Source organism: Moritella sp. 28, from assembly GCF_018219435.1.
Taxonomy (GTDB): domain Bacteria; phylum Pseudomonadota; class Gammaproteobacteria; order Enterobacterales; family Moritellaceae; genus Moritella.
Genome location: NZ_CP056121.1, coordinates 2,997,917 through 3,228,602, shown reverse-complemented (window position 1 = coordinate 3,228,602; position 230,686 = coordinate 2,997,917). Strand labels below are relative to the sequence as shown.

General features: G+C 39.5%; 206 protein-coding genes, 1 tRNA gene and 1 riboswitch (1 of these 208 only partly in view). Of the genes, 135 read left to right on the top strand and 72 right to left on the bottom strand.

All coding sequences use genetic code 11. The features are described from left to right. Positions 1 to 102: 102 nt before the first annotated feature. The 11 genes from HWV02_RS14250 (at position 103) to HWV02_RS14200 (ending at position 8,477) form a co-directional block, all read left to right on the top strand. Entirely contained in the window at positions 103 to 648 is a 546-nt protein-coding gene (locus HWV02_RS14250) for an undecaprenyl-diphosphatase (protein ID WP_211676442.1), read from the top strand. Positions 649 to 700: 52 nt separating this feature from the next. Next, positions 701 to 1,501, top strand: a complete 801-nt coding sequence (locus HWV02_RS14245) for a class I SAM-dependent methyltransferase (protein WP_211688355.1) — start codon at positions 701 to 703, stop codon at positions 1,499 to 1,501. Positions 1,502 to 1,727: 226 nt separating this feature from the next. Next, the gene (locus HWV02_RS14240; protein WP_211688353.1) at positions 1,728 to 2,891 is read left to right on the top strand and encodes an ABC transporter substrate-binding protein; all 1,164 of its coding nucleotides are present in this window, start codon (positions 1,728 to 1,730) and stop codon (positions 2,889 to 2,891) included. An 82-nt stretch (positions 2,892 to 2,973) separates the two neighbouring features. Continuing rightward, positions 2,974 to 3,900, top strand: a complete 927-nt coding sequence (locus tag HWV02_RS14235; protein WP_211688351.1) for a branched-chain amino acid ABC transporter permease — start codon at positions 2,974 to 2,976, stop codon at positions 3,898 to 3,900. After that, entirely contained in the window at positions 3,900 to 4,892 is a 993-nt protein-coding gene (locus HWV02_RS14230) for a branched-chain amino acid ABC transporter permease (RefSeq protein WP_211688349.1), read from the top strand. The genes HWV02_RS14235 and HWV02_RS14230 overlap by 1 nt, the downstream gene beginning before the upstream one ends. Continuing rightward, complete coding sequence (locus HWV02_RS14225) at positions 4,882 to 5,652, top strand: ABC transporter ATP-binding protein (protein ID WP_211688347.1); 771 nt, start codon at positions 4,882 to 4,884, stop codon at positions 5,650 to 5,652. Before HWV02_RS14230 ends, HWV02_RS14225 begins: the two co-directional genes overlap by 11 nt. After that, positions 5,639 to 6,340 carry an ABC transporter ATP-binding protein gene (locus tag HWV02_RS14220; RefSeq protein WP_211688346.1) on the top strand — a complete coding sequence of 234 codons (702 nt, stop codon included), beginning with the start codon at positions 5,639 to 5,641 and terminating at the stop codon, positions 6,338 to 6,340. The genes HWV02_RS14225 and HWV02_RS14220 overlap by 14 nt, the downstream gene beginning before the upstream one ends. 118 nt (positions 6,341 to 6,458) lie before the next feature. Further along, positions 6,459 to 6,845 (top strand): nuclear transport factor 2 family protein, encoded by a 387-nt coding sequence (locus HWV02_RS14215; protein WP_211676434.1) that lies wholly within the window; start codon positions 6,459 to 6,461, stop codon positions 6,843 to 6,845. 269 nt (positions 6,846 to 7,114) lie between these two features. Beyond that, entirely contained in the window at positions 7,115 to 7,441 is a 327-nt protein-coding gene (gene trxA / locus HWV02_RS14210; RefSeq protein WP_255546822.1) for a thioredoxin, read from the top strand. 114 nt (positions 7,442 to 7,555) lie between these two features. After that, on the top strand, positions 7,556 to 7,924 hold the full coding sequence (locus tag HWV02_RS14205; protein WP_211688344.1) for a hypothetical protein: 369 nt from the start codon (positions 7,556 to 7,558) through the stop codon (positions 7,922 to 7,924). A 73-nt stretch (positions 7,925 to 7,997) separates the two neighbouring features. Next, positions 7,998 to 8,477, top strand: a complete 480-nt coding sequence (locus tag HWV02_RS14200) for a GNAT family N-acetyltransferase (protein WP_211688342.1) — start codon at positions 7,998 to 8,000, stop codon at positions 8,475 to 8,477. 49 nt (positions 8,478 to 8,526) lie between these two features. Here HWV02_RS14200 and HWV02_RS14195 read toward each other — a convergent pair whose 3' ends face one another. From HWV02_RS14195 to HWV02_RS14185, 3 genes are all read right to left on the bottom strand, one after another. Continuing rightward, complete coding sequence (locus HWV02_RS14195) at positions 8,527 to 9,618, bottom strand: DSD1 family PLP-dependent enzyme (protein WP_211676430.1); 1,092 nt, start codon at positions 9,616 to 9,618, stop codon at positions 8,527 to 8,529. A gap of 190 nt (positions 9,619 to 9,808) precedes the next feature. Beyond that, positions 9,809 to 10,222, bottom strand: coding sequence for a DUF1805 domain-containing protein (locus tag HWV02_RS14190; RefSeq protein ID WP_211676429.1), 414 nt, complete (start codon positions 10,220 to 10,222; stop codon positions 9,809 to 9,811). 728 nt (positions 10,223 to 10,950) lie between these two features. Next, positions 10,951 to 11,523 carry a TetR/AcrR family transcriptional regulator gene (locus tag HWV02_RS14185; protein WP_211688341.1) on the bottom strand — a complete coding sequence of 191 codons (573 nt, stop codon included), beginning with the start codon at positions 11,521 to 11,523 and terminating at the stop codon, positions 10,951 to 10,953. A gap of 93 nt (positions 11,524 to 11,616) precedes the next feature. Here HWV02_RS14185 and HWV02_RS14180 point away from each other — a divergent pair, with 93 nt between their 5' ends. Both HWV02_RS14180 and HWV02_RS14175 read left to right on the top strand, forming a co-directional pair. After that, positions 11,617 to 12,075 (top strand): HPP family protein, encoded by a 459-nt coding sequence (locus tag HWV02_RS14180; RefSeq protein ID WP_211676427.1) that lies wholly within the window; start codon positions 11,617 to 11,619, stop codon positions 12,073 to 12,075. Positions 12,076 to 12,084: 9 nt separating this feature from the next. Then, entirely contained in the window at positions 12,085 to 12,720 is a 636-nt protein-coding gene (locus HWV02_RS14175; RefSeq protein WP_211688339.1) for an HAD-IA family hydrolase, read from the top strand. Here HWV02_RS14175 and HWV02_RS14170 read toward each other — a convergent pair. Next, complete coding sequence (locus HWV02_RS14170) at positions 12,713 to 13,432, bottom strand: sulfite exporter TauE/SafE family protein (RefSeq protein ID WP_211676425.1); 720 nt, start codon at positions 13,430 to 13,432, stop codon at positions 12,713 to 12,715. The two genes, HWV02_RS14175 and HWV02_RS14170, sit on opposite strands and share 8 nt — an antisense overlap. A gap of 215 nt (positions 13,433 to 13,647) precedes the next feature. On the opposite strand from HWV02_RS14170, the gene HWV02_RS14165 reads away from it, so the two are divergent. The 3 genes from HWV02_RS14165 to yeiP all read left to right on the top strand — a co-directional run bounded on the left by HWV02_RS14165 (position 13,648) and on the right by yeiP (position 15,654). After that, a complete protein-coding gene (locus tag HWV02_RS14165) occupies positions 13,648 to 14,271 on the top strand; it encodes a glutathione S-transferase family protein (RefSeq protein ID WP_211688337.1) in 624 nt (207 codons plus the stop codon). 100 nt (positions 14,272 to 14,371) lie between these two features. Beyond that, the gene (locus HWV02_RS14160) at positions 14,372 to 14,950 is read left to right on the top strand and encodes an HD domain-containing protein (RefSeq protein ID WP_211676423.1); all 579 of its coding nucleotides are present in this window, start codon (positions 14,372 to 14,374) and stop codon (positions 14,948 to 14,950) included. 131 nt (positions 14,951 to 15,081) lie between these two features. After that, the gene (yeiP, locus tag HWV02_RS14155; protein ID WP_211672077.1) at positions 15,082 to 15,654 is read left to right on the top strand and encodes an elongation factor P-like protein YeiP; all 573 of its coding nucleotides are present in this window, start codon (positions 15,082 to 15,084) and stop codon (positions 15,652 to 15,654) included. 189 nt (positions 15,655 to 15,843) lie between these two features. Here the strand turns inward: yeiP and HWV02_RS14150 are convergent, their stop codons facing one another. Then, a complete protein-coding gene (locus HWV02_RS14150; protein WP_211680214.1) occupies positions 15,844 to 16,593 on the bottom strand; it encodes a hypothetical protein in 750 nt (249 codons plus the stop codon). A 476-nt stretch (positions 16,594 to 17,069) separates the two neighbouring features. Between HWV02_RS14150 and HWV02_RS14145 the strand changes: the two genes are divergently transcribed. The 5 genes from HWV02_RS14145 (at position 17,070) to glpD (ending at position 25,116) form a co-directional block, all read left to right on the top strand. Beyond that, entirely contained in the window at positions 17,070 to 18,458 is a 1,389-nt protein-coding gene (locus tag HWV02_RS14145) for a DASS family sodium-coupled anion symporter (protein ID WP_211676422.1), read from the top strand. 281 nt (positions 18,459 to 18,739) lie between these two features. After that, on the top strand, positions 18,740 to 20,215 hold the full coding sequence (locus tag HWV02_RS14140; protein WP_211676421.1) for a diguanylate cyclase domain-containing protein: 1,476 nt from the start codon (positions 18,740 to 18,742) through the stop codon (positions 20,213 to 20,215). Between the two features lie 513 nt (positions 20,216 to 20,728). After that, positions 20,729 to 21,586, top strand: coding sequence for an MIP/aquaporin family protein (locus HWV02_RS14135; protein WP_211676420.1), 858 nt, complete (start codon positions 20,729 to 20,731; stop codon positions 21,584 to 21,586). Positions 21,587 to 21,709: 123 nt separating this feature from the next. Continuing rightward, a complete protein-coding gene (gene glpK, locus HWV02_RS14130) occupies positions 21,710 to 23,242 on the top strand; it encodes a glycerol kinase GlpK (protein WP_211676419.1) in 1,533 nt (510 codons plus the stop codon). A 326-nt stretch (positions 23,243 to 23,568) separates the two neighbouring features. After that, positions 23,569 to 25,116: a glycerol-3-phosphate dehydrogenase gene (gene glpD, locus HWV02_RS14125; protein ID WP_211688335.1), complete on the top strand. Its 1,548-nt coding sequence runs from the start codon at positions 23,569 to 23,571 to the stop codon at positions 25,114 to 25,116. Between the two features lie 114 nt (positions 25,117 to 25,230). Here the strand turns inward: glpD and HWV02_RS14120 are convergent, their stop codons facing one another. After that, on the bottom strand, positions 25,231 to 26,868 hold the full coding sequence (locus tag HWV02_RS14120) for an electron transfer flavoprotein-ubiquinone oxidoreductase (RefSeq protein WP_211676416.1): 1,638 nt from the start codon (positions 26,866 to 26,868) through the stop codon (positions 25,231 to 25,233). 205 nt (positions 26,869 to 27,073) lie between these two features. Here HWV02_RS14120 and HWV02_RS14115 point away from each other — a divergent pair, with 205 nt between their 5' ends. Further along, positions 27,074 to 28,072, top strand: a complete 999-nt coding sequence (locus HWV02_RS14115) for an ABC transporter substrate-binding protein (RefSeq protein ID WP_211688334.1) — start codon at positions 27,074 to 27,076, stop codon at positions 28,070 to 28,072. 200 nt (positions 28,073 to 28,272) lie between these two features. On the opposite strand, the gene pulA is transcribed toward HWV02_RS14115, so the two are convergent. From pulA to HWV02_RS14090, 5 genes are all read right to left on the bottom strand, one after another. Further along, a complete protein-coding gene (pulA, locus tag HWV02_RS14110) occupies positions 28,273 to 32,121 on the bottom strand; it encodes a pullulanase-type alpha-1,6-glucosidase (protein WP_211688332.1) in 3,849 nt (1,282 codons plus the stop codon). A gap of 512 nt (positions 32,122 to 32,633) precedes the next feature. Beyond that, positions 32,634 to 35,015 (bottom strand): alpha-glucosidase, encoded by a 2,382-nt coding sequence (gene ygjK, locus HWV02_RS14105; protein WP_211688330.1) that lies wholly within the window; start codon positions 35,013 to 35,015, stop codon positions 32,634 to 32,636. A 711-nt stretch (positions 35,016 to 35,726) separates the two neighbouring features. Then, positions 35,727 to 36,458, bottom strand: coding sequence for a hypothetical protein (locus tag HWV02_RS14100; RefSeq protein WP_211676412.1), 732 nt, complete (start codon positions 36,456 to 36,458; stop codon positions 35,727 to 35,729). A 508-nt stretch (positions 36,459 to 36,966) separates the two neighbouring features. Next, positions 36,967 to 37,281, bottom strand: a complete 315-nt coding sequence (locus HWV02_RS14095) for an N-acetyltransferase (protein ID WP_211688328.1) — start codon at positions 37,279 to 37,281, stop codon at positions 36,967 to 36,969. Positions 37,282 to 37,310: 29 nt separating this feature from the next. Beyond that, positions 37,311 to 37,685 (bottom strand): hypothetical protein, encoded by a 375-nt coding sequence (locus HWV02_RS14090; protein ID WP_211688327.1) that lies wholly within the window; start codon positions 37,683 to 37,685, stop codon positions 37,311 to 37,313. A 487-nt stretch (positions 37,686 to 38,172) separates the two neighbouring features. Here HWV02_RS14090 and HWV02_RS14085 point away from each other — a divergent pair, with 487 nt between their 5' ends. Next, positions 38,173 to 38,625 carry a hypothetical protein gene (locus HWV02_RS14085; protein ID WP_211688325.1) on the top strand — a complete coding sequence of 151 codons (453 nt, stop codon included), beginning with the start codon at positions 38,173 to 38,175 and terminating at the stop codon, positions 38,623 to 38,625. Between the two features lie 321 nt (positions 38,626 to 38,946). On the opposite strand, the gene HWV02_RS14080 is transcribed toward HWV02_RS14085, so the two are convergent. Then, the gene (locus tag HWV02_RS14080; protein ID WP_211676408.1) at positions 38,947 to 39,141 is read right to left on the bottom strand and encodes a hypothetical protein; all 195 of its coding nucleotides are present in this window, start codon (positions 39,139 to 39,141) and stop codon (positions 38,947 to 38,949) included. 534 nt (positions 39,142 to 39,675) lie between these two features. Here HWV02_RS14080 and HWV02_RS14075 point away from each other — a divergent pair. After that, positions 39,676 to 41,100: an alpha-amylase family protein gene (locus tag HWV02_RS14075; protein WP_211676407.1), complete on the top strand. Its 1,425-nt coding sequence runs from the start codon at positions 39,676 to 39,678 to the stop codon at positions 41,098 to 41,100. A gap of 195 nt (positions 41,101 to 41,295) precedes the next feature. Here HWV02_RS14075 and HWV02_RS14070 read toward each other — a convergent pair whose 3' ends face one another. After that, the gene (locus tag HWV02_RS14070; RefSeq protein ID WP_211676406.1) at positions 41,296 to 41,664 is read right to left on the bottom strand and encodes a hypothetical protein; all 369 of its coding nucleotides are present in this window, start codon (positions 41,662 to 41,664) and stop codon (positions 41,296 to 41,298) included. 746 nt (positions 41,665 to 42,410) lie between these two features. Between HWV02_RS14070 and HWV02_RS14065 the strand changes: the two genes are divergently transcribed. The 6 genes from HWV02_RS14065 to HWV02_RS14040 all read left to right on the top strand — a co-directional run bounded on the left by HWV02_RS14065 (position 42,411) and on the right by HWV02_RS14040 (position 48,865). Further along, the gene (locus HWV02_RS14065) at positions 42,411 to 42,617 is read left to right on the top strand and encodes a cold-shock protein (RefSeq protein WP_045110007.1); all 207 of its coding nucleotides are present in this window, start codon (positions 42,411 to 42,413) and stop codon (positions 42,615 to 42,617) included. A gap of 345 nt (positions 42,618 to 42,962) precedes the next feature. Further along, positions 42,963 to 43,913, top strand: coding sequence for an RDD family protein (locus HWV02_RS14060; protein WP_255550346.1), 951 nt, complete (start codon positions 42,963 to 42,965; stop codon positions 43,911 to 43,913). A 156-nt stretch (positions 43,914 to 44,069) separates the two neighbouring features. Beyond that, positions 44,070 to 45,440: a glutamine synthetase family protein gene (locus HWV02_RS14055; RefSeq protein WP_211688323.1), complete on the top strand. Its 1,371-nt coding sequence runs from the start codon at positions 44,070 to 44,072 to the stop codon at positions 45,438 to 45,440. Between the two features lie 14 nt (positions 45,441 to 45,454). Then, on the top strand, positions 45,455 to 46,855 hold the full coding sequence (locus tag HWV02_RS14050; protein WP_211688321.1) for an aldehyde dehydrogenase family protein: 1,401 nt from the start codon (positions 45,455 to 45,457) through the stop codon (positions 46,853 to 46,855). Positions 46,856 to 46,911: 56 nt separating this feature from the next. Further along, a complete protein-coding gene (locus HWV02_RS14045; RefSeq protein WP_211688320.1) occupies positions 46,912 to 48,087 on the top strand; it encodes an iron-containing alcohol dehydrogenase in 1,176 nt (391 codons plus the stop codon). A gap of 19 nt (positions 48,088 to 48,106) precedes the next feature. Next, complete coding sequence (locus HWV02_RS14040) at positions 48,107 to 48,865, top strand: GMP synthase (protein ID WP_211688318.1); 759 nt, start codon at positions 48,107 to 48,109, stop codon at positions 48,863 to 48,865. Here the strand turns inward: HWV02_RS14040 and HWV02_RS14035 are convergent. Continuing rightward, positions 48,812 to 49,144, bottom strand: a complete 333-nt coding sequence (locus HWV02_RS14035; RefSeq protein WP_211672055.1) for a YnfA family protein — start codon at positions 49,142 to 49,144, stop codon at positions 48,812 to 48,814. The two genes, HWV02_RS14040 and HWV02_RS14035, sit on opposite strands and share 54 nt — an antisense overlap. Before the next feature lie 146 nt (positions 49,145 to 49,290). Here HWV02_RS14035 and HWV02_RS14030 point away from each other — a divergent pair, with 146 nt between their 5' ends. Then, complete coding sequence (locus HWV02_RS14030; RefSeq protein ID WP_211688316.1) at positions 49,291 to 49,893, top strand: uracil-DNA glycosylase family protein; 603 nt, start codon at positions 49,291 to 49,293, stop codon at positions 49,891 to 49,893. A gap of 8 nt (positions 49,894 to 49,901) precedes the next feature. Here HWV02_RS14030 and HWV02_RS14025 read toward each other — a convergent pair whose 3' ends face one another. After that, positions 49,902 to 50,414, bottom strand: coding sequence for a methylated-DNA--[protein]-cysteine S-methyltransferase (locus HWV02_RS14025; protein ID WP_211688315.1), 513 nt, complete (start codon positions 50,412 to 50,414; stop codon positions 49,902 to 49,904). A 247-nt stretch (positions 50,415 to 50,661) separates the two neighbouring features. Here HWV02_RS14025 and HWV02_RS14020 point away from each other — a divergent pair, with 247 nt between their 5' ends. The 3 genes from HWV02_RS14020 (at position 50,662) to HWV02_RS14010 (ending at position 52,824) form a co-directional block, all read left to right on the top strand. Continuing rightward, positions 50,662 to 51,102, top strand: coding sequence for a pseudoazurin (locus HWV02_RS14020; protein WP_211688313.1), 441 nt, complete (start codon positions 50,662 to 50,664; stop codon positions 51,100 to 51,102). An 84-nt stretch (positions 51,103 to 51,186) separates the two neighbouring features. Next, positions 51,187 to 51,687, top strand: a complete 501-nt coding sequence (locus HWV02_RS14015; RefSeq protein ID WP_211688311.1) for a DUF2867 domain-containing protein — start codon at positions 51,187 to 51,189, stop codon at positions 51,685 to 51,687. Positions 51,688 to 51,795: 108 nt separating this feature from the next. Next, positions 51,796 to 52,824, top strand: coding sequence for a S66 peptidase family protein (locus HWV02_RS14010; RefSeq protein WP_211688310.1), 1,029 nt, complete (start codon positions 51,796 to 51,798; stop codon positions 52,822 to 52,824). Between the two features lie 10 nt (positions 52,825 to 52,834). Here HWV02_RS14010 and HWV02_RS14005 read toward each other — a convergent pair whose 3' ends face one another. Further along, complete coding sequence (locus tag HWV02_RS14005) at positions 52,835 to 53,746, bottom strand: LysR substrate-binding domain-containing protein (RefSeq protein ID WP_211688308.1); 912 nt, start codon at positions 53,744 to 53,746, stop codon at positions 52,835 to 52,837. 133 nt (positions 53,747 to 53,879) lie between these two features. Here HWV02_RS14005 and HWV02_RS14000 point away from each other — a divergent pair, with 133 nt between their 5' ends. After that, the gene (locus HWV02_RS14000) at positions 53,880 to 54,917 is read left to right on the top strand and encodes a zinc-binding dehydrogenase (protein ID WP_211688307.1); all 1,038 of its coding nucleotides are present in this window, start codon (positions 53,880 to 53,882) and stop codon (positions 54,915 to 54,917) included. Further along, the gene (locus HWV02_RS13995; protein ID WP_255550674.1) at positions 54,917 to 55,357 is read left to right on the top strand and encodes a RidA family protein; all 441 of its coding nucleotides are present in this window, start codon (positions 54,917 to 54,919) and stop codon (positions 55,355 to 55,357) included. The genes HWV02_RS14000 and HWV02_RS13995 overlap by 1 nt, the downstream gene beginning before the upstream one ends. Before the next feature lie 364 nt (positions 55,358 to 55,721). On the opposite strand, the gene HWV02_RS13990 is transcribed toward HWV02_RS13995, so the two are convergent. Then, the gene (locus HWV02_RS13990; RefSeq protein ID WP_211672042.1) at positions 55,722 to 55,970 is read right to left on the bottom strand and encodes a hypothetical protein; all 249 of its coding nucleotides are present in this window, start codon (positions 55,968 to 55,970) and stop codon (positions 55,722 to 55,724) included. Positions 55,971 to 56,210: 240 nt separating this feature from the next. On the opposite strand from HWV02_RS13990, the gene HWV02_RS13985 reads away from it, so the two are divergent. Both HWV02_RS13985 and HWV02_RS13980 read left to right on the top strand, forming a co-directional pair. After that, entirely contained in the window at positions 56,211 to 56,975 is a 765-nt protein-coding gene (locus tag HWV02_RS13985; protein ID WP_211688303.1) for an electron transfer flavoprotein subunit beta/FixA family protein, read from the top strand. Further along, positions 56,963 to 57,982 carry an electron transfer flavoprotein subunit alpha/FixB family protein gene (locus HWV02_RS13980; RefSeq protein WP_211688302.1) on the top strand — a complete coding sequence of 340 codons (1,020 nt, stop codon included), beginning with the start codon at positions 56,963 to 56,965 and terminating at the stop codon, positions 57,980 to 57,982. Before HWV02_RS13985 ends, HWV02_RS13980 begins: the two co-directional genes overlap by 13 nt. A 20-nt stretch (positions 57,983 to 58,002) precedes the next feature. On the opposite strand, the gene HWV02_RS13975 is transcribed toward HWV02_RS13980, so the two are convergent. The 10 genes from HWV02_RS13975 to glgC all read right to left on the bottom strand — a co-directional run bounded on the left by HWV02_RS13975 (position 58,003) and on the right by glgC (position 67,183). After that, positions 58,003 to 58,908 (bottom strand): LysR substrate-binding domain-containing protein, encoded by a 906-nt coding sequence (locus HWV02_RS13975; RefSeq protein ID WP_211688300.1) that lies wholly within the window; start codon positions 58,906 to 58,908, stop codon positions 58,003 to 58,005. 75 nt (positions 58,909 to 58,983) lie between these two features. After that, the gene (gene cydX / locus HWV02_RS13970) at positions 58,984 to 59,109 is read right to left on the bottom strand and encodes a cytochrome bd-I oxidase subunit CydX (RefSeq protein WP_211676391.1); all 126 of its coding nucleotides are present in this window, start codon (positions 59,107 to 59,109) and stop codon (positions 58,984 to 58,986) included. A 157-nt stretch (positions 59,110 to 59,266) separates the two neighbouring features. Then, positions 59,267 to 60,406, bottom strand: coding sequence for a cytochrome d ubiquinol oxidase subunit II (cydB, locus tag HWV02_RS13965; protein WP_211688299.1), 1,140 nt, complete (start codon positions 60,404 to 60,406; stop codon positions 59,267 to 59,269). 1 nt (position 60,407) lies between these two features. Then, on the bottom strand, positions 60,408 to 62,000 hold the full coding sequence (locus HWV02_RS13960) for a cytochrome ubiquinol oxidase subunit I (RefSeq protein ID WP_211688297.1): 1,593 nt from the start codon (positions 61,998 to 62,000) through the stop codon (positions 60,408 to 60,410). Between the two features lie 20 nt (positions 62,001 to 62,020). Then, positions 62,021 to 62,620 (bottom strand): DoxX family protein, encoded by a 600-nt coding sequence (locus tag HWV02_RS13955; protein WP_211688295.1) that lies wholly within the window; start codon positions 62,618 to 62,620, stop codon positions 62,021 to 62,023. Continuing rightward, positions 62,613 to 63,350: a putative DNA-binding domain-containing protein gene (locus tag HWV02_RS13950; protein ID WP_211688293.1), complete on the bottom strand. Its 738-nt coding sequence runs from the start codon at positions 63,348 to 63,350 to the stop codon at positions 62,613 to 62,615. Before HWV02_RS13950 ends, HWV02_RS13955 begins: the two co-directional genes overlap by 8 nt. Continuing rightward, positions 63,343 to 64,194: a DUF692 domain-containing protein gene (locus tag HWV02_RS13945; RefSeq protein WP_211688291.1), complete on the bottom strand. Its 852-nt coding sequence runs from the start codon at positions 64,192 to 64,194 to the stop codon at positions 63,343 to 63,345. Before HWV02_RS13945 ends, HWV02_RS13950 begins: the two co-directional genes overlap by 8 nt. Beyond that, positions 64,182 to 64,511, bottom strand: a complete 330-nt coding sequence (locus HWV02_RS13940; RefSeq protein ID WP_211688289.1) for a hypothetical protein — start codon at positions 64,509 to 64,511, stop codon at positions 64,182 to 64,184. Before HWV02_RS13940 ends, HWV02_RS13945 begins: the two co-directional genes overlap by 13 nt. 14 nt (positions 64,512 to 64,525) lie before the next feature. Next, positions 64,526 to 65,452 (bottom strand): MBL fold metallo-hydrolase, encoded by a 927-nt coding sequence (locus HWV02_RS13935; RefSeq protein WP_211688287.1) that lies wholly within the window; start codon positions 65,450 to 65,452, stop codon positions 64,526 to 64,528. A 513-nt stretch (positions 65,453 to 65,965) separates the two neighbouring features. After that, positions 65,966 to 67,183 carry a glucose-1-phosphate adenylyltransferase gene (glgC, locus tag HWV02_RS13930; RefSeq protein WP_211688285.1) on the bottom strand — a complete coding sequence of 406 codons (1,218 nt, stop codon included), beginning with the start codon at positions 67,181 to 67,183 and terminating at the stop codon, positions 65,966 to 65,968. A 289-nt stretch (positions 67,184 to 67,472) separates the two neighbouring features. On the opposite strand from glgC, the gene HWV02_RS13925 reads away from it, so the two are divergent. Both HWV02_RS13925 and HWV02_RS13920 read left to right on the top strand, forming a co-directional pair. Further along, positions 67,473 to 67,919 (top strand): DUF6363 domain-containing protein, encoded by a 447-nt coding sequence (locus tag HWV02_RS13925; protein ID WP_255550343.1) that lies wholly within the window; start codon positions 67,473 to 67,475, stop codon positions 67,917 to 67,919. A gap of 74 nt (positions 67,920 to 67,993) precedes the next feature. Continuing rightward, the gene (locus HWV02_RS13920) at positions 67,994 to 69,445 is read left to right on the top strand and encodes a catalase (RefSeq protein WP_211688283.1); all 1,452 of its coding nucleotides are present in this window, start codon (positions 67,994 to 67,996) and stop codon (positions 69,443 to 69,445) included. 104 nt (positions 69,446 to 69,549) lie between these two features. On the opposite strand, the gene HWV02_RS13915 is transcribed toward HWV02_RS13920, so the two are convergent. The 8 genes from HWV02_RS13915 to HWV02_RS13880 form a co-directional block, all read right to left on the bottom strand. After that, the gene (locus tag HWV02_RS13915; protein WP_211688282.1) at positions 69,550 to 70,425 is read right to left on the bottom strand and encodes an MBL fold metallo-hydrolase; all 876 of its coding nucleotides are present in this window, start codon (positions 70,423 to 70,425) and stop codon (positions 69,550 to 69,552) included. Positions 70,426 to 70,523: 98 nt separating this feature from the next. Further along, a complete protein-coding gene (locus tag HWV02_RS13910; RefSeq protein WP_211688280.1) occupies positions 70,524 to 72,620 on the bottom strand; it encodes an acetoacetate--CoA ligase in 2,097 nt (698 codons plus the stop codon). Between the two features lie 7 nt (positions 72,621 to 72,627). Next, positions 72,628 to 73,596, bottom strand: coding sequence for a hydroxymethylglutaryl-CoA lyase (locus tag HWV02_RS13905; RefSeq protein ID WP_211676379.1), 969 nt, complete (start codon positions 73,594 to 73,596; stop codon positions 72,628 to 72,630). Beyond that, positions 73,596 to 75,755: an acetyl/propionyl/methylcrotonyl-CoA carboxylase subunit alpha gene (locus HWV02_RS13900; protein WP_211688278.1), complete on the bottom strand. Its 2,160-nt coding sequence runs from the start codon at positions 75,753 to 75,755 to the stop codon at positions 73,596 to 73,598. The genes HWV02_RS13905 and HWV02_RS13900 overlap by 1 nt, the downstream gene beginning before the upstream one ends. Before the next feature lie 5 nt (positions 75,756 to 75,760). Next, entirely contained in the window at positions 75,761 to 76,576 is an 816-nt protein-coding gene (locus tag HWV02_RS13895; RefSeq protein ID WP_211676377.1) for an enoyl-CoA hydratase-related protein, read from the bottom strand. Between the two features lie 92 nt (positions 76,577 to 76,668). Further along, positions 76,669 to 78,276, bottom strand: a complete 1,608-nt coding sequence (locus tag HWV02_RS13890) for a carboxyl transferase domain-containing protein (RefSeq protein ID WP_211688276.1) — start codon at positions 78,274 to 78,276, stop codon at positions 76,669 to 76,671. Between the two features lie 5 nt (positions 78,277 to 78,281). After that, positions 78,282 to 79,454: an isovaleryl-CoA dehydrogenase gene (locus HWV02_RS13885; protein ID WP_211688274.1), complete on the bottom strand. Its 1,173-nt coding sequence runs from the start codon at positions 79,452 to 79,454 to the stop codon at positions 78,282 to 78,284. A gap of 248 nt (positions 79,455 to 79,702) precedes the next feature. Beyond that, entirely contained in the window at positions 79,703 to 81,115 is a 1,413-nt protein-coding gene (locus HWV02_RS13880; protein WP_211688272.1) for an amidohydrolase, read from the bottom strand. Between the two features lie 636 nt (positions 81,116 to 81,751). On the opposite strand from HWV02_RS13880, the gene HWV02_RS13875 reads away from it, so the two are divergent. Next, positions 81,752 to 82,960: a NupC/NupG family nucleoside CNT transporter gene (locus HWV02_RS13875; protein ID WP_211676374.1), complete on the top strand. Its 1,209-nt coding sequence runs from the start codon at positions 81,752 to 81,754 to the stop codon at positions 82,958 to 82,960. A gap of 110 nt (positions 82,961 to 83,070) precedes the next feature. Here the strand turns inward: HWV02_RS13875 and ugpC are convergent, their stop codons facing one another. The 4 genes from ugpC to HWV02_RS13855 form a co-directional block, all read right to left on the bottom strand. Then, on the bottom strand, positions 83,071 to 84,162 hold the full coding sequence (gene ugpC / locus HWV02_RS13870) for a sn-glycerol-3-phosphate ABC transporter ATP-binding protein UgpC (RefSeq protein ID WP_211688271.1): 1,092 nt from the start codon (positions 84,160 to 84,162) through the stop codon (positions 83,071 to 83,073). A 47-nt stretch (positions 84,163 to 84,209) separates the two neighbouring features. Then, positions 84,210 to 85,052 (bottom strand): sn-glycerol-3-phosphate ABC transporter permease UgpE, encoded by an 843-nt coding sequence (gene ugpE, locus HWV02_RS13865; RefSeq protein ID WP_255550342.1) that lies wholly within the window; start codon positions 85,050 to 85,052, stop codon positions 84,210 to 84,212. A 34-nt stretch (positions 85,053 to 85,086) separates the two neighbouring features. Further along, the gene (locus HWV02_RS13860) at positions 85,087 to 85,968 is read right to left on the bottom strand and encodes a sugar ABC transporter permease (RefSeq protein WP_211688269.1); all 882 of its coding nucleotides are present in this window, start codon (positions 85,966 to 85,968) and stop codon (positions 85,087 to 85,089) included. 73 nt (positions 85,969 to 86,041) lie between these two features. Continuing rightward, the gene (locus HWV02_RS13855) at positions 86,042 to 87,334 is read right to left on the bottom strand and encodes an extracellular solute-binding protein (protein ID WP_211688267.1); all 1,293 of its coding nucleotides are present in this window, start codon (positions 87,332 to 87,334) and stop codon (positions 86,042 to 86,044) included. 434 nt (positions 87,335 to 87,768) lie between these two features. Between HWV02_RS13855 and HWV02_RS13850 the strand changes: the two genes are divergently transcribed. From HWV02_RS13850 to HWV02_RS13830, 5 genes are all read left to right on the top strand, one after another. After that, positions 87,769 to 88,698, top strand: coding sequence for a porin (locus tag HWV02_RS13850; protein WP_211688265.1), 930 nt, complete (start codon positions 87,769 to 87,771; stop codon positions 88,696 to 88,698). 142 nt (positions 88,699 to 88,840) lie between these two features. Further along, complete coding sequence (locus tag HWV02_RS13845) at positions 88,841 to 89,245, top strand: DUF3568 domain-containing protein (RefSeq protein WP_211688264.1); 405 nt, start codon at positions 88,841 to 88,843, stop codon at positions 89,243 to 89,245. A gap of 94 nt (positions 89,246 to 89,339) precedes the next feature. Next, positions 89,340 to 89,996: a LysE family translocator gene (locus HWV02_RS13840; protein WP_211688262.1), complete on the top strand. Its 657-nt coding sequence runs from the start codon at positions 89,340 to 89,342 to the stop codon at positions 89,994 to 89,996. 89 nt (positions 89,997 to 90,085) lie between these two features. Next, positions 90,086 to 91,069, top strand: coding sequence for an acyltransferase (locus tag HWV02_RS13835; RefSeq protein ID WP_211676369.1), 984 nt, complete (start codon positions 90,086 to 90,088; stop codon positions 91,067 to 91,069). A gap of 69 nt (positions 91,070 to 91,138) precedes the next feature. Then, positions 91,139 to 92,812 (top strand): AMP-binding protein, encoded by a 1,674-nt coding sequence (locus HWV02_RS13830; RefSeq protein ID WP_211688260.1) that lies wholly within the window; start codon positions 91,139 to 91,141, stop codon positions 92,810 to 92,812. An 87-nt stretch (positions 92,813 to 92,899) separates the two neighbouring features. On the opposite strand, the gene HWV02_RS13825 is transcribed toward HWV02_RS13830, so the two are convergent. After that, positions 92,900 to 94,234, bottom strand: a complete 1,335-nt coding sequence (locus HWV02_RS13825) for a sodium-dependent transporter (RefSeq protein ID WP_211676367.1) — start codon at positions 94,232 to 94,234, stop codon at positions 92,900 to 92,902. A 394-nt stretch (positions 94,235 to 94,628) separates the two neighbouring features. On the opposite strand from HWV02_RS13825, the gene rarD reads away from it, so the two are divergent. Next, on the top strand, positions 94,629 to 95,492 hold the full coding sequence (gene rarD, locus HWV02_RS13820; RefSeq protein WP_255550341.1) for an EamA family transporter RarD: 864 nt from the start codon (positions 94,629 to 94,631) through the stop codon (positions 95,490 to 95,492). Positions 95,493 to 95,801: 309 nt separating this feature from the next. On the opposite strand, the gene HWV02_RS13815 is transcribed toward rarD, so the two are convergent. Beyond that, positions 95,802 to 96,167, bottom strand: a complete 366-nt coding sequence (locus HWV02_RS13815) for a hypothetical protein (RefSeq protein WP_211688259.1) — start codon at positions 96,165 to 96,167, stop codon at positions 95,802 to 95,804. Between the two features lie 794 nt (positions 96,168 to 96,961). Here HWV02_RS13815 and HWV02_RS13810 point away from each other — a divergent pair. From HWV02_RS13810 to HWV02_RS13770, 9 genes are all read left to right on the top strand, one after another. After that, complete coding sequence (locus HWV02_RS13810) at positions 96,962 to 98,053, top strand: Glu/Leu/Phe/Val dehydrogenase dimerization domain-containing protein (protein WP_211676364.1); 1,092 nt, start codon at positions 96,962 to 96,964, stop codon at positions 98,051 to 98,053. After that, the gene (gene pdhA / locus HWV02_RS13805; RefSeq protein ID WP_211688257.1) at positions 98,046 to 99,152 is read left to right on the top strand and encodes a pyruvate dehydrogenase (acetyl-transferring) E1 component subunit alpha; all 1,107 of its coding nucleotides are present in this window, start codon (positions 98,046 to 98,048) and stop codon (positions 99,150 to 99,152) included. The genes HWV02_RS13810 and pdhA overlap by 8 nt, the downstream gene beginning before the upstream one ends. Further along, on the top strand, positions 99,149 to 100,126 hold the full coding sequence (locus HWV02_RS13800) for an alpha-ketoacid dehydrogenase subunit beta (protein ID WP_211676362.1): 978 nt from the start codon (positions 99,149 to 99,151) through the stop codon (positions 100,124 to 100,126). The genes pdhA and HWV02_RS13800 overlap by 4 nt, the downstream gene beginning before the upstream one ends. Beyond that, complete coding sequence (locus HWV02_RS13795) at positions 100,126 to 101,280, top strand: dihydrolipoamide acetyltransferase family protein (RefSeq protein WP_211688255.1); 1,155 nt, start codon at positions 100,126 to 100,128, stop codon at positions 101,278 to 101,280. The genes HWV02_RS13800 and HWV02_RS13795 overlap by 1 nt, the downstream gene beginning before the upstream one ends. 56 nt (positions 101,281 to 101,336) lie before the next feature. Continuing rightward, entirely contained in the window at positions 101,337 to 104,855 is a 3,519-nt protein-coding gene (locus HWV02_RS13790; RefSeq protein ID WP_211688253.1) for a methylmalonyl-CoA mutase family protein, read from the top strand. Positions 104,856 to 105,415: 560 nt separating this feature from the next. Next, the gene (gene hisA / locus HWV02_RS13785; protein WP_211676359.1) at positions 105,416 to 106,174 is read left to right on the top strand and encodes a phosphoribosylformimino-5-aminoimidazole carboxamide ribotide isomerase; all 759 of its coding nucleotides are present in this window, start codon (positions 105,416 to 105,418) and stop codon (positions 106,172 to 106,174) included. A 198-nt stretch (positions 106,175 to 106,372) separates the two neighbouring features. After that, the gene (locus HWV02_RS13780; RefSeq protein ID WP_211688251.1) at positions 106,373 to 107,647 is read left to right on the top strand and encodes an HD-GYP domain-containing protein; all 1,275 of its coding nucleotides are present in this window, start codon (positions 106,373 to 106,375) and stop codon (positions 107,645 to 107,647) included. Between the two features lie 68 nt (positions 107,648 to 107,715). Beyond that, a complete protein-coding gene (locus HWV02_RS13775) occupies positions 107,716 to 108,240 on the top strand; it encodes a prepilin-type N-terminal cleavage/methylation domain-containing protein (RefSeq protein WP_211676357.1) in 525 nt (174 codons plus the stop codon). Positions 108,241 to 108,727: 487 nt separating this feature from the next. Then, the gene (locus HWV02_RS13770) at positions 108,728 to 110,023 is read left to right on the top strand and encodes a thrombospondin type 3 repeat-containing protein (RefSeq protein ID WP_211688250.1); all 1,296 of its coding nucleotides are present in this window, start codon (positions 108,728 to 108,730) and stop codon (positions 110,021 to 110,023) included. A gap of 31 nt (positions 110,024 to 110,054) precedes the next feature. Here the strand turns inward: HWV02_RS13770 and HWV02_RS13765 are convergent, their stop codons facing one another. Continuing rightward, positions 110,055 to 110,906: a DUF547 domain-containing protein gene (locus tag HWV02_RS13765; protein WP_255550339.1), complete on the bottom strand. Its 852-nt coding sequence runs from the start codon at positions 110,904 to 110,906 to the stop codon at positions 110,055 to 110,057. 163 nt (positions 110,907 to 111,069) lie between these two features. Between HWV02_RS13765 and HWV02_RS13760 the strand changes: the two genes are divergently transcribed. Further along, the gene (locus HWV02_RS13760; protein ID WP_211688249.1) at positions 111,070 to 112,311 is read left to right on the top strand and encodes a hypothetical protein; all 1,242 of its coding nucleotides are present in this window, start codon (positions 111,070 to 111,072) and stop codon (positions 112,309 to 112,311) included. Between the two features lie 77 nt (positions 112,312 to 112,388). Here HWV02_RS13760 and HWV02_RS13755 read toward each other — a convergent pair whose 3' ends face one another. Beyond that, positions 112,389 to 112,733 carry a YajD family HNH nuclease gene (locus tag HWV02_RS13755; protein WP_045110065.1) on the bottom strand — a complete coding sequence of 115 codons (345 nt, stop codon included), beginning with the start codon at positions 112,731 to 112,733 and terminating at the stop codon, positions 112,389 to 112,391. A 329-nt stretch (positions 112,734 to 113,062) separates the two neighbouring features. On the opposite strand from HWV02_RS13755, the gene HWV02_RS13750 reads away from it, so the two are divergent. Both HWV02_RS13750 and HWV02_RS13745 read left to right on the top strand, forming a co-directional pair. After that, positions 113,063 to 114,850: a hypothetical protein gene (locus HWV02_RS13750; RefSeq protein ID WP_211688247.1), complete on the top strand. Its 1,788-nt coding sequence runs from the start codon at positions 113,063 to 113,065 to the stop codon at positions 114,848 to 114,850. 253 nt (positions 114,851 to 115,103) lie between these two features. Then, entirely contained in the window at positions 115,104 to 115,547 is a 444-nt protein-coding gene (locus tag HWV02_RS13745; protein ID WP_370629432.1) for a YgjP-like metallopeptidase domain-containing protein, read from the top strand. A gap of 15 nt (positions 115,548 to 115,562) precedes the next feature. Here the strand turns inward: HWV02_RS13745 and HWV02_RS13740 are convergent, their stop codons facing one another. Next, positions 115,563 to 115,814: a hypothetical protein gene (locus HWV02_RS13740; RefSeq protein ID WP_211688244.1), complete on the bottom strand. Its 252-nt coding sequence runs from the start codon at positions 115,812 to 115,814 to the stop codon at positions 115,563 to 115,565. A gap of 301 nt (positions 115,815 to 116,115) precedes the next feature. Here HWV02_RS13740 and HWV02_RS13735 point away from each other — a divergent pair, with 301 nt between their 5' ends. From HWV02_RS13735 to HWV02_RS13720, 4 genes are all read left to right on the top strand, one after another. Beyond that, complete coding sequence (locus HWV02_RS13735) at positions 116,116 to 118,587, top strand: YdbH domain-containing protein (protein ID WP_255550338.1); 2,472 nt, start codon at positions 116,116 to 116,118, stop codon at positions 118,585 to 118,587. 12 nt (positions 118,588 to 118,599) lie between these two features. Further along, on the top strand, positions 118,600 to 118,782 hold the full coding sequence (locus HWV02_RS13730; protein WP_017219822.1) for a YnbE family lipoprotein: 183 nt from the start codon (positions 118,600 to 118,602) through the stop codon (positions 118,780 to 118,782). 16 nt (positions 118,783 to 118,798) lie between these two features. Then, positions 118,799 to 119,119, top strand: a complete 321-nt coding sequence (locus tag HWV02_RS13725) for a YdbL family protein (protein ID WP_211676352.1) — start codon at positions 118,799 to 118,801, stop codon at positions 119,117 to 119,119. Between the two features lie 342 nt (positions 119,120 to 119,461). After that, positions 119,462 to 121,348, top strand: a complete 1,887-nt coding sequence (locus HWV02_RS13720) for a putative glycoside hydrolase (RefSeq protein ID WP_211688240.1) — start codon at positions 119,462 to 119,464, stop codon at positions 121,346 to 121,348. Positions 121,349 to 121,431: 83 nt separating this feature from the next. On the opposite strand, the gene HWV02_RS23035 is transcribed toward HWV02_RS13720, so the two are convergent. Continuing rightward, a complete protein-coding gene (locus HWV02_RS23035) occupies positions 121,432 to 121,875 on the bottom strand; it encodes a hypothetical protein (RefSeq protein WP_211688238.1) in 444 nt (147 codons plus the stop codon). Positions 121,876 to 122,264: 389 nt separating this feature from the next. Here HWV02_RS23035 and HWV02_RS23030 point away from each other — a divergent pair, with 389 nt between their 5' ends. Further along, positions 122,265 to 122,516, top strand: a complete 252-nt coding sequence (locus HWV02_RS23030) for a pentapeptide repeat-containing protein (RefSeq protein WP_370629406.1) — start codon at positions 122,265 to 122,267, stop codon at positions 122,514 to 122,516. Between the two features lie 365 nt (positions 122,517 to 122,881). Here HWV02_RS23030 and HWV02_RS13705 read toward each other — a convergent pair whose 3' ends face one another. Together HWV02_RS13705 and HWV02_RS13700 are read right to left on the bottom strand one after the other, a co-directional pair. After that, positions 122,882 to 124,657 carry a bifunctional UDP-sugar hydrolase/5'-nucleotidase gene (locus HWV02_RS13705; RefSeq protein WP_211676350.1) on the bottom strand — a complete coding sequence of 592 codons (1,776 nt, stop codon included), beginning with the start codon at positions 124,655 to 124,657 and terminating at the stop codon, positions 122,882 to 122,884. A 364-nt stretch (positions 124,658 to 125,021) separates the two neighbouring features. Continuing rightward, positions 125,022 to 126,266, bottom strand: a complete 1,245-nt coding sequence (locus tag HWV02_RS13700) for an aromatic amino acid transport family protein (RefSeq protein ID WP_211690587.1) — start codon at positions 126,264 to 126,266, stop codon at positions 125,022 to 125,024. A 320-nt stretch (positions 126,267 to 126,586) separates the two neighbouring features. On the opposite strand from HWV02_RS13700, the gene HWV02_RS13695 reads away from it, so the two are divergent. The 7 genes from HWV02_RS13695 (at position 126,587) to HWV02_RS13665 (ending at position 134,230) form a co-directional block, all read left to right on the top strand. Continuing rightward, entirely contained in the window at positions 126,587 to 128,419 is a 1,833-nt protein-coding gene (locus HWV02_RS13695; protein WP_211688235.1) for an ABC transporter ATP-binding protein, read from the top strand. A gap of 242 nt (positions 128,420 to 128,661) precedes the next feature. Next, positions 128,662 to 128,889, top strand: coding sequence for a FeoA family protein (locus HWV02_RS13690; RefSeq protein ID WP_211671999.1), 228 nt, complete (start codon positions 128,662 to 128,664; stop codon positions 128,887 to 128,889). Continuing rightward, positions 128,889 to 131,201 carry a Fe(2+) transporter permease subunit FeoB gene (gene feoB / locus HWV02_RS13685; RefSeq protein ID WP_211676348.1) on the top strand — a complete coding sequence of 771 codons (2,313 nt, stop codon included), beginning with the start codon at positions 128,889 to 128,891 and terminating at the stop codon, positions 131,199 to 131,201. Before HWV02_RS13690 ends, feoB begins: the two co-directional genes overlap by 1 nt. Beyond that, positions 131,164 to 131,400, top strand: coding sequence for a FeoC-like transcriptional regulator (locus tag HWV02_RS13680; protein WP_211676347.1), 237 nt, complete (start codon positions 131,164 to 131,166; stop codon positions 131,398 to 131,400). Before feoB ends, HWV02_RS13680 begins: the two co-directional genes overlap by 38 nt. A 163-nt stretch (positions 131,401 to 131,563) precedes the next feature. Next, positions 131,564 to 132,766, top strand: a complete 1,203-nt coding sequence (locus HWV02_RS13675) for an NnrS family protein (RefSeq protein ID WP_211676346.1) — start codon at positions 131,564 to 131,566, stop codon at positions 132,764 to 132,766. A 67-nt stretch (positions 132,767 to 132,833) separates the two neighbouring features. Further along, the gene (locus HWV02_RS13670) at positions 132,834 to 133,178 is read left to right on the top strand and encodes a metalloregulator ArsR/SmtB family transcription factor (protein WP_211676345.1); all 345 of its coding nucleotides are present in this window, start codon (positions 132,834 to 132,836) and stop codon (positions 133,176 to 133,178) included. Between the two features lie 170 nt (positions 133,179 to 133,348). Beyond that, the gene (locus HWV02_RS13665) at positions 133,349 to 134,230 is read left to right on the top strand and encodes an RNA polymerase sigma factor RpoD/SigA (protein ID WP_211676344.1); all 882 of its coding nucleotides are present in this window, start codon (positions 133,349 to 133,351) and stop codon (positions 134,228 to 134,230) included. Positions 134,231 to 134,296: 66 nt separating this feature from the next. Here the strand turns inward: HWV02_RS13665 and HWV02_RS13660 are convergent, their stop codons facing one another. Both HWV02_RS13660 and HWV02_RS13655 read right to left on the bottom strand, forming a co-directional pair. Continuing rightward, positions 134,297 to 135,196 (bottom strand): hypothetical protein, encoded by a 900-nt coding sequence (locus tag HWV02_RS13660; protein ID WP_211688233.1) that lies wholly within the window; start codon positions 135,194 to 135,196, stop codon positions 134,297 to 134,299. A 186-nt stretch (positions 135,197 to 135,382) separates the two neighbouring features. Then, positions 135,383 to 137,773, bottom strand: coding sequence for a VolA/Pla-1 family phospholipase (locus HWV02_RS13655; RefSeq protein ID WP_211688231.1), 2,391 nt, complete (start codon positions 137,771 to 137,773; stop codon positions 135,383 to 135,385). 626 nt (positions 137,774 to 138,399) lie between these two features. Between HWV02_RS13655 and HWV02_RS13650 the strand changes: the two genes are divergently transcribed. The 5 genes from HWV02_RS13650 (at position 138,400) to HWV02_RS13630 (ending at position 142,301) form a co-directional block, all read left to right on the top strand. After that, positions 138,400 to 138,906 carry an AAA family ATPase gene (locus tag HWV02_RS13650; RefSeq protein ID WP_255550336.1) on the top strand — a complete coding sequence of 169 codons (507 nt, stop codon included), beginning with the start codon at positions 138,400 to 138,402 and terminating at the stop codon, positions 138,904 to 138,906. A 139-nt stretch (positions 138,907 to 139,045) separates the two neighbouring features. Continuing rightward, positions 139,046 to 140,197 carry a chromate efflux transporter gene (chrA, locus tag HWV02_RS13645; protein WP_211688229.1) on the top strand — a complete coding sequence of 384 codons (1,152 nt, stop codon included), beginning with the start codon at positions 139,046 to 139,048 and terminating at the stop codon, positions 140,195 to 140,197. A 124-nt stretch (positions 140,198 to 140,321) separates the two neighbouring features. Continuing rightward, positions 140,322 to 141,143 (top strand): cobalamin-binding protein, encoded by an 822-nt coding sequence (locus HWV02_RS13640; protein ID WP_211688227.1) that lies wholly within the window; start codon positions 140,322 to 140,324, stop codon positions 141,141 to 141,143. Positions 141,144 to 141,159: 16 nt separating this feature from the next. Beyond that, positions 141,160 to 141,588, top strand: coding sequence for a DUF5522 domain-containing protein (locus HWV02_RS13635; protein ID WP_255546804.1), 429 nt, complete (start codon positions 141,160 to 141,162; stop codon positions 141,586 to 141,588). Positions 141,589 to 141,632: 44 nt separating this feature from the next. Beyond that, the gene (locus HWV02_RS13630; protein ID WP_211671987.1) at positions 141,633 to 142,301 is read left to right on the top strand and encodes an ATP-binding protein; all 669 of its coding nucleotides are present in this window, start codon (positions 141,633 to 141,635) and stop codon (positions 142,299 to 142,301) included. Positions 142,302 to 142,444: 143 nt separating this feature from the next. On the opposite strand, the gene HWV02_RS13625 is transcribed toward HWV02_RS13630, so the two are convergent. After that, positions 142,445 to 143,473: a tyrosine-type recombinase/integrase gene (locus HWV02_RS13625; protein ID WP_211671986.1), complete on the bottom strand. Its 1,029-nt coding sequence runs from the start codon at positions 143,471 to 143,473 to the stop codon at positions 142,445 to 142,447. A 622-nt stretch (positions 143,474 to 144,095) separates the two neighbouring features. On the opposite strand from HWV02_RS13625, the gene HWV02_RS13620 reads away from it, so the two are divergent. The 14 genes from HWV02_RS13620 to HWV02_RS13555 all read left to right on the top strand — a co-directional run bounded on the left by HWV02_RS13620 (position 144,096) and on the right by HWV02_RS13555 (position 156,685). After that, positions 144,096 to 145,013 (top strand): DUF2971 domain-containing protein, encoded by a 918-nt coding sequence (locus HWV02_RS13620; RefSeq protein WP_211688225.1) that lies wholly within the window; start codon positions 144,096 to 144,098, stop codon positions 145,011 to 145,013. Between the two features lie 161 nt (positions 145,014 to 145,174). Beyond that, positions 145,175 to 145,447: a hypothetical protein gene (locus tag HWV02_RS13615; RefSeq protein WP_211688223.1), complete on the top strand. Its 273-nt coding sequence runs from the start codon at positions 145,175 to 145,177 to the stop codon at positions 145,445 to 145,447. Between the two features lie 2 nt (positions 145,448 to 145,449). After that, positions 145,450 to 146,040 (top strand): ABC-three component system protein, encoded by a 591-nt coding sequence (locus tag HWV02_RS13610; protein ID WP_211688222.1) that lies wholly within the window; start codon positions 145,450 to 145,452, stop codon positions 146,038 to 146,040. A gap of 226 nt (positions 146,041 to 146,266) precedes the next feature. Continuing rightward, positions 146,267 to 148,024: a DUF2326 domain-containing protein gene (locus HWV02_RS13605; protein ID WP_211688220.1), complete on the top strand. Its 1,758-nt coding sequence runs from the start codon at positions 146,267 to 146,269 to the stop codon at positions 148,022 to 148,024. Between the two features lie 132 nt (positions 148,025 to 148,156). Continuing rightward, positions 148,157 to 148,702 carry a hypothetical protein gene (locus HWV02_RS13600; protein WP_211688218.1) on the top strand — a complete coding sequence of 182 codons (546 nt, stop codon included), beginning with the start codon at positions 148,157 to 148,159 and terminating at the stop codon, positions 148,700 to 148,702. Positions 148,703 to 148,708: 6 nt separating this feature from the next. Continuing rightward, complete coding sequence (locus HWV02_RS13595; RefSeq protein ID WP_211688217.1) at positions 148,709 to 149,233, top strand: macro domain-containing protein; 525 nt, start codon at positions 148,709 to 148,711, stop codon at positions 149,231 to 149,233. A gap of 59 nt (positions 149,234 to 149,292) precedes the next feature. Continuing rightward, a complete protein-coding gene (locus HWV02_RS13590; protein ID WP_255550333.1) occupies positions 149,293 to 150,045 on the top strand; it encodes a hypothetical protein in 753 nt (250 codons plus the stop codon). A gap of 103 nt (positions 150,046 to 150,148) precedes the next feature. After that, positions 150,149 to 150,730 (top strand): hypothetical protein, encoded by a 582-nt coding sequence (locus HWV02_RS13585; protein ID WP_211688215.1) that lies wholly within the window; start codon positions 150,149 to 150,151, stop codon positions 150,728 to 150,730. Between the two features lie 509 nt (positions 150,731 to 151,239). Next, positions 151,240 to 152,325, top strand: a complete 1,086-nt coding sequence (locus tag HWV02_RS13580; protein WP_211688213.1) for a protein NO VEIN domain-containing protein — start codon at positions 151,240 to 151,242, stop codon at positions 152,323 to 152,325. A gap of 142 nt (positions 152,326 to 152,467) precedes the next feature. Next, the gene (locus HWV02_RS13575) at positions 152,468 to 153,037 is read left to right on the top strand and encodes a hypothetical protein (protein ID WP_211688211.1); all 570 of its coding nucleotides are present in this window, start codon (positions 152,468 to 152,470) and stop codon (positions 153,035 to 153,037) included. A gap of 110 nt (positions 153,038 to 153,147) precedes the next feature. Beyond that, a complete protein-coding gene (locus tag HWV02_RS13570; RefSeq protein ID WP_211688210.1) occupies positions 153,148 to 153,915 on the top strand; it encodes an FRG domain-containing protein in 768 nt (255 codons plus the stop codon). A gap of 633 nt (positions 153,916 to 154,548) precedes the next feature. After that, positions 154,549 to 155,256 carry a DUF2971 domain-containing protein gene (locus tag HWV02_RS13565; protein WP_211688208.1) on the top strand — a complete coding sequence of 236 codons (708 nt, stop codon included), beginning with the start codon at positions 154,549 to 154,551 and terminating at the stop codon, positions 155,254 to 155,256. A gap of 132 nt (positions 155,257 to 155,388) precedes the next feature. Further along, complete coding sequence (locus tag HWV02_RS13560) at positions 155,389 to 155,853, top strand: hypothetical protein (RefSeq protein ID WP_211688206.1); 465 nt, start codon at positions 155,389 to 155,391, stop codon at positions 155,851 to 155,853. Between the two features lie 196 nt (positions 155,854 to 156,049). Then, positions 156,050 to 156,685: a Cthe_2314 family HEPN domain-containing protein gene (locus HWV02_RS13555; protein WP_211688204.1), complete on the top strand. Its 636-nt coding sequence runs from the start codon at positions 156,050 to 156,052 to the stop codon at positions 156,683 to 156,685. 242 nt (positions 156,686 to 156,927) lie between these two features. Here the strand turns inward: HWV02_RS13555 and HWV02_RS13550 are convergent, their stop codons facing one another. Then, positions 156,928 to 157,494 carry a helix-turn-helix domain-containing protein gene (locus HWV02_RS13550; RefSeq protein WP_211688203.1) on the bottom strand — a complete coding sequence of 189 codons (567 nt, stop codon included), beginning with the start codon at positions 157,492 to 157,494 and terminating at the stop codon, positions 156,928 to 156,930. Positions 157,495 to 157,635: 141 nt separating this feature from the next. Here HWV02_RS13550 and HWV02_RS13545 point away from each other — a divergent pair, with 141 nt between their 5' ends. The 10 genes from HWV02_RS13545 to HWV02_RS13500 all read left to right on the top strand — a co-directional run bounded on the left by HWV02_RS13545 (position 157,636) and on the right by HWV02_RS13500 (position 163,395). After that, complete coding sequence (locus HWV02_RS13545; protein ID WP_075473515.1) at positions 157,636 to 157,839, top strand: Rha family transcriptional regulator; 204 nt, start codon at positions 157,636 to 157,638, stop codon at positions 157,837 to 157,839. Positions 157,840 to 158,036: 197 nt separating this feature from the next. Beyond that, positions 158,037 to 158,555 (top strand): phage regulatory CII family protein, encoded by a 519-nt coding sequence (locus tag HWV02_RS13540; protein WP_211688201.1) that lies wholly within the window; start codon positions 158,037 to 158,039, stop codon positions 158,553 to 158,555. Positions 158,556 to 158,567: 12 nt separating this feature from the next. Next, positions 158,568 to 158,858 (top strand): hypothetical protein, encoded by a 291-nt coding sequence (locus HWV02_RS13535; protein WP_211676321.1) that lies wholly within the window; start codon positions 158,568 to 158,570, stop codon positions 158,856 to 158,858. Positions 158,859 to 158,867: 9 nt separating this feature from the next. After that, complete coding sequence (locus HWV02_RS13530) at positions 158,868 to 159,158, top strand: hypothetical protein (RefSeq protein ID WP_211688199.1); 291 nt, start codon at positions 158,868 to 158,870, stop codon at positions 159,156 to 159,158. Next, positions 159,155 to 159,541, top strand: coding sequence for a hypothetical protein (locus HWV02_RS13525; RefSeq protein ID WP_211676318.1), 387 nt, complete (start codon positions 159,155 to 159,157; stop codon positions 159,539 to 159,541). Before HWV02_RS13530 ends, HWV02_RS13525 begins: the two co-directional genes overlap by 4 nt. Continuing rightward, positions 159,538 to 159,765 carry a hypothetical protein gene (locus HWV02_RS13520; protein ID WP_211688197.1) on the top strand — a complete coding sequence of 76 codons (228 nt, stop codon included), beginning with the start codon at positions 159,538 to 159,540 and terminating at the stop codon, positions 159,763 to 159,765. The genes HWV02_RS13525 and HWV02_RS13520 overlap by 4 nt, the downstream gene beginning before the upstream one ends. A 17-nt stretch (positions 159,766 to 159,782) precedes the next feature. After that, the gene (locus HWV02_RS13515; protein ID WP_211688195.1) at positions 159,783 to 160,079 is read left to right on the top strand and encodes a hypothetical protein; all 297 of its coding nucleotides are present in this window, start codon (positions 159,783 to 159,785) and stop codon (positions 160,077 to 160,079) included. Positions 160,080 to 160,131: 52 nt separating this feature from the next. After that, positions 160,132 to 162,564 (top strand): replication endonuclease, encoded by a 2,433-nt coding sequence (locus tag HWV02_RS13510; RefSeq protein WP_211688193.1) that lies wholly within the window; start codon positions 160,132 to 160,134, stop codon positions 162,562 to 162,564. 124 nt (positions 162,565 to 162,688) lie between these two features. After that, a complete protein-coding gene (locus HWV02_RS13505; RefSeq protein ID WP_175545872.1) occupies positions 162,689 to 162,826 on the top strand; it encodes a hypothetical protein in 138 nt (45 codons plus the stop codon). A 236-nt stretch (positions 162,827 to 163,062) separates the two neighbouring features. Next, entirely contained in the window at positions 163,063 to 163,395 is a 333-nt protein-coding gene (locus tag HWV02_RS13500; RefSeq protein WP_211688192.1) for a hypothetical protein, read from the top strand. Between the two features lie 56 nt (positions 163,396 to 163,451). Here the strand turns inward: HWV02_RS13500 and HWV02_RS13495 are convergent, their stop codons facing one another. After that, a complete protein-coding gene (locus HWV02_RS13495) occupies positions 163,452 to 163,703 on the bottom strand; it encodes an ogr/Delta-like zinc finger family protein (RefSeq protein WP_211671963.1) in 252 nt (83 codons plus the stop codon). Positions 163,704 to 164,368: 665 nt separating this feature from the next. Between HWV02_RS13495 and HWV02_RS13490 the strand changes: the two genes are divergently transcribed. After that, positions 164,369 to 166,690 (top strand): AHH domain-containing protein, encoded by a 2,322-nt coding sequence (locus tag HWV02_RS13490; RefSeq protein WP_211688190.1) that lies wholly within the window; start codon positions 164,369 to 164,371, stop codon positions 166,688 to 166,690. A 1-nt stretch (position 166,691) separates the two neighbouring features. Next, positions 166,692 to 167,306: an imm11 family protein gene (locus tag HWV02_RS13485; protein WP_211688189.1), complete on the top strand. Its 615-nt coding sequence runs from the start codon at positions 166,692 to 166,694 to the stop codon at positions 167,304 to 167,306. A gap of 295 nt (positions 167,307 to 167,601) precedes the next feature. Here the strand turns inward: HWV02_RS13485 and HWV02_RS13480 are convergent, their stop codons facing one another. Beyond that, positions 167,602 to 167,997, bottom strand: coding sequence for a DUF4113 domain-containing protein (locus tag HWV02_RS13480; RefSeq protein WP_255550330.1), 396 nt, complete (start codon positions 167,995 to 167,997; stop codon positions 167,602 to 167,604). A 140-nt stretch (positions 167,998 to 168,137) separates the two neighbouring features. Further along, entirely contained in the window at positions 168,138 to 168,545 is a 408-nt protein-coding gene (locus tag HWV02_RS13475) for a LexA family transcriptional regulator (RefSeq protein ID WP_211688187.1), read from the bottom strand. Between the two features lie 1,022 nt (positions 168,546 to 169,567). On the opposite strand from HWV02_RS13475, the gene HWV02_RS13470 reads away from it, so the two are divergent. Beyond that, on the top strand, positions 169,568 to 170,077 hold the full coding sequence (locus tag HWV02_RS13470) for a hypothetical protein (protein ID WP_211688185.1): 510 nt from the start codon (positions 169,568 to 169,570) through the stop codon (positions 170,075 to 170,077). A gap of 256 nt (positions 170,078 to 170,333) precedes the next feature. On the opposite strand, the gene HWV02_RS13465 is transcribed toward HWV02_RS13470, so the two are convergent. Both HWV02_RS13465 and HWV02_RS13460 read right to left on the bottom strand, forming a co-directional pair. Then, positions 170,334 to 171,395: an IS91 family transposase gene (locus tag HWV02_RS13465; protein ID WP_211688183.1), complete on the bottom strand. Its 1,062-nt coding sequence runs from the start codon at positions 171,393 to 171,395 to the stop codon at positions 170,334 to 170,336. Beyond that, the gene (locus tag HWV02_RS13460) at positions 171,392 to 172,279 is read right to left on the bottom strand and encodes a site-specific integrase (RefSeq protein WP_211688182.1); all 888 of its coding nucleotides are present in this window, start codon (positions 172,277 to 172,279) and stop codon (positions 171,392 to 171,394) included. Before HWV02_RS13460 ends, HWV02_RS13465 begins: the two co-directional genes overlap by 4 nt. A gap of 505 nt (positions 172,280 to 172,784) precedes the next feature. On the opposite strand from HWV02_RS13460, the gene HWV02_RS13455 reads away from it, so the two are divergent. From HWV02_RS13455 to HWV02_RS13435, 5 genes are all read left to right on the top strand, one after another. After that, a complete protein-coding gene (locus tag HWV02_RS13455) occupies positions 172,785 to 173,246 on the top strand; it encodes an Imm26 family immunity protein (RefSeq protein WP_211688180.1) in 462 nt (153 codons plus the stop codon). A 788-nt stretch (positions 173,247 to 174,034) separates the two neighbouring features. After that, a complete protein-coding gene (locus HWV02_RS13450) occupies positions 174,035 to 175,789 on the top strand; it encodes an ATP-binding protein (protein WP_211688178.1) in 1,755 nt (584 codons plus the stop codon). Between the two features lies 1 nt (position 175,790). Continuing rightward, positions 175,791 to 177,737, top strand: a complete 1,947-nt coding sequence (locus tag HWV02_RS13445; RefSeq protein WP_211688177.1) for a UvrD-helicase domain-containing protein — start codon at positions 175,791 to 175,793, stop codon at positions 177,735 to 177,737. Between the two features lie 442 nt (positions 177,738 to 178,179). Beyond that, positions 178,180 to 178,806 (top strand): hypothetical protein, encoded by a 627-nt coding sequence (locus HWV02_RS13440; RefSeq protein WP_211688175.1) that lies wholly within the window; start codon positions 178,180 to 178,182, stop codon positions 178,804 to 178,806. A gap of 790 nt (positions 178,807 to 179,596) precedes the next feature. Further along, positions 179,597 to 179,833 carry a hypothetical protein gene (locus HWV02_RS13435; RefSeq protein WP_211688173.1) on the top strand — a complete coding sequence of 79 codons (237 nt, stop codon included), beginning with the start codon at positions 179,597 to 179,599 and terminating at the stop codon, positions 179,831 to 179,833. A gap of 56 nt (positions 179,834 to 179,889) precedes the next feature. On the opposite strand, the gene HWV02_RS13430 is transcribed toward HWV02_RS13435, so the two are convergent. Further along, a complete protein-coding gene (locus HWV02_RS13430) occupies positions 179,890 to 180,141 on the bottom strand; it encodes an ogr/Delta-like zinc finger family protein (protein WP_211671963.1) in 252 nt (83 codons plus the stop codon). A gap of 209 nt (positions 180,142 to 180,350) precedes the next feature. After that, complete coding sequence (locus tag HWV02_RS13425) at positions 180,351 to 182,033, bottom strand: methyl-accepting chemotaxis protein (RefSeq protein WP_211688171.1); 1,683 nt, start codon at positions 182,031 to 182,033, stop codon at positions 180,351 to 180,353. A 255-nt stretch (positions 182,034 to 182,288) separates the two neighbouring features. Here HWV02_RS13425 and HWV02_RS13420 point away from each other — a divergent pair, with 255 nt between their 5' ends. Together HWV02_RS13420 and HWV02_RS13415 are read left to right on the top strand one after the other, a co-directional pair. Then, complete coding sequence (locus HWV02_RS13420) at positions 182,289 to 183,005, top strand: hypothetical protein (protein ID WP_211688169.1); 717 nt, start codon at positions 182,289 to 182,291, stop codon at positions 183,003 to 183,005. 510 nt (positions 183,006 to 183,515) lie between these two features. Further along, a complete protein-coding gene (locus tag HWV02_RS13415; RefSeq protein WP_211688168.1) occupies positions 183,516 to 184,523 on the top strand; it encodes a hypothetical protein in 1,008 nt (335 codons plus the stop codon). Between the two features lie 306 nt (positions 184,524 to 184,829). Here the strand turns inward: HWV02_RS13415 and HWV02_RS13410 are convergent, their stop codons facing one another. Further along, the gene (locus tag HWV02_RS13410) at positions 184,830 to 185,051 is read right to left on the bottom strand and encodes a hypothetical protein (RefSeq protein WP_211688166.1); all 222 of its coding nucleotides are present in this window, start codon (positions 185,049 to 185,051) and stop codon (positions 184,830 to 184,832) included. Next, on the bottom strand, positions 185,038 to 185,334 hold the full coding sequence (locus tag HWV02_RS23025; protein ID WP_211688164.1) for a helix-turn-helix domain-containing protein: 297 nt from the start codon (positions 185,332 to 185,334) through the stop codon (positions 185,038 to 185,040). The genes HWV02_RS13410 and HWV02_RS23025 overlap by 14 nt, the downstream gene beginning before the upstream one ends. Positions 185,335 to 185,667: 333 nt before the next feature. Here HWV02_RS23025 and HWV02_RS13400 point away from each other — a divergent pair, with 333 nt between their 5' ends. The 3 genes from HWV02_RS13400 (at position 185,668) to HWV02_RS13390 (ending at position 188,479) form a co-directional block, all read left to right on the top strand. Then, the gene (locus HWV02_RS13400; protein ID WP_211688162.1) at positions 185,668 to 186,606 is read left to right on the top strand and encodes a hypothetical protein; all 939 of its coding nucleotides are present in this window, start codon (positions 185,668 to 185,670) and stop codon (positions 186,604 to 186,606) included. An 849-nt stretch (positions 186,607 to 187,455) separates the two neighbouring features. Then, positions 187,456 to 187,887: a hypothetical protein gene (locus HWV02_RS13395; protein ID WP_211688160.1), complete on the top strand. Its 432-nt coding sequence runs from the start codon at positions 187,456 to 187,458 to the stop codon at positions 187,885 to 187,887. 124 nt (positions 187,888 to 188,011) lie between these two features. Then, a complete protein-coding gene (locus HWV02_RS13390) occupies positions 188,012 to 188,479 on the top strand; it encodes an NUDIX pyrophosphatase (protein WP_255550327.1) in 468 nt (155 codons plus the stop codon). A 47-nt stretch (positions 188,480 to 188,526) separates the two neighbouring features. On the opposite strand, the gene HWV02_RS13385 is transcribed toward HWV02_RS13390, so the two are convergent. Further along, a complete protein-coding gene (locus HWV02_RS13385) occupies positions 188,527 to 189,108 on the bottom strand; it encodes a type II secretion system protein (protein ID WP_211688159.1) in 582 nt (193 codons plus the stop codon). A 461-nt stretch (positions 189,109 to 189,569) separates the two neighbouring features. After that, positions 189,570 to 189,670, top strand: a riboswitch (TPP riboswitch). Positions 189,671 to 189,744: 74 nt separating this feature from the next. Between HWV02_RS13385 and thiD the strand changes: the two genes are divergently transcribed. The 7 genes from thiD to thiE are packed head-to-tail and all read left to right on the top strand — an operon-like array spanning position 189,745 to position 195,328. After that, positions 189,745 to 190,596 (top strand): bifunctional hydroxymethylpyrimidine kinase/phosphomethylpyrimidine kinase, encoded by an 852-nt coding sequence (thiD, locus tag HWV02_RS13380; protein WP_211688157.1) that lies wholly within the window; start codon positions 189,745 to 189,747, stop codon positions 190,594 to 190,596. Beyond that, positions 190,586 to 191,380 (top strand): ABC transporter ATP-binding protein, encoded by a 795-nt coding sequence (locus tag HWV02_RS13375; RefSeq protein WP_211688155.1) that lies wholly within the window; start codon positions 190,586 to 190,588, stop codon positions 191,378 to 191,380. Before thiD ends, HWV02_RS13375 begins: the two co-directional genes overlap by 11 nt. After that, the gene (locus HWV02_RS13370; RefSeq protein ID WP_211671947.1) at positions 191,373 to 192,200 is read left to right on the top strand and encodes an ABC transporter permease; all 828 of its coding nucleotides are present in this window, start codon (positions 191,373 to 191,375) and stop codon (positions 192,198 to 192,200) included. Before HWV02_RS13375 ends, HWV02_RS13370 begins: the two co-directional genes overlap by 8 nt. A gap of 20 nt (positions 192,201 to 192,220) precedes the next feature. After that, a complete protein-coding gene (locus tag HWV02_RS13365) occupies positions 192,221 to 193,168 on the top strand; it encodes an ABC transporter substrate-binding protein (RefSeq protein WP_211688153.1) in 948 nt (315 codons plus the stop codon). A gap of 52 nt (positions 193,169 to 193,220) precedes the next feature. Then, positions 193,221 to 193,898 carry a thiaminase II gene (gene tenA / locus HWV02_RS13360; RefSeq protein ID WP_211676297.1) on the top strand — a complete coding sequence of 226 codons (678 nt, stop codon included), beginning with the start codon at positions 193,221 to 193,223 and terminating at the stop codon, positions 193,896 to 193,898. Beyond that, positions 193,895 to 194,698 (top strand): hydroxyethylthiazole kinase, encoded by an 804-nt coding sequence (gene thiM / locus HWV02_RS13355; protein WP_211688151.1) that lies wholly within the window; start codon positions 193,895 to 193,897, stop codon positions 194,696 to 194,698. The genes tenA and thiM overlap by 4 nt, the downstream gene beginning before the upstream one ends. Positions 194,699 to 194,704: 6 nt before the next feature. Beyond that, a complete protein-coding gene (gene thiE, locus HWV02_RS13350; protein ID WP_211676294.1) occupies positions 194,705 to 195,328 on the top strand; it encodes a thiamine phosphate synthase in 624 nt (207 codons plus the stop codon). 115 nt (positions 195,329 to 195,443) lie between these two features. Here thiE and HWV02_RS13345 read toward each other — a convergent pair whose 3' ends face one another. Continuing rightward, positions 195,444 to 196,163, bottom strand: a complete 720-nt coding sequence (locus HWV02_RS13345; protein ID WP_211676293.1) for a hypothetical protein — start codon at positions 196,161 to 196,163, stop codon at positions 195,444 to 195,446. Between the two features lie 994 nt (positions 196,164 to 197,157). Between HWV02_RS13345 and HWV02_RS13340 the strand changes: the two genes are divergently transcribed. The 3 genes from HWV02_RS13340 (at position 197,158) to HWV02_RS13330 (ending at position 200,770) form a co-directional block, all read left to right on the top strand. Further along, positions 197,158 to 198,261, top strand: coding sequence for a DUF1214 domain-containing protein (locus HWV02_RS13340; RefSeq protein WP_211688149.1), 1,104 nt, complete (start codon positions 197,158 to 197,160; stop codon positions 198,259 to 198,261). Between the two features lie 67 nt (positions 198,262 to 198,328). Further along, positions 198,329 to 199,270 carry a transporter gene (locus HWV02_RS13335; RefSeq protein WP_211688147.1) on the top strand — a complete coding sequence of 314 codons (942 nt, stop codon included), beginning with the start codon at positions 198,329 to 198,331 and terminating at the stop codon, positions 199,268 to 199,270. 357 nt (positions 199,271 to 199,627) lie between these two features. Next, complete coding sequence (locus HWV02_RS13330; RefSeq protein WP_211676286.1) at positions 199,628 to 200,770, top strand: tetratricopeptide repeat protein; 1,143 nt, start codon at positions 199,628 to 199,630, stop codon at positions 200,768 to 200,770. A 96-nt stretch (positions 200,771 to 200,866) separates the two neighbouring features. Here the strand turns inward: HWV02_RS13330 and HWV02_RS13325 are convergent, their stop codons facing one another. Further along, positions 200,867 to 203,962: an ABC transporter transmembrane domain-containing protein gene (locus HWV02_RS13325; RefSeq protein WP_211688145.1), complete on the bottom strand. Its 3,096-nt coding sequence runs from the start codon at positions 203,960 to 203,962 to the stop codon at positions 200,867 to 200,869. 399 nt (positions 203,963 to 204,361) lie between these two features. Between HWV02_RS13325 and HWV02_RS13320 the strand changes: the two genes are divergently transcribed. The 4 genes from HWV02_RS13320 (at position 204,362) to yidA (ending at position 207,052) form a co-directional block, all read left to right on the top strand. Next, on the top strand, positions 204,362 to 204,565 hold the full coding sequence (locus HWV02_RS13320) for a cold-shock protein (RefSeq protein ID WP_006033612.1): 204 nt from the start codon (positions 204,362 to 204,364) through the stop codon (positions 204,563 to 204,565). A 238-nt stretch (positions 204,566 to 204,803) separates the two neighbouring features. Further along, positions 204,804 to 205,307, top strand: coding sequence for a peptide deformylase (gene def / locus HWV02_RS13315; RefSeq protein WP_211676284.1), 504 nt, complete (start codon positions 204,804 to 204,806; stop codon positions 205,305 to 205,307). 35 nt (positions 205,308 to 205,342) lie between these two features. Further along, complete coding sequence (locus tag HWV02_RS13310) at positions 205,343 to 206,005, top strand: cold-shock protein (RefSeq protein WP_211688143.1); 663 nt, start codon at positions 205,343 to 205,345, stop codon at positions 206,003 to 206,005. Positions 206,006 to 206,239: 234 nt separating this feature from the next. Then, positions 206,240 to 207,052 carry a sugar-phosphatase gene (yidA, locus tag HWV02_RS13305; protein WP_211688142.1) on the top strand — a complete coding sequence of 271 codons (813 nt, stop codon included), beginning with the start codon at positions 206,240 to 206,242 and terminating at the stop codon, positions 207,050 to 207,052. A 127-nt stretch (positions 207,053 to 207,179) separates the two neighbouring features. Here yidA and HWV02_RS13300 read toward each other — a convergent pair whose 3' ends face one another. Then, the gene (locus HWV02_RS13300; RefSeq protein WP_255550326.1) at positions 207,180 to 207,755 is read right to left on the bottom strand and encodes a bile acid:sodium symporter family protein; all 576 of its coding nucleotides are present in this window, start codon (positions 207,753 to 207,755) and stop codon (positions 207,180 to 207,182) included. Positions 207,756 to 207,762: 7 nt separating this feature from the next. Then, on the bottom strand, positions 207,763 to 208,044 hold the full coding sequence (locus HWV02_RS22875; protein ID WP_255550325.1) for a hypothetical protein: 282 nt from the start codon (positions 208,042 to 208,044) through the stop codon (positions 207,763 to 207,765). Positions 208,045 to 208,337: 293 nt separating this feature from the next. On the opposite strand from HWV02_RS22875, the gene HWV02_RS13295 reads away from it, so the two are divergent. After that, positions 208,338 to 209,036, top strand: coding sequence for a metal-dependent hydrolase (locus HWV02_RS13295; RefSeq protein ID WP_211688140.1), 699 nt, complete (start codon positions 208,338 to 208,340; stop codon positions 209,034 to 209,036). Positions 209,037 to 209,122: 86 nt separating this feature from the next. Here HWV02_RS13295 and HWV02_RS13290 read toward each other — a convergent pair whose 3' ends face one another. After that, positions 209,123 to 209,482, bottom strand: a complete 360-nt coding sequence (locus HWV02_RS13290) for a DUF2750 domain-containing protein (protein WP_211676279.1) — start codon at positions 209,480 to 209,482, stop codon at positions 209,123 to 209,125. 237 nt (positions 209,483 to 209,719) lie between these two features. On the opposite strand from HWV02_RS13290, the gene HWV02_RS13285 reads away from it, so the two are divergent. After that, positions 209,720 to 209,810, top strand: a tRNA-Ser gene (locus HWV02_RS13285). 85 nt (positions 209,811 to 209,895) lie between these two features. Here the strand turns inward: HWV02_RS13285 and HWV02_RS13280 are convergent. Together HWV02_RS13280 and HWV02_RS13275 are read right to left on the bottom strand one after the other, a co-directional pair. After that, complete coding sequence (locus tag HWV02_RS13280; protein WP_211688138.1) at positions 209,896 to 212,265, bottom strand: hypothetical protein; 2,370 nt, start codon at positions 212,263 to 212,265, stop codon at positions 209,896 to 209,898. Positions 212,266 to 212,393: 128 nt separating this feature from the next. Continuing rightward, a complete protein-coding gene (locus HWV02_RS13275) occupies positions 212,394 to 213,614 on the bottom strand; it encodes an alpha-xenorhabdolysin family binary toxin subunit A (RefSeq protein ID WP_211676275.1) in 1,221 nt (406 codons plus the stop codon). 523 nt (positions 213,615 to 214,137) lie between these two features. Between HWV02_RS13275 and HWV02_RS13270 the strand changes: the two genes are divergently transcribed. The 4 genes from HWV02_RS13270 to thpR all read left to right on the top strand — a co-directional run bounded on the left by HWV02_RS13270 (position 214,138) and on the right by thpR (position 219,006). After that, the gene (locus tag HWV02_RS13270) at positions 214,138 to 215,346 is read left to right on the top strand and encodes a winged helix-turn-helix domain-containing protein (RefSeq protein ID WP_211688136.1); all 1,209 of its coding nucleotides are present in this window, start codon (positions 214,138 to 214,140) and stop codon (positions 215,344 to 215,346) included. An 82-nt stretch (positions 215,347 to 215,428) separates the two neighbouring features. Continuing rightward, positions 215,429 to 216,931, top strand: a complete 1,503-nt coding sequence (locus HWV02_RS13265; protein WP_211688134.1) for an MATE family efflux transporter — start codon at positions 215,429 to 215,431, stop codon at positions 216,929 to 216,931. A 213-nt stretch (positions 216,932 to 217,144) separates the two neighbouring features. Next, positions 217,145 to 218,338 carry an iron-containing alcohol dehydrogenase gene (locus tag HWV02_RS13260; protein WP_211688132.1) on the top strand — a complete coding sequence of 398 codons (1,194 nt, stop codon included), beginning with the start codon at positions 217,145 to 217,147 and terminating at the stop codon, positions 218,336 to 218,338. 131 nt (positions 218,339 to 218,469) lie between these two features. Next, positions 218,470 to 219,006 carry an RNA 2',3'-cyclic phosphodiesterase gene (thpR, locus tag HWV02_RS13255; RefSeq protein WP_211688130.1) on the top strand — a complete coding sequence of 179 codons (537 nt, stop codon included), beginning with the start codon at positions 218,470 to 218,472 and terminating at the stop codon, positions 219,004 to 219,006. A 13-nt stretch (positions 219,007 to 219,019) separates the two neighbouring features. On the opposite strand, the gene murQ is transcribed toward thpR, so the two are convergent. After that, positions 219,020 to 219,913, bottom strand: a complete 894-nt coding sequence (murQ, locus tag HWV02_RS13250; RefSeq protein ID WP_211688128.1) for an N-acetylmuramic acid 6-phosphate etherase — start codon at positions 219,911 to 219,913, stop codon at positions 219,020 to 219,022. Between the two features lie 104 nt (positions 219,914 to 220,017). Between murQ and HWV02_RS13245 the strand changes: the two genes are divergently transcribed. Together HWV02_RS13245 and HWV02_RS13240 are read left to right on the top strand one after the other, a co-directional pair. Next, positions 220,018 to 221,985 (top strand): ExeM/NucH family extracellular endonuclease, encoded by a 1,968-nt coding sequence (locus HWV02_RS13245; protein WP_255550323.1) that lies wholly within the window; start codon positions 220,018 to 220,020, stop codon positions 221,983 to 221,985. Between the two features lie 173 nt (positions 221,986 to 222,158). After that, on the top strand, positions 222,159 to 223,196 hold the full coding sequence (locus HWV02_RS13240; RefSeq protein WP_211688126.1) for a GGDEF domain-containing protein: 1,038 nt from the start codon (positions 222,159 to 222,161) through the stop codon (positions 223,194 to 223,196). Between the two features lie 69 nt (positions 223,197 to 223,265). Here the strand turns inward: HWV02_RS13240 and HWV02_RS13235 are convergent, their stop codons facing one another. The 3 genes from HWV02_RS13235 to HWV02_RS13225 all read right to left on the bottom strand — a co-directional run. Then, the gene (locus HWV02_RS13235; RefSeq protein WP_211690583.1) at positions 223,266 to 224,897 is read right to left on the bottom strand and encodes an alkaline phosphatase; all 1,632 of its coding nucleotides are present in this window, start codon (positions 224,895 to 224,897) and stop codon (positions 223,266 to 223,268) included. 232 nt (positions 224,898 to 225,129) lie between these two features. After that, positions 225,130 to 226,800 carry an AMP-binding protein gene (locus tag HWV02_RS13230; RefSeq protein WP_211688124.1) on the bottom strand — a complete coding sequence of 557 codons (1,671 nt, stop codon included), beginning with the start codon at positions 226,798 to 226,800 and terminating at the stop codon, positions 225,130 to 225,132. A gap of 246 nt (positions 226,801 to 227,046) precedes the next feature. Continuing rightward, positions 227,047 to 230,686: the 3' portion of a M4 family metallopeptidase gene (locus HWV02_RS13225; protein ID WP_211688122.1), read on the bottom strand. Its footprint extends 1,760 nt past the window's final position; only the last 3,640 of its 5,400 coding nucleotides appear in the window; its start codon lies off the right edge, out of view — the gene reads right to left on this strand; it ends in the stop codon at positions 227,047 to 227,049.

Genomic DNA, 230,686 nt, shown 5'->3' with positions numbered 1-230,686 from the left:
TACACTTTAAAATCCCAAATCCATATTATTTTTCATGTCCTTATTTCCGCAATTTATTGACTCTCAAGGGCGTTAAACATTCATTAGAATCAAGGTCAATTGATGGAACAATTCAACGTATCAGCTTTTCTAGTTATTAACCAATATGCGGGTAAGAATAAAATGCTGGACAGTATTTTAATTACAGCTGTTGATGTAATGCCTTACCTTTTTGTCATGGCGTTAATATATTTATGGTTTAGTTCAAGCGTAGAAAGGAAACAAGTTAGTTTGAACGCTGTCGTGTCAGTTGTTCTGGGGATGTTAACGAGTAACATCATTTCTCGTTTTTATTATAACCCTCGTCCATTTGTAGATAACTTAGGTGTTCAACTAATAGAGCATGCGCCAGATTCTTCATTTCCCTCCGACCATGCAACGTTTACGTTCTCTATCGCTATCACGTTATTATTTAACAAAGCAACTCGGGTGCTAGGCATGGCTCTATTTGTGTTGAGTTTTATTAGTAGCATGTCTAGAGTGTATGGTGGCATTCATTATCCTCTTGATATATTAGGTGCTATTTGTGTGGCGATATTTGCATCGACACTTGTATCCATACTCAACAAGAAACTACATTTAGGTGTGTTATCGAAGAAGATAGCCTAACAGAGTTGTTAGTAATGGGGTTTTACCAAGGGATCTTGTAAAAGGAATTATCATGCAAGAATTAATAGAGCAATATACAGGTGCTAATGAAGATAGTCGTCTTACTCGGCAATTCATTACTCAAATGGAATTTGATACCACGATGGATACACTGAAAGCGTATCTTGTTCCAAACGTAAAAGTCATCGAATTAGGTGCTGCAACTGGCCGATATTCTCTCAACTTTTCGAAAATGGGTTGTAATACAACGGCTGTAGAACTGGTACCTGATCAAGTTAACATTTTGAAACGCAAAGCCAAAGAACAAGGTTTAACACTTTCAATTTATGAAGGGAATGCTTGTTCAGTTCCGTTTATTGAAAGCAATTCACATGACCTTTGCGTTATTCTTGGGCCTCTCTATCATTTACAGACTCAAGAACTGCGTGACCAAGCAATCTCAGAGGCTTATCGAATCCTAAAGCCTGGTGGTGTGTTAGCGATTGCTTACATCTCGCGTTATTTCGTTGCTGGTATGTTCGCTCAGCAATATCCAGAGCTGGTTACACCAGAGATTCTCTCTACGCTTTTTGAATCGGGTTTGGTTCCAAGTCAGTTCGCTGATAGTTTTTTTAATGTGGGTTACTTTGCTACTCCAACTGAAGTGGAAGCGTTGGTAAGTTCACATGGTTTTACGACCTTACGCCATGTAGCGACTGACGGATTTGGGCGATATATCTCGTCAGGGGTTAATAATTTTACTCCTGCGCAATATCAAACATGGTTGAGCTATCATCTAAAAACGTGTGATGAACCGTCTCTGCTAGGGTCAAGTAACCATGGTTTAGTTATCGCTAGAAAAATAAGTGAGTAAGGTTATCGAACAAAGAATCGGAAATGTAGCCTTAGTTGTTGAAAACTACGATGACGCTATTGAGTTTTATACCAAGAGACTGCGATTTGATCTGTGTTATCTTCGCATTTTAACCTTGTAATGTGCCTAAATTTAGGTATTGTTTGTCATCGATATTAAACGAGTTCAGTTATCAGCTAAGTTTATGTTTGAGCGTTATGCAAACATAATAAAAGGATTTATAGCCATGTTTAAAAAATTAGCACTTGCTTCTGTTATTGCATTAGCAACAAGCTCTGTGTTTGCTGGTGAGCCGATTAAGATCGGTTTTGTTACTACGTTGAGCACGGGGGCTGGCGTAATAGGGCAGGATATGCGTGACGGTGCTGAGTTAGCACTTGATCAATTGGATCGTAAAATGGGCGGTTCAGACGTAACAATTATCTACGAAGATGATGGTTTTAAGCCTGAAATTGGTAAACAGAAAACGGATAAGCTGGTAAAGAAAGACAAAGTTGATTTTGTTTCCGGTTATATCTGGAGCCATGTATTAATGGCGTCTTATAAGAAAGTGGTTGATAACGATGTATTTCTAATCGGTTCAAACGCGGGCCCAAGTACGATTGCTGGCAAGCGTTGTCACGAGAACTTCTTCTCTACGTCTTGGCAGAATGATCAAAATGCAATGGCAATGGGCGAAGTGCTTAACCAACGCGGCATTAAACGCCTTTATATTATGGCTCCTAACTATGCAGCGGGTAAGAACATGGTTGCCGGTGTGAAGCGTACGTTTAAGGGTGAGGTCGTTGGTCAAGACATGACTAAATTCCCTGCGCAATTAGATTTCTCTGCCGAACTCGCGAAAGTAAGAGCGGCTAAGCCAGACGCACTTTGGGTGTTTTACCCAGGTAAACACGGTGTGCAATTTCTTAAGCAGTATTCACAGTCGAAGTTAGCTAAAAACGTGCCTTTGTATAATATCTTCACTATCGATAATTTAAGTCTTCCTCGTGTGGGTGAGTGGGCTGAAGGTAGTTTGATGACCCAATTTTGGGCACCAAATCTTGATACGCCTGCGAATAAGCGTTTCGTTGATGGCTTTAAGGAAAAATACGACCGCTACCCAAGTTTTTATGCAGCCCAATCGTATGATTCTATGATGCTAATTGATAGCGCAGTGCGTAAAGTCGATGGTGATATCTCTGATAAGGATGCTGTTCGTGCTGCTTTGACTGAGGCTGATTTTGAATCTGTCCGTGGCAAAATAAATTACGGTAATAATCATTTTCCTATTCAGGATTTCTACCTGACAAAAGTGATTAAAGATAGTGACGGTGTGTATACCACTGAAATCGTGAATAAAGTACTGTCAAATCATCAAGACCCTTACGCAAGTAAATGTAAGATTTAATAGTTCGTAATACTTAATAAATGAAAGCACGTTCTCACGGGGTCGTGTTTTTTTTTATCCTTATTTTTAAATGGAATTTACCATGAACTGGTTGTTATTGTTGGAGCAAGTCTTAAATGGCTTCCAACTAGGAATGCTTCTCTTTCTTCTCGCCGCAGGTTTAACGCTTGTTTTCGGCATTATGGATTTTGTTAATCTCGCGCACGGCTCATTGTATATGATGGGGGCGTTCTTCTGTGCCACGTTCAGTGAATGGACGAATTCATTTTTGTTTGGTGCATTACTTACCATTCCTGCGACATTTATTCTGGGTGTCGTTGTAGAAATGGTTGCTTTAAGGCGATTGTATTCACGGAATCATCTCGACCAAGTGCTTGCCACGTTTGGCCTGATTTTATTCTTTAATGAGTTAGTTCGACTTATTTGGGGACCTGTAGGCTTAGACATCGCGCTTCCTGATTTCTTAAATAGCAGTGTTGAAATTATTCCTGGAGTGCCTTATCCCACTTATCGTCTTGCTATTATTGTATTAGGACTCGCAGTGGCTTTGTTATTGTATTGGATTATCTCAAAAACACGTTTAGGCATGTTAATTCGAGCGGGCGCAAGTAACCGAGAAATGATGGGGGCGTTAGGCATTAATGTTCAACTGCTGTTTACGCTTGTTTTTGGTTTAGGTGCAACCCTGGCTGGTATCGCGGGATTGATGGCTGGTCCTATTTTATCTGTCGAAATTGGTATGGGTCGAAGTATTATCATTTTAACATTCGTGGTGATTGTTATTGGTGGTATCGGCTCGATTAAAGGCGCGTTTATTGCTGCTATTCTGGTCGGAATTATTGATACTGTTGGCCGTTCATTTCTTCCCGATATATTAAAATTGATGGTGTCGAGTGATGCGGCTTCCACGGCTGCACCTGCTATTTCTTCTATGCTGATCTATTTTATGATGGCGTTGGTTCTTGCGATACGACCACAAGGCTTGTTTCCGCCTAAGGGGGTGGCTTAATGGTCATATCTATACGGAATAAAATTAATATATGTTTGTTGGTATTACTCGCGTTAGTGCCGACAATAACCACGCTTGTTGATGATAGTTTTTATACTGGCGTATTTTCTCGGGTATTAATTTTAGCCATTGCTGCGATTAGTCTTAATTTATTAATTGGTTTTGGTGGGCTTGTTAGTTTTGGACAGGCTGCATTTATGGGTGTTGGTGCATACGTGGTCGGTATCGGTTCATTTCATATGCTGGAAGACGGCATTGATTGGATGGGCAATGGCTACATCCAGTTAGCAGGAAGCGTGATTATTTCGGTCGTACTCTGCTTGATCATAGGTACTATTAGCCTACGTACACGTGGTATGTATTTCATTATGATCACCATTGCGTTTTCACAAATGCTCTATTTTACAGCCGTCGGTGTGGATATTTATGGTGGTGATGACGGCTTATCAATTTATGAACGCAGTGACATGTTGGGGTTAATTGATTTAAATGATGAAGACAGTTTTTATTACCTGTGTTTTATCTCCTTGCTATTTGTGCTCTGGTTTTTTCATAAAATTAATCATTCTCGTTTTGGTCAGGTGATCTCAGGCAGTAAATCTAACGAAGAGCGCATGTTAGCGATAGGTTTTTCACCGTTTAAATACCGACTTGCTGCGTTTGTTATATCGGGCGTATTTGCAGGGTATTCAGGCTTTTTAATGGCTAATCTAAACGATTTTGTTAGTCCTGATATGATGCACTGGACGCGGTCGTGTGAACTGATTGTAATGATTGTACTGGGTGGTGTCGCAGGTTTGTTTGGTCCTTTATATGGAGCGCTAGCCTTCTTGTTATTAGAGGAGTTACTTTCTTCTATTCCACTTAATATTGCTGGACTAAGGGTTGGAGAATACTGGCAATTAATATTTGGACCGTTACTCATCGTGCTGGTGTTGTGTGCCCGTAATGGTATTGATGGATTGTTACCTGGAGCAAAGCATGACAAATGATCTACTAACCGTGACAGGCTTGAGAAAGAGCTTCGGTGGGGTTTTGGCAACTGACGAACTAAATTTGTGTGTTAGAAAAGGAGAGATCCACGCGATTATCGGCCCTAATGGCGCAGGTAAAACCACCTTGATCCGCCAGTTAACGGGTGAGATTAAGCAAGACCATGGTCATATTAGATTTGCTGGTGGCAATATTGATAAATGTTCGATACCAGCGCGATGTCATAAAGGCTTAGCGCGTACATTTCAAATTACTTCGCTGTTTCAAGATTTTACTGTATTACAAAATGTGGTACTCGCGGTACAAGCACAGGCTGGTCATTCATTTCGCTTTTGGAAAAATGTGAATAATGATAAAAGCCTGACTGATCCTGCCAGGCAATATTTAACACGAGTTGGATTGGAGACAAAAGAACATGTGTTAGTCAGCGCGTTATCGCACGGCGAACAGCGACAGTTAGAAATAGCGGTGGCATTAGCGAGCAAACCGAAAATGCTGTTAATGGATGAGCCTATGGCAGGCATGTCGGTAGAAGACAGTTGGAAATTGGTGGATACCTTGAAGGCGTTAAAAGACCAACAGAATACGATCTTGTTGATTGAGCATGATATGGATGTGGTTTTTGCATTAGCAGACCGAATTTCGGTGTTAGTTTATGGGCGCATTATCGCAACGGGATCGGCAGCAGAGATTAAAAGTGACCCAGAGGTACGTATGGCTTATTTGGGTGATGAAGGAGGTTTAGATGCTTGTGGTTAACGATATTGAGACGCTCTATGGGCAAAGTCAGGTCTTGTTTGGTATTTCGATTACAATTAACGCGGGTGAAGTTGTATCACTAATGGGACGGAATGGCGCAGGTAAAACCACCACAGTGCGCTCTATTATGGGACTAACGCCTGTGGCAGCTGGCACTATTCATTTTAAGGACCAACGCAGCGAAACACTTCAACCTTATAAGATCGCGCGATTAGGGCTTGGTTTAGTGCCTGAAGGGCGAATGATCACGCCGAACTTATCAGTGAAGGAAAACTTGATTGCGACTGCGTTTATTCCCAAAGGGCGGGATAACCCATGGACATTGTCGCGGGTATATTCACTTTTTCCTCGGCTTGAGGAGCGGGAGCGTAGCATGGGAAATCAACTATCTGGTGGTGAGCAACAAATGTTAGCGATAGGACGTGCCTTGTTGACCAATCCAGATTTACTCATTCTAGATGAAGCAACAGAAGGACTTGCGCCACTTATTCGGCAGGAAATCATGGACTGTTTAGTGCTGCTGAAAACAGAAGGTCTTGCTATTTTGATTGTCGATAAACATCTTCACGCGCTTAACCAATTAGTCGATAGGCACTACATTATCGATAAAGGCAAGGTTGCTTGGAGCGGAACACCACAAGCTTTGATGCAAGCGCCTGATGTTCAGCATCGCCTTTTGGGTGTTTAATTGAGGTTTAATGTTGGTATCAGGGGATGAAATTGGCTTAAATAGCAGATACTTTAACCATTACTGCCGAAGAACACTACGTATCCGTAAAGTAAAATTATATTACAAGGAGATAATAATGATTGATCAAGCATGGATAATTGAAATATTTTCGCATTTAGAAAACGGTAATCCTCAAGGCTTTTTTGAGCATGTGAGTGATGATGTTGTTTGGGAAGTAACGGGTACTCATCCGCTTGCAGGTGTTTATACATCAAAACAAGACTTCATTACTGGCACCATCTCAAAATTAAATGAAGTATTAGAGTCACCTCTATCGTTAAAGTTACTTTCTTGTATAACCGATGGGCGTTCCGCATCCGTTGAATTGGTCGCAAATTCAATAACCAAAAAAGGCGCAGAGTTTCATAATCGCTATTGCTGGGTTTGTGAATTTGAGAGTGAGAAAATAGTACGGGTTCGAGCATATTTAGACTCAGCATTAGTCTCTAACACATTAGCTTGAATAGTTCGCTATGCTGGCACATATCGGTTAATGCTTTTGCCCTAATCTTGATTTATGTTCAGATTTTTTTAGTTTTTAGTTTGCTGATTAAAGAGAAGTCGTGTGATGATGAAAAACGTTATTTTTCGACGTTGAAGTATGTGAAACCAAACTAAAATGATATAACTTTTGTTATCATAAACTGAAGTTTTCCTTTTTAATTTATATTTATGAACAACAACTTAGATTAATGCCCGTTGAATAAATTAAATATGAATTATGGAGAATTTATGATGAACAAAATAGTGGAATTGAGGGATGAGAACTTTGAAACGGAGTTAATGACTGGCAGCCAACCGGTATTAGTTGAATATTGGGCGTCTTGGTGCGCCCCTTGTTTAAGTGTAGGTCCAGTGTTGGAAGAAATCGCTTTTGCATATAGCGGTAAAGTGAAAATTGGAAAACTTAATATTGATACTAGTCCCCAAATCGCGGCCAAATATGGTATTCGCGCTCTTCCTGCAATGATGCTATTTAAAGATGGCGAAATTTTATCGTCAACAGTGGGTGTATTGAGTAAAACCCAACTAACGACCCTGTTAAGTCAGCATATTTAAAGTTACTACAAATTATTCATCTTAATCGAGTTGTTGTTAAGCTGTACGATAAATTGAACAAGTCAGTTGGTGTTGTAGCATCACAGGCCGAAAAAAATAAATCATGGAGATTATATGTTAGTTACAGGAAGTTTTTTGGCAATATTTATCGGACTCGTGCATTCCTATCTAGGTGAGCGCTTTATTTTGACTCGGTTGTTTAAAAGAGAGCTTCCAACGCTTCTTGGTAGTGATTGGTTTACAAAACGGATTTTAAGATTTGCTTGGCATTTAACAACCGTGGCTTGGTGGGGGTTTGCAGCGATTCTTTTCATTATTTCAACTCCCGGAGCAGACATTCAAAAGCAAATTCTAATGGTGATCAGCGTTGTATTTTTAGTGAGTGGCTTATTATCTGCTGGGTTCACAAAAGGTAAGCACATCTCTTGGATATTCTTTTGGTTAATTGCTGGCCTGAGTTTTTATGTTGCACAGAGCAGCTAATAATGTAATGTGTTTAATTACTTCTTTGGTATAGCGATTCAAGTATGAGTATATTCAAATATGGGCGTAATTTATGCAAATTATAAAAGTAGATAGCAGTAATAAGCATGTATACATGAATTTAGCGCAAGCCTATGAGGCTGAATTTTCAAAGATCATGCAGAAGAAACCGGATGCAGATGGTTTGTTTCCATTAGATACACAAATCGAAGGCAATGTGTCGGGTTATTTATTATATGTGGATGGCGTCCCTGCTGGACATACCGCGATTGCTAATGAGGCTCAGGGTTGTTATGAAGTCTGTGATTTTTATGTCGTGCCTTATTTCCGTAAAAACAAAGTCGGTAAACGTTTTATTTCTCAGGTTTTTAAAAACCTAGGTGGCAGTTGGGAAATCAAGCAGGTTACAGGAGCTGAACATGCTGTCAAATTTTGGCGTGACGTACTTTCTGATTACACGTCGGATAATAACATTGCAGGTGGTTATGTCGAAGACAGCTACGACGATGAGCAATGGGGTGTAGTAACAAGACAGCGCTTCAGCCATGATTAGCGTATAAAAATAGGTGTCGTTTAACCGACACCTTATTAGGACAAAAATACTAAGCTAATTTACCACGTAACGCAATATCCCAGATGTCGACAACAATGTCATTCTCGACCACATAGAATTTGTCATGCAGGTTAATGGTTGGATCACAATGCGGTACGATCATTTCAATCATCTCACCAACATCTGGTAAATGTTCTCCAGATACTTTACCGTGCTCGTCACCAAAGTAATGCCATTCATATTTAAGGTCATCATGGCTAATGATTTGTGGGTGGGTCGCTTCTTTGTAAAGGGCCTTGGTGCCCGCATCAACGGTTACATGCGTTGTATGGTTGGCACTAATAACACTGGTTAGCAATGTCATTGCAGGTTGGAAATGACCTGAGCTATATTCAATATCGAAATATTCTTTATCCATCACAGTGTATGAACCCGGTTGTATTTCGGTGACAGACGCAATGTCACTGTCTATTTCATAAGTACCCGTGCCTGAGCCTGATTGGATCAGATTCACTAAGCCTGTCGCGCTTTCAATGTCTTGCTTTAGCTTACCCGCTTTATTTAATAATGCGGCAGACGCTTGTTTTCTTTCTTTGTTATCAAGAATATGTTGGAAATGCCCGGCATAACACTGAATACCTTTAAGAGTCGTATTGGCATGCGAGTGTACTGATAATGCTAAATCAAACGCAGTTTCAAATGATGCGCCAGTTCTACCTATTCCTGCATCAATATCAACAAGCAGGTTAATTTGTAGGTTAAGCTCGCTGCCTAATTTATTTAACTGAGCAAGGTTCGACTCAGAATCCACGACGATCATAGTCTCTGGTGCAAGTTTGATAATTTTAGCTAAAGTTGCCAGTTTATGCTTAGTGACAATTGGGGAGGTAATTAGCAGGTGACGAATATTGGCCTTGGCAAGTTCATACGCTTCCGATGGCTTAGTAATTGATATACCTATGCTACCTGCATCAAGTTGTAGCTGACAGATCTCGACGCATTTATGGGTTTTTGCATGAGGTCGAACATGTTTCGATTTTGCTGATGCGAATTTTTGCATCGTGTTGATGTTATCAATCAGTTTGTTCTTGTCGATAACCAAGCATGGCGTATCTAATTCTAATTTGTGTTTTCCAATCACTGTTTATCCCTTTAAGTCACTGTTTTAGCGTTGTAAACATTCTACTATGAAAGTGATTGAGATTAATCATTATTTCATCTTATTTTTCCCCAACTCATAATCATCTCAGACGTGATGATGTTGTGTTCAATGAGATATTACAGATAAATAAAATACAGATACAATAATTGTTATATTAATTAACTCATGGTTACTTAAATCGATTTATAGCGCTTATGCCTGTATCACCAACATTAACACCTAGATTTAATGCTTCATTTGATACCGCAATTATTTTTGCAGACATCATATCTTTATAGCTGCTAACTCCAGATACAATGGCACATGCTTCATTAGTTTTGTTGCATGTCTCTACATTAATATAAGCACAGGCTAGCATACCTTTTTTTTCTTTGATAATTAAAAGAGGTTTGTCTAATTCATATCGTATCATTTTAGCTTCCATGTATTCATTTCCTTTTTTAGGGTTAAAATCTAATGACGCAAGTGGATCAACAATTAATTCAGTTTCTTGTTTATTATGATTTATTAATTTGTAGCTAACAAATGTAATAATTAGAATACTTAATATTGTATAGATAACTTTATATTGTATAGATTTCATAATTAGCTTCTTTTCTATGTCTCATTTATAATAATTTATGTTTATTCTTCTAACTTAGTTAAGGCTTTGTTTTAACATAGTTTGTTGGCTATATTTGTTAACAAAATGCTATCAGTTGGTTAGCTGTTAGTCAATATTAACCACAGGTCTATGGATTTTAGGAATAGAGTTGTGCGAATATTTAATGACTGGTTTAACATTGCTTTATATCGACACATTTTAATACTAAGATTTAATGCTGCTAGTAAGGATGATTTAACTTTGTTTATATTAATTGGCAGGTTTTAAAATTACATCTAAGTTCTTTTTAATAAATTTTTTAGAAAGTAAAATCTAAAAATGGCTAAAGTTAAACATTTAATATTTAATATTTATTTTAATAATAGAGATTATATTTTGATTATTGATGACTATTAACATCTAAAAATCACTATAAGAGCAGATTTAGTTACTCTCTTAATGCTAGATTTTTCTAGTGTTTTTTCAATTTAAGTCGTAAATTCAGAAGGAGTTATAGAGCTTATTCACTTTAATAGTAAATGATGAGCAGATATCAATAGCCTTTTAGGTCATTGATATTGAGAGAAGTAAAAATGATTGAGTTTTTGTTTGGTATAATTATCGGGATTGGTATCTGCATCGGTATTCTTTTTAGTTGGAGGGGGCTGAACGACTGTTAGTCAGAACATAATCTTTAGACTTGTAATAATGGCAATACAATCATTGTTCTATTTTAGATTCAGGAATCGAGTCACAGCGGGAATACATGCCTTTCCTGCATTTTTGTTTCCTTCGACTAAAGCTGAAACAATCGCTCCTTCTTTAAGCATAAAAACCATGTCAGTAAGTGTGTTAACCTCTTTGGGATCGTCTATAAATAAACTAATTTTGTTTTTTATTAATGCTCTGATTTCTTGTTTATGCGAACGACAGTACTGACGTATCGGTGAGTCGGTTACGCTGTATTCGGCTGCTGTATTGATAAAAAAACAACCTCTAAATGGGCTCAGTTCTGGCACCCTATTATTAAACCAATCATCTAAACCGTAAAACAGCGCCTGTATGGATTTTTCGCCTGATTTTTCACTTTCAAGCACTTCATTAAACCATTGATTAAAAATACCATCTCGATATTGAAGGGTCGCTAATACAAGATCATCCTTACCAGAAAAATGACTATATAGCGTTTTCTTCGCGATACCAGACTGCTTCAATACTTCATTAATACCAACAGAATTAACGCCTTTGCTATAAAAAAGTTGTAAGGCTGTTTGAATTAAGACTAATTTTTTTTCATTCATGAATAGCTCCTGTTATGAAATATGTTGACACATGTAGACCACTCTGTCTACTATCAGGGGTAGACAGAGTGGTCTACATTGAGTAGAGGTTATATGAAAAAATTTGTTTTTCCGATTATCGCGGGTACTTTTGCAACGCTAACTATCGGTGTTTTGGCTTACTTAGGCAGTATTATAAATCCTGAACTGTGGTTAATGGCCCCCTTTGGCGCTACTGTTGTGTTGGTATTTGGCGTACCTAAGAGTCCACTTGCTCAGCCTAAGAACGTTATTGTTGGGCACTTATTAACAGCGTTTATCGGTGTGTTATTTGTTGAATATGTTGGCGTTGCACCTTGGTCGTTGGCTATTGCAACGGGATTAGCTGTTACTATTATGCTACTGACAAATACAACGCACCCGCCAGCAGGGGCGAACCCAATGGTTATTATGCTATCAGGTCAAAGCTGGGCATTTTTATTTAATCCAGTGTTGATTGGAGCATGCGTGATTGTGGGTTTAGGGTTAGTATTAAATAAATTGAGAACATCGTATTTTGAGAGTATTGAATAAAGGAACATCATGAAAAAATGTTTACTCTTTGATTGTGACGGTACTTTGGTTGATAGTGAAAGACTATGCAATCAGGGCTTTGTGATTAAGTTTGCTGAGCTAGGTATAAAGCTTGATGTCGACCTGCTTATGTTCAAATATAGAGGTTGGGAATTAGATAAAATATTAGCCGATCTGTCTTGTGAGTTTGATGTGAGATTACCGAATGATTTTGCTGCGAAATATCGTGTTGTCGTTGCCGAATTATTTGAATCAGAGTTACGACCGATAGAAGGGATTAAAGCGGCATTAGACCTGCTTCCGTACCCCAAAGCTGTGGTGTCTAATGGCCCTATATTTAAAATAAAACAAGCGTTAGAACTGTGCGGTTTAAGTGACTATTTTGGTTCTCATATTTACAGCGCTTACGACATCGGTATTTGGAAACCAGACCCTCGTATTTACGAGTTTGCAGCAAAAGATATGGGCTTCTTTGACAGTAAAGACTGTATCGTTATCGAGGATGGCCTTGTTGGTGTTGAAGCGGGCTACAAAGCAGGTATGCAGACATTATTTTATAATCGTTTTAACCAAACGTGCGTCTTCTCATCTGTGGTAAGTTTTAATGCGATGGTTGAGCTACCAGGGCTGATCAATGCTAGTTAGTGAGCACAGTTGCAATCATTTTTATTGCTAACAGGCTTAGTAATAATTTGATGGTAAACAGCAACCGATTATTGTCAGCCAGGCTACGTAATTTAGTGCCCACGAATGAACCTATGATTGAGCCCAATATCATATATATAAGCAAGCTAACGTGTTCAACAAATGCAAAACCAATGAAGCCAAAAACGAAAATTTTAGCCACATGACTGATGCTCATGAACATAGAGCTAGTGGCTATTATCTGATTTTTACAGGTTAACTCTTTGGTCAATACACTGATGGCAATTGGTCCTGTCGCACCAACAATAAGCCCTAAACCTGTCTGTAATAAGCCAATAATATAATAGTTTTCATATTTTTTGATGAAAACTGAAAATCGAGAACTCCACAAATTGAGCAGAATATAGGATCCGATGGCGATGGGGATATACGCACTTGAAATATTCGCTAGCAACACCCCAAACAAAACCATGCCGACCAATGATCCGATTAAGAATTTAGGCAGGAGTGACCATTGCACATCCTTAATGGAAAACAGCATGCGAGACGAGTTACTCGCTAACTGGGTTATGCCATGAATAGGAATGATAGTGCTGGGGTGCAAATATAAGGGCAGGAGGACAATGAGCAGCATTCCACCACCAAAGCCAAGTACACCTGCAACTACAGATGTAAGGAATGATGCTAATCCTAAAATATATTCAATGGGCATGTTCGCTGTCCTTAAACGTTACTGCTGTAAACGCGGCGATAGCACCTGTGGCAAGCATCCAATCCTTGGTGGGGCTAACAGTAAAAAGATTAACATCAAATTTGAAATACATGAAGGTGTAAAGGTAATAACTACAAATAAGTATGATCTAGCGAGGATGATTATCTCAGCAGCGGCTATTATTTATAGACATAAACAATAATTGGGGATATCTCATGTCAGCAATCAAACTATACCGTCATCCACTGTCTGGGCATGCCCACAGAGTGGAATTGCTGTTATCCTTACTTGGATTAGAAACGGAACTTATTGATGTCGACTTGTTGAAAGGTGAACATAAACAGCCTGAGTTTTTGAAAAAAAATAGCGCAGGGCAAGTGCCCGTTATTGAAGACGGTGATGTGACCTTGTCAGACTCGAATGCTATTTTGATTTACCTCGCCAGTAAATACGATAATGCGCATACTTGGTTGCCAATAGATCCTGTACTCGCAGCCCAAGTACAAGGTTTTCTGACCATTGCCGCGAGTAGCGTTGCTTATGGACCTGCAACTGCGCGTTTAATTAACATCTTTCACGCGAAACTTGATCATCAAAAAGCGCTAGACATAGCACATGCGATTTTAAAACAATTAGACCCGCATTTAGAACATAATCCTTGGTTAGTTGGACACAAACCTACTATTGCAGATATTGCGAACTATACCCATATCGCGCATGCGCCAGAAGGGGGCGTATCGTTACAAGGCTATCCACATGTTAGACGCTGGTTATCTCGTGTTGAGGAGCTTAGAGGCTTTGTTCCCATGCAAGCGACTGCGGTTGGACTCGCTGTCTAACGTAAAGTTAGTGGCAGTGTACTGGTGGGTAAGCTTCACTGATGTTAAATTATAAAGTGTACTCATTAATAGCTAAACGTATTATGACCAAGGAGTTGGTGTGGAAAACATTGAAAGGGTATTAAATTTCATAGTCGAAATTGAAAAACTGAAAGGTGTATTACGTAAGACAAAACCTGTCGGATTAGATCGTTATGAGAACTCCGCAGAACACAGTTGGCACGTGTGTATATCTGCATTGATGCTAAAAGACTATGCGGATGATGAGATTAATATTGACCGTGTAATTAAAATGCTGTTGCTGCATGATCTTGGTGAAATAGATGCAGGAGACACGATTGTTTATGCTGCTGAAACGGCGGAGAACAAGGCGAAGGAAGCATCGGGTATTAACCGACTATTGAATATATTACCGCCCGAACAAGCAAAAGAATATATCGAGCTTTGGCATGAATTTGAACTCGGGGTTACAGCAGATTCTGTTTACGCTAAAGCTATTGATCGTGTTCCTCCATTATTGCATAACATACATGGTGAAGGGCATAGTTGGAAAGCACATAATATCTCGAAAGAACAAGTGTTTTCGGTTAACAGTAGAATTGGCAAAGGTAGTAAACAGCTGTGGACGTCGTTAGAGCAGAAACTTGAAAAGGCGGTGAGCCAGGGCCTACTTAAATAGATATTTGTTTAGTAATACAATAAAGTCGTTAAAAATGGTGAATAAGTCGGCGCTTCCTTGTTGCAGTACTTGGTCTGTTTTAGCCTTTATGTTATTTTCTATTACACAATTTATTATTGGGAATACCTAAAATGCCAAAGGCAAGTGACGTTAAAAAGAATACCGCTGTTGAATATAATAATGGCGTATACATTATCCGTGATATCGAACGTTCAGTACCACAAGGCCGTGCTGGTGGTAGTATCTACCGTATGCGTATGTACGATGTAGTTACGGGTTCAAAAATTGACGAAGTATTCAAAGACAGCGACAATCTTAATCTTGCAGATCTTACACGTAACCAAGTTATGTTCTCATACTCTGATGGTGAAGAATATGTATTCATGGATACAGAAGACTACACACCTTACAGCCTAGATAAAGCAATAATTGCTGATGAGTTATTATTCATCACAGAAGACACACAAGGTCTTCAAGTTCTTATTGTTGATGGTAAGCCAGTATCTATTGAGCTACCTTCTGCTGTTGAAATGGTTATTGTAGAAACTGACCCATCAATTAAAGGTGCGTCGGCAAGTGCTCGTACTAAACCTGCTATCCTTTCTACTGGCCTTACGGTTCAAGTACCTGAATACATCGCAAGCGGCGAAAAAATCAAGATCAATACGACTGATCACAAGTTCATGAGTCGTGCAGATAAATAATAGCGTTGTCTATTAGATAAAGGCTCGTTATCTTAAGCAGATAACGAGCCTTTTTTGTTTTTAGCACTCTGGTATGATAATTGCCGAATTATCATTTGCTGCTACGCTCATAGGACTTAAGATAAACTTAAGCATCTCATGTAATCACGATTAGGAGTGAATGTTATGATGCGTAATCTTGCAATTATTTTATCGGGGCTGTTGTTGGTCAAATAAAATATCAAGTGCTGAAGTCTTTTCTGGTTGTTCATCTAATTTACTTTGAGCTTCGATTTCAGCTAATTGATCGGTCGATTTATTTAATAGTTTAATCATGTTGTCTCGTTTATCTATTAAAAAATCATCTTTGAGATCGACAGCTTCAATTAATGTAATATTTTCATTTAACATTTTTACCGCAGTGCTATATTTTTCATGATCAAAAAATGTAGTCGCTTTGATTAAGCAATTACTCAAACGCAGTTTTAAGCGAATCTTTTCCAACTTAGATTCTTCAGTGACACAATCTTCTAATGAGATGTTTCTCTTGTGTAGTTCGTGACGCAAAATTACTTTGATACGTGAAATGCTTCGTGCTAAGTCAATTGCGGTTCGCTCATCAACAGGTTCAATAAATAGACCTGATGGTGATGCTATTTTGGCTGTTGCAATATGCATTTTCTGTTGAGTTATATGGTGTTTGATTTTATCGCTCAGCGGTTCTACGGTTAAAATGTTTTTGAGCGCGGCGATAATACGTTGGTGTAATAAGATCGTAAGTTTTGTGCTAAATGCAAGTGACGTTGCGTACTTTAAAACAATTTCGGTTTCTTCTATGCTCCGACGTTGTGCCGCTAAAACTTGGCGCTTTTTGGTTAATATCATTTTTCTTACTTGTACAAAAATTGCAACGGCAATCATTGAAAATACAAAGAGTAGGATACCCATTTCCATGAACATTAGATTCAAACTTTCTATTCCTTATTAAATGCAGCGACTTGCCTATTACGTATGGCATTCCTATGATACCTAAGTGCTGCATAATACACGGGTTTATTCGTGTCTTCACTCTTATTTGACGTTTTCAATCAATGTTTTCACTCAACGTTTTAACGTGCATGAATGCAACACTGTTTTTAATATACTGGTTCACGATTAACCATAACGTATTACTCAGGGGGCGTACTATGTGCTTTCCCCAAGTGTTGACGAAATCAGACAAAAATAAATGTTAAACCCTTGTTTTATCACTGATGGTTTTTGGTTAAAAAATAGCAGAAACGATGTAAAACGTGAGTGAACTCGCTTTATTTCATATTACTTTGGTTTAATTCGCCATGATTATCTCTATATTGACGTGTCGATTTCTATTATATGTGAGAATAACCCTATTGGAGTATTTTAGAATATATATTCATTAGGAGAATTGAGCTCACATGAACAAAAATGAAAGCCTACCGCTGCCCACCAATACGATGGAGTGGCTAACCAATAAAAACAGCATTATTATTATTTTAGATGTTGTTTTATTTGCCTTATTATATAATTTTTTACCTTTTGAAAAAGATGTGGTATTGGGGCTTAGTATTCTTAGTTTTATTGCCATTTTATGGTTAACAGAAGCACTGCATGTAAGTATTACCGCTTTATTAGTGCCTATTCTTGCTGTGGTATTTGAAGTCTTTAATACTCAAACTGCGCTTAATAATTTTTCTAACCCTATTATCTTTTTGTTCCTTGGTGGTTTTGCACTTGCTGCCGCGCTACATCGACAAGAGCTCGATAAGGTAATTGCGGATAAGGTACTTTTGCTGGCAAAAGGCAGAATGAATGTTGCGGTGTTTATGCTGTTTGGTGTCACTGCGGGTTTATCTATGTGGATCAGTAACACCGCGACAACCGCGATGATGTTACCTTTGGTATTAGGTGTACTTAACAAAGTAAACACTAAAACAGGCCATAATACTTATGTCTTTGTATTGCTTGGTATTGCTTATTGCGCCAGTATTGGTGGAATTGCAACTATCGTTGGCAGCCCCCCTAATGCGATTGCAGCGGCGCAATTAAATTTGAGTTTTACGGAATGGATGTCATATGGTGTGCCAATTACCTTGATATTACTGCCTGTGACAGTCGGTGTGCTATATATACTGCTTAAACCAAATCTGAATGAAATCTTTGAGCTAGACCATCAACCTATTGAGTGGGATAAAGGTAAAATTGTTACACTTGCTATCTTCTCGTTAACGGTATTTTTATGGATATTTAGTAAACCGATTAATGCAATGCTTGGTGGTTTCTCTAAGTTTGATACATTAGTGGCCTTGATGGCGATTGTGCTTGTAGGTGTAGCTCGAGTCGTCAATTGGAAAGATATTGAGAAGACGACTGACTGGGGTGTACTCCTGTTATTTGGCGGTGGAATTTGTTTAAGTAATATATTAAAAGCAACTGGTACCAGTGTATTCTTGGCGGAAAGCTTAAGCGGGATTCTGGCCCAGGCAGGAATGGTTATTATCATTTTAACCATTGTTGCGTTTGTCGTTATGCTGACAGAGTTTGCCAGTAATACCGCCAGTGCTGCACTGTTAATCCCAGTTTTTGCAGGTGTAGCAGAAGCGCTTGGTATGTCACCTGTTATTCTATCTGCACTTATCGCAATTTCAGCATCGTGCGCATTTATGTTACCTGTCGCAACACCTCCTAATGCGATTGTATTTAGTACCGGGCACATTAAACAATCTGAAATGATGCGTGTTGGTATCTACCTGAACTTGATTTGTATCTTTATTTTATCGATCGTAGCGTGGCTATTCTGGTTATAACGATAGGGTATTAAATTTAATGACAGTACGGATGTAAGGCCTCTATTTATAGAGGCCTTACTATTTATAAGGTTTATTCCGCCAGTATATAAAGCGTTTTATCCCCAAATTATATATTTCACGCTTATTATTAATATATTACGCTTCCAATATGCATATTTCAGTAACATAATGTTTCTATTGCATGTCCTTACATTGTCAACCATAGTAATCAGTAATGATTCAGTATATTATTTCCAGCTAATTATCAGGCATAAAAAGATGCGATAAACAGGTGTATTGTGAAAGCTAGAATTGCTATTTATTTAGTTATTATTATTGGTACTATCATCACTTATCAGGTTAATCGTTCTGAGGTTAAACAGCTAGATAAATTCCAACATTCTTTTCAGGCCGTTGAAGGGCGCTTAGGTGAGCTATTTTATCAGTTGCAAGCAATTCAATATGGCATGTCGCAATTAAGCTCCTTAAATACCGCGTTAGTTGATGATAAAAAATTAAGTTTCACATTGAATGACGATGACACTTGTCTTGTATCTAAACTTCCAACCAGTGAGCATATGTATGAATTTGAGACAAACTTCTTAGTTGCCAGTGATAAAGCGGGCTGTGAGGACAACACGGTACTGCAAAATAAGATTAAAGAGACGATAAAAATAGCACCAATGATGACGTTTCTTGCGGGCCGTGCGGATGATGTGATTAGTTTGTATTTCATTTCGTTGGATAAATTTGTGATTACCTCGCCAAAATATAATGCATTGGTTCTGAAGCCTAGTGAATTTGAAACTAAGTTGTTTACTCGACCGTATATGCAGAAAACATTGAGTGTAGATGTTGAAGATCTTGGGAATCAGATCTTCATTACTGGCCCTTATGCAGATTTAAGCCTCAACAAAGATGTCATTACCTTTTCGATTGCAATTTTCATGGATAAGACATTTTATGGTGTGCTGAACATGGATATTTTGTGGAGTGATTTAGTCTCGGATATTGATTCAGATTTTTATATAAGCAATACAGCAGTACTTCCACCGTTAGGTAATTTATCCAGTAAAAATTTAAGTTTTGATGGTCAGACGACGGATTTGCGCTTAGTGATGCCCAACGCTATGGCTGACAAGTTAAAATATCTAATCAAAAATAGTTTTGTTGATATTACGTTTTATTTTGTCGCTATTGTCCTTGCTGGTTGGGTGTTGTATACGCTTAAATTACGTCTTGTATCGCAAACGCTAGCGAAAGAGTCTCATCATGATCCATTGACTGGTTTACTTAACCGCCGTGGTTTTATAGCTGAGTTAGAAGGTATTGGAAGGCATCAGTTTTATTCGTTTATGATCATAGATCTTGATAACTTCAAACACGTTAACGATACTTATGGTCACCCTGTCGGCGATGAAGTTCTTATTCGGGTTACCACTGCAATTCGGCATATGGTCCGTGAAAAAGATATTTTTTTCCGTCTCGGTGGTGAAGAGTTTGGTTTGTTGATTGCTTATAACAAAGGCAATAAACAAATTGATATTTTTGAACGCATCTGTGAAACTGTCGCTAACTTACCGCATTATAGCGGAGATATTACATTTCACGTCACCATGTCTGGTGGTGCAATCACTACTTCTTCGATTGATCAAATTAAATTAATCAAAAGCATTATAAAGCAGGCGGATGAACTCTTGTATACAGCTAAGGTTGCAGGTAAAAACCGTGTGTTATATGGTGATTTTAATAGCCGTAATCCAATTGAACGCTAGTTCAGTGCTATATACATGCTTATTAAAAGTGTGACATCAAAACCAAGCCGATCATTCTGCTATCTCGCAGTAGGGTCACACACGCCTAGTTAATACAGTGTTGATACGGTTAAGCCTGTTGATGGTTTAACCGTATTTTGTTCGTTTTAATCATATTGTCGTTACAGTGCTCGTTTAGTTACATCTTATCTTTTTTAGCCCTTTCTAATTAGACTATATGAAGTATTTATGCGATTTAAACACATTCAGTTACCAATAAAGTGTTAATTTTGTTGCGGGTATGCAATGTAATTCTATCCGTATATGATTTTATTCTGGTCAAACCAGCTCGATACTGCGTATTTTGTAAGTTAATATAACTCAATGTGTCTTATTTGAGCGTATTAATGTGTTCGAACGCTCACTTTTATTCTTTGTTTGTTTTAATTATGTATTAAAAGTGTAAATTTACTGGCACACGAAGATCGTGTATACCCTACATAAAAATATAAAAACATAACAAAGGAATGAATCATGGCTAACAATAAACAGCATACTCTGATGGGCGAATGCCTCGCTGAGTTTATTGGCACTGGACTGCTAATTTTTTTTGGTGTCGGCTGTGTAGCAGCATTGGTATTAACAGGCGCTAGTTTTGGTCAATGGGAAATCAGTATTATTTGGGGTATGGGGGTAGCGATTGCTATTTACTGTACAGCCGGTGTATCTGGTGCTCACATTAACCCTGCTGTGACGATTGCCTTAGCAGCTTTTCACGGATTTGATAAAAGCAAAGTATTACCTTATATTTTCGCACAGCTATCAGGAGCTTTCTGTTCAGCTGCTTTAGTATACGGCTTATATAGCAACTTATTTACTGACTACGAAATCGCGAACGGTTTCCTACGTAACAGTGAAGCGGCATTATCAACAGCGGGTATCTTCTCAACTTACCCACACCCATCATTAACGTTCATTGGCGCATTTGCGGTTGAGTTCGTAATCACTGCGGTACTAATGTTCGCTATCTTAGCGTTAGGTGATGAAAGCAACGGCGAACCACGCGGTGCAATGAATCCTGTGCTTATCGGTGTATTAATTGCGGTCATTGGTGGTTCTTTAGGTCCACTAACTGGTTTTGCAATGAACCCTGCACGTGACTTCGGTCCAAAACTATTCGCTTATTTCGCGGGTTGGGATTACGCACTAACAGGCGCTAAAGAGATTCCTTACTTTATCGTGCCAATTTTAGCGCCAATTGCTGGTGCATGTTTTGGTGGCTGGTTGTATCCAAAAGTGATTGGTCAATACCTACCATCAGCAGGCCACGGTTGTACTATCCCAAACCAGTGTGATGACGAATCAGTTGAAGGTGTAGCTGCTAAAGTATAAGTATGCATTTTGAATTACACCCAAGCGGTTTTGAATACGATATTATTTATAATAAATAAGACCTATTTACTTTAAACACTAAGTATAAAGTACTCTACCAAATGAAATATAAAGGACTTCATAATGACTGAGAAAAAATACATTATTGCTTTAGACCAAGGAACAACTAGTTCTCGTGCCGTTATTCTTGACCACGATGCAAATATTGTTAGCGTCTCTCAACGTGAATTTACTCAAATCTACCCGCAAGCTGGTTGGGTTGAGCATGATCCACTTGAAATTTATGCAACTCAGAGTTCAGTATTAGTTGAAACGTTAGCGAAAACAGGTATCACCAGTGATGAGATCGCGGGTATCGGCATTACGAACCAACGTGAAACGACTATTGTTTGGAATAAAGAAACAGGCAAGCCAGTTTATAACGCAATTGTATGGCAGTGTCGTCGTACTGCAGACATTTGTGACAAATTAAAAGCACAAAACGAAGGCTTTGAAGAGTACGTTCGTGAAAACACTGGTCTTGTTGTTGACCCGTACTTCTCAGGTACAAAAATTAAATGGATCCTTGATAATGTAGAGGGTGCGCGTGAAGACGCTGAAGCAGGTAAACTACTGTTCGGTACGGTTGATACTTGGTTAGTTTGGAAAATGTCACAAGGGCGCGTTCATGTAACAGACCACACGAATGCATCACGTACCATGCTATTTAACATCAATACATTACAGTGGGATGAGAAACTACTTAAGATTCTTGATATTCCACTATCAATGATGGCAGAAGTGAAATCTTCTTCAGAAGTGTATGGTCAAGTGAACATCGGTGGTAAGGGTGGTACGCGTATCCCTCTTGCTGGTATTGCGGGCGATCAGCAAGCTGCACTTTATGGTCAAATGTGTGTAGAGCAAGGTCAAGCGAAAAATACTTATGGTACTGGTTGTTTCTTATTAATGAACACTGGTAAAGAAAAAGTAACATCTAAGAATGGCCTATTAACTACGTTAGCATGTGGACCACGCGGTGAAGTTGCATACGCACTCGAAGGCGCAGTATTCATGGGTGGTGCATCTATCCAATGGTTACGTGACGAAATGAAGTTACTTTCAGATGCGAAAGATTCTGAATACTTTGCGACTAAAGTTGAGACTTCTAATGGTGTTTATGTTGTTCCTGCATTCACAGGTTTAGGCGCACCGTACTGGGATGCATATGCTCGTGGTACGATCGTTGGTCTAACACGTGGCGTGGGTGCAAACCACATTATCCGTGCAACACTAGAAAGTATCGCGTATCAAACACGCGACGTACTTGATGCAATGCAAGCGGATTCAGGCATTAAACTGACTGAACTACGTGTAGATGGTGGTGCAGTAGCAAATAACTTCCTAATGCAATTCCAAGCTGATGTTCTAGATACAACTGTATTACGTCCAGCGGTAACGGAAGTAACAGCATTAGGTGCTGCATACCTTGCAGGTCTTGCTGTTGGTTTCTGGGATAGTCTTGATGAGCTTTCAGACAAAGCTATTATCGAAAAATCATTTGAAGCACATGATGATGAAGTAAAACGTCAGCGTCGTTACCGCGGTTGGAAACGTGCTGTTAAAGCGGCACAATCATGGTCTGAAGGTCATGACGAAGAAGACGATTTACTGTAATCGTGTTTAAGTTTGATTGCCAATAGGTCGTCGTTTTAGCTTAAATTGAAAGAGTGCCATTAAGTTTTATACTGTGGCGCTCTTTTTTTATGTGTTTTATTGCTATTTGGTCTATTTTTGTCATCAAAGTGCCATGTCTTTAATGTTTAATAGCCATTCGAACATTCAATTGGGCATGAATTTAAACTCAAATGTTCGAAATGTAAAAATAAATGCGCGAACTCGAAAGTAAATGGTGATTTTAATATGAAAGTGTTCTATATTAACTGCAGATGTTCGATAGCGGTCGTTCGCTCAAACAAGAATGTATTTAAAGTGAGTTAAGTATGAATAATGGAAATCAGAAAGTAATGACCAATGAAGTATTAGATCTGATCGTTGTTGGCGGTGGCATTAATGGTGCCGGTATTGCTGCAGACGCTGCTGGCCGAGGCTTAACTGTTGGCTTATATGAAGCAGCTGATTTTGCTTCTGCAACATCATCAGCAAGCTCTAAATTAGTTCATGGCGGTTTGCGTTACCTTGAGCATTACGAATTCCGTTTAGTATCTGAAGCATTAGCAGAACGTGAAGTATTACTTAAAAAAGCGCCACACATTGTTAAACCAATGCGTTTCCGTTTACCACATCGTCCTTTCTTACGTCCTGCAATACTGATTCGTGCAGGCTTGTTCTTGTATGATAACTTGGGTAAACGTACAACGTTACCAGGCAGCAAACAAGTAAATTTAGCGACATCAGGTTTGCTTAAAAAAGAAATTACTAAAGGTTTTGAATATTCAGATTGCTGGGTTGATGATGCGCGTTTAGTGATTCTAAACGCAATGGCAGCACAACGTAATGGCGCTGAAGTTGAAAACTATTGCCGTGTAGAAAAAGCCGTTCGTAAGGATGGTTTATGGCAAGTCACTATTCTAAACGAGCAAACAAATGTTCGTTTCGAGCGTACAGCGCGAGCATTAGTGAATGCAGCTGGCCCTTGGGTTAAGCAATTTTTCGATGACAGCATGGAAGAAAAATCGCCACGTAACATTCGTTTGGTGAAAGGTTCACACATTGTTGTTCCACGCATTCATGATGAAGAACAAGCTTACATTCTACAAAATAAAGATAACCGTATTGTATTTGTTATTCCTTATATGGAAGACTTCTCAATTATCGGTACGACAGACGTTGAATACGTTGGCGACCCACGTAAAGTAGCGATCTCTGATGAAGAAGTTGATTACCTGATTGATGTTGTAAACGAACATTTTGTTAAACAACTTGCACCGAGTGACGTTGTTTGGACTTACAGTGGTGTACGTCCACTCTGTGATGACGAATCGTCATCACCACAAGCAATTACACGTGATTACACACTGGAAATTGAGCAAGAAGGCACACAAGCGCCATTGCTATCTATCTTCGGTGGCAAGTTAACAACTTACCGTAAACTGGCTGAATCTGCGATGAATCTAATTTCACCGTACTTTGACAAGCTAGGTGATTCATGGACTGCTGATACAGCGCTACCAGGTGGTGATTTTAACTATCCTCGTACACAGCTAGTTGCCAATATCTGTTCACAGCATTTATGGCTAAACCCTGAAACCGCTAAGCGTTATGTTAATCAGTTTGGTACAGATTCTTGGAACTTATTTAAAGATTGTCAATCTGAAGCTGATTTTGGCATTCACTTTGGCCAAGGCGTTTATAGCCGCGAAATTGATTACTTGATTGAAACTGAATTTGCTAAGAAAGCGGAAGACGTATTATGGCGTCGTACTAAGCTTGGTTTGTACTTAAATAAAGCACAACAAGCTGCTGTTACTGACTACATTAATGCACAAGTAGTAAAGCTTAATCCGGTAAAGCTAGATAAAGTTGGTTAATTGCGTAACTCACTACGCTGATTGAACAACTTGTATTAAAGCGCTGCTAATCATTGATTAGCAGCGCTTTTTTATAGCTGTCATTTAAGATAATGATGATGGGTATTATTGGTATTACATACTGGCATAATTGGGTCCGCTACCGCCTTCCGGTGGTGTCCATACTATGTTTTGTGAGGGATCCTTAATATCACAAGCCTTACAGTGAATGCAATTTTCAGCATTAATCTGGAATTTAACTTCGTCGTTGATGGTTATTATTTCATAAACGGCCGCAGGGCAATACCGTTGTGCAGGTTCTGCAAAGCGGGGTAGGTTAGAGCACATCGGGATACTGGGGTCGGTGAGTTTAAGGTGGCAAGGTTGGTCTGCATCATGTTGTATATTGGCTAAAAATACCGAGCTTAACCGATCAAACGTTAATTCGTTGTCTGGTTTAGGATAAACGATTTCAGTGGCAGATTTTACTTTTTGTAATTGGCTGTGATCTGGTTTTGAATCGTGCAGTGTAAAAGGCAAGCTTTTATGCAGTATGTTCTGTTCAAACCAGGTGACACCTAGCATGGCATTACATCTGTGGGTGATAGGTGCAAAATTACGAGATTGATATAGCTCTTGGTATACCCAGGATGCTTCGTATAATAGGGTGAAATTATCAAGAGTCTCTTTATTTAATGCGATTGCTGAAAATACGGTTTCGGCACCAACCATCCCCGTTTTCATTGCGGTGTGCGTACCTTTCAATTTTGCCACATTCAGTGTACCTGCATCGCAACCAAGTAATAACCCGCCGGGAAACACCATTTTAGGTAGTGAGTTATACCCACCTTTAGTGATAGTTCTGGCTCCGTAAGCAAGGCGCTTTCCTCCTTTAAGGTAACGACAAAATGCGGGGTGTAATTTGAGTCGTTGAAATTCGTCGAAAGGACTGAGGTTAGGATTTTGGTAATTTAAGTCGGTGATCAAACCAACATAAGCCTGATCTTTACCTAGATGATATAAGAATGCCCCGCCAGTGGCGCCGTGCTCTGCTAATGGCCAGCCGATACTGTGCATCACGAAGCCCGGGTGATGAAGGGCTGGATCGATTTGCCACAGTTCTTTAATACCGAGTCCGTAATGTTGTGGGTCTACGTCTTTATCTAGCTTGTATTTTTCGATCAGTTGTTTACCTAGATGACCACGTGAACCTTCTGTGATTAAGGTGTATTTACTAATCAATTCCATACCGGGCATGAAGTTATCTTTTTCTTTTCCGTGTTTATTGCGACCCATATCACCAGTGATTACACCTTTGACACTGCCGTCCTGATTAAATGCTAAATCGTTGGCGGTAAAACCAGTGAAGATCTCAACACCGAGCTCTTGCGCTTGCTGTGCTAACCAAATACATAAATCGCCAAGGCTGATGATATAGTTATGTTTGTTGTCTAAGCTTGATGGGACTAACATACTGGGGACGCGACGGGCTGTGGTCGCATTTTTAAGTAGCCAAGTTTCATCTCGTTTTACGGCGTTGGTCACTGGGGTGTTTAAGTTTTGCCAGTCGGGAAACAGTTCGTCTAATGCGCGGGGTTCAAAGACTGTACCTGCAAGGGTATGTCCACCAATATCAGCGGCTTTTTCGAGGACACAAACGCTCAGTTCGGTGCCAGATTCTAGCGCTAGTTGACGCAAGCGACAGGCCGCAGATAATCCAGCTGGACCAGCCCCGACAATGATAACATCAAACTCCATTGATTCATGTTCCACGCTTGGCATCCTTATTCAATGACTTACATTAAGTATTGTGTATGTTTGAATAAGCGCCAATCATATTGTAATTAGCGACTAACTAGTTGAATTAGACTGGTTAGTTCAATTATTTTAGTGAAAATGAATGTGCAATTAAAAATATTGGTTACAATAACGTTAATGACTTTCAACCAATATACTCAGTTTAATTTGAGGTTTTATTATGTTAAAAAAATCCCCTTTAGCAATATTGCTAACGATGGCGTCTTTCAATACCTTTGCCGCTGAATGTGGCTCTGTGACAATCGCAGATATGAACTTAGGCAGCGCCACGTTGGTGGCTAATATTGATGCGTTCATTTTAACCAACGGCTATGGCTGCGATGTTGAAATTGTACCTGGTAACGCGACGATAACTGCGACGTCGATGATTGAAAAAAACACCCCTGATATCGCGCCCGAATTTTGGACTAACCAGATAAGGACAACATTGGAAAAAGGCGGGGAGGAAGGTCGTATTGTTGTTGCGGGGGATTTACTTTCTGATGGTGCCGTTTCTGGTTTTTGGGTGCCTGCGTATATGGTAGAGAAAGATCCGTCTTTAGCTACGTTAGCTGGTATTAAGGCCAATGCTAAATTATTTAAACACCCAGAAGATCCAAGTCGCTCTGCTTTTATGGCGTGTCCTGCAGGCTGGACTTGCCAGATATCAACCACCAACTTATTCAACGCGATGGGCCTTTCTGACTACGGTTTTGACTTAGTGGATCCTGGTTCCGGTGCTGGATTAGCTGGTTCAATGGTAAAGGCGTACGAAAATAAAGAAGCATGGTTTGGCTATTATTGGTCGCCAACCGCGCTTATGGATAAATATGAGATGGTTCGTGTTGATTTTGGTACTGGTTTTAACCGTGATGAATTTGAAAACTGTACCATTATCGAAGACTGTGAAAACCCGAAAGTGACCGATTATCCTGCTGCACCTGTACAGAGCATTGTCACAACTAGTTTTTCTAAAAGAGAACCAGCGGTTATGCAGTATCTTTCCAAACGTACATTTACTAATAGCGAAATGAATCAACAGCTTGCTTGGGTAGAAGAAGAGCAAGCCGATGGTGATTATGCCGCAGAACACTTCTTATTGAATAATAAGGCAATGTGGAGTCAATGGGTAACAAGCGATGCAGTTAAAAAAATTAATGCAGCGTTAGCTGATTTATAGCCACTAAATAGCGTTTAGAACGTGTGATAGATACATAATTTAAGGAAGCTGAAATGCTTCCTTTTTAATATTTTCGATATTGAAATCAGTACCATATTCTAGTTGCTAACTATAGCTGAATAATTAGAGTTGGGTTAAAGTGAAGCAAAATCACGGACTAGTATTAACTCGCAATTTTGCTTGATTATCACAAATTAAACTTATTCGGTCTCGGCCTTCAGTGTGACTGGAAGACCTGCTCCGCGTTCACCATCACGAGCTTGGAGGAATACTGCACTAGACCATGGCGGAACTTCAAATTGACCATTAGTAAAGCTAGCGTTACTGGCAATAGAGTTAGTTTGGTTGTGCGTGGTACTCAGTTCAAATCCTATAAGGTCGATAGTGTTATTACTGTTATCAAGGAAATGACCAATTGCTTGTTTCTGAGGCGTCGCATTAATTATAATAACAATAGAATCAAGTTTACTGTCTAAATCCGCTGTTTGTGTTAAGCCATTATCGATGCTCATTACAATGATTCCCGGTGTTTGATCTTTTCCTACGTTACGGAAATCAACACGGCTAATAATTTCATCTGCATTTGGCAGAGCCATCAGTGGTGACGCTTTACGAAGTCGAAGCAGCTCTTTGTAGAACTCAAACATCTGGTCTAGGTTTGCGGCACTTGGTTGTGCGTTTACTGTTTGTATCTTTTCGATTAAGTCATAGTTGGCGGCGTCTTTATCTTTCGCTGGAAGACCTTTATTCCAGTTGTTGTCATTAAGGGTAAAATCAACACGATTATACCAGTCCCCATAATCGTAGGAATCACGTTGCATAGATTTAGAACGCAGCAGTTCACCACCCATATGGTTAAATGGCATAGCTTGACCAAGTAACACGGTAGAAATGCCAATCGCCTGCATGCGAACGCGATCGTCTAGTGAGACATCGTGTGATATTTTGTACATATTAATATCCCAAAGCGTCTGGTTATCATGCTTAGAGACATAGTTTTGAGTCTCCCAAGGTTGTTCTGCATAGCCAGCTGCCTGACCATTATAGTCTAACGTTGAACCTTTCTGAGTGTTGCCTTTATAGTCAACAAATTCGAAATTTTTGAGGTTACCGGCCATACCTAAACGAGTGAGATCTATTTGGTGCAGTGCACGTGCTAATTCATCTGATACTCCGTCATCATTAACATTGGCTGCAATGTTGACTCGCTCATTCGGCATCACATAGGCGCCTGTAGCAAAGCCTTGTGTTTTACGTATACTTTCTCCGGTATCAAAGGGACTTCCTCCACGTACGGCATCACGCAGTCGATCAGAGAAAGAACCAATACCCGTACCACCTAAGTGTTTTTGGGTTGCCTGAACAAAACGTTTGTCGTCTTGGACTTCACCAAAGTTCCAGCCTTCACCATAGAAGTATACGTCTGGATTAACTTGACGGGCAGCCTTAAGTGTTTCCTGCATTTGCGACAGTGGGTGATGGCCCATTAAATCCCAACGGAATGCATCAATCTTGTATGCTTTGACCCAGGTTTGAATTGAATCATCGATAAGTTTGGCAAACATTGCATTTTCTGGTGCAGTGTTATCGCAACATGTTGACGTTTCTATCGCGCCGGTATCAGGGACTAAGCGTTGGTAATAAATCGGAACAACTTTGTCTAGTACCGACTTGTCATCTAGGCCTGACGCATTAGTGTGGTTGTAAACAACATCCACAATCACATTCATACCTATATCTTCTTTGATTGACTTAACCATTTCGCGGAATTCTAGGATCCGCTTGGAACCCTCGGATTCTGTTGCATATGAACCTTCTGGTACTGTGTAGTGAAGCGGATCATAGCCCCAGTTGTAGCTATCGACGCTACGTACGTATTCATTGAGATCTTGAACTTTTGTATTGTCTTTGCTGTCGACTTCAGCAAGTTCTGTAAAGGCATCTGAAATTGAGCCTCCACTTGTGCAATAGTTTGAAAACTCAGACTGTTTTATCGTAGGGTTTAGCTCACAAAGTTTACTAAATGCTTGGTCGATATTTGCTACTTTTTCCGGGTCTTCGTTAATAGTCGCAATATCGAATACTGGCATTAAGTGTAAGTGGGTCATGCCTGCTTTACTTAGCTGTTTAAGGTGTTCGACTGGTACGGATTCTTGCTCGGTAAAGGCAAGGTACTTACCTTTATTCAGCGTACTTTCATCGCGCGCTGAGAAATCACGGACGTGTGATTCATAGATCACCATGTCAGAAAGATCGCTTTCTTTTTGAGAATGAGGCGCTTCTAAGTTATCCCAGCCGTTTGGTTTTAATTGGTCCGAATCTAAGTTAATTACCTGACTGTAGATGGAGTTAGTTGAAAGACTGACTGAATACGGGTCCGTGACTTCATAGCCGTAGCCTTTTTGTTTACGAGGTTGGAATATCTTCATAGCATAACGATAGAACTTCCCATCTACCGCATTACTTTCAAGATCGACGCTCCAGCTACCCGATGTTTTGTCTTCAACCATTGCAATACGTTGAGCTTCTGATTTATTACTATTGTAGATAACCAGCTCGATGCTGCTGGCAGTTGGGGCCCAAAGCCGGAAAGTTACGTCGTTATTATTATAGATTGGACCATATTGCAGTTCTGTGGCTTCTTGTGCAAATAATGCATCCAATGCGCCAGCGTACTGGATACCTGTGGTGGACCGAAATTTACCATTGTTGGTTGAAGCAATCACGACCATACTGCCTTTCAGTAATGAAGAAAGTGCTATATCTGCTGGAAGAGTAGGTAAAGAAAATACAGGGTATTCAGCAAGATGAGGGTATTTCGTTTTCTGCTCCACTGTTAGCTCGGTAGAATTCAATATAATGGAAGCACCAGAAACGACCTTCTTAGATTTTCCATTTTCAATGATCTCTTTAACTTTATATTTACCATCATGGTTGAACATAATTTGGACCATGTCGGCATTCGCTCCACCTTTCCATACAAGAGTTTTGTCGTCTAGCATGATCGCGCCTAAGGTATCGATTGAGAATTCAGATGATGGTCCGGATAATTCAAAAGCTTGTTCGCGAGAATCGTATTGAGTCGTACTACCTGGAATAAAAGTGACAGAACGATTATTTCCCATAGTTGCAATATTTATTTTAATATTTGAGTCAATAAGCTTATCTTTATTTCCATTACGGAAGATAACATTGAAGCAACCAGATTCCGTACTTGTGACAGGAAGATACCAGATAGGGCCAAATTCATCATTATCATCTGGAGTAACGGAGATATCATTCCAATCTGTATTTTTGGCTGAATCAGTTAATCCTTCACAACCCCCATCTGGAATTTTATCTGTTCCCCAGAGGTGAAGGTTCATGTTCTCGTAGGGTGTGTAATCACCCATGGCATCGTAAATCTGCAATGCCACCATGCCTTCTTGAGGAGCATTAAACGCCTTTGGCTTGATGGTCTCAGGCATGATGACATCTGTACCAGCCTGCGGAAGCCCCTTAGCCGTGAGTAGTCCATCTCGACGGGATCCTTCAACTTTTTTAGTGCTATTGTCTGCAACAAAAAATTCTTTTCCTAAATCAGCTTCACTAATAGCTACTGTAACTTGTGTTACTTGGTTTCCATCTTTGACTGCTAGCGTGCTACATGAATTGAGTACATTTTTATTAAGCAGCCAAACAGGGCCAAACTCATCAGCGCTAATTGTAGATACAGGGTTAATATTCTTGCAGTTTAGCGTCCAGTGAGTGTATTTAGGCGCATTTGACAGTAAGGATTCGACGGGATTAACGCTTATTATATAGCTGATAATAAATTGTTCTTTAGATGCTGAAGGTGCGTCATCCGGTAGGGCGATTGTCGGTTGAAGTTCAACTGGAACAGGTTGTGAAATACTCGGTTCTATTAATTCATCTGGGATAGTGGGAGTGACAGGTTTTGAAGGTGCAGATGAATTGTTATTACACCCTACGGTAATAGCTGCAGAGCATAGCGGTATAATTATTTTCGCAAGTGCTGAATATTTAAATTGTGTCGTATTATTTTTCACTGTCTCAATCCCTTGGTTATTTATAAATTTGGCTAAGAGTTCAGAAATAATTAATTGTTTCTGTGATGATAAATAAATGGGTGACAATAACATCAACCTTTTCAATAAGCTTTGGGGTGGAGGCAAAGGGGGGGAGATAATATTTAATTTGAAATAAATCACACTAATTAGGCTTAGTCTTGTGATTAAGGAACAAAAAGCATGTACGGAGGTTTAAGCAAGTCACTTTTTGTAGGCAAGTACGGTAAAAAATGTAATTCATTAATTATTAACTTTTTTGCTGGGAGCTAAGACAAAAGCTAAAATTTGAGATCGTCAGTCGGTTTCTCGTGATAAACCTTAAATTTCAATTCTTATCGTTTAGTTGTGGCCAAATTACGGGACTGATCATTTGAGGTGTGTTTATGTTGAATTTACGGAGAGGGCTAGTTGCATACTGGCTAAATAAAAAGGCCATCACTTTGTTGTAATGGCCTTTTTTAATGTTAGCAGTTACTACTTATACGCTTTAGTTATTTTTCTTCAGTAAAGAAATCGTTATATAACATATATAGGTGGGCAGCACTCCAAGAAAAATTTGGCGCGCCTTGTTGTTCACCTGTTAGCGGGTTGTAGTTCTCACGAATTGGACCGTCTTGCACTAGGCCATCGGCGTTATCAAAGAAAGCCGTTGCCATTTTAACTGCATCTTCACGGTAACCATATTGTTCCATGCCTTTTAGGCCAAAGTAGAACTGGTCAACCCATACACGCCCACGCCAGTAAATATCAGGACCAAAAGCAGGACTTGAAATAGCAGCTGTTCCAAGTGGTACATAGGTATTGAATTCGCTCGTATCCTTCATTACTTTTACTACAGCGTCAGCGTTATCTTGTGTTGCTGCGCCATTAAATAGTGGTGACCAACCTTCAGGGCCTTTACCACGTTCAACAATAGGTTTACCCGCACAGCCATTGGCTAGTTCTTTATCTTCGATACGGATATCGTAGAAGAAGCCAGTACTTTCATCAAACATACACGTATTGATGTAAGTCGCTAGGTAATCCGCTTTATCACGGAATTCTTTCGCTTCATCATCTTTACCTAACATATCGGCCATTTGCGCTAAGTATTTATTATCGCTATACATGTAGCTGGCTTGATCAACTGACTCTTGTAGCAATGAGTAACCAAGTAGGGTGCCATCTTCAGCGCGGTTTTGGGCAAATGCCACATCCCAATCACTGCGTTTACCACCATTTGCAACGTAAGCATCTAGCTGTTCTTCACTGATAAAACCGAATACTGCGGCGTCATCACGACCTGACTCCCAAGATGCAGCTGTTTGTGCTGGTACTTCAATATGTTCAAAGTTACCTTCGGCAAGGATCCTGTTGTATTTTTCGATGCCTGCATACTTGTAATCTTTACCACCACGTTTAACCGTGAACAGCATATTTCCTTCTGTATCATTGTGAGCTTTATGGCGTGTTGCACCATATTCTGGTACACCATTACCATTGTTATCACGGTTACGTAACCACCAGTTATGATAAGCGACTAGCTGCGGATACATTTCTTCTATCCAAGCCTTATCACCAGTGGTGTTGTATACTTCCATTACAGCCCAAGCTGCTAAACTTGGTTTAGTATTACGTTCACTCCAGTTACTACCGTCACCGCCACGTTCAGGGCTGGTATTATAGGCCAGTAAGTCAGGTATATAGCCTTCATCCCATGGACGAACAGGATCGTTAGCTTGAATTTGGTAAGCGAACATCGCACGAATGTTATCTTTTGCTACGTCAGGATTGAAGTGTGCCATTGCAAATGCTTGTTTCCAAGTATCCCACGGCCAAGTTTGGTTACCTGAGAACCAACGCGCTGTTACTGAAGGTGTAACAGAATCAAACTTCATTGCACCAGCTACGCCACGCCAGTTACCATTTAATGTTTCTATCGCTTTTACGGCAACACGCTCTTGCTCTTGAGTCGCGTAAGTATTGGTTAAACCTTTGTCTAAATAACCTTCCCAGCGCTGTTCAGAAGCACTTAAATACGCAGTCGGGTTCGCGAGTATTGCTTTAATGTTTGCTTGTTCAGCCTGATTTTCTTCTGCTGTTAGTACGTGCGAATAAGTTGTATAAAAGGTTGTTGAACCTGCTATCGTCGCTTTTGAGGTGAACTTGTGCTCATCAATTTCGGTATTCATTGGAATTGATTTATGGATTTGGTATTCAGAATCACCTGAAGTTAGTAGTGACGAAGTTGCACGTACTTTACCGAAGGTGACCGTTAAGCCATCGTCTGTTGCCACAAGCATACGATCATAATTAGGGTAGGCTTGGTCGATGGTTTTATCTGATTGTGATTTACCTTCTTTTGCGTGGTTCTTCTCAAGTAACTCACCATCCCAAACCAATTCTACTGGTGAGTCTGACGTTACTTTGGTTTCAAGCAATGAAGTACGGTTTGATGCAAAGCGCAGTGTTAATTCAACCGTGACATCATCTGATGTTAACTTCTGAACTAATGCCCCTGGTAAGCTGTATGCGTCCATTGTAAAAGCAACTTTTTTACCGTTTTTGAGCACACTTAAGCGATCAAAATTGTTAGACATAAAATTAATGTATTCTTCAGTTAACAGTGCCGTACCAGGGAAACCGCCCATGCCTTCGTCATTGTCTGGTAGTAGATGACCGTGCCATGCGCCAAGGTCAAAAAATGGGTTAAAGCGCTGATGGTCATAAAAATCATAATCACGCATGTATTCAGGTGAACCTGAGCGGTCAATAACATTCTTATATTCAGTTGTTTGTGATTCACTATTTGCTGAAAATGGTGAAAGGCTGCAACCTGTAATCAGCAGTGCTGTGCCAATCGATATCGTAATAAGTGACTTATTTAAGTTCATTATTCATATTCCTTGTTATCAGTAGAAGTGCTGCATCACAAACACTGTGTTATCAGAGTCAGATGTATCGTTACGTATTTAGTTTTCATCTGAATCGTTTCTGTTTGTGTGACAAAGGGATAATACGCAAGTTGATATACCTCTAAAGGCTAGCTACGCTGTGATTTCAAATGGAGTCTACAACCTATTTTGGTGTTTATTAACCAAACTTTTACTAAAGTGTGATCTATTTTAGTAAAGTTACACTAGGTTACACTTGGCTACAAAATCGCCTTGAAACGTAAATCACAAAATGTTGTTATTTTGTTGATTTGAGAGCTTGGATTTGAACTGTTTTCGACAGTGAATACAATGGATTTGATCTTTAAGGTGCTGATATTGTGTGGTATACGTCTTCCGTTACGGCCTTGTGGGTAGCACTCGCAAGGCTAAGGTTTTTTGTGGCCGTTTTTGAGGTTACGAACAGACATGATTATTTGCCATACATTTCATTATGCATAATGAAAACGGTTCGATAGAGTAGATTAATACAGTGTTATTCGTATTTAGCAGAAAACAGTCTTGAATTGTCAAAAGACAATCAGGTTATCCCAAAATCTAAAAAGCCTCCAATTAGGAGGCTAATTTAATAAACGACTACACCTTAATTGCTTTTAGTTGTATAGCAATAAGACAAGTAGTCACAGCTTGTAGCTAGTTACCGAATGACATTTATAAAGGTCGAAGTATAGTAAAGTTAATGTGTGTAGAATCAGCCTTTTCAACAATAAATTGCGCACCTTTATATGTATAAGTCCCACCAGGCTTATAATCAAGAATGACCTCTTGAGTAAAAGCAGGGGTCGCCATCCCTTTTTTAGAAAATTCTTTATAGGCGAAACGGATTTGATCTGCAGCGACTCCAACATACGTCAATGTCGCGCGCGGAGCAGAAACTTCTTGGCCATTTATTATCGGTGATGTCAATTTAGCCTGGTATACCTTACTTCTATTAGGAGTCCAATGCCAATAAAGCTCTGTGGCCTCTGAAGTTTCGTTTGGTACAAACAAGCCACCGTACCCTGCTGGAGTCCCCTCTAAGCCAGTGAAAGGCGCTGGTGCTGAATAATAACTGCCTTCAAGGGTTTTACTACGCAGAAGATAATCACCTGCTGGAATAGAGAATTTAAACGTACTCATTTTATGCTCTACGCTTGTTGTCGTACTTTTTTTAACACGGAACATTTCAAACTGGAGATCTGAAGCATCTTTTAAGTATTCTCCTTCAGTAAGTATTACATCACCAACATTAGCAGTAGATTGACTGATAAAGAAAAACTTTCCGGAAATTGCTTTAGGGGCTACTGGTTCACCCAATCGCACAGTACGTAGTTGTGTACTGCATGCGGAGAGTAACAGTGCCGAAGCTATTAAAGCAAGACGAGGAATAACAGTCTTAATCATTTTTTGTACCTACCTGTAAATTTTTTGAATATCTAAGTGAAAAAAAAACGGTAATATAGCACTTTCCTCATTAAAAAGTACACCATTTGATATCTTTGAAACTAATCATATCGAAATATAATCGAGAGCAACCTTACTGTCTTCATAATCGCCCAACAACTTAGCTTTTCCATACCTGAAGGTATTGGTAAATGAGATTAACGCCTTGTTAAATTCTGGACAACGCATAAAGCCCAGATTTTTCTATTATTTTAAGCAATGGTTCTATCTTATCTCTGGACTCAAAATACAATAAGTGCGTATTGTCATTATATTGTTCATAAGCAGCTCTCTGATCAGGTAAAGTGAGCCCCCTAGAGAACGATATTTCACTAAATAAGGTGATAAATTCGATGCTAGTAATTGATTAAACTTATTCCATTTACAGTCAAAGTGTTTTTGTTCATCTAAAACAGGAAACAGCCCACCAGTGGCCGGAGGTCAGATTGTAGGCGCTGGTTATGTTTTTTTAGATATGTCTAGCAACCATATAAACTTCATTAGCCGAAAATAGATTGCTTATTGTGGCCTCAACTTCTGCACCTAGAACTTTACGATAAAGCTTCTGTTCATCGTTATCTTCCCGCGTACTCACTAAAATATGCTTAAGCTTTGAACCTTGATTGGTAAGATGAGATTTAACTAGTTTTAGCGATCTCTCTATTAGATCTTGGCTAAATCCATTACCTTGAAAACTTGGATGAATCGCGATTTGTTCGAGCTCCAAAACTTGCTTAATAACGCCACCAACACGCGTAGCTTTGTAATGAAGGCGAAGCCGCAATGAAAAAGCTATCGCCGTGCTTGGTTTTGTTAGGCTGGTTTTCTGGCATGGAAATCAACATAGAGTTCTTTTAGTACATTAGGAAATGCATCCCAATATGGCTTCGCATTCTCAGGTTTCACTTGCCAGAACAGATTTTCTGTAAATGCTACATCGATACAATTGCGGACTTCCTTGTCACCATTCATAAAGTGACTTCTTATAAATTCAAAAACATCACTGTATTCACGAGCAGGTACATCCTTTTTCATCTCATTATTCAAAGAATTCGCTAAGCTTTCAAACCATGAGTAAGCCAAATCAGGATCAATCTCTGACCACAGCCTGATATGTTCTTTATCAGCTTTCTCTGTGATTTCAGGAAAAGTATCTCTGAATTGATTGTACATATCTAAAATTGACATACTTAAAGCCTAACAGTGTATTTTACGGAATTCCGTATAATACCTAGAAAATCACTAGCGTTAAAGGGTTGGGCATTAAATTATTGTTCAATAACAATAATTTACACAATATTTATCATCGCTTGGTATTATCTCTTATTTGGATATACAGAATGCTGTTATTCATACAGGCCCGTATAAATAATGGAAAAATAGATTAATGACTTATAATCAACAACTTAATGTTGAGGTCGATTGCAAATGAAGCCAATCTAGGTCTGTTGAAGTTACTAAACATTTATTTAATAGAACGCATAAGCAAATGTATGGAAAGTCGATATGAGTATATTGTGAGAGAGTTAAAGCTCTAACACATTTAGGGGCTAATTTGGCTTAGCGTTCACACGGCTTAGAGCGATCACCCTAAGCCATTGATGGTTTACTATTTGATAGTACAATTTGGTATATTTGTGGTTGTATCAATCTTTTAAACTTTTAGGAAAAAATAATGAATAAGTTGTTCGTATTATTACTACTATTGGCAGCAAATTTCGCCCACGCATTTAATATCGGAGACTCGGTACCTCGTTTTGAAATTACCGATCAATTTGACCAAGTGCATACTATCAAAGCTGATACCAAAAATATCATTGTCGCAGGTGATAAAGATGCCAGCAGCATCATTCGTGATTTCTTATTAGCTCAGAACAAAGGTTTTTTAGCGGCTCACCAAGCTTATTATGTCGCTGACATATCAGGGATGCCAAGTTTAATTAGCAAATTCTTTGCTTTGCCTAAAATGAGAAAATATCCATTTTTAATTTTGTTATTAGATGATACTAACAAAGACAAGTTCTCAAAAAAGGAAGATCATATTACGGTTTATACGGTAAGTGAAGGCAAAATATCTGAGGTTAAATATATCAAGACAGCTACTGAGTTAGCCGCTGTCTTTGAATAAATCGTCATTTTACCCTTGTTTGGTCGCTGCTGTGATGCCACAGATATCAATCAACGAATTACTTCTGTCATGCGAGCTATACCATTTAAAGCTTCAACTCTAAGTTAATTCTGTCCAAGAATGAGTTAGCTAGCCTTGCTAACTCAAAAATTGTCCCAAAGTAGCTTAGAACATTTGCTCATACTCGATATCCACACATTAATTTGCCATATATTTTATCGATACGACAATAGGTAAAAATCTACTCTCTGTGGGTGAATATTTATTAATATTAGAAACAAAAACGCCAGCAAATGCTGGCGTTTTAAAGATGAATGTCAATTATCGCATCATGCCGATATCACGTAGGATATGCGGTGATAACTCTCTTAATTGAATATCTGATGATATTTCTTTTTTATTACTAAATAAAATGTCTTTCGTGTGTCTAATCAGTCCTTTGATAGAAACAGCATAAGCTTTTTTATCTAAAGCCAAATCTTGTGGGATCATATTGAAGTGCGCTGCGTGTGCCATATTAGCCTCTACCTGAATTTAATAATTTATGTTTTAACTGGGTGATGTTTATATGCTTATCTAGTGGATATAGTAGCGCATGAAATAACTATGTAACAATGACAAAAAATACCATTAAGCATTAGTTTTACTAATGCATACAGCACCGCCAGCAGCTTAATAAATAATCATTCACTTTAATTGCATTTAAATTGGGTTATTGATTCTAAAGATAGTTAAAATAAGCACTTGTTACATATGTGTAACAATTAAAAGTTATTAAAATAAGCTTAATATAGCAATAACAAATAATGCTGAGTCTTTAATATTCAACATAGATGAATTTAATTTATTAGATCCTGTAATGCGAATCTAGCTTGTTGATTTTAATTTCTAACGCATGTTAAGAATAAAAGTTAAGCTTGGCTATTATTCAATAGATAATTAGACATATACAAAGTGAGGTAGAGATCTAATATGCAGAGGAAAAGATTTTTTTATAAAAAGGGTTAGATTTATAATTGTTTAAACCCATAACAACACTAGTAAATAATTATGAAACGAAACTTAAAGTTTTTATCAAACCCAATAATAAAAATTTTGTTAGGCGCTACTTTTCTACTTGGAACACAAGGCAATGTTTACGCCGACACCATTCTTCATGCTTTTAATTGGAAATATAGTGATATCACTAGTCAGGCCCAAAATATTGCAAAAGCAGGTTATAAGAAAGTTTTAGTATCTCCACCATTAAAATCTTCAGGGAAAGAGTGGTGGGCACGTTACCAGCCTCAAGATATTCGCTTAATTGACTCACCTTTAGGTAATAAAGAAGATTTACAGACGTTAATTTCAGCGCTTAAAAAGGAAGGTGTCGACGTATACGCAGATATAGTTTTAAATCATATGGCTAATGAGAGCTGGAAAAGAAGTGATCTAAACTATCCCGGTAGTGAGTTGTTAAATCAGTATAGTAAAAACAGTGAGTATATAAACAAGCAAAAGCTTTTTGGAGATCTAAGTAAGGGGCTATTTTCTAGTTTTGACTTTCATCCAGCAGGGTGTATATCTGATTATGGGGATCCTGGAAATGTACAATACTGGAGATTGTGTGGTAACGATAAAGATACAGGGCTCCCCGATCTAGATCCAAGTGATTATGTCATTAAGCAACAGCGTCAATATCTTCAATCTTTAAAAAGTATGGGAATAAAAGGCTTTAGGATTGATGCCGTTAAGCATATGAGTGATTATCAAGTTAACCAAATATTTACGTCTGATATAACGTCGGGTATGCATGTTTTTGGTGAAGTTATTACAACAGGTGGTAAGGGGGATTCTCAGTATCATACATTTCTTGAACCATATTTGAATAACACTAATCATGGTGCATATGACTTTCCTTTATTTGCTTCTATAAGGTCTGCATTCTCTTATGATGGAAGTATGTCTTTACTTCATGATCCACAAGAATATGGTCAAGCATTGCCTGGTGATAGGGCTATCACATTTACTATTACTCATGATATTCCGACGAATGATGGCTTTCGTTATCAAATAATGACTCCAATTAATGAAAAATTAGCTTATGCCTATATTTTAGGTAAGGATGGTGGATCTCCTTTAATTTATAGTGACGCTCTTTCTGATGATGAAGATAAAGATAATCGTCGATGGGAGGATGTTTGGAATCGTGACTATATGGTTAAAATGATTAGCTTTCATAATGATATGAAAGGAAAACAGATGGAAACTTTATATAGTGATAAGTGCATGCTCATTTTTAAGCGAGAGAAAAGTGGATTAGTCGCTATAAATAAATGTTCTGAAGAGCGTTCTTATACTATTGATACATATAAGACGGAGCTTAATTGGTATGTGCCATATAAGGATAGGCTAAGTAGTCATAGCGAAACGATTAAATCTCGTTATCATAAATTATCTGTGCCAGGCCAGACGGCTAGAATGCTTGCGCTTTAATTTGAGAATTTCAGTGTTTGTAAAAAGTCTCCAAAAGGGTGGCGTGAATTTTCCTGTGTGCTTTTTTGGAGAATCAAGGTTCAACACAGGACGTATTGGAATCGAATGTGCCTGTCGTTGTTGAGTTTACGGCTGAGGGGTTAGATTATACTAACCCCTCTTACTTATTTGAATTCAGTATATTGAGCTAACATCTTAACTGGTTGTGTTATCGGCGAGGCTTTGTAGCTTATCTCCCTCAACAAGATGCGTATTTGTTGTGTAGTAATCTAGGCTATATTCAATGTTTAATGAAAAATATAAACTTTGCTTAAGGTGAGCTTTTATTGCCTGTTCTATTTCGCCACTTAACTTTTCCGTAAACGCTTTATCTCGATGAGGTTTAGTTAATAACGATACAGTAACGAGTATATGAGAGTATTTATACTGGGAACAAGGATAAGCTCTTGATTTGCATACACCAGCACTCATGTCATTATCATTAATGATTTTTTCGACAGAATCAAAGATTTTATTCGTATCTATATCTAAATTATCAGAATATTTAATTTCTACGTGAGGCATATTAATATAATCCTTAATTGCATTACGCCCTAATAATGGGCAAAAAATTGTTGGCTAAAATGTGAAGAACGAAAGCTACCAGTCGTCCCGATGAACCTTTGCACATAGATGTTTATTATACGGCGTTTCGTATCAATCAAACCCCCATTTCAATACCATAAACAGTATCAAATTTATCATTAAATACAAACGAATAATAAAAATGCTTTCCTAAAGTCGGTAATCGTTCTAAAAAAGCTAAACCTTATTATATTTGTATATATACCCAAGCTACCTCGAGATGCACAATCAGCAAACCGAAAGGAGAGGATATTCAAGACTTCATAACGCCGAAGATTCCTTCATTCGGTTTGCCCTACGGGAGACGAGCAGGAATAACAGCACAGCGTTACAATATTTGAAAATGGAATAACCATTACCTACATATTGTGCTTTGTTCTGATATAGCATCTTGGAGTAACTTGGGTATAAGGCTAGATTAGCGCTTTCGGCTAGCTGAAAATGTCGTAGAATATACGGAGATGCAAGTGAATTTTTACAGGTCGCGCATTATTTATTTTATAAATACCTTTGACTTTTTTTAAATATTCTATAAAGTGCTGTCTCAGCAAGAAAGCCTTTTGTTTACATTCTCCATTTCGTTGTTTTATTCATAATACCTCGCTCTGCAGTTTTTAAGTTCCAGATTTTTGTACGCTATTCAAGCCTATTAAGGCAATTCAACATTAAGATTACAGGATATTATTATGTCTAAAGTTCAAGGTACGGTTAAGTGGTTTAACGAAGCTAAAGGTTTTGGTTTCATCGAGCAAGAAAATGGCCCAGATTTATTCGCTCACTTTAGCGCTATCGCTAGCGAAGGTTTCAAAACTTTAGCTGAAGGCCAAAAAGTTGAATTCACTATCGGCGAAGGTCAAAAAGGCCCGAACGCTGAAAACATCGTAGCACTTTAATTTGCTATGTAGTCAGTTCTAATACTGAGCTGAACAAATATTAAAGAATGGCGAACCTTAATGGGTTCGCCATTTTTTTTGTCCTATTACATACCTTCGAGCCCTATGCTGATATCGTCGGCCTCGCCGTTCTAATTATACTTTGTGTTTTTACGCACGATCATCCTATTGTTTATCGTATTGGTCACAGTTTGTCTGTAAACAGTCTTCTTGTTATTTTCATTTAGTAAAAATACTAATAAAATCAAACCTATATTTAGCTTGTTAGTAAATGACAGCAATGAACACTTTCTCACAGTCGTTGTAATATCAAATAGCGATAAATAGGTTAATAAGGATTAAATTTTGGACGAAGTACAAGACAAATGGATTTGCGGATTTTGGACTCGAATAGGAGCTTTGCTCGTCGATTCCCTCATACTAGGGAGTATTGGTGTTGCTTTAGGTTTCTTTTTCGAAAGCACTTTTGTTCAAATAGGAAGTTGGGGTAAATTAATCGGTTTTAGTATCGCCATGATTTATTTCGGAATGATGAATAGCGCCATGTTTAATGGGCAAACTTTTGGTAAGAAAGCATTTAAAATAAAAGTTGTTGATGCTTCTAATCAAGTCATTAGTGTGCCTAAATCAATGCTTAGATATAGCATTCTTGCAGTGCCATTCTTTGTAAATGGAGCACAAATTCATAACGATGATTTACTTACCTACTTAATATATCTTTTCTCCATTTTGTTATTTGGTGGTTTTTTCGCAATTATCTATCTTTATGTTTTTAACCGCGCAACTCGACAGTCTTTGCATGACTTAGTGGTTGGCACATATGTTGTTAACGCTTCTGCATCGCCAAAAGACACGGATAAGGTTTGGAAACTCCACTTAATACTTGTATCTGGCGTTTTCATTATGGCAGGACTTGCACCTGCATTTGTTTCTAACGTAGATCAATCAGAGCAATTTAAAAGCCTATTATCTACTCAAGAAGCACTAAACAGTATCCTACCGGTTAAATATGTAGGTATTACTGACAGTACGAAAAAAACGATGTCTACGAATGCTAAAACGCGTATTACAACGTATGTAAAGGCCAGTGTTTACCTCAATGAAAATGTTGTCGATGACAGAGCATTTGCTGAAAAATTAGCGCAGGTGGTTGCTAACACTTACCCTGATTCGACGGATAGAAACTTAATTCAAGTGACGCTGATATATGGTTACGACATTGGTATTTGGTCTCTCTGGTATAGCCATGGTCATCTATTTAACCCGATAGAGGTTTTGTTTTTAGAGGACGACTAAGCGCTAAAACGGTTTTTTAAATTGTTAAATAGCTAGTTTTTGTTAAATATGATGAGATCTATTCATCACAACCCACTTACACTTCCTATACTAAGAATAATGCAGTCACAGATTATTAAACATAGCCGGAACAGGCTTGTAATATAAGGATGTATTATGCTTAATCCAAGGAAAGTAAAGACCGTTGCCGATGCAAAACATATTATTGATCAGCGAGGTCTAAGCCATGTGAAAGTGGGTCTGTTTGATGCAGATGGCGTCATGCGCGGTAAATATATGAGCAAAGAGAAATTCTTCTCTTCTCTCGATAATGGTTTTTCTTTTTGTGATGTGGTTTTAGGCTGGGATTCAAAAGATCAGCTTTACGATAATGTTGAATTTACGGGCTGGCATACTGGCTATCCTGATGCACCCGTGCGTATTTTACCCGAGACTTGTCGTAACCTACCTGCCGAAGGCGATATGTTGCTATTCATTGCCGAGTTCAGCGAGCATGCCGAAGCGGTTTGTCCCCGAGGCACGCTACGACGAGTATTAGATCGTGCCGACCGTATGGGCTTTGATGTCATTGCTGCATTCGAATATGAATTCTTCATGTTTAAAGAAACGCCTGAATCAGTGCGAGAGAAAGGCTATAAAAATCTAACGCCGCTTACCCCCGATTGCTTTGGCTATTCCATGATCCGTAATTCGGTACATGCCGATTTACATCATCAAATCATGGCGCTAGGTGAAGAGATGGATTTCCCATTAGAGAGTCTGCATACCGAAACAGGTCCGGGGGTATTAGAGGCGGCTATTGCTTATGATGGCGCGCAGGATGCTGCAGATAAAGCGGCCTTATTCAAAACCTTTATTAAAGTCTGGGCGCAGCGTAATAATCTGATGGCTACCTTCATGGCTAAATGGTCAAGCGATTGGCCGGGACAAAGTGGTCATATTCATATTTCATTAAAAGACAAAACTGGCAAGGCTGTATTCCACGCCCCCAATAATGCGTACAACATGAGTGATACTCAACGTCAGTTCTTGGCTGGGCAGCAAAAATACATGCCTGAGTTCTTATCGATGATCGCACCTACGGTTAACAGCTATAGCCGAATGGTCCCAGGGTTATGGGCACCGCTCGATGCCACTTGGGGCGTAGAAAATCGCACCACAGCACTGCGGGTTATTCCGGGATCGGCAAAATCTCAACGTATTGAGTATCGCCTAGGCTCTGCGGATGCGAATCCTTACCTTGCACTCGCTGCCGCATTAGCGTCTGGTCTCATGGGCATAGAGCAGAAACTAGAACCTCATGCACAAGTAAAAGGGAATGCGTACGAGCAAGACCATCCTGAAGCGCTATCGCTACCGCGAACACTGTTTGATGCTGCGCGTAAATTAAAACGTTCCGAAGCGGCCAAAGAACTATTTGGCCAAGCATTTGTACAGCATTATGCCGCTACCCGTGAATGGGAAGAACGTGAATTTAGAAAACAGGTGACTGATTGGGAACTCGAACGTTATTTTGAAATTATCTAGGGAGAACTCAGATAATGACGAGCAAAAGGCAACTACAGCAAACTTATTCACCCATCGATAACTCTGTTTACGTTGAGCGTGCTCTCGCCAGTAGCGAAGACGTTAATGACACTTTGCAAAAGGCGGTTGTGGCTCAAGCTAATTGGGACCATATTACCCTGCAAGAACGTGCTGCGATCTGCCATCAAATGGTCGATGCTTTCGTTGCCAATGAAGACGAGATTGCTAATGAACTATGCTGGATGATGGGACGTCCAATTCAATATGCACGGGGTGAAGTCGCGGGTTTAGCCGAGCGTGCTCGTTATATGATTGATGCCGCAGATGAAGCCTTAGCGACTATTCAGCTGCCAGAAAAAACAGGGCTCCGGCGTTATATCAAACGCGAAGCATTAGGGGCTGTCTTTGTTGTCGCACCGTGGAATTATCCTTATCTCACGTCGATTAATGCCATTATGCCAGCCATCATGGCGGGGAATAGTGTGGTATTAAAGCATTCCGCGCAGACGCCATTATGCGCAGAGCAATTATTCAATGCTTTTCAAAAAGCCGGTTTACCGGATGGCGTATTCCAATATTTACATCTTAGTCATGCAGATACCGAAGCGGTGATCAAGGATAGTCGAATTGATTATGTGGCTTTCACTGGCTCGGTAGCTGGTGGAACTATGGTTGAAAGCGCCAGTTGCGGGCGTTTTATTGGTGTTGGTTTAGAGCTCGGAGGGAAAGATCCGGCTTATATACGTGCAGACGCGGATATCGAACATGCGGTCGCAACTTGTATCGATGGTGCATTCTTCAATTCCGGGCAGTCTTGCTGTGCTATCGAGCGTATCTACGTAGATCGACGCGTGTTTGACGAATTTGTCCGTAAGTCTGTCGATCTAGTTAAAGGTTATCAGCTTGGGCGATCCGACGATGCTAACACCACATTAGGGCCAGTGGTAAAAGCGTCAGCGGCTGATTTTGTGCGCTCACAAGTACAAGATGCCATTTCTAAAGGGGCTGTTGCGCATATAAATACAGGTGACTTTCCGCTGGATGAAGTCGGTTCTACTTACTTAGCTCCGCAACTATTAACCAATGTGAATCACCAAATGCGAGTGATGACAGAGGAAAGCTTTGGTCCTGTTGTTGGCATTATGAAAGTAGAGAGTGATGAAGAAGCGATATGGTTAATGAATGATTCTGAGTTCGGTCTCACTGCATCGGTATTTACTCAAGATATTGAGACCGCTATCGCGATTGGCGAGCAACTCGAAGCGGGCACTTTCTTTGTTAATCGTTGTGACTACCTCGATCCTGCATTAGCGTGGACGGGGGTGAAGAATTCGGGACGGGGCTGTACTTTATCAACATTAGGTTATGAGTCGTTAACGCGTCCGAAATCATTTCACATTAAAATTTTACAATAGTTTTTACACCCGTTTTCAATACAGGGTTTGGCAAGGTTTCGCTGTAAGGAGAAGTCATGGAACTTAATCAATTTACTGCTAATTGGCATTATCCCACTGCTATTCGCACTGGTATTGGCCGTATTAAAGAACTTCCGGCCACTTGCCAAGAGTTGGGCATGAAATCACCGTTATTAATTACCGATCCAGGTCTAGTTGACTTACCTATAGTGCAAGCTGCGTTAGCCAACTGCCAGCAAGCAGGCTTAAGGTGTGGTATTTTTTCACAGATTAAGGGAAATCCAACAGGTGAAAACGTCACCGATGGGGTGAGTGCATACTGGCGTGGCGAGCATGATGGCGTTATCGCATTTGGTGGCGGTTCTGCACTTGATGCTGCTAAAGCTGTGGCCTTGATGGTAGGCCAAGATCGTCCTCTCTGGGACTTTGAAGATGTGGGTGATAACTGGTTAAACGTGCATACTGAAAGTATGGCACCTGTTGTCGCAGTACCAACTACATCAGGCACTGGTTCAGAAGTCGGGCGCGCCTCGGTTATCACAGATAGTGAACATCACATTAAGCGCATTATTTTTCATCCGAATATGTTGCCCGCTATTGTGATTTTAGATCCTGAATTGAGCACTGGCTTACCTGCTAGGTTAACCGCAGCAACGGGTATGGACGCATTGTCCCATGCCTTAGAAGCGTATTGTACGAATGGTTATCATCCTATGGCGGAAGGTATTGCGCTAGAGGCTATTCGTCTAATTAAAGAATACTTACCGCGCGCCGTAGAAGAGGGGAACGATCTTGAAGCAAGAGTGCAAATGATGACCGCGTCGACAATGGGGGCCACCGCTTTCCAGCGAGGTCTTGGCGGTATGCATGCGCTCGCTCATCCTATCGGAGCGCTTTACGATAGTCATCATGGTTTAGTAAACGCTATCTTAATGCCTTACGTTTTAAAGGCGAATCGCACTGCCATTGAAGTTAAGCTAACGCGTTTAAGTCGTTACCTAGAGTTGGAAGAGTCTGACTTTGATAGTTTTATAGACTGGGTATTAACGCTGCGTAAGCAACTTGATATACCTCATTCTCTGGGTGAGATTGGTATTGATGCTGAGCGTGTAATTGAAATCGGTATTATGGCTGCGAAAGACCCATCGGCAGGTAGCAATCCTATTAAACTTGATGCGCAGCAATACGCCGATATTTACTTGTCAGCGATACATGGCGACTTGTACGTGTGATCAGTATGGAGGTAAGGGAATGAAAGTCGGTATTCTTCAATGTGATGATGTACGGCAGAGCTTACAATCTGATTTCGGTGATTATGCCGCTATGTTTGAGGCGTTATTTCAGCAAGTCGATGAAGCATTAGAACTTCGTTTTTATCTGGTGATAGATGGCCAGCTTCCACAACATATTGATGAATGTGATGTGTATGTTTGTAGTGGTAGTAAATGGGGGGTTAATGATGACGACCTTTGGATCCGCCAACTGGAGGACTTTATTCGTTCGCTTTATGTCGCTCGTAAAGGCTTGGTCGGCATCTGTTTTGGTCATCAGCTCATGGCAAAAGCACTCGGCGGGGAAGTTGAAAAAAGCCCACTGGGTTGGGGAGTCGGGATTGCGCATGCTAAAGTGCTAGCTGGGCAAGGCTGGATGCAGCCGAAGCAAGATAATATCGCGCTCGTCGTTTGTCATCAAGACCAAGTCTGTAAGTTACCCCGTAATGCAACCGTATTGATGAGCAATGATTTTTGTCCGTATAGCATGTTCCAAGTGGACTCTCACTTTCTTGGTTTGCAAGGGCATCCAGAGTTTACTGCGCGATATTCTGCAGCGCTGATGGATCAGCGCCGTGATATTATCCCTGCCGATACTATCGAGTCAGCGATGGCATCACTCAGCTATCAAGCCGATGATAAGCTCATTACCAAGTGGATATTAGCATTTTTAAAGCAGACTAGGTTACGAGGCTCTAGGTGCGAACATAATAATAGCCATGCCAACAAGCGCGACTGAAGCGCCAATCATATCCCACATAGTTGGCTTAATACCATCAACTCCCCATAGCCATAGTATGGCGACGAAAATGTAGACACCACCATATGCGGCATAAACACGACCTGCCGCTTCAGGATGCAGAGATAGCAACCAAGCAAACAGTGCAAGACTTGCTGCAGCAGGAATTAGCAGTAATATACTCTTATCTTGTTTAAGCCAAAGATATGGTAAATAACAGCCAATGATTTCAGCAATAGCTGTAACGAAAAAAAGTGCGATTGTTTTTAATTCAAACATGATACTTATAGCTTATGATATGGAATTCCCTATAAACGAATCCCAGTTAAATTTTATTATCATGCACAGTACCAAATTTATTTTTAATTACAAACGGATAATGGAAAATAGCTATACTAAATGAAATGTATAAGGGAAATGGCAGAATGAAAAATAGTATTCTCGATACAATCGTTTCCGATGTTAAAAAGTGCACCTTGTGCGAACCAGACCTTCCACTGGGTGCAAGACCTGTTTTGCAAGTCGATGATAAAGCGAAAATACTGATAGCAGGGCAGGCGCCTGGTATTCGCGTGCATGAGTCTGGTATCCCATTTACAGATCCAAGTGGTGATCGTTTACGCCAATGGATGGGCATTGATAGCGACACGTTTTATGATGCCAGTAAAATAGCCATTTTACCGATGGGCTTTTGTTATCCAGGAAAAGGGAAGTCAGGCGACCTACCACCCAGACCCGAATGTGCTCGAACATGGAGAGCTGAAATATTAGCTGCAATGCCAAACATTGAGTTGATATTGGTTATTGGTATATATGCGCAAAAATGGCATATGGGTGATGTGAAGCAGAAAAACCTCACCGAAACAGTAAAACACTGGCGAGACTATGGGCAAAAAAATTGGCCAGAACGATTACCGCTACCGCATCCTAGTCCACGTAACAACATTTGGTTGAAGAAAAACCCTTGGTTCGAACTAGATGTACTCCCGCACCTACAAGCACGGGTGGCACAGTTGGTTAGCGAATAGTAAACGTATCAGATAAATAGGTTTTGCTCTAACTCTAAAAGGCGTTTCTTTAATGACAAGCCACCGCCGTAACCGACTAGCTCACCTTGGCTACCAATAATACGATGGCAAGGAATGATTATAGCCAATCCATTCGCACCATTCGCATTGCCAACAGCTCTGACTGCATTTTCATTGCCAATGGATAATGCCAAATTTAAATATGTCGCCGTTTCACCGTACTTTATCCCTTCTAGTGCATGCCATATCGATTTCTGAAAATCAGTGCCGACCAATAACAGCGGAATATCAAATACGCTGCGTTCGCCAAGGAAAAACTCCTCAAGCTGGGCTTTTGTTTGTTCTAAAACGTCGTCATTTTGTTCAACAAAGGTAGCATTAAGGCCCCGCCGAATACGGTTATCAACCGACTCTCTCATTTTTCGATAACGAAAATCACACAAACACAGTTTGCCTTCATACGAGCCAAGTACAAATTCGGCATAAGGGTGTTTAAAGTATTGAATGTTGATATTCGTCATCACATGTCCTTGTTTAGAGACGTTATAAAATAGTTCCGGAAGTCTAAATTTGCACACATATATTAGCATTCTTATGTCTAAATTATTAATGGATTAAGGTAAAAGTACAACGTTATTTTACTTCATTGTGGTTGATAATGATTATCATTCGTAATATATTGGTCGTATTCGCATTTACTATGCTTAAGCGTTTTTATATCTATATTTTCAATCTTTCATCACATTTAATTACTGGAGTTTCTTTAATATGATCAACCGAAAAATCCTTGCTGTCGTAGCACTAATGGCATGTAGTACCGCATTGCAAGCTGCTGAGCATACGGTGAAATTGCTAACGTCATCAGCTAATGGCATGATGGTCATGGAACCTGGCTATCTTAAAATAGCTTCAGGCGACAGCGTTAAATTTGTGCCTTCGGATGTGAGCCATAATGCGAGTTCTTATTCAATTCCAACTGGTGCTGCAAAATTTAATACGGCAATGGGTAAAACAGAAACCGTTAATTTTAAAAATGAAGGTGTCTATATTTACAATTGTACTCCTCATTTGGCTCTTGGAATGGTTGGGGTTATTCAGGTCGGTTCAGCTGTTAATATCGAACAAACTAATACTGCAGCAGCTCAGATATCGACAAAAATTATGATGAATAAAGAACGCTTAGCTGGCTATATTGCACAGATTAAATAACCAAGGTATTTAATGAGGCGCTAACGGGGGAGAGGTAAAGCTACTTCGACCCCGCTGACATTATATCTTACAGAGGACATTAACATGAATGGAATCCCTACTAAATCAAGTATGTATCAGTATGTGCATGATGCTTCTTTTGCTGATGGATTTTCATCACTTACAAGTTATGAAAATCAGTCTGCACTAGATATGTATCTATCGCTTGTACAGGAAACACCTGTTTGGATTAATATGTTAATGTCACTGCGTAACAAGGTTGTATCTAAGTTTGGTCTTAAAGATCTAGGGCACTTAGCCGAAATTGAGCCAAGTAAATTAAGCTCAGATTATAAAATTGGTGATAGGGTCGGAATATTTATTCTATCTGCTAGTGAGCATAACGAGATTATTCTCGAAGATAGGGACAAGCACCTAAATGTCAAAATATCGTTTTACATTGAGCCGAACGGTAAAACTGCAACTGTATATCTAAATACTGTGGTTCACGTGAAAAATACGTTGGGTAAGGTGTACATGTTCTTTGTAGGACCTGTGCACAAAGTTATTGTACCATCGATTCTAAAGAAACTACCACGACCATAACCATCAGTTCCATTCTTCGGATATTTTTGTGATAAGGCATTGTATTTTATTGTATTCTAGACTGTTAATGCTTATTGTTGTTACAGGCTATATTTACGGAGAGTGCTAATGAAATATCCCAAACCACTGCAACAAGGTAGCACTATCGCTATTACTGCGTTTTCGTCAGGAATTGAAAAAAAACATGACGCTAGGTTTAGAGTCGTGCGAGATAACCTTGAATCTAGAGGCTTCAATGTCGTTGTTGGAAAGTGCCTATACGGGCAAAATAAACACGTAAGCGCACCAGCACAGAAACGTGCGGATGAGCTTATGTCATTTCTTATGGATGACGAGATTGACGCTATCTATCCTCCTTGGGGCGGACAGTTGGCGATTGAACTCCTGCCGCTTATAGATTTTGCCAAACTTCAAACCGTAAAGCCAAAGTGGATCTTAGGATTTTCCGACGTGAGTACGGTAGCTGCCGTGTTCGCGAGTAAACTGGAGTGGGCAACTGCACACTGCTCAAATTTGATGGATTTATCCAGCGAAGCTGATGATCCATTAACAGCTAATACACTGACGCATTTAAGTACTTCTGTTGGAGGGTCTTTTTCGCAAACCGAATCGAAATTATATGCGAGTAGCTGGCCAGATATTGTCACTGAGCCAACCTCTGGAATAATGCCCGATACACCAACTAACTGGAAGTGGTTGGTAAAACCTGAATCTGGTTCATCAATAGAGGGAAGGTTAATAGGCGGGTGTTGGGATACGCTATCTCATCTATTTGAAACTGAGTATTTAGATCTAAAAGGACTATCTCAGCGTTACTCTGAGGGCGTCGTCTTATATCTAGAAAATGCTGAAATGCCACCTACTGAGCTAGCCAGAACCATTTTAAGCATGAAGTTCCGGGGCGTATTCTCATGTATCAGCGGGTTACTACTCGGTCGAAGTGCAGCTGCTGAACCAAAAAGTGATCAGAGCCTTAGCTATTATGAGGTCTTGGAAAAATACCTGATGGATATAGGGGTTCCAGTTATGATAGATCTGGATATCGGTCATGTTCCACCAAACTTAACGTTAATCAATGGCGCAAACGTAAAGGTTGAACTAAATGAGATTGGGATCTTGCATCAATACTTAAAGTAATACTTCCTTGTTACCCATCACATTCAAGTTCATAAATAGATTTCAACCATTTGATAAAAGCGACTAGTTTTGGGGTGGGGTTGTTTGCATGAACAACAAAATATGACCTGCCTGTGTTCAAGTACAGTTCGGGATAGAGATTAATTAACGTTCCAGCTGCAATCTGTTTTTTTACCATTTCTTCACGACCAAGCGCCACGCCATGATTTAATAACACAGCATCTATGGCTGATGTTGAAGTATTAAATGATATAGATGAGATATCTTTATAATCGATATTAAATGTTTCAATCCATTGTTGCCAATGAGGAAAGTCCGAGCCTGCAATAGTGAGATCATGAATTAAGGTTGTATTTATTAACCCCGTAGGATGAGATAAATAGGGATGATTCTTAAAATATTCAGGAGTACAGACCGGAAATACCTTTTCGTTACTAAATAAAATGTCACTTTCATTTTTCCATCCTGATTTAGCATATCGCACAGCGATTTCAGACTGGTTATTAAATATATCAATAATATCATCTGAAATATCCAGTTTTAGGTTTATATCTGGGTACATTTCTCTAAATAAATACATGTTAGGTATCAACACATGGCTTGCAAACGAAGGTGGAACAGATACTGTTAACGTTCCTTTTTCTGTAATATTTTTAAGTGATTGTGCACTTTGGGAAAGCATTTCGAAAGCATCACGAACATCTAAGATAATGTCAGAAAAATCTTGGTTAATCGTCAGCCTTTTTACTCCTGATACTTTTCTCCGAAATAATTTATAACCTAAATAGGCTTCATAGCTACGAACTAATTGCCCAATCGCTTCCGGGGTGACGCCAATTTCTTTTGCTGCACTTGCATAGCTGCCAAGCCTTGCTGTGGCTTCGATTGCTCTAAGTGAATTTAAATGAGTTACTCTTTTCATCCAAAGATTTCCTTCGTGTATTGGTGATAAAGTCTAGTTTGTTTATTACCGACTAGCAACGGATAATTAGTTTATGACTTTGGTAATGGCTGCGATGTCATTATTAACTAATGTTCTTTTTTGGAGAAAAATTATGTCTAAAACAATGAAAGCGATCGTGATGTCAGCATTTGGTACACCTGAAGTTTTATCTGTTGCTACTATTGCTATGCCTAGCCCTAAAAACAATGAAGTATTAATCAAAGTTGAAGCGGCTGGTATTAATCGCCTAGATCACTATATTCGCGAAGGCGGTGTAAACCCAAATATAAACTTTCCTTTTATTTTGGGCTCAGATGCCGTCGGTCATGTTGCTGAACTTGGCAGTCAAGTGACTAAATTTACCCTTGGAGAGCGCGTTATACCTATGCCTGGTTACCCTGTAGATCCGAACGATCATGGTGCTGAAGTATTAGGGACATCAAAGTCGTACGCCATTCGTGGATTAATTGAACACGGTGCTTATGCGCAATACATGGTTGTTCCTGAAAATTGGCTATTAAAAGAAACCACGGGACTACCAGCAGAATTATTAGCAGGGTTACCTATGCCATTAGTGACTGGGGTTAGGGCAGTAAAAGAAGTAGGGGAAGTTAAAGCTGGTCAATATGTACTTGTACATGCTGGCGCATCAAGTACTGGTTCAATGATGCTCCAAGTTGCTAAAGCACTGGGTGCAAAAGTTGCGACGACTACACGCACCGATGATAAAGTTGAATTCCTAAAATCCATTGGTGCCGATTTAGTGATTAGCGGTAATCCTGATAACACTGTTGAGTTAATTAATGAATGGACTAACAGCGCTGGTTTAGATGTTGTCATTGATCAATTAGGTGGAGATAGCCTTAGACAATCAGTTGAATGGGTTAAACCTTTAGGTATTGTTGTTTTAATGGGTAATGTTCTTGGATTAGAATCAACGATCCCTGTCAGAAGTCTGTTTTTCCCACAAAAACAAATAAGAGGCACGCTGATGGGCAATGTAAGCGATCTCGAATGGGGGCTTGAACAAGTCAAAAACGGTAATATAAAACCCCAAATAGACACCGTATTTACGCCAGAACAGGCAACCGAAGCACACCAATACTTAGCCGATGGTAAAGCGCTAGGTTTAACGGTATTTAAATTTTGATGGTGAATTTTCCGCTTCCTGATGCGCCTAAACCAATCGGCTCTTACGAACCCTACATTATACGTAATGGGATAGGGGCTATTTCAGGCCAGTTTCCAATTAGGGATAATAAGTTAATTTATACAGGGAAAGTAGGGGCTGAGTTATCGCTAACCGACGCAAAAATAGCAATTGAAATTGCGACATTAAATGTATTGTCGCAACTAAAAAATGCCACGGATGATTTTGCTACGCTTGATGGTATTTTAAGGATGGATGCTTATATCGCGAGTGTGGATGGTTTTTACCAGCAAGCTGAAATTATAAATACAGCCTCTAATTTACTTATACACGTATTAGGTGAGAAAGGAAAACATGCTAGAAGTGCGATAGCTGTATCGCAGTTGCCACTTAATTCAAGTGTTGAACTTGTTGTTACTTTCGCAGCAAGTTCAAAGTAACTTTTTTACCTTCATTTTATTTAGAACCGCTATTACCGCAATGCTTAATATTGGTCGTCACATCTTCTGATGTGCTCGTTTTTGTGCTTGCTTTCGTATTCTCTTTTGAGTCAAAAATTAAAAGTAGGTACTAAGCAATATGTATTAGGTAGTACTCTAGGAAAAGTTTTTGGTACTATTTTTTTGGCGCTGGTGGCGTTTTAGCAATATCCACCCAGAGGTAAACAAGCGCTAACAAAGACGAGACACTGTTGGCTTCGCTGTTTGATACATATATGAGAGGAAGAATAACGGGGTTTAAACTATCAGTTCAAACCCTGCTACGATCTGCGCGGTAAATAGCTATGCTTTGAATCGCAAGATCTTAGTGTTTCGTTTGCACACCATTACGTACCATTTCTTTGCCGTTTTCATAAACGTCATCGGTCACATAGCGTGCTAAAAGTAGACTTTGGTTATCATCAAATACAGCGACAAAGTGACGACCGTCTTTGGTGTTTGTTGCCATGCCTATACCTGCAACGCCTTGTAGACCGAAACCACCGTTTTCAATGCTTAGTAGGAAGCTTTCAAGTTCTGCTAAATTGTCAATGACATCATGTTCGTTATTCATTCTAAATACTCTTATTTCTGCCGCTCACAGGGAGCTAAGTCACTCGTTATAATATGCTCTGTACTTTACAGATTATAAGCGATGATTTAAACCCTTGCTACGCTTTAAATCTTAAGTGTTTAATTATAATCACTCCTAATTTGCCATACCCCATAACACCACTATTCTTAATGCATAATTGTTTGATTTATTAAACACAAATAGGTGATTCAATAAACATAAGTACGTTGTGGGGAAGCTATGAAGATATTGGTCGCGGTGAAGCGAGTTGTCGATCATAAGGTCAACGTCAGGGTGAAAGCGGATGAAACGGGTATTGAAACCGCGAATGTAAAAATGGCGATAAATCCATTCTGTGAAATAGCTATTGAACAAGCTGTACGTTTTAAAGAGCAGGGCTCGGTTGACGAAGTTGTCTTGGTTTGTATTGGCCCCAAAGAGGCGGATGTACAGTTACGGGCTGGATTAGCCTTCGGTGCCGATCGCGCAATTCTGATTAGGACCGATGAAGAAGTACAATCCCTTGATGTGGCAAAAATACTACACAAAATTGTGCAAGAAGAACTGCCAGATGTAGTACTACTGGGTAAGCAAGCGATTGATACCGACAATAATCAAACAGGGCAAATGTTAGCTGCACTCACCAATATGCCACAAGGCACCTTTGCTTCTAATATCGTTTTTACCGTCCCGAATACCGTCAAAGTAACCCGCGAAGTCGATGGTGGTTTAGTCACATTAGCCTTGAGTTTACCTGCCGTAATTACTGTTGATTTACGTTTAAACATCCCCCGGTATGCCTCGTTACCGAATATCATGAAAGCGAAACGGAAAGTCATCACGATGACGTCGCCTGACTCTTTAGGGGTTAGTTTATCCCCGCGGCTAACCACGCTTAAAGTCGAATCGCCTCCAGTACGTCAAGCTGGGATTAAAGTGGCTGATGTCGCTGAACTCGTGGATAAATTGCAACTGCAAGCAAAGGGATTTAAATGGCAATATTGATAGTAGCAGATCATGACAACCATACACTGCAAGCCGCGACGTTCAGTGTATTGACTGCTGCATCTGAGATAGTAAAGCATATCAGTGATACGGAATTGCACTTGCTTATTATCGGCGATGAATGTCAGTCGGTGGTTGCTATGGCGCAGGGGATAACGGGTTTGAGTAAAATATTGGTAGCCGATTATCAGATTCATCAATATCCCTTAGCTGAGAATATCGCACCGTTAATTTTTTCGTTAGTACAAGAGCAAGGTCACTGCAACGACGAAAACCGAGAGTTTGATAAGGTAGAATATAGTCACATCATTACGTCTGCCGGAACCACAGGTAAAGATTATCAGCCCAGAGTGGCTGCCTTGTTAGATGTTGCGCAGATCTCCGATATTATCAGTGTTGAATCAGCAGATACATTTAAACGACCTATTTATGCGGGTAAAGCCATTGCTACGGTACAATCGAGCGATGCCATCAAGGTTTTAACTGTGCGTAGTAGTGCGTTTACAGCTGCGTCATTAACGACTGAGCTGTCAGCAATAGAGAGTCAAGTTCCTGTTGTTGCATTAGTAGCGCAAGCGGATAGTGGAAAATCAGCGTTTATTAAAGCGGAATTAACGCAATCATCCCGACCAGAATTAACCACGGCCAAGATTGTTATTTCGGGTGGGCGGGGCATGCAAAATACTGATAATTTTGAGCTGCTTTACACACTCGCAGATCAACTTCATGCGGCGGTAGGCGCTAGTCGTGCGGCGGTAGATGCCGGGTTTGTGGCGAATGATTTACAGATCGGGCAAACAGGTAAAATCGTTGCCCCCGATCTGTATATTGCCGTGGGTATATCTGGTGCGATCCAACATATAGCGGGTATCACAGGTAGCAAGGCCATTGTCGCTATCAATAACGATCCAGACGCACCGATTTTTGATGTGGCAGACTATTGCTTAGTAGCAGACTTGTTCGAAGTATTGCCTGAGTTAATCGCGGTGTTGAAAGTGAAAGATTAGTTATGATTAGGTGTGTTTCACTATGGTATTACCTCTATTTTCTGTTCTCCATATTGTTGGCAATACTTAAGAAAAGCCTCGAATACGGGGGTTTTATATTTGTGCTGCTGATAGGTAATAAAAAGCGGGTGTGTAATGACTACATCCAGTGGCAGCTCTTTAACTCTGTTGTCGTCTAATGCCCATTTAGCCGTTAACTCTGAAACACATGCCAAACCCAGACCGGTACTGACGGCATTAATAATGGCTTCGCTGTCATTGAGTTCTAGTGCCATGTTCCACTGGTTTAGATTGGGAGCGAGGCATTGGGTAAATATGTCCCGGCTTCCGGAACCTATCTCCCTTAATATCCAGTTCTGTCCACTCAGGTCTCCATAAGATAGGCGGGTTCGTTGGCATAAAGGATGGTCGGTGGCGGCAATAAGACACATACGATCTTGCCACCAGGGTAAATGCACCTGACCTTTTCGGGGAATATCGGCTTCGATCAAGCCGATATCTAACTCGAAGTTAGCTAATTTTCGGCAAACATCCTCACTATTGAGGATCTTGACCTGTTGCTCTTTATGGCCCGAGTGCTGACGAAAGCCAGCCAGTAACTCGGGTAGTACATGGTTACCTATGGACTTACTACAACCTATTTTGAGTTCTCCCGATAGCGCTTCACCATCAAATAAACTTTCTAGCAATTGCGCGCGCGCTAACAATTCATCTGCGAGGATAAGTAACTTTTCACCGTTGGTATTAAGCCTTAAGGAGTTCGGCAATCTATCGAATAATGTTCTATTTAGCTGCTTTTCCAACTCTTTAAGGGATATGCTGACGGCGGGTTTTGACAGGAATAACTTTTCTGCAGCCAGTGTAAGATTCGTATTTCTGGCCACAGTGGCGAAAACGTTAAGTTGTTTAAAGGTAATATTAATCATTTACTCACCGAGAAATTTAGCCGAGATCAGTATAGAGGCTGCCATTCCTCGCAGCTCTATACACTCATGTTGAGATTAAACTTGGTCTTGCTGATCTTTTGCAACGTTATCTTGATGTTGCTCCATTTCATACCAAATTACATTGACGATGCCGAAAGCACATGCCAATAAAACACCTAATATCCAGCTGAAGTACCACATATATCTCCTAATCAGGTATATCATATACCCTAGTTTGTGACTAATTATTTAAATATGATTTAAAATCAACAGCCTTAAACATAACCTTAAGCAGATGTAATCTATTGATATACACTGTTTAAGGTTATATAGCGACTGACACATATATCCAGATGTTCTAATATGCCGAGTGATTGTTTTGAATAATTTCCTCTACTGTCACAGTTCGCCACATCTGGTAATAACACCAAGTAGTGTAGAGCAGAATGACTGGGATCATGATAAGCGCAACGATTGATATCACGGATAAAGTGTATTGACTGGCAACGGTATCCCATAACGTTAAGCTGTGATCTGGCACGCTACTCGATGGCATTACAAATGGGAACATTGCTGTACCAGCAGTGAGAATGACCCCTGTTACAGATAAACCACTAGCGATAAATGCCAATGCGCCTTTACCTGCGCGGGCCATCAAACCTGCGATAAGCGCCATGATGATACCAAGAGCCGGGAATGACCAAAGTAATGGTTGGAGCTTATAGTTATGCATCCAAGCACCTAATTCTGTAACGACGTGTTTGGTGGTCGGAATCGCTAACGCTGCAGTGTTAATCTCGCTGGTGATCACAAAGCCTTCAATTGTTCTGGCAACCATAGCGCCCGCTAAAGCAAAGCTGGCAACCAGAACCAAAGATGCGATTTGTGCAGCCTTCGCTGATCTTGCTGCCACTTGTTCATTGGTTCGCATTACTAACCAAGTACCGCCATGCATAATAATCATGGCAACACTGACCACTCCAGACAGCAGGGCAAATGGGTTAAATAAACCGAGGTAAGTGCCGGTATAAGTAACGCGCAAAAACTTATCGAAAGAAAAGGGTACACCTTCTAATAAGTTGCCAAAAGCGACACCAAATACCAGTGGAGCAACCATACTGCCGACGAATAAGGCCTTATCCCAGTTGTTGCGCCAGCGAGGAGAATTAATCTTATTACGATAATCAAACGCCAAAGGTCTTAGAAATAGCGAAAATAGGGTTAGCATCATCACAAAATAGAAACCACTAAATGCGGTGGCATACACCATCGGCCAAGCCGCGAACAAGCAACCGCCAAAGGCAATAAACCACACTTGGTTACCGTCCCAATGCGCCCCTACTGTATTAATCACAACGCGGCGTTCATTATCACTTTTACCAACGAAAAGTAATAAACCACCGACCCCCATATCCATACCAGCAGTGACGGCAAAACCTATCATCAGGATACCCATCAATGCCCACCAGAGTAATTTTAAGCTTTCATAGTCAAACATGTTAAGACTCCAGTGTTTGTTGACGCAATCCTGATGGTGCGTTAGCTGCTTGTTCGAAGTGATAACGGCCTGTATGTAATGAACTTGGACCTATTCGAGCAAATTTAATCATCAGGAACATTTCGATAATGAACATAATGGTATAGACAGAAATAAAGGCGATCATACTGGTCAGAACATCACTTACCGTTAAATTTGATACGGACAGAAACGTCGGGAAAACTTCACTGATTGACCAAGGTTGACGACCTAATTCAGCGACAAGCCAGCCTGTTTCTATCGCAACCCAAGGTAATGGAAGGGAAAATAAAATGGCTTTGAGTAACCATCGTTTTTGTTCAATAACCCGTTTTGCATTAAAGTAAAAAGCCAGCACAAACAGGCATAGCATAGCCATACCACTGCCAACCATAATACGAAATGCAAAGAACAGAGGGGCAACTGGTGGGATTGAGTCATCCACTGCCTTGGTGATTTGTTCTTCACTTGCGTCTACCACATTTTCTGTATAGCGCTTAAGCAGCAGGCCATAACCGAGATCTTGTTTGGTCTCGTTGAAACCCGTTAGGTTCTCCTGTGTTTTCTCGCCTGCTTGTAGTTTTAGTAGATAGCTATAGGCAATCATGCCATTGCGGACCCGTGCTTCGTTACCTTTTTTAAGGTCGTTTATCCCAGTGACTTGTTTATCTAATGATCGGGTAGCAATAATGCCCAGCGCATAAGGGATCTTGACTGAATAATCAGTGTGCATCTCCTTGTCGTTTGGTAACCCTATCAAGGTAAAGTCCGCGGGGGCTGGTTCGGTATGATATTCAGCTTCAATGGCAGCTAGTTTGGCCTTTTGCACCGCACCTGCTTCATAACCCGATTCATCGCCGAGTAATAAAACAGATAAGATCGCTGCGATACCAAATCCTGACGCTACTGAAAATGAACGCTTGGCAAAAGGTAAATCCCGACCCTTCAATATGTAATAACTGCTGATACTCATCACAAACATCGCGCCAGTCACATAGCCTGCTGCAGCCGTATGAATGAACTTCACTTGCGCTACTGGATTGAATAGCAATTCTGAGAAACTGATCATTTCCATGCGCATGGTTTCATAGTTGAATTCACTACCGACTGGATTTTGCATCCAAGCATTACCAACTAAGATCCACAATGCAGACAAGTTCGTACCTAGCGCCATGACAAAGGTGCCGGTTAAGTGTTGTCGTTTAGATAATCTGTCCCAACCGAGGAAAAACATACCCACGAATGTTGATTCAAGGAAAAAAGCCATCATACTTTCGATAGCCAAAGGGGCACCAAATACGTCACCCACATATTGCGAGAAGTAGGCCCAGTTGGTACCAAATTCAAATTCCATGGTTAGGCCAGTCGCGACACCGAGCGCAAAATTAATGCCGAATAGCTTTCCCCAGAACTGGGTCATATCTCGGTATATTTGGCGTCCTGTGATGACATAAACAGATTCCATGATCACCAGTATCCAAGACATGCCGATGGTGAGTGGGACGAACAGGAAATGGAATAGCGCTGTGATGGCAAACTGCCAACGAGACAGCTCCACCAACGTGTCATTAATCATATAAAGATTTCCTAATAGATTTATTTATGCGTGTTGGTTAGATTTAAACGTTTTTTCAGCCAGTAGTCGGCACTGACATAACGGCCACCGCCGTAGAAGAATAGAACCATTAACATAACAAAATAAGTGATGCCGAATTCCATGCCATTATTGAGCATCACAGGATCGGCCAGCTCAGTAATGTAGTTATAACGACCAGGGAAATTTTCAGCTAACCAAGTAATAAAATTACTCAACCGGATACTTGATTCTGCATGACCATCAGCGATTGCAAGCCAGCCATGGGACCAATGGACCATAGCGCTCGCAGCGCTCATCATAATGATCATTGGAATGGACATGAGTCGTGTGAATAAACCCAGTGCAATACAAATTAAACCAATAACTTCGGTAGCGGTTGCTATAAATGCCAATAATACAGGGAAAGGTAAGTTAAGACCGCCGTCTGCAGCAGATGCGCCAAACCAGGCCACTGTACCCTCAAAACCGACAACCTTAGAGTGAGCCCCGACATAGATGACCGGGATTAAATATAAACGAATGGCAAGTAATGCTAGGAAATCGAATTTTTTACATTTATCGAGTAGTAAATAAATGCGAGATAATAATACTTTAATCATGACATTTCTCTTTGTGCGATATGTTAATTAAGTTTGAATTGTGGGAATGCATCAACCAGGTATTTAAATCGAAGTTTTTCAGGTGTTTTTCTATCTGTTTTTTTAAGGTGGCGTAGCTAGTCGGCATGTCCTGAGAAAGATAGCCCATTAAAAATCGATCGATAAGCGTGAGTGCTTGCCATAAAACCTGATGTTTTGTATTTCTAAAAATGCCATAGGCAAATCGTCCTGGTATAAGAGGGCAAAAGCTCACCGTTAGCTGATCGACTGAAAACGGCACATCAACACATTGCAGTGTTGGATTAAGAGTGATGTCAACATCCCGATCTTTTAAATTGTCTAATTCAGGCATTACGTTTGAATTATTGGCGATGAGAGGGGTTATTTCGGTGCTGAATATAACCCACTCAAACTCCAGCAGAGACAATAATATATGGCTGGTTTCATTATGATTTTGTATGAAACGGACAAATTCGGTCGCGATGTTATGAAACTCAGGCTCCATTGATGGGTGACTATTTAAAAACGCCAACACTAAAATTTCTTTGTTTTTATCGCCTAGCGCAAAGCTAAATAATGGAAATGTATGACTGATAACATCACTTATGTTGTCAATAATAAATCCCCGATAACGAGCAATATTTAGCTTGTTGGTTGCTGCCCCTTGGTGGCGAATAGCGTGAGTAAATTGCTGTATATCTTGACGTAGTTGATCTGGTGGATTATGCATATCTGGCCACCCCAACTTGCTTTTCTTCTACTACAGACTGATGTACTTGGCTCAACTCATTGCAAAGTGTTGCTAGCGCTGGCACATGATGATCGCGTTCTAACAGTAGCGGGCGCATACCATGATATTGAATGACCTGTTGCGCTAATGCTGTCACTGCATGGTTAACGTCCTTGCCGTGCGTATCGAGAAGAAAACCATCTTCTTGTTCTAAATGTCCGGCAATATGGTAATAACGAATCGACTTACTCGGCAATGACGTAATAAAGTTCATGGCGTTATAATTGTGGTTCTTGCTATTCACATAGGCATTGTTGATATCCAGTAGCAATTCGCAGCCACTCTTATCAATGAGTGCTGATATAAATTCTGCCTCTGGCATTTCATCTGAGTATTGGTGATAGAAAGAGATGTTTTCCAATACTAATGGTCGTTTAATAATGTCTTGAACCTGCTTAATGCGATCTGCCAAATAGCCTATGTTGGCTTGATGGCGGGGAACGGGCAGTAGCTCATAGAGATAACCTGTTTTATCTCGAGAAAAGCTTAAGTGTTCACTGTAAATTTCAATATTGTAATAATCTAAGAAATTACCGACTTTTTTGATGAAATCAACATTCAGTGGCTGAATATCGCCAATAGATAAGCTAAGACCATGCGCAATAAGCGGATAACGTTCTGCAATACAGTCGAGACTTTCGCGTTTTAGTCCACCCATGTTCATCCAGTTTTCCGGTGCTAGTTCTAAGAAGTCTAGCTGTGGCACAATGGGCTGATGACATAATGCATGGATATGCTCGTTACGCAGGCCAATACCTTTACTTGTCGCCGCTATTGCCCGCATAAGCCGCCTGCGCATTTACCTGGTTGAGCATATTGAGTCGGTGTCTTATCGCTGGTAATACCTTGACCGGAAAGGCCACATTTACCATCCCGAGCACGAACTAATTGTCCTTGGGGATCATTGATTAATTCTTTTTTTTCAAAACGTTTTTCTGTTCCGCATTTACCACTGGCACATTTACCTCCGTTGCCGCCATCCGCTTTCGCCGGAGCCGTCTGAGCCTGAGTTTGAGCTTGAGTTACTTCAGCTTGGACTTGGCCTATATTAAGACCTATTAAGGAAGTCATAGCGATTGATAGCATTAATTTGTTTTTCATTTTCGAGTCCTTAATTAAAATTTAACGGGATAGCTAGCAAGGTCGCGACCCGCATAAACAGGCCCTTTATAGTATTTTTTGATTATTTCGATAGATTTATCTTTTTGGCGTAAGCTCTTACCCATAAAGTGGTTAAGCACAAGCATTTTTGCATGGGCTTTAGCCGCAATTTTTCCAACCATTGAGGGTTTTGCGTGTAGATAAGCAGAACTGCTGTCGGCATCTTCATCAATAGCCATCGGCATAACCAGAATATCGGCATCTTGAGCAAATTCGATAAATGATTCGTCACTGCCGTTCTGATCAGCTGAAATAACAATCGTCCCTTTAGCTGATTCAATTCGATAGGCTAAGCAAGGCACATCTCCGTGGGGGATATTCTTAGCGTAGATGGTTAAACCATCTGCGTCGTATACTTTAGTCGCTTGTTTTTTGTGGATATCAACATCTTCAATAGAGACAGGAAATAGACCGTGACTACCATCATAAATCCCATTAAGGTATGCATATGCCCCTTTATCTGAATTAAATAGAGCATCCATATACTCAGTTAAACTAGGGAACTCTCCACCTCCTGTTGGTCCTGATATGGCTAAAGTACTCGTTCGGTTAAAAAAGTAACCGCCTTTTAGTAATGCGGGTAGGTCTGTAACATGATCGGTATGAAAGTGAGTAATACCGAGAAAATTAAGATCTTCCATTCTAGAACTAGACTGACCAAATCTTAGATATACACCGCCCCCCGCATCGATAAGGACGCGTGATTTTCCTTTCCACCAAATAACCTCACCGGAGGAGGCTCTGGCATCATCAGAAATCGGGCCACCAGAACCTAATAGCTGTAAGGTAAAATCTTTATCTAGGGGCTGGGTTGAGATTGCATGCGCTAATGAGCTGACGAGTAATAAGCTTGTCGCCAACATCGTTTTCTTTAACATCATTTTATGTGTCCAATATGTTGTTAGATATGAAAATCAATATTTGAATAAAGTGTTTACCTTTATGTTCATATCAAGTTGTTTTGAAAGTACTTAATGTTCTGAGCGGGGCGATATTGACCTAAATCAATGAATAAAAATATTTAAATAGATTTAACAAGCGTTAGTTTTTATAAAACGCTTGTGGTGAAAACGGATTGACGTGGGTGGTTGTAACATCGGATATGAAGGCGTTTACTTAATGGGGACTTTGTGACAATGGATTTTAAAATGGGGTGAACAGGTATGATTGTGACTGTTTATGGCGATCTAAATACGTCATTTTTGATGTGGCAGACTATTGCTTAGTAGCCGACTTGTTCGAAGTATTGCCTGAGTTAATTGCGGTGTTGAAAGCGAAGAATTAGCTATCATTTTTATAAACGATAGCTAAGATTTTGATGGACAATAATGGTGGTTAAATATGAACAAGTGTTGTGGTCAATAGGAATAACACTTGTTACTTATGTAATACGATCACTCGAATTTATAAGATTCAGGTACGACAACAACACCGCGTTCTGAAATGGTGAATCGCGCGGCGTCTTCTGCTTTATTCACCCCTATTTTGGTTCTTGGTGGGATTTTTACATGTTTGTCGATAATGCAATTCTGCAGCTGGCTGTATTCGCCGACTTCAACATCATCAAACAAGATACTTGCTGAAACAGTCGCCCCGTCGTTGATTTGTACATTTGATGATAAAACCGAATTTTGTACTGAACCACCAGTGATAAGCACACCGTTAGAAATAAGCGAATTGATAAATATCCCTTCATTGCCGGTTTCCGATGCCGTCGTTCTTGCTGGTGGTAATTGTGGTTCGTAGGTTCTAATACCCCAGTCGCGTTGGTACAAATTGATGGGTGAAACGGGTTTTAGCAAATCCATATTGGCTTGATATAACGAATCGATGGTGCCCACATCACGCCAATAAGCATCCTCGCTCACACGTCCAGCCGAACCGCCAAATTGGTGTGCGTAGACTTTTTCTTTATCAATTAACCTTGGAATAATATCTTTACCAAAATCGTGGTTAGAATTGGGATTGTCTGCGTCTTTTTCTAACGCATCAATTAACGCATCAGTGGTGAAAATATAGATGCCCATTGACGCCAAACTCTTTTCAGGGTCATCGGGTCGTGACGCTGGATGCTCAGGTTTTTCTGAAAATTCGATGATTTTTCGGTTTTCGTCGATCGCCATTACACCAAATTTTTTCGCTTCAGCAACGGGTACGTCCATACAAGCGATGCTTAAATCTGCGCCTATTTCCTGATGGCGTTGCAGCATGGGTGCATAATCCATTCTGTAGATATGATCACCAGAGAGAACCACAACATACTTAGCTTCGCTACGTGATAACAACCATAAGTTTTGATAAATGGCGTCGGCTGTGCCGCTATACCACTTATCGCCTTTACGCATTTGCGGCGGGACGACGGTAATGTATTCACCTAACTCTGGGTTGAAGATAGACCAGCCATCACGTAAATGTTTCTGTAATGAATGGGACTTATATTGGGTCAAGACCAGAATTCGTCTTAGGCCAGAGTGAAGGCAATTGGTTAAGGTAAAGTCGATGATTCGATATTTACCACCGAAAGGCACAGCGGGCTTTGCTCTGTTATCGGAGAGCGGAGCAAGGCGTGCCCCCATTCCACCAGCGAGGACAACCGTTAATGTATCTTGCATTTAAATCATTCCCTAATTTTTTATTCAAGTAGTTACGGGTCTGTATGTCTTATTTATATCAAAAATCGAGCTAAAAGTTAAACGTTCGATTTACAAAAGTATTTATAAATAGGTATATTATGTTTCACCATCATACAGCAATGCTTCATATCTGCTGTACCAAATTAATGCGAATTTAATAAAATTAAGCTTAATAGTTTTAATCTATCAAAATGTTAGATTTAATCGTTTTTTGTTTGTGTTCAAATAATTCTATTCTTAATGCATTGATTTAAGCAGGAGTGAAGCAATGCAAAAAAGAGCATTAATTGTAGAAGGTGGCGGTATGCGCGGTATTTTTGCCAATGCTCCACAGCGTAGTTTCAATATCATCACCATTACCATAATGGCCACTGATAAGGTCTTTTTTAATCCTATTGCTTATCGTGAAACGCCTTGCTTTTCAGGCGGCTGCTATACTGATGGAGGCGTTGCCGATTCTATCCCTGTACGCAAAGCATATCGGTTGGGTGCGCGTGATATTACCGTGTTACTTACACATCCGCTTAGTGATAAAAAACAAACAACTAAGTATTCATGGTTGGTTAAAACACTATTCTCTCAGCACCCTAATATCGCAAAATCAATGATGGTAAGAGCGAACAATTATAACGAATCTCTCGAGTTTATAAACAATCCACCGAGTGACTTGAACATTCGAGTCATTGCGCCACCTAGTTTGCCGTTAAACGGTTAACAATGAATAAAAACAATAAATAACTATATCAGTTCGTTTCTAAAATAATAAATAACATATAGAAGGAATTAGTGATGAGTAAGAAATTAACGACTGCAGCAGGTTGCCCTGTTGCGCATAATCAGAATGTCCAAACCGCGGGTAAAAGAGGGCCTCAACTGCTACAGGATGTGTGGTTTCTGGAAAAACTCGCACACTTTGATCGAGAGGTGATCCCTGAACGTCGTATGCATGCCAAAGGCTCTGGTGCTTATGGTACGTTTACCGTTACGCATGATATTACTCGATTTACCAAAGCGAAAATTTTCTCGGCAATTGGTAAAAAAACAGAGATGTTTACACGGTTTACTACAGTTGCAGGTGAGCGTGGAGCCGCAGATGCCGAGCGTGATATTCGTGGTTTTGCAATGAAGTTCTATACAGAAGAAGGCAACTGGGATCTCGTCGGTAACAATACACCGGTGTTTTTCTTGCGTGATCCGCTTAAATTTCCCGATCTAAATCATGCAGTAAAGCGCGATCCTAGAACGAATATGCGCAGTGCAAAAAACAACTGGGATTTCTGGACATCATTACCTGAAGCGTTGCATCAAATCACAATAGTAATGAGTGATCGTGGTATTCCGGCAACGTATCGACATATGCACGGATTTGGTAGTCACACGTTTAGCTTTATCAACAGTGATAATGAACGTTTCTGGGTCAAATTCCATTTCAAATCACAGCAGGGTATTAAAAACTTATCGGATGCAGAATCAGAAGTATTGATCGGTAAAGACCGAGAAAGTCATCACCGAGATTTGTTAGAAAGCATTGATAATCGCGACTTCCCTAAGTGGACGCTGCAAGTGCAAATCATGCCAGAAGACGACGCATCTAAAGTGCCTTATAACCCGTTTGATCTTACTAAAATCTGGCCACATAGCGACTATCCACTGATTGAAGTGGGTGAGTTCGAGCTAAACCGTAATCCTGAAAACTTCTTTGCCGAAGTTGAGCAATCCGCTTTTAATCCAGCAAGCGTAGTACCGGGTATCAGTTTTTCACCAGATAAAATGTTACAAGGTCGTCTGTTCTCGTATGGCGATGCACAACGTTACCGTTTAGGGGTTAATCACCACAGTATTCCGGTTAATGCGCCGCGCTGCCCTGTACACAGTTATCACCGAGATGGCGCTATGCGTGTTGATGGTAACTATGGCGGTACGCTAGGTTATGAGCCAAACGATCAAGGTGAATGGGCTGAACAACCTGACTTCTCTGAGCCTCCGTTAAGCTTAGATGGTGCCGCTGCGCACTGGGACCATCGCGAAGATGATGATTACTTTAGTCAACCAGGTGATTTGTTCCGACTTATGACGCCAGAAAAACAAGCTATTTTGTTTGATAATACGGCGCGTAACTTAGGTGGTGTACCAGAGGAAATTCAAATCAGACATTTAAGACATTGTTTTAAAGCCGACCCTGATTATGGCCATGGCATTGCTAAATTATTAGGCATTGATGTGAGTAAATATCAAAACTAGGCTTTAGATTAGTAATAAGCGCATAGTTAGAAGTAATGATGAGAACTTATGCTTAGAAGTAGCAGGGTGCATAATTTGCACCCTGCTTATTTTTTCATTCATAGTTAATCAATTTTTAATGCGTGGGCAGGCTCTTTTAAAAGCACTTGGTTGCGATTATTTGTTTGCGGCAGTTCTCCTGCTTTAATATTGACTTGCAATGCAGAGTACAAGAGCCTTGGCACTGCTAAGGTTTTATCACGCGTTTGTCTTGTTGCAACAAAGCAGTCATGGCTGACATCATTACGAATATGTATATTCGACTTTTTGCTTTCAGCAACGGTCGTTTGGTATTGTAGTTTTCTACCGTTTGGTTGGTAATCATGGCACATCCATAGCTTGGTATTGTCTGGGAGTGCGTAGAGTTGCATTATGCTCTGATATAATTCGGTCGCAGCACCGCCAGGGAAGTCACAACGTGCTGAACCGCTATCTGGCATGAATAACGTATCTCCAATGAATGCATTGTCTTCGACGAGATAAGTTACGCTGTCTTTTGTGTGTCCAGGTGTTTCAATAACCTTGATAACAGTGTCACCAATATAAAGCTTGTCATTGTGGCTAAGCAGTAGATCAAACTCGGCACCCGATACAGATATTTCACTGTCACTCAAGGCAAAGATATCCTTAAAAATACGCTGTGCTTGCGTAATGTACTTACCAATAGCGATTTTACCACCAAGCTTGGATCTTAAATAATGTGCGGCTGATAAGTGATCTGCATGGGCGTGCGTTTCTAATATCCATTCAACTTCTAGTTTGTGGTGTTGTACAAACTCAATTTGAGCATCTGCAAAATAAAAAGCAACCTTACCAGCGTTGTTTTCATAATCGATAGCACTATCAATGATTGCAGCCTTAGCGCTATTCAAATCATAAATAATGTAACTTATCGTACAAGTATCTTTATGGAAAAATGGTTTAATAATAATTGAAGACAACTTAGCTTCCTTAACGCTGTTCCTTATAATTAGTCACATCGTACATTGCTAATATACGATGCACAAGTTGTAGCATTAAAGGGGATACACAATGACCATTACTCACATTGTAGTTCAGGTAAATCAGCAAATAAGGCTAAGGCCTCAGGGTTAGCGAGGGCATCTTTATTCGTTACTGCAATACCGTGTATTACATTACGCACGGCCAGTTCGACAATCTTACCACTGATGGTTTTGGGTATATCAGCCACCGCGATGATTTTAGCCGGGACATGTCTTGGACTGGTATTGGTTCGAATTATATTTTTGATTTGCATAGTTAATAGTGTATCTAATATGACATTTTTTGATAAACGTACAAACAAGATCACGCGTACGTCATCATGCCACTGCTGTGCAATTGCAATTGACTCTTGTATCGCTGCAAGCTTTTCTACCTGTCGGTATATTTCTGCGGTGCCAATACGTACCCCTCCGGGGTTTAATACCGCATCAGCTCTACCATGGATGATCACACCGACTTGGTTAATATGTATATCTTGCGGTATGTCATTTTCGGTATTCCAAGCACCGATGTGATGTTTCACCAATTCGCCATAATCACCCTGTGCCCAGATGTTATCAAAGTGGGTAAAGTAAGCGTTATGGTATTTACGACCATAAGGGTCTTGCCAAAAACCTGTTGGCATCGAAGGGAAGGGCTGGCGACAAACCAGTTCCCCTTTGCCTTCAATACTGTGTTTTGACCCTTCATTATGCATAAAGGTCACGTCCATGCCTAACCCTAAGCACTGCAGTTCACCGCGATACACAGGCAAGGTTGGCATGCCCAGTGTGAAGCAAGAAATAATATCGGTGCCACCACTGATACTTGAAACACAAATATCCTGTTTAATATATTGATAAATATAATCAAAGCTTTCGTGTGACAAGGGGGATCCAGTTGATAGCAAGGTTTTTAAATGACTGAGGTTATAGTCTTGCGCTGGATGTAATAAGGCTTTATCACAAGCTGAATAATACTTGGCGCTGGCACCAAAAATGGATACTTTTTCTGTATCGGCCAGTTCAAAAAGTACCTGCTGATGTGGATAAAATGGTGAGCCGTCAAATAACACTAAGGTTGCGCCCTGAGATAAACTGCTCACCAACCAATTCCACATCATCCAGCCACATGTTGTGTAATAAAAAATGCGGTCATCTACCTTAACATCGGTATGTAAGGCGAGTTCTTTTACATGCTGCAGCAATGTGCCGCCAACACTGTGGACAATACATTTTGGCATGCCTGTCGTGCCTGAAGAGTATAAAATATATAGCGGGTCTGAAAAATTAACCGACTCGAATGTTAAAGAGCGTGGAATTACGGCACTAAAATACCGCCAGTCACATTGTGAAGACTTATCACGGATAGGTGCATCAAGTTTTTTTGAATACGCGTTCTGTGTTGGTGTTGGTGTTGTTTTTAAATAAGATACAATGACGAGTTCATTTAATTCGGGTAAGGCGTTGGCAATGGCTGACACTTTATCCATGATATTAATTTGCTTTCCGGCATAACAATAGCCGTTACATGCGAATAATAATTTTGGCTGGATTTGATTAAATCGGTCCATTACGCCTTGGAAACCAAAATCAGGCGAGCAAGATGACCAGATTGCGCCAATACTGGTTGTGGCTAACATTGCAATAATCGCTTCGCTGCTGTTGGGTAATAAACCAGCAACACGATCGCCTTTTACAATCCCTAGCTCTCGCATCGCGGCGGCAATACGAGTGACTTCATTTCGTAGCTGTTTATAGCTAAGTTGGGTGCGTCGACCATCTTCACCGTGGCTGATTATGGCTAACTTGTCTTCGTTATATTTCTCGTTTTTATAGGCTGAAATATTATTGGGGAATAGCAGGTTCTCTGCAAAGTTTAATGTTGAATCTGGAAACCATTGGCAGCGGTAAAAGCAGTCATCATAAACAAAGATACGATTAAGGTTAAAGTCACCTTTGAATTTAAAAAAAGTAACTAATGAGCGCCAAAATATAGCCGTATTATTAATGCTCCACTGATGTAATTGCTGATAGTGTGCAAAAGTAAGGCTGTATTCATCACGCAAAAATCGCAAATAATGGTTAATGTTACTACCATCAATGCGCGCTTGGCTCGGTGTCCAGATTGGTACTGCGGACTCTACTGTCATTACAACCTCATATTAATGATTGAAATCGCGCTTGAGCGGTGGGGTAGGCTAGGGCGACTTTAGAGCCATTGGGACGATTTAAACGTTGGCAAATAAAGTTACCTGCAGTAATTAATTCATTGAGATCTACACCAGATTCAATCCCTAAGCCATTGAGCATATACACCACATCTTCGGTGGCGACATTACCTGACGCGCCACGGGCATAAGGACAACCACCTAAACCTGCTACAGCACTGTCGATAACACGAATACCTAATTGTAATGCGGCATAAATATTGGCTAACGCTTGGCCGTAAGTATCATGGAAATGTACAGCTAATTTAGTGATGGGAACGTGCTGAGCGACGGCGTTGATCATGGTTTTTACTGCTTCGGGTGTACCTACACCAACAGTATCTCCAAGGCTAATTTGATAACATCCCATGTCGTGTAACTGTTGAGCGACTTTTGCTACTTTGTTAACGCTGATGTAGCCTTCATAGGGGCAGCCAAGTGTGCAAGAGATGTAACCACGTACGGGTAATCCTGTCGCTAGTGCTTGTTTTACGACTGGCTCAAATTGACGCAGTGATTCGTTAATAGAGCAGTTAATATTTTTGCGGCTAAAGCTTTCAGACGCAGAACCAAATATTGCCACTTCATCGACATTTGCAGCGATAGCAGCATTTAAACCAATCAAATTGGGCGTTAACGCAGAATAAGTAACACCATTAGTGCGCTTTATACGTTTAAATAGATCGCCACTATTTGCCATCTGGGGCACCCATTTGGGTGAGACGAAGCTACCTGATTCGATCATGGTCAAACCGGTATGGCTAAGAATATTCACCAGCGAGATCTTATCATTTAGGCTTATTTCTATTTCATTTTGTAGCCCGTCCCGGGGGCCTACTTCGACAATTTTAACTGTTTCGGGCAGTTGATGCTCTTGGTTAGAGCGGTGGTTCTGGTTATCAGAGAGTCGCGACGTCATTACGCTTGTTCCTTGTTATCAAGTGTCAGGGATGGAGTTAATTGTATTAATTGAGCACCATCTTTGACCATGTCGCCATCTTGATAAAACACGGTTGTTACTGTGCCAGCTACGGGTGCATTGATATTGCACTCCATCTTCATCGCTTCCATCACGACTAAAGGTTCACCCGCCTCGACGATTTGGCCGGGTTGGCAAAGTACGCTGACAATAACGCCATTCATTGGTGCGGTTATCTTTGTTTCGAGTTCATCTTCAATACTAGATCGTAAGGCCTTGTTTTGCACTGTGGATTGCATTAGAGATTGGCGTAATAGCACGGTGCTACTACCCGCATAAAAAACAGTTATGTGTAATGGCGATATAACAATCGTTGCTTTAATTTGATGACCATCGATACACGCGGTGAGTTCATTGCGATTAAGTTGACCACTCACAAGGCTATCTGAACACACTTTATCTTTTTTCTGGCTTTTGTTTTGAGTGTGTTGTTCATAGCTATTAACTGTTACTTGAAAACCCTGCGCTAACTTTGTCAGTGTGAGTGTGTAATGATGGTTGTCGTTATTGGTCGTTGTCAGTGTAAATTTTTTGATTGCGGGTTGATTTAAACGCCAACTCGTTGTTTGAGACCAAGGGGAGTGTATATCATTGTTTATATGATGCATTACGGTATTACTGGTTATAGCATCAGTCGTAACGTACTGTGATTCTAGATTTAACTGTAATGCGAATCCCGCCAAGATTAAGACATAATTAAGACTTACTGCTTTAGGTTTTAAGGCCTCCGCATGGGTGATAATAAAGTCAGTATTGAGACTCGCTGCTTGCAGCGCAGGTATTTGTATTAACTGAGTTAAAAAACCGATGTTGGTTTTAATGCCGGCAATCTTATAATCAGCCAATGCGGCTTGTAATCGCAGCAGGGCAAGGTCTCGGTTATGATCCCAGACAATTAACTTGGCGATCATGGGGTCGTAATACGGACTGATTTCATCGCCTTGAACTACACCAGTATCAATACGCACGTGTTTGGATTCTACGGGTTGATTCAAAAATTCTATATTCCCACTGGCGGGCATAAAATCTTTATCAGGATCTTCAGCGTAAATCCGTACTTCAATCGCATGACCATTAATTTGTACTTGGTTTTGATTTAAGGGTAATGGTTCACCGTTGGCAATATGCAACTGCCATTCGACTAAATCAAGCCCTGTAATCATTTCGGTGATGGGATGTTCAACTTGCAAACGGGTATTCATCTCCATGAAATAGAACTGGCCTTGCTCATCATATAAGAACTCCACCGTGCCAGCCCCATGGTAATTAATGGCTTTTGCGGCGGCAACTGCGGCTTCCCCCATGGCTATTTGAGTTGCAAGTGGTAATGCGGGGGCGGGGGCTTCTTCTAATATTTTTTGATGACGGCGTTGAATGGAGCAATCACGTTGAGAGAGGTAAATGCAGTCACCATGATGGTCACTAAAAATCTGGATTTCGACGTGGCGAGTCTTAGTTAAATAGCGCTCTATTAGCATGTCGTCATTACCAAAACTAGCCATTGATTCTCGTTTCGTTGCGGCGAGAGCATAGGTAAACTCACTGGCGTGATTGATGATACGCATTCCTTTACCACCACCGCCATATACGGCTTTAAGTAACTGTGGATAGCCGATCTGTTGTGAGTTCTTTTTTAACGTTAGCTCGTCTTGGCAGTGACCATGGTAACCCGGGACCAGAGGAACATGCGCTGTTGCCATGATGGCCTTCGCAGCGCTTTTACTGCCCATTGCTGTTATCGCATCTACACTTGGCCCAATGAAGATTAAGCCTTGTAGCGTACATGCTTGGGCAAAGTCTGCGTTTTCGGATAAGAAACCATAACCAGGGTGAATAGCTTGAACATTGGACTCTGCTGCTATTTCTAAAATTCGCGCGCGATTAAGGTAAGACTCTGTTGCTGGTGCAGGCCCTAAATAAAATGCTTCATCAGCCATGCTAACGTGACGTGAATTTGTGTCAGCAGCGGAATAAATGGCGACACACTGAATACCAAGTCGCTGCGCTGTTTTTATGATTCGACAGGCTATTTCACCGCGATTAACGATGAGGACCTTGGTAAATGGCTTGGGCTTATTCGCGAACGAATGATGCGACATAGACGTTATTCCTTGCTCCAGTCGGGCTTACGCTTATTCAAAAATGCATCGAGTCCTTCCTGAGCTTCGTTTGATACCCGAATTGCGGCAATACGCTGGCTTGTGTCGGCAATTAATGTGTCATTGATAACATGGTTGGTAATGTCATTAATGAGTGCTTTAGCTGCTTGCATTGCTGCTGGACCATTATTGAGTAAAGCATTGATAAAGGGCGTGGACAGTGTGTCTAAATCATCATGTATTTGATGGATTAGACCATACTCTAGCCCTTGCTCTGCGCTAAACACTTCACCTGTTAAACAATATCGTCGTGCTTGCCGAGGCCCAATCGCGGCCACAACGTAAGGGCTGATTACCGCAGGGATAAGACCAATTTTGACTTCACTTAGGCAAAATTTGGCGGTGGTTGTCGCGAGGGCTATGTCACAACAGGCGACAAGTCCGATTGCGCCTCCAAAGCAAGCGCCTTGTACTAGCGCTATGGTTGGTTTAGGGAATTGATTCAGCTTATCCATTAACTTTGCTAATTGTACCGCATCGGATAGATTGTCTTGATAGCCGAGTTTGGCAATATCTTTCATCCACTTTATATCCGCCCCAGCAGAAAAGTGTTCACCTTGGGCGCGTAATATCAATATTTTCACAGCAGAATCATGTTTTAACACCGCTAAGGTGGTAAGCAGGTGATTGATTGTGTCGGCACTAAATGCGTTGCGTACCTTGGCACGAGTGAGGGTGATAGTTGCAACACCCTGATGATCAATCGCCGTATGTAAGTGCTCTGCATTGATGATATTGAGTTGGTCTGAATTCTTTGTCATTCAATGATCCTAGCTGTGATAATGATAATGATATTTGATTTGTGATTGTGCACCTTGAAGTAGTTTGGGCATATAAATTGAGATAGACAAAACTACATTCTAAAAATGCCAAACTGGGTATCTTTAATCGGTGCATTAAGTGCGGCTGATATCGCTAATCCGAGTACTTGCCTCGTTTGCAAAGGGTCGATAATACCGTCATCCCACAGTCGTGCGCTGGCATAATAAGGGTCTCCCTGGGTTTCATATTGTTCAATAATAGGGGCTTTAAATTTAGTTTCTTCGTCATCTGTCATGATTTTATTATTACGTGCGAACCCGTCTTTTTTGATTTGACTGAGTACGCTTGCAGCTTGCTCTCCACCCATCACTGAAATTCTGGCATTCGGCCATATCCATAACAAGGTGGGGTCGTAAGCACGGCCACACATACCATAATTACCAGCACCATAACTACCGCCAATAATGACGGTAAACTTAGGCACTTGTGCGCAAGCTACTGCGGCAACCATTTTTGCTCCGTGCTTTGCTATGCCTTCTGCTTCGTACTTTTTTCCGACCATAAACCCGGTGATATTTTGCAGGAACACTAATGGGACCTTGCGTTTGCAGCAAAGTTGAATAAAATGCGCGCCTTTTTGGGCAGATTCAGAAAATAAGATGCCGTTGTTGGCGATGATACCGACAGGGTAACCCTGAATACGGGAAAAACCACACACCAGTGTTGTGCCATAGCATGCTTTAAATTCATCGAGTTCGGAGTTATCAACAATACGGGCTATGACTTCTTTAACGTCGAATTGTTTTTTTAAATCGGTGCCAACAATACCGTACAGTTCGTGGCTATCGTATAGCGGTGGGGCACTGGGATAAATGGTTAAATCAGGGCGTTTTACATGGTTGATATTGGCGATAGCTTGGCGTACCAGCTGTAATGCGTGGGCATCGTCTTGGGCATAATGGTCGGCAACCCCCGATGTTTTACAATGCACATCGGCACCACCTAATTCTTCAGCGGTGACTTCTTCGCCCGTTGCTGCTTTGACTAATGGAGGGCCTGCGAGGAAAATGCTGCCTTGCTGTTTTACAATGATTGATTCATCTGCCATTGCGGGAACGTAAGCGCCACCTGCGGTACATAACCCCATGACAGAGGCGATTTGTGGAATGCCTTTGGCGGACATATTCGCTTGGTTAAAGAAGATACGGCCAAAGTGGTCGCGGTCGGGGAAAACTTCATCTTGCTGGGGTAAAAATGCACCACCAGAGTCGACTAAATAGATACAAGGTAGGCAGCAACGCTCAGCTATTTCTTGGGCGCGCAGGTGTTTTTTAACGGTTAATGGGTAATAGGTGCCGCCTTTGACGGTGGCATCGTTGGCAATGATCATACATTCGATACCATTTACGCGCCCAATGCCGGCCACGACACCCGCTGCTGGAACCGCTTCGTGATAATACCGCCAAGCCGCAAATTGACCTAGTTCTAATAAGGGAGAACCTGGATCTAATAAAGCATCAATACGCTCTCGGGCTAGCATTTTACCTCGGGCTAAATGGCGCTGTTGTGCTATTTCACCACCGCCTTGTTTGATTTGTTCTAGGTTAATTTCTAGCTGTTTTACAAGATCTAGCATGGCTTGTTGTTTCGCGACAAAAATAGGGTGTTTGATATTGAGTGTTGTGCCTATTTTAGCCATGTTTTCTAGACTCCTGGCTCATTAAACAGTTCTCGGCCAATCAATATACGACGCATTTCTGATGTACCGGCGCCAATTTCATAGAGCTTGGCATCACGGAGTAAACGGCCTGCGGGGTATTCGTTGCTGTAACCATTTCCGCCTAACAATTGAATTGTATCGAGTGCCATTTTTGTGGCCAGTTCGGCGCAATATAAGATCACTCCTGCGCAGTCTTTACGGCTGGCTTCGCCGTTGTCACAAGCGCGTGCAACTGTATAGGTATAGCATTTGGCTGCGTTCATTTGGCTATACATGTCTGCAATTTTGGCTTGCACAAGTTGGAATTCACCAATGGCTTTACCGAACTGTTTACGCTGGTGGATATAAGGGACGACGAGATCCATGCAAGCATCCATGATCCCGAGTGGTCCGCCAGTTAGCACAAGGCGTTCGTAATCAAGGCCACTCATTAATACGTGTACGCCTTGATTGAGTTCGCCCAGGATATTGTCTTTGGGTACACGGCAATGTTGAAACACAAGCTCACAGGTATTGGAACCACGCATGCCTAATTTGTCCAGCTTTTGCGCTTGGCTAAACCCATCAAAACTGCGTTCAACAATAAAAGCAGTAATACCATGGCTGTTTAATTCGGGTGCTGTTTTTGCGTAAACGATATAAGTACTGGCTTCGGGCCCGTTGGTGATCCACATTTTGTTGCCGTTTAGTATGTAGTTGTCACCTTCCAATACCGCACTTAATTTCATTGAAACCACATCAGAACCCGCATTGGGTTCGGTCATGGCTAATGCACCTACGTGTTCTCCGCTAATGAGTTTGGGCAGGTACTTCTGTTTTTGCTTGGCATTGCCATGCCGAAATATCTGATTAACACAAAGATTAGAATGTGCGCCATAGCTTAATCCTACCGATGCAGATGCGCGGCTTATTTCCTGCATCGCGATGACATGAGCAAGGTAGTTCATATCAACACCACCATATTCTTCACTGATGGTGATACCCAATAATCCCATGTCACCAAACTTTTGCCACATATCCGCTGGAAACAGATTATCTTGATCTATTTGTGCTGCGCGTGGGGCTATTTCGTCATTTGCGAACGCTGTCACGCTTTCACGCAGCAGTTCGATGGTTTCGCCAAGGGCAAAGTTGAGTGATGTGTAGGAATTGGCCATCTGTGTCCCTATTTCGATGGTTAAGTGAAGGATTATGTCCACTTACGGTCATTAAGGTTCTCGTAATTAATCTTGTCTTTCATTAATTTGAGTATGGTAGTTAACGAGTGGGGTTGCCAATTTGAATATCTTGATGTTTAGGCGCTTCAACGTTGTTTGATTTAATTATTAAGCATAAAAGCCAAGATGTAATATCTTGGCTTTATGTTTTAGGTGGAAACTATCTATGCTAAGTTAAAGTAATCTACTTATATTACTTTTTCACCGTTCTCTATTACTGTTTTACGTACTTTTTTAGTGAATTCTATTGCTTCAGTAACGATTTCTTTTTCGTTAACCGTTAGCATGTCACGATCTTGCATGATCACCTTACCTGCAATGATAGAGTGGCGTACATTCGCAGAGTTTGCTGAGTACACAAGTACAGAGTATGGATTGTACATAGGTACCATGTTTGGCGCTTTTGTATCAATTACGATAACATCAGCTAGTTTTCCAACCTCTAAAGAACCAATTTTATCTTCCATATGCAATGCTCTTGCTGCGCCCATCGTCGCCATGTCGATAACTTTAATAGGGGGCATTGCACCGCGATCGTGATTCACGAGTTTGTGAACTTTAGCCACTTGGTTAAATTCATCGATTGTACTTAATGTATTACCCGACATTGGACCATCAGTACCTAAACCAATACGTACGTTTTCGTCATACATTTTAAGCGCGGGTGATACACCTTTCGCTGATTTGATGTTTGCACTCATGTTATGTGCAACACCCGTATCGGCTTTTTTCACTAGTTCGATATCAGATTCGCTTACATTGATCATGTGAGCAGCCACTAAACGTTCGTCTAATGAACCAATACTATCCATGTATTCAACAGGCGATTTACCGTCAGAACGTTTAGCAATACTTTCGTTTTCACGTTCTGATTCAGCTAAATGAATTAATACAGGTACGTTATGCTCTTTTGCTAACTGAGTGATTTGTTGCAAAACTTCTGTCGTATTTGTATAAGGTGCATGGGGGGCAAATGCAGGGGTAATACGTGGATGATCTTTATATTCTTCAATAAAGTTAAGTGCGTATTGAATGCCTTCTTGTGCATTTTGTGCATCGGCAACAGGGAATTTAATCACTGTTTCACCTAGGATTGCACGCATACCAATTTTATCAACAGTCTTTGCTACCTCGTCTTCAAAGTAATACATATCGCTATACGTTGTTACGCCACCTTTAACCATTTCTAGGTTACCAAGGTTAGCGCCAATACGCACCATGTCACGGCTTACTAGTTTCTTCTCTAGTGGGAATATGTAGCGGTGTAATCGTCCTGGAACATCATCTGCTAATGAACGGAATACGGTCATTGATACGTGAGTATGAGTATTAATTAAACCCGGCATAACGATGTCGCCATCAACATTCATTACCTTGTTTGCTTTGTATTGTTGTGCAAGCTCCGCATTACCAACGGCAATAATTTTATTCCCTTTAATAACCACGGTTCCATTTTCATAAATGGTTTTATCACTGTTCATCGTTAATACTGTGGCGTCAGTGATCATGAGATCTACTTTTTCTGCAGCGGTCACTGACGTTGCAAAAATAATAGAAGCGGCTATTAATGTCTTGTTAAAAAAATTCTTACTAGCAAACATGTTTAAATCTCAATTTTATTGAATAGGACAGAAAACACTCTGGGAAGTCGAATGATACTATTTACCAGAGCTTTATAAGCTTATTGATTGCTAATGGCAAGTAAACATCTTTTACTATGTGATTCTTCAAGCGTTGATTGTTTTAGCTAGTATCTGTTTCATTGTTCGTTAATTACTATGCAAAGTTTAATATTTGCGTATTTAGTTCGAATTTTAAACATTAATTCATGTTTTGTAATTAATGTTAAATAAGGTTGTTAATGTGACTTAGATCTCTATATAATTCCGTTCCGGCCAGAACCATCGAGTTTAGCCACCTTAGTTACAAGCCGTCATCAAGGAAATATGAGCGACCCAAGGAATTTGGACCAGCGTGACTGTAGCTTGCGATCAAGGTGACTCGTATGTTGTTATTGGGCGGACTGACTAGATTCTTTTTTAGAAAATACTGTTTTTCCTCACCTCATATATCAATGCACGTAATACCCATTGCAATAAAATACTGATCATTAATCAGGTCTAAGTTAATCCCACTGGGTGTTAATTTTTCCTGCGTTTACTGCCATCTAAATTTTATTACAATCGGTATAACACCTTCATTTTTTATACATCTATTTTTATGAGCAGAATGAAATTATGCAGTTGTTAATTAGCTTAGTCGGTATCGTAGTACTTATTTTATGTGCTTGTGCACTTTCTGAAAATCGCAAAGCGATCAAATGGCGTACCGTTGGTGGAGCATTATTCCTACAAGCTGGTTTTGCTGCACTTGTACTTTACTCTTCTATTGGCCAGTCAATGCTTGGTGCAATGAGCAGTGGTGTGGCGAGTGTTCTTGGTTTTGCTGATGTCGGTATCCAATTCCTATTCGGTGATTTAGCGACGGAAGGTTTTATCTTTGCGATCCGCGTATTGCCTTTAGTTATTTTTATTAGTGCGCTTATTTCATTGCTTTATTACATTGGTGTAATGCAGTGGGTAATTAAAGTGATTGGCGGTGGTATCCAGAGGTTTCTTGGTACAAGTCGTGTTGAATCATTAGCTGCCACGGGTAACATTTTCCTTTCTCAAGGTGAGTCTCCATTACTGGTAAAACCGTTTTTACCAAAAATGACACGTTCAGAATTATTCGCTGTAATGACGGGTGGTATGGCATCGGTTGCGGGCAGTGTACTTGGTGGTTATGCAGGTTTAGGTGTTGAACTTAAATACCTGATCGCAGCAAGTTTCATGGCGGCACCGGGCAGTTTGTTGATGGCTAAGTTATTAGTACCAGAGCAAGAAACTGTAACGGAAGACGCTGATGTTGTAATGGCAAAAAGCGAACACAGTAATGCGATTGATGCATTAGCAGCGGGTGCGATGAATGGTATGAAGGTTGCTGTGGCAATCGGTACTATGTTAATTGCATTTGTGAGTGTGATTGCAATGGTCAATGCTGGTTTAGAAACGGTAGGTAACTGGGTCAATATTGAAAACCTAACGTTACAAAGTGTGCTGGGTTATATCTTCGCTCCACTCGCATTTATGATTGGTGTGCCTGAGCATGAAATGCTTGTAGCAGGTTCATTCATTGGTCAAAAAGTGATTCTAAATGAATTTGTTGCTTTCATGGACTTCGCTGCCGTTAAAGAGACCATTTCTGAGCACAGCCAAGTTATTATTACGTTTGCATTGTGTGGTTTTGCTAACATTGGTTCTATCGCAATTCAAATCGGTTCTATCGGTGTGATGGCGCCAGAGCGTCGTTCAGATGTTGCAAACTTAGGTTTTAAAGCGGTACTAGCAGCAACACTCGCTAACTTAATGAGTGCTGCATTAGCGGGCATCTTCATTAGCTTGTAAGATTGTATGACTGGATGCTGTAATCATTCAGTAAGTTAAATAGAAAGGCACACTTTAACGTTTGGTTGAAGTGTGCCTTTTTTGTTATTACGGGTTTAATTAACGAGCATTCAGCTTGCTTTAGCTAATGTGCCCGTATTTTCATTCGCCGATAATAATCGTTTCCCGTCTTTGCTAAAGAGGTGTAAGTGCTGTTTTGCAACATTCAGGGTTAATATTTCTTTGCTTGAGAAGTGTTGCTCGGGCGTTAAAGCCGTAAATATTTTATCATTGACTAAACCATGCACGAGTTGATTCGGTCCTAATGGTTCAACAGCTTGTACGGTAAGTGAAAAATTTAATCCAGTGTTCGAAGGCTCTAATAAAGCATGTTCAGGTCTAATGCCTAACTGGATTGTCTGTGCTGGTAAATGTGCGTATTCGGATAAAAATATGCTTTGGTCTTCAAATGTTACGACGCCATCGATAATTTCAGCTTGATGAAAGTTCATCGCGGGACTCCCAATAAAGCTGGCGACAAAGGTACTTGCTGGTTGGTGGTAAACTTCGGCGGGCGTACCAACTTGCTCTATTACACCTTGATTTAATACTATGATGCGGTCTGCTAGCGTCATTGCTTCAACCTGATCATGTGTGACATAAACACTGGTTACGGCTAATTCTCGTTGTAGCTTCTTAATTTCTAAACGCATGTGCGCACGTAATGATGCATCTAAGTTAGATAAAGGCTCATCAAATAAGAACAATTGGGGATCGCGTACAATTGCGCGACCCATAGCAACACGTTGGCGTTGACCACCTGATAACTTAGCTGGCTTACGATCTAGATAGTCCGCTATTTTTAATGTAGCAGCTACTTTCTCGATTTTTAATGCAATTGTTTTTTTATCTATACCTCTGTTTTTTAATCCATAGGCTAAGTTTTCATACACTGTCATGTGTGGATACAAGGCATAATTTTGGAATACCATCGCAATATCGCGACTTGCTGGCTTCTCATTATCGATACGACGATTATTGAGGTGTATTTCACCGCTGGTGATTGATTCTAAACCAGCAATAGATCGTAAAATGGATGATTTACCACACCCAGACGGGCCCACTAATACAATGAACTCCCCTTGTTTAATATCAACAGAAACATTTTTTACTGCTTGGTGGCCGTTGTCATAAGTTTTAACTAAGTTTTTAAGTGCTAACATATTCGTTCTCTTTACAAATTAGGTGTTGGCGGTGGTTAAAACCACGGCTATTTTTCGGTTTCAACGAGGCCCTTAACAAACCAGCGTTGGAAGATGATGACGACTAAGATTGGTGGCAGCATTGCGAATATAACTAATGCGAATGCCTGGTCATAACGTGGTTGACTGCTTTGACTAATGTCGCTGAGTAACTGCTTAATCCCCATCACTATGGTGTTGTAGCTTTCATCCGTCGTCATCATGATTGGCCACAAATATTGATTCCAACCAACAACAAACATAATGATGAAAATTGCGGCAATCATGGTTTTTGATAAAGGAAGTAAGATATCAAGAAAGAAGCGGATTGGTCCGGCATTATCGAGTTGTGCTGCTTCTAATAATTCATTCGGAATTGTGCGGAAAAACTGGCGGAAAAAAAACGTTGCGGTAGCCGATGCAATTAACGGCAGGATTAGCCCCGAAAAACTGTTTAGCATGCCTAAGTTAGCAACGACTTCGTATGAGGGGATGATCCTCACTTCTAATGGAAGTAATAGGGTGACAAAAATAAGCCAAAACCAAAGTGATGCAAACGGCATTCGGAAGTAAACTAACGCATAAGCAGCCATCATAGAAATGATGATTTTTCCGATAGCAAAGCCAAGTCCCATGATCATCGAGTTAATGATCATGGATTTTGCGTTTACATCACTGCTAAATCCGATACTTTTACTCCAGACCTCGCTGTAAACTGCGCTGAAGTTACCACCTGGTAACCACTGTAACCCATCACTGATAATGGTATTTGGGCTGTGTGTCGAACTGGCAAATATTAACCAAATAGGGATGATCATAAAGAGTGCACCGATAATCAGGATCACATGATCTAGCCATTGATTTTGTTTCATAATTAAATTCTCATTTTTGTTAATCAGTCTGCGATTAATAATGCACGCGTTTTTCGATAAACTTGAATTGAACCCAAGTTAATAGCAATACTAAAACCAGTAACACTACAGATTGTGCTGCGCTGCCACCGAGATCGGTACCAATAAAGCCATCGCGATAAATTTTATATACCAATGATGTTGTACCGCCGCCAGGTCCACCAGACGTCAAGGTATCGATAACCCCGAAGGTTTCAAAAAAGGCATAGGTTAAGTTGATGACAAGTAAAAAGAACCCAGTTGGTGCAAGCAGCGGGAAGGTGATGGTCCAGAATCGACGACGATCACTTTCGCAATCCAGCATTGCAGCTTCATTTACCGCATATGAAATGGACTGTAAACCAGCCAAAAAGTAGATGAAGTTAACGGATACTTGTTTCCACACCGAGACTAAAACTAAGACAAATGTCGCGTCAAAAGGGTTGGTATATAAGCTAAAGTCCCAACCTAAACTGGCAAAAATATCGGTGAATACACCAATGTGTGGATTAAAGATAAAGCCACCCATAATACCCGCTACAGCAGGCGCAACAGCATACACCCAGGTTAACGTTATTTTATATGCACTTTTACCATGCAGGATATTGTTGGCTTTAACGGCGAGCAGTAGAGCAATCGCCAAAGACAGAAAAGAGACAACGACGGCAAATCCAAGGGTGAAAAAGACTGAGTTTAAATATTCAGCAGAGTTAAAAATAATGCTGTAGTTTTCTAATCCGACAAATATAGATGATAGGCCCCAAGGGTCTTCTAACATAAACGAGAGATAAACGGCTTCAGCGGCTGGATAGAAAAAAAACACCGCAATAATTGCAATTTGTGGCACTAATAGAAAATAAGGTAGTGCCGAGTGGGTAAACTGTTGGCGTTGTTGCACAGTAAAAACCTAATAAATTTAAAGGAATAGGTTAACTGTAGCGCACATTATGTGAGCTACAGTCAGTAATAGGTTATCGTACAGTTCGAGCGAAACGGCTTAAGATAACTTGGCTTTTTTTATCAATATTGCTGAGCGCGTCTTCTACAGAAATACGGTTAGCAAATACGTTATCAAATTCACGATGCATGACTTCTTGGATTTGTGAGTAGAAACCTAAACGGTACCCTCGTGTCCATTCACCACCGGCTAGGCTAAGTTGTTTAACGCCCACTTCTGCATCTGGTTGTTCTTGGTAGTAACCTGATTTTTTGGTTAGCGCATAAGCCGCTTTTGTTACGGTTACGTAACCCGTTGACTTATGCCAAAACATTTGTGTTTCAGGACTGGTTAAGAAACTAAAGAATGCGGCTGCAGCTTGCTGTTCTTTCTTCGGTTTACCATCAATAGCGAATAAAGCCGCACCACCAATAAACGTACGACCCGCATCTTTATTAATTGATTTCCAATACGGTAGGTAGGTTGTGCCTAACTTAAAGTCAACCCGATTTCGTAAACCACCAAATGAGCCAGATGACCCCATCCACATGGCTACTTGCTGCTTTTCAAACGGTATTTGGTTTGCATCCCAATCTGAGCCGTAATATTTGTAATAGCCGTTGTCAGACCATTCTTTTAATTTGTTAAAGTGCATCTGCATATCAGGCGTATTGATCATAAGTTTGCTTGCAGGTGCATCAAAGCCATTATTTTTATTCGCGACGGGCAAGTTATGACGAGACTTGAAATTTTCGAACATGATCCAAGGTGTCAGCGATTGTGAAAACGTGGCGTAACCTTGTGCTTTTAACTTCTTAGCGACTTGTTCCATGTCTTCATAAGTTTTAGGGGCGTCAACTCCCACTTTATCTAGAATGTCTTTATTGTAATAAAGGACGGGTGTTGAACTGTTAAAAGGCATTCCAATCATTTTACCGTTACTGTCGGCGTAAAAGTTACGGACGCCAGGAATATAGTCTTGATTGTTAAATGCATAACCAGATTCAACCAGAATATCTTCTACTGGTTTTGCCACTCCTGGCGCATTAATGATTGTTGCGGCGCCGACATCTGCAACTTGTAGAATATTAGGCGCTTTATTGGCTCTGTACGCCGCAATACCTGCTGTGAGGGTTTCAACATACGACCCTTTGTATACGGGCTTGATTTTGTATTCGTCCTGAGACGCGTTAAAGTCACGAGCAATTGTATTTACTGTTTCACCAAGTTGACCACTCATTGCATGCCACCAGGTAATGTTGGTCTCTGCCATGCTTGTGTTTGATAGTAAAGAAGCCAAAATTCCGATTATCAATCGCTTTTTCATCTCAATCCTTAATGATTATCTAGTTAATACCTGTAAATGAGATGCCTATATTAGGGACAAATGATGACGGTTATGTTGCACTTTTGTTTCGGTAATGTGACGTCGGTAATTCGATGCTGATAAATGACGATGTGATGATATGTATTGAACTATTGTGTGCCACTGATTAAGTTGTATCCAATGGGTTAATGTATGAATAGTAAACAAGGTAAATTATGGTCATGAAGAGTAAGCAAGGTAAATTATGGTCATGAAGAGTAAATACTCTTGAGTCGATTTGTAATATTGACTATCTTCACATTTTTCAAAGGCATACAGTGCTTTGTTGATGCGAATTCTTTAAGGGATTTAGCCGTCAGCTTCACTACCGTCTTAGCCATTTATCACTTTTACTATCAATTTAAGCATCGACTTAAGTAATAATAGGATTGTTCATGAACAACACAAATAAAGCACTATCTTTCACATTGGCAACACTTGTATCTACGTCAGCTCTTGCTGATACGATAGACACCGATGATTTTTCTTTTGGTGGGCGAGTTGAAGGATGGGGAGGGCTTGTTGATAGTACTTATGAAGATAATTTACGTGTTCGTTTGAATGGTCAAGGTAAGCACCAAATTAATGGTTCTATCAAGGCGGTTGGTAAATTGGAATTTGAGTCTACAGGAACACAGTCTTCATCTGATCATATTAGCGATTATACACGTTATGCATATGTTGGTGCAGAAACTGCTTACGGAACGTTAACATATGGTACGCAAGATAATGCTGTTACATATCTAACTGATTTTACCGACATGGCTGAAATTTTTAGTGGTTATACAAACACTGGCATTGTAGCAAGTGACGATAGGGCTGAAGATACAGTTCTTTATAGCCTGACCAAAGGTGATTTTAAATTCAATGCATCAGCTAACCTAAGAGGAAATGTAAGTGGCGGCGGCGTGATGCTTGCTTATCAACTACGCGAAGATATTGAAGTTAGCGCTGGTTATGCGGGTACAGAATCAAATATGTATAACCCATCATCAGATGTATACATGCTTGGTGCTCGTTATACTAAAGATAGTTTTTTACTTTCAGGCTTAGTACAGCAAGGAACTATAAATGGTGCAGACTTCGATGCCGTTGATGCATTTGCATCTTATGACTTCGGTGAAAATAAGGTGAGTGTTTCGTATAATTATTTAAGTGCTGACAATGCGCCCAATCAATATATTAATTTCGTAGCATTTGAATATGGCCGTTATATTGGTGACTTAGCGCTATATACTGGCTACAAAGTCGCACTAAGCACGGATACTTCAGCTGGGGGCAGCAATGCAGATGAATTCATGTTGGGTGCGCGTTATTCTTTCTAATGCAGACTTATTAATTCAAGTTTAAACTTAAGTAAAATGGCTCTGTTCCTCCTGATGATTGATGACACTTATTAAGTACAGTTGACATCTCGGGGAACAGAGCCTTTTATAAATTAATACACTAAATCACAAGGCCTTTACCATGAAAAAAAGTCTCATCATTTTATTCTTTACGACATTAATTTCTGGTTGTGCAGGGCTGGGTGTCGCGACTGTTGGTGCCGTTATGTATTACAAGAGTCAAAACCATGAAGTCGCAACTGTCGATATTAAGGCATCTGCGAATAACGTTTATAATGCCGCTCTTAATATTTTGAATAGTAATCCTGACGTAGAGATTGAGAATCAGGACGATTCTGCAATGCTGCTAGATATTCGCCAGGCGGATACCGCAGCCACTCTTAAAGTCGCGAAAATTAATAGCAATATTTCTCAGCTGACAATCAGTGCTGATGCGAGTGTTAATAATGGCGTCAGTCGTGTTCTAGAGGGAGTATTTAGAATCTGTAAGGAACTTAATGTGGAATGCGAATTGAATAACCAGTAAACCTCGTCACATGCTACAATCGGACGCTGTCTTTTTGTATTTACAGATAAATACAAAACCAATTGATAGTCGATAACAAAGAGGGAGTTGTAGTATGTTCGGAGTAACAGAACTGTGGTTATTTGTGGTATCAGGTATCATGTTAAACTTGATCCCTGGTCCTGATTCTTTATATGTTATTGGCCGTAGCGTAGGCCAAGGTTTCCGTGCAGGTTCTGTCGGTGCATTTGGTATTGGTGCTGGCACCTTGGTACATATTCTTGCAGCTGCGTTTGGCCTGTCGGCTATTTTAGCCACATCGGCGATGGCATTTACTGTTGTTAAAGTAATTGGCTGTATTTATTTGCTATATATTGGTTTCAGTATGCTGTTATCAAAGAATAAAGTCGCTAATGCTGATATTGAAGCTAGTGCCGAAAATAAAAATACACCGTTATCAAATATCTTCTTTCAAGGTTTTTTAACCAATGTGTTAAATCCCAAAGTAGCCTTGTTCTTTTTAGCTTTTGTCCCGCAATTTATTGCCATGGATTACCCAGATAAAGCGATGTCATTTATTTTTCTTGGGGTTATTTTTAATATTAACGCTATGATCTGGTGTCATATTTTAGCTTGGTCATCATCGTCGATTAGCGGTAAGGTTAAACATAATCAGCGATTAACGACTTATTTAACGACTTATTTAACGAAACTCACAGGTGGTTTGTTTCTGTTTTTCGGTGTTAAATTAGCGATGAGTAAACAAGGCTAATTTCGTACAATTTCCGATTTTGCTGTTTATACCATATTGGCTATAATTAAAAACCAGTAAGTTACTTACTGGTGAGATAAGGGCCAATAATGCAATTTATCAATAACTACAGAGGGATTGCTATTCTACTCATTATGTTGATTCATGCCATTGGCACGATCGACAATGATGATTCTGTGATATTGTTCGGCATTGGTTTGTTACTCGAAAACTCGACAGTATTATTTGTCGTTGTTGCGGGCTATTTATTTTCGGCTTTATCAGCTAACTTTGATTACCTTGAATTTCTAAAACATAAATTTAAGGTGATCATTGTCCCTTACTTTTTCGTCTCACTTCCCGCTATCTTAATTTATATGACAGGCCTTAAAAGTACCCATTTTTGGATTGATATGGATTGGTTTCGTAGCTTAAATCTAGCCTACCAATATTTGTACTTAATGGCTTCGGGTTCGCACCTTGTCACGTTATGGTTTATTCCGATGATTATTCCATTTTATCTTCTGAGTCCGGTTATTATTTATATCAAAAATAAGTGTTTGTTAGAGGCGTTTTTTATCGTGTCATTAGTGCCTGCTTTATGGTTTGGTCGACCGTATTTTAGTGAGAATAATTTGATATGGAGCGTGTATTTTTTGCCTGCTTATTTACTGGGCATGGTACTTTGGCTGCGGCCGCGTATTTATGAAGTGCTAGTAGAATATAGTAGTTATATTTTAGTTGGTTATATCGTTATTTATCTTTCTAGCTCTTGGTTTTCTGCGTTTAGTTCGTCGGTTGATTTACTGTGGAAAATGAGCTTGTCTGTGATTTTGATCGCCTGCTCTAAACGCCATCTATCGAAGAAGAATAGGTGGTTAAATATGTTTGCTCATTTGAGCTTTTATCTGTTTTTTGTGCATGGCTATTTTATTGGTGTGATTAGAATTTTGTATAAACACTTTAATACTGAAGTGAGCGGAATTATTGCGGCATCGGCCAGTTTCTCAATCACAATATTATTGTCGTTATTGTCTTTTGTTATCATTAAACTGATTTTAAAGGAAAAATCGAAAATGTTTGTTGGTTTATAGCCCTGTGGTTATGACTAATACGGATGGAGTCTATTAATTGTTATTTACGTCAATCGAAAGGGGGGCGCTATGTTTTTTAATGATTTACGACGATTCAAAAATAACATTGCGTTGATTGATGCTAAAAGTAGTGAACAAGTCACTTATTGTGAGCTTGATGATCAAGTTGATATTTTAGCGAAGAAACTTGGTTGCCATAAAGAATTAGTGTTTATAGAATCAAAAAATACGATTAAGTCGGTGATTTGTTATTTAGCATGTTTAAGGAGTAATAAAGTTATCTATCTCGCAGATGATTTTAAAAGTGAAAAGTCTGCGCAACTCATCAATTATTACCAACCGAACCTACTTATAGATGCGTCTGGGCATACTCACCATCATTCACACCTTGTTTATCTTTTACATACTGATTTAACCTTGTTGTTATCTACTTCGGGTACCACTGGTACGCCTAAGTTTGTTAAGTTAAGTTCGAAAAATTTGCAGTCAAATGCCGAATCTATTGTCGAATATCTTCATTTAAATGAAGAGGATATTGCGTTAGCGCACTTAAAGCTACATTACTCTTATGGTTTATCAATTCTACATACGCATCTACAAGTTGGCGCATGCACTGTGTTTAGTCAGCAAGGTGTATTGGATACGGAGTTTTGGGATGATTTAGTCACTTATTCTGCGACCAGTTTTGCGGGTGTGCCCTATACATTTGAAGTTTTATTAAAAACCAATTTTGATTTTAGTTGTTATCCAAGTTTACGTTATGTTACTCAGGCTGGTGGTAAGTTAGAGGATTTTTTAGTTAAGGAATATGCTTTGCAAGCGCAGGTAAATGGTATTGAATTTTTTGTCATGTATGGGCAAACAGAAGCATCACCAAGAATATCGTATCTTCCACCTGACTTAACGGTGGACTTCCCTGGTTCCATTGGCCGTTCTATTCCTCAGGGGGAATTATTTATTGTTGATGATGAGGGACAAAAGATCAATGCGCTAGATACACCAGGGGAGTTGGTTTATCGAGGTGAAAATGTGATGATGGGTTATGCTAGGTCGATTGATGATTTAGCTATCGATGCGACCCCCTCTATGTTGTTTACGGGAGATATTGCTTGCCGAACACAGCATAGTCTTTTTTATCTTATTGGTCGGACTAAGCGCTTTGTTAAGTTGTTTGGGCTACGAATTAATCTTGATGATGTCCAAAGCTTTGTCAAAAAGCTGTATCCGCACAGTGCGGTGACCGGGAATGATGAAACAATTATTATTGCGTTAGAAAACGCTCAAAGTGGGCAGGGTAAAGTGTTAAATACTGCTGAGAGTAAAGCACTGCTCACTCGCTTAAGTGACGCTTATGCGTTGCCACGTGATAAATTTATGATCTCTACGTTTCAATCGCTTCCACTACTCGAAAATGGTAAATATGATTTACGTACTATTGAGCAGCAAGTTTATAAGAAACACAGCATCGGTTTTTTACAACGCTTGCTTAATACCATCGTGACCATTCTAGAATTGGATACAAAAGAATGGGACAGTATCTCTTGTCTATTTATGGCGGCTTTAGGATTAAAAGAATTAGCGTTAAGTGATAGTTTTAATGATTTAAATGCAGACTCTCTGTCATTTGTTTATTTATCTGTAGAGCTAGAGCATTGTTTGGGTAACGAACTACCTGATAACTGGCAAACGTGTAGTATCGAAGAGCTTGAATTAATTTATACTGCGGTGCGGTTTAATTATTGAAAATGGCGGCCATGTCACTATTATTACAATAGGAAGTAGCCGCCTTTTTATCATCTTTTTACGTATTAAGTCAGAAGTTGATAATGATTAAGATGCTAGCACTAGAATGATGAGTACAGGGCAAACAATACGTACATACCAAGGCCATATTTTCCAAAATAAACTATCTTCGAGCTCTGTACTGCCTTGTTTAATTTCGGCAAGTAGTTGGTCACGACGCCATATCCAACCCACTAACAATGCGAAGATTAGCGAAAGAATTGGTTGTGCATAAACGGTTGTTGCTGTGATCACTAAGCCAAACAAATCACCAAAATTAAAGATAATCACTGTTGAAATCAACGTAATAATACCGCCGATCCACCAAACGACTGTAGAGCGGTCCTTTTTCAATTCTTCAGTTGCGCACGATACAGGTACTTCTAACATTGCGATTGATGACGTTAGGGCGGCAATAAGCATTAATACAAAGAACAAAATGCTGATAACAATGCCCATCGTACCCATGGTATCAAACATTGCAGGTAATACATTAAACACTAACGTATCAGAGCTAAGCAGGGCTCCGGCAGCATCATAAATTTCAACGCCATTTTTCTGTGCCACGAACATCGCAGGTAAAATCAGTAGGCCCGCACCAAATGCAACACCAGTATCGAGCAATGCGACTTGCACGGCTGTTTTTGGAATGTTGGTATCTTTACTTAAATATGAACCATATACCATCATCGCACATACGCCCAATGATAATGAGAAGAAGGCTTGACCCATCGCACTGATCATTAAGTCTGAACTTAGGTGTGAGAAGTCGGGAATAAGATACATTTCAAGACCTTCACTCGCGCCATCGAGTGTTAAGATATAAGCTGTCAGCAAACCAAATAAGATGAACAGTAATGGCATTAAACGTGAAGACCAGCGTTCGATACCGTCGGTAACGCCGCTTTTAACAACGTTGATAGTCATTAACATAAAGATAACCATCATTACCAAGTTACGCGCTGTGCCAAACGAATCAACCCATTCAGCTGCAGTATCAAGACCGATAAGTGTAAACAGTGGAGAAAGTAATGAACCTAATAACCAGCCCGCAACAATTGCGTAAAAGCTTAAGATCATTGATACCGCAACCATACCTGCTATACCTAAACCTGCAGCCGCCATTTTTTGTTTTGGCCAAATAGATTGGAGTGATTTGATAGGGTTGGCTTGACCGTGACGACCGATGGTTAGCTCTGCCACGAGTAATGGGTAAGCTAGAATAAACACCATTAATAAGTAAACAAGTAAAAATACAGCCCCGCCGTTACTCGCTGCTTGTGTAGGGAAACCCCAAATATTACCGACACCGACTGCTGAACCTGCTGCTGCCATGATGAAGCCAAATCGAGACGAAAATTGTGCTCTTGAACCTGTTGCCATTTTTATTCCAACGTATTTCTTGCCGAGTAAGTGGTTAATTTTGAGAATTGTGTACATGGCCCATCGTGGTGTAAACCTTTGTGTACACATGGTCAAAATTAGATTTCAATTGTATTGGTGACAAGTAGAACAGTTTTATCGTATTATTAAAAGCCCGAAGGGCATATGTTTCATTTATTCGTGTGTCATCAGTTTATAATTTAATCAATTTATTAATATTAAGCTTATCTGACTCATCTGAATCTTTATATTCAATATATAAAACTTCAGTGGCCTGCCGTGGTGTTGTCTCGGCTCTTACTCTCATTCTCTAACCAGTTGAATTTGATAACCTATGATTTTCTCCAAACTTAATAGTAAAACATGCCATTTTTCCGCTCAAAAAAAAGGATTAATGGCTTCAATAATGGCTTCTTGTTTATTTGCATTGCTGCCCTTGTATGTACAGTTCCAACCAAACTGGCCAGAAACAGGTGTTGCCGGAGGCGCTGGTCATTGGCTAGCCGGGCAAAGAGTGTTGTGGAGTGCCGTCATTATGTTATTGGGTTTAATCGTAGTAGGGCGAATATCATTGTTGTGGGAACAATTAAAACAGTGGCGGTTATGGCCGCGATTTTTACTTTCTGCTTGTTTAATTGCGCCACAGTTTTGGATTTTTATCTGGGCGCCGCTACAGGGTGAAATACTGTCTGTGGCATTAGGCTATTTTGCGCTACCTCTGATCTTAGTTGCGGTTGGTTATTTTGTTTATGGTGAGCAATTAACCCGTGCACAGTTACTCGCATGCACGATTGCTGCTTGTGGTGTTGTTTATGCCTATGTCATTGCTGATGGCATCTCTTGGATTGTGTTTGTGATTGCTTTAGGTTATCCGCTGTACTTTATGAATCGCCGACGTTATCCAATGGCGAGCGATCTGGTATTCACCTTAGACAACATTTTTTTACTGCCAGTTGCACTGCTTGGTATGCTTTATTTACAACCTTTTAATGATTGGCTACAAATCGACGTCTGGTCTTGGGCTTATTATTTAGGACTCGCGATTACAGGTACACTACCGATGCTATTATTTTTATACGCCTCACAAATGCTCCCACTTAGCCTGTTTGGTTTATTGACTTATTTAGAGCCGACATTAGTTTTTTGTGTTGGCTTATTACTTGGTGAGCGCATTGAACTAATCCAATGGCCGATCTATGGGGCTATTATGCTTGCCTTGGTATTAATTGCTGTGGATAGTTATAAACGACGCGGTTAGTACGATATTGGAAATAATGAATGCGCAAATTAGGAATGGGTTGATCTAAGCCATATTTGGACAGAAGCGTGCCAGACTTGCAACTCTATTTTTTGCATATAAAAGCCCAAGGGGAGTTGGCGCGTTAAAAACTAAGCTCAACAAATCGGAAAAGACCCAGCTGAAGTATGGCAAGCCTTTGATCATCAGTTGGAATTCAGCGTTTAAAACTGATTGCTGAAAAGTTACTTTTCCGTAATAAAATTGTCCTTAACCCTTGGACCAGAATGCTAAGAATAGATAAGCCAATATATTTTATTTAATCATAAATTAGTATTGAACACCACATTCTCTAACTGCCCAGTTAGCTATGATTTCAGCATTTATTGTGTTTAGCCCTGATTCTACTCCCCACATAAACACATATTCTGCATCGAAAATTTTGTGCACCTTTTTAAAAATAAACAAATCATTGAAAAAGTTATTATGTAGAACTTCGCTTACATTTGTGAATGCTTTTTGCTCGTCTTCGGGGCAATAATCGCTGCATATTTCAGTTAGATTATCATGATATTCTTCCAGCGATTGTTTAATGCAGCCTTGGAATTCTAGTTCACTATCAAATGCATTTGCAGAAAAAGGGGATAATAAAGCAGCACATACAGCCAATGTTTTTAATGTTTTTAAAGTTTTCATGTTCATCCTTGATAATTTTATTTTAAATGGAATAAGTTCCAGATTTCACTCGTTTTAAGCGGCTAACTTTAGCCGATATTTGGGATTAAAATGCACTAGTTTGTGTGCACTACTGAGCTGACAGACCTGTATTTTCACTTCCTGTGGTAACACTCAGGCTAGGTAACCGATGATAATAATTAGGTTGTAAGTTTAATTACATACTTCTCCTTTTTCTAAAGCTTGATTTACAATAAACTTAATCTAATCATGCGACTAAGTAGCTGTAAAGCTATGCTAAAAAGTAGCTATCAGAATGTGATGCCTGTTTAACTTAGAACTGGGTTAACACGATACATGTCACTCAACGAGTCCGCTTAGCAACGTCTGACATTAGCGCTTTACTGATATATCTTTTATCTGCATAAAGCTTTGCAATAATAGGAACATTATTCGTGCGCATGGTGAGTTAATTTACTGTTACCGGAGCAGATCCATAAATGCACTCGCTTCTGGAGTCTCGAAGGTGAGTCGCTTGGTGATCACAGCGGTTGAGCAACAGCACTAACGCATTTCGGGGCATAAGTGAGTTACAAAATAGATAAACCTTCCGCTGCTGCTTGAGATGTCCTTAGCTCATTTTTCAGACTCTCACCGCTGACGTGTTGTTAGTCACGATAACGGGTTTGCTAATGGGCAGTGTTGCGTATCGTGTCTATAGTTATCATAGAGTAACCTCCTGCATACCCAATGACTTAAATGTAAATAACTGTGCGTCTTCAGGGTATCTGTAACCCAAGGTTGGAGAACCGCTTATGGCAAGCTACATTGAATCGAGAGAGTCGGGAGCATCGACCGATCTATTTGACATGGCTGAACAATACCCATTCAGCGATGTGCACTTCTGGCGAGACCCAGAAACACAATTACAAGCAATCATCGCCATTCATAGTACTCAATTAGGCCCTGCTATCGGTGGCTGTCGAATGATTAATTACCCTTCAACGCAAGCTGCAGTTAAAGATGCATGCTGCTTAGCGGCTGGCATGAGTTATAAAACAGCAATCAACCGACTGCCTTTTGGTGGGGGGAAAGCGGTTATTTTAAAACCTGCACATTTAACGGATCGTAAGGCGTTATTTACGTCGTTTGGCCGCTTTGTCGAAAGTTTAAATGGTCGCTATATTACGGCAATGGACAGTGGTACGACGATTGATGATATGGATATTATCGCCAGCCAAACCAAGCATGTTATGTGTACCACAACCGCAGGATTAGCCTCGGGAGATCCATCACCCCATACGGCGAAAGGCGTTTATTACGGTATAAAAGCAGCAGTGAAGTTTAAGCTACAACAGGAGTCGCTTACGGGTCTTCATATTGCTATTCAAGGGGTAGGTAATGTGGGTTATGCATTAGCTAAGCTACTGCATAATGATGGCGCTAGGTTAACCGTCGCCGATCCAAATAAGCAGGCAACACAGCGACTTATTCATGAATTTGACGTTGATGTTGTGGCTGGTGACGCGCTCTATGCTGTTAATTGTGATGTCTTTTCACCGTGTGCATTAGGTCAAGTCATTAATACGAGTTCTATCGCCCGATTAAATACCTCTATCGTTGCAGGTTCTGCAAACAACCAATTACAAAGCCGCAGTATGATTGATGCGTTGGCAGCAAAGGGGATTTTATATGCGCCTGATTATGTCATTAATTCTGGTGGGGTATTGCAAATTACCTACTTAAATAAACCCGATGTGATGCAGCATAAAGTGGCTGCGTTGTATGACACATTACTGGATATATTTACCCAAGCAGAGCAACAAAATAGGTCGACGGTTGATGTTGCCAATGGTTTAGCTGAAAAGATACTAACGGGACCATTCGCAGGAGCTAATTATGAATAAAAATACGGTCAAGGCTGAAAATATATTCCGCGTCGGTTATACCCAATATCTGGATGAAACAGGCAGACTATCAGAATCGTTGCAACAGATTTCTATCGCGGGCGTGAGCAGTGAATTACTTGTTGAACTTTACCGTTGGATGTTATTTACCCGTACTTTTGATTGCAAAGCAATTGCGCTGCAACGTACTGGGCGTCTTGGTACTTATGCCTCATGCCTTGGTCAAGAAGCGGTCGGCGCCGCAATTGGTAAAGCGATGCGTAAAGAAGATGTGTTTATTCAAGCTTACCGCGAAACGGCCGCGGTTCTTATTCGAGGCGTAAAACCGGAAGAGATCTTGATGTATTGGGGTGGTGATGAACGTGGCATGGACTTTCAGGGGCCGCGAGAGGATATGCCTTGTACCATCCCAATTGCGAGCCAATGTTGTCATGCTATTGGTATCAGTTATGCGATGAAATTACGGAAAGAGCCACGTGTTGCTGTTGTTGTTTGTGGTGACGGGGCAACATCCAAAGGTGATTTTTATGAATCCATTAATGCTGCAGGCGTGTGGCAGCTCCCTGTCGTGTTTATTATCAACAATAATCAATGGGCTATTTCTTTGCCGCGGGATGACCAATCGAGTTGTGCAACCCTAGCGCAAAAAGCCATTGCAGGCGGTATCAGTTGCGAACAAGTTGATGGCAATGATGTTATTGCTTGTTATATCAAAATTAAGGACGCTATCGACAGAGCTAGAGAAGGCCAAGGCCCTCATCTGATTGAAACCATTTCTTATCGTTTATCCGACCATACTACCGCCGATGATGCGTCTAGATATCGTGATGAAGATAACGTCGGGGAGGCTTGGCAGAAAGAACCCATGACGCGATTACGAAGTCTACTCCTAGATGAATTGATTATTGATAACACAGACATCGAGCAGCTAGAAAAAGAGTGCAGTGACGAAATTGACGCTGCTGTGGCGCGTTATCTTGCTATTTCCCCCGCGTCGCCAACATCGATGTTTGAATATTTGTATGAAACCTTGCCCGACCATTATTTAGATCAATTAGAGCAAGTAAGAAACACAAATTTGCAGGGAGATGAAGAATGAAAGACATGACTCTCATTGATGCAGTCAATAACGCCTTGTTTGATGCAATGGCAGAAGATAAAAATGTCATCTTACTGGGTGAGGATATTGGTGCTAATGGTGGTGTGTTTCGCGCGACGGAAGGACTACAGTCTGAGTTTGGCCGTGAACGCGTCATTGATACCCCATTAGCGGAATCACTCATTAGCGGAATGGCGATCGGTTTAGCGGTACAAGGCATGAAACCCGTAATCGAAATCCAATTTATGGGCTTTATTTATGCCGCGTTTGATCAGTTTTTATGTCACGCAGGGAGAATGCGCAATCGTACGCGTGGCCGTTTAACTTGTCCCATGGTATTGCGTGCGCCTTATGGCGGTGGGATCCATGCGCCAGAGCATCACAGTGAAAGTACTGAAGCTATCTTTGCGCATCTTCCAGGTATTCGCGTGGTAATCCCATCTTCACCTGGACGTGCCTATGGTTTATTGCTATCTGCTATCCGCGATCCCGATCCTGTGGTGTTTTTAGAACCGAAACGTATTTATCGATTACAAACTGAATCTGTCGAAAACAACGGTAAAGCACTGCCGTTAGATGTGTGTTTTACCTTGCGTGAAGGTTCGGATGTGACCTTAATTAGTTGGGGGGCGATGTTATATGAAACGTTGCAGGCTGCGGATCAGCTAGCAGAACGCAATATATCTGCTGAAGTTATCGATCTTGCCACGATTAAACCGATTGATAAAACCACGATATTAAGCTCAATTGAAAAAACTGGCCGCTGTGTGATCGTATCAGAAGCAGCGCGCAGTGGTGGTGTTGCGTCAGAAATTGCAGCCATTATTGCGGAGGAAGGGCTGATGACGTTATTGGCACCCGTCATGAGAGTAAGTGGTTATGACACCATTATGCCACTGGCTAAAATGGAAAAATATTATATGCCAAGCGTTGAGAGAATTATTTCCACGGTAAATAACGTCATGGAGTTCTGATGCATATATTCAAATTACCTGATCTAGGGGAAGGACTGCCCGAAGCTGAAATTGTTGAATGGTTTATAAATCCCGGTGATGTGGTGACGGCAGACCAGTTAATGGTGTCGATGGAAACGGCAAAGGCGATTGTTGAGATCCCGTGTCCAGAGTCCGCTACCGTCGTGAAACTGTATGGGCAAAGCGGTGACATTATTCATACTGGTGATCCGCTTGTTGAGTTCTCAGAAGAGGGCGTGACATTATCGAGTAAAGCTGAGGAGAAAACTGAACAGCCTAAAGCGTCGACATCTGTGGTGGGTGAATTACATACATCCGACACTAAGTTAAAAGAGACCGCGCAATCGGTATCGGGGAACAGTATTGGAGTGAAAGCAACCCCTGCAGTACGGGCGTTAGCACATAGATATAATATTGATTTAGCAATTGTGACCCCGTCTGGTGCGCACGGTACTATTACAGCCGCAGATGTAGAGCGTGTAGTCAAAATATTTGCGGACGTAGGTGAGTTAGTGCCATTGAAAGGTGTGCGTCGCAGTATGGCGAAGGCGATGACGCAAGCACATGCTGAAGTGGTGCCAGTGACAATACATGATGATGCAAATATTACGACTTGGTTTACTCAAGGTGATATCACAGTCCGACTGATTCGTGCAATGGCGCTCGCCTGCGAAGCTGAACCAACATTGAATGCTTGGTATGACAGTCATTCGATTGGTCGTCGTATTATTAAATCGATGCACCTAGGTTTGGCTGTTGATACTCAAGATGGTTTATTTGTGCCCGTGATCAGAGATGCACAAAGCTATAGCGCTGAGGCGATGCGCGACAAAATTAATACCATCAAAGAATTGGTATCACAACGCAAAATAGCGGCGGATGATTTACGCGGTAATACCATCACCTTATCTAACTTTGGCAGTATGGTGGGTAAATATGCTAACCCGATTGTCATGCCTCCTACTGTGGCAATCTTAGGGACAGGGCGCTTATTTCAGCAGTTGGCTTACATGAAACCGGGTGATGGGAAGGGCGATATTGTTGAGCATACCTTATTACCCTTGTCTTTAACCTTTGACCATCGTTCTATTACAGGTGGTGAAGCCGCGCGTTTTTTAGCTGTGTTAATGGCCGATCTAGCGTTGGATAGTTAATACCAATAACCAAGTGATAGCCATCTTTATCACAGTACCGAATGGAGTGGAGAGTAATGAAAACGACTTCAACCAAATATCCCTTACGAATTTTAACTGCGACTTGTTTATTTGACGGCCACGATGCTTCGATTAATATTGTGCGGCGGTTACTGCAGGCTCGGGGAGTTGAAGTCATACATTTAGGTATTAACCGTTCGGTTCATGATGTTGTCACCGCAGCATTACAAGAAGATGTTGATGCAATTGCGATGAGCTCTTATCAGGGCGGGCATAATGCTTATTTTAGCTACTTACTATCGAGTCTTGCTGACGTTGGGGCTAAGCCCGCTGTATTTATTGGCGGCGGTGCGACTATTACCGCTGATGAAGCAAAGGCATTAGAAGAACAAGGTGTTTCGCGTGTTTACACCAGTGCGGATGTACTTTGTTTAGAGGAGATGATCAGCGATTTATTACAACGCTTAGTCGCGGTTAAACCCAAAAAACAAGCAAAATTTAATGTAAAAAAATTAGATGCTGAACTTGCAACTGATATGTATTTGGGGCAATTAATCACGGCTATAGAGCAGGGCAAGATTAAAAGTCCAAGTCGCGTTACAGCGGCTTCTGTCACGTCCGCTAAAAAATCGCTGGTGGTGGGGATCACAGGGACAGGCGGTGCGGGGAAAAGTACCTTTAGTGATGAATTATTACGTGCGTTATTGCAGCTCTATCCTGATATCAACATTGCGTATTTAGCCGTAGATCCCAGTGGGCAAAAAACCGGAGGTGCCTTGTTAGGCGATCGTATTCGCATTAATACCTTGCCACATGACCGTTTGTTCATGCGTTCTATTGCCACACGACAAGCGAATGTATCGGTGAGCCAGTCATTGCAAACTTGTGTGCCAATGTTAATCAATCAAGGTTTTGACCTCGTGTTAATTGAAACTGCGGGTATTGGTCAAAGTGACAGTGCGATTGTTAATATGGTGGATTTCAGTCTTTACTTAATGACCAAAGATTATGGCGCCAGCAGTCAATTAGAAAAAATTGAGATGTTACAATTTGCCGATGTTGTTGTGCTAAATAAAGCAGATCAGCAAGGAAGTGAAGATGCGTACAATGCTATTCAACAGCAATGGCGTTTTAACCAGCAGCAAGCGCAGGCTACAAATGGCGAATTACCTATTTTTCCTGTTGTTGCCAGCCATTATAACGATCATGGTTTTAGCCGTTTTATGGCATTTTTGATGACGAAGCTGCGTTTTACACCAGAGGCCGGTTTAAAGTCGTATTACCAACAAATACTGAAAAAATATCCTCGTTATGATTGGACGTTAACAGAAAGTCAATTACAGTTGCAAACCCCTGATTATCTCACCGCTATTTATAACCATTATGTACAAGTCACAGATCAAAATCAGCAGAAAATAGAACAAGTACGTCAACTGCATAGTTGCTATCAAATGTTGAGTGATCTGGGTGATCCTTGTTTACCACCTAAGTTAGGCCGTTATGCGCAAGCTGATTTAGAGAGTGACATCGATGCGGATAGTTTCTTGGTGACAGATGCATCTTTGAAGGTGTTATTACCACCGTTACGGTTACGTTATAACAAACTACTTGCGCAGATAACAGTGCCACTTAGGCATGCATTATTAGCTTGGTTTAGAGACGATGAAGAATTAGCGTTAAAACGTATCGAAGATGGGGTTGATACAATTGGTTCCCATCAAACCTTTGGTGAGCATAAAGACCATTTTGTTAGCTTAAGTGGTACCGTGATCCCACATGTAGCCAGACCAAACGAAAATCACTGGGATAACATTACGGCATTTCTGCTTAATGAGAATATCCCTGGTCACTTTCCTTATACCGCGGGTGTATTTCCAACACGACACAATGATGAAGACCCGACGAGGATGTTTGCGGGAGAAGGTTTACCCGAAGATACCAACAAACGTTTTCATTATTTAATTAAAGGCCAAAAGTCGATTCGGTTATCTACGGCATTTGATCCTAATACTTTGTATGGACATGATCCTGCAATAAGCCCAGATATATGCGCCTGTATTGGTATGTCAGGGGTGTCTATTGCAACGCTTGATGATATGAAAGTATTGTATTCAGGTATTGATTTATGCGATACCGCAACCTCGGTATCGATGACAATTAATGGCCCCGCGCCGATATTGATGGCTTGGTTTTTACATACCGCCATTGATCAGCAAGTCGAGTTGTATTTAACACAAGCGAACCTATGGTCAAAAGCCCATAAACAGATTAAAGCTTATTTTTCATCTTGCGGTATTACAGCTAAACAAAGACCTATTTACCGTGACGTATTACCTGAAGGTCATAATGGTTTAGGGCTCGCACTATTAGGTATTTCAGGAGAAGTATTGATGGTCGAATTACTTGGATTGGAGGATGAATACATAAGGCTTAAACAAGCCACTTACAATAAAGTCAGGGGGACATTACAAGCCGATATTTTAAAAGAAGAAATTGCTCAGAATGAATGTATTTTCTCATTGGATTTTGCGCTGCAATTAATGGCTGATATGCAGGGCTATTTTAGTGCGAATGCTATCGTTAAATTTTATCCCGTCTCGGTTAGTGGTTACCATATTGGTGAAGCGGGAGCGAATCCGATAACCCAATTAGCCTTTACATTGGCCAATGGGTTTACTTTGATCGAATATTATTTAGCGCAAGGATTGAAGATCAACGATGTGGCACCAAGGCTCAGCTTCTTTTTTAGTAATGGTATGGATCCTGAATATGCAGTGATAGGGCGGGTTGCTCGCCGAATATGGGCTCGCACATTAAAATCCGTTTATAATGGTAATGATCGCAGTCAGAAATTGAAATATCACATTCAAACATCGGGGCGCAGTTTACAATCGAAAGAGATAGATTTAAATGATATTCGCACCAGTTTACAAGCCATTTATGCACTTTGTGATAATTGTAATAGTTTACACACGAATGCTTATGACGAAACTATCACAACCCCGACTGAAAACTCTGTTTATCGTGCGTTATCGATTCAATCCATTATTAATCGTGAGTTTGGGTTAAATAAAAATCAAAACCCACTGCAAGGCAGCTATGTCATTGAGCTGTTAACCGATCTTGTCGAAGAAGCTGTATATTCTGAATTCAATCGCTTAGCACGACGAGGTGGTGTGTTGGGGGCGATCGAAACGGGCTATCAACGCGCTCAAATCCAACAGCAAAGTATGTATTATGAGACATTAAAAAGTACAGAAAAATTTGATATGGTTGGGGTTAATTGCATGTCTAGAAGCCATGGGCACAGTGATGGAACTGACACAGTGAAGATGAGTGAAAAACAGCTAGTGCGTTGTCCTGACGTAAAGAAAAAACAGCAAATTGAGGCTATATCACAATTTCATAAACAGCATAAAGAACGCAGTGAATGCGCACTGATGTCGATGAAAGTCGCGCTATTATCAAGAAGTAATAGCTTTGGAGCATTAATGGATGCAGCACCTACGGCTAGTTTGTCGCAACTGGCTGATATTCTATATTTAGTTGGTGGTAAATACCGTCGAAATATGTAGAGAATCGATAAAACTCACACATTAATCGCCATTATATAGGCTTAAATCATAATATGGAAAGCAATATTGTTTGTTTGATTATGTGACGAGTTTCAAATGAAAGCTTGCATTGCCGTTTTTTTATGTTACATTGGTCACATCTTCTCGAGAAGATATAAAAATGCTCAAAGGATGAGTCCGTTAAACCGCCTCCAAGGAACCGAGATCAACTGAACCATTTGGTTCGATTTTTGATTAATGATTTAGAAGGTGACACTTATGAAAAATTCAGTACCTACAACCCCTGTTTTTGGTGATTTATATAACTCAAAATTCACTTACCCAAGACACTTAGGTTACTAATTTCCTAGGAATTCAGAATTGAACGCCATCTATTTATAGATGGCGTTTTAGTTTCTGGCATCCGACGCCTACCCATTATATTCTTATCTCTTACCTGTTTTTTATTATCAATATTTTAAAACACCGCATTCTGCTGTAATTCTGGTTATACTGGTGAGCTAAAATGCGAGTTACGATCAGGAATTGATCGTTTAGTCTTTAAACAGAGGAGTGTTGTTTTGACTCAGTTTCGTCCTTGTATTGATTTACACCAAGGTAAAGTAAAACAAATTGTTGGTGGCAGCTTGAATGATCAAGGTGCTGCGACTAATTTTATCAGTCAATATGACGCGGCGTATTATGCCGATATTTATCGTCAACATGATTTACGCGGTGGCCATGTGATTGCATTAGGCCCAAATAATGAAATCGAAGTGCTAAAAGCATTAGAAGCATGGCCTCAAGGATTACAATTCGGTGGTGGTGTTAATTTATCTAATGCAGCTCAGTATATAGCGGTTGGTGCGTCTCATGTCATTGTCACATCATATCTGTTTGATGGTGATGAGTTTAGCTGGGAAAAGCTAGCGCAGTTAAAAGAGTTAATCGGAAAAGAGCATTTAATTTTAGATTTGAGTTGTAGAAAAACAGCTCAAGGTTGGAATATTGCAACGAACCGTTGGCAAACAATCACGAGCACAGTCATTAATGCAGACACATTAGCGCAACTTTCTGAGCATTGTGCCGAATTTCTGATTCATGCTGCTGATGTTGAAGGATTGCAGAATGGCATAGATCAAGAGCTTGTTACTTTACTCGGGCAGCATACAAGAATACCGGTGACTTATGCTGGTGGTGCTCGCAGTATTGATGATCTTGCTTTAGTCGAGCAATTATCAAAGGGTAAAGTTGATTTAACGATTGGCAGTGCGTTAGACATATTTGGTGGTTCTGGTATTACATTACAGCAGTGTATTGATTGGAATAAAAATCATTAATATTTATTAATATGGCAGGTTTTATGACGGTTTATGCCGATAAAATCTGCGATATAATGCTGTTTAATCCTTATCAAGAATTGATAGTGTGATGAAAATCAATGTTCAATATGATTTTCCATATGTATAGTATAAACACCTTTTAAATCCCTATTTATTCTACTAAACTGCCATTTCAGTTTTGTTTTGTGGTTTATTATGAGTGGTATTAAAGTTTCTGTAGATCGTATTCAAGTGGGTAATTACGTTAAGTTACCTTTAGGTTGGTGCGATCATCCCTTTATGTTCAATAATTTTAAAATCGATACTCAAGAAAAACTGCAGCTCATTCGTAAGCTTGGTATTGCGCACGTTACTGTTTATCCACAACGCAGCGATAATGGCTTATTGCCTCCACAAACTTCGAATGCTAAACAACAAGAATCTTCAGATATACTTGATGTAGATCTAGAACTGGCTAAACGTGAGTTGTGGGAACGCAAACAGAAAAAAATCGAAGAATTAAAAACTCATCGCCGCAAAATAACTAAAACAGAAAAAAACTTTCAATCAGCAATGATTCAAGTGCGTTCTGTTATGAGTAAACTATCGAGTCGCCCTCTTAATGCGATTGATGAAGCAGAACAACTCATCGGAGATATGGTTGAGTCTCTGCTAAAAGAAGAACATATCGTCTTACATTTGATGAGTGAAACTAAAGAAAATGAAAATATTTATTACCATTCATTAAATGTATCAGTGCTCGCAATGCTTGTTGCTAAAATGAAAAAGTTAGATGCTAATGCCATTAAAACTATCGGAATGGGCGCGCTTTTTCATGATATGGGTAAGTTGAAAATACCCCCGCAAATCCTGCGTAAAAAGACAGAACTCACCAACGCAGAGCAAAATTTTTTAAGGTTACATCCTAAATATGGGCTAGATCTTGTTAATTTAGTGGATACATTCCCTGAAGCCGCTAAGTCTATTATCGCACAGCATCATGAGCTATTAGATGGTAGCGGTTACCCTAAAGGGTTGAAAGGCTCTGATATAGACCCATTCACTCAGCTTGTTAGTGTTGTGAATAAATATGACACACTTTGTCATCCGAACGATATAACCAAAGCAAGAGTACCGTCGAATGCCTTATCTTGGCTGTATAAAAATAGCGCGAATAAGTATAATCAAAGTGATTTAAAACTGTTAGTGAAGGTGTTGGGAATTTACCCTCCGGGTAGTGTTGTACGATTATCAAATGACCAGATAGGACTGGTACTGTCAGTGAATTCAGATAGATTATTGTATCCTAACATCCTTATTTATGACGCTGAAGTACCTCGAGCTGAATCCCCGATCATTGATCTTGAAGAGCGTGAACTGTCAATTACAGGTGTCATTAAACCGGATAAATTGCCTGAACATATTTATGAATACTTAAACCCGAGAAGTCGCATTAATTATTATTTTGAAAGTGCGAAAAATAATAATTAATTAATAGGTTTATAATTAAAGCATTTACACTATAATTGTAGCCCGCTTAATCCAAAAGGTGTCCAGACTTGAATACGCAACAACGTGGTTTTACTCTTATCGAATTAGTCATTATTATTATGATTCTCGGGATATTATCTGCTACCGCTGTGCCCCGATTTTTGAATTTAGCTGACGATGCTGATATCGCCGTTGTTGAAGGAACAGGTGGCGCTTTAAAAAGTGCAGTAAACCTTGCGCACAGTAAGTGGCTAATTATAGGCTCTCCAGCTGATTTTGATGCTCGAAATGATTTACGATTGTATGGGGCGGGTTTGGATGGTCAAATTGATCTTAATACTGCTGGGTGGCCTGCGCAGAGCTTTTCTGGCTCAGATACAGTATTAAAGACTGGTAATGTAGCTGATTGTGTCTCTTTGTGGAATGCAATTTTAAATACTGGTAGTGATAGAATTGATGAGTTAGCAACGAGTGAACCATATGTTGTTGAATATCAACAGGACGGAATTTGCTTATATAAGTGGAGTAAAAATACTGAGCTATACATTCGTTATGATTCTAATACTGGCGATGTGAGTGTTAATGTACCGTAATATTACGGATACAGATGGTGACGGTGTTATTGACAGCCTTGATGTATTTTGACCGGACGAGATCTAGGGTAGAAAATGATGCACATTCATATAAACCGCTTATCTCTCTGTACATCTAAATTCGATACTCCCTGGATCTTGTTGAAATAATATCAACGCTTGTTTTAATTCAGGTTTAGCATATCGCTCTGATGTTCAATCAGAGCCTGCTGATTATCCCCGAAATCTTCTGAATACCATAATTGTATAGTTTCCTGTATAATGAATTAGTGGATTCTACCAAGTGTGGCGTGATATATAGAATAAAATCACTTACTTTGAATGGGATGAAATGCATTATAAAACAATAACACTAAATGACATTAATCAATCGTGCTTGCGGTTATTTACAAACGCTTACATAATGCCCGGTAATTTCAATTACAATACCTCCCCTTAAACGCTAATCAACATGTCTGGCGTATTTACAATTATAGAGAGGATGTCAATGACATTAGTACAATCGACAGCTATGGCTGTTTTATTATCTGTTTTCCTAACTGCTTGTGGTGGTGGCGGCGGTGGTTCTACGACTACTACTACAGGGAGTAATACGACGGATACAGATGGTGATGGTGTTATTGATAGCCTTGATGCATTTCCGAATAACAAAGATGAAACTAAAGACAGTGATGGTGATGGCGTAGGTGATAATGCCGATGCATTTCCTAATAACAAAGATGAAACTAAAGACAGTGATGGTGATAGTGTAGGTGATAATGCAGATGCATTTCCCTATAACCCTAATAGATCATTCTTTCAGATAAGTGGGCGTATTACAGGAATGACAGGGCAACTTTCCATTTCTATAAACGGGAATACCAAACTATATTATAGTGATGATACGTTCGAGTTCAAACTTGCTAAAGATGTAGACTTTACAATGACGCTGAAGGCGAACTATTCTGTTTGTTCTTCTACTACTGTTAAGGGCGTTATCGTAGAAGATATATCGGATATTAAAGTAACATGTTTGCTTGATTCTGATGGCGATGGCACAATTGATACTAATGACGCATTTCCTCATGACTCAACGAGATTCAAAGTGGAAAATGACGCGCATTCATACAAACCTAAATTTGATGCTGGATTTAGCGATATCGTTAATCTTAACGATAATGGTAATACAGACACTGAAAATGTAGAAAATATAGCTCGATTTGCAAATGAAGCCTACGATAACACAGTGACAAAGATAATTACTGTTATTGCAAAAAAATTGAGTTCAGAGCCGAGTAGCTCGTTGGAGAATGCAGTGGAAATCTGGGATTCTCAGTTAGATAGAACGTTTGATTATAACGATGCAGGTATGACTTATAAGTTTTCTATCGATAAGTATAAGGATGGAGATTTTACGGTTATAATTCGTGGTTATAAAGAACTCAGCTCGGAATATTTTAAGAAAAAAATATTAGAGACTGATAATGATAAATTAGAAGCGTTTTCGTATAAAGAGGGTATTGTCAGTAAGGATAGTCTCATTCGGGTTGATGGCAATAAAGACGGTAGTGTATCGTTTAGTTGGACAATGTGGCATAGTTTATCATATTTAACTGTTGAAATGAGGAATTCGCCACAGACGGCTTCTTATTCCGTTACTAGCTTGGGTCGTAATTTAGCTCCTAAAGGACGTGTTGAATTTAATAAAAATGATGATGAACTTAAATTTAGAAATGATTCATGGGATACAGGAGTTAAAGCGCATTATAATCAAAATAAAGACATATTAGAGTGGATTAAATAAACAACGTCTCTTTGTACGTCTAAATTAGTCATCATGGCTGATTTAGACGCCAATCATATTTAAAATTGATACTCCCTGGATCTTGTTGAAATAATATCAACGCTTGTTTTAATACAGGTCTTGCATAGCGTTTAAAATGCTCAATCAGAGCCTGCTGATTATCCCCGAAATCTTCCGAATACCATTTGTAAATACTTGAAACTTCTAAATCGTTGCCTTGAATTGAAACACCTCTTGGATGATTGATATAAGCATAGGCACCTGCACTTAATAGTTGTTCGGTATTACTTGCCGTGAATGCAGTGGTAGATAAATTTGGGCAACCATAACTGGCACAGTTTACGGCATAATGGATACGTGGATCTTGCCAAATAGGGCGTAGTATTTCATGTTCTATATCATTTAAGCTGAGCGTTTGACCATTGACTGTCACCGCATCATCATCCCAAGGGCCGAATGAAAAGAAACGACCTCCTAATTTTGTAATGGATTTAACCGGATAATTCTCCAGAATCAGTTGTACTGTCTGTGCATTATATAAGTTTATCCAGTAGGCTTGTTGCTGTGCTTTAGTGTGTTGCAAGGGGTTGATATTTTGCAGTTGAACGAGATATTGGTTGAGAATTACTTTGTCTGCATTGGTCACGTTTTTGTAATTAAACAAGTTAATCGCATTCTTATCTTTATCCACGATTAAATAGCGATTTAAAATATATTGCCATTGACTGTGGTCGATATCCTGCGATGTGATTTCATTACTTTTATTCCAGTAGACCGTCGTTGTAGCCATAACATTAATAGAGTAGAAGCCACTAAATAGTATGATTAGTAGCCCAATAACTATACGTGTTTTTGGCATTAATAATGTTAAATTGTGGGTCATATTGATACCTGCCTTTGTATTTATATTTACTTTATTATTTAGTCATTTAATGACATTGTTTTACGTTTTTTTACTGTGTTCGCCGTATACACATGGGCGATTTTTGGCTATCTTCCGCACTTCACATTTTATTAATGCATATTTATTATTGTTTGGAGTGTTAGTGGTTTATAAGAGTATTTTTTCCTCGTTATTGTCTTCGGCATTACTCGTGACAAGCAAGGTGAGTGCAGAAGATGTTGTCGATATAATGACTGAAAATAATGGCATGGAAAGGCCTGCGTTTGATACTAAAGTCGCGGTAGTTCCTTTAATTATCTCAACTGAAAGATTGGGTACTGCGCTTGGTGTCTCTGGGGTAATCAAACATGCAGGGCAGCCACAAGCATCAATATTTGGTCTTGGTTTATACAGTGATAATAACAGTAATATCAGCTTTATCTCATTTAATAATTATACATTACCCAGTGTAAAACAATGGCTGTTTTCAACAGAATATTACCGTGGTGACTTTAAATCGGGGATATATTTTCTGCCTACGGCAAAGGCGCCTGAAGATACCTTGTTGACTGATGAAATAATCGCTGAAGGTGTCGAATCATCTCTCCGTGTGAATGCAAGATACGTATTACCATGGGGGAGAGGGGTTAACGGTGCCGCGCGTAGCCTTGTCCGACAACGTAGTGAAACAGGGGCTAACCCGCTGGAATTTGGTGTTACAAGCATTAATATAACGCCGTTTAAACAAACGCGAGATGTAGTAGGTTATGATTATTTGCCTGACATTTCACAAGGGTTAGAGTTACAATTTGATTGGGATAATCGCGATAGCATTGGTGATACGACGTCGGGTAGCCAAACTCGATTTACTGTACGACGTGACTTTGGTGATGATGACCGTGATAGTTGGACTACATGGCAATTAGATCAAAGCGCTTATGTCCCTTTTGATGGAAACACTTTGTTTAAAGAACAAGTATTGGCATTTAATTATTATCTTGCAGACACACCAACATGGAATAGTGGTTCGGAAGCGAATCAAAAACATCGTCCCCCCTCTTTTGCTGGTATCAAACTTGGTGGTTTTAACCGGCTACGTGGTTATTTACCTGGACAGTTTCATAACCGTAGTGCCGTTATGTATAGTGCCGAATATCGAGTGAAGCCACATTGGCAACCGTTACATAATTTACCATTTTATAATTTTCCTTGGTGGCAATGGTCTGCATTCGTTGAAGCTGGCCAAGTTTCAGATACTTTTGATTTAGTGGAATTAAACAAAGACTTGAAATGGACTGCTGGTTTAGGATTACGATTTAACGCTGAAGGTGTGGTTGTACGTATTGATTACGCACAAAGTGAATCAGATAAACAATTATGGTTTATGGTTAACCAAGCATTCTAGCAGTAAAATAATAAAGCCGTAACAGTGTGCCATTTAATCGGATACTGTCACGGCTTTTTAGGTACCGCAATCAGATGTTATTTTTTAAACATTGATTTTAAATCAGCAAACGGATTATAAGTTGCTGATTCCTGATTATTATCACCCGCTTCAACTTCAGTCGCGTACTGATCATGTTCGGTATATTTAGAATGCTCATTGTCATGGCAATATAGGCAAAGCAATTCCCAGTTACTCCCGTCATTTGGGTTGTTACTGTGATCATGGTCCATGTGGTGAACAGTTAACTCTCTTAAGTTAGAATAAACAAATTCGCGGGTACAGCGGCCGCATATCCAAGGGAATAACTTAAGTGCTTTTTCGCGATAACCTTGTTCCATGCGCTTATACGTTACGCTGGTACCTAAAGTATCTGATGACATAGTTGTTCATCCATAATAATAAAAAGGTTATTGTAAAAGTATATCTAACACTGATCAATAGCTTATTTTTGTCTGCTCTGGGCTTTATCCTCTTGAATTTCTGAAATTGAAAAAAGGATCGATTAACATTTATATAAATAATACGATTTGGGTTAAGTAAGACACAATATCGTTACTTAGCATAAACCACAAATTAAAAGTGGTTATTTTGTATATCCTATACCCTGGTCACAAATTTAAAATAAAACTTCAATATACTATCTTTATTACCTTTGCTATCTATGTTTAAAACGCTGATTTATCAACACTTTTAAATAAAAGGAAATGCCATGAGTAAGATAAACCATTTTGCTAGTATAAGTTTGTTTTTTGCAGCAAGCTCTATATGCTACGCATCAAATATTGAACAAACAGATCCTGTCTCTGATTATATTCAATCATCAACGTCATATTTTCAAAAAGAGTGCCATTTATACGGTACAGAAGTAAATATTCCGAGTAATTGTAGTTATTATGCTTTAAGCCTGAATGATTTAAGTGCTAATAGCCGAAAGTTGTTTACGGCCCGTGTTTTTGGATTAGGCGTGGACAGTAAGTTTGTATTAATAACCAACCCTAATGAGCCCAACAACAGAGAAATTTTCCTCCTTGATGAACCTGACCTCGATTATCTTTCCCTAAATTTAATTAAGGGGTTAGACAAACGTAGTTCAAGTATAGTGTCGGATTATGAATCCAGCGATCGACAAATAATGAAATATATTGTTCACCAACCCTTTAAGGTAGAAAAAAAGGGGAACGGACTCGTTGATTTTAAATACACAATTAGTCTTTTCAGTAAAGCCCCATACTATGCTAAATCTGGAGATAAAGATAAATATGTAGAAATAGCATTGTCGGAAGGGGCTGGTGTGGATATTGGACTAGCGGATAAATGGTCTAATTTAAATTATTATTGGAATGACGGCTCTACCACAAATTTTGTATACGAGGAGTATGTTGATGGCGTTGATGTTGATGTAATTGTCGATGATAAAGAAAAGATAACGACTGGACTTGTTTACTTGAATGATCTGTCCCCTAGAATGGGGTATCAGACTGATAGACAAATCGATAAAGAGACCAGCACAGGCTTTAAAGTAGGTTTCCCTACGAGTGCTAAACTTCCAATCAAAGATGTAGAGTTTACGAATATATCAAAATATACTGTTACAAACAGAAAGGAATTTCGTCTAAACACAAAAACAAATAAAAATGGCTACAATGTCAAATATGTAAACAACAAGTATGGGTCATTAGAGAAAAATTTTTGCAATTTGGGTACTGCTGATGGCCATTGTTGGGATTATGCTGACAAAAGGGAAGGTCCTTGGGATTTAAGTAGAGTAAAAAAACACAATTCACTGGCCGTTGCTGGCTTACGGCCTGATTTTGTGGCCAAGATAGCGGCAAAAGATGGAGTTGATGGTTCTTCAGATATTAGAGTCAAAACGACTGTAGATAGTATTGCTTTGTTTGGTCACAATCGAATGATTATTGGCCGCCTTTATGCAGCGGGATCTGGACTATGGACCTCGGGTGATTGTAGCTCTTGTGTAAAAGGTAGTGATTTGGAAAGATTGCTTTACGTTAATGAATTTACTTTCACTGTCGATTGGGATAGCCCTGTTTTTTTAGGTGCTAGTGCAGTAACGATCAAATCTACTTACTTAAGCCAAGAAGTGGCACAATGTTTGACCGCTATGGACGATAGAACATTAGAGTTTAAAGAGTGTATTGATGGATCTAAGTCGCAATCCTTCGTTTATGATCAAGAAAAAAGATACAGAAGTGTCGCTAATATTGACCAATGCTTAGACTCTGCAGATGATCGTTTAAGATTAAGTTCTGATTGTGATAATGACTTTGCGCCAAATACTCAAGTGTGGATTTGGCAAGAACCTAATATTTTCACTAGTGATGTTATTTTTACACTGAATAATGACTTAACAATCAATGCAATTGACTCTTCAACGAAAAAAGCTAGTATTTTTACTATGGATCATCAGAGTGAGATACCACCGGCAGAAGTAGGCTACACAAGCCGTTTTACAGATTTTAGTAATGTAAAAGAATAGATCAAACTAAATAAAGCAACCTACTCACAATTACGTGAGTAGGTTTTCCAATTTCAGTCTCTAAATACGCGTGATGGGGGGAACATTACTTGGCCACATAAAATTTCATCACTATTAGATCAAAAAGAAATAAGGTAAAATCGTTACATCTTATTGTTAACAGTATCTACCTATACCAATGTCTAATTCTCAATCTATAAAACTTAAATACCTTACATCGTACTCATCTGAAGTTCAAAACCAGGTTAAAATGATGATAGAGCAAGATAAGTTAGGTCAATTCTTACTTAAGAAATACCCTGAGAAACATAAGGTTAGTAACGATAAGCAACTGCGTGAATACGTTATGGAACTTAAGAATAGCCACCTAAAAAAATCCTCACCAATTAGCAAAATTATCTTCGACCCTAAAATTCATGTGGTCAACAATGCCCTTGGTTTACATACCTTTGTATCAAGAGTTCAGGGAAATAAATTAAAGAGTAAAAATGAAATTAGAATCAGTGAAATCTTTAAGAGTTGTCCTGAACCATTTTTACAAATGATTGTGGTGCATGAACTGAGTCATGTCAGATTTAAGGACCACGACAAGGCTTTCTATAAGTTATGCGAACATATGCTGCCAGATTACCATCAGTTAGAGTTTGAAATGCGTTTGTATTTAACACAGCTCGAATGTAGAGGTAAGATATATTAGTTAAATTGGTTTCGTTTACTTCATTGTCACTTTACCTCCCACCATTTTATAAGCGGGTGTACCTCGAATTAAGGTATCTCTTGCAAAGACTTGCCCACACTTAGGACAAGTGCAAGGTGTTTCACAATAGTCAGTCACGATCCGCTCTTTAAAGCATTTAACGAGACTGCCTTTACCGCCTTTACGGTATTTAAACAGTAGGGTTTTACACTTACTGCATGATATTTCAACTGTTTGAGTTGGGCCTTTCTTATTCGGTTTTGCCATGTAAATTTTTCGTATATGAAACTAGTATTAAAGTTACGACAGTTTACACGCTTCGGCTTCATCGACAAATCAATAAATATACATATGTATATTCTAAACATTGTACTTAATGTCTCACTTTTAGTGTTGTCAATGAGCGTGTAATACTTGATTTCGTTATGCTTGTCGTTCAGGATAGGTGATTAGATTAATAAAGGCTATTTCCTCAATGTCGGCGTCGCATAAAACAAAAGAAACCAAAAATCACGTCAAACTTTGGGTTATAAGTCTACTTATTCTCGTCCTATTAAGTGTCGCGCTCATGTTTACATACCGCGAACGCATTATCATGAAGGTTAGCAATCATTTCTCAATTCCCTACGGTATTAAAGTTGCACGGTTACATGGATTAGCGATTAAATTTGATATGCAACAGCCCTTTTTTATCGATAAAATTATGCTTGAGCAAGTTAAGCTAGATGTCGATTATTTGCAATTTGAGCAATCAATACAGGGTGGGAGTAGCGATGAAATTGAGAATCAAGTAGTGACTGTCGCCCCTATATTACCCGCGTTACCGGATTGGATACCCGATCTTCATATTAAAAATGTAACCGTGCAGGGCACTAATCTACCTCCTTTAACTGAAGTATCAAAAGCACAAAGTCTATCTTTATCGAATTTTAATTGGGAACAGCTTGACCTTAACGTGGTTGTTTTTAAAGAGGTGGGTTTCAGATATGCCGATAGTAATGCTGAATTTGGCTTTTCAGTGTGGCTGCAAGATCAGCGCTTATTACTCGCTAAGCTTAACTACGTATTACAAGATACCAAGAATACAGATAACCAGAACTTACTTAAAGTGCAACTGAGCACGGACTTAAGCAAACTTAGTGCAAGCGTTAACCCTATTTTACCAGCGTTTAATACCGAATTTGATGGTATTGCAACGCTTGATGTAAACGTCGACTTACAGCAGATGGAACGTATTTCCTTAAGGTTCTCATTGGTTGATGGTGCCGTGAGTGATGACAAGCAAAAGCTTATAGATAATGCTGACCTTGTTGTCGATACGGAGTTGGTACTGGATGATAAAGGGTGGTTGCCTGAACTCGTTCATTTGAACATCACTGACATTGCTCCTATCACGCTGACAGCAAAAACGTGCGCGTCGTTTACTGCATTATTGAGTGTGGAAAAAAGTGTTTGTCAGCCGTTTAGCAACAACGTATCACCAACACTCCTACCTATAGTGATCACGCCAGAATTACCCTTATCTTTACAGGTAGGGATACAAGAACGCGATATTACTCGTTGGAAAGTACAGGCTAAGCAAGCTGCGATGACAGTTATCATGTTTGATAGCATGTCTAACAATAATTTGGCAGTAAAGATGGATGAGTTGATCTTAACGCCACAATTTTGGCTGAGTAATTGGTCGTTAGCCGTTATAACAAACAGCCGTTATTTCAGTGAGTTGAATGTGCCGTTCCAAGTGATATCGAAAGGTCACATCGAAGTTAAGCCCACGGATACATCGATAAGCACTAAGCTCATCGTTAATAGTGCAACATTAACCGCACATAAATTTAAATACTCAGATATATCGAGTGAGAATATTAAGGTTTCTTTACTTGACGCTATGACGGTGAATATTAGTAACAATAGCGTATTACCGTTCGATTTTGCTTTATCGACTGCATCATTCAATAACCAGTATCAGAATGAATATAAGGTAGATAGATTTTCGGCGCAGCATCGAGGACATTTTAATTCCCAAGCTTTGAGCGTGAGCTCAGATTGGCAATTAGATGATGTGGTAATGAAAAGTACAAATACCGTTACGCTATTAAATTTAACGCCGTACAAAGTTGCAGGGCATTGGCAATACCCTCAGCAAGCAATCCCTTCTTTGGTGACTGATAAATATCCTTTACCCGTGGGGTTATATCTACCTGGGTTGGTGGAAAATAGGCTTGATTATCAGCTGATGTTAGAGGAACAACAGGGTTATTTGACAGCAGGAATATCGGGCGAAGTAACCGCCAATAGCAGTACTTATAATGACATAACGGCCACCGATATTAATGCGAATTGGCGTTGTAAAATTGAGGCGGACAAACCTGATTTAGTGGCATCTTTAAATACCAATTGTCTTATTAACAGCAACATTTCATCTGTTGATATGGGGCCTGTCGCGACTAATGTTAATTTTACTGGCTTGGTGACATTTGCTAATGAACAGTTACAAGTGGCGATTGATAACGCCTCAGCAAATGCGTTTTCTGGTACAGTGTCATTGTCACCATTGTTAATTACCGATTTTGATCATATTGTAGGTCAAGTGCGTGTTCGCAATCTATCTTTATCTGAGGTACTTGAATTATATCAAGTTCCTGGTGTTAAAGTGACAGGGTTATTAAAAGCGGATTTGCCTTTTGTAGCAAAAGGTAGCGCAGTATCAATAATAGATGGCACGATAGAGCAGCAAGGTGCTGGTGGGGTGATCCAAATAAAGGATAACGCCACGATAGATCAGTTAAAGTTAACACAACCGCAGTTGCGTTATGCTTTAGAGCTGTTAGAAAATCTGCATTATGATAGTTTACACAGTGATGTGAATTTTAAGCCGAGCGGAGAGACTAAATTAACGATTAATATCAAAGGGCGGAACCCTAGCGTTGAACGCCCAATTGAATTTAATTATTCTCACGAAGAAAATATATTGCAGCTATTTCGTAGTTTAAGGATTAATGATGCGATGTATGATGCGCTTGATAAAATGAATAACTGATAAGGATATAATATGAAAGCACTGTTATTTAGTGCAAGTTTACTTGTACTTATTGCTGGTTGTACGCCAACAGTACAACTTGCCGTTCCCGATAAGCCAATTGTGATTAATTTAAATGTAAAAATTGATCACGAGATTAAAGTGAAAGTAGATAAAGAGCTAGATGATGTGTTTAGCGATGATGAGTTATTCTAGTCAAATGGAGATTACAATGAAAAGAATTTTTTCAACCTTGATTATTTTAGTCGTTATGTCATTTTCGGTACAGGCGATTGATTTACAAGACGCAAAGAAAGCAGGATTGGTTGGTGAGCAAACGAATGGTTACCTTGGCGCTGTGAAACCAAGCAGTGAAGTGAATGCATTAGTTAAAACGGTAAATGATAAGCGAAAAGCTAAATATCAAGAGTTAGCAACCAAGCATAATGTGTCGGTTCAGGCCATTTCTGTACGAGCAGCGAAAAAAGCGATGTCGTTGACAGAAAAAGGTCAGTTTATTGAATCTTCTCCAGGACAGTGGAAGAAGAAGTAATACACGTTTAAAATATACTAAGCCGGTATAAAATAATAAGCCTCATTGTGATGTTTTGATAACATGACAGTGGGGCTTTTTGTTTATATTTCCTATCCTCAATCCTTTGCCATGCTCAGCCCCTCTTAACTTAATGTACTCAATTAGATGTAGCCATTTGAAAATAAATACTATTTTATTGGTGATTATAATTGTGCATATAGGATGCGTTTTATACGTACATATGGAGAATCATATCTATTATAATGTTTGTATCACATTGGTACGATTAATTCGTATATAGGTCAGGATATATCTTTAATAATTAAAGCACTTTAAATGGTATTAAGTGAAATTGAATTTATGAGAAAAAAAATATATCTATTGTTAGTTTTTATTAGTTTTCCTAACATCGTATATTCGAGTACGGATATTTATTTTGAACGTTTCAAACCAAAAGCATGTACGCATGAACAAAAAAATGGTGATTTAGTATTTAACATAGATAACAATCGAATTGATCTTTCTGATACTGCGTTAACGTGCACGAAAGAAGTCGTAAATAATGAATGGTTTTACCATATTGAATATGATGGCTATGATTTTAATTATGATGATATCAATGACACCCTAGATCTTACGGTCAAAGTCCAAGCATTTATGGATTCCACAGTAGCTTACACTGAGACGGATCGTGATTCTTTTGTAGAACTAGGAGAACACTCAATAGTTAATGATATTAATAATAATTGGAGTGTGGGTAACCATGCTATTAAAAACCAAGAATCACTACAATTTTCTATTATAAACACTAAATTATCTTTAAATGATTATTATGTAAATGATAATAGATTCATAAAGGCTAAGTTGATTGAACCTGATGCAGGTTATGAACATAAATATATAATTGGAACAGGGAGTAATTTAGTCAGTGGTGAGTTTAGAAAACCACGAAAAACGATTAAACTTGATTCTAAATTAGCAACAATCACTGGCGCGGGAAGCTCATCAATTAAAAAAGATTTTTCAATTCATAATATAAATTTTAAATTAACAATTAGTGCTCGAAATGAAGATATGACCGACTCTAATTTATCTGATTATTCTTCATATCCATCTGGCTCTACATTCAGTAAAGCATATCCTGAGCAAGATCGTGAATCGACTCATTATCCATCATTTTCTTGGGATCATATACCACGCTGGTTAGCAGTAAGAAAAGCAACGTCATTTACTAATGAAGAGATTTTATCTATTAGTAATTACGACATTGTCATGCTTGAAAAAAGTAATAAGCAAGGATTAAAGACTGTTGATGCCGGCATATTAGATGCGGCGACGCGATTGAAGCAGATTAATCAAAATTTAACAACGCTATTTTATTTTAATGCGAGGGTTCATTATACCGGGTATAGTTTTGATCAGGTATTCGAAGATAATAAATGGGATTGGAGTACAAAAGTAACTGATGATGATAACGTAGAATCAATTTTTATGCTTAAAGATCGTTACTATTGGCATGACTTTTCATCTCCAGAGATGAGAACATGGTGGGCACAAAGTGTATTAGATACTGTGAGTCAACCTCAAATTGATGGCTTATTTATTGATGCAATAGCTAAAACACCAAAAGAAGATTTGAACAATCCTTTATTTATTGATGGCAAGCCTAATACTGATTTCGCATTACTGGTTGATGATGTTGCAAAAAACTTACCAGGTGATAAGTTATTTATTGGTAATACATTAAGAGCTGAAACGAACAATGGTAGCCGTAGCCACATGAAATACCAGGATGGTTCATACTTGGAAAGGTGGACGATACCAATGAAAGGTACATCACCAAAAATGAACAGTGCAGATGCCATCTCACTCAGTATCCAATTAATGAGAGAAGCATCATCAAAAGGAAAAGTTATTATGCTTCAGAGTTCGCCTGTTACAGACGAGCCTATCCCGAATAGTTTAGCAGAGAAAAAAGCATATTTAGCAAAGCATGTAGATTTCCCGCTAGCCGTATTTTTAATTGCTGCAGGTGAAAATTCATTCTTTAGTTATCAGCTAGGAGTGAGTGCAGATGTAAAAGTCCAAGCTATTTGGAATAGTGATTATATTCCACAACTTAATCGTCCTCTTGGTCAACCGTTAACAGGGCCTAAGCAGACTGGTTTTGTTTATGAAAGGGAATTTGAGTTTGTTGATGTCTGGGTTGATGTGGAGAAAAAGATAGCGCGTTTAACTTGGAAATAATAAGTTTACGGTTAATCATGATTTTAATTTAAGTTAATAAAAGCGCTACTGAATATAGCGCTTTTATTTAACGATTGGTTACATTAATTACGAATAAGGGTGTTGTTACTCACATCGTATGAAGCTTTGTAAACGATGTCGGTTGTACTGGACTTCGTTAACCGACCAACTTCTACTACCTGACTATTATAGTCATGCTTAGTATAAAATGAATTTTCATAGTCATTGTTATTATAACTAGCTACCATTTTTTCTTTATTGTTGCTGAACGTATATTCGTATTTGTTATCAAATTGGCCACTTCCATCAACAGATCTAACTTTAATTTCGAACAGATCGTTAGACGTTCTGTCTAACTTAATGTTAACTTTACCTATATCTTTGCCGTCAATATAATACTTGTCCGCGATAACACTCCAAGTATAGCGACTACCAAGTCCTTCATAGTTTATAGTTGTACTTACCTTACCGAGTTTAGGATGAATTTCACTTAAACTTTTAGTAATAAGCATCAGTTCGGTTGACATAGAGTTAATGTCATTAACTGAGTATAGCCCCTTTATATTTTTAACTTTATCTTTAAATGTTAGAGCTACTAGATCAGTTCCTGGATGGTTATATAGATGTACTGTATAAATTTCAATAATTGTCTCAGCAGCATTATCTACAACATTGAGGACTTTTCGGACGTTTTCTTTTAAGCGCTTAGCGTCTGGGTTATTCTGACCTATAACGTTGGCAAGTGGGGGTAAAAGAGCATTACGACTCGGTCCATATGGTCCTAAAAGTGTTCTATTTAGTTTGAACTGTATTTCTTTAATCGGAATTGTGCCAGTACCTTTAGTGCCAGTACCTTTAGTGCCAGTACCTTTAGTGCCAGTACCTTTAGTGCCAGTACCTTTAGTGCCAGTACCTTTTGTGCCAGTACCTTTTGTGCCAGTGCCAGTTGTACCAGTGCCAGTTGTACCAGTGCCAGTTGTGCCAGTGCCAGTTGTGCCAGTGCCAGTTGTACCAGTGCCAGTTGTACCAGTGCCAGTTGTACCAGTACCAGTTGTACCAGTTGTACCAGTTGTACCAGTGCCAGTTGTACCAGTGCCAGTTGTACCAGTGCCAGTTGTACCAGTGCCAGTTGTACTTGAATCACCGCCCCCGCCGCCACATGCTGTGAGAAGTACCGACAATAATGTTGTGGCCATTAGTGATTTAATTGGTTTCATTTGGATTATCCATCTTTAAATTCTGTTATTTTCAAACAAATATATCGTTCAGTGTTTTGCATTACACTGTTGGGTGGCGGATTATACTTATCAAATGAAACTTCTCAAGCCTTGGTTTGTAAATGAATGTAATCTCACTATCTTTTTTGAATTTAATTATGATGTGATTTTTTGTGGTGATTAAGACGCGCTAGAAAATTATTTTGGGGAATATTAAATTAATCAGTGTGTTATTAATCTTAGACAAATTAACGTTAGTGACAAATCACCCCAGCTATGATGAACAAACGACATCTTAGCTGGGCTTCTTATATCGTTATTTTAAGTCATTTATTCTAAGAGATTTAACATTGGTATAGCGACCATCAGGTGTGGTTGGTAATGCTAGTTTACCTTCATTAACTTGCTTACGAGCAATTTCGCGCTCAGCACTATGGCCAGTAAGCCCAATCACAGACCAGTCATTTTCTGCTTTACCAATAATCTTGCCCTTTTTAACCTCAGAGATATAGCGGATAGTTAGGTTTCTAATTGTGCCAGCTTCTTCGCCATATTCTGCTTTAGAGTCAGATAAAATAGTAAATTTACGTCCTTCTAATGCACCTCCCTTTTTCGTTAAGTGGCCCATACGATAAGCGTTCATACCAATGTGGATGACAGTTTTATCTGTAACAGGTTTACCATTCATTGCTAATTCAACAATTCGCTTTCCTGCAGGCTGGCGAAGATCAATTTTATAAGTAACACCGCCAAACATATCATGCGTGCTGTATTTCGATGAACGACGTTTTTCATCAAAGCTGTAAGTTAAATCACCATCATGTGTCTGGTTAAAATATCCTGCAGACCATTCCATATATTTCTTAAGATCTTGGCCTGTCATTGCATAAACAGTATATTCACCGCCTGCATATTCATAGTTATAGGCAATATCTTTTGCTGTGATCGCACCGAGATCCATTTTAGGATTCATATTGTCTAGGTGAATAGCAATTACATTCGCTTGTGGTGCAAAATGAAAACCAACATCCTGAAATAAGCTGGTTAATCCGGTATCGTGTAATTGTGTTTCTGGTATACCGTTTATTCTATTTTTGGGTGTTAATGTTTCGCCACTTAATGTACCAATAACACGATTTGCATTCTCACGTAATTTCTGATGATAAGGACTGAAAATAGTTTCAAGTTGTTTATCTGATACTTGATTGTTCATATTATAAGTAAAACTATTCTTGTTAATTAGGCTAACTTTGCCATCATCTTGTCGCGTAAATGACAGATCAATACGTGATAAAGCTCGACCATATTTATAGGGTTCGGTAATGATAACGCCATTAATAACGACTTTATCTATTTTTACATGCATGTGACCAGCTACGATCGCGTCGAGTTCCGGATTCGCTCTCGCAATATCACCAACACTGGTATCTGCGATATTATTTTCGTTGTCTATACCCATATGCGCCACCAACACAAGGGCATCGACTTTGTCTTTAATTTTAGCAATCACTTTTTTGACTTCAAGACTTGGGTTGGTGAAATGAATCCCATTAATTCTATCGCTGCCTTTTGCAAAGTGTTCAACCATTGGCGTATCCATACCAATAATGCCGACTTTGATACCATCACGTTCTACTATTTTATAGGCAGGAAGAAAACGACGCTTATCATCATGAAAAATATTACCCGCAAGCGGTGTATCATTGAAAGTGTTAAATGCATTGTTAAGCGCATCTAAACCAAAATCAAATTCATGATTCCCTAATACCCAAGCATCATAACGCAATGCATTAAAGCCTAACATCATAGGATTAACTGGCTCATGCTTAAACGTTTCTATCCCGTTACCTTGGATCGCATCACCGGCATCGACTAAAATAACGTTTTTTTCGGTGTTGCGGATCTCTTTCACTTTGGACGCAATTTGACTAAGACTTCCTTTTGGATTCGGTTTATCTGTTGAGTAATCCCAAGGGATAAAGCGTCCATGCAGATCGGAAGTACCAAGAATAGTCACATTTACATTTTCAGATGCAAATGAAGGTGCGATGAACAAAGGTGCAAAGATTAATGCGGCCAGTTTTACTTTCATGGTATAGCGTCTCTAAAATAATTAAAATATCGTGAATCATACACAAGCAGTGTAAATACTCTAAATATAGTTAGTTAAATAGGGCAAACAGTTTATTCATCCTCAGTTTTAGTCTGAAAATCGAACTCCCAAGGGGATGATATACACAAAAAAGAGAAGCTCTTGTTGAGCCGCTATTCTAGATTCAACCTTAATGAGTTTGGATCTCGGCTTCCAAATATATCTGAATACTGTATTGGATTATTCGTAAAGCACAGGGATGTTGGTACGACGACATTATAAATTTTAATTACAGAACAGCCCAACAATGATGAACAAATTACATCTTTGCTGGGTTATTCATTATTATTGCGTATGTACGAGGTTAACCAACTGCAGGGATCACGTTAGCCATTTGTAAAAACTGCGATGCAATGATCAAACAGCCCATTAAGCTTGCAAGCGCGAGCGTTGCGTTGCCACCGATAACTCTATAGCCACTTGCATCTGCTTTACGTTGTTTAGAAACCATAGCGACCGGTAAGAAGATTGCAAGTATAACCAATGCAATAGCTGCGTAACCGAGTGCTGTAATGAAACCTTGTGGATAAAACAGTGCGAAAGCCAGTGGTGGAACAAATGTCACCAGTGCTGTTTTTACACGGTGTGATTTACCGTTTACGTTAGTTGTATCGTCGCTGTTATTGCTATTAATACTCGTATTCGCGCGCTTCATCATACCTGATAACAAATCAAACAAACCTAAACTGACACCTAAGAATGAAGTTGCTAAAGCAAGATCTGCAAACACAGAGACAGACTGACTGACTTGCGGCTGTTGTAACACAGTGCTGAGTGATGCAATAAAGTTAGTTAGCGAGTTATTAGCCATTAGATCTGTTTGGCTTAACACACCCTGCGTTGCGACTTGCCATAGCAGGTAGATAACAAGTGGCGCAGATGCACCGCAGACCATCACTTTCTTCAGTGTTTTAATATCAATACCCACATAACGTACGATCGACGGAATACTGCCGTGGAAACCAAACGAAGTGAAAATCACGGGTAAAGCCGATAACAATAACCCTTGTTGTACAGGCATTTCTAATAGATTAATTGACTGCACGTGTGGGAATAACAGACTGAGCGTGAGTGCTAAGACGATAATTTTTACGCTAAACAATACACGATTCACGATATCAACCGAGTGCGTACCAATCGACACAACTGTCGCGACAATGATTGTTAGTAGCACAGCACCAAATTGTGGGGTTAACTCTAAACTCAATAAATCGTTTATTTTGTTGGTTAACTGCGAACCGCCACCGGCAATATACGCGGCACAAAGGGCATAGAATAAGAAGAAAGAAGCAAATGTTGCGAGATATTGACCGGGTTTACCCAGTAAATTCTTTGCAAGCGAATTAAGTGTCGCATCTTGTTCGGCATGCTGATGTATTTCTAACATCAGCAAGGCTGTATACGTCATTAATGCCCAGTTGGCGATAATCAAAAAGGCTGCTGTATAGAAACCTAAACCAGCTGATGCAAGGGGTAAAGCTAACATACCGCCACCAAGCGCGGTGCCAGCAACAATAAGGGTACTTCCTACTATCTTACTCACAGTTATAAAACCTTATTAACAGTCATAAAACATTCCATTACGGATTGCAATTGAGGGTTTGTAAATATTTGTTTACAATAAATACCTTAAATATCCATAAATCATTAAGGTGTAGCGAGTTTACTTATTTTGTATGGGGTAATGCAATAGAATTAGTGTAAAAGTTGTAAATAGTTCCGTAAAGTAATATTTACACTCTCATATTCTGGTTTTATATAGTGCTAATTTCTGCTGTTGATTGGTTGATATCCTTGTGCGGACTACGAACTTTATCAATTACGTAGTACCATAGGTGAGTCTTTTATTTGCTCAGATAATGATCCTTTATGTTTAATTTTTTTGAAAAATGGTCCTCGGCTTTTCCCAAGCATCAACCAGAACAACCGCCGCAAGATATTGTGGCGTTTTGCCGTTATTATACCCGTGGTTTTGAATCACCTTTATTAGCGATGGCAGTATTAAGTGCGATGATTGCTATTTTAGAAGTGTCGTTATTTGGTTTTATGGGGCAACTGGTGGATTGGTTATCAAATCATGAGCCACAGAGTTTCTTAACTGATGAAAGCACTAACCTCATTGGCCTAAGCGTATTGATATTGGTGGTGATGCCATTGTTGGTATTATTACATTCATTAATCATGCACCAGACATTACTGGGTAATTACCCTATGTCTATTCGTTGGTTAGCACACCGTTATTTATTACGTCAAAGTGTGTCTTTTTTCCAAAGTGATTTTGCCGGTCGTATTGCCACAAAAGTGATGCAAACAGCCTTGTCTGTACGTGAAACCGTGATGAAACTACTGGATGTATTGGTCTATATCTCGGTGTATTTCATTGCAATGCTCGTCATGATTGGCCAGGCTGACATACGACTTATGCTGCCTATGCTGGCGTGGTTTATTGGTTTTGTCGCTATTCAATTATATTTTGTGCCGAAGCTTAAACAGATCTCGACAGAGCAAGCTAATGCACGCTCAATGATGACTGGGCGATTAGTCGACAGTTATACTAATATCACCACGGTTAAATTGTTCTCACATAACTCTCGTGAGATGGTGTATGCCGAAGAAGGCATGGACGGATTTCTTGTGACGGTGCATAAACAGATGCGTTTGGTTACGGGGTTCACCTTTTGCGTCGAGTTATTAAATTATTTATTACTCTTTGGCGTTGCCGCTATTTCTATCATGCTGTGGTTAGACGCCAGTTTAAGTGTGGGTGTCATTGCTGTCGCAATCAGTTTAGCGTTACGCCTTAATAGTATGTCTAAATGGATCATGTGGGAAATTGGTGGTCTGTTTGAAAATATGGGCACGGTGATCGATGGCATGAATACCTTAGCCAAGCCGATCGATATTGAAGATAAACCAAATGCTCAACCGCTAACTGTTTCAGCGGGTGAAATCGAGTTTGATAACATTAGTTTCCATTACGGTGAGTCAGCTGGCGTGATTGATAACTTAAACCTCAAAATTAAGCCGGGTGAAAAGGTTGGTCTAGTAGGGCGTTCTGGTGCGGGTAAGTCGACCTTGGTTAACTTGTTAATGCGTTTTCATGATGTGGAATCGGGTGCGATTAAAATTGATGGGCAAAATATCAGTGATATCCAGCAAGACAGTTTGCGTGGCCAGATTGGTATGGTGACACAGGATACCTCGTTACTACATCGTACTATTCGCGATAACATTATGTATGGCGATCCGGATGCGAGTGAAGCGCAATTGCTCCAAGCAACAAAACAAGCATGTGCGCATGAATTTATTAGTACCTTGACGGATACATTTGGTAACCAAGGCTATGATGCACAAGTTGGCGAGCGTGGGGTCAAACTGTCGGGTGGTCAACGTCAGCGTATTGCTATTTCTCGTGTGTTATTAAAAGATGCGCCGATTTTAGTGTTAGACGAAGCAACGTCAGCGCTAGATTCTGAAGTTGAATCCGCAATTCAAGATAGCTTAAATGAACTGATGGATGGTAAAACTGTGATTGCAATTGCGCACCGTTTATCAACAATTGCAGCGATGGATCGCTTGATCATTTTAGATGAAGGCCGTGTTGTTGAGCAAGGCTCACACAAAGAGCTCTTAGCGAAACAAGGTATTTATGCACAGCTCTGGGCGCATCAAACTGGTGGCTTCATCGGTGAAAATGCTTAATCGTTCTTAATTACAGATTTGTGCAGCTCATATATTATTCAATATGTTGAGCTGCATATATTCATTTACTACATAAAAAACCTTCTATAAACCCTGTTGTTATATAGGAATACTACTTTAGTGTTATTTTATTTGCTGTTTTGGCCATTTCGTTTATAGCGTATTGATTCATATCAATAGTTATTTATACTGCAAGCGTAAAATATGAATAATAATAGTTATCATTAGAATTAGGTGAAAATATGAAGTTAGCGCTATTAAACGATGGTGTTGTCGCTAAAATTACCGATATGTCAGGCTTACCTGCTGACACGCGAAAGAAGTTAATGGTAATGGGTGTGCTACCTAATACCCAAGTGACATTAATTCGTCGTGCGCCAATGGGGGACCCGTTACAAATATCGGTGCGTGGAGTCTCGGTTGCGATCCGGAAAAAGTTAGCACAACAGATTGAAGTAGAGGTCGCTTAATGTTGTATCAAATCTTAACTATTGGTAATCCAAATAGCGGTAAAACAACGCTATTTAATGCGCTAACGGGTGCGAATCAACGTGTTGGTAACTGGGCTGGTGTGACTGTTGATAAGAAAACTGGACGCTATGGCCATGCGGGTGATGAGTTCTTATTAACCGATTTACCGGGTATTTATGCCTTGGATAGCAGTAATGAAGTGAATAGTGTCGATGAAATGATCGCGTCGAAAGCAGCGTTGGATCATGCGGCAGACCTCATTATTAATGTTGTCGATGCTTCGTGCTTAGAGCGCAGTTTATACATGACACTACAATTGCGCGAGTTAGGTCGTCCAATGGTCGTGGTATTAAACAAGATGGACGTATTAGCGCGTCAACGCCAAGTGTTAGACGTTAAAAAATTAGAAAAAGCCCTTGGTTGTCCAGTTCTCGCGCTCTCTGCAAATGCCAAAAATGAAGTGAGTAGTTTCAAACAAGACTTACATTCAATCGTACAAAAAGGTGTGGTCACAGTCCCGCTTGCGATGGATTACGGAACAGAAATAGAAGCGGCGATTAGTGAACTAGAGATTTATTTTTTCGAGCACGATGCCGCCCCACGTTCACTCGCTATTCGTGCGCTCGAAAATGATGCGTTAATTGTCGATCTTATTAGTCTTGATGCCTTGATGATGATTGCTGACGTTAAGAATAAAGTCGCAGAGTCAATTGAAACAGATTTCCATATTGCCAACGTTCGATATACGTTTTTACACCAACTTTGTAATAAGGTGCGTCGTCAGGAAGGTAAATTGAGCCGTTCATTCAGTGATAAAGTCGACCAAGTTGTGTTGAATAAATACATTGGTATTCCATTCTTTTTTGCTGTGATGTACTTAATGTTTATGTTCTCTATCAACATAGGTGGTGCATTCATTGATTTCTTTGACATTAGCTTTGGCAGCGTACTTGTTGATGGCGGACACTATTTATTAGATGGATTATTGCCTGTTTGGCTTGTTACTATTATCGCGAATGGAATTGGCGGTGGTATTCAAACAGTTGCCACTTTTATTCCCGTGATAGGTTGTTTGTATTTATTCTTATCGTTACTTGAAAGCTCGGGTTATATGGCGCGTGCTGCATTTGTACTTGATAAAGTAATGCAACGAATTGGCCTCCCTGGTAAAGCATTTGTTCCGTTAGTATTGGGTTTTGGCTGTAACGTACCTGCCATTATGGCAACACGTACACTCGAGCATGAACGTGAGCGTCGTTTAGCGGCGGCCATGGCACCGTTTATGTCATGTGGCGCACGATTACCTGTGTATGCATTATTCTCGGCAGCATTCTTCCCTGAGCATGGCCAAAATATTGTCTTTGCGTTATACATTATTGGCATTTTAGTTGCGGTATTTACTGGGCTCATATTACGCTGGAGTTTGTATCCTGGCCGCAGTGATAGCTTTATCATGGAAATGCCGGATTACGAATTACCGACAATGCAGAATATGCTTATCATCACTTGGCAAAAACTAAAACGTTTTGTGTTTGGTGCGGGTAAAACGATCGTGTTGGTTGTCGCATTTCTTAGTTTCTTTAATTCATTGGGTACAGATGGCAGCTTTGGTAATGAAGAAACTGAAAGTTCAGTATTATCGAAAGTTGCACAAGTCGCAACGCCGTTACTTGCACCTATTGGTATTAAAGCAGATAACTGGCAAGCAACCGTGGGTATTATTACGGGTATTTTTGCCAAAGAAGCGGTTATCGGCACGTTAAATAGCCTGTATTCAAGTGCAGAGAAAGATAATGCTGAGTTTGATTTAGTAGCCAGTTTACAAAAAGCGGTATTATCGATCCCTGCGAATTTGGCGGATTTAAGTTATTCAGATCCATTGGGTGTTGATGTGGGTGATTTAACGGATATGAATGCGGTTGCTGACGATCAAGAAGTGGATGTGACAATATTTGGTAACTTGAAAGAGAGCTTCAGTTCCGACGCTGCTGCTTTTGCATTCTTATTATTTATTCTTTTATACACACCTTGTGCTGCGGCAATGGGCGCTTATGTGCGCGAATTTGGGCGCCCATTTGCAGTATTCATTGCTGGCTGGACTATGTTCTTAGGTTATTTTGTTGCCACTATGTATTACCAAATTGTTGAATTCTCAGCACACCCTGCATCAAGTATGGGCTGGATAGGCTTCTTCAGTGTGTTGATGTGCCTTGTGATTGCACTACTGAAAAAGCAAGGTAATAAACTCCAACTACAAGAGGAGCAGGGCAAATATGATTTTAACACGTCTGAAAGATCATCTTGTTGTTAACGGTAAAACCAGCAGAACTGAGCTAGCCAAAACCTTTGGAATTAGTGAAGACGGTATCGATGCGATGCTGGCACTTTGGATAGCGAAAGGTAAGATATCGAAAACAATTAGTGAACGGCCTCGACTGGGACAATCAAACTGCGATGTTTACTATCGTTGGAATGACGAGTGCGAACTTGCGGTCACAGTTATTAACTAAGCAGTGTTGTTAACTAAAGCGGTGCTCAGCTAGACCAAATCAAAGATCATCAATAAAAAGGCAAATACTTGACTAAATAAGTTGGGTATTTGCCTTTTGTCAATTACAGACCTTTTATTACCACATATACTCAATCTAAATTACTATTTAAAAGGTTAAATCAATGCAAATTACAGACTTGGCGGCGGAACAGAAAATTCTCCCTGTGTTACGTCTTGGCTTTCGTCCTTTCTTCTTAGCAGGCGCTTTGTTTAGTATGGTTGCATTGCTGTTATGGGGCGCAATGTTATCTGGTTATATTACCTTTCAGCCTTACGGTGGCGGTTTGTGGTGGCATATACATGAAATGTTGTTCGGTTTTGGCTGTGCCATCGTTGCAGGTTTCTTGTTAACCGCGATCCAGAATTGGACTGGGGTTCGTGGTATTTCGGGGTTACCCTTACTTGGTCTATTTATGCTTTGGCTGGCAGGGCGAATTGCTTTGTTTTTACCCTCGCTATTAAATGATCACGTTATCATGTTGATTGATTTAAGTTTTCTACCCGTAGTTGCTTATGTTTTAGCCAAACCTTTGTTAAAAATAAAACAGTACCGAAATTTATTTTTTGTGCCTTTATTAGTTTTATTTACTGTGGCAAATATTGAAATGCATTTGGCTAAATTAGGTTTAGCGAACATGACAGTCAACCAAGCTGCTTATGCATCCGTCATGCTAATGGCATTTCTAATGTCGGTAATGGCAGGTCGTGTTGTACCGATGTTTACTGCCAACGGGACTAAAACAACAAAAGTATTACCACTTCCTTGGTTGGAAAAATTAGCAACAGGCAGTTTAGGTGTTATTACTTTACTGTTATTAATTCAGCCTTTATTTGCTGTTCCTAAGCCTGTATTTGGTATCTTATTTATTCTCGCGGCATGTTGCCAAGCCATTCGCTGGTGTCGTTGGAAGCCTTGGATTACCTTGGGTGTGCCGCTGCTGTGGTCTATCCACGGCTCGTTATTTTTTATCTGGGCGGGACTATTTACCGTCGGTATGAGTTACTTTATTAATGTACCGATTGTTAGTCATTTATGGCATTTCATTACAATTGGCGGTATGGGCGGACTAATTTTGGCGATGATATCTCGTGTTTCACTGGGTCATACAGGGCGTATGTTGCAACAGCCCAAAGCGATGTTCGTGGCATTTTTCAGTATTTTTATCGCGGTCATAATACGTGTAATAGGCCCTATTTTTTGGATGCAGTATTATATTATCTTTATCAATTTGAGCATTGTATTTTGGTTAATTGCATTTGGGTTGTTTGCTTATCATTACGCGCCAATGTTGTTTAAAGCGCGACAGGATGGCCGCCCAGGTTAGAACCGTTTGACAGCTAAACAAGGTTTATATAGAGTGGCGGCATGAACCATCAAAAATGAATTTAATTATGGATTTACTCCAGTTTTACAAGTGCTTAGCAGATGATACTAGATTGAAAAGTCTATTGTTAATACTGAAAGAAAATGAATTATGCGTGTGTGAATTAACACATGCATTAGGGCAAAGCCAACCAAAGGTATCACGTCATTTAGCCCTGTTACGTCAGAAAAAACTGGTCATTGACAGACGACAGGGCCAATGGGTACATTATAAAATCAACCCCAATATACCTGACTGGGCACAAGACATATTATCGCTCACGTTAGCGAATAACCCGAGTACTATTCAACAAGAAGTACAGCGTTTAGGTGAAATGACATACCGCCCTAATAGTGAAGTATTGTGTGATTAGCTCAAAATAAATGTTCAATATATTCGTTTAATATTATTTCTTTGAGTATGCCCCTGCCAGGATAACTTGCTGTTTTAAATTTATATTTAGGGAGGTTAACCCCAATAAAACGAGACTATGTGTCACCTTGTTATGTTATTATGGTAATGAACCATAAACAGGGATGATTAATGAATAACATGACTAGTCACGCACTTGATGCGTATTTTGATGAATTACAAAAATTGAGTCAGCTACTGTCTAAACAGGAAGAATACGACACAGCCGTTGCTGCAGCCCGCGGGGATAAATCCGCTCGGGATATGATGATCCAATCAAACTTGAGGTTGGTTCTTATGGTGGCTAAGAAATATAAAAGCTATTCACTTGATTGGGATGAGATAATTCAAGAGGGTAATACCGGCTTAATGCATGCGGTAGATAAGTTCGACCCAGAACGAGGTTGCCGGTTTTCAACTTATGCAGTGTGGTGGATAAGAAACAATATCGAACAGTATATTATGAACTATTCTCGAACCATTCGCATCCCCATTCATGTTACACGCGTTTATAAACAGATACTGAAAGCTTCATCTGAACTTGGCCTTGATCTTGATACCAACGAAGGTATTACTAAAATCTCCCAAGAACTCAAAATATCACCTCGTAAAGTACTGAAGGTATTAGGTCACTATTTTAATGAAGGATCTTTAGATAAAGAGATCCTCAGTGGTGATAATTTATTGGCTAGCCTAAAAGATTTGGTTGCTGCTGAAGTTAATTGTCAGCCTGATATTCGCTATGAAAAATGTGATTATTATGAATATATGGATGCATTATTAGAATACCTGCCGGTACGTAGTCAAAACATTATTCGTTTACGCTTTGGTTTTAAAGGGCAGGACTCAATGAGCTTAGAAGCTATTGCACAGCTAATGGATATTTCCCGTGAACGTGTACGACAAATTATTCGTAATGGCTTGAGTCAAGTTCGAGAGCAATTATGTGCGAATGACTTAGTAAAAGAAGATTTTGATTTTGAAGCAGATTCTATTTGTACGACAGGTATTTAATGGTAATAAAGTCAGCCATAACTAAAATAGCTGACCTTATTTGTTGTTCGTCGTTAATGGCGGTTACTATGCTTTGAATGCCATATTCAGTAATGAAATTAATTTAGCAGGATCATTTTTTGTCTGTGTTATCTCACCTAAAGTGACGGCTTGTTCTGGGTTCACCGAAATAGTGATACTTTTCGGGTCATTAATAAATTTAACAAACGTTGTAGCCGCATTTTTCGCAAGCTTTATCTCTGCATCGCTCAGCTCATTATTTTTGTTTTCAAGATCTGCCGCCAGCATGGTATTTATCTTGTCTGATACACGCTGTTTTAATTCTTCAACACTGATGTCTGACGTTTGGGCTTCTTGTTTAAGCAGGCGTTCAACAAATGACTGGTCTGTGTAAGTAAACTCGGCAGTATTTAGCTGATAGTTCGGGTACGAGAATAATAGGCTAATTGGCTGTTTCGGATCAAATTGGAAGTTAGCTAAGTTAAGCGAGTATTCCATTTTACCCATGTCTTGTGCACTTAGACCAAGCTCTAAATCAATTACGTCATTAACGTAAGTGTATTTAGTCGATAGGCTGATTAACATATCATCTGTATAACCAAGCTCTTTAAGCTGTTCTGCTGTTTGTGGTTCTATATCATCAATGCTAATTGAAATCCCGTCTAAGGCGATGTCTAACGCGGCAGGGAATTCTGATTCTACATCAAACTTATTAATGGTTATTTCATTAATAGTGACAGGGGTTGCGCTGCCATCAACAGGGCTTAGTACTACGTTATGTAATTGAATTTTCTGGGTGATAGGTTCAACACTTAGATCGCCATATTTAACATCAATCATAGGTTGCATTTCGATGATCTTCGCATCAAGTTTTTTTTCTACTTGGTTTGTCATATAAAACTTACCGCCAGCATAACTTGCCGCAAGTCCGGCGATAACTACGCCTGAAACTAATTTAATATTCATGATGTCACTTATTGGTTGGGTTGATTTTATTAGATGTAATTAAAAATACATATTACTGAGTAGATTATGTATTGGTTACCAAATGATTGGAATAGTTCAGTGGAATTTAAATAAAAAAAACGAAGGTTTATCACTAAACCTTCGTTTGTTATGAGCAATTGCTCAGTCTATTGTTTGATTATTGGGTTAATCCAGTAAGTTTGAATTTCCAATTGTTACAGTTGTACCGTCACCCGCTAAGAAACTTGAGATCTGGCCTTGTAGCTCTTCCGTTATAGTTTTTTCCGCTAAAGGATTCTTTGGGTTATATGCAATAGCAGAGCTATGCTCACCAGCATTGAGTAACGCTACTTTTTTGATTCCAGTATTATCGGAACCAATATTAGTTAAACCTAGCTGCGAAATTAATGGTGTCGTACCACCAATCGGTGAGTAAGGGGCTGCATACTTTGCGTCTTTTACAAGGATATTTGGAATCACCATATCGTTTTTAACTTGTGCTAAATAAACCGGTGTTGTTGCTGGGATTTTACGAGCAAGCGCAAATGGGTCAGCTGTTTCAAGTACAGTCTGGGCTGCAACTGCAAAGCTTTGGAATGTAGCGTCAATAGTCGCTTGAGCACCTGGTGTAGCTGCTGCTGCGTCGTAGAAATTCTTAAAGCAAACAGTGCTGTTTAATGCACCGCAGGCTGCACTTGCGTATGCTTTATAATCATCACTTGATGCGTTCATTAATCCATGCTTTACAGTGCCGCCAAATGCTACTGAGTTAAGTAGCAAGTATGGAATGCTACCGCCTGGATTAGCAAATGCTGCTTTGTCTATTTTAAAGTATTGATCACCATCTCCAACTTTACCGTCACCATTCGAATCTGGTAAAGGTCGGTCTATCGTAGCTTGCAAGCTAATACCTGTCATGGCACCGAGAGAATGGCCAAAGAAACTAACTTTCGTTGTATCTAAAAGGTCTAAATTATTACCTAATATTTTATTCGGAGCATTCAGGAAAGCGAACTGCTGCGCAGCACCCACCAGAGTGATACCTGCACGTAAGCCAATAAGATCGGCAACTGATTGACGCATGTTATCACGGCCAACAGTCAAATAACTAAAGTTCATGAACACGTCGGCATGAGCAGCATCCGCTACGAAAAATGTACCATCACCTTTTGGAATCCCTCTTGCACCGTGTAATGGTAGGTCAATAGCCAGTATCGCATAGCCATTATTAAGAGCCTCACTAGAATTTAGGATATTCTCTTTCAGAGATGTAATACCGTGTTGATAAATAACGACTGGTACTTTTGCTCCTGCATTTGCAGTTTTTGGTGTTATTAATAAGAATGGAACTTCTTCAACGTCTTTAACCTGTGGAAGTGGACTGTATTTTGTAATCAATCTGTCTGCATCAAGTGGCTTACCATTAAGTGTGAATGATTTACCAATAAGCTTAAGCTGCTCTTTAGGATCTGCAAGGTTTTTCGGATCAATTCCTACTTTTGCTAATTGTGTTCCAAGCTCTAGTTTTTCTTTATCAGACCCTGAAGTTAATACACCAGAGATAATAGCTAAGCTCGGCATCGCACTTTGCCATGGAGTATTGAAAAATTTTGTTGGGTCTCGCTCTAAAAACGAAGGTAATTTCAGGGTACCAGTATTATAATTTAAAGTTGGAGGCGGAGTCGGGTAGTCAGCGGGCAGATCTGCATCTAAAGCCAGTGTATATAAGGTTGCCAAATCTTCTTTATTTGGATTTGCGGCATCTGGCCATACCGTACTACCGTTACCTCCTGCTGCAAGCGCTAATGCCGTGGCAATTTTAACGCTATATAGCGCTTCACCAGCCGATGAAGTCGTAAACCAGCTTGAATAAATGATGTTTTCATAATTGGCGATGCCAGACTTATCCATTAAGCCTTCTACTTGTAAAACAATTTTCTGTGGTATTTCTAAGGCGCCGCCAGTTTGATCAATCTGTTTGTTTTTTAAAGCCGCGTAGTTATTCGATATACCCAGTTTTTGACCTGAACTATCAACTAAAGCATCGGTAATAGCATAGATATAGTCACTACCGTGTTCTAAGCTACCGTTTAGTGGCAATACCGTTAATGATTTACCATCTGAGATAACTGTATAATCTTTACCTGCAGTTAATTCTACAGGGTCAGACATTACTTTAGCACTTGATACCTCTACTTTTGCGATTTTCACTGCGGCGTGAAGCAGTGTTGAATCTGTTGTTAGCGTTACGCCTGTTGGTAAATCAAGCTCAATAACGAAAGGCTGAGTTGGACTCCAACCGTCAGTATCACCCATAGCAACTTTGGGATTATTACGGCCTGTAGGTTCACCTTTATCAAGTGGTATATCTAAGGTGCCGTCCGATGTGTTCATCAATAAATACGTTGGAATTGATACTGTTTTATTTGTCGAGATTAAATCGAATGCGATACTTGATTGACGGTTAAGTGAATTTGTAATTGTATCATCCATACGGAGGTCTGTTGAATCATCACCGCAGGCTGTTAATCCAAGTGTGCTTGCTATAGCAAGAGCAAGAATTTTCTTATTTTTCATTAATAACTCCGAATTTTAAATATAATGATGATGCACTTAGAGAATGAGCTAAATGGGGATTTGTCTGCGGAACAAATTCTATTATAATATTAGATGTTTGCATTACTATCCTTGTAATCTACTGATTCCAATTAACTATTTTATACTTCTTAAATAAATGACTTAGTTTTAAGGTGGCCATTGTCATCCATTTATTATGAATATTAGGTCTGACCAGTATTATTAATTAGATGGTAGCTTAGTTCATTAATACTTAAGTGTTAACAGGTTGTCACGTATTATGTGAGCTGGCGCAATTTACAATCGTGATATTCGTTGGTTATAAATGGATTAAATAAATTATTCCCTTTATAATTAATTTTTATTTACTCAATTAAATTAGTGTCTTACGTGATGGTTGTGTTGTTTTGATAAATTTAAATACAGATTTAAATAGACAGCTAATCAAGGTGTGGGAATTAACATACTTGCAATATTAGTCACATTTTTGTTGCTTTATTCATTGTTTTTTTATAGTCAGCGCTAGTAATTTCCACTAATCTATTTGTTATGCTCGTCACGTTTTATTGTATTGCCAGTTGTATTTTTTATCGTCTGGTTGACTAATTATTATTAATTGATTTGTATTGACCAGATTATTTATACTCGCCATTCTATTCTCACTATCTATCATCTTGAGTGTTATGTCGTTGTTACTTGAATTATCCACACTGTCTAGTCCTTGCATGATAATTATTCGCGGTATTCCTGGTTCGGGTAAATCAACCCTAGCTCAGCGCTATCTTCAATTAATCCCTGATGCTGTTCACTGTGAAGCGGATCATTATTTTATCAATAGGCAAGGCGAATATTGTTACGATGGAAGTAAGGTTAAGTTTGCTCATCAATATTGCCAGAAAAATATACGTAATGCTTTAAGCAAAGGTCAATCCGTTATTGTCAGTAACACTACGATTAAGCGTTGGGAGTTAACTGCGTTATTGGACATTGCTACCCGCTATAATATCGAACCACATATCATTCACTGTTGTGGCGCATTTACGAGCAACCATAATGTTCCTGCTGAAATCGTGGCAAACATGGCGTTAAACTATGAAGTTTATCCAGGTGAAAGCCGCTATATTCCCAGTTAAAATCGCTATCTCTTACACTTAAAGTAAGCTTTATATAACTTGCTGCAAACCTTCAATTTTGTCATATAACTGTCATAAAACTGAAATATAATAATGAGGCGAAATTGGTTTCGCATATCAGCTATATAAAGGCAAAGTAATGAAGCAAGTTTTGGAAGTATTTTGGCAGTTTTTTACATTGGGGTGGATCAGTTTTGGTGGCCCAGCTGCACATATCGGTTATTTCGAGAAAACATTCGTTCAAAAATTAAAATGGATAGATAGCGAGAGCTATGCAAGATTAATTTCATTAAGTCAGTTTTTACCTGGTCCAGGTTCAAGTCAGATAGGTTTTGCAATCGGTTTACGTCGTGCTGGTGTTATCGGTGGTTTTACCGCGTTCATAGCATTCACATTCCCTTCGGTTCTGTTGCTTTACATTCTAGCAACAACCAATGCGACACAAGATGCAGCATGGTTAGTGAGTATTACCCACGGACTGAAATTATTAGCGGTTGTCGTTGTTGCAGATGCGACGTTAAATATGTACAAAGGTTTCTGTAAAGAGCGCAGTACGGTCACAATCTGTGTGGCAACGGCAGCGGTATTACTGATGGTGCCGAGTCTATTAACGCAAATGCTGGTGCTTATCGCAGCTGCGGTGATTGGTATGCAGCTTAAAAAACCAAACGAAGCAACATCAGTGCCCGCCTCTAAAGGTGGTGTTAATTACTTACCACTCGTGATATTTGCTGTGTTGTTTGCGGGTTTACCGTTATTAACGAATTCACCTGCATGGTTAACTGTCTTTGCTGACTTTTACCAATCGGGTAGTTTAGTATTTGGTGGCGGTCATGTTGTATTACCTATGTTGCAACAAGCGTTAGGTGATGCGATTGATACAGATCGCTTCCTATTAGGTTATGCAGCTGCGCAAGCAGTACCGGGTCCTATGTTCTCGTTATCTGCATTCTTAGGCGCTGATTTGTTAGTTAACTCACCATTGATGGGCGCGTTAATTGCGACGGTTGCTATCTTCTTACCGGGTTTCTTGTTAGTACTGGGTTTCCATGGTGCATGGGAGTCGCTCGCGGCTAAACCTAAAGTAGCGGGTGCAGTATGGGGTATTAATGCGGCGGTCGTTGGCCTACTGATGTCAGCGTTATACCAGCCCGTATTTACCTCTGCGATTGTTAGTCCGGTTGACATGGCCGCGGTTATTGTTGGTTTCTTTGCGCTCCGCACATTGAAATTACCCATTATGGCTGTGGTTGCTAGCTTCATCGCATTTGGTTATGTAATGGGTCTATAGCCTTACTCTGCAATTAAAAATACCCAGTATTATAAGGTGGTATAACCTTATCATTGCTGGGTATTCAGTTTCCTATAAACAAGATATACTTTCGTAAATCGAATTAAATTGCGGATTAAATAAAATGAAGGATTACTATCCGAAACGTATTGTCTGTTTGACAGAAGAAACGACAGAAATGCTGTACATACTGGGCGAAGAAGCGCGTATCGCAGGTATTTCCGGTTTTACTGTTCGTCCGCCGCAAGCGCGACAAGCGCATCCTAAAGTATCTGCATTTACGTCTGCAAAGATAGATAAGATCCTCGATTTAAAACCTGACCTTGTTCTCGGATTTTCTGATATTCAAGCTGATATCGCCGGTGAATTAATCAAGCAGGGCATTGCTGTTCATATCTTTAATCAGCGTTCGGTTGAAGAAGTATTCAATATGATCATGATGTTAGCAAGCCTGGTTGGTGCGAGTGATAAGGCTGCGATTTGGTTACAAGAGATAGAAAGTAAGATTGAGCGTATTAAACTCAATGCGACTAAGTACTGCAAGCGTCCTAAAGTCTATTTTGAGTTGTGGAACGATCCATTAATGTCGGGTATCCAATGGGTTTCAGAACTGATTGAGATCGCAGGTGGTGACGAATGTTTTCCCGACCTTGCTAAAGAGTCATTAGCGAAGAACCGTATTATTGCTGATCCGACTATTGTGGTCGATGCGGATCCTGACATCATCATTGGTTCGTGGTGTGGCCGTAAATTTAAGCCTGAGCATGTTGCTGCCCGAGCAGGGTGGGACAAGATCAGTGCAGTTAAAAACATGCAATTATTTGAAGTCAAATCGGCAAATATATTACAACCTGGTCCAGCTGCCTTAACCGACGGTTTAGATCAACTTGTTGAGATTATCGAAGCATGGCAACAGCAGTACGCAAACGAAAGTGAGAATGAATAACTTGGAAATTGAAAGTATGACGAAATCAGTCGTTGATGAAGCAGTTGTTAACATCGAAGAGAATGTAGACCCAATGCCCGTTCCTGTGGCTAAGCAATGTTCAGAATGCCAAGCGGAATTTGGTTGTGGCGTTGCCTCGGCAATTGAGCAGGGTGGTTGTTGGTGTCAAGATTTACCCGCTATAATGCCATTAGGTACCTTGAGTGATTGTTTGTGTAAAGCATGCTTAGCCAAGGCCATCGGCGTCGAGATCATTAAGCAGCTTAATGCGGCAGGTTCACCAAAAGCGCGTCTTGCACTGGCTGAACCGTATCGTCATCAAACAGAGTTAGTTGAGAACATCGATTTTACCATTGAAGATGGCCGTTATGTTTTTAGTGAGTGGTATCACTTAAAACGTGCTCGCTGTTGTGGTAATGGTTGTCGTCATTGCGCTTATAGATAAGCGTAGAGTACGATTATTTATTGGCTCTTAGATAGTTGAAGTATATGAAAAAACAAAAAACGTTAGTGTCTTGGAGTACTGGCAAAGACGCAGCATGGACGTGTTTGCAATTGGCGAACGATCCATCTATTGAGATCGTAGGTATCTTTTGCTCAGTCAATGCGCAATATCAACGTACCGCGGTTCACTCTGTACGTATTGAGTTGTTACAGCGTCAGGCTGCGGCAATGAACTTACCTTTGGATATTATCGAAATTCCTTATCCGTGTAGCAATATTGAATACGAAGCGATAATGGATGCGTTTGTTGAAAAAGCCAAACAGCGTGACGTCGTTAACTTTGCTTATGGCGATCTGTTTTTAGCGGACATTAAAAACTATCGTGTTAATAATCTAGTCGATACAGGTATTGAAGCGATTTTCCCGTTGTGGGAGCTCGATACCCAACAACTTGCAAGCGATATGTTGGCGGGTGGACAGAAAGCGATTGTTACCTGTGTTGACCCTCGTCGTTTATCTGCCGATTATGTGGGTAAAGTCTTTGATGAAGCGTTTATCGCTAGCCTACCAGAAGGTATCGATCCTTGTGGTGAGAACGGGGAATTTCATACCTTCGTATTTGATAGTCCGTTATTTTCCAACGCCATTGATATTAAAACCGGTAATATAAACAGTGAAGGGCACTACACTTGGATAGACCTAGAGTTGGCTTAAGTATTAGTATTTATACGATTTAAATCAAGACTTTATGGTTTGGTGGTGTAAGTGACCTCTAATGTATGTTTATATGGTGTATGATTGAATACCACTGTATACACATACATGGTTGTATTATTCACCGCCATTTTATCGCCACTTTATTTCCCCCTGCAGGCAAGCGGATTAAACAAAACGGCGTCTTGTAAATGTGATGGGGCAAAGTGGGAATATGCCATTGTTTGTTTTATATCTACATGACCAAGTATCTTCTGTAATACTAAAATATTGCCCCCGTTCATCATAAAATAACTCGCGAAAGTATGTCTTAAAATATGCGTTGCTTGCCCTTTTGGTAAACCTGAAATACACCGGCTTAGCCATTTATACAATACGCCATAGCCACACGTAAATAACCTGCCTGCTGTGTCCTGGTATATCTCATTATATAAATCCTCTGAAATAGGCACTGTCCTATTCCTTTTACCTTTGGTATTGATAAAGGTAATTTTGTGCTTTGTTACCTGAGCGCCTTTTAGGTCTATTGCTTCTGTTATTCGTGCGCCAGTTGCGAGGCAAATTTTAATGATTTGTGTCATTTGTATCGCAATGGGACTGCTTTGAACATCTGCTAATAGCTGTGTTATCTGTTCCTGAGTAAGGTAGCTTAGCTCGCGTTCTGCTGTTTTTAACATCTTCATGTCTGCAAGTGGGTTAGGTTGATTCCATTCATTTAATCGAGCTAGTTCATTAAACACTGCTTTCATCCACAACAAATCATAGTTATGTGAAGATATAGCCAGTTCAGCACCAGTAAGGCCATTATGTACTCCCATTGTTACTCGGTTTGCTCGGTAATGTGCAAAGTCTCTGGCGGTTAATTTTGATGCGACGGGATCGTTTAATTGCTCACAAATGATTTGTAGTCGGCGAAATGCATTAGCACCGCTTTTTAAGTTTTTAGCGTGCAGTTTCCACCACAGATCAAGCAACACTGATAAACGTCTATTATCTTCTTTGCCGCCTAACCAGGGCTTGTCGTCAATCTCGTTCATTGTGTAGCGCTCGAACGCTGTTGCTTCGCCTTTGGTCGCAAAGCGTTTGCGAATACGCTTGCCCTTACTACCTTGCGGATAACACTCACAAAGCCAAGGTTTCTTGTGGCCGTCTTTGAGGTTACGAATAGACATGGTGTATTTCCTTATAACGCGTAAATCAATGTATTTAATATTATAAAACAATGATAACTGTTTTTATATACAGTGTTATATATGATAGGGCTTAAATTAGATGTGTTCAATGTTTGTTTATAGTTGTTAGATACACAGTGTAAGGGAGTGTAAGCATTTGAATTATATTGAAGTAGGCTGAATAGGGGGGATTTATAGCCTATAAGTTGTTTGTTTTTCACTCCTGTCACAGTTTGTTATTAAATAGTCTTGTTTTTCCTTGCTATAAAATTAAACGTCAATAAAATCAGCCGCATAGTGTCCTTGTTAATAATTAACAGGACTGCGCATTTTCTCAGGTCTGCTTTAATATCAGATTAGTATTTTCGCTTATTTATTCATTTTATTAGTTGTTAGTGTCTAGGGTGAACAGATTTGGTCATTGTTTATACGGACCTGTATAAACAACTGTATTCTGTATATCCAAATAAGAGGGAATACAACCCAAATGCTAAAAATGGTGTAGTTTATTGTTATTAAACAATGATTTAATTTCAATGTTTTTACGCTAGTGGTTTTTAGCTGTTATACGGAATTCCGTATAACACACCGTTAGTTTTCTTTTTACACTGGTGCACTTCAAATGACAAAAATTTACAAATACTTTTCTAGTGATGTTATTGAACTTGTTTTTGAAAAAGAAGGGTTTTGTGGGGTAAAGTGTTCATTACCTAAGGATTATAATGATCCTTATGAGCTATTTCTTGGTATGGACTTAAATACACCAACTGAGCAACTTGCTTTCTATAAAGACATAATTAGCGAGATACCCCAAAGTCCTACTACATGCTTTTCCAAATCTCCAATTGTTTCCCCTATGTGGGCTCATTATGCGAATAACCACACGGGCTTCGTATTAGAATTTGATTTAGAAGGTCTTCAGAGCCATTTTAAAGGGAATCCAATTTTGGATGTAGATTATAGGCAACAGCCTCTCGAAAGTTTAAAAAGGATTCTTGAGAGAGCTGCAGTATTAAAAAAACCTAGATACTCATATGATCTGCAAGAAGCTGTTTTTGTTGAGTCATATTTTTCTAAATATGATGATTGGAAATATGAACAAGAATGTAGGTTTGTTGATATGAAGGGGGTCACAGAGAAGGTTGTCGGTAACGACATATTATATATTCCGTGTGAGCTAGTCACAGCCATTATAGTTGGTCCCAAACACCCTGAAAGCCGCATTGAATTGAGCAAGAAAGTGGCGGAGATGAATAGTTTGGCTTGGTATGAATTAGTTATAGGTAAAAGTCACCCTAAACCATACATGAAATCAGAAACTGAACATATATTTACATTTTCAGAAGAATGTATCACTCCCGCGCCTAGCACTTGTAATAGTTGTTCAGAGCCACTTCTTGCTGATAGCGAGTTATGCCCTTGGTGTAATATAACCGAAGCAGATGAAGACGATGCTGCACGAAGCAATCCATTTAGAATGATAAATGCAATGGGACAATTGGATGGTTATATGAGTTCAATGAGTAAAATAGGTAAATAATTGTTTGTAGCTACCGAAAACTAACAAGGCACTTAAACGTAACTAAAACTGTGGGTTTCGATTAGCTACACATTTTAACCCACAATTTCAGTCCGCTTAGTTCGGAGTTAGACAAACAGGTAAAGTTGTACACAGTAATTAATGTTAATAAGGAGATAACTTTGGAAAATTTTTTTAAAGCAGCGCTTGGTGTTGGAGGTTTAGGAACTGTCGGTGCTGCTGTGTTTTTTGGTTTGTACAAAGATTGGTTAAAATTAGATATTTTCTCTCAATTATCTGGTGATCAAACATTTATAATTATGCTTGTTTTCCTTGGCCTGGTTTTCTTTTGCGCTATAGCACTTATAGTGGCACACATGGTAAAAGGGATAAAAATAAATTCGGCCAAAGCTAATAATGGTTCAACAGCAATTATTAATGATAGTAATAAATAGATATGATAACTAGAAATTCAGCTGATTCTAATGAAAATTCTGTTGCTGCCGTCAATAATGGTTCTGGTAGCCAACATATTGATAATGGAACGCATATACACCTAAATAGTTTGGTTAATTTGGCCTCTACATCAATAGGATCCATCGTTTTTGACCCTAGTTCAATGCGAGAAGTTATAATTAATATTGATAGCGCCATTGATAAAAGAGAAGATAGTTGTACAGATTTTAAAATTATTGATGTTGAAGAGAAGAATAAATTAAATGGTTTAACTCAAGAGTACTATGATGACTTTATTGCAATCTCATTCGAGCCATATTTTTCTCAATTGGATAAATTTCTAAAACAACGTGAAAATGAAGATCTCCAGCAACTTGTTTCAAATATAGTTTGTAATTTGAACAGGAAGATATTTATAAAGAGAAAATACTTTGATACATTTGAAGAGCTGTTGGCTTCTATTGAAGAGGCTTTATTAGATTCTGAATTTAAGCATTTACAAGGCAAGGAGGATGCTATTTCCTTGTTTTTATATTATTTGTACGCGGCCTGTTTTATCGGTAAAAAAACTAAGGAGGAGCGAAAATGTTAAGCCCTCATCGTTTTACCAATTTTAATTATTGCTTAATCTATGTGTCTTCATTAGTTATTGAATGTTTAATCACTCGTGGAAGCTCCAGTCTAAATCAGCTTTATGATTATTGTCTATTATCGAGCAATGATATTAATGAGCAAGATATAACCTTGTCTGTAGGTTTGTTATATTTGCTAGGTAAGGCTACATATAATATTGAAAAAGATAAAGTGGAAATTTTGTAATGTTAAAATTAAGTAAAATTTATTCAAATAAAGAAGATTTATTTCCAACGATTGAGTTTAGAGATGGTCTCAATGTCATCTTTGCTAATGTTACAAAAAATGATGATAGTAAATCATCACACAGTTTAGGTAAAACCACGTTAGTTGAACTTATCAACTATATGCTTCTTAAATCTATTGATAAGCATTCATTCCTTAAGAAGGAAGAGTTTAAAGGTTTTATATTTTACCTTGAAATAGAATATAGAGATGATTGTTTCGTAACAATAAAAAGAGTTGTAAATGGAAAAGTTTCATTAACTTCGTTATCGAAAAAAGATAATTTATCAAGTTTTGATAATGAAAAGTGGGATGAAACAGATCTTGGTCTAGATAAGGCAAAAAAGTATTTTGATTCTATTGTTTCTCTGGATATCGTAACTCGAGAAGGATTTAGTTATCGTAATGGTCTTCGTTATTGTTTGAGAAAACAAACACAATATGAGGATACATTTAAGGTTAATACAAGTAGGGAGCCTGATTCAAGTTGGAAATCATATTTGGCTGGAGTGATAGGGATAAACTCTGAAATAGTTAAAAATAAATATGAAACAAACAAAAAAATAGAGTTATTGAAAAGTGCGATCAAGCAGATACAACTATTACCTCAAGAAAGTGCTCAAAGCTTAGATGCTGAAATAGCTCAAATTGAAGCTGCAGTTTCAAGAATGCAACTAGAGTTAGATCAATTTGACTTTAGAAGATCAGATATCGATATTAATGAGGAGCTTGTTCAAGTAGTATCAAAAAAAGTTTCTGATTTAAATTCTGAAATATATAAAGTTGACCAACAACTCTTCGCGATAAAAGAATCATTGAATACTGAATTTTCTTTTGATTTAAATAAAGTTAAAGAATTGTTTTCCGAAGTTGAAATATACTTTCCGGATAACTTGTCAAATTCATATGAAGATTTGATTGAATTGAACCAACAAATGTCTACTGGTCGAAAATATAGGCTCAAACAATCACAAGGGAAACTATATAAAGAGAGAGGATTAATTGAGGTTGCACTAACCAAGTCACTCCAAAAACAAAAAGAGTTAGCATCTATCTTGTTGCAAAAAGATGCATTTAAGAAATATAAAATATTACAAGCTAAACTATCTAAAGAAGAAAGTCGCCTAGCTGTGTTGCAAGATCGTGTTGAGAAACTAGATGCAGCTTCTAATTTATCTGAGAACTTAGATAAGGCTATTGCGGAACAGTCTGAGGCAGGAAAGATTTTACAAAAGGCTACACGAGTTCGTGATAATAATAAAATGAAGAACTCAGTTGAGATATTTAGTGAGATCGTCGACTATGTATTAGGTATATCAGCATTCTTCTACACCGATACAAATAGAGATGGCAATCTCGAATTTAATATTGGTCTAAAAGATCAAACTTCTGTTAATGATGGTTTTTCCTATACGCGAACTTTATCTGCAATATTTGACTTCACTCTTCTTTTAATACATTCCAATGAAAGCTTTTATCGTTTTTGTTATCATGATGGCCTCTTAGAAAGCTTAGATGATAGAGTTAAAATAAAATTAATTGATAAAATGAGGTCGCTATCAGAAGAGTTTGGCATGCAATTTATAATTAGTGTTCTAGATAGTGACATCCCAAATACTCCCGCCGGAGAAAAGGTTTATTTTAAAACAAAGGAAATAATTAGAGAACTTCACGATAAAGGCTCTTCAGGTCGATTATTTAGAATGTCCGCATTTTAATCTTAGTATAACAAAGCAATCAAGGTGATGCGTTATACTCGGCATTTTTGGTATGAAGTTCGGTGCGCTTTGCCGGTTCGGTGGGGTACTCCTTATTGCAGACGTTATATGCCCGCATCACAAAATGAGTAAATGAGAGAAATTATGGATGTAGATAGTTGGTTAAAAGTTGCTCCTATCCTTGCGATAGTATCCCCAATTATAGTGCTATTGATATCGGGGCTTTGGTTTAATCGTTCATTGGAGAAGTTGAAGAGTCGCTTACAAGCTAGTCAGGCGATAGTAGAGAAACGTGCAAACATATATGTAGATATTCAAGAGCCATTAAATGATATTTATAGTTACATTAAACGTGTTGGGAAATGGAAAACACTTACACCCTCTGATGTAATTGAGTGCAAGAGGAAGGTAGACCAAAAAATGCACGCCACTAGACCATTTTGGTCTAAACAGATGCAAAAGTCCTACAAAGAGTTTATGGATATTTGCTTTGTTACAAACCAAGGTCATGCAATTAATGCTGGTATTGTTGCAGAAGTCGCTAAATTTCAAGAGTTGGACTCTTGGGAAAGTGAGTTTACCGCATACTTTACTGGAGAATTTGATGAATCAAAGCTCGATAAGGCAAATGACAAGCTAATGAGTTCATTGTCTAAGGATTTTGGTGTTGATTCGTGAGCTGGAATGGCAAACATAAAAATTATACTAGGTGATATAACAGCAGCTAAAGTTGATGCAATAGTCAATGCTGCAAAGCCTTCTTTGACAGGAGGTCGTGGTGTGGATGGAGCTATTCATAAAGCTGCTGGCCCTAGCTTATTGGAAGAGTGCCTGCAACTGAAGTTATATGATGGTATTCGTTGTCCAGTTGGAGGTGCGAGAATTACAAGTGCTGGTTTTTTGGAATCAAAATGGGTAATTCACACAGTGGGTCCTATTTATAAAGATTCCAACAAACCACAAGAGCTACTTCATAGTGCGTATGTAAACAGTATTGAGTTGGCAATTAGGCATAAATGTAAGTCGGTCGCTTTTCCTGCTATTTCATGCGGGAAATATGGTTACCCACATGAAGAAGCGGTGGAAGTTGCCATAAATAGTCTCAAACCTTACTTAAATACAGGAATTGAGGTTTATTTCTATATAGTTGAAGAAGACTTGTATAGAAAATATAAGAGTAGACTAAGCATAGACGAAACAGGCACATAAATAAGAATAGGTGTCGCGCAGCCGACACCTTATTCGGGTGTTGGAAAAATATGGAGAGTATGGTGGATTTTTATAGGGATTTATTCATTAGCGTTGGTTGGTTTATACCATCTCACTCTACTATGGGTTATATCAGTGCAATAGCTAAAGAAATCAATAAGTCAGAGCAACCAGATATAGAACCATATCTTAAAAATCTCTATTCAAGTGTTAATCAAGCTGCAATGGTTACTGAAAGATATCCAGTAGTTCCCTATATATGTGAATATAAGGATATTATTTCAGAATCAATTGAAGCCCATTTTTTAGGACTGAATTATGCTGCTGTAGCAACTTTAATGCCAGTGGTTGAAGGTGTTGGTAACATGCTGGTTGATGAGTGGGGAGTAGAGAGAAAGTTTAGTAATGGTAGGAACAAAGGTATTCGAACACTGTTCTCCGACCTGGCTCATAAATGTAGGGAGCATATGATCAATAATAATCTCGGAATTGTGAGGGAAATAGTTCCTGCTCTAGAAGCGTTTGAGCATTACCTTAAAAATAATTTTTATATTAGTTCAAGTAAGTACCCCTTCGAGGATAAAACAAATAGGCATGGTATTTTGCATGGTGCATTTAAAGATGCCGACTACGGCGTACCTATGAACTTCTATAAAACAATAGGAGCAGTTGAATTCCTTTGTTTCATAATATCAATTAAAGAGCCAATTAGTTTTTTTGCACCGCCTCCAACAGAAAAGTCTTACCAGTTGGCTAAATATTATGATCTTTGCTCCGCAAACTATTTGGTCAGGCGTGAAATATTAGGTTAAAAAAGTTGTTTAACAGTGGCTCAAAACGCATGCCGCTTTCACCATTATGCACACTGTTTTATCACGTTAACAAGGCTTCATATGCCTCAAGGTAAATCGAACTATGGAAATGAGCCCCAATAAATCTGAAGAGCTGTTCCTATCTCTTGGGTACAATCGTTTTTACGATTTGTTTGATGAAATTATCAAGGATAGTTTCTGGGAAAAGGAAGATTGGTATAGGTTTAGTAAGGTATCAAATATCTTCGCAGTGTATTCAGAACTGTTAACTTATGAACCTTTCAAACACGTTCTTGAGGCTATAAAAATACAACGTCCACCAATGGAGTCTGAAATAGGCGGTCCGTTGTTTAAATTCGTACGTAATATTCTCGCCCATTTCCCAGTTTTCGAAACATGGGATAATGTCTGGGTAAGTAAAGAACTCGTAAATTGGCAAAGAGAAGGCCTTACTATAGACCGCTTCCTCAAAAAGTATTCTGGTCATGCAGAGGTTAAATACAGATTCTGGGAAGCCGAAAAAAAGACAATGAATTATATGAGCATCCGATTTCCACAAGAATATGGTGATAATAAGGTTTATCTCAAAGATATGCTCGCAGAAAAAGACGGTGTAAAGTTCGCACTAATAATGATGCGTAAAATACTAAATACACAAGTGGAGTCCGTTGGTGAAAAGGCATGACAAGGGAATTAATGATCCCCTTTGGTTCGACGCTTAGCGCCTCTACTTCGCTATACCTTTAGTAATGCGAACTGTCCCGTTTAAAGCTCAAACTCTAAGCCATTTCTGTCCATCAATGGTTTATGTGATCGCTCTAAGCCAAAACGCCCCAAAATGAGTTAGTGCAACTACTCATGCATATTTTATTCATGACAGTTTGCCATACATTTTATGGCTCTTCTCCGCTTACATGAGCTTGATATTTGTCAAAAGGCAGTCAGGTTTATCTTGTAGCCTAGAATTAATGTCAATATACTCAATTACATAGGTAGCCTTGTATATAACTTATAAGACTAAATAAATAATTTACAGGACGGCTCTCTTTCCCATAAATATGTAATTAATAAATTTGAAGTATAATCTTATTTTTCAATTGATTAATCTACTTTTATTGGGTGAATGAATTTGGAAAATCGAGAGTCCTGTTATAAAAATGTTACATTTCCAATCCAATGTCGCGAAGTATTTAGATGCCGAAATTTATAGCCATAAAAACACACTATGATCATCGTGAAAGCTTGCCTTCATACCTAAAGTATTCAAAGGTTCCGACTGAAGAAGAATATAATGAGTATTTGGAATTATACGATGAAGGTGTTGGTGGTCAAGGATTTCATGAGTGTATGAATTTTTCTATACCAGATAATGGTGATGTGAAGATATATCTGCCACCAACTTGTCTACCAGCGCAAAGCCTAGTTGATGAAGAGTTTGTTATTTTCTCTTTTACTTATAAACAAGATAAAGAGTTACCATCTGTTGTATTAGGCGTGCATGCTGGTGTAGTGATTAATGATTTGGACGGCATTATACGTACAGACTATCAGATCGAAGGCAGTATTGAAGACTTACTCTATTACGCCTCAGCCGAGAGTGATCTAACAACTCTTTTTACATCTCCATTGCCATATGATTTTAGGGATGGCCTATATACTCCTATCTATACAGCTTGGGGTTATGGAAGAAGATATCTCGAGGAGGAGCATGCCGAAAGGATTATTCGTTCTGCATATGATCTGGCTGTTAACAAACTAGGAACTTCAAAAAATGCAGAGCGTCAAGTTGTTGAGAGGGAGATAGTTGTTCTAGAAAATATATTTTATAGATACTTTTCTGGGGAGCTTAAAAATGAAAGTAATCCTACAATATCATCTCCCGTCAATAGTCGTGTAGATAAAGAGATTGGTTACAGAGGCGAACTTGAGGTTTATAAAAGGGAGCTAGACTACGTCAGGAGTTTAGATCTTAATGATAATTCTGTTGAATGGTTGTCCCAAGGTGCTCCCACCTCAGTTTATGACATAAAGTCAGTAAGAGAAAAAGACGGTAAAATTGTCGATCATTACATCGAAGTGAAGTCTAGCAAGATGGGGTTTGGTGAAAATGTATATATTTCATCTCGCCAAGTTGAGTTTTTCAAAAACAACCCTGACTGTACTAGTTTGGCATTAGTGAATTTTGAGGGTGAAGAGGTTTCCATTTCATATAAATCATTTGAGGATGTCTTAAGTGAATTTGAACTTACACCTGTAAAGTATAAGTTAAGCCCTAGGTGAGCAGAATATAACAAGGCCAAGCAATCAGACTCCGCAACCTGTCACTCAAATTGCGGAGCAATTTAATCGCCAGCTCGCTCCGCTGTTGTTGGCGGCGTTAGCTTGTTGCGTTTATCATCAATGGTAAATTTATAGGAATAAAATGTCAGAAGTAGCAGAATTGTCTTCACTTGAGAGAGTGAACGTAATAAATGAACGCATTAAGCCTCGCTTACGTGAAATTGAACTTTGTGGAAAGGTTAGCCAGTTCATGTTCGATAATAATTGTCATGATGGTGTCGCTAGCTTTACTAAAGCGAGTTTCACTCTCAATGGGGAGGAGTTTTACTCTGGTGAGCATTCTCGTCAATTGACCGACCCTATCTTAGACTCTGGAATAGCTATGGTCAGAGTTATGTTGCAATTATTAGGAGTTAGCGTAGATAAAAATAATAATTTTTTCGCTTATGATCCCAAACCTGGTGATATTGTAATGAGTAGCTTTGGTCTAGTTCGTTTACCGTTACATAATAAACCATTAGATTACTTATCTAATAATGAAATAATGGTACTTAAACTCGCTGCGTTAAACGGCAATAAAGGTGTGGCTCATCTTACAATCCATGAAACTAAATCTATTCCACTTGATCAACTAAGTACGGCTTGTCAAACAATTATTAAGTTAGTGGAAAAACACTTAGTGAATCCTATTTTAAACCCCGAAGCAACGTAAATAAACAAGCTGGCAAGAGCTTTAAACCGAGCTGAAACAGTAGGCTACGTTCCGCTTGAGCAGGCGTTATACCTCTCTATTACCTAATATTTACCAGGTTGATATAAATAATGAAAGAAAACTGGGAAAGTTATAAAAAATGGATTTCTGAAGCGACTCGTTGCAACAAAAAATACTACTATCGTGGGCAGAGTGATAAATTATGGCCTTTGAAATCAACATTTCATAGGAACTCTGTGCCAAAAGGAGTATCACTTTCACATTATTTTAGTACTATTATGCAAGATATTAATTATCAAGTTGCAGCGTTTGATGCTCCTGTAGACTTACTTAATAATGCTGAATATTCAACTTTTCTGGGTAAATTACAGCATCATGGTTTTCCTACTCCTCTGTTAGATTGGACATTATCTGGTTATGTAGCTGCATACTTTGCTTTTAAAGGTGCTCCATTGAAACCCAAGCCAAATGATAAAGTCTCAGTATTTATTTTTGACATTGATAGTTGGAATAAAAATTTCGGTTCCGTAACAAATTTTTTGGGAACTGAGCTTTTTGTGAGTAATTTTGCTGCATATGCAACTGGAAACCAGAGAATGATTCGGCAAATGGGAGTTACAACATCTACCAATGTTGAAAATATAGAACCTTTCATATTGCAAAAAGCCAAAGATGCTGGAGTTGATTTTTTATGGCGCTACGACATGCCTGCTTCAGAAAGAACTCAAGTAATGAAAGAATTAAACTCCATGGGGATTAACGATATGACACTATTTCCTGATTTTGATGGGCTTTGCCAACATTTGAAAGAAGTACACTTTACAAGTCAACAGCAAATAATACCTCCACCTCCACCACCTTTGATGCCGAAGGTATAACAAAGTTGCTTAAGACGGATTCTGTAAACACGTGCCATTTTCGCTTTACTTTCAGTAATGCGAAATGTCCTTGTTGAAGGATAAACTTTAAGCCGTTTATGTCCATCAATGGCTTAGGGTGATCGCTCTAAGCCGAAACTGCCCCTTTTCTTGTTAGAGTTTCTACTCATTCATATTTTGTTCATGACAATTTCCCATACATTTTATCATGCAAAATTTACCAACTAAGTTAATCCTACTTATGTGTAATGAAAAAGACTAGATAGGCTGATTTTATACAGTGTTATTAGTATTTCGGTGTACGCAGTCTCAATTTGTCAAAAGGCAGTCAGGTTTATCTTGTAGCCTAGAATTAATGTCAATATACTCAATTACATAGCGAGCCTTGTATATAACTTATAAGACTAAATAAATAATTTACAGGACGGCTCGTTTTCCCATAAACATGTAATTAATAAATTTGAAGTATAATCTTATTTTTCAATTGATTAATCTACTTTTATTGAAGTGAATGAATTCGGGACATCGAGAGTCCTGTTATACAAATGTTAAGTAACATGGGGTAGTAATTTGAAAGTATACAAATATGTTCCGTTTTCAGAGGGTTCGTTACAGATATTGAGATCTAGCACTATGAAGTTTTCGAGTGCCCCGGAGTTTAACGACCCTTTTGATTGTGTAGTTAATTACGATGTAGATAGTTCGATTGAAGCTTATATGTCTCGTCCTGAAATACTAGATCAAATAGCATCAGGCTTAGGTTTATCATCGGAAAAGGTTCAAGATCATAGTGAAGAGTTACGAGAGAGGATTCGCACAGTCATAGAAAGTGGGGCTATGCACGATACTTTAATGGAAAAGGTTGGGATTTGTAGCTTGTCAAAGTATCGGGATAACATCCTAATGTGGTCACATTATGCAGATAATCACAAAGGCTTTGTGGTGGAGTTCAGCTTGGACTTAAACGACGAAAGGATGGTCAATAATCCAGAGTTCTGCTTTGGTGGTAATTACGTCGAGTATAGTCACGATATGCCAGTAAAAGTGGTTGGAACCAACAATTTTACTGACTACTACAGGCAGTTTTTAGTTAAGTCGCAAGACTGGAAGTATGAGCAGGAATATAGGGTACTTTCTACCAATAAAGGTGCAGGCATCCACAAATTTGACCCACGTTTGATTTCTTCAGTAATCGTTGGCGCAAAAATGCCATCTGAGAATTATCGAGCCTTGATGGATGAGGTCGTTGAATTCATGAGTAAATACGATCACAACATTTCAGTGCAGCAAGCAAAAATCGCTCAAGATAAGTATGAGCTTGTCTTTATGAATGTTACTTAACAAGCAATTTAAGTAGATTTGCAACGCTTGGCATTTTCGGTTTGAATCGACTTTAGTATTTACGGCACAATGGTTTAGGTTGGGTGGTAGCGTTGCTCACTCCTTAATTGGGCGTTAGGCTTTGAGGGAATTATGACAGAGTATTTATTTCGAGGTGTATCGGCAGAAATGCATAATCGTGATCAAGGGAGGTTGATTCCTAAAGGCGAAAATGTCGAGGTCACTATTAGTCGCGGAGATCATGATCCTGATAACAATGTCGTGTTTTTGAGGGATGGTACTTTAAGCCGAATTCCTTCAGAGACAAATGCGGTTCGGGCTCATCAAATTCAATCAGGAATGCATGACGGTGCATTCATTTCATTATCTCGAACATTGAAATGTGCTAGCCACTTTGCTACGCAGGGAGGCATTCGCCCTGGGGTTGTATATGTTATTAACCCGGAATTGTTTGAAGAGTATGGTGTTGTACCTAGGTTTTTCGATAATCCTAGATACCCAGAAGAACAGGAAGTTTCTATCAGAGATAACGATGGTAGTGAAATTTCTAATAATATTATAATAAAAACCATAGAAATCCCGCAGTCAAAAGCCTAACAAGCAGTTCAACATGGACACGTTAACGGCTGCCATAATTTTTGCAAAAGACAACAAATGCAAGAAATAACATCAACCTACGTGCCCGTTAACTGGGCATTGCACCTCAAGGAGTATTACCATCCACTCAGAAAACATCCATATTAAACAGCTATTCCCTTTAGTTACAAAGTCACTCAGTGAAGCTTTAACTGCAATGCAGCAGGGTAATACAACATATAATGCATCAGCTATGGAACAGTATGCTCAAAACATATTTTCAAGAGTCGCTGAAATAGATAATGCGTTTAAAAATTTATCTATTACGTTAGAGTATTTGAATAAAACTGATTATGTCGATTCTGAATATAACTTTTCAGAACATCATGCTTTCCACATCGAAAATTTTTTATTGAGATTAATAAGCATTATTGACCGTTCTCACCTTCTGGCGGGTTCGACGATGTTAATGGAAAACAATAAGATTGAACGATTAGGTGGTAACAAAAAGGTTTATAAAGAATTAACTGATTTTTCAGCGGCGTCAGCGGATATTTTAAGTAAAATGAGCGATGCTGTTGGAAACCTCAGGGATACTCGTAATAAAGTCGCACATCAATCTGGATATTCAAGTAAAAATATAATGGTTTTACAGACAATTGAAAATGCCAAAATTGAGTCTATCTGTGTAAAAGAAATCACAGATGTCATGTCATACGATGAAATAAAAAATATTGTAATAGATGAGGCAATCAAACCATTTACAGAGGTTGTTTCGACGATGGATGATTTAGTTAAAGACTTAATTGATAGCCTTTCATTCGTTTATACCAGTTTACTAGAGAGCGCATAACAAGTCGTTTTAAAGGACAAAAAACAGTTGGCTTTTGCTCCTTCGTCACTAATTTTAGCCAATGATTTCTTGCCTCTTAACGAGGCGTATACTTTCAGTAATGCGAAATATCTTCTTTGAAGCATAAGCTCTAAGCTGCTTATGTCCAGAATTGAGTTAGCTAGCCTAGCTAACTCAAAATCATGCAACGTTAATTAGCAGGGTTATAATTCGTCTCTACACAGCCTGTAAACAGATCTCTTCTATTCTTTTTCCATTGCCAGCGCTACACGCCCCAACACAACAATATCCGCTTCTGCAACTTCAACTGATGTATTGCCATAGCTCATGGCTAACTTTTTACCTGGTAAACGCTGTAAATGATTAATAGAAATAGAACCGTCAATATCCAATAAATAGCGACCTGAATTAGCTTTGGTTTCTGCCGTATTAATAAAAAGAAGTGTTCCGTCCAGATTAATAATACGAGTGTTATCTACTGTTAAGCCATAATTCTTCATTGCAACGAAGTCTAAACCGATTTGGCTCGAATTACTTAGCTCTCCGTTAGATATTGTTTCAATAGAGACCGTTCTTTTTGAATCAGTAGCTACTGTATTAAATGTATCACCTTCACTGAATGCTTCACCTTCATCTAATAAAAGCCACTTTAGGGACACCCCTGTAATCAAATGAGTTCTAATTGCGATCTCATATGGAGTCATATCACGAGTATGCCAAGTGAAGATTGTTGACTTTGGTATGTCAAATGCGACCGCCATCTCGTCATATGTCTTACATTTAGTGACTACTTTTAGTTTCTCGGTCACACTTTTTCCACCTTTATAACTAAAAGGAGGTGAAAATATTTGATTGCTGCTCATTTTAATTGTACCATTCAATTGAGTCACTGCTCATATGCGTAGTTATGAGCTCTAATGCCATTAAATACAACCAACAAGGATACCATTATGTCGTCAATTACAATACATCTCGACGTGCCTTACTGCACAAAAAAGAAATATGCCGCCGCAACAGGGCAATCAATAAGCACTATTGATCATGCTGTTACGAGTGGAAAGCTACCTATCATGCCAAAAGAAAGCAGAAACGAGGCCGTACTAATCAACCTTGTTGCCTTGTTCAAAAAAGCCGATGCACAAAAATTTGCATAATCAAACCAATAGCCAATCAGAGATCACTATAAACGCCCATCAACAGGGCTTTATAGAGGTTTCGGCAGGTGTATTCATCGAACCAAGCGTGAATAAACGCAAGCATCGTTTTTCTATAATCGTTAAAACAGAAGCGATCATATTCATTTGCGTACTTGGTTTGTTACTTAATCATTGCATATAAGGAGATTTTAGCAATGTATGAGTCAAATGAGAGTAAACAGAGCCTAATAGAGTCTGCATGTGTTCGGTTTGCAGACATAGAAAACATAGAACAGATTGCAAACGAGTGCGGTATGCGTGGGCAAATACTACGCAATAAACTTAACCCCAATCAGCCACATCAATTAACCGTTAGCGAGTTAATTAAAATCACTACCGCAACCGATAATCACGACATTATCAACAGCGCAATACTCGAAGTCGGACTAACCGCCGTTCGTCTACCCAAGCAAGGCGAGTCAAAACCACTCACTCTTAGCGCCATGAGCGTGACCAGCCATGCCGGTGAAATAAATCGACACATCTTAGAAGCCGAATCCGATCGCCGGCTAACCCGATTCAAAAAAGACCAAATAATCAAAAAGGCACAAGACGCTGTTCGTGAACTGGTCTTTCTTATGTCAGACGTTGAAAACCGTTGCGGTGGTGCAGGGCCGTTCGTGTCCATGTGTACAGATGCTGTTATCGGCGGATTGCCATTACCAGGTATGTAAGAGGGAATTGTTATGGGACAAGCACAACTCGTACAAACACAGCACCAAGACACGGCGGCTCAAGCCATCGCTCAAGTCCGAGACATGTTTAGCCATAATCGTGTCGCTGTTATCTACAACAAACAAGGTGACGAGATAAAGCGCGTTATTTGTTTCGCAGCTGGAATGGAAGAGCGTGACATGAAATTTACGTTTCAAAAATTTAATCAAATTCAAAGAGCCGCGATCCACTGCGTCATAAAACGTTTAGCACCGGTAATCAATGAAATGGCTGGTTACTCATTAACTGAATTTAACAAGTAAGGGAATACCATGATTAAAGCAAATCCAACAATGAACGACGTGATCAACGAACTCATGTTTATTGCCATCGCCAAACCTGAAAAATTAAGTGTGTCTGTTCGCTATATTGGCCATGCCGATGCACTCGAAGTAATCGCCGTTGATAAAGCCTACTTTAGCGGCATACAAACCCCGAATACCTGGTCTGCGCACAAGCTAATGGATAAAACCATTTACCTCGATGGCTTAACTGCATTTAGACAAGTCACTTCTACGTATAACGAACTTAGCAACTTGATAAAGAGTGAGGTGGCGGCATGAAACGTATTTTAGCCCCCGTCGAAAATGTGCGTTCGGCGCTGCACTCGCTTGGTATCGATGAAGACAAAGCCGATTGGATCATCGATTTGTTTGAATGCGTTGATGCTGGTCGTAGCGATGCACTTGCAATGCCTTGTTTTCATTTCAACCTTTACGCAACGCTAAAGCAAGAAGAAGTATTGATTACTGTATTTGCCTTTTGGCAAAGCGTCGTAGCTTGTTCAGATTCAGGCTCTACCCAAGAGCAACTTGCCTTAGGCGCTATTCGTTCTGTGTACTTTATGGCGCAAGGCTTCGGCTTAACCAAGTTAGTAGCCTGTATTGAATTGTGGTGGGAAAAAACACTCGATATTCACAATACAACTATCTGGATGGTCGCATGATGTATCTAGCAATAGAGCTTTGCCCAAGTGGCGGCATGCGTGAACACCCTAAAACCCACGAACTGCGCACTGTCGAAATAGGCGAATGCGAAACCAAACAAGATGCCATCGATAACGCATGCCTGCAGCTAGATTGTCGCCAGTTGTTTCGTAGCGTAATCGGTCGACCAAAAGGCCAGGGCGGTTATGTCGTATTAAACGCGCAGGAATATGCGGAAGTATGAATATAGGATATTTAACCATGATTATTAGACATGAAATTAACGAACAAGAAATGATTGATATGTTTGACCTATTCGCCGGTTCAATAATTGACGGTTACCCATGCGAAGAGCTCACAGAATATTTGCATGAAGCAGTACGAGAGTTAGCTGTTGATCAGACTGCAGCTATTTCGAAAGGTGATTTTACTTCTCTTTTAAAAGATTTCATTAGCTGTTTTAGTTTTGATGGCGAGAATGGCCGTTATCATTTCAGGTTTGAAGATGTGGAGTTTTACGGCAATACCAAGGTTATAAAAACGGAGGCAGCGCTATGAATTATTGTCGTAGTAAAGCTTATCCTAAGGTTGTTGGCGAGCTATCGCTTTAATGGTTGGTGTAAATCATGCCCAGTCATTACCTGGCCGTAGCACCATTATTGAAATGATTGAAAGCGCGGAGGACTGCAGCAGTAAGCCAGTCAGAATACCCGCGCTAGGCAAAGAATTCCCACAACCTGAAATGTCGCTAATCGAAAACGCGATGTTCCAGGCTAACCCCGATCTCGAAGACCATCAATGGCGCAAGCAGTTCTTTGGTGACATGCCGCATTACCTTAGTCGCTATTTTGCCGAGCGCTATATCAAAGCCTTTAAGCGTAATGGCCGTCAATACGCCAACAAGTACTTAAGAAAAACGGTGGGAGCAAAGATTAACCCACGTTTAAAAAAGGTATTAGCACAATATAACCAGCAAGCGAAATACCGTGATTCTTATATCCGCAGTGGCGACTTGTTCCGCGAAAAACTGCTCGCAGAAATGGATAAAAGCGAACTCAAAGTATTAGCGCAACAGTACGCTGATTTCTTTACCGTACAACTCGATGACCAAGCTGCAGAACAGGATGAAGCCCAAGGCTACGAGCAGTCTATTATCCAGGTCTTTTGTGGCCTACGTGAAATTAGCCGTAAGTTTGGTTATACACCACCCTATGATAAACCCCAATCAGACTTAACAGCTGCAGAAGCAGAGTGTGGCATTTTACGCTTAACCTGTAATCGTGCCTGGGAAAGTAAACTAAAAGCCAAGCGCTCGATAATGCGCGAGCATCTAGCAATCGCAGTAGGCCAAGTTCAAAAGTCAGCAAGCCCGTACTGTTCCCGTGACTGTTTGCACGAATGGAAGAACCAAAAACAACGTAACCGTGATTTCATCAAAGGCATGTCGGTCTTTGATGAAGACATGGACGAAGAGATAGCACTTTCTGAAATGTTCTATAAATCCACTGGTAATCCAGCCATTCGCCGTTGCGAACTGATGGTTCGGATGCGTGGTTACGAGAATATTGCCCAAGCCATGGGTTGCGAAGGGCTGTTCCTTACCTTAACCGCACCATCCAAATATCACCACACCCGCAAAAAGGGCGGCTTTATCGATCACTGGATGGGTAACAGTCCCCGTGATGCACAGCGTTATTTATGTAGTGTTTGGGCTAAAATCCGCGCTCAATTCAAACGTGATGATATTTCAGTATTTGGTATCAGAGTTGTCGAACCACATCACGACGGTACACCACATTGGCATTTACTCTTGTTCATGCAGCCGCACGATGTAAAGCGGGCGAGTGAGGTATTCACGCATTACGCAGTACAAGAAGATTTTAAAGAATTATTCCCGACAATAAACAAGAAACAAATAGCAGTAGGGCCACCGAACTTGCGTACTCGATGCGAGATCGTTGCTATCGATTCTGAACTGGGTTCAGCAACCGGCTACATTGCTAAATACATAAGTAAGAACATTGATGGTTATGCCATGGATGACGAAAAAGACGACGAGACAGGGCGCGACCAAAAAGAAATGTCGGCAAATGTTACTGCCTGGGCAAGTCGTTGGCGTATTCGTCAGTTTCAAGCGATTGGTGGGGCACCGGTTACCACGTATCGAGAATTACGCCGTTATGCCAACAACGACGTAAACACATTCAAAAGCTACGTTGCCTTGCTTAATGCAAAGCAACAATACAACTTATTTACCGAATTATTCCCAGACCAAAACCCTTACCTTATAGGCCCTAAATTAGACTTTCAGGGGCCACGTTTAAACTATGCCGCAATGAATTCGTTACAACGTTGGGATGTGCTTACTGGTAAATACAAAGCAGAATTAAAAACAGACATCGATAACGCATCCACTGCAATGAAGTGTGCCGACAAAGGCGACTTTGCAGGGTATGTTATGGCGCAAGGTGGCCCATTCGTGAAGCGTAAAAACTTGCTCATTCGTAATGATTATGACGGCACCGAGATGGGTAATGAATACGGGGAGTACGTAAGTAAGATCCAAGGCTTTAAAGTTACCAATGAAACACCGGTTAAGACTCGTATTCGCAACTGGGTGATCCAACGCAAGTCTCAAGCATTGCTCGACAGTGAAGCGAGCACCAGTAGCACCGCAGGTGCTGAGGGTTTAATGAGTCCCGAAGGGGCTTCTCGGAGTTCTGTCACTAACTGTACGCCCTCTAAAAGCGACAGGTTAAATACTGGAATTAAGACCCTTTTGAAAAGTCGTGGTATCAATTTAGATGATCACCTGGTCAATTCGATGGAGCAAGGTGGTCAAATCCGGCTCGATACAGACCAAATTATGAAGTTTAGGCGAGGGTATTACGTTGACAGCAAATATCATCCGCCAGAACTTGTCGAGATGAGGCCTAAGGAACTTAATATTTGGGAGGGTTGGAATACGCCAGCGCTCAAGGTGGATAATAATCAAGAATTTGTGCCTGGTTGGGAAGATTGGGAAAACTGGGATTGGGGTTAGTGCTGGTTAAAAGTGGTTACTGCTATCGTTATATAATCCATTTTTGGAATGTGCTTTTTTCACATATACAAGTAAATAAAACCACTGTAATCTTATCCAGTTGTTTTATTTTAAGGACTGGATTATGAAAGAGTTACAAATAGATGCTGAGAACTTTGTCATTGACGCATCGGCGCAAGATACGGTTAAAAATAACGAGGAAGTTGTCGTGTATTTATTGACATTGATACAGAACGACACGGGCGAAGAAGCGCCTAGTTAACGCGTTAGCATTAATGCTGTCGTACTTGAAAATGGTAATTCAGCCCTATAAAACCGCAGCCCATATTATTGATTGTAGCGTTCACGTTAAAGCTGTATTCAGCAGAAAGACGATGACACGAATAGCAAACATCAGATGACTGAATAGGCCATAAATAGGCTGTTTAGTCGTGTGGTAATTGAAGAATATTATTAATAAATTCCAACATAGAATGACAGTTATGGAGATGGGTAGATATGAGAAAAGTTAAGTTTAATTGGAGTCTGAGCAAGATATTCCAGCGTCGAATATTAGAAAATAAAGATGACCAGGTACTTGATACAAGTGGCATTGTGACAGCGTTAAATGATGACCCTCATATCACGCGATATCTCATTACTGTTGATAGTAATGGAACGACTCTGCAGACGATGAATGTAGAGGGTAAGTCGCTAATCGATTCTGAAGCGGCAAGAAATCTTGTGCGAGATATGAATCAAATGACCGTGCGCATGAATGAAATGGTTAGACGTATGGGTGTTTTGAAAGGTGCTTGTAATACCGAACGTTTAGATAAGTCGATTGATTAGACCTGGTGAACAATCTTAGATGTGTAATAGCAAACCCTCATAACCCAGTTTTGCTATTACAACATTGAAAGCTTCTGCTTAAGTTCTTTCTGCAGACTGGGATCGAGTGATTTAAGCATTTCAAAGGCCAGCTTACCTGAGCTTTTTGCTGACGGGCTTAATGTGTGACTAAAGCTTAGGTTCATTACAAATGAATGGCCGCATTCTGGATTAGTACAGCTGCAATATAAATCTGTGTATTCAATCGAAATTCGATTCGTTTTTTGTATACGGCTTTTATCGCCACACTCAGAGCAAAGTACTCGCATAAAACATCCACTTAATTAACATACTGGTGTGTAGATTGTACATTATTTGACTGTGTTTTTATACAGTGGCGTGGCGGTCACTATGTACTTACCAAGGTGAAAGCTGTGGCACTTTTGAAATGAGTTGAAGACCATTCATTTTTTGGTTTGCAGTCTATACATCTTTCATAAATCATTATTTTATAATCTTGGATATTTATACGGTGGGGAAGTCGATAATCTAAACACTGTCTTAGAGTAATAAATATAATCTGGGTTTGCACCTAAATAGCTTAGTTCAGTTACTTATATACCAGTCATGTAATATATATAAACGAGCGAGGAAAACAGAAGCTCAGTTATGGTTTAATCGTTGGTATTATTATTGACACCCAATGGTCAGTCTTAAGTATTGCAAAGGTGCTAATTTAACAGATTTCATTGGGTAGTATGATAAATGAAATGTAGTATAAGCATTTGATAATAAATATTTAAAAATACCTGTGAAAAACTGCTCTGGCAAGGGACCGCCTGCATCTTTATCGTTGTCATTACTGTTTGTAAGTGCTTCAGTTTGTCAGTGGTTTAATTGATAGCTAACCCTATTTTTAAAAGATTAAATGGACTTATCTTTATGACCTTAACCTCTAAACAAGCTCCTCTAATGCTAGAAAGGGGCTGTAACTATGCGCTATGCACTTAAACAGCTTGGTGAACTGACTACGATGGACTTAGGCGCAATTATGATGCCGAAAGCTGCTGCGCGAATTATTCGCCGTCAGTCTGGTATGTTTCAACGCGATAGCATTGCAAAGCTTAAACAACACAGTAAAGCAGTTGGACACTCACGACCGAATTTAGATCCATTAGAATTAATAGCGAAAAGAATTGAGACAGGAAAGCTTGTATTAATTCGTATACCGGCCCCGCTGGTATCGAGTGTTGTTTCGCCAAGCGGTAACGTGAATCACCTACTACCAAACGTTTTGGGTAATAAAATACATGAATTAGCAGAACTAACACTAATAGAAGACATAGAAAGTCATATTTTAAATGAAAACAGTATGAAAGAATCCGGTGGTCATTCAAGTACGCCAGCGGTAATTACAGCTGCGAGTAATGGAAGTACTGCGCCGGTGATAACCCGGACGATAGCTGATGCGGCAGCTGTCCCATTGGAAGATATTAATATCGAATTAGTTTATGAGGATATTGAAAAAACGCCTGCGACTAAGGTCCCTTACCGTATTGTTTTTAGTGATGGTGAAGAGCGAACTGGTGTGCTTGACGATAAAGGACTGGCTGTTGAAACTGGTGTTCCTGCTGGCGGTGGTACGATTGAATTTTGTTACGCCGATGATGAAAGCGCGTTAGAAAGTAAATTGAATGGCCTATACGGTGAACTTGGTGACGCGGTACAGCAAAGTGCAGTTGACATGCGTGACTTTTATCGGGGTTTGCTAGCCTCTATACCACCTCCGGATGAAACTGATAAAAAGACCAAGGCACTACGTGATAATTTGAAACGCGCTGCCGAAGCTGAAATTGCCGAAATCAAAGCCAGAGCAGATGAGTTTGATGCATTGCCGTCATATCAAGCCGCGTGGGAAAATGCCAAGGCTGCGGCAAATGGTGTCGGTAAAGGCATCACTGAGTACATCCCTGATTTGGGCGAGTTCGGTGCGTTAATGGATGTTATCGACATAGATATAACCGTAATGATAGAAGCTATCTACACTGGTGATATCACTGATTTACAAAAGCAATTTCAGGCATGGGAAAATCGTGGTACCGCGGGTTACGAAAGCGCAACGGAATCAATGGAAGTGCTGATTCTGTTATTGTCGGATCAGAAAACTCGTGAGATATTATTATCACTGCCACAGCGTTTCTTTGAGGTGATGCCTGAAAACGAGCTAATAGAAATAGGGATAGCGCAGGGTACCCAAGCTGGTATGGATGCAGGCGCTGTCGTTGTTACAACGATTGCCGTTGGCGCAGTTACAGGCCCTGGTGGTGCCGTTGCAGGTGCTGCGGTTGCAGGAGCAACCACAGCAAGAAAAGGTGCTAAAGCACTTGAAGGCATGACAGATGTACTGACTAAATTAATAGATGTATTGAAGAAAGTAAGAAATAAAAATACTCATGCCAAGATAGAAAAAAATAAAACGCCACTGGATAAAGATAAAAAAGATGACAAGCCCAGAGCTTGCCCTATTTGTAATAAGGCCAGTTGCGATAACAAAGCTAAACCAAAATTAGGGAAAGGGGAAAACACCCGACAAGATTCAACGCTTTACGCTGGTATAGCGAAGACAATACCTGGTTTTCCAGAAGCGCATCCGTGGTTTACAGGGAGTAAGTCACTGGAGGTTCATCATGTAATCCCCTGCAAATCAGTTTCAGATAAGTTGTGGAAGAAACTGTTTAATAAATTCAGTTATGACATTAATGAAGCACACAATAGCGTAGTCCTACCCGGTGATATTGAACTTGCCTGTGAATTAGGTGTTCAACGACATAAAGGGAGTCACACTCAGGGAATTGCATTAAAAGAAAATGATGTCGTTTTTTCTCGTTTAAAAGAACACGAAGAAGCAAAAAATAATTCAAAAATTAAAACATTCCAGGATACATTGTTTAAGACTAAAAAAGGCAGCGACCTTAGATACACGAAGGCTACGAGTGACTTAATTGAGGAAGTACAGCATTCGGTCGAAAAAGGAAAGTTGTGTCAATTTGCCGATAATCCCAAAAAATTGAACGCTAAATTTGAATTTGAAATGAAAGAACGTAGTAAAAAAATCTTAAATTATATTAATGATTTCAGCTGGACTATTGCATGGGATGGCCGCGATTATAGACCTGATAGCTCATTAGGGTGCTGTAATACTGATGGCATTACCACGAAACGAATCGGTAATAATCGAGCGCAAGATTGTAACGTAAAGAGAAATCATAATTTAGGTAAAGGACGATTTACCGGCACTCTCAGATTAGGGAAGTAACATGAAATACGATAATGAATATTATTTACTAACAGAAATCGGGACCGCGGCTGATTACATGTTGGCTCAAATTGATGGTAGCGATGATGGCTTAGAGCGATTACTTTCACAAGGTTCTATCAAAAACCTAGTACGAGGTCTCGGGAAAGTTGGAATCATAGATGGTAGTAAGCGTGATTTTAAACCTTGTGACTTTCATAAAACCCCTAAATTTTTAGTTTCTGAAACGTTTAAACAAGTGATAGAAACGTTTAACCCTCAGCATGTCGACTTTTATCAAGCGGATATTATTAATGGAGATCAGGTGTGGAGTGAACATTATTTCATGCATATATGGAACGTTTATCGTGCGATGCATCAAGGCCGCTCTAAAATTGACGGCACTTATGTTGATGATGACTTCATATTGGAATCTTTTTCATTGAATGAAGAATTATTGGATAAAATTCCGCTTCAAGAACGATTAATATTCGTTTTAGACGAAAAGCCACAATTTCTTTTCCATGAAACTGTCGTGGCAGCGTTAAAAGCGGCTAACGTAACTGGACTTGGTTTTAAGAAAGTAAATGATTGGGGAATAAGCAGTGCCTTTGATGATGATTTTGGTGATTTGTAAAATTTAAATATAGATTTTCTATCGAATCATCTTAATTAGATAAAGTGCCTAATGGCGCTTTATCTTCGTTCAATTGCTATGAACCATAGAATTTTGTAATGCGAACTGCACCATTTAAAGTTTCAACTCTAAGCCATTAGTGTTCAGCTCTGGCTTAGGGTGATCGCTCTAATCCGTGTGATCACCAAGGAACTTTGTCGTATCATAACTACCAAGCGACTCTGTCGTTTTTATAATTACCAAGAGAAATTGACGGATCTAATCATTATGTCCTTGCAGAGATGACCAAGAGCGTTCAGCACTTTACCTTCGGTATATCCTGCCATTTGGTTGTATATTGTGGTGTAAGCATTTTACGTCGCATGGCCCATTTTTGCTCTGTGCCTTGGGCGCCTAAAAATACGGTATTATTGCCATATCTCTGATTGAGCTTATCGAACACTTGCATCAGATTTTCGTTATTTTGCTCAGAGTTGAACAAATCTTTTTGTTCATGGGTACCATCAACTAAATCAATCAGGCTGACACCTATCTTGTAATATCTCACATCTTTATGGAACAACTCTTTTGCTAATTGGGTTACAGCTTTCGTTATTTGATCCACATCTGCAGTCGGGTATGGGAAATGATGAATAGCGTGGTAACTCGCGGGTTTGTCATCAAACGGTGAGCTTGCCGCAAAGCACAGCATTACTTTACACAATGAATGTTGCTGACGTGCTTTTAGCGATGCAATGCCAGCATGCTGTAGTCCACAATGGGTTTATTACGCCAATCTGGGCGAAACACTTGCTCTGCAATAGAATGAATTGGCATCAACGAGGGCAAACACTACTTATCATCCAATAGATAGCTAGGGCGATGGCAACGAATAGAGCGTATAACAACCCCTTCAATGCTAAAAGAATTTAAATCATTAATGAAGACAGGCTTAACTTTATCATTTGCAGACACTAGCATACGTTGGCGAACATCAAGTAACTTACAAACGAACTCTCCATTTAAATTAGCAACAATAATATCGTGCTGCCTGGGCGTAACATGCCTATCAACAATCAATAAGTCACCATCAAAAATACCAACATCTTCCATTGAATCACCACTGGCTTTACCAATGAAAGTGGAGCTCGGGTGCTCGATAAGAATTTCGTCCAAGGTACATCTAAGCTGACTATATTCAGCCGCAGGACTTTCAAAACCAGTGATACCGGCACTTGCAGAGATTGGAATTATATTCATAAATAAACACTGTTGTTATACACAGTGTTTATTTATGGCCAGTTGTAAGAAAAATTCAAGAAGTGGGGGTTACTCCACCATTTGATTTGAATTCCTCCAGGGGAGAGAGATTAAATCTTACGGCTAAACTTCCGGTAAATTCACTCCTCTTCGCCTACCGCGTTTTCGCAATTTTTTCACGTTTTTGACACAACGATGGACACGCTACTATAGCCCAAGCCTTGCCAGTAAAGGATCGCAACGATCATTTAAAGATCGTTAATGTCAAAGTTGTGACACCTTTTGACACAAAGTGACAAACCTTTCAGGTTTATTGAGGCGATAAATCATAATTTACTAAAATCAGTTAACTGATGTAAATTTTATGAGGTTTTTACCAAAAGGTTTGGGCCTGGACAGCGAATAAATCTATTTTTTCAGCGGACTAAAGTTGGCTGCGAAAACATTAAAATCGTCTTGATTTAGCTCCTGATCAAAAGATTAACAGAAAATGATGTAGTCATGCTAAATGACATATCACAACAAAGATTAACCGTAAATTAAAGCGGTGAATAGCTGACATATTTTACATTAGGCGCTATCAAGGTTCTGCCCCAAACCAATTTAGAGTTGTTACTCACTCATTATATGCTCATATCGATTTGCCATAGATTTTCTTATACAAAATTTATCAACTGAATTGACCTTATTTATGCATCAAGAAAATGGTTAGATAGGATGATTTTATACAGTATTATTGGTATTTTGGTAAAAGCAGCCACGGTTTGTCAGAAAACAGTCTTGTTTAGCTTGTTATTAAAAAATTAAGTTAATATACTCAGACACATAGCGAGTTTTTATTGTAACTTACAAGACTCAAAAATTAATTTACAGGACGGCTCGTTTTCCCAGAAACATGTATTTATGCTATTTGAAGTTTAGTCTTAGTTTTCAGTCGATTGATTGTACTTTGTAATGGTGAATGAATTTGGAAAATCGAGACGTCCTACTATACAAGACGTTAGCTTTACAAGGAGAATTATATGTCACTTCAACGCATGATGACAGACAATGCATTTATTGAAAATAAAAATGGCGAGCGTACAGGTCCATTTAAAACAAAATTTGGCCCATCAAAGCTTGTTATCTTTAATGACCAATTAGTTGTTACTGAAAATGATGTGGTCATCCAGCCTTTACCTAATGGAACAGAAGAACGTTTTGCTATAACTGATGTTCAATTTAATTCAGGCATAGGAAGGATGCGGTCACACTTTTCAATTACTGTAGTAAAAGAGACAAAACAAGAGCGAGAAAAGAAAGTGGCAAATAATACAACCTTCCATATTAATAACTCTAATGTTCAAGTTGGTGACGGAAACATTCAAAATATAGTTAATGCTTTCGAGCAGCTTACTCAAGAAATTGAATCTTCAAACTCCACACCCGCAGAAAGAGAAGAAGCAAAAGGTTTGTTAAAATCATTAATTTCTAACCCAACAGTTGCTTCCGTTTTAGGTGGTGCCGTATCAGGGCTAATTGGTGTAATGTAAAGCTAACATATAAGAATAAGGTGTCGCGCAGCCGACACCTTATTCGAGTGTTGAGCAAGCCCGAGCCCTTCTTTATATAGTAAATTACGTGTTTGATCTTGGTGGGGACTTCGTCTTGGGGTTAAACCCAAGACGAACGAAATTGAGATAAATAACAGACCTGTTATTTATCGATTAACTAGCTAGTTGAACCATAAATTTAATATCTCCAACCTGTCATGTTAATGCCATTATTCCTATTATGTTCGCCTTTCGGCTAGGTCGTTCGTGTAATGCCAACACACCTCATTTCATGCTGACAGCAAGGACAAATACGGATTGCTTTTGCTGTGCTCGTTGCAACGAGCTCAGACATACTCCAATTAAACAGATGCAGTAATATGACTTGAATACGCACACGTAACCGCTTTGCATTACCGTGCAAAAAGCCATAATCCCGCACTCGCTGTAACCCTTTCGGCAGCACATGCTGCAAGATAAGCCAGAGGAATTGCAATGTCGGTAAGGCTCTTGTTTTCGTTGCTTTAGTTTGTCCGTCTTTATATCTGAAGGTAACGGTATTATTGGATGTGTCGATAATGTCTTTATCAGGCAACACACCCCGATATAAATAGCGTGACAGATATTGTAAGGCGGGAAGACCGTAACCGACTTTTCGGCAGTCAACGACCCATTTAGTCGGTAATGTTTTAGTGTTTGGCAGTGATAAATCAGCGTGCTGATTGATTGCATCAATCATTCTCGCTCGCCAGACTTTAGCTAATGCAAAGGCGTTAAACAGGTAATTACTCTTACCTTTATGCCATTGGTTGCGCGTTTTATTGTAGCTGCCATTAGCGACTATAATGTGTAAGTGGGGATGTAAATTACGTTTCCTGCTGTGAGTATGCAAAACGGTGGTGAAACCTATTTCACCGCCGTTTCTACGTTTGGAAAAATCCTTCAACACACTTGCAGCGACTGAGAACATCGATTGATAAAGCGCCTTTGGCTGGCGGCGTGCTAACAGCCTGAGTTCATAGGGCAAAGTAAACGTGACCATAAAGTAATGCACGGGCAGTAACTTTGATTGTTGACGCATGAGCCAATCAGAAGTTGTGCGTTGTTGGCATTGCGGGCAATGTCGATGACCGCAAGACAGTGGCAGCCTGTCGTCGTGGTTGCAGTGTTTACAAAACCATTGTGAGCAACCTTGGTTGCTCGTTTTACAGCTGAGCATAGCGTAGATTGCACGACGGCTGTCATGGGAAAGTTGATTGCCAAATTGTTGTTCAAACTCGTCATGATGAATGCGCAGTAAATCAATGAAGGTACTCATTTCAAACTCCAATCTAGCGCTAACTTGTCAGCGAGTTGATTGATGGCAACGGCCGCATCCTTTTGTTTGAGTTGGGTTAATTGAGTGTATCTAGCGGTCGTATTTAGCGAGGCATGACCGAGTAAGACTTGCAGTGAGCGTAAATCTAATCCGCCTTCGAGTAAGTGAGTAGCAAAGCAATGACGTAGTGAATGCGGGCTAACGAGTTTATTGATATTACAATCACGTAAAACTTGTTTGATGGCTTTTTGAATGCCGCCTTTATCCATCGGCGAGTTCATACCATTACCCAAGCCAGGGAAAATCAGTCGCGCATGATGATGCGTTTGCCAATGACTGCGCAGTGCGAGTAAAGTTCGTTTAGGTAATGGCACCAACCTGTCTTTGCCACCTTTAGCTTCACGGATATGGACTTGCATAGTCTGGCTATCAATATCATGAACAGTCAGGTTTAAGCCTTCGCTTAATCGTAGTCCCATGCTGTAAAGGGTGAGAAAAAACACTTGGTAGCGTTGCTTCTTGGTGCCGTTAATGACTTTACTTATTTGCGTAGGAGTTAAAATATCAGGCAGGCGTTTAACTTGTGGTGGTTTGACAATGTTGAGCCACTCCCATTGTTTGTCGAGGGTGTAACGATAGAAAAACTGTAAGCCGTTACGGTCTATTTTAACGGTACTCCATGAGTGCGTTTGGATAAGACTGTTAAAGTAATCCTTTAAATCAGCAGTAGTTAATCCATCGGGAGACTTATCAAAGTAAGCTGAAATTCGTCGAACCGCACGAGAATAGCCATCAATGGTTGCTGGCCGTTTACCTTGTAGCCTTAAATTGGTAAGGTGTTGTTCATAAAGATAATTAAATCGTTGCTGTTGTGAATGATTCATACGAATAACTCCAATAAGGCACCACCATAATGGTGATGCTATTGGTTAGTATGACTGGTAGGGCAAAGACTCTGCCGCGCAGCGGCTTCGTTCAACAAGTTGCTTAAACGGACAAAAAACAGTTGAATATTGATCACCTAAATTCAGAGTTAATTACTCATCTCATTATTAAATCATTGTCTTTCACAACAGATATGGATTCGAACTACTTCGAGAGCACTCTGAAGTTGGTTCTATGTAAGGATGAAAACTTACCTGATGAATTGATTGAAGTGGTCTTTACTGATGTCTCAAACTTGAGTCTAAATGAGATCGGAGGTGGCTTAAGTCAGATTTGTTATCTTAATATAGAAGACATACGAGCCAACCAACTAGATCGAAAATATTATAAAGTGCGTGACCTAGAGAATGATGTGATTTCATTCTATTGCAAGAGTATTAAATGTTCATCATAGGCCAACATTGCTTCACTAATTAAATGGGCGGAATACTCACAAGGAAAAATATGGCACGTAGAAAAAACTGGGATAGTGGGAATGTTGTTGAAATTCTATTAGCTGATGGTTCATATTGCTACGGTGTTGTTATCACTTTCCCTCTAATAGTGTTCGGGGGAGCCAACTATAAAGAAAAGCAGCAAGCTTCGCTTGAACTATTTTCTGATATTGGTTTTAGAATATGGGTAATGAAACATGCAATTGGGAGCAAACACTGGCCTGTAATCGGTCAAGTTGATCTTGATGGTGAATTAAGTAAAGAACCAACTTTCTATAATTTTGATTTTATTTCCAAGAAATATTTTCATGATATCGGTACAGTTGAAACTGAAGTCGGTCTTGAACAGTGTATTGATTTAGAGTGCGCTGCCGTATGGGATCCAGAGCATATTGAAAGTAGATTATTGGATGCCAAAAATGGAACTCCCAATATATGGGTTGAGTCCTTAAAAGCTGGAAATAAGGTATAGGTATAAAGCCAAGAAGGCTGCGTTAACCTCAATCTAGCCATACTTTTCTGTAATGCGAAACCTATCCTTTGAAGCATAAGCTCTAAGCCACTTTTGTCCAAAAATGAGTTAGCTAGCCTTGCTAACTCAATATTTCCCTCGACTTATTTTTAGTCTAACCAGCTACCTTTCTGACATTTTAAGTAAGCTACTATTAACTGTAGATCTTTCATCGCAATCCCTCTTCTTCGAATAAGATAGCCATTTTACCCGCGACGAAATGATCTAATATACGTACATCAATTAATTCTAAAACTTCAAATAAACGTTTTTACTATGCTTATCGGTTGCTTATCGGTTAGGTAATCCCGTCTAGCGCTATCCTTAATAACTGTTTTCTACATCACGTTAATAATTTTCAAAAATAAACTAATAGAACTGAAACACACGAAATAATTAACCTGGGCAATTTCATAGGTTAATTATTGGAGATATTAGGTAAATATTTCAAGAAAAGTGATCTGGTAACTATCTAATTTATAAGTGGTTATGTAATACTTAGTTATTAGGGTAAAGGTCAAGTCCGTTATGAATAAAGGCTGTTAATTTATATAGCCCATGAGCAAAATTGAATTTTACAATACGGTCTATGAATTAACTCACTATTCGTTCTAATCTGATTCATGCTTTATAAAATTATTTTAATAATAAAATATTCATCATTAAGAAGTATAAGGTTGTTGGCTTGTAGAAGGTGAGTATATTTTTACTTTGTGGAAAATCTAACATGATAATTTAAAGGTAAATTCATGTCATTAAAATTAGTATTAACCGAATTAAGGGAATTAATTCAACGAGAGTATGATGCGAACCAAGCCAAACTTATTGAAGTTTGGGAAAAATCGATTAAACAAAAAATAAAATCAGGTGAAAGTCAGCTTATTACTCATATTACAGTGAAAGGTAATGGTTATGTTGAATTAACTTTAGGTGAGGGTGAGTCTAGATTTCGTGAAGGCGATATGATTTGTTTACATCTCGGAGATGCAATCGGAAGCACCTTTATAAACCAAGCTAGTATTGATGACGAATATGATGGGCGTTGGCTTATTAGCGGTTATAAATTAGATCTGAATGCTTTAAAGCAAGCGAAAATGCCGTGTTATGCAGACCCTGATGGAATGAATCTAAAACCATTCTATGATCAAGCTTTAGCGGAACTTGCAGAAACAAGTATTGGACTAGATATTGTATTGCCTCTGCTGGCTGGGGATTTAAAAATAGATGGTATTTATGAAGATGAATATCAAGAAGCTGCCGATAAAGCCGAGCTAGCTGGATTAAATGACAAACAAGCAGATGCTGTTGGTAATGCTTTTGCTGCGCAATATTTAGCCTGTATACAAGGCCCTCCGGGCACAGGTAAAACTAAAGTTATCAGTTGTATTACAAAATTATTGGTTGAACGTAATGAGCGAGTATTTATTACATCGCATACGCATATGGCTATTAATAATGCCCTTAATAAAATTGCTAAAGAAGGTATTGCTTGCATAAAAGTTGGAGGTGATAATTCAAAAAAAGGTTTAGACAATGTTGATTGCTTTGGTTATGCCGATGATTGGGAAGATAGACCTGATAAAGGCTATGTTATAGGTGCTACACCTTTCGCAACCTGCTCTAAACGCTTAGATCAATATGAATTTGATACTGTTATTTTCGATGAAGCAAGCCAAATTACAACACCACTAGCAGTAATGGCTATGAGAAAAGCTAAGCGATATATTTTTGTGGGTGATCATAAACAACTACCACCAGTTATTTTATCAAAATCAGTATTGGAATCAGATAACGACTCAATATTCTCGCGACTTATTAATGCACCAAAAGTGCTTGAAACTATGCTCAGTGATACCTATCGAATGAACAAATATTTATCTAAATGGCCTAGTCTCGCACTCTATGGTGGAGCATTGAAATCAGAAGGACCCAATAAAGATCGTTTATTAGAATTACCTAAAATACCGGAGAACTACAAAAATGTACTGAGTTCAGATATACCTTTTGTTTACATTAAAAGTCCAGGTCACGATGCTAAAACGAGTAATCGTTCGGAAGCAAAGTTGGTGGCAGATATAATTAAATATGCAGTATCGTCTGGCTTAACCCCTGACAAGATTGGTGTTGTATCCCCTTATAGAAATCATGGAAAAGTAATAAAAACTGAGTTGTTAAAAGTAATGCCAGAAAACAAAGCTAAAGAAATAGTAACTGACACTGTCGAGCGTATGCAGGGGCAGGAGCGAGAGATGATAATTATATCTTTGTGCACCACTGATGTTCAGTTTCTTACCTCTGTTGCGTCATTTTTTTTTCAACCAGAAAGGCTTAATGTAGCCATAAGTCGGCCTATGACCAAGCTTATATTAATTGGTCCTTTTTTATCAGATAACTTAGTTGCTGAACTAGTCTCTAATCCAAAAGAAAAAACAATAAATGACAATGTTCAGCTATATCAGTCATTGCTCAAAGCTGCCACACATTTAACCGAAAAGGAATTTTAACATGGCAATTTTTATGGATGCACTAAGCGATTTGCCTCGAATTCAACGTCGAAAGTTTAAAAAAACATTTGAACTCTTAAAAGATAAATATTGCATCCGTACACCCGTGATGAAAGATGCAAAAATAGGGCAAGTGGTTATAGAAGGTCCTTGCCAAACTTGGTTGGTAATTGGTTTTCATGAGAAAATACCTACATCAGAACAGCTCAATATTTTTTTCCAGTTTAATAAATCTTTATCTGAATTAGGGTTTATCCCATTGAAATATTTGGCAGTGACAGAAGAAGATTCATTAATAATTGCTCAGGCAGAAGATACAAAGATGCTCACTTTGGTTAATAAACAGGATTTTTTCGATAATGGTCATGAGTTGATTAGACAAAATTTAGTAGAAAGCTCTCTGCAACAATATGAGTGGATAAAGATAAATTTATTTCCTGAATCGAAAATAGAAGCGGTTTGTAGCACTCGTAGGAAACTAATTAATCACGATAATACTGCAAAACTACAATCATTATTTTTAGATTTTGATCAAGAAAGTGCTACCAAACTTGATATGCTAGACAGCGAAATCGCCCCTAAAGAAAGCATTGAAAATACAGTCAGGTTAATTAATGGTGTTGCGGGCTGTGGTAAAACACTTATCTTGATAAATCGAGCATTGTTATATTGTAATAAATTTCCAGAAAAAAAAGTAATATTATTAATTCATAATAAACCTGTAACAAGCGATATTACCCATAAAATTGAAAATTTTTTAGGGGGGATACCTAAAAATTTAAGCATTAAAACCTTCCATTCATTTGCCTTAATGCAACAAAATAAAATTAATGGGCGAACAAAACCATTATTTGGTGATAAATCATTATCTCTAATAAAAGCTGAAATATTAAATAATAAACATTCTAGTTTTAAAGAACTGAAACTTTCCGATGTACAAATTTGGTCTGAGTTGGAATACATTAATGATTATCTGATAGAAGATAAAAACTCTTATTTAGAATATGAGCGACAAGGGCGAGGTTTTGCAATTCAGCAATCTCAGCGTCAATTAGTTTGGCAGTTGTATGAATTAATGCTTGAAAAAATGTGCATGTCACAAGGCTATTTACCTAGTACATATATCAGAGGATTGTGTCTTAATCAGTCTGGAGAACTTAACAAGTTTGATCATATATTAATTGATGAAGCGCAATTTTTTGCTCCATCTTGGTTGCAACTAGTAAAAAAATCTTTGTATTCATATGGGCAATTATTTATGTGTGCCGATCCAAACCAAGGCTTTTTGAAAAATAGATTGAGCTGGAAAAGTGTGGGGTTAAATGTACGAGGGCGGACAAAAAAGCTAAGCCATTCATACCGAACCACTTATGAAATCATGATTGCAGCCAATGCATTGTTGTCGAGTCTTAACGAAAGTGGTGAAGACTTTATTAAGCCTAATTTCGATAAAATGGAGCGAGGTTCTAAACCGTTAGTTATTTATAGTGACACACCACAAGATGAAAAAACTAGGTTTCTTAATGAGCTGCATCAATGTACCGAACAACCTGGTATCTCGTTAAACCAAATAATGGTGCTTTGTGGTGGAAGTATCACCCCTTGGGTGTTAGCTAAAAATATAGAAGATAAAATAGGGAAGGGTTGTGTTAATAATTTAAACGGTAGTTATGCCCCTCAAGCTCAGAATTATGCGAATCAAATTAAACTAATGAATATTAATAGCTGTACTGGTATGGAATCTGGTATTACGTTTGTTTTAGGGGTTGGTGATATCCTTATTCAGTCAAAAAATATTAACTTAAAGGAAGATGAAAAAGAATCAATAGAACAAGAATCAATCCGAAAATTGTATGTAGCAATGACTAGAGCTGGTCAAAAATTAGTTTTATTTAGCACTGAAGAAATGCCTAGTTGTTTGCATGAATTGACGGATGTAGTTAGTTGATAATTGTTTAAATATCAAAATTAGTTTCAGGATATTCACTAGTTCAGCTTTTAAACTATCCAAATGTATATTATGGGTAGTTACTAAGCCTATCCGTTTGACGACAGCTAAAATAACTAAGCTGAAGTTCCTTTTTTACAGTTTAGATACGTAAAAACTTGGATGAAAGTGGCTTAGTTTTATTGCTCTAGTCGATAGTAATATCATTATATTTTGTAGGGGCAGTGAAGGCATCTAGCTGACACTCCCATCAAATTGCGCATAACATGCGTTATGCGCAATGATTAAGCCTTCTGAATCGAGGCAAAATTAGCGATATCACTTCACTTTGATCACGTACGTAGCCCACCTTTGAAGCCGTAGAGGGTAACAAGGGCTGGCAATACTTACTAAAAGACGTTACAGCCGCAGACTAACACAGAGCCTAAAAGGACACTAAGCAATGAAAACCTATAGCTATGAGTACGGCGGCGAATTTATAACAGCATTCGCAACCAAGCAGCAATATATTAACTCACTAGGGACACCGAAAGAACGTTTCAATAAGTTACGGGCAGGTGAAGCTCAAAGGCACTGGCTTTATATTGGTAGCGACTTAAGGCCGTTTCTAATAGAAGTATTCTTAATTATGAAAACGACGGAACCGTGGGAAGCTATACAGGCCATCATAGAGGATAAGCAGCTAAACCTTGAAAAGTACGACGGGGAGCAATACGGAGAGATTAAGGCGCGGCTAGATAGCGTTTATAGCTTAATGGATGGCAAGTCTATAGCGTCTAAATGCCTATGGGAAGTTAGGCGAGGGATACATAGAGATTATCATGATCTTTGCTTTAATCGAGTTATGCTACCGCATAGGTTTATCCACGTAAGAGGCGACCTATATTTAGTCGTAAACAAGCAAGGGAAGCCATTAGGTTACTTGGGGGAACCGTTAAGCCATTCGGGGCTAAGGTTGCATCGCATAGAGGGAGTGGTCAAGCCTTGCATAACTAAAGGGGCTAGGGATGAGGTGGCCGTTGCTAAAAGTATTCTAAAGCGTATGGATATAACCGATGAAGTATATTGATCAGCACAAAAAGGTAGTTAGGTTGGTATGGTTGGAAAAATTACTATTGTTTAGTAACACACGGAATTTATTTAAAAATCAAAGCTAATACTAACACCACTTCGTATAATGACCGCCTGTAAGATTAGAATAAGATTGTAGTTCATTATGTAGAATCTAGCGAACGATCTCCCGCTAATGGTCATTTCAGGTGCGTACTTGTAGTGATATGGATAACGTGGCCGTTCCCTGCGACGACTATCATGCTGTACCCGTTATGAACTTAAGCCAGTTATCGTTACTATGGCTTACCCTGTATATATACAGCTTCCTCATATCCGATCTATATTGTTATCTTGTTATCTTGTTCTATTGGATAGCTGTTCTCGATGCTTATGGGAGGATTACTCGCCTTGTGGATGGATGCAGCTATCGCCACTCAATCGCCAATTTTAATTTCACCTCCTTTAAGTTTTTGATTTTAAACTGGTTTTATTTGTGTTTATATTGAAACCGGTAATATAAACAGTGAAGGGCACTACACTTGGATCGACCTAGAGTTGGCTTAATCATTAGTTTTTACGCCATTTAAATCAAAGGTTTACGTTTTGGTGGCGTGAGTGGTCTCTAATGTATGTTTATACGGTGCATGATTGAGTACCTATCTTATGTTGAACTAAAGCGCTTAAATCATCAAATCGACTTCTTCCTATCTAAAGACGAAGTCGGCCAAGTCTTGCCATAAAACATTCAGCACCCTAACGGGAATAAGGCCACTCTTATCCAGTTGTTTTATTTAAAGGACTGGATTATGAAAGAATTAAATAATGACCCTCATATCACGCGATATCTCATTACTGTTGATAGTAATGGAACAACTCTGCAGACGATGAATGTAGAGGGTAAGTCGCTAATCGATTCTGAAGCGGCAAGAAACCTTGTGCGGGATATGAATCAAATGACAGCGCGCATGAATGAAATGGTTAGACGTATGGGGGTTTTGAATGGTGCTTGTAATACCGAACGTTTAAATAAGTCGATTGATTAGACCTGGTGAACAGTTTTAGATGTGTAATAGCAAACCCTCATAACCCAGTTTTGCTATTACAACATTGAAAGCTTCTGCTTAAGTTCTTTCTGCAGACTGGGATCGAGTGATTTCAGCATTTCAAAGGCCAGCTTACCTGAACTTTTTGCTGACGGGCTTAATGTGTGACTAAAGCTTAGGTTCATTACAAATGAATGGCCGCATTCTGGATTAGTACAGCTGCAATATAAATCTGTGTATTCAATCGAAATTCGATTCGTTTTTTGTATACGGCTTTTATCGCCACACTCAGAACAAAGTACTCGCATAAAACATCCACTTAACTAACAAACAGGGGTGTAAATTATACAGTATTTAACTGTGTTTTTATACAGCCTTGTCGACGTGAATGTATAGCTCTTTACCCTGTAAACTTCTGCTAACAGGCACAAAAAAGGCCGCTATCGCGACCTTTAAACTCACTGCGTTTTAAGTGAAGTTATGTCTTTTAGTTCAGGCGTTGGCCTAGGCATTAGAGCTAGAGTTTAAACTGACCGAACAGTTTATTTAGCTGTCCACCTGCGTCACCTAGCTGACTTGCGATTTCGCTTGATTGATTACTAGATTCAAGTAAAGCGCTTACGATGTCACGGATAGACACTAAGTTACGGTTAATTTCTTCAGTTACTGAGCTTTGCTCTGTTGCTGCCGTAGCAATGTGTTCAGTCATGCAGTTGATTGATTCTACCGCAGAGGTTACCGCGTTCAGACTAGAAGAAATATCCGTTGACGAGTTTACTACTTCAGAACAGGTTGTTTGGCTGTCCTGCATTGACGACACCGCGGATTGCACAAACTGGTGTAGCTCATCTAGCATCGTTTTGATTTCAAGTGTGCTGCCTTGTGTACGGCTTGCTAGGTTACGAACTTCGTCTGCTACAACAGCAAACCCTCGGCCTTGTTCACCAGCTCGTGCAGCTTCAATTGCAGCGTTCAGTGCTAATAGGTTAGTTTGTTCAGCAATGTCACCGATAACCTGAAGTACGCTATCAATTTTCTTTGATTGGTCTTGTAAAGAACTCATATGTTCACTTGTCTGCTGAACATTGTTTTCTAGTGAACTAATAGAGCCTGTTGATACTTGAACTAGGTCTTGAGCTCTTAGTGAGTCCGTATGTGCCTCGTTGGTAGCTGACGCTACTTGATATACACTTTGAGCCACCTCGTTTGCTGTTGAACTCATTTCAGTTACTGCTGTTACCACTTGCTCTGTTTCTTGGTTGTGATCTTGTAGTTGTTGGTTCATTTGTGCAATTTGCAGGTTAATTGAACCCGCTGCATCAGTCACTTGTACGGTTGTTGTTGCGACTTCAGAAATAATGCCATGAAGCTTTGATATGAAAATGTTGAATGCTTTACCTAGTTGAGCTATTTCATCTTGGCCTTCAACATTGACACGCTGCGTTAAGTCGCCATCACCGTTAGCAATATCATTAAATGTTGCTAGCATGCTATTTATTGGTGCGATAACTTTTGCTGCTACATAGGTTATCAGTAAAGCTACAGCTAATAGGACCGATAGAGCAGTAATAATCACAGCTGTAATTTGTTCATTAAGTTGTTGGTGTGCTTTTTCTCCAAAGAGTTCAGTAGCAGCAACAATATCATCCGTATAGAGTCCACTACCTAAAAACCATTTACTACCAGCAATTGGAGATGCGTAAGCAATTTTAGGTTGAGGAGTACTTGAGCCCGGTTTGTCATAAACGTACTCGATGAAACCGCCACCTTGGTTTGCTTTGTCGTGTAGGCCTGCTGTGATTTTTACACCATTAGGGTCGGTTAAGTTTGCGCCTGATGTTCCTTCAACTTGAGGCTTTAGGCTATGAATAACGTACTGACGTTTTTCATCGAATGCGAAAAAATATCCGCTACCTTGCGAAAATCGAGCTTTATTTAAAGCATTGCGAGCAGCTTGTCTGGCTTCATCTCCAGTACCTAGTCGGCTTACAATCTCTTCTATTACTGCTGATGCGACTAAAGCGGCATCTTTAATGTTATTTTTACGCTCATTGGTTAAGACTTGCCGATAATCCTGAATTTGAATTTCGACTTGTTTCTTCTGTGAATTAATACTAATACCTAAGGTGAACACCGTGACGATAATCATAGGAATTAATGAGACTAGCAAGAGCTTTATTTTCATCGGGAAATTATTCATTTACAAAATACCTAGTAGGGTTTCAAATGGCGATATTATGTATTACTCATCCTTGGCTGAATAGAATCATCAGTGCTTTCATTGATAAATATCAGTGTTTTTTTTATAAAACTGAGTGGTATATCTGATTTCACCAAAAGGGAGTAAGTAGTTGAAAACACTTGCAAACACTTACAAACACTTACAAAAAGTTGAAGTGAAATTTTTATTTTATGTTAGATTATCCTCACCTTTCAAATTTTGATAAGTACGAGTATGAATAAAATATTTACAATAATATTATGCAGCTTGCTGTTCGGCTGTGGCTCCGGTGATGAATCTAAAACGGTCACGCAACCAACCAGAACCTACTCAATAGCAACTGTTAATGTTATGTCAGATAAACAAGTCATTGACTCTGCTGTATCTGTTGATAGCAAACAAGTGATTTCAGTATCAAACTTAGCTCGTTCAACAACCAGTGCTCGAGCGTTTTCATGGGAAGGGGATATCAAAACTAAAGCACAATTTTTAGTAAAGAGTACCAATTCACAAATGCCGATCATTACATCAAATATTGATATTGAAACAGATTCTGATTATACGATAAGGCCTAGCGCTGTACTGATTATTTCGGGTTCAACTTCAAAGCCTAAATTAAAGCTATTACCACGACCATCTTCAAGTAGCCCGAGCGTAACACAATTATATTTTTATAACTCGATTGAAAATATGACTGCTGTGGTGAAAGTAATATGTGACGATAATTCATATCAAATTAAAGAATTTGGCTATGACTTTAACGATACCATACACAGTGGTATTTATTGCTCAGGTAAGCCATCTAGAGTTGAAGTAACGGACAAAAATGGCTTTAAACGCCCACTCAGCCTTCGTACTAGTGCAATAGGATTTGGTAACTATTACATGATTTTGTTTGACGATAATAATAAAATAAATACCGAGTTCGTAGAAGGCCGCTACGCCCAGTAGCAACGAGATTATATCAGAATAACTATGGATACCATGTTAAGGCAAGTTTGAAATGTCACCTTTATGTTCAATAGGCCGTGTATGGACGATTTCATCCCTAGATCTAAAAAGCCTCCGACGAGGCCAGTTTCAATGAACCACTACAATAAATAAGCAATGTAATCATGTTCTTATAATGTACTATTCAGTTTTAATTATAATCCAAAATAGCTTTGTGGCGAAATTAGTCACCAAGCCGTAAGGTACAGAAGGAAGTTATGCTGGGAACGTTAAAGAGTTGGTTAGACATTATTTATTTCCTAAGTGGTCCAGTTATAGCTTTAATCGCATATATGGCACTTGGCCAGATCAAAATTGCAAAAGATCATTAAAAATCACGTCGAAAAGAGTGAAATAAAAGCGAAGCGGGAAACTGAAGATGGTAGAGGGACATAAATACAGGGGGTGGTACTTTCGCACTATGAAACATCAAGTTAATTACACATAAAACTAATCCGCAGGATACTAATAATGCCTCTTGGAAATTTTGCTGCAGACGCAGAAACAAAAATACAAAAACTACAACTCATTTGTGGCGAATTAAATGCACAAGACCCTTTATACCTTGTTCTTGGTGAATTAATTGCACTATATAATAACCCTGACTTCCTATTAGTTTTTAAACCAGGGAATACTGCTGGGCCTCTATACTCAGATAGTCAGTTAATTGGCTGTGAAGTCAACTATAAATCAACACTACTGCATAATTTTGTCCATGAAATGACACATGCAAGTGTTTTGAATTGTTACCGAGCCGACATGATTAATTATTACTCAGGAAACATTGCTATTCCTCTTGAATTTGGGCCGCTGTCGGATAGAACTGGAATAGGCAGCTCTAGATTTATAGGATTACCTGAAAATGTCATGCCGCCTCTAACAGGAACTTTAGATGCTCGTCAGAGGGCGAGGATTAATCCAGCTTACAACAGGGTTTTAGCTGCTAATTTAAGGGCTTTAAAACAAATAGCAACTAAAGAGCATTACTACAAATCAAGTCATCAATTTAAATCTGATGAACAAATAAAAGCCATAGCTGATACCCTTGCCGAAAGCACTGTGGACTCTGATCCATATTTTCTTCTTGTTACGGAACTGCAACTGGATGCAGGCTTAATAGATAGAAGTGCCAATAATAAAGAAAATAAGATTAATCTCAATGCTGAGATTACGCGTCGGAGAAACTGGGTCATAGAGCGCATAAATTATGGTCTAGGTTCGATGCTAGGTAACGTTGGCACTGAATACGACACAATTATTAATCAAACGCTACTGCAATTACATCAATGGGGTTTAAATACAACCCCCAATGAACTTGTGACTGCTTTTGGTAAATTAGCTAGAGAAGCTCATGAACGCAGAATGTCTGCCGATAACAACGGACTTCATATAGCGCAAATAAGACAGCCTCGAGGTTTTACCTTAGTTAATAAATGGAAAAAACCATTCAATGTCTATAAGTCTTTGAAAAGCCGTTAATTAATAGCTCGCGTGCTCACATTGATACGTTAAAAATTTTTTATAGGACTTCTGTAAGAATAGCTCTAGTTTCTAGTTAATCATAATACAGAAGCACCTATCCTCACTGCGCATAACGCATGTTATGTTAATCGGATATGAGGGTTTCAGCTAAAAGCCATCACTTGCCCTACAAAACCTAATGTGTATGTAACTCTAACAAAGTTATGTCCAAAATCGAGTTAGCTAGCCTAGCTAACTCAAAATCTACTAAGTTAATTAGCTGGGCTAGAACTCGTGTCTACATAGCCTATTTACAGAGCTCTTTTACTCTTTTTCCATCGTCAGCACTACACGTCCCAACACAACAATATCCGCTTCTGCAACTTCAACTGATGTGTTGCCATAACTCATGGCTAACTTTTTACCTGGTAAACGCTGCAAATGATTTATGGAAATCGCACCATCTATATCCAATAAATAACGGCCTGAACTAGGGGTTACTTCTTCAGTATTAACAAATAACAATGAGCCATCAAGATCGATCACACGAGTAGCGCTCGGAGTTAAACCATATCACTCCATCACTTTCAAAAGCATCACCTTCATCTAGTAACAGCCATCTCAAAGACACGCCTTTAGCTAGGTTAATCCTAACGGCGATCTCAAAAAGAGTCATATCACGAGTATGCCAAGTAGATATCGTTGTTCTTGGAATCCCCAAAGATTCTGCTAAATCAATAAGATTCGTTGATCCTATTATTTTAACCAACTTTTCTGTTATCACCTTTCCACCATCATAGTTGAAAGGCGGGATTCTAACTTTCGTCATTTGAGTGTTGGATTCCGTCTCGTCATGCTAAAGCGAGTGATCTCGTTGAATCTCTTACTCATTAGACTGGAGAGCAATGCTTTAAATTGCTCAAGGATAACTCGATTTTCAGGCAAAAACTGAAGATAAATAAATTTAATATTCCCCAAAATAATTTTCTAGCGCATCTAAATCACCATTAAATTTAAAACGATAGTACGGTTACATTCACTTACATATTAATGCTTGAGAAGCTTTACTGCATCGGTATAATCCGCCAAAAAATGATGTGATAAAAAGCACAGTGCAACATTTTACCTTTGATTAAACGTAAAACAAAGGCGATTACTCCAAATGAAAACAATTAGATCTCTCGTGGCAACAACTTTATTGTCGGTGCTTCTTACTGCATGTGGCGGTGGCGGTGGCGATGGTGGTGGCGATAAGAAAACGCCGGTAAAACCGACGACTCCAGTAAAACCGACGACTCCAGTAAAACCGACGACTCCGGTAAAACCGACGACTCCGGTAAAACCGACGACTCCGGTAAAAGAAAAACAGTTCAAGCTAGATAGAACTCTTTTAGGCGTATATGGGCCGAATGGTGATGCTCTTTTACCTCCACTTGCCAATGTTATAGGTAAGGATAACCCAGACGCTGAGAACATAAAAAATGACGTCCAAAAAGTCCTTAAGGTGGTAGATAATATTGCAGAGACAATTATTGAAATTAATGCTCTGGTTATGTTTGGCAGCTCAGTATTCGATGAACAACTTCCAACACTTGACGCTAAAGTTAAAGAATTAAAGAGTATTTACAAAGTTAATGACATTAATTCGATAAAAAATAAGTTGGGATTTCAACAAATAAGCCATGATAGAAGAGATTCATGGCCTCATCCTAAACTTGGTAATACAACAGCAGACCTAACCCATGCAGGTGGTGAAGTTTATTTTTGGAATGTCACCTCGGACCGCTATTATATTGACGACAAAGATATAGGTAAAGTTAAGATTCAACTAGCTCAATTAGACGAAGGTGCATTCAACGTTGAACTTAAAACTATTAATGAAAGTGGAAAATTTGATGGAAGATACGAATATACCTTCAGAAGCGATAAAGAAAGAATGCTAGTCAGCTATAGTAACAATGACTACGATAGTTCAATTTTAATTAACCATAATTATAACAGTCAGTTAATCGTGGTTGGTGAGTTACCATTTAAAAGCACTAGTAATATAAAATACAAAGCATCCTACGATGCGAGTAATAACACACTAACCCGAAAATAAAAGTTTCGTTAAAAATAAAAGGCGGTGATGCATTTCAGTAACTGGTTGGGCCTTAGTGACTCTCTAACCAAGGCTACTTTTCGCCGCCAGTGAGTAGGAAGAAGTAAATTGTCCACCAGCACGTCTATTTGTTGTGCTGGTGGGTATTAGTTTTGCCCAATTGTTTGTTGAGACTTAACAGTATGTACTTTGTCTGGCAAGAAAGTTGCGTAGCTTGTATCGTAAGGCCGCAGAAAAAACCATATTAAAGCTAAAAATAAATTAAAAAACCTAGAGGGTCTCTAATATCTAGGTCTAACGTTTTTAATTAATCAGCCCCTCACTGCGGGGGCTGTTATCTCTAATGTCAAAGTTGTGACACCTTTTGACACAAAGTGACAAACCCTTCATGTTTATTGAGGCGCCAAATTGCAATTTACCCAAATCGCCTTGGTTAAGTACCGACCCAAAGGTTCAACACAACGCGTTCACATTTACTTAACATTTTGGCGTGCAAAAATTACCAACTGATTTGATTATATTTATGCACTAAGAAAACGGCTAGACAGGGTGATTTTATACAGTGCTATTTGTATTTTGGTGAACGCAGTCTCGATTTGCCAAAGACAGCAAGGTTTATCTTGTAGTCTAAAATTAATGTCAATATAATCAGTTGCATAGCTAGTCTTGTATATAACTTACAAGATTAAAGAAATAATTTACAGGACGGCTCATTTTCCCATAAACATGTAATTAATAAATTTGAAGTATAATCTTATTTTTCAATTAATTAATCTACTTTTATGTGGAGTGAATGAATTTGGGAAATCGAGAGTCCTGTTATGCAAACATTATGTGTATAAGGATAGTATGAAGTATTTATCAAGTTTTTGGGTGTTGTTAATCGCGTTTCAGCTTAATGCTCAAGAGATCAAAGTTAATTCTGGAAAGTATTCTGATTATTATCACATCAGATACGAACTTACTTCAGGCAATTATTCTGTAAACTCTGAATACGGATTTAATGAAGGTGGTCAATTTGAAGTGTTTGTCCCAAAAGAGCACTTTCCAATCGCCGCTCCAAATTGCAATAAAAACATCATCATTCGCATGCCTTATTCTGGCTCTGAAAAGCGTAAACGTGCTCTTTACAATGAACTATTGTTGTCAAAAACTATTACAGTTACATTGGAGTTAAATCCATATGTTAAAGTCCTAAATAAAGATCCATTACAAGTTGAGTTAGGGTACTGTAATGTTTTTTTCAGACATAGAGATGGTGACTACTATGATCGGCTTTAGTATACATAACAAGCTAATTAATAATGAGAATAAAGCAGTTGGCTGTTTTCGTTCCTCAACATTTTAGCCAACTATAATTTTCCGCTTATGTAAGCGTTAAATGACCTTCAGGATAATATGAGGAATGGAAATGATCCCAATTAGAAGTGCTGTTGTCTCAGGCGTCGCTTTGTCTGTTATTGATGGGCAAACAAAAATGCTTTTGATGAAAAGGACTAAGGGTTGCTTTTGGTGTCATGTTGCTGGAAGCATTGAACCCGATGAAAAAGGCTGGCAAACCATAATTAGAGAGTTTAGAGAAGAAACTGAGATTAAGGTTACTGAATTATATAATGGACAATACCTAGAGCAATTCTATGAAAGCAACCTTAATATAATAGAAATGATCCCTGTTTTTGTCGTCTACTGTAAGCCAAATCAAACGATTATCATTAATCATGAACATACTGAATATAAATGGTGTTTGTTAAGTGAAGCTATTGAACTCGCTGAATTTCCAGGCCAAAAATTACTTTACGAACATATATGGAATAATTTTGTTGAAAGTAAGCCATCGAAGCTCATGCGTGTGAAGGTCACCCACCAAAAATAATTCTAGGTGCCTTCGTTGACCATCATCAAACATCCCAACAATTTATTCTATTCGCATGAGACAGTTCCAATCTTAAAGTTTCTATCTTCTCTTGCTCCTGAATACCAAATGAAACAACTTTCTGCTTTTAACGTGTTGAGCTCTGGATTTGTAGAAATATTTACATTATCTTTAAATGAAAACGTACCTACAATATTAGTGCCAGATACACCCTCTGAAACCCAATCATTAGAATGATACCCAGAAAAGACGATATCCTGTCCTTGTCCAATTCTGTGCATAAGTGAGGATATTGTTGTTGACGAGGCGGAAGGTGTTCCATAAATAAAATAGCAATCATGACCGCAGATATTTTTAAATGGATTATCCGCAGGTTCATCTCCGTAATATCCGCCACCAGTGATAGGATCATTTCTATTCGGGTTTCTTTTCTCTAACCCTGCTAAAGCTAATTTTGCATAAACAACTGTTGCCTGAGATTCAATTTGAGCACGGACTTCGGCTAAAGAACCATTCCTTGCATCTGTACGAAAATCTAAGAATTTTGCGATTGCAACGGATGATAAAATAGCAAGTAATATGATACACACGACTAGCTCGATTAAAGTGAAACCACTTTGTTTTTTCATTTTTATAACTTAAACATTGATTTTAGACAGGTGTATGATATCAGTTTAAGCTATTTATCAAAATACCCTTACAACAGCAGTGTAGTGGTATAGCGAATTTAGCTACAAAATCTAATGTGTATTATCTCGGTTAGCACAATAACTCTAAGCCAGTTCTGTCCAACTATGGTTTAGAGCAACAGCGTTAAGCCTTGTGAACACCAAGGGACTCTGTCGTACCATAACTACCAAGCGACTCTGTCGTTTTTATAATTACCAAGGGAAATTGACGGATCAAATCATTATATCCTGCCAGTTGGTTGTATATTGTGGAGTGTCGGCAACGAGAACATTAAATCGCCTTGGTTGAGTACCTCACCAGAAAATAATGCAGTCATGCTCAATGACTAAGCAAACTAACTACATTAAAGGTAATTAGCATTGTTAAGTTGCTCTTTTAATAAAACTTGTTATTATGTGCGCATATATAGTCGGGGGGCCTTTTAGGCTGAGATTGCATTTTGCAAGACCCGTTGAACCTGATTCAGTTAATACTGGCGTAGGGAACTAGTAAGTCTTGCTTTGTATTATTTGATCCGTCACGTTTCATAAAATTTTAGCTCGATAAAGTTCCTATACGTTAGCCTTAGGAACTTTATGTCAAACATTACCGCAATAAATAAAAACCAAGTTGCATTTACACCTATCGTACTCACGATCGCGGGCTCCGATAGTGGTGGCGGCGCTGGTATTCAAGCCGACATTAAAGTGATGTCTGCAACGGGCAGTTATGCCTGCTCAGTGATCACCGCAATTACCGCTCAAAACACCCTCGGCGTATCAGCCATCTTCCCAATACCCCTTGAACATGTCGAAAAACAACTTGATGCTGTTTTTACTGATCTGAATATCGTTGCAGTTAAAGTCGGTATGCTGGCCGATGATGACATCATCAAAATAGTCGCGGCCAAAATAAAACAGTATCAACCTGCATTTTTAGTTGTCGATCCCGTCATGGTCGCGACCAGTGGCGACTTATTGATACAAGAATCTGCGATCAGCACGCTCAAAGCGGAATTACTGCCGCTTGCCGATATCATTACGCCAAACTTACCTGAAGGTGCTGCGCTTATTGGTAGTGAAATACCGAGCAGCGAAGCAGATATGATCAACATGATCACTGGCCTTCGACAACTGGGTGCAAAAGCAGTACTACTCAAAGGTGGTCACTTAGAACAAGATGAAAACAGTAACGATCTGCTCATTTTCCCCGAAGATGTCCACCACTTAACAGCAAAACGTATCAACACGCGTAATACTCATGGCACTGGTTGCACGTTATCTTCGGCTATCGCATCCTATCTGGCACAAGGTCATGATCTGTTGCGGGCTGTGCAACTGGGTAAACAGTATATCTCACAGGCCATTGCGCATGCCGATGAATTAGAGATAGGTAAAGGTCATGGACCGGTAAATCATTTCTTCAGTGGTCACGCTAATGTCTGCTAATACATTGGCTATATCTGCCAACAAAAATGCTGTCAGTATCGATATATCAGGTGGCTACCTGCGTTATCACGGCAGTACTGAAGTGACTGTAGCTGGACTTGATATGCATATTCCCGCAGGGCAGTGGACATGTATTTTGGGGCGAAGTGGTTGTGGTAAAAGCTCTTTACTGCGCTACCTTGCTAACTTGCTTGACGATAAAGTGGATTGGGCCGGTGAACTCTCCACGCAACCTCAATGTGACATCAAGGATAATATTGCTTATATGGCGCAGCAAGATCTGTTGATGCCTTGGTTGTCGGTGTTAGATAACGTTATGTTAAGCACTCAATTTGGCGGTGCGGATTATCAAACAAAGAAAACACACATTCAGTTTGATAAAGCGCACTCGTTATTACAAAAAGTGGGGCTGGCGGATAAATCAAATTACTTGCCGCAGCAACTATCCGGAGGCATGCGTCAGCGCGTGGCGCTGGCGAGAACGCTCATGCAAGACAAACCCATCGTATTAATGGATGAACCATTCTCTGCGTTAGATGCAGTAACACGCTATCGCCTGCAAAACCTTGCTTACCAATTACTGCAAAATAAAACGGTGGTATTTATCACCCACGATCCACAAGAAGCTATTCGCTTAGCAAACCGACTTTATATTATGCAAGGAAAGCCTGCTTATGCAGAATCGTTGCTCGTTCCCGCCTCAGTGACGCCTCGTGATTTTGATGCAGAGTGTGCTGAACTTCAGCACACCATTATGGCTCGCTTGGATCAAGATTATGAGTGATTTAAATCAGGTAGACGCAATCCAAGTTAATACAGTCCAAGCAGATTTAATACCATGCAAGGTGAAAAGTAAACCACGTGTAGTTAACCCACTGGTTCGCATGGTGATTAGCGCTGCGGTGATTATCGGCTTGTGGCAAGCTGTCGTGATTATCTTTGAGATGCCCTCATTCATTTTACCCAGCCCTGTGGATGTATTCGAAAGATTGCTTCAAAGACACACTGTCTTACTTAAACACGGTTGGGTCACCGCGCAAGAGATCGTACTTGGTTTACTGTTCGGTTTAACTATGGGGTTGTTATTCGCACTACAAATGCTGCTGTTCAATCCAGTTAAACGTTGGTTATTGCCTATTTTGATTGCCAGCCAAGCCATTCCCGTGTTCGCTATCGCACCGATATTGATGTTGTGGTTAGGTTACGGTATCTCATCCAAAATCGTGATGGCGGCGTTGATCATCTTTTTTCCTGTTACCACCTGTTGTTACGACGGTTTACGAAATACTCCCGTTGGTTATCTTGATCTGGCAAAAACAATGGGCGCGACCAAGTGGCAAATGTTGCGTCATATTCAATTTCCAGCGGCTTTACCAACGCTTGCTTCGGGGATCCGTGTGGCAGTAGTTATTGCGCCAATTGGTGCCGTAGCCGGAGAGTGGGTCGGGTCAAGTGAAGGCTTGGGCTATCTTATGTTGCAGGCAAATGCACGCATGATGATAGATGAAATGTTTGCCGCGTTATTTATATTGTCAGCCTTGTCTATCACGCTTTATTTTGTGGCAGATAAATTGTTAAAAAAACTGATCCCTTGGGAAGTTTGATCGGAATTTAAGGACGTTTAATGAAAAAGAATATTATTTTTAGTGCTTTGGCACTTACTGCGACTCTGTTACCTGTCTTTGCTCATGCAGAAACGAAAAAATTGACCCTGATGCTGGATTGGTTCGTGAATCCGAACCATGGCCCTGTCGTTATTGCGAAAGAGCGTGGTTATTTTAAAGCTCAAGGTCTTAATGTTGACATTCAAGAGCCTGCTGATCCAAGTATGCCACCAAAACTGGTTGCAGCGAAGAAGGTCGATTTAGCGATCTCTTATCAGCCTAATTTGACGATTGATGTCGCTGCTGGTTTACCATTGATCCGTTCGGGAACCTTGATTGCGACACCTTTAAATACCTTGATGGTATTAGACAATAAAAAGATCAATGATTTGTCTGATTTTAAGGGTAAAACAATTGGTATAGCGTTTTCCGGTAATGAAGAAGCAACGATAGGGACTATGCTGAAAACAGGTGGCGTTAGCTATGACGATGTTAACATTATTAATGTAGGGTGGGCGCTTTCTTCTTCACTGGCATCTGGTCGGGTCGATGCAATCTGGGGGGGATTTCGTAACTTTGAAGGGAATCAACTTGCCCTTGAAGGTTTTAAAGCAAAGGCATTTTTCCCTGAGGAGCACGGTGTACCAGCCTATGACGAGCTGATCTTTGTTGCGAATGCAAATACCTATGACAAAGCAGCGATTACTGGATTTAATAAGGCCATAGAGCAAGCGACGACTTATATTGTTAATCATCCGCAGCAAGCGTGGAAAGAGTTTGCGGCGTACGCACCAGACACATTAAATAATGAGCTTAATAAACGCGCTTGGAACGATACTTTGACACGTTTTGCTATGCGTCCTTCAGCGATCGATCTGAAGCGTTATGATGATTATGCTCAATTCATGTATTCGCAAAATATCATCAAGTCTTTACCGAAAGCAAAAGATTATGTACCTGCGCTGTAATCGGTTGTAATTCTTTTTTTTAATCAATAAAAATAAATTAATGAGTTGTTATATGAATCATCAAGATTTAATCAATGCCTGTCGTCAAGATTGGGATGCATACACCAAACATACTTTTGTTCAACAATTGGCAAAAGGCACGTTAGCACAACCATGTTACTTGCATTACCTAAAGCAAGATTTTTTGTTTCTAAAACAGTATGCGCGCGCTTATGCGTTGGCTATTTACAAAGCGAACACGTTAGCTGATATGCGTCAAGCACTGCCTAGTGTGAATGGATTACTGAGTTCAGAGATTAGCCACCACGTGAGCTATTGTAGTAATTGGGGTATGACTGAGTCTGACTTGGAAGCGGAAGACGAAGATTTTGGTACTGTCGCCTATACACGCTATGTACTGGATGCCGGTATGAAAGGGGATATTGTTGATTTATACGTAGCGTTAGCGCCTTGTTCTTTTGGTTATGCAGAAATAGGGCGCAACCTTATTGCAGATGAAAATACCAAGCTGGAAGGCAATCAATTTAAAGACTGGATCACACTCTATAGTGGTGATGAATTTCAGCAAGGGGCCCTTCGAGGTATGGAACACATCGATGTGTTATTAGCTGAAATTGATTTGCACAGCCAGCGTGGGCGAGACTTGATCACAGTATTTAGAACCGCGACACGAATGGAAATTGCTTTTTGGCAGCAAGGATTAGACATCATCTCTGAGGGCAAAGCATGAATCAACCATTAGGTTTAAATATCAATACGATTGTGACCGCGTTAAATGCACTGCGTGAGCAAAAACCACTGGTGGTGAATATTACTAACTATGTGGTGATGAATAATACCGCAAATGTATTGCTTGCGATTGGTGCGTCGCCAATCATGGCGCATTCCCGTGAAGAAATGGCTGAAATGATGTCTTTTGCTGGTGCGCTCGTTATCAATATTGGCACTTTAGATAGCCAGTGGACACCGCGTATGGTGTTTGCGGTTGAGCAGGCAAATATAAATAACAAGGTGGTGGTACTTGATCCTGTCGGATGCGGTGCTAGTGCATTGCGAACCGAAACATCACGTCAAATAGCGCAAGCCGCGAATAAGTTAATCATTCGTGGTAATGCGTCTGAAATCATCGCGCTGGCTGGCGAAAAAGGCCAGAACAAAGGCGTTGATGCGCTGGATAGCAGCGATACGGCGATTGGTGCTGCGCGTTATTTGGTTAACACTTATCAGTGCAGTGTTGTTATTTCTGGTGCGATTGATTTTGTGATCACAGCTGAGGGGCAAGTTCAGTTGCAAAATGGCCATGCAATGATGCCGTATGTCACTGGTATGGGTTGTTCATTGAGCGCGCTTACCGGTGCCTTTGCCGCGGTAGGCGAAGAAACTGGATTAGCGGCTACCGCGATCTTCGGTGTGGTCGGTGAAATTGCCGCAGAACAATCAAAAGGTCCTGGTAGCTTACAACTTAATTTATTGGATGCCTTGTATCAATTGGATGAAGATACACTGATTCAACGCTTGAAATTATCGTGAGGCAACATGAATCCATACCGTTTATATTTAGTTACTGATGATAAACAAGATCTTGCTACATTGACTTATGTGGTTAATGAAGCCGTTGCTGGTGGCGTTAGCATGGTACAAATACGAGAAAAGCAGGGGGATGTGCGCCGTTTTATCGAAAGAGCGCAGGCAGTGAAGGCTATCTTGCAAGGGACAGGCGTGCCATTGATCATTAACGATAGAGTTGATGTTGCGTTGGCTATTGATGCCGATGGCGTACACCTTGGCCAATCGGATATGCCAGCAGCAACAGCGCGTCGATTGATTGGTAAAACTAAATTACTTGGTCTGTCGATTGAAAATGAACAACAACTTATTGAAGCAGAGTCATTGCCTGTGGACTACTTAGGCTTGAGTGCAATTTTTGCTACGCCAACAAAAACCAATATTAAGAAAGAATGGGGCATTGAAGGACTGGCTAAGGCAGTTGCTCAAAGTTCTTTCCCTATTGTGGCGATAGGAGGTATTAATGCTGCCAATCTTGATGCTGTTATCGCCACAAATGTGGATGGTGTTGCGTTAGTATCTGCGATTTGTCATGCAACATCCCCCAAAAATGCCGCAAGAGATCTTTGCTCATTGATGACAAGGGATTCATAACGTAAGTTGTCTGTGCGGTTATAAGCGGTAGTCGCGCAACTGTTTCTTGCGACGACTATCATGCGAGTACCCGTTATCTAAGTTATTTACTTAAGTTAGCTATCGTTGCTATGTTCTATAGGCTAGATGTAATCACACTTTTAATTATATCTTTTAACTGATCATCTTGCGTCAATTCACCATGTGAAGGGATGAGTGTCGTGGGATTATCTTGCTCCAATTGATTTAAAGACCATGTTTTAAAAGCTTGCTTATTATTAATAATTAACCATTTAACAACCTGACTCATCTTCAACCCTGGTGCCGCGCCTAATATTTTTTGTAAAGTACGGGCAACAGGCTGATTAGAGAGTCGTTCATAATTTAAGAAGCTGTCACAAGTGATCCAAGTACTCGTATCATCTGAGGTTTGTTTTTTTAACCAAACATCACCAGCGCGGTGTCCAGGTGGAAATAAAAGTTGGTAACATTCTGGTAACGGTGGTTGTTTTTGTTGTAAAGCAACAATATCCTGATTTTCTGAGAATGCTTTTTTCGCAATGAGTTTAGCTTTCGCTAATTCACTGGCGTATAGCGTATGATTATGAAAGGCGGCTTGCCACGCAGATACGCCCATAAAATGCCAAGCATTAGGCATGATAATATGTATTTTTGTATCAGGTTTACGCCACTCTTCCGGCCAATTCTCTAGCAGAGATGCTCCTGGGCTGACTAGAATAAATTCATTATCATTAACTTGAATAGCCACAGAATTAGAAACAAAGTTAGGCACTATATATTGCCCAACTAAGAGTTCTGGGTGTGAAGCAACTGGCAACCAGGTGTTTTTTTTCATATCACAAGTATCAAATTAATTAAAGTTAGCTCTATTGTAGGCTGACTTTTATTTTGTAATCAACAACTAAACTTAAATAAGTTGTTACTGATACGTTTAAAAATACAACAATAATTGGTCATCAACTTGAGATGTATTACAAGGGGGGTGAAACGGATAACCCAGTTGAAGTTACTGTTGTAGTAGGGGGTGGTGGCTCTATACGGTAGCGAAACATTCATTTTTACCACTCAACTTTAAATCGTTGGGTTATCAAATATACACCAATGCTTAGGGTGGAAACCCTGGGCTGGTGCAGAATCAACATTAGCAGGTGTTGAACTTTACTCTATGCTCAAACAAGGTCAGGTGATGGAGTCTGAAAATATGACTCCATGGGGGCAGCTTTATTCTTTAGCGGCATAGTTGTATCTGAAGGAAACCTCATTCTCAATTTAGACCGCTGTAATTTCTATTTTCGACAAAACCGGTGAGAGTTCAAAGGGACAGTATAAGGTAAGTTAAAAGACAGTGTAAACCATCGCCACTCTATCGCCACTTTTATCACCTGATTCTGTGCGATGTACCGATGGTAATTTATCTTATCAAAAGGTTTAGAATCATAACTGCGAATTAATCTACTTTTTAAGCGGACTAAAGTTGGCCGCGGGAACATTAAAATCGCCTTGGTTGAGCACCTCACCAGAAAATGATGCAGTCATGCTAAATGACGTGTCACAACAAAGATTAACCGTAAATTAAAGCGGTTGAATGGGGTGGTTGAATAGGTTCTATCAAGGTTTGGCCCCAAGATCTAAACAGCCTCCAATCGTGAGGATAATTTCAATGAACCACTACACAATCTAAAGGAAGGTTAAGCAGGATAGGATTAATCGTCATTTATGTAACAGAAATCACAGAGTCCATTGTCGACACTAGGAATGGAATTTGCTAAGTACTAAATCCTAAACTACCTTCAAAGCAAATAGCTTAATTTTACAAGGGAATACCGCTAATGAAAAACTTTGAAGGTTCTGGTAAAAACCGACAGCTGTTTTTATTTGCTGCTTTTTTACTCGCTAGTGTAACAGCCACTGCCAATAATAAGCCCTCTGTACTGATAGCCACTAACATTGAACAGTTCTTCTCACCAAAAGGGCTGATCGTTACCAAAGAGTATTACCCCGTGGCTGAATCTGCTAGACAAATGCTGGAAACCCAAAAAAAGGCTGGCGGAGTTAATCGTTTTGAACATTTATCTCAACTCACCCGAACGAGTATGCAACCTGTCGTTCGAATGAATCGTGACGCCTATTATTCAAAAGCGGTGATTGATGTTTCTGCGGGAGCAAGTATCACGCTCCCCGAGGTTCCAAAAGGCCGATATTTTTCGATGCAGCCGGTGACTCTAGACCACCGTCCTCAGGCTATGTCTTATGGTGCGGGTACCTATGAGTTGGCTACTCATCGCGGTGAGCATATGATAGTCATTATCCGCTTGGACTCAAATTTCTCACCCAAAGAAGTTAAACGCCTTCAACAAAAAATTATCATCAATGCTAACAGCAATAAAAAGTTTTCTTCATCGGCCGTGCAAAAAGAATCGTTCTATCAAGTTGAAAATCAATTAAAAGCCAATATTTTAAAACTCATGAAGCAGGAGGGCCCAGTTCAGCTTTCCACAACCTTATTCTCATCGCCAACCGATGAGACTCGATCCTATTACCAACCGGATAAGAATCAAACCGCAGCAGCCATAGGCTGGGGAGGTGCATTAGCCAAAGATAATATTTATGAAACCTCACCTAATTACCCTGCAAACGGTTGTTATCAGATGACTTTTGAGGACCCCAAAAACCGTGACTTTTGGTCGATCACCGTTTACAACAAGCAAGGGTTCATGTTCGATGATAAGGCCAGTACCAATTCATACAAGGCTAAACCTAATACAAATGGTACCTACACCATCAGTCTCGGCTGTTCTAAAGATTCACCCAACAGAATACCTATTGTCAACGAGTCTGGAATATTTAGCATAACAGTTAGGCATTATGGCCCTTCCGAACGAGTGATTAAAAAAGGCTATCGTCTAGTGCCGCTTCTTAAAAGTATGAAATAGCCATTTCATAGAAACCATCATATTTCTCACAGGAATCATCACAATGAACGTGAAGCTCCAAAAAATCATGAATCGTCCGCTGTCACAAATGTGCGCACTGAGTTTAGCTCTTTCTTTATGTTCAACAACCTTAGCCGATATTGGCGATGGCCCTAGAGCCTATCTGCCTCCACCAATCGATACCAACGTATTTACTCTTTACGGCATGCAAATTTCAGGAAATTCGATGTTTAACTCGGGCTTGGTCACACCTAATCTGGATTTAGACATCGACTTGTTAGTGGCACAGTATACCCGCACCATGTCAGTCGCGAATCATTATGTATCTATAACCGCGGTTCAACCTACTGGCCAATTGAGTTCTACTTTCTCTCTGCCTAATGCACCAAGACTGACCAACCAAACCGACTCTGATGGACTAGCGGATACGCAACTGCTATTCACTGCAGGCCTCTACAATTTACCTCCACTAACGCTTGAGAATTACAGTCAGTATAAGCCATCCTTTGCCTTAGGAGGTCTCGCTAGACTGACCTTTCCCACCGGTGAGTACGACGAGGAACAGTCCGCTAACTTAGGCAGTAACCGTTATTCTCTGCAGTTAGGTAGCCTCATTACTTTCGGGTTTGGTGAGAGCTTCTTGGACCCACAGCTTACAACGATCGATTTTCTTCCCAGCATAACCTTCTTTGGTGATAACGATGATGCTTTTAATGCGGACACCATAAAGCAAAAACCCTTATTCAAATTGGAAAGCCATATCACACACAATTTCAATCCTGGCTTATGGTTATCAATTGATGGCGTTTATTCTTACGGTGGCGAGACTAAAACTGATGGCAGATCTAACGATAACACACAACGATCCTTAAATATGGCTGCTACCCTAGGGCTTCAATTTTCGAAATCTCTAGGTCTGAAACTTAGCTATGGTGAAACCATCGAGCGTAACGACGATGGTCTAGATGGTGAATTCACCCGGTTAACATTGATTTATACTCAGCTCTAAAAGGGATGACCAAAGCTGCTGATATTAAGTGGTTAAATTACAATCTTTGTAATCCCTTGTTAATTAGTAATTCATTAATTGTGTATCTAATGTAATGCATCGGTATTAGCTCAAGCGATTGCTAATGCCGTTGTTGATGCTCACGGCAAATGCAGACGTTGGCGTGAAAGGGGGATGGTTTGAACGTGATTATTGTTGGTAACCTAGGTTTTTATCAAGAAAAAAGCGATCATTAACACAGGTTTTACTAAATACATGTCGTTTTGAGGGATAAAAAGAGAAGGTTAGCTATAAATATATTTATACTTTATGGTGATTTTTTCAATCAACCGCTTAATTTAATAATGGATAAATAACATGTTATTTAAAATTATCCCGTTTTTATTTTTAACGATACTCTCATTCTCCCTTGCCGCTAATCATGATTTATTCAATGGGATTCCCGCATACAATAAAGATAATGACATTAAAGAGACTTACATTGAAGCGATCCCTCTTTTAAAAAAAGCAGCAGAACAAGGAGATGTATATGCACAAGGTAATCTTGGGTTTATGTATGCCAATGGATTAGGTGTCGCTAGAGATGATAAGCAAGCTGCTATCTGGTATAGCAAAGCAGCGGAACAGGGCGATTCAAATGCACAATTTAATCTTGGATTTATGTATGACGAGGGGATAGGTGTAGCTAAAGATGATAAACAAGCTGTTATTTGGTATCTCAAAGCAGCAGAGCAAGGAAATATATATGCACAAGGTAATCTTGGGTTTATGTATGCCAATGGGCGAGGTGTAGTTAAAGATGATAAGCAAGCTGTTTTCTGGTATCGAAAAGCAGCAGAACAGGGAAGTGCATATGCACAAGGTAATCTTGGGTTTATGTATGAGAATGGACGAGGTGTAAATAAAAATGAAAAGCAGGCATTAACTTTGTATAAGAAATCAAATACAAGTTGGTCAAAGAAAAAATATCTGACATTAAAAAAGCAATTGGATTGCAAAGCAAATAACAAAACTAAGCTTTTTGGCGTATTCGTAAAATGTACTAATCGTGATACTTTAATGGCTGCAGTTAAACTGGCTGGAGCTAACGTTAAGAGCGAAGATAAACGTAAATGGGTTGATATCTACTACACCAAAAACTTGCTTAAGGGATCGAGTGAATTAAGAATAGACTACACGGTCGATGATTATTTTGCTAAAGCAGCATATACATTTCCAAGTAACATGGATTCAAAGCAAGTGACTCATATTCGTGACCTTGTTGTAAATAAATATGGTGAACCAGATTATTCAAATGGTCGTGCTGCGTTAGGTGATGTGACGTATAAGTGGAACTTAGAAGATGGTATTGAATTAAAAGTGGCACGAGGTTGGCCTAACACAACAACTTATCTTTCTTTTACTTATCCTAAAAATTACCAAGCGATGATGACTGAACAAGAAAAGCAAAAAAAAGCGCGTGAAACAAAACAGTATGAGGCACAAAAGAATGCTTTTTAGTTGACCCTTTAACTAAGGGCCTTAAATAGAATGATGAACGCAGTCACTATTTGTCAAAAGACAGTCAGGTTTATCTTGTCTCGCCTGTGTATATTTCTATTTCTTCATATCATCGAATTCAGTTAAATCGACACCACGTTCAGCAGCAAATGCTCGCATAGCCCGTAGTTTTGTCGCCGTTTCCGACAGGTGTCCGGCTACTGAGTGCAGCAAGCTTGTCGCGACCATCGCGTCATTTTCGATCACAGCCCGTAATTCGGCGGCACCAATTCGTAGAAATACACTGTCTTCTATTGCAATTAAGTCTAATAGACGTGGCTCGTTATTGATGAGCGCTAAATCTCCGATCAATCGCCCTGGTAAAATTTCTGATATCAAGTGTTTCTCGCCCTGACTTTCTGGCCAGTATAATCCAGATGAACCCTTAACACACAAATAGGAAGCATCCGCTTCTTGACCGGCTTTAAAAATCACGGTTCCTGCTTTTACTTTGTGCCATTGCGCACTAAATGCGAGTAGGCGTTGTTGTTTTCGATCAAGCCCTGTAAATAAGTCTGCCTGCGCGACCACACGTAATTTGCGGTTCAAATCCTGACGCGTATCTTCATCTTGAAGATCATCTTGACGCGCAATACCATCGATGCGTCCATCCACAATTTCGACGAACAAATCATAATTTTCTGGGCTATGGAACTTGTTTTCAATGAAAATTTGGGTTGTGCTAGGCATCAATTCATTAATACGTTCGCGTGTCAAAGCGCGGGCATCACCATCATGGCTAGCCAATGCATCTCGAAGGACCAGAATGTCAGGTTTCTTGATCCCTGCACGACTGAATGCCAGGCGTTCCCTGAACACTGCTGGCAGGTTTTCCCCTCCCTGAGTTGTCGCGACATCATATAAGGATTGCGCGACCAACCTTCGTAGGCCATGTTCCTTTAGGACTTCAACAACAGTATCTTCAATCAACTTCTCACGGGCACCGGCCAGACTTGAAATACGTCCGAAAATCGCATTGCCAAGCACCGACATAACAGGAAAATATTCTTGTGGGTCAATCGGTTTAAATAAGCCATCTAATTTTGCTAACATATCCGCCGCGTTTTTCATCCGAATTTGCAAAATCCGCGCTTTGAACGAATCAGTGAAAGCGGGTCCTATCTGCTCGGAAGAGAACGCAAAGGGGACTGTCAGCATCAATGCAAAATCGTCGTGTGGCAATTCGCTTTGGCCTACTAAGCGTCTTTTTGCTACGATCACCCTAAGCTGGTGATAAAGTTCCTCATCCATATTCAAACGACGAAACAAGGGATGATCGGTACCATCTGTGCCAAATGTTTCTGTCAGTCCTTCGATTAGATTGGCAGACATTTGTGCAAGATCTTCTGCAATCCCTTCGTCCTGCAACATCTGTACGAAATTATCCTCTTGTGACAAGGTTACTTGTGTCAGCATTTTTGTAGGAACAGCATAAAGCAAGTTACTACCCAAGGGAGATACCGGATTGAATTTCTCTGGATGAAAGGCATGCACAATATCATCCACTCCCGCTTTTGCTAGCCGTTTCGCTATTTCGGGGCGTAACTGCACAATCGCTTCTATCAGTTCTTGTTGAGTGTCTGGATCAAGGCGTGAACGTAAACCCCTACGCACCATTATATCATCGGTACCCATTGCTTCAACTAACTGGAACCACCAGTCCTTGATCTCATCACATGATTGAAACCCCGCCATTTGAGGGGAAACCCAGTCCGATTCAAATGGGTCAACACTGTTACCTGCGCGGGCAGACTCTTGTTGCCAGCTCGCCACATCAACCGAAATGTCTGCGTCAAGGACTGGCTCTAAATTAAATGGCATGAATAGGTTTTCACCGAGTGTCCCTTGAAAAATATAAGGTTTGGAACTGGCATATCCTATGCGATTAGCGACAACAGTTTGATGCAAATCATTCATCTCATGCCCGGCAATCTGCACAGAGCCTCTTTGTGGGATAACTTCGCGCGTTAATACATCTGCAAACGCGAGTGCCGAAGCTTCATTATTTGTATGAATTGCAACGCGTGCGCCTTGTGGAATGGTCAAGCTAATATCTTCCAGTATTGCATGCCCATCTTTATCGCGTACCGTCACATTCTTGAATTCGATGTTCCCCTTAAGGCTGGTAAGCGTATCAGGGTCGCCATCAAATAAAGCGTCTTTCACCAGTGTATTTGGCGCGAAGCGTTCGATTACTACTTCCCAACGCAGTGCCATATCTTGGGTTTGGTTGTAATAAGTCAGTAACTCTTTCCAAGGTGACGACAGATCTTTGTAGGCTGCGAGCGCTGCAACCAAGGCGCCGACAGTGATCTCTCCTTTGATCGCTAAATACCCACCAACAGAATAGAAAAAGAAGGGGGTTAATTGATTGATGAAGTTGTTCAGGAACTTCATGAAGAACTTCTTTTGGTAGATCTGGAAACGAATGCCGAACAGGTTTCCCAAACGATTAGAAAACAATGACAGTCTGTGACGCATCCCGCCATTCATACGAATATCACTGACTCCTGCCGCAGTTTCGCCAATATCAGCAGCCAGTTTGCGAATTTCTTGTATTCTCGCTTTATTCAGCAAATTAATCTGACGCTGTAATTTGGGGATAATCCATGCCTGCAACGGGATAAGTGAGATGGACGCGACCCCAAACCAGAAGCTCTGGGCAAATAGAAACGTCAAAATTGTTAACATCTGGCCAGCCTGAAACACCGGCTGTGACAGCATATCGCCCATAAATGAGCCCATAGGTTCTGCTTCAGATGTCACCATAGAAACCAACTCACCTTGGCTTGTGGTGCGGAAATACGAGCGCGGAAATTTCAACATACGGGTGACAAGTTGAAAGCGAAATCGACGTAGTAAACGCTCCGACAACACACCTTTCATGGTGTTTAGACGCATCTTCAATAAGCCATTAGTCAATACAGCTAATAGAAAACCAGCACAAAGCACCATCAAAAACTGGATCTGACTCAATGTAATACCGAGTAAAGAAACGTCTTCCCCTGTTCCCCCAATAGCATCGTTGATAATGCGTTTAGGTAACTCCAGCGAAATGTACAGAATGGGGAAGGTCAGAAGCGTAATAGCGGTTATTGCCAACTGATTTTTTTTTGAATATTTCCAGATAAACTGAAAAATGTTCTTTTCCATTTCGCGAGTTCCTTTTGCAGGCTAAGTGATAAAACGCCGTAATTTTAATGGTTCACGTATATCAACTCAATCAAAAACTTTTAAACTGTTCAATATCAACGCACACGGTTAAGGGGGGTGAGTGATAGTGGATCGAATAATCAATGTTCGCTTAGCTTTTAGCAAGGAGGGTGGGTTAACCCAAAAGTCACCAGTCTTGTTGTTGCATCATAAGTTTAGCACGCAAACGAATCATTATCTTGATAACAAAATCTTCGATTCGATGTCTTGAATGTCCTTTCCTTTCGGTTTGTTGATTGTGCATCTTGAAGTCATTTGGGTATAACAACTAAACTGGACAAAAAATCCGCCTCAACTAAGCTTAATTCAGACATAAAGTCTGCTGAGGAAACATACGTTATGAGTCGAGGTACGGTTAAGTGGTTTAATGCTGACAAAGGGTTTGGATTTATCACCCCTGACGAAGGCGGTAATGACCTGTTTGTGCATCATTCCGAAATTCAAACATCTGGTTATGCCACATTAGAGGATGGCCAGAAAGTTGAATTTGAAGTGGGTAGCGGGCAAAAAGGGCCTTGTGCCACCAATGTAACAGCTATTTAATTTAATTATGCGCTAAAAGGATTAATCATCGAGATGATGATTAATCCTTTTTTACGACCAAAAAACCGCTTACAGGGCATTCATTTGCCTTCTTCAGGGAATAAATATACATAAGTTTCAAATATCTCTTGGTTATCGCAATTTATCAACTAGAAACCAAACCCTATTATGCGCTATAATGCGGCGCTTAAAATACGCACGTTTGTAATAAATTAACAAAACTGGGATTCAAAGGCATATGGCAGTATTAACTATTCTTACGGCACCAAACAAAAAATTAGAGATACCCGCTGAAAAAGTAACAGATGTAAGTACAGTTCAAACATTAATTGATGACATGCTTGATACTATGTATGAAACAGATGACGGTATTGGCCTTGCTTCAACGCAAGTTGGTCGTAAAGAAGCGGTTGTTGTTATTGATATTTCAGAGGGTCGTAATGAACCTATGGTGTTAATCAACCCAGTTGTTGTTGAAGGTGAAAGCATCGAATCAGGTCAAGAAGGGTGTTTATCTATCCCAGGCTACTACGCTGATGTTGATCGTTATACAAAAGTGAAAGTAACTGCCTTGGATCGTGACGGCAACGCCATTGAAATCAATGACGATGGCTTTTTAGCGATTGCAATGCAACACGAGATTGATCATCTTAAAGGTACACTTTTTATTGATTACCTATCGCCATTGAAAAAGAAAATGGCATTAAAGAAAGTTAAAAAAACAATTAAAGAAATGGCCTAATAGGGTCTAGAGCAATGCTGAAGGAGCTAAGTTAAGTGAAAGGAAAAATTATATCGTACATTTCTGCAAAGAAGTTTGGTTTTATTTGTGGCGATGATGGCGAGAGTTATTTCTTACATGTGTCGAGCTTGCTCGATAAAGCCAATGAATCTAAATTGGTGAAGGATGTTGTTGTTGAGTTTGAACCAACAGAAACACCGAAAGGCCTTGCCGCAAAACAAGTACACGTACCGGATGTTAACTTTAAAAAACAGTTAGTTGCTTTTTTCACTGCAAAAAGCAACCAACCAAGATACGGGCATGTTGTTGCAAGACATACACTGAGCACACGTTTTTTTAAAGATCAAAACGAAGGTCGTAGCCATATTAAACAGTTGGCGGCAGATATTGGTTGTAATGCTATTTTAAATACAAATGTGGAAAAGAAGACCTTCTCTGAAGGTGGTGAAGATTTCACTATGTATTCATTTAGCGGTGACTTTGCATTAGTTACAGAAGATGTTCCGTGTAATAACGACGCGCAATGTGATGAGTCTGTAGCAATCATTGATACTAATATTACAACCGTAGCAGGGCAGTTTCAGCGTGTAAATCGTAATGAAATTAAAGCGAAAGCAAAACAATTACGCAAGTTTAACCCACTGCTATTACTGGGTGCGGTTGTTATTCTAGGTGTTGTTTTCGCAATTTCGATGTAGTTCGTTGATACAGCTTGATGAAATAGTTCGGTGTTATTGAGCTAATTCGGTTTTTTTGACATGATTTGAATATAAAGCGGTGGTATTGGGTTAACTCGATATCACCGCTTTTTTATGTGTGTTTATTACATAAAAGCGTGATGCGTCAGGGCTATTTGATCTTTCACCCTGAATTCACTACCACTTTGTTGTAATATAACCACAGTGTTGTTCGTTGTAATTTCTTGAGGTTGTATGTATAAATTAGTCGCGCTAGATATGGATGGTACTTTACTTAATTCTCAAGGTGCTATTTCACCGCGTAATAAGCAGGCGATCCTTGCTGCAATAGCGCAGGGTACACGTGTTGTTCTTGCTTCGGGTAGACCGTTAGAGGGGATGACGTGGGCGCTAGAAGAACTGGGTATGATAGGCAATGATGATTACGTTGCGTGCTATAATGGTACCTTGGTATATCAAGTGGCAGGTAAGAAACTGTTACGTAGTCAAACTGTGACTGGTGCCGACGCGAAAAGCCTCGCGAGTTTAGCGAATAAGTTGGGTGTTTATGTGCATGCATTCTCATTAAAGGATGGCCTGATTACGCCTAAGCACAATTACTATACAGACCATGAAGCTAAAATTAATGCCTTGACGATCACTGAAGTGGACTTTAGTACCTTGAGTGATGATGAAAAAATACTAAAAGTAATGATGATTGATGAGCCAGAGAAACTGTCTGCGGCTATCGCTCAGTTACCTGCAGAGATTTATCAGCAATATAATATCTTGCAAAGCGCTCCTTTCTTTTTAGAGTTTCTACATACGGACAGTCATAAAGGCATAGGTGTTAAAGCCATTGCTGACCAATTTGGTATTAATGCGGATGAAGTGATCTGTATGGGTGATGCAGGTAACGATAAACAAATGCTGGAATACGCTGGTTTAGGTGTGGCAATGGATAATGCGAGTGATGATATTAAAACTATCGCGAATCATATTACAGCGAGTAATGATAATGATGGCGTTGCTTTAGCAATTGAAAAGTTTGTTTTAAATAAAGCGTAGATTCTCCCAATGTCGTTTATCTTTAATGCTGGCGATATAATAATGTTGTAGTTTGGAAAACTAAAAGCCGTTAATCAAGCAACCGTTAACGGCTTTTGTTGTACAGATAAATAATTAATGAGTTAAGTCAGTTCGCTTGTCGCTGATTTACATGCGAATTTTTACTCATGAGGACTAGCAAGGCTGCAGGGATATTCATCAGTACGCCATACAATAACGGTGTTAACGCTAATTCAGGCTTTTGTAATAACACGACCGCTACAAAAATAGCTGTTCCCGCATTTTGTATACCAACTTCGATAGCAAATGTTTTACTTAGTTGTTTGTCACCATGAATAATTTTCGCGGTTAAAATACCGAGCAACATGGCTAATAAGCACAGTACCAGCACAGCCAATGCCGCTATACTAAATAATTCAGTCATCTTGTTACCGTTGGCGATAACTGTGATTGCAACCATCAAACATAACGCCCAAAGCGATGAACGCTCTGCGATAGCATAAAACCTCTGCATTATTTTCGAGCTAAAATAATGCCTTATCAGCATTGCCAGCACAACAGGCAGAATCGTTACGGCCATAAGTTGTAATACCGCAGTCTTAAGCGGCATATTCAACACAGTATCAGGCATGACGATAGGCAATAATACAGGAATACTGAAAGGCACGATCAAACTACTAAATGCTGTCATGCTAATTGACAACGCGCTGTCACCACGACAAAGGTGAGTGATAGCATTTGATGAAGCGCCACCAGGGGGCTAGTGCTAATAACCATAAGCCTGCAGCAACAGGTTGTGGTAAGGAAAAACACTGTATTAACAAGAAAGCGATAATCGGCAGACCAACGAGTTGAGCAAGCAACCCTGCTATGATCTTGCCCGGGAAATTAATAGCGTGTTTAAAATCCGCTACCTGTAAAGAAAGACCGACACAAAACATCACCCAAGCAAGTATAATGGGAATACCAACAGTTAACATTATATTTTCCATGAGGTATTCCTAATTAAGCAAATAAAGCGCTTTCATACGCTCACAACAATCAAACACTTTCATCTTTTACTCGTCTAAGGTTGAATAATTAACGCTAATTCTACCCCTTAGGGTATAGTTGTGTCGAGTGCTATATCTAGCATAGCTAAACGGCTAATTTGGATAGAGGTTTTAGATTGAATTTCTGATCATAGGGCTTTTATGTGTCTTGAATAAATTTGTTCCAATATATGATTAATTTATTGTTATCTATCATATAATGGCAGCATTAAACTCTATTATGAAAGATGAAAATGGCAAATTTTAATACACACCTCAACGTTGCAGCCCTATTTACAGGTGTTTCTTCTGCAAGCTTGGTTGCGGCTGGCCACATAGAACTTAATACCGCGATTTGGCTTTGGTTCTTAGGGACGATTGGTGGATTGTTACCAGATATTGATTCGGATAATTCGACCTCTCTTGATACCATATTCAACATCTTTGCGTTTGCTGTTATTTTGATCATTATGCGTTACATGACGAGTGCGTATTTTGGTGAGTTGAGTTTCGTTGAAGTTATCGCGATACCTGTGGTGACTTATGGGGTCATGAAGTACGGGCTCAGGACGATTTTTGAACGCTTAACCGTGCATAGAGGAAGCTGTCACTCGTTATTGTTTTTAGTTTTATGTGGACTAATCACGACTCAGGTCATTGCGAATATCGATGGTATCGATTCTGATAAGGCGGATAGTCTTGCTTGGTTGTCTGGTGGCTTTGTATTTCTGGGTGGCTTTATACATTTAGTGTTAGATGAAATGTACAGTGTGGACTTACGGAATATTAAGATAAAGCGTTCATTTGGTACGGCGTTGAAGCTAGTATATTTGAACAGCAAGTTATTGGCGTTAGGCATGGTAATAGCGGTTGGCGTGCTTTGGAAGACGACACCCGAAATTGAGACAACACTCGATATGCTCTGTGATTGGTCGATGTTTTCGTTAGTTTAATACAGATAACGTGCGGGAGGTTAACGGAATAAGTGCTTAACTGGTATCAGATAAGCACTTTATGTAATACGTATAAATACGAAGAATTAAAGCGCTTCGATATCCACAACTAATTGTGTGAACTCTGCTAGTTCAAGTTCTGCACATTCGCCTTCTGATACCCAGTTAAGGCCAACAATTACGTTATCTTCGTTTAAATCTTCAATCCAAAATTCAAGTAGATCAGATACCGAGATAGCCGTTGGTTTAAACGCTTTCCATTCATCACAGCAATGCTCTTGCGCTAATGCTTGAGTAGACCAAAGCGGCATTGCATCTGTGTCTTCAAAGTTAATGGAATCACAAACAACCCAATCTTCACCTGACTTGTCTTGTAAACCCCAAACTTGTTGGCTAGGTTTTGCGTCAGCAAAGAATTTCGTCAATATTGGATTTGTTTCTTTCATGGGGTTCTCATTGTATTAGGAGTAATGTCGTCATTATACGGATAACATCATTAATAGACAGTAAATATACTGAGTCGCTGTTGTTTGAGGGTTTATATTACTGTAACTAGGTGAATGAAAACTATACATAAGCCTTATTTGTGAACATTTTGTTTCAAATGGCGACGGTCATTAGATCTGACGTTAGTTTTATATTTACAACTAAAGTCTACTTCTATACTATTCGTTCATTGCTGCGGAGGGGTGGCAGAGTGGCCGAATGCACTGGTCTTGAAAACCAGCAGGGGTTAATAGCTCCTCGAGAGTTCAAATCTCTCCTCCTCCGCCATCTATTAGAGAAGCCGGTACTTATTCATTTAAGTACCGGCTTTTTGCTTTCTGTGTTTAGCTATGTAATACACAAAGTTGTTGACCTAGAAAGTTGGAATTCCATTTCCAGAAAAGCTAATTTTAATATTATTTATTGTACTCAGGTCGATATTTTCAACGTTATTTAATTTTATGGTCCAAGTTGTAAAAGGAGTTGGCATAAAATAGTTTAACGCATAATCAGATGCGATAGCGCCACTTGTCAGAACATTCACTTCTTGTGTTTGACTATTTACCAAATTGTAAATGATTCTTCTAAACAATGGGGTGGCTGTAAAAGTGTAATTATCTTGATGCCTTCTATCTTGATAAGTACCACTCGATAGCAGGTCAATATTATACAAACCTGTCGGTAATTCAGTTCCCTCTATCAATACACTGGCTTCATCTAGTCTTACTCTGTCGAAATCTGCAAATATGCTGCTATTTAAGGGTAAGGTGAAATGTAAAATACCGGTATTTTTAAATTCGGCTAACTTATCTATGTCACTAATGTTATGACTAATCGACGAGAAGTCTTGTGGACGAGGGTAAAATCGATCCAAACTTGCCGCTTCCTGCTCACGCATAAATGCAAGATCTCGCGTATAAGCAGCAAATGATTTGTTTAACGACGGCGTGACAACACTCTCTTCTAAAGACCAGTAAGCAAACGCAGACTGGTAATTGGCAAGGGCGATAAACATAGGGCGTTTAAGGTTACTCAAGGTTCTGAAAAATGCGTCTTCTAACGCGTTAACTGCACTGGCATCGTCATCAATTGATTGAATAAGCGCTGATACCCGGTTGATATTCGCCGCATTAACTTGGCTCGCAATTCTTAAATCAATCTGTCTTGATAACTCTTGAGCCAAATTAATCTCTGTTGCTGAAATCGCTTTTGCTTGCGCTGCAAGCCTTTCTAGCTCTGCAAGATATGGCGTAGCTCCTGGAACTCCCGCACTAATCACTGGCGCAAAGTTAGCACGAGCATCAATGAGGAATTCATCCCACACTAGATTCGATGCTTCCAGTGTTGGTACTGTATGCTGGATCGAATTATAGAATTTCGCGATATCATCGACCACAACTTGATATTTAACATCGTTAGAGAAAGAGTCGACAGCAGCTAGTGATTCTTGAATCTCACGCTGTTTTTTCGCAATATAATCTAATTGTTTCTTTAACAGGATTATTTTTGTGCCTAAGTCAGGTAGAGTCGCTATAAATTTAATTAAACCACTCGGATCACCGCCAGCAGAACCTGCAATCGCGGTACCGGCATTGGCAATTGCACTGACTACATCAAATACGGTTTGTATGGTTGCACGGTCTTCAAAAATCTCTAAACCTTGTCTAAACGCAATTTGAGCTTTAAGTATATTGGTATCTTGGCCTTGATAGTTAGTCGTTTGCTTAATAAGCGACTGTCTTAACTGATTGACTTGGTTAACGGACCTTTCAATAATCGCAAATTCAGCATTACTGACGCTTTGCAAATCTTCAAGCATGAGCTGGGCAAACTGCTTACGATCTGCAAGCACGATATTTCGATCAATATAGTTCTGATATTTGTCTTCATAAGCGCCCATTGCAGCTAAATAACTCGCATAGGTATATTCATACATATCATGGTTTAAGCTCGGCACATAATTAGGATTATTGTAAGAGAGTTGAATGAATTGCTTTAAGTTTGATACTTGTAAATAGAGTGACTTTAATTCTACGTCGTTAGCAATTGTAACCGGCGTGAACCTTAATACGCTTTCAACCCAGTCAAGCATTGCAACGCTAAGTTCTGGTGCGTTATCAAAAATAGATGCTGCCATATCAAAAGAATGATTAAAAACAGCTAAGTATGGGCTACTATCAATTGCGATCAAGCCGTCTATTTCATTCTTTATTACGGTCTTGTTATATCCCGTTTCTGAGATAGTATAAATTTCACCAAAACCATCCGTTACCGGCACGGCAATATCAAACTCATAACCAGACGAGAGTAGGGTTATCACGTTTATATTATCATTGATGTTTTTTGCAAATATTCCCAAGCTGACTGAGTTTGGCGTTCTTGCATCTATATTCAATGTGACGGTTTTATCACCGGTAATGTTTCTCGCAAATATAAATAAGCGCTGATTCGTTAAGTTTGTGATAACACTTTCAGTAACAACCAGTGTATCTGCAACAATTACGATCACATTGGGTTTATTGGCCCCGCTGGTTAATGAATAATCATTTAAAATGGTACTCAAATTTAACAACATTCCCGAAGCTAAATAAGTCTGTCCATCATTGGTAATCGTTTTTTCAGTCACGCTATCAGGTAAATTTTTAGGTTGTGCAAGCTTATAATAATCAACCCAGTCAGTGGCGTTAACGGCAAAGCTAAATAATAAACTGAGTGTCATAATAAAAGTGTTTAAAACTTTCATCTTATGTCCTTATGATCATCGAAATATGAATAATATTGATTGAGTCGATATAGGTCGTTATTGCTATTTATCTAACCCTGAATAGCGTTAGATAAATAGAGCCAGACAAATAGTGTTAATAAATACTTCTATTCCATGATCACATAAGCGTTCTGCGCAAATTGTTTTGCTTTATTGCTTATTTCGAGCCATTTAGGCCCTACGGTGCCAGCCAGTGGACTACTTACAATACCAGCGACCACTAAGTTAGCATTACGTAAGGCTTCTTCACTGTCTAATGAATTTAGTGATGTGGTGAGCGAGTCGAAATCACTTTCTAGACCTTGCCAATGCAGTTGCACTTTTTTAAGCTGAGGTAATGCATTTTCAATATGTGTCAGCATATCATCGATGTTTGAATGAGCGAGTTCGTAAGACGCGGCAAGGTTAACCGCATGTTCTAAACTTGCATTTGCCGCATTTATTTGATTGTTTACATCTTCAATCAAATTATCTAACCTGACTTTTCTAGCGCCTTCAATACTGCCACAAATAGTTAAAACAAGCGGACCTCCTATTGCGCAGAGGCCAATATTACGTTTCGCTTCACTTAGATCGCTCCTGTAACCTGCTATTTCATCGTTTAACAGACGGATGTTCTCTCTTAACGTACTAATAGTAGCGCTGCTTAATAATGTTGAAAAATCGCCTTCAATAACATCAAGTTGTGCTTTTTGTGCTTCAACATCGGCTGCAAACTGCTTTAAATTCTCAACGGCTTTCGTTGTTGCTTGCTGCTGTATATGGGTAAAGTTCTTTAATACATTTAAAAATGAAAGTGCTGCATCGCGATTTGTCGCTGCAGCGGGAAGGTTATACGCGAAGGCGTTTTGTTGTAGCTGGCTAAGTTGATCCATCAAGGGCTGGATAAGTTGTGGGTGTATATCGCCGTAGTTTGCAAGTTGTAACGCTAAATCAACAATACCTGGATAAATGGTTGAATTCCAATCATGACCTGACTGATTAATGTTGATAAATTCAGTTAATAAACTCTGATATTCATAGGTGAAGCTATCATTAGTAGGGAACTTTGTTAATGTGCGTAAAGACGCTTCTGTTTTTGGTAATGCGATGGCCGCCGTTGCATAGGCTTGAATTTGATACCACTCCGTAGTTGAAAGTAAGGATGTATCTGAGCCTGTATCAAGGAATAATGAGTCACCTTCAAAATCGCCTTGGATCGTATCATAATCAAGTGGAGGAATTTCAGTTACGGTTTGTGCGTGCAATAATGTTGAGCCTACGACAGATAAAGCAAGTAAGCTAATCTTGAAGCCACGTAGTCGTTTATTAGTTGTTTTCACTTTCATTTGTCTGTTTCCTCTAGATAAATATCATTTTTTTAATAGTTTTGGAAATACTATTCCGTTTTAGAGATTGGAATATGCCAGAGCGATATGATTATTTTTGGAACACAGATCGAAATTTTATATGTATCAAAATTTCCATTTATATTTATTGTTATTTATGAGTATAAAACCGCTGATTTATAAGGATTTTATTTTAATTTTAAATATGTATAAAACGCTATGTTATTACTAATTAACACAGTTAATCGCATTCTTAATATACAAGCAGGGGGAAGGAAATATAAAATTATCTTTGGCATTGTAGATCACAAAATATCTCCAATTGTAGACACTATTCAAATGTTGATTATTTACATTAGAACATTCACCCCTATTAAACATTCAATAAGAACATTCATCTTTATTAAGTACTCAATAAGAAATATATAGCAATATTTAGCTTTTCAGGTTATATATGCTAATTGGCATATAAGATGTTAATTATTATGATGTTAATTCATTATCCTGATAGAAGGTTCCTTTCATGACATACCAAATTTCAAACAATGTCATTTTTTGTAAAATAAAAGCGAAGCTTAAAAGTCCGGAAGGTATGCAGAAATTAAGTTCATCAGAAAAAGAAATTATTGATTTGTTATGTAGCAAAAATGGTGCAGTTGTTTCTAAAGAAGAGCTGAAGGTTATAGGTTGGCCAGGGTTGGAAGTAACCGATCAATCTTTAACACAAGCTATTTATTCGCTAAGGAAAAAATTAGCGTTATGTGGCGCTGATGATGTTATTGCGACTGTATTCAATCAGGGCTATACCGTTAAAAATGCGGAGCTATTATCGGAAAATGCGTTGTCTTTACAAGCGCACTCTATCTATAAGGTCAACGCTAAAAATATACTGTTATTTTTCATTTGCTTACTATTTTCCTACATACTTTATGATCAGTTTCTACACAGTGAAATTTATAATGAAGAATTGGGTTTCTTGTCTCCTAAAATAACATATATGCATAATGGCAACTACCTTACATTTATCTCAAATGAGAATATAGACAAAGATAGAAAAGCTATGATTGAAATGTTCTCTGATAAAATACCAACTATAAGTAAGGTATTTTCTTTTATAACCAATAATAAAACTTATATTCTAGCTTGCCCATTAAGTAATAATGCCATTATGTGTGACAGTACTGTAAGCAAAGTATTAGAATTACAGGCCTATGAAGAGAATATTGCGGCTAATAAAGTGAAAGAGTGGTTCTCATTACAGCAAAAAATTAAAGGTGGGCTCCCGCTATTTACAGGGGTGATGATGAGCTCGACTAACTATATGTTTGTAGATGAACAACTCACGATAACGGATAAAGTGCGCTTTATTTTCGATTTTAACAATCAGGTCAAAAGCGGATTTAAAGAATTCAAGATTAAAGATAAAACATATGAAGGGGAGTATAGAGGCTCCATATTATATTCAAATAAATCAGATACAAAAAATAATTTTATTAGCCGTAGCGGTGATTTTACGCTTAGTTTTGATAACAACGTCGGTACCGCCGCGTTAATTATGCAAAATAGAATGATAGATAACATCCCTTTAAATCGTATTATGAAAGACAAATTTAGTAAAAAAATCACAGAAAAACGTGTCATTTGGAAAGTTGAAGAATGGGGGGATCAGTCTCTATGGGTATCAACTTCTGCTAATAAGATGTGGTTGTTTGAAGAAACACCATTATATTAGCTTTTACTTTCTGTATTGCGATACACACGGCACAATGTTACTAATAGTAACTATATTCCCTCATTGATTATTCAGATATCTTATGACCACCGCTAAATTCACGCAAGGCTCTACGTTATCTCATATCATTTATATGAGCTCTACAGGTGCTATTGGCTTAACTTGTCTTTTCCTCGTCGATTTACTCGATCTTTTTTATCTCAGTTTACTTGGCGAACAACATTTAGCTGCGGCTGTTGGTTATGCGGGTACCGTGGCCTTTTTTACCACCTCAATTTCAATTGGTTTGTCTATTGCGATGGGGGCGTTGGTTTCTAAAGCGTTAGGGCAGGGGAAGCGTGAGAGTGCAGAGTCTTATGTGACGAATATCAGTGTCGTGACTATTTTTGTATCACTGATCATCATGTTATTGACTTGGTTTAATATTGAAACGCTGTTGAGCTTGTTGGGTGCAAAAGGCGAGACGTTACGTTTAGGTACCGTGTATTTACAAATTTTAGTCCCGTCGATGCCGTTAATGTCGATCGCTATGTCACTGGGTGCGAGTTTACGTGCAGTCGGTGATGGTAAATTATCTATGCTATCAACGATTGGCGGTGGTTTAGTGAATGCGATATTAGATCCTATTTTCATTTTTACGTTAGGCATGGGGATTGAAGGTGCGGCTATCGCGAGTGTGCTGTCCCGTTGCGCTGTATTCGCGCTGTCATTTTATGGGGTCTATTCAAAGCACAAGCTATTAGGTCGTTGGCATGTTATTAATTTTAAAGCGCAATTGCCCTTTATTATGGCGATCGCGCTACCTGCAATGCTTACGAATATTGCAACGCCAATCGGTAATGCGTTTGTCACGCGTACTATTGCGGAATTTGGTGATAGCTTTATGGCCGGTTATGCCACCATTAACCGTATTCTACCGGTTGCATTTGGAATGATCTTCGCGTTATCTGGGGCGATTGGCCCTATTTTAGGACAAAACTATGGTGCTAAATTAATTCCACGTGTACGTAAAAGTCTAAAGGATGCGTTATGGTTTTGCGCCGGTTATGTGGTTGTTGTTTCTTTAATTCTGTATTTGCTCGAAGATTACTTGATCAGCGGGTTTAATCTGACCGGTGATGCGGTTGAAGTAGTTACTTTGTTTTGCCGTTTATTAGCGCTGACGTTTGTTTTTAATGGCATGATGTTTATTGCTAATGCAAGCTTTAATAACTTGGGTAAACCTAAATACTCGACTTGGTTTAATATGGGTAAAGCGACACTCGGCACGATCCCATTTGTCCTTGTTGGTGCCGAGATCGCGGGCGTTAAAGGCATATTAATTGGTCAGGCGCTAGGATCTGTTTTCTTTGGTATTGCTTCTATTATGCTGGCATTTAAGTTAATCAAGCAAAAAGAATGTAAGACGCATCGTGATAGTGAACTGGCAGACAAATTAGCAGAGGTCGCGACAATATCCACGGTCAATGCGTTGTCTTCTGAATGTTCGCAGTTTGGTATGTATAGCGAAGAATGTGATAGCAAAGGTTGTAACTTGCTGTTAGACGAAAATGAAAATAAAAATAAAAATAAAAATAAATGTTAACTCTTAACTCTTAACCTGAAGTGAATAAAAACAACTAATAATAAAGTCAAAACTAAATTAGTACTTTAATTTTAACAAAGTGATGTAAACTCCATAATAATGCTTTCGAAAGCGAAACAAGTTCTTAATCGGGTTATTTGAGACTAACAGGGTTAGGCTCGGGTAATAAGTAATACTTGTTTATGTATGTAATAAAAATTTAAATGGAGACTTATGCTACATCAAACCATTATCGAAATACGCGGACAAGTTAATAAGTTAATACCAATCCCGCTACCTAAACTTATTGAAGGTGAAGGCGCTGTCGCACAAACCTCCGTAGCATTAAAAGAACTCGGCGGCGCTAAACCTATGATTGTCACCGATGCGATGCTTGTTAAACTTGGTATTGCAAAACAGTTAACGGATGCGCTAGATATTGCAAGTATTGACTACCTCCTGTTTGATGAAGTAACTCCTGATCCAACATTGCAATTAGTTGCTACTGGCTTGAAGCGTTATAAACAAAACGGCTGTGATAGCGTGATTGCATTAGGTGGTGGTTCTCCGATGGATTGTGCTAAAGGCATTGCTGCCGCGGCGGTTAAGAATGTCGATGCGAGAAAATTAGTTGGGTTGTTACGCGTACGTAAAGCTTTACCGCCATTTATCGCTATACCAACGACGGCGGGGACAGGATCTGAAGCGACGGTTGTTGCAGTGGTAACAGACCCGGATAAAAAACAAAAATTTACGATTGTTGACCCAAGCTTGGTGCCAGCTGTTGCCATACTCGATCCATTATTGATGCTGGGACTACCGCCTAAAATCACCGCTGAAACTGGTATTGATGCATTAACTCATGCGGTTGAATCTTATATTGGTTGTTACGCGACAGAGCAAACGAAAGCGTATGGTTATGATGCGGTAAAACGTATTTTCGCCAACCTACCAAAAGCATATGCAGATGGCAGCGATGTAGAAGCAAGACGCCAAATGTCTATTGCGAGCTTTAATGCCGGTGTTGCCTTTACCCGTGCATCGATTGGTTATGTGCATGCGATTGCGCATCAAATGGGGGGGTATTACCATATTCCTCATGGCCTTGCGAATGCTGTAATCTTAGCGCATGTACTTGAATTCTCATTTGAAAATGCATTGTGTCGTTATGCGGAATTGGCTATTGCTGCAGGACTTGCGACGAGCGATGATACTCAAATTGAAGCGGCGCATAAGTTTGTTGCCGGTGTGAAGGCATTGAATAAAACCTTGAATATTCAAGCTGACTTCCCTGAGCTTCAAGCTAATGACATCCCTGAACTGGCTAAACGTGCAGTGAAAGAAGCGTATTGTGAATACCCTGTGCCAAAACTGATGAACAGAGCACAATGTGAGAGCTTGTTGAAGAAGTTATTACCAGCGAGCTAACTACGCGCGAGTGTATGCAGTATCATGATCGGCACTATGAAAAACAGGCAGTCAGTTGAACTGATGTATATAATTAGTAGATAAGGTAGTTGTTAGCCTTATGATAACCACGCGTGTTCCATGGGTGCTGTATGCCAAGATTATTTACTGCCATAGAAGTCTCGAATGATGTTGATCGTGAATTGAATATGCTTGTTCCGACGACAGAGCAGAGCGTCGTTCAGGATACGAAACATATAACGCTGCGATTTATCGGTAATGTCACTGAAGCAGAAGCGGCTGCCATTGAACTTGAATTGATATCTGTAAATGTCGCTTCCTTTGCGTTGACAGTTTCTGGTTGTCAATTTTTCAAATCACATGGCGCTAAAACAATTTTTGTCACTAATATTATGCCAAGTGCGGCGCTGACCGACCTTCATCAACTCATCACTGCGGTATTGCTGCATCGGGGAATAAGCGTCGAGGAGCGTAAATATCTACCGCATATTACGGTGGCTCGTATTCATAGACCCAGTGATATATTGATTGATTCACTATTAGAAAAAGGTAAACGTGTCTCAACAGCGTTATTAGTTACCGGATTTGTATTATATTGTGCTGAACATGATTCAACGCAAAAATATGTTAAGCGCAGGGAATATATATTCACTAAGCCTAACACCTGAACAGTAATTAAGACTAAGACGTTAAAGCCTGACGTAAAAAACCTTGATTGTCAGCTAACTGTTGAGTTGCGGTATCGTAATCAACGCCGTTTAATTCCATTAAAATAGCCGATTTTACATGCTGGTTGGCTTGAACCAATAATGTTTGTGCTCGTTCACGCTCTACACCTGTTACATCCATAATGATGTTTTCGCTGCGTGTAATTAGCTTCTTATTTGAGGTTTTAACGTCAACCATCAAGTTTTGATAAACTTTACCAGTTCTTACCATCGCGCCAGTACTTAGCATGTTGAGTACTAACTTTTGGGCTGTACCCGCTTTCATTCGGCTTGAACCTGTGAGTACTTCAGGACCCACAACTGGCGTAATCGCAATTTTAGCAATGGCCGCTATTGGCGAGTCATTATTACAACTTATTGCAATCGTGTCGCAGCCGAGTTTATTGGCAAAATTTAAACCGCCAATTACATAGGGGGTTCGACCTGATGCGGCGATGCCAACAACAATATCGTGTGGTGTTAATTGGATCTGGTTTAAATCAACTTGCGCGGCATGTAAATCATCTTCTGCCCCTTCTTGGGCTTTAAACATTGCCGCTTCGCCACCTGCGATAATACCTTGTACTTGCTGACTACCTACACCGAATGTTGGTGGGCATTCCGATGCATCTAATACCCCTAAACGGCCTGATGTACCGGCACCAATATAAATCAATCGCCCGTTTTTCTGAAATGCGTGCGCGATCATGTCAATTGAAGCTGCAATAAGGGGTAATTCAAGTTTGATAGCTTGAGTGACTTTTTCGTCTTCACTATTGAATAGCTTAACAAGTTCTAATGTTGAAAGTTGATCTAGGTTAGCACTTGCTAAATTTCTTTGTTCTGAAGTAAGCGATTTTATATCCATAATAACTACACTCATACAATACAGACGCGGGGTCTAGTGAAAGGATTGATAGGCATGAGTTTAAAGCAGAAATGTATAGAATGCTAGGGCGTTTATTTGCATACATGATCAGCATAATATTGTTGCTTAATGATGTGTATGCAAATGAATTATTGAATGAAAATAATATAAGTTGTATCGGTGAGAATTACTCGATTAGTCAATTACAAGGGGAGGGGCATCGCTCTCCTTATGTGATAAATAAGGGAAGTAAACGATATCATAGTGATTTATTCTTTACTGTTAGGGGGGTTGTTACCAAGTTGAAACTGGGTCGCAATGCGGGTTTTTTCATGCAGCAAATAGATAAATCAACGTTGAGCCTCGCGTCAAAAGGGATTTTTGTCAGAACGACAGACATGACGAATATTAAGCTTGATACAAGTGTATGCGTGACTGGTGTTGTTGAAGAATATTACGGAATGACGCAATTACATCCCACAGCAGAAGTAATCGTGCTTGGCGATGCTAAGGCTGTAGCGCCTACCAATATCGTTGTTGCAACAGTTGACGCTAACTTTAGTGAAACCCTTGAACGCTATGAGGGAATGCGTGTACGTTTGGTCAATATGACGGATATGCGCGTGACGAAGCCTTTATATTACGATCGACGTTGGCAGCGTTATAATATCATTCTTAGTCATCAACAGATAAATATTCATCCAAATACGGTTGCTTTTCCTAGCAGTATTTTCGCCGACCAACATGCCCTGAATAACAAACAGCGGCGCTTATATTTACAGCTAGCTGGTCGACCTACATTAATAACCAAATCTGATTATATACGTGTTAATGACAAGGTTGCTGGCGTTGTGGGTATTTTGCAATTTAGTTATGGCGAATTTAGGTTGGTCACGGATGATCCGGTTTCTAAAATACAGTTTACCCATTTTAGTGACCGCGAAACATTACCCCCGCGGACGACACATCATTTGCGTATTGCTAGCTTCAATTTACTTAATTATTTTAATACAGCCGCTGGTGGCGCCCATAATCCATTAAGGCAAAATAGGGGGGCGACAACACTCTTAGCGCTACACCGACAAGAAACGAAATTGGTTAAAACAATCGTCACACTTGATGCTGACTTTATTGGTCTGATGGAAATAGAAAACAATGGCTTTGGTAAAAACTCGGCGATTCAACGGTTATTAAGCTTAGTCAATCGCCAAATACAGGATCCAGATAAACAGTATGAAATGCTGCAACCTGAGCAGTCAGATTTATATCGAGGGCGTTATTTAGGCTCAGGAGCGATAACGGTTGCTGGCTTTTATCGACCATCTAAACTTCAGCATGTCAGTACTCGCGTCATTGATCTGCCTATACAGCGCAGTATTTTGGGTAATGCTTATCATCGACCTGCATTAACGCCCACCTTTATGAGAGACCGTGATCATCAAAAAGAAAGACTCACTATTAGTGTTAACCATTTTAAATCTAAAGGTTCTAAATGTGTTGCAGATAAGCAACGCTCAGCAATGCTTAAGCGGTTAAAAACCAATAGTAGTAAGAATAAAGCTTTACAGCAGAAGTGGAAAAGAGCCAAATTAAAGCAAGATAGGCAGGGACATTGTGCAGGGTTTAGATCGTTAGCCGCGAGTGTATTGGCGCAGTCATTAGCGAAGCAAGGTGGGGATAAGATCATCCTGGGTGATTTGAACAGTTATCCCAAAGAAGACCCGCTGTTAGTGTTAACTGATTATGAACAAGCGAGCTATGCTTATTATAAGATAAAGGGCAGTACACACAGTTATCTTGGTCAGCATTTAATCGTCCTTAAATTGGATAATGGTTTTGGTTATCATGATCCATTTATAAGTGAAAATACCGATAGCTGGACTTACTCTTTTCAGGCATTGGGTCGTTTGGATTATATATTAGTTAATACTGACCTTTTATCGGATGTCGTGGTAAAAAAAGTATGGCATATTAATGCGGCTGAAAGCCGATTATTAAATAAGGACAACGATTTTTTAAATGATATAGCATTCTCATCAGATCATGACCCTTTGTTTATTGAGTTAAAATAATACAACTTAATTCAATATAGAAATACCCAATTAATAGAATATCACTGTATAATAAACTACCAATTTCGAGGTGTTCTAATACTGTAATTAGCGGCTGAAATTATTGGCGTATTGTTTCCGATTATTATTATTATTATTATTTATTTATTTATTTACTTATTATTTGGTGTGCGATGAAAAAAAAATTAACTTACCAAGAATTAGAAGCACAAGTTGTCAAACTAGAAAGTAAATCTGAAAATTTACAGCGACAACTTGATCTCGCTAATCAAATAACAAGTGAATCTTTAAGGTCGAAGAGGTTATTACAGACTTTAGTCGATACTATTCCCAGCCCACTGTTTTATAAAAATACCGACGGCGTATATCAACAGTGTAATGATGCTTTTGCTCAGACTATTTTAGGTATTGATAAAGACAAAATTATAAACAGGTCATTATTTGATTTAAGCGAATATATTCCTCGTGAATTAGCTGAAATTTTTTACGCTAAAGATTTATTATTACTTAACAATCCGGGTCAGCAAGTTTATGATACCTCGGTGAAATGTGCCGATGGTTCTATTCGCATATTCACTTTTTATAAAGCATCGGTACTTGATGAACAACAACAGATCCTAGGGGTTGTTGGCGTAATGCTTGATGTGACTGAACTGGAGAATAAAAAACGTGAGTTACTAGAAAATAACCGTCGTTTAGAAAGGTGTTCACTCACAGACCCATTGACTGGACTGTACAATCGTCGTAAGTTCAACGCTGTGTTTCCAGAGAGTTTACGTGTGGCTAAACGCCACCATCGTTTATTAAACTTCGCTATTATTGATATAGATAACTTTAAAAAATTCAATGATAACTATGGGCATGTAGCCGGTGATAATGCCTTGGTTATTATTTCTAACTTGCTACAGAATAGGTTATTACGCGCTGATGATTATATATTCCGCTTAGGTGGTGAAGAATTTGGCTTGTTATTTTATGCCGATGATGAAATCGCCGCATCGCAATTTGTGAACGATATTCGTTTAGCTGTGCAGGGTTTAGGGATCCAGCATAAGGAGAATAATGGTTATTCATGTGTAACAATATCATTAGGCATGGTGACGATTAAATACACTGATGAAGATATGTTAACTTTGTATGAAATGGCAGATAAATTGTTGTACAAAGTGAAAAACTCAGGGAAAAACCAGATATTAGCCAAACTCGTTTAAGGCGTACCTTAAACGAGTTTGGTTCATAACTTTACTTACCTTGGTTCAGTATTACCGTGAAGTGTTGTCTTATAGCAATGCGTCAGCCATTTTTTGACTTAGTTCAACATGATGTTGCATGGTCGAAAACTGTTTGGTGATATTCTCAGGTCCAAATGCATAGACAGGTACTGGAGAGGCTGTATGTGTGCCTGTTCCCCACACTACATTTTGCGCAGCTCCTAGTGCTCGGCCAATTAAGTTTGCGTGAATTTCATCGCCGTATACGTAAAACTCTTTAAAGTCATTCACTTTCGGGAACGCCTTCGCGCTTAAGTATTTATGACCATCGACATGATATTCATTTTCTTCGCGTAAACCAATTGGTGCAGCTTGTTCTGGTGTGACTTTAAACGCGCTGTAACTGTTTATCGCATCAGCCCATTGTTGTCCTGTGCTATCTTTGAAGTCCCAATCTGCACTGACTTTATCCATCATCGCATAGAAAGTACCGCTTTGCGCATACAGTTTATCAAGTTGCGAAAGTGCGCCAAAGTTGAAGTTAGGTTTGTATTCTTTACCTTGCATGCCATTACCAGTTAAATGCTGTTCTGCTGGTAAGTCATTACGAGAATAACTGAATCCGAAGCTACCTGTTTCATGATCGGCGGTGATAATGACAAGGGTATCGTTACGATCTTTTACCCAGTCATAAACCGCGGCGACTGCTTCATCAAATTTTACTAATTCATGTAGCATCCAGCCCGCATCGTTAACATGGCCAGCCCAGTCTATTTGTCCACCTTCAATCATAAGGAAGAAACCATCTTCATCTTTAGATAATATATCTAAGGCTTTAATGGTCATGTCACGTAATGATGGTTGTGTACAGCTGTTGTCTTGTTTACATGCGGTATAAGCAATACCGTCTGCCATACCTGAGTTGGCAAATAATCCCAGCAGTTTAGTGCCTTCAGCTGCGGCGAGTTGTTCTTTATCGAACGCAAGGTTGTAGCCGTATTGTTCTTTGGCTTCTAATAATAAATTACGTTGGTCTTTACGTTTTGATTTTTTGTAAAGGCTGTTAGGCATACCTAAAGCGGCCATTTGATCACGGCTAGCTTGGTTAGTTTTAATGTCTGCGGGTAGGAATACCCGTGTACCGCCTGATAGCATCACATCGACACTGCCTGATTCGATTAGCTGTTCTGCGATCTTAGCTTCATACGAACGGTGTGGCTGATGGGCTGCGAATGCAGCCGGTGTTGCATGGGTAATACGGGTGTCTGATACTAGACCTGTTGCTTTACCCTGTGCTTTAGCTTTTTCTAAGATTGTCTCGACCACATTCCCTTGGCTATCTAGACCAATCATTTCAGAGCCAGCTGCGACGCCTGTCGCGAGTTGAGTTGCCGAGCATGCTGAATCAACAACAAGGCTACCATTACTCCCATAAGGGGCATTTAACGATAAGCCCATCTGACCCGCATCAGCGAATGTTGATAATGCGGTTTTATTGCCTTTATCGTTATAAATAGAAAGCGGGGCACGCTGTGCATATTCTTCTAACAGGCCCACCTGTTGGGGCCCCATACCATCGCCAATCATCAAGATTACATTTTTAACTTTGGTTGTTTCTGGCGTAGTTACAGCTGAAGAGTTGTTACAAGCGCTAAGAAACACGCTCGAAATCGCAAGCATTAATACACTATTTTTAATCATCATAAATCCCTGTAAATGGTTAATCTAGTTGTTTTTATTGCAGCTAGAGTACAGGGGTTTTGTTACACATATGTGAAAGTGTGTAATGATATGTAAAGTAACTTGATAAGTAGTTGGTTGCGTTTAGTCATTACGCTAGGCTTTTAGCTTGTCAGATCGGTTTGTCTGTGACAATATAAAATACAACAAGGTATATAAGATTTAGGGTACCTTGTTGTATTTAATGCATTAATTAATCTTTTAATACCGTGATAAGCTCGCGCTTAAGTATTTTACCTACGGCACTTTTTGGTAGTGTATCGCGAAACTCAATATTGCGTGGTATTTTATAAGCAGTTAAATAACGGCGGCAGTATGCTTGTATGTCTTTGCTCGTCAATGTTTTATTGGTACTGCATATAAATACTTTAATCTGCTCGCCAGTGATTTGGTGGGGGATGCCAACCGCAGCCGCTTCTTCAATATCAGGATGTAATCGAAGTACTTCTTCAATTTCAGCAGGGTAAACATTGAAGCCAGAAACCAAAATCATGTCTTTTTTACGATCTACAATAAAAAAAGCCCCGTCTTTATCCATACGTGCTATATCGCCAGTCGAAAACCAACCGTCACTATCAATTGATTGAGATGTTGCTTCTTCCTGCTTCCAATATCCAGCCATAACTTGAGGCCCTCGAACTTGCAGTTCGCCAACTTCATCGACTCCCAGTGGCTGCTTATCATCATTCACGACACGCATTTCTGTTGATGGTAATGGGACGCCAATACCCGCGGTATATTCTTGCTGAGTGTGTATACCACTACAAACAACAGGTGAACATTCTGTTAGACCATAACCTTCGATGATTGGCATCCCTGTGACTTTTTGCCATTCTTTTGCAACATCTTCTTGGGTTGACATACCACCTGCGATGGTAAAGCGACAGCTGCTGAAATCTAATGCGCGGAATTTTTCATTCTTTAACATCGCGTTGAACAGAGTATTCAATCCGAAAAAGGTAGTAAAAGGATAGTTTTTTAGTTCTTTGATAAAACCGTCCATATCTCGAGGATTAGTAATTAATAAATTACGCCCCCCGATCATCATTATAAACATCAAGCTTACTGAGTTAGCAAAGATATGATAAAGCGGTAAGGGAGTAACTACGTGATCATTAGACAAAAGTGTACGCGGGGAGAATTGACCAAAAACTTGTAATACGTTAGCGACAATATTGCGATGCGTTAACATTGCACCTTTTGCTACGCCTGTTGTACCACCTGTATATTGTAGATATGCAATATCTTCAGGTTTACATGCGGGGCGGTGATAAGAACGTTTACGTCCAGTGGCTATGACTTTATTCATTGAAATAGCATTGGAAATGCGAAAGTTGGGGATCATTTTTTTAACGTACTTAATCGCGAAGTTAACCAAGGTACGTTTCGGTTGTGGTAGTTGATCGCCTATATTGGTCATGATCACATGCTTGATACTCGTTTGCGGTAATACCTTTTCTAGATTGGCGCCAAAATTGGTAATGGCAACAATCATTTTTGTGCCTGAATCCGCCAATTGATGCTGTAATTCTCGTTGGGTATAAAGGGGGTTAACGTTAACCGCAATTAGTCCGGCTCGAAGAATACCAAAAAGTGCAATAGGGTACTGCAGTAGGTTTGGCATCATTATTGCGCATCGGTCACCAGGTTGCATCTTAAGATCATGTTGTAGATAGGAAGCAAAAGCTCGACTTTGTTCTTCAAGTTGACGAAAAGTCAGTGTTGCACCCATGTTCAAAAAGGCGATTGAATCTGCATGTTTTTTACAGCTCTGCTCTACGATATCTAAAATACTGTCATATTGTGATGCATCGATGAATTCTGGTACATCGCTAGGGTAGCTGTTTAGCCAAGCTTTTTCCATATTGTCATTCTCTGTAGGTCGAGGTGCAGTAGAGTTACTGCTCTAAAGTGATAGGTGTTGGCAGATCATAACTCTGTTAGATGGATATGCAAATTATTATCTATCAATTAAAGCATAAATTAGTGAAAAAAAGCGTTGAATTATTACTTTGCATACACAGTACTTTAGCAGGTAGGAAAGACACTCTCGGATGAAAGCCCTGTTGATGTTAATCAACAGGGCTTTATGGTTTATATAGCCGCTTCTTTATCGATTTTTATTTTGACGAAAGAATAACAATGAAGCTAGTGTTAAGAGGAACCATAACGACAATGCACCACCTGAAGATTCATCATCAAGAGTCAACTTCGTATTCGTATTCGTGATCTTCAGATTAAGAGCTTGTCTTACAACTGTGTGACCGTCGCTGACTGCTAGTTCTATAACAGTATTGGTATCATGACTTACTTCGGGCAATGATAGCTTTATTTTACCTGCGGCTATGTTAGTTAACTGAATATCGATGCTGTCAGGTAAAATCCATTGGTAAATAAGTAAATCATTATCAATGTCACTACTACTTGATGCATCAATGATAATATTCGTTAGTTCTGATGCAGTACTCGGTGCTGATACAATCACGTTTGGTGCGTTATTTTCTATTTCAGGATAAACAGCCGCAGTGATAGATACGCTATTATTCGTGGCTTTATCTATATCATAATGACCACCGTCTTCGATCTGGATTAATATACATTCATCTCCTTGATTTAAGCCATAAACATAGCTTTCATGCATTATCTCGGGGCAATTTCCGTTGAGGTTGAATGGCGCAGAAGATACATTGTCATGCGGGCCTGCGCTGAGTATTGACCAGCCAGATAATTTAGTATGTAAATACAAGAATGAATTTGCAGGTAATGGTTCTGTCGGGACCACAATAAACGTCGATTCACCACTCGGTTTTTTACTTATTCGCACATTGATTAACGCACTTGCTAATAGTTGCTCATCAACATGAATTGAATTGGTATTTACCGGAATATCCTTGAAATGAATATTTGCAAACTCAGCATCGGCACCTTTACTTTGTAAGTTAATATCGCCAAGTGATAATTTACTTGAAGCCTTAACAAATAAGGGCAGCTTATTGCTACTTAAGGGTAATTGAGTTGTATTGTTATTACTATCGAGGTAGTCAACAATACCATCACCATCGGTGTCAGCATAACCTTCATCTTGATCGTTAATACCATCCTTGTCAGTGTCTTCTAGACCTAGCGCTGGTAGTGTATTTGTGACCAAAATTTGGACTGTTAACTGATTATATAACAGTGCCGCAGTATTCGTTTCTGACACGGTTATATCGATAGAATAAGTACCCGTTGGGATCGTCGCTGGGTTAAATTCGATACGGTTCCCATTCTGCTGTGTGAGTGCCGCTTCGAATTCACTCGGAAGGTCGAATGAAACTGTATGCTGGTCAGCTAAATTGATATCATTGACCGATACATCAAGATAAGCTAAACCAAGACTTTTTTGTACTAAAGTCACAGCCTGTTGCGATTGCTTAATATTAACACTCAGGTTTGGTGCTTGATTATCGCTAATTAGTGATATTTGACTGGTGCCACTGGCGATGTGTGCATTTACCGCACTGTCTAGACCGACAGTGATACTGTCACCGGAGTGGTTCGCTGGGATATTGAATATTAACTCACCAGACATACCATGGTTAATGCTTAACTGCGATTGTATCGGTGTTATTAATCCAGCTACTGTGTAATCAATTTGCACAGGATATTGCGCAGCCTCACCATTGAGGTAAACGGGCACGATGACTTGATTACCAATTGCAGTTTGGATTTGAGCCGGTATTTCAACCTGTGGATTGATGGCAACAGTAACTTGTGCCATCGTCGTATTATTTGACTGATCTACAGCCTGAACGTTAACAAGGTGTAATCCCGATTTTAATAGAGAAGGTGTTGTTATTTGTGCATTAATATCACCATCTACAAGATCACTTGCTTGTAGGTGTAACAGTTGAGTTAGATCTGTAAATATACCCTGGCTAGAGACCTGATAGAGTGGAGTTGAATCAAATTCTGGTGCAGTAGTATCTCTAATTCGTAATATTTGTGTTGCTGTTGCAGTGTTGCCTGAGTGATCCGTTGCAGTCCAGATAATGTTATGATCACCAATCGCTAGGTTCGCCGTTATATTGTGGTTCACTTGAACAGGTAATCTGCCATTATCACTGACTGTGTTAGGCGGTAAGGTGAGGGAACTAACGTTCGTTAATATCGCTTCTGCTTCAATCTGAATATCAGCAATAGCGTTAAATGTTGGCGCTTGCATCTCACCTACGTTGCTATCGCGAGGTGCGCTATCTTCGCTGTCTGGCACTCCGTCAGCATCTGTATCACTATTGTTGATGTCAGAATCTATCTGGTATTCTACTAAATTGGTTAGACCATCCTGATCAGGGTCAAGTGACGCATCGGTTGGGTCGTTTGGATCCAGACTATTGTCTAATTCCCATTGGTCAGGCATGCCATCATTGTCACTATCTTGAATAGTTGAATTAAAACTGACGTTGTCGATCCAAGCGCGGTCTTTACCGGTAGATGCACTGCTATCTTTATGGTAAACCCATTTAATGGTGTGATTACCAGCTGAAATCTTGACCGTGTGTGTTGACCAGTCTTGAGCACCTGAAATATTGGTTATAACTTGATCATCAAGGTAAATGGTTAAAAAATCATAGTTGGATTCTGACTCAACTTTATAATCATAAGTTAAAGTCCCCTCATTAAAATTTCCATTCCAAGTGATAGTTGAATTCTGATTATGCTCTATATTTTGAGACATTAATGAATAGTTGCTATTTTTTGCTTCATCATTACTGACCTCCCAACTTGCGTTGGCATTTGCATCGCTAACCCAGCCTTGTGGTAACTGCAGGTCTTCGAAATCGTATGAAACGTTTCGAATCGATGGCGGGTGCTGACTTGCATCGCTTGGATCAGTTCCTGCTTGAAATTCTGACAGGTTAGAAAAACCATCATTATCTAAGTCATCAAATGCATCAAGATTGTTAAGTGGGTCTAAGCCATACGATATTTCCCAGCCATCAGGCATTTGATCACTATCACTATCTGCGTTGTTAGCTAAAGTCCCGAGCTGAAATTCGGCCAAATTATTTAAACCATCGCTGTCTAAATCGGTATTCGCATCAGTTGGATCATTTGGATTAAGGCTATTACTGATTTCCCATGAATCTGTCATACCATCATTATCACTATCTCGACCCGTCGAGTAGAATGCGACATTATCTAGCCAAGCACGATCTGCGCCTTGCGAGACACTTTCGTCCTTATTATAACGGAAACTAAGCGTATGCAGACCTGAAGACAACGCGTAGTTGAAATTTTTCCACTCTTCGTCTCCAGATGCTTGGAGTACTTGTTGCTCATCGATATATAGTTCAAAGAAGTCATAGTCGAGTTCGCTATCTATTTTATAGTCAAACGAAAATGTACCTTCACTAAATAAAGCACTCCAGAGCAGCTCTGCAGTTTGGGTATCAGCAATGGTTTTATTCGCGAGTGAATACGCGCCTGTTGACGGGACCTCGCTGACTAATCCCCAGTTGTTATCTACATTAATTAATTGACTTGGTATCGTTGCATCTTCAAAATCGAAGAGAGCGTTTGTGACAATTTCAGGCGTAGAGTTTGAATCGAAAGGGTCTGTACCTAATAAGTACTCGTCAATATTCGTTACGCCATCAGAATCTGAATCGAGTTGTGCATCGTTAGGATCTAATGGGTCGAGTCCAACGCTAATTTCCCATTGGTCGGGAAGTTCGTCATTGTCTGTATCTGTATTATTCGGATCTGTA

What these genes read in the sequence shown, in the direction of transcription:
- HWV02_RS14170 (WP_211676425.1), bottom strand. Translation starts at nt 13,432, where the DNA reads ATGCCCATTGAATATATTTTAGGATTAGCATCATTCCTTACATCTGTA.
- HWV02_RS14015 (WP_211688311.1), top strand. Translation starts at nt 51,187, where the DNA reads ATGAATGGAATCCCTACTAAATCAAGTATGTATCAGTATGTGCATGAT.
- trxA (WP_255546822.1), top strand. Translation starts at nt 7,115, where the DNA reads ATGATGAACAAAATAGTGGAATTGAGGGATGAGAACTTTGAAACGGAG.
- HWV02_RS14245 (WP_211688355.1), top strand. Translation starts at nt 701, where the DNA reads ATGCAAGAATTAATAGAGCAATATACAGGTGCTAATGAAGATAGTCGT.
- HWV02_RS13595 (WP_211688217.1), top strand. Translation starts at nt 148,709, where the DNA reads ATGGCAAACATAAAAATTATACTAGGTGATATAACAGCAGCTAAAGTT.
- HWV02_RS13590 (WP_255550333.1), top strand. Translation starts at nt 149,293, where the DNA reads ATGGTGGATTTTTATAGGGATTTATTCATTAGCGTTGGTTGGTTTATA.
- HWV02_RS13610 (WP_211688222.1), top strand. Translation starts at nt 145,450, where the DNA reads ATGATAACTAGAAATTCAGCTGATTCTAATGAAAATTCTGTTGCTGCC.
- HWV02_RS13490 (WP_211688190.1), top strand. Translation starts at nt 164,369, where the DNA reads ATGCGCTATGCACTTAAACAGCTTGGTGAACTGACTACGATGGACTTA.
- HWV02_RS13600 (WP_211688218.1), top strand. Translation starts at nt 148,157, where the DNA reads ATGAGAGAAATTATGGATGTAGATAGTTGGTTAAAAGTTGCTCCTATC.
- HWV02_RS13280 (WP_211688138.1), bottom strand. Translation starts at nt 212,265, where the DNA reads ATGAAAGTTTTAAACACTTTTATTATGACACTCAGTTTATTATTTAGC.
- HWV02_RS13680 (WP_211676347.1), top strand. Translation starts at nt 131,164, where the DNA reads ATGATTTTAACACGTCTGAAAGATCATCTTGTTGTTAACGGTAAAACC.
- HWV02_RS13765 (WP_255550339.1), bottom strand. Translation starts at nt 110,906, where the DNA reads ATGACCCACAATTTAACATTATTAATGCCAAAAACACGTATAGTTATT.
- HWV02_RS14100 (WP_211676412.1), bottom strand. Translation starts at nt 36,458, where the DNA reads ATGATTAAGACTGTTATTCCTCGTCTTGCTTTAATAGCTTCGGCACTG.
- HWV02_RS13985 (WP_211688303.1), top strand. Translation starts at nt 56,211, where the DNA reads ATGAAGATATTGGTCGCGGTGAAGCGAGTTGTCGATCATAAGGTCAAC.
- HWV02_RS13365 (WP_211688153.1), top strand. Translation starts at nt 192,221, where the DNA reads ATGAAAAAGAATATTATTTTTAGTGCTTTGGCACTTACTGCGACTCTG.
- HWV02_RS13830 (WP_211688260.1), top strand. Translation starts at nt 91,139, where the DNA reads ATGTTTTTTAATGATTTACGACGATTCAAAAATAACATTGCGTTGATT.
- HWV02_RS13625 (WP_211671986.1), bottom strand. Translation starts at nt 143,473, where the DNA reads ATGTCTATTCGTAACCTCAAAGACGGCCACAAGAAACCTTGGCTTTGT.
- HWV02_RS13400 (WP_211688162.1), top strand. Translation starts at nt 185,668, where the DNA reads ATGAAAACAATTAGATCTCTCGTGGCAACAACTTTATTGTCGGTGCTT.
- HWV02_RS13980 (WP_211688302.1), top strand. Translation starts at nt 56,963, where the DNA reads ATGGCAATATTGATAGTAGCAGATCATGACAACCATACACTGCAAGCC.
- HWV02_RS13345 (WP_211676293.1), bottom strand. Translation starts at nt 196,163, where the DNA reads ATGAAAAAAAACACCTGGTTGCCAGTTGCTTCACACCCAGAACTCTTA.
- HWV02_RS14090 (WP_211688327.1), bottom strand. Translation starts at nt 37,685, where the DNA reads ATGTCAATTTTAGATATGTACAATCAATTCAGAGATACTTTTCCTGAA.
- HWV02_RS14145 (WP_211676422.1), top strand. Translation starts at nt 17,070, where the DNA reads ATGAACAAAAATGAAAGCCTACCGCTGCCCACCAATACGATGGAGTGG.
- HWV02_RS13730 (WP_017219822.1), top strand. Translation starts at nt 118,600, where the DNA reads ATGAAAGCACTGTTATTTAGTGCAAGTTTACTTGTACTTATTGCTGGT.
- HWV02_RS13900 (WP_211688278.1), bottom strand. Translation starts at nt 75,755, where the DNA reads ATGTCGCATCATTCGTTCGCGAATAAGCCCAAGCCATTTACCAAGGTC.
- ugpC (WP_211688271.1), bottom strand. Translation starts at nt 84,162, where the DNA reads ATGTTAGCACTTAAAAACTTAGTTAAAACTTATGACAACGGCCACCAA.
- HWV02_RS13510 (WP_211688193.1), top strand. Translation starts at nt 160,132, where the DNA reads ATGGTTGGTGTAAATCATGCCCAGTCATTACCTGGCCGTAGCACCATT.
- rarD (WP_255550341.1), top strand. Translation starts at nt 94,629, where the DNA reads ATGGCTTCAATAATGGCTTCTTGTTTATTTGCATTGCTGCCCTTGTAT.
- HWV02_RS13800 (WP_211676362.1), top strand. Translation starts at nt 99,149, where the DNA reads ATGAAAGACATGACTCTCATTGATGCAGTCAATAACGCCTTGTTTGAT.
- ygjK (WP_211688330.1), bottom strand. Translation starts at nt 35,015, where the DNA reads ATGAACTTAAATAAGTCACTTATTACGATATCGATTGGCACAGCACTG.
- HWV02_RS14025 (WP_211688315.1), bottom strand. Translation starts at nt 50,414, where the DNA reads ATGACGAATATCAACATTCAATACTTTAAACACCCTTATGCCGAATTT.
- HWV02_RS14180 (WP_211676427.1), top strand. Translation starts at nt 11,617, where the DNA reads ATGAAAAAATTTGTTTTTCCGATTATCGCGGGTACTTTTGCAACGCTA.
- HWV02_RS14230 (WP_211688349.1), top strand. Translation starts at nt 3,900, where the DNA reads ATGGTCATATCTATACGGAATAAAATTAATATATGTTTGTTGGTATTA.
- HWV02_RS13925 (WP_255550343.1), top strand. Translation starts at nt 67,473, where the DNA reads ATGCAAAAAAGAGCATTAATTGTAGAAGGTGGCGGTATGCGCGGTATT.
- HWV02_RS13745 (WP_370629432.1), top strand. Translation starts at nt 115,104, where the DNA reads ATGATAGAGCAAGATAAGTTAGGTCAATTCTTACTTAAGAAATACCCT.
- HWV02_RS14250 (WP_211676442.1), top strand. Translation starts at nt 103, where the DNA reads ATGGAACAATTCAACGTATCAGCTTTTCTAGTTATTAACCAATATGCG.
- HWV02_RS13655 (WP_211688231.1), bottom strand. Translation starts at nt 137,773, where the DNA reads ATGAAAAATAAGAAAATTCTTGCTCTTGCTATAGCAAGCACACTTGGA.
- HWV02_RS13235 (WP_211690583.1), bottom strand. Translation starts at nt 224,897, where the DNA reads ATGATTAAAAATAGTGTATTAATGCTTGCGATTTCGAGCGTGTTTCTT.
- HWV02_RS14165 (WP_211688337.1), top strand. Translation starts at nt 13,648, where the DNA reads ATGTCAGCAATCAAACTATACCGTCATCCACTGTCTGGGCATGCCCAC.
- HWV02_RS13570 (WP_211688210.1), top strand. Translation starts at nt 153,148, where the DNA reads ATGAAAGAAAACTGGGAAAGTTATAAAAAATGGATTTCTGAAGCGACT.
- HWV02_RS13325 (WP_211688145.1), bottom strand. Translation starts at nt 203,962, where the DNA reads ATGGAAAAGAACATTTTTCAGTTTATCTGGAAATATTCAAAAAAAAAT.
- HWV02_RS14020 (WP_211688313.1), top strand. Translation starts at nt 50,662, where the DNA reads ATGATCAACCGAAAAATCCTTGCTGTCGTAGCACTAATGGCATGTAGT.
- HWV02_RS13230 (WP_211688124.1), bottom strand. Translation starts at nt 226,800, where the DNA reads ATGGAAAAAGCTTGGCTAAACAGCTACCCTAGCGATGTACCAGAATTC.
- HWV02_RS13995 (WP_255550674.1), top strand. Translation starts at nt 54,917, where the DNA reads ATGGTGAATTTTCCGCTTCCTGATGCGCCTAAACCAATCGGCTCTTAC.
- murQ (WP_211688128.1), bottom strand. Translation starts at nt 219,913, where the DNA reads ATGGATATAAAATCGCTTACTTCAGAACAAAGAAATTTAGCAAGTGCT.
- HWV02_RS14200 (WP_211688342.1), top strand. Translation starts at nt 7,998, where the DNA reads ATGCAAATTATAAAAGTAGATAGCAGTAATAAGCATGTATACATGAAT.
- HWV02_RS13780 (WP_211688251.1), top strand. Translation starts at nt 106,373, where the DNA reads ATGAGTGGTATTAAAGTTTCTGTAGATCGTATTCAAGTGGGTAATTAC.
- HWV02_RS13520 (WP_211688197.1), top strand. Translation starts at nt 159,538, where the DNA reads ATGATGTATCTAGCAATAGAGCTTTGCCCAAGTGGCGGCATGCGTGAA.
- HWV02_RS13580 (WP_211688213.1), top strand. Translation starts at nt 151,240, where the DNA reads ATGCCGAAATTTATAGCCATAAAAACACACTATGATCATCGTGAAAGC.
- glpD (WP_211688335.1), top strand. Translation starts at nt 23,569, where the DNA reads ATGAATAATGGAAATCAGAAAGTAATGACCAATGAAGTATTAGATCTG.
- HWV02_RS13875 (WP_211676374.1), top strand. Translation starts at nt 81,752, where the DNA reads ATGCAGTTGTTAATTAGCTTAGTCGGTATCGTAGTACTTATTTTATGT.
- HWV02_RS13515 (WP_211688195.1), top strand. Translation starts at nt 159,783, where the DNA reads ATGATTATTAGACATGAAATTAACGAACAAGAAATGATTGATATGTTT.
- thiM (WP_211688151.1), top strand. Translation starts at nt 193,895, where the DNA reads ATGAATCAACCATTAGGTTTAAATATCAATACGATTGTGACCGCGTTA.
- HWV02_RS14005 (WP_211688308.1), bottom strand. Translation starts at nt 53,746, where the DNA reads ATGAAAAGAGTAACTCATTTAAATTCACTTAGAGCAATCGAAGCCACA.
- HWV02_RS13480 (WP_255550330.1), bottom strand. Translation starts at nt 167,997, where the DNA reads ATGCTGTGCTTTGCGGCAAGCTCACCGTTTGATGACAAACCCGCGAGT.
- HWV02_RS13940 (WP_211688289.1), bottom strand. Translation starts at nt 64,511, where the DNA reads ATGAAAAACAAATTAATGCTATCAATCGCTATGACTTCCTTAATAGGT.
- HWV02_RS13920 (WP_211688283.1), top strand. Translation starts at nt 67,994, where the DNA reads ATGAGTAAGAAATTAACGACTGCAGCAGGTTGCCCTGTTGCGCATAAT.
- HWV02_RS13935 (WP_211688287.1), bottom strand. Translation starts at nt 65,452, where the DNA reads ATGATGTTAAAGAAAACGATGTTGGCGACAAGCTTATTACTCGTCAGC.
- HWV02_RS13375 (WP_211688155.1), top strand. Translation starts at nt 190,586, where the DNA reads ATGTCTGCTAATACATTGGCTATATCTGCCAACAAAAATGCTGTCAGT.
- thiE (WP_211676294.1), top strand. Translation starts at nt 194,705, where the DNA reads ATGAATCCATACCGTTTATATTTAGTTACTGATGATAAACAAGATCTT.
- HWV02_RS14080 (WP_211676408.1), bottom strand. Translation starts at nt 39,141, where the DNA reads ATGGCACACGCAGCGCACTTCAATATGATCCCACAAGATTTGGCTTTA.
- HWV02_RS13910 (WP_211688280.1), bottom strand. Translation starts at nt 72,620, where the DNA reads ATGACAGTAGAGTCCGCAGTACCAATCTGGACACCGAGCCAAGCGCGC.
- HWV02_RS13665 (WP_211676344.1), top strand. Translation starts at nt 133,349, where the DNA reads ATGAATAACATGACTAGTCACGCACTTGATGCGTATTTTGATGAATTA.
- HWV02_RS14115 (WP_211688334.1), top strand. Translation starts at nt 27,074, where the DNA reads ATGTTAAAAAAATCCCCTTTAGCAATATTGCTAACGATGGCGTCTTTC.
- HWV02_RS13770 (WP_211688250.1), top strand. Translation starts at nt 108,728, where the DNA reads ATGACATTAGTACAATCGACAGCTATGGCTGTTTTATTATCTGTTTTC.
- HWV02_RS14220 (WP_211688346.1), top strand. Translation starts at nt 5,639, where the DNA reads ATGCTTGTGGTTAACGATATTGAGACGCTCTATGGGCAAAGTCAGGTC.
- yidA (WP_211688142.1), top strand. Translation starts at nt 206,240, where the DNA reads ATGTATAAATTAGTCGCGCTAGATATGGATGGTACTTTACTTAATTCT.
- HWV02_RS13445 (WP_211688177.1), top strand. Translation starts at nt 175,791, where the DNA reads ATGGCAATTTTTATGGATGCACTAAGCGATTTGCCTCGAATTCAACGT.
- HWV02_RS13370 (WP_211671947.1), top strand. Translation starts at nt 191,373, where the DNA reads ATGAGTGATTTAAATCAGGTAGACGCAATCCAAGTTAATACAGTCCAA.
- HWV02_RS23025 (WP_211688164.1), bottom strand. Translation starts at nt 185,334, where the DNA reads ATGACGAAAGTTAGAATCCCGCCTTTCAACTATGATGGTGGAAAGGTG.
- pdhA (WP_211688257.1), top strand. Translation starts at nt 98,046, where the DNA reads ATGAATAAAAATACGGTCAAGGCTGAAAATATATTCCGCGTCGGTTAT.
- HWV02_RS13725 (WP_211676352.1), top strand. Translation starts at nt 118,799, where the DNA reads ATGAAAAGAATTTTTTCAACCTTGATTATTTTAGTCGTTATGTCATTT.
- HWV02_RS13750 (WP_211688247.1), top strand. Translation starts at nt 113,063, where the DNA reads ATGAGTAAGATAAACCATTTTGCTAGTATAAGTTTGTTTTTTGCAGCA.
- HWV02_RS14135 (WP_211676420.1), top strand. Translation starts at nt 20,729, where the DNA reads ATGGCTAACAATAAACAGCATACTCTGATGGGCGAATGCCTCGCTGAG.
- HWV02_RS13395 (WP_211688160.1), top strand. Translation starts at nt 187,456, where the DNA reads ATGAAGTATTTATCAAGTTTTTGGGTGTTGTTAATCGCGTTTCAGCTT.
- HWV02_RS13385 (WP_211688159.1), bottom strand. Translation starts at nt 189,108, where the DNA reads ATGAAAAAACAAAGTGGTTTCACTTTAATCGAGCTAGTCGTGTGTATC.
- HWV02_RS13835 (WP_211676369.1), top strand. Translation starts at nt 90,086, where the DNA reads ATGCAATTTATCAATAACTACAGAGGGATTGCTATTCTACTCATTATG.
- HWV02_RS14045 (WP_211688320.1), top strand. Translation starts at nt 46,912, where the DNA reads ATGGAACTTAATCAATTTACTGCTAATTGGCATTATCCCACTGCTATT.
- HWV02_RS13265 (WP_211688134.1), top strand. Translation starts at nt 215,429, where the DNA reads ATGACCACCGCTAAATTCACGCAAGGCTCTACGTTATCTCATATCATT.
- HWV02_RS13890 (WP_211688276.1), bottom strand. Translation starts at nt 78,276, where the DNA reads ATGGCTAAAATAGGCACAACACTCAATATCAAACACCCTATTTTTGTC.
- HWV02_RS13945 (WP_211688291.1), bottom strand. Translation starts at nt 64,194, where the DNA reads ATGCGGGCAATAGCGGCGACAAGTAAAGGTATTGGCCTGCGTAACGAG.
- HWV02_RS13495 (WP_211671963.1), bottom strand. Translation starts at nt 163,703, where the DNA reads ATGCGAGTACTTTGCTCTGAGTGTGGCGATAAAAGCCGTATACAAAAA.
- HWV02_RS13905 (WP_211676379.1), bottom strand. Translation starts at nt 73,596, where the DNA reads ATGACGTCGCGACTCTCTGATAACCAGAACCACCGCTCTAACCAAGAG.
- tenA (WP_211676297.1), top strand. Translation starts at nt 193,221, where the DNA reads ATGAATCATCAAGATTTAATCAATGCCTGTCGTCAAGATTGGGATGCA.
- HWV02_RS13420 (WP_211688169.1), top strand. Translation starts at nt 182,289, where the DNA reads ATGAATAAAATATTTACAATAATATTATGCAGCTTGCTGTTCGGCTGT.
- HWV02_RS14085 (WP_211688325.1), top strand. Translation starts at nt 38,173, where the DNA reads ATGAATAAGTTGTTCGTATTATTACTACTATTGGCAGCAAATTTCGCC.
- HWV02_RS13695 (WP_211688235.1), top strand. Translation starts at nt 126,587, where the DNA reads ATGTTTAATTTTTTTGAAAAATGGTCCTCGGCTTTTCCCAAGCATCAA.
- HWV02_RS13320 (WP_006033612.1), top strand. Translation starts at nt 204,362, where the DNA reads ATGAGTCGAGGTACGGTTAAGTGGTTTAATGCTGACAAAGGGTTTGGA.
- HWV02_RS13815 (WP_211688259.1), bottom strand. Translation starts at nt 96,167, where the DNA reads ATGAAAACTTTAAAAACATTAAAAACATTGGCTGTATGTGCTGCTTTA.
- HWV02_RS23035 (WP_211688238.1), bottom strand. Translation starts at nt 121,875, where the DNA reads ATGTCAACCGAACTGATGCTTATTACTAAAAGTTTAAGTGAAATTCAT.
- HWV02_RS13630 (WP_211671987.1), top strand. Translation starts at nt 141,633, where the DNA reads ATGAAAAAACAAAAAACGTTAGTGTCTTGGAGTACTGGCAAAGACGCA.
- def (WP_211676284.1), top strand. Translation starts at nt 204,804, where the DNA reads ATGGCAGTATTAACTATTCTTACGGCACCAAACAAAAAATTAGAGATA.
- HWV02_RS13455 (WP_211688180.1), top strand. Translation starts at nt 172,785, where the DNA reads ATGGCACGTAGAAAAAACTGGGATAGTGGGAATGTTGTTGAAATTCTA.
- HWV02_RS13450 (WP_211688178.1), top strand. Translation starts at nt 174,035, where the DNA reads ATGTCATTAAAATTAGTATTAACCGAATTAAGGGAATTAATTCAACGA.
- HWV02_RS13275 (WP_211676275.1), bottom strand. Translation starts at nt 213,614, where the DNA reads ATGAAAGTGAAAACAACTAATAAACGACTACGTGGCTTCAAGATTAGC.
- HWV02_RS13605 (WP_211688220.1), top strand. Translation starts at nt 146,267, where the DNA reads ATGTTAAAATTAAGTAAAATTTATTCAAATAAAGAAGATTTATTTCCA.
- HWV02_RS14240 (WP_211688353.1), top strand. Translation starts at nt 1,728, where the DNA reads ATGTTTAAAAAATTAGCACTTGCTTCTGTTATTGCATTAGCAACAAGC.
- HWV02_RS14075 (WP_211676407.1), top strand. Translation starts at nt 39,676, where the DNA reads ATGAAACGAAACTTAAAGTTTTTATCAAACCCAATAATAAAAATTTTG.
- glgC (WP_211688285.1), bottom strand. Translation starts at nt 67,183, where the DNA reads ATGCAAGATACATTAACGGTTGTCCTCGCTGGTGGAATGGGGGCACGC.
- HWV02_RS13435 (WP_211688173.1), top strand. Translation starts at nt 179,597, where the DNA reads ATGAAAGAATTAAATAATGACCCTCATATCACGCGATATCTCATTACT.
- HWV02_RS13690 (WP_211671999.1), top strand. Translation starts at nt 128,662, where the DNA reads ATGAAGTTAGCGCTATTAAACGATGGTGTTGTCGCTAAAATTACCGAT.
- HWV02_RS13675 (WP_211676346.1), top strand. Translation starts at nt 131,564, where the DNA reads ATGCAAATTACAGACTTGGCGGCGGAACAGAAAATTCTCCCTGTGTTA.
- HWV02_RS13505 (WP_175545872.1), top strand. Translation starts at nt 162,689, where the DNA reads ATGAAAGAGTTACAAATAGATGCTGAGAACTTTGTCATTGACGCATCG.
- HWV02_RS13540 (WP_211688201.1), top strand. Translation starts at nt 158,037, where the DNA reads ATGTATGAGTCAAATGAGAGTAAACAGAGCCTAATAGAGTCTGCATGT.
- HWV02_RS13440 (WP_211688175.1), top strand. Translation starts at nt 178,180, where the DNA reads ATGAAAACCTATAGCTATGAGTACGGCGGCGAATTTATAACAGCATTC.
- cydB (WP_211688299.1), bottom strand. Translation starts at nt 60,406, where the DNA reads ATGTTTGACTATGAAAGCTTAAAATTACTCTGGTGGGCATTGATGGGT.
- chrA (WP_211688229.1), top strand. Translation starts at nt 139,046, where the DNA reads ATGAAGCAAGTTTTGGAAGTATTTTGGCAGTTTTTTACATTGGGGTGG.
- HWV02_RS13390 (WP_255550327.1), top strand. Translation starts at nt 188,012, where the DNA reads ATGGAAATGATCCCAATTAGAAGTGCTGTTGTCTCAGGCGTCGCTTTG.
- HWV02_RS13975 (WP_211688300.1), bottom strand. Translation starts at nt 58,908, where the DNA reads ATGATTAATATTACCTTTAAACAACTTAACGTTTTCGCCACTGTGGCC.
- HWV02_RS14010 (WP_211688310.1), top strand. Translation starts at nt 51,796, where the DNA reads ATGAAATATCCCAAACCACTGCAACAAGGTAGCACTATCGCTATTACT.
- HWV02_RS14000 (WP_211688307.1), top strand. Translation starts at nt 53,880, where the DNA reads ATGTCTAAAACAATGAAAGCGATCGTGATGTCAGCATTTGGTACACCT.
- HWV02_RS13880 (WP_211688272.1), bottom strand. Translation starts at nt 81,115, where the DNA reads ATGTTTGCTAGTAAGAATTTTTTTAACAAGACATTAATAGCCGCTTCT.
- HWV02_RS13335 (WP_211688147.1), top strand. Translation starts at nt 198,329, where the DNA reads ATGAATCGTCCGCTGTCACAAATGTGCGCACTGAGTTTAGCTCTTTCT.
- HWV02_RS14055 (WP_211688323.1), top strand. Translation starts at nt 44,070, where the DNA reads ATGCTTAATCCAAGGAAAGTAAAGACCGTTGCCGATGCAAAACATATT.
- HWV02_RS13565 (WP_211688208.1), top strand. Translation starts at nt 154,549, where the DNA reads ATGAAGTTTTCGAGTGCCCCGGAGTTTAACGACCCTTTTGATTGTGTA.
- HWV02_RS14070 (WP_211676406.1), bottom strand. Translation starts at nt 41,664, where the DNA reads ATGCCTCACGTAGAAATTAAATATTCTGATAATTTAGATATAGATACG.
- HWV02_RS13705 (WP_211676350.1), bottom strand. Translation starts at nt 124,657, where the DNA reads ATGAAAGTAAAACTGGCCGCATTAATCTTTGCACCTTTGTTCATCGCA.
- HWV02_RS14040 (WP_211688318.1), top strand. Translation starts at nt 48,107, where the DNA reads ATGAAAGTCGGTATTCTTCAATGTGATGATGTACGGCAGAGCTTACAA.
- HWV02_RS13560 (WP_211688206.1), top strand. Translation starts at nt 155,389, where the DNA reads ATGACAGAGTATTTATTTCGAGGTGTATCGGCAGAAATGCATAATCGT.
- HWV02_RS14150 (WP_211680214.1), bottom strand. Translation starts at nt 16,593, where the DNA reads ATGTTCATGGAAATGGGTATCCTACTCTTTGTATTTTCAATGATTGCC.
- HWV02_RS13340 (WP_211688149.1), top strand. Translation starts at nt 197,158, where the DNA reads ATGAAAAACTTTGAAGGTTCTGGTAAAAACCGACAGCTGTTTTTATTT.
- HWV02_RS13260 (WP_211688132.1), top strand. Translation starts at nt 217,145, where the DNA reads ATGCTACATCAAACCATTATCGAAATACGCGGACAAGTTAATAAGTTA.
- HWV02_RS13525 (WP_211676318.1), top strand. Translation starts at nt 159,155, where the DNA reads ATGAAACGTATTTTAGCCCCCGTCGAAAATGTGCGTTCGGCGCTGCAC.
- HWV02_RS13425 (WP_211688171.1), bottom strand. Translation starts at nt 182,033, where the DNA reads ATGAATAATTTCCCGATGAAAATAAAGCTCTTGCTAGTCTCATTAATT.
- HWV02_RS13845 (WP_211688264.1), top strand. Translation starts at nt 88,841, where the DNA reads ATGAAAAAAAGTCTCATCATTTTATTCTTTACGACATTAATTTCTGGT.
- HWV02_RS13810 (WP_211676364.1), top strand. Translation starts at nt 96,962, where the DNA reads ATGGCAAGCTACATTGAATCGAGAGAGTCGGGAGCATCGACCGATCTA.
- HWV02_RS13855 (WP_211688267.1), bottom strand. Translation starts at nt 87,334, where the DNA reads ATGAAAAAGCGATTGATAATCGGAATTTTGGCTTCTTTACTATCAAAC.
- HWV02_RS13885 (WP_211688274.1), bottom strand. Translation starts at nt 79,454, where the DNA reads ATGGCCAATTCCTACACATCACTCAACTTTGCCCTTGGCGAAACCATC.
- HWV02_RS13270 (WP_211688136.1), top strand. Translation starts at nt 214,138, where the DNA reads ATGACATACCAAATTTCAAACAATGTCATTTTTTGTAAAATAAAAGCG.
- HWV02_RS13245 (WP_255550323.1), top strand. Translation starts at nt 220,018, where the DNA reads ATGATCAGCATAATATTGTTGCTTAATGATGTGTATGCAAATGAATTA.
- HWV02_RS13545 (WP_075473515.1), top strand. Translation starts at nt 157,636, where the DNA reads ATGTCGTCAATTACAATACATCTCGACGTGCCTTACTGCACAAAAAAG.
- HWV02_RS14225 (WP_211688347.1), top strand. Translation starts at nt 4,882, where the DNA reads ATGACAAATGATCTACTAACCGTGACAGGCTTGAGAAAGAGCTTCGGT.
- HWV02_RS13295 (WP_211688140.1), top strand. Translation starts at nt 208,338, where the DNA reads ATGGCAAATTTTAATACACACCTCAACGTTGCAGCCCTATTTACAGGT.
- HWV02_RS13670 (WP_211676345.1), top strand. Translation starts at nt 132,834, where the DNA reads ATGGATTTACTCCAGTTTTACAAGTGCTTAGCAGATGATACTAGATTG.
- HWV02_RS13330 (WP_211676286.1), top strand. Translation starts at nt 199,628, where the DNA reads ATGTTATTTAAAATTATCCCGTTTTTATTTTTAACGATACTCTCATTC.
- HWV02_RS13585 (WP_211688215.1), top strand. Translation starts at nt 150,149, where the DNA reads ATGGAAATGAGCCCCAATAAATCTGAAGAGCTGTTCCTATCTCTTGGG.
- HWV02_RS13720 (WP_211688240.1), top strand. Translation starts at nt 119,462, where the DNA reads ATGAGAAAAAAAATATATCTATTGTTAGTTTTTATTAGTTTTCCTAAC.
- HWV02_RS13740 (WP_211688244.1), bottom strand. Translation starts at nt 115,814, where the DNA reads ATGGCAAAACCGAATAAGAAAGGCCCAACTCAAACAGTTGAAATATCA.
- HWV02_RS22875 (WP_255550325.1), bottom strand. Translation starts at nt 208,044, where the DNA reads ATGGAAAATATAATGTTAACTGTTGGTATTCCCATTATACTTGCTTGG.
- HWV02_RS14035 (WP_211672055.1), bottom strand. Translation starts at nt 49,144, where the DNA reads ATGTTTGAATTAAAAACAATCGCACTTTTTTTCGTTACAGCTATTGCT.
- HWV02_RS13290 (WP_211676279.1), bottom strand. Translation starts at nt 209,482, where the DNA reads ATGAAAGAAACAAATCCAATATTGACGAAATTCTTTGCTGACGCAAAA.
- HWV02_RS14215 (WP_211676434.1), top strand. Translation starts at nt 6,459, where the DNA reads ATGATTGATCAAGCATGGATAATTGAAATATTTTCGCATTTAGAAAAC.
- HWV02_RS13485 (WP_211688189.1), top strand. Translation starts at nt 166,692, where the DNA reads ATGAAATACGATAATGAATATTATTTACTAACAGAAATCGGGACCGCG.
- thpR (WP_211688130.1), top strand. Translation starts at nt 218,470, where the DNA reads ATGCCAAGATTATTTACTGCCATAGAAGTCTCGAATGATGTTGATCGT.
- HWV02_RS13755 (WP_045110065.1), bottom strand. Translation starts at nt 112,733, where the DNA reads ATGTCATCAGATACTTTAGGTACCAGCGTAACGTATAAGCGCATGGAA.
- HWV02_RS13530 (WP_211688199.1), top strand. Translation starts at nt 158,868, where the DNA reads ATGATTAAAGCAAATCCAACAATGAACGACGTGATCAACGAACTCATG.
- thiD (WP_211688157.1), top strand. Translation starts at nt 189,745, where the DNA reads ATGTCAAACATTACCGCAATAAATAAAAACCAAGTTGCATTTACACCT.
- HWV02_RS14065 (WP_045110007.1), top strand. Translation starts at nt 42,411, where the DNA reads ATGTCTAAAGTTCAAGGTACGGTTAAGTGGTTTAACGAAGCTAAAGGT.
- ugpE (WP_255550342.1), bottom strand. Translation starts at nt 85,052, where the DNA reads ATGAAACAAAATCAATGGCTAGATCATGTGATCCTGATTATCGGTGCA.
- HWV02_RS13470 (WP_211688185.1), top strand. Translation starts at nt 169,568, where the DNA reads ATGTCACTTCAACGCATGATGACAGACAATGCATTTATTGAAAATAAA.
- HWV02_RS13430 (WP_211671963.1), bottom strand. Translation starts at nt 180,141, where the DNA reads ATGCGAGTACTTTGTTCTGAGTGTGGCGATAAAAGCCGTATACAAAAA.
- HWV02_RS14235 (WP_211688351.1), top strand. Translation starts at nt 2,974, where the DNA reads ATGAACTGGTTGTTATTGTTGGAGCAAGTCTTAAATGGCTTCCAACTA.
- HWV02_RS13950 (WP_211688293.1), bottom strand. Translation starts at nt 63,350, where the DNA reads ATGCATAATCCACCAGATCAACTACGTCAAGATATACAGCAATTTACT.
- HWV02_RS13850 (WP_211688265.1), top strand. Translation starts at nt 87,769, where the DNA reads ATGAACAACACAAATAAAGCACTATCTTTCACATTGGCAACACTTGTA.
- HWV02_RS13240 (WP_211688126.1), top strand. Translation starts at nt 222,159, where the DNA reads ATGAAAAAAAAATTAACTTACCAAGAATTAGAAGCACAAGTTGTCAAA.
- feoB (WP_211676348.1), top strand. Translation starts at nt 128,889, where the DNA reads ATGTTGTATCAAATCTTAACTATTGGTAATCCAAATAGCGGTAAAACA.
- glpK (WP_211676419.1), top strand. Translation starts at nt 21,710, where the DNA reads ATGACTGAGAAAAAATACATTATTGCTTTAGACCAAGGAACAACTAGT.
- HWV02_RS13660 (WP_211688233.1), bottom strand. Translation starts at nt 135,196, where the DNA reads ATGAATATTAAATTAGTTTCAGGCGTAGTTATCGCCGGACTTGCGGCA.
- HWV02_RS14050 (WP_211688321.1), top strand. Translation starts at nt 45,455, where the DNA reads ATGACGAGCAAAAGGCAACTACAGCAAACTTATTCACCCATCGATAAC.
- HWV02_RS13895 (WP_211676377.1), bottom strand. Translation starts at nt 76,576, where the DNA reads ATGACAAAGAATTCAGACCAACTCAATATCATCAATGCAGAGCACTTA.
- HWV02_RS13790 (WP_211688253.1), top strand. Translation starts at nt 101,337, where the DNA reads ATGAAAACGACTTCAACCAAATATCCCTTACGAATTTTAACTGCGACT.
- HWV02_RS14030 (WP_211688316.1), top strand. Translation starts at nt 49,291, where the DNA reads ATGAAAAATAGTATTCTCGATACAATCGTTTCCGATGTTAAAAAGTGC.
- cydX (WP_211676391.1), bottom strand. Translation starts at nt 59,109, where the DNA reads ATGTGGTACTTCAGCTGGATATTAGGTGTTTTATTGGCATGTGCTTTC.
- HWV02_RS14175 (WP_211688339.1), top strand. Translation starts at nt 12,085, where the DNA reads ATGAAAAAATGTTTACTCTTTGATTGTGACGGTACTTTGGTTGATAGT.
- HWV02_RS13555 (WP_211688204.1), top strand. Translation starts at nt 156,050, where the DNA reads ATGCAGCAGGGTAATACAACATATAATGCATCAGCTATGGAACAGTAT.
- HWV02_RS13960 (WP_211688297.1), bottom strand. Translation starts at nt 62,000, where the DNA reads ATGATTAATGACACGTTGGTGGAGCTGTCTCGTTGGCAGTTTGCCATC.
- HWV02_RS13795 (WP_211688255.1), top strand. Translation starts at nt 100,126, where the DNA reads ATGCATATATTCAAATTACCTGATCTAGGGGAAGGACTGCCCGAAGCT.
- HWV02_RS13575 (WP_211688211.1), top strand. Translation starts at nt 152,468, where the DNA reads ATGTCAGAAGTAGCAGAATTGTCTTCACTTGAGAGAGTGAACGTAATA.
- HWV02_RS14185 (WP_211688341.1), bottom strand. Translation starts at nt 11,523, where the DNA reads ATGAATGAAAAAAAATTAGTCTTAATTCAAACAGCCTTACAACTTTTT.
- HWV02_RS13990 (WP_211672042.1), bottom strand. Translation starts at nt 55,970, where the DNA reads ATGAATAACGAACATGATGTCATTGACAATTTAGCAGAACTTGAAAGC.
- HWV02_RS13535 (WP_211676321.1), top strand. Translation starts at nt 158,568, where the DNA reads ATGGGACAAGCACAACTCGTACAAACACAGCACCAAGACACGGCGGCT.
- HWV02_RS14205 (WP_211688344.1), top strand. Translation starts at nt 7,556, where the DNA reads ATGTTAGTTACAGGAAGTTTTTTGGCAATATTTATCGGACTCGTGCAT.
- HWV02_RS13635 (WP_255546804.1), top strand. Translation starts at nt 141,160, where the DNA reads ATGACGAAATCAGTCGTTGATGAAGCAGTTGTTAACATCGAAGAGAAT.
- HWV02_RS13415 (WP_211688168.1), top strand. Translation starts at nt 183,516, where the DNA reads ATGCCTCTTGGAAATTTTGCTGCAGACGCAGAAACAAAAATACAAAAA.
- HWV02_RS13465 (WP_211688183.1), bottom strand. Translation starts at nt 171,395, where the DNA reads ATGAGTACCTTCATTGATTTACTGCGCATTCATCATGACGAGTTTGAA.
- HWV02_RS13840 (WP_211688262.1), top strand. Translation starts at nt 89,340, where the DNA reads ATGTTCGGAGTAACAGAACTGTGGTTATTTGTGGTATCAGGTATCATG.
- HWV02_RS13735 (WP_255550338.1), top strand. Translation starts at nt 116,116, where the DNA reads ATGTTTACATACCGCGAACGCATTATCATGAAGGTTAGCAATCATTTC.
- HWV02_RS13500 (WP_211688192.1), top strand. Translation starts at nt 163,063, where the DNA reads ATGAGAAAAGTTAAGTTTAATTGGAGTCTGAGCAAGATATTCCAGCGT.
- HWV02_RS13640 (WP_211688227.1), top strand. Translation starts at nt 140,322, where the DNA reads ATGAAGGATTACTATCCGAAACGTATTGTCTGTTTGACAGAAGAAACG.
- HWV02_RS13955 (WP_211688295.1), bottom strand. Translation starts at nt 62,620, where the DNA reads ATGATTAAAGTATTATTATCTCGCATTTATTTACTACTCGATAAATGT.
- yeiP (WP_211672077.1), top strand. Translation starts at nt 15,082, where the DNA reads ATGCCAAAGGCAAGTGACGTTAAAAAGAATACCGCTGTTGAATATAAT.
- HWV02_RS13825 (WP_211676367.1), bottom strand. Translation starts at nt 94,234, where the DNA reads ATGGCAACAGGTTCAAGAGCACAATTTTCGTCTCGATTTGGCTTCATC.
- HWV02_RS13475 (WP_211688187.1), bottom strand. Translation starts at nt 168,545, where the DNA reads ATGAATATAATTCCAATCTCTGCAAGTGCCGGTATCACTGGTTTTGAA.
- HWV02_RS13620 (WP_211688225.1), top strand. Translation starts at nt 144,096, where the DNA reads ATGACAAAAATTTACAAATACTTTTCTAGTGATGTTATTGAACTTGTT.
- HWV02_RS13460 (WP_211688182.1), bottom strand. Translation starts at nt 172,279, where the DNA reads ATGAATCATTCACAACAGCAACGATTTAATTATCTTTATGAACAACAC.
- HWV02_RS14190 (WP_211676429.1), bottom strand. Translation starts at nt 10,222, where the DNA reads ATGAAATCTATACAATATAAAGTTATCTATACAATATTAAGTATTCTA.